This window comes from Motilibacter rhizosphaerae (assembly GCF_004216915.1).
Taxonomy (GTDB): domain Bacteria; phylum Actinomycetota; class Actinomycetes; order Motilibacterales; family Motilibacteraceae; genus Motilibacter; species Motilibacter rhizosphaerae.
In genome coordinates, this window is sequence record NZ_SGXD01000004.1 from 1 (window position 1) to 229679 (window position 229679).

A 229679-nucleotide genomic window follows, 5' to 3' on the forward strand; every position below is an offset into this window, starting at 1 on the left:
CCGGCGTCCCCCTCGCCCTCGGCCGCGAGACCCGCCTCGCCACCCGCGCCCAACTGAAAGCCCTCTGGGTACGCGACGGCGGCTGCATCGCCCCCAGCTGCCGCAACCGCCGCGTCCAAGCCCACCACGTCATCCACTGGTCCGACGGAGGCCCCACCCACCTGAGCAACATGTGCCTGCTCTGCAGCAGACACCACCACCTCCTCCACCAAGGCGGCTGGCAGCTCGAACCCGACCCAGAAAGACCCGGACTCCTCCGCTGGCGACCACCCGACGGCAGAGAACCCGTCCCCGCCACCCACGCCACCGACCGCAACCCCGGCACCACCACGGGCTTGTGGTGATGGCGACACGCCGCACCGCCACGCCTGCGGCGAGTCGGCCTGCCTCAGCGTGCCTACTGGCCGCGGCTCGCCGGGTCGACACCCGCGAAGGTGAGGAACTGCGCCATCGTGTAGTCCCCGCCGGTCGCGCCGAGCGTCGGCTGCCAGTCGGGCTGCACGTTGAGGTAGCTCGTGGGATCGGCCTCCAGCAGCCCGATGAGCACCTCGGCGACGATGCGACCGCCGACGGGGCCGAGGAACCTCCCACCGTTGACGACTTGCGCCTCGCGCAGGATGTAGAGCCACAGCGGCGTCGAGGTGTCGAGCCCGTGCCCGTACCCACCCACGTCCGCCAGGTCCCCGCGCGAGAGGACGGGCACCTCGAAGCGCCGGGCGAGGCGCTGGCCCGACGGCAGGGACCAGGTGAGGTGGCGCAGCAGCGTGCGCTGCGGCAGGGCGAGCGGACCCACGTCCCCCGGCAGGTGGGCGACCGCGGACGGCGGCAGCGTGAACAGCGGCGTCGAGAGGACGGTGTCGATGAGCTTGTTGGGGCGCACGGCGGCCGTGTACGCACCGCCGAAGTCGAAGAACGTCTGCCACCCCACGAAGCGGCGCGGCGCACGGTACCCGCCGCGCAGGTCGTCCGGCTCGCTCGTCAGCTGCTCGCCGTCCGCGACCTGGAGGCGCGGGTCGAAGATGAGCCCGAAGAACGGCTGACCGCCGTCGCCGGCGAGGTTCGCGCGGTACGACGGCCGCACCATGCTGTGGCCGAAGCGGAACGCCGCGCCCGACCACTCGACGGGCACGAAGGCCTGCACGTCGGGCCGGAAGCTGCGGCCGCAGCTGGCGCGCACCCCGTCGACCGTGGCCTGTCCGACGACCAGCGGGAGGAACTGGTGCAGCACCAGCCACTGGTAGTGCCACGTCGTCAGGCGCCGCGCCTCGACGAAGGCGTCGATCGGCGGCGTACCCGGACCGGCGACGGTGTCGACGGCGTTGTTGTGGAACTTCGCGAACGCCGCGTGCAGACCGCTGATCATGAGGTTGGTGTCGTTGCGGAAGTCCGCGATGACCGGCGAGGAGTCGGCGCGGCGGGGCAGGTCCTCGAACAGGCCGCCGCTCTCGAGGAGGAGCTTGGCCGGGTGGGCCTTGTCGTACAGCTCCGCCTGCATCATCGGGCCGCCGCCGTAGACCGAGTCGAGGTCGAGCCGCGGCGTCCGGCCGTTGGGCGACACCGTCGGGTCCGCGGCGACGCCCAGCTTCGAGGTCGCGTCGAAGGTGAGGTCGTGGTCGATGAACTGCCCGAGGAACGTCACACCCGCGGTGTGCGTGGGGTTGTTCCTGTTCACGGCGCTGAGCGCGGGATCGGTGATGAGCTTGACCGGGCCGCCGTCCGGACCGAAGAGGTCGTCCTTCGCGTCGAGCATGCCGCCCGGCGCACCGATCTCCAGCAGCGCCTGGCGCAGGCTGGGGCTGTCGTCGGCGAACGCCGGCAGCCCGGGGAAGATCCGGCCGAACGTCGCCGACAGGGGCGGCTGCTTCGCGTGGTACGGGCACCCCGCCGCGGCGGCCGTGCCCACCATGCCGGGGACGCCGACCGTGCTCCCCGAGACGGCCCCTGCGGCTCCGAGCAGACCTGCCCTGGTGAGGAACTCTCGACGTGTGGTGGCCATGACGCCTCTCCTCGGCTGCGGTGGAAGTCGCAGGGAGGAGCGTCGCCGCGGGTCGTGTGATACGCCGTGTGCCCGTCCGGTGCGCGGGTCAGGCGGCCGCCTCCCGCAGGGCCGCGAGCGCCGCCGCGACAGCAGGTACGCGCCGCGCCTCCGGCCGCACGAGCACCTCGACGACCCGCCCGTCGACGTCGGGGAGGTCCACGGCGCGGACGCCGGGCTGCGTACCCGCGTGCAGGGCCCAGGCCGGCAGCAGCGCCGCGCCGAGGCCGTGCCCCACGAGGCGCTGCACGACGACGTGGTCGTCGGTGGCGTGGCGGATGTCGGGGGTGAAGCCCGCCCGGCGTGCGCAGCGCAGCAGGTGCGCCCGGCAGCGGACGCACCCCGCGATCCACGGGTCGTTGGCGAGGTCGGCGAGCCCGCGCGGCGGCTCCCTGCCCTCCGGCACCACGGCCAGGACCCCGTGCCGCGACAGCGGTTCGCGCACGAGGTCGCCCGGCACGACGTCGTCGTCCTGCTCGTGGCGGAAGACGACCGCGAGGTCCGCGTCGCCGGCGCGGACGGCCGCCTCCGCCTCCGGCGGCTCGAGCTCGGTGAAGCGCACCTGCAGCGCCGGCGCGCGCTCGCGCAGCCCGACGAGGGCGGGCGGCAGCAGCACGGCGGCCGCGGTCGGGAAGGCGGCCACCCGCACCAGCCCGGTCGCGAGCCCGGTCAGCGCCCCGACCTCCTGCTCGGCCGCGGCGAGCCGGTCCGCCACCCCCTCGGCGTGGCGGAGCAGCACCAGCCCCGCCTCGGTGAGGGCGACACCTCGCCCCTGCCGCACGACGAGCGGGGTCCCCGCCTCCTCCTCCAGCCGCTTCACCTGCTGGCTCACGGCGGGCTGCGTCCAGCCGAGGGCGCGGGCGGCCCCGGCCAGGGAGCCGGCGCGGCCGACCTCGCGGAAGACGAGCAGCCGGCGCGGGTCCATGTGGACACCCAAGCAGGTCTTGGGCCTCCCCGTCACCCTGCTGGTCTTGTCGCACCCTCGCGCAGCGGCCACCCTCGAGGCATGAGGACGATCGGGCTGCTGGGCGGGATGAGCTGGGAGTCGACCGCGCTGTACTACCGCGTGGCCAACGAGCTGGTGCGCGAGCGCGAGGGCGGGCTGGCCAGCGCGTCCCTGCTCGTGCGCAGCCTGGACTTCCGCGAGGTGCGCGTGCTGCAGCTGGAGGACCGCTGGGACGACGCCAGTGCCCTGCTGCTGCAGGAGGGGCGGGCGCTCGCGGCGGCAGGGGCTGAGCTCGTGCTGCTCTGCACGAACTACATGCACAAGGCCGCGGCGCCGCTCGAGACCGGGCTGCCCGTGCCGTTCCTCCACATCGCCGACGCCGTCGCCGCGAGCGCGCCCTGCTCGACCATCGGGCTGCTGGGCACGGCCGCGACCATGGGCGAGGGGTTCTACCGCGAGCGCCTGGCGCAGCAGGGGCTCACGGTGCTGGTGCCGCCGGACGAGGACTGCGCACTGGTGGACCGGGCGATCTTCGACGAGCTCTGCCGGGGCGTGCTGTCGGAGGGGACGCGCGACCAGCTGCGCCGGGTCGTGGGCGACCTGGCGAGCCGCGGGGCAGGCGCCGTCGCGCTGTGCTGCACCGAGCTCGAGCTGCTCCTGCGGCCCGAGGACAGCCCGGTCCCCCTGCTGCCGTCCGCGCGGCTGCACGCGACCGCCGCCGTGGACGCGGCGCTCGGCTGAGCGGCCCGTACGCGTCAGCCCGTCAGCCGCAGGACCTCCTCCCGACACGCCGCCCACGCCGCGTGCGCGGGGTCGATCAGCTCGAAGTGCCCCACCCCGGGCAGGAGCACGACCCTGGCCTCGTCGCCCGCGGCGGCGACGTAGCGCTCGCTGAGCTCGGCGGGGACCACGTCGTCGTCGCGGCCGTGGACGGCGGCGACCGGGACGCCGAGGGGCGCGAGGGCGACCGGGGAGGCCGCCGCGTACCGCTCCGGCACATCGGCCGGACTCCCGCCGAGCAGGCGGTCGACCGCCCCTCCCCCGAGCCCCAGCTCGTACGCCCGGGCCAGGTCGAGGACGCCCCCTTGCGACACCGCACCCGCCAGCGGGACCAGCGGCTGGGAGCCCGGCGCACCGGCGGGGAGCCGCCCGCGCGCCGCGGTCCAGGCCGCGAGCTGGCCGCCGGCGGAGTGCCCGACCGCGACGACCTTCGACAGGTCGAGCCGACCCTCCGCGGCGGCCTGGCCCTCGGTCGCGAGGAGGTCCACGGCGGCCGCCACGTCGAGCAGCGTCTCCGGCCAGCCACCGCCCGCTCCGACCCGGCGGTACTCGACGTTCCACGCGGCCACGCCGTGCCGCACGAGGTCCTCGGCGAGCGGGGCGCCGAGCTCGCTGCCGTACGCCGCCTTCCAGAACCCGCCGTGCAGGACGACGACGACGGGCAGGCGCGTCGAGGGGCCGGTCGGGAGGCTGAGCTCGGCGTACTGGACCGGGTCGTCGCCGTAGCGCAGCACTCGGGGCATCCCCGGACACTACGGCCCCGTCACCGCCCCGTCCGGCTCAGCGTCCGGTGAGCCGGAAGGAGGGGCTGACCGCCGACCGCAACCCGGTCAGGGTCGCCAGCGCCGCGACCCGGTACGTCGAGGTGCCGCGCCGTGGCGTGGCGACGGTGCGGTAGCTGCACCCGGAGGTCGACGCCGTCGAGCTCAGCCGTGTCGTGGAGGTGTTCACGGTCCGCCACGACCGCCCCACGAGCCGCTGCAGCACGGGAGCTGCTTCGTAGCAGAGGGCGGACAGGCGACCGGTGACGACGACGTCGGTCCCGGCCCGGACCCGCGCGTGCGCGGGGACGGCCGTCATCGACGCGGTGTAGGGGAAGGTCTCGCTGCACAGCGACTCGCCCGGCGGGATCGTGCCGCGCACTCCCGAGCCGGCCAGCGGACGCCACACGATGATCGCGCTGCCCGGGCTGCGGCCGGACATGGTCCACGTCGCGGTGCCGTCCGCTCCCGTCCGCACGTAGCTGGGGGGCTCGTAGTCCGTGCACTCCGCCTGGGCGGAGAACACGCCGAGCCGAACCCCCGCGACGGGCTCACCCGAGGTGCGCAGCCGGGCCGCGACGCGGTAGCGGACGCTGGCCCCGGCGCGGACGGGCAGGTGCGTGACGGGCGTGACCGACAGGACCACCGGGTCGGTCCCGGTCACGCTCGCACTCGGCTGCCGTGCGCGGGCGAAGGGGAAGTCGACCGCCTGTCCCGCCCCGTCGAGGGTCACGCGGGTCAGCCGCCAGGTCCCAGCCGAGGACGCGGTCACGGGGGCCCGCGCCGTCCACACGCCGTCCTGCGCCGTGCCGGAGGTGAGGACCAGCGGCACCTGCAGCCACCCCCAGCTCTGCGGGTACGTCGCGGGCGCCGAGCGGACCACCTGCACGCACGGGCAGGTCGACTGCGGGTAGCCGTCGACCATCGGCACCGGGTTCATCGGCGTCGTGCCGACCTGGATCCCGGTGGGCGAGCTGAGGTGCACGGTGGCGGTGAGGTAGCCGATCTCCGCGCCCACCAGGGCGTGGCCGGGGCCGGACAGGGTGGTCTCCCCGACGGCCGGGCCCGACGCGGCACGAGCAGGCGCGGCGAGGGTGAGCCCCATCAGGGCCAGTAGGACGGTCACGACGGGCAGGACGGTCGCGACGGGCGGGGCAGGGAGGGTGCGCAGTCTCACGACACCAGGAGCCCCTGCGCCACCTGTCCGGTTCATCCGGTCGCGACCCTCTCGGTCGCGAGGGCCGCCGGCAGCTCCACCACCCGCTCCACCGCCCCGCGCCGGACCAGCAGCACGGCGGCCAGCCCGAGGTTCGCCACCGCGAAGTACGACGGGTAGACGATCGCCACCTCACCCGCCCCCACCGCTCCCGCGGCGCAGGCGCCGGCGAGCCCCGCCACCGCGTACGACGACGGGGTCTCGGACCACGGGTCCGACCAGCTCTTCGGCAGCATGAGCACGCAGCCGGCGAGGTCGGCGGTCACGACGCCCAGCACGGCCCACACCGGGTCGGCGGCGAGCAACCAGGCGGCCACCCCGGCCCCGGCGACGCCCAGCAGCGCGAGCTCGCGGCGCGAGGCACCCCCGACCCCGCAGCGCAGCGAGAGGACGAAGGTCGCCGTGATCGTCGCCGCCTGGACCACCAGCGTCGCGATGCTCCAGTCGAAGCGCTCGCCGGCCTGCGCCGCCACCGCGGTGACTCCGAGCACGGACCAGACCCCCCACGTCCCGCGGTGCGGGCGGGTGCGCCCGGCGAGGACGTCGCGGAGGTACGGGACGGGGTCGACGAGGCTGAGCAGCCCGCCGAGGGCGCCGAGCGCGGTGGTGGTCTCCACGTGCGTCTCCCCTGCCGTAGGAGCGGCTGCCCGTGCGGTGCACGTCGAGCAGGGGATGCGCGGCGACGCGCGGCTGATACCTCGGCTGGGACGGGAGCACGGCGTACCCTCCGCGGATGGCTCCGCCCACGCCCCGTCGCCCTCGCCGCCGGTGGCGTCGGCGCGTCGGGGGCGCCGTGCTCGCCGTCGGCGTGCTGTGGGGCGCCGGCGGCTGGTACTACGCGGGGCAGATCGAGTCCGGCGCGTTCGCGGTGCCGCGGCAGCAGGCGAGCCGCCTCGTCCCGCCGGCACCCGCGCCCGGGGCGCGAACGGCGCAGGAGGTGGCGTACGCCTCGGAGCTCGGTCCCGAGCCCGCGTGGTCCTACCCCGGCACCAGCAGCACCTGGGCGATCGAGGTGCACGGCAAGGGCGCGGAGCGCGACGACGTGCGACGCACGGTCCGCCCGCTCACGGCGGCGGGCCTCCCCGTGCTCGCCATCGCGTACCGCAACGACCCGGGGTCGCCGCGCAGCGGCGGGTACGCGTACGGCCGGACCGAGCAGCGCGACCTGCGAGCGGCCGTGGCGTACGCGCAGCAGCACGGTGCGCGCGCCGTCGTGCTCGTCGGCGCGAGCATGGGTGGGGCGATCGTCGTGGCCGCCGCGCTGGGCGGGCTGCCGCTGCCCGTGGCCGGCATGGTGCTCGACGCGCCGGCCCTCGACCTCGAGGCGTGCGTCGAGCTCGGTGCGCAGCAGCGGAAGCTGCCGCTCGGGCTCTCCCTGCCCGGCGCGCTGACGGACACGGCGGAGGAGATCGCATCGCTGCGCTACGGGGTCGACTGGGCGGACTACGACTACCTGCGACGGGACCGCGAGCTGCGCGCGCCGGTCCTGCTCTTCCACGGCACCGCGGACGAGACCGTGCCCGTGTCGACGAGCGACCGGCTGGCGCGCGACCGCCCCGACCTCGTGACGTACGTCCGGGTGCCCGGCGCGGGCCACGTGAGGTCCTGGGACGTAGAACCCCAGCGGTACGAGGCGGATGTCGCCGCGTTCGTGCGGAAGGTCGCGCCCTCCGACTAGCAGTGCGAAGGACAGCCGGGGACGCGGACGGGCCGCCGGGGATCCCCCGGCGGCCCGTCGCTGCTCCCTCAGGGAGCGTCAGTCACCGTCGGCGGACGGGATGGTGCCGCCGGGGACCTGGGAGGGCGCGTACACCTTGCTGTCGCCGGGGTACGCGACCGTCCAGCCGTGCGTGGCGTACCACGTGTAGCGGTTCATCAGCTCGGGAGCGGCGGAGTCGGCTCGCGCCCCGTTGCCGGTGAGCGTCTGCGCGGACTTCCACTTCTCCCACTGCGCCGCGAGGCTCGCCGCCGAGGCGGGGACGGCCGTGCGCGACGCGGACGCCTTGCTCACCTGCGTCGCCGCGGCGCCGGTCGTGCCGAGGGTGTCGTTGCCGCACGCCGGGGCGTCCTTCACGTCCTCCGTGAGCGGGATCTGGTTCGGCACCGCGTCGAACGGCGTGAGGTCGGGCTTCTTCTTCTTGAAGGCGTTGAACATCGGCGTCGCCGCGGCCAGCCGCTGGTTCAGCGGGGTGGCACCGAGGATCTGCTCGATGGTGCGCACCATCGTGATCTGGGAGTAGAAGGTGCTGTCGACGTAGCCCTTCTTGGCCCAGGGGCTGATGATCTGGATCGGCGCCCGGTGGCCGTCGACGTGGTCGGCGCCCGCCTGGCTGTCGTCCTCGACGACGAAGATCGCCGAGTCCTTCCAGTACTTCGAGTGCGAGATCTCGTCGACGACCTTGCCGACGGCGAGGTCGCCGTCCGCCACCATCGCGCGCGGGCTCGCCGGGCCACCGGTGTGGTCGCTCGAGAGCCACATCATGTTGAACGCGGCCGGACCGTTCTTCTCGAAGTCCTGCTTCCAGACCTCGTAGCGGTAGAGGTCCGGGATTGAGAGGTCGAACGGCGGCGAGGTGTGGTTGGTGATCGCGTCGAGCGACGGGATGACCGAGTGGTAGTCGCCCGCGAGGTCGGGCGTGAACAGCTGGGAGGGGTCGCCGCCCTGGTCCACGCTCTTCGCGGCGCAGTAGTAGTTCTGCCACGTCGCGCCGGCGTCGGTCGGCCGGCCCTCGGTGTAGAGGAACTCGCCGTAGTTCTTGGCCGTGTTGCCGGCATCCTGGACGTTGGTCCAGAGGAAGCCGGAGCGCTGGTGGCCGAGGACGTCCTCCTCGGTGTCGTAGCTGCGGATGTACTCGCCCGCGCTCGTCTCGGTGTACTCCGGGTTGTCACCCTGCATCAGCCAGTTGTGGCCCTCGGCCGAGTTGGTGCCGATGTCGTAGGTGTTGTCGTACAGCCCGAACGCGTTGGCCAGCGCGTGCTGGTTCGGCGTCACCTGCTGGCCGAACTGCGCGAGGCTCGCGTCACCGTTGCCCTTGGCGATGTCGCCGTAGACCTGGTCGTAGGTGCGGTTCTCCTTGACCAGCAGGAAGACGTGCTTGATGGTCGAGGGGTCCCCGAGGCGGCGCGGGACCGGCTCGGCCTTGACGTCGCCGCCCTTCGAGCGCTCGACGTCGCGGTTCGCGCGCGCCCAGCCGTTCTGCGTGTAGACCGTGGCGGTCTCGCTGGCGATCGTGGCGTCGTCGGGCAGCGTGAAGCGCGTCAGCGAGGCCGTCGTGCTGTGCGTGCCGTGGCCGGTGACCGCAGGGGTGCGGGTGCCCTGCTTGAACGTCAGCTCGGGGCCGCGCGCGTCGATGCCGCGGGTGTTGGTGACGACGACCTTGCCGCCGACCTCCGTCACGTTGGACGGGTAGTAGTCGGTGGGCAGCAGACCGACGAAGTCCACCGGCGCCTGGGGAGTGCCGTTGTACTTGTAGACCGCGACCGCGTTCGCCCGGCCGAGGGTGACCAGGATGTGGCCGTCCTTGGTGAGCGAGATGCCGTTCGGCTGGTAGCCGACGGGCGAACCCGCCCAGGGCTGCGCGTTGATGGTCTGCACGACGGTGTCCGTGGCCGTGTTGACCACGGAGACGGTGTCGTCGTTGGTGTTCGTCACGAACAGCGCGCCGCCCGAGACCGTGATCGCGGTCGGGTGGAGGCCGACCGCGATCGATCCCACGGCCGCAGAGGGCGCGCTGGTGTCGATGACGCTGAGCGCGCCGGTCGTCGAGGTGCCCTTGTATCCGTCCGCGGGGACCGGAGTGCCGTACGAGTCCATCGTCGTGTCGCCGGCGGTCGCCTGGCGGCCACCTTCGTCGCTGACGTAGAGCTTGCTGCCCACCAGGGCGATCTGCCGAGGCGCGATGCCGACGGGCCAGGACTGGCCCACCGTGCCGGCGGCGGCGTCGATCGCCACCACGCGGTTCTGCCCGTTGGCGGCGACGTAGAGGGTCTTGCCGTCGGCGGAGTAGACCGAGCCGGCGACGAGGGCGTTCTTGCCGTCCACGTCGGGGATCGCCACGGTCGTCGGGGTGCCGAGCGAGCCGTCCGCGTTCACCGGGAAGCGCGTCAGGCCGGTCGCGTTCGGCATCCAGAGGACGGAGCCGTCGGGCGAGAAGGTGGGAGCCTCCTGGCCGACCGTGTTGTCCTTCAGCTTCTGGTTCACGCCCGCGGCGGAGCCCGCGCGCCAGACCAGCTGGTAGGTCGAGAGGTCGAAGATCTGCAGCGACACCGAGCGGTCGGTGCTCGTGGCCGCGAGGAAGCGGCCGTCCGGGCTGACCGTCGAGGCCATGAACTTGCCGTAGGGCGTCACGAGGCGGTCGCCGTAGGGCTTGAGAACCTGGTCGGCCGAGACCTGCTCGCCGTTGGCGTACACGGTGCCGACCTGGTTGTGGTCGAAGATCGTGGTGGCGCCGTACGCCACACCGCTGCCCGCGACGGCGAGCGCCGCGGTGCTGGCGACCAGCAGGCGGACCCTGCGGGACTTGACGAAGCTGGGACGGACGACCGGGACGTGTCGTCGCGTTACCTGCATGGGGGGCTTCTCTCTCTTCGAACTGCTACGAACGGCTGAGCAGGTCGACGATCCCGTCGAACTGCCACAGGGGGTTCGGTGCGTCGCCTCTCGCGCTCCGCACCTGGAAGAACCCGTTCACCTCCTTGGGGCCGTCCCCGTCGGCGACGTACCGCCCGTCTGCGGTCGCGTCGAGCTGGTACGTGGCGCTGCCCACCGCCGTGGCCCCCGGCAGGTGCCAGGAGACGACGCAGCGCCAGTCGTTGCCGGGTCCGTGATCGTCGGGTCCGTGAGCCGCGACCCGGCTGCCCCCCTTGTCGCAGGACGCCGTGCTGGCGAGCTGCTCCTCGGTCACGGCGGGCCGGCCGAGCTCACGCGTCTGCAGCCGGTAGAGGTGGGCGAAGGACGTCGCGAGCGAGTGCTCGAGCTTGCCCTTCGTCACTCCGGTCGCGGACGTCGTGGCGGCGGTCACCGCGGTGGTGAGGGCGAGCAGCGCGGCGAGCGGCACGGCGACGGTGAGGACAGCCCGGCGGCCGGCGCCGTCGTAGGCGAGGTCGGTGAAGTCGCGGCGCAGGAAGAGGAGGTAGGCGAGCCCCGTGCACACGGCGGCCCAGCCGAGGCTGACGGCGACGCCGACGACGAGGGGCCCGGTCTCGCCGGGGTCGGTGAACAGCCCGCGCCAGGCGAGGAAGGTCCCGCTCGGCAGGGCGAGCCGGACGGCGACCGGCACGGGCAGCACGAGGACGAGGTCCATCGCGAGCGCCACGACTGCGGGCAGCAGCAGGCCCATCGGCGAGCGGCCGAGCACGACCGAGCCGAGCAGGCCGACGGCCGCGAACGCCAGCGTCGGCGCGACCACGCAGAGCCAGGCGAGCAGCACCGTACGGGCGGCGTCGCCCGGCGCGAGGAGGTGCCCGTCCAACCCGGGCAGGGGATGGTCCCCGACGGCCACGAGACCGCCGACCATGCCGGAGGCGGCGAGGCCCACCAGTACCACGAGGACCACGGTGAGGCTGGCGAGCGCCTTCGCCACGAAGATGCGGCGCGGCGAGCGCACGGCGACGAGCAGGTGGCGCCAGGTCCCGAGCCGGTCCTCGGTGGCGAAGACGTCGCCGGCGACGAGCGAGGTGACCAGCGGCAGCACCCAGCTGCAGGCGAAGCCGAGCACCACGAGGGACCCCGCCCAGCCGGTGGTCCCCATCCAGCGGCCGAACACCGTGTCCGCCGGGAGGGAGCTCTGCCGGCTCACCACCGCGACGAACGCCGCCGGCGCCATCCAGCAGGCGAGCAGGAGGATCCGGACACGCCACTGCGAGACCAGCTTGGCGAGCTCGAAGCGGTAGCCCGGCAGGAGCGGCGCGGGAGCGGCGACCTCGACCGGCCGGGGCGTCAGCGTGGCGCTCATGCGGACTCCTCCTCTGCGCCGTCGGGATCTCTCTCGTCGCCCGCCGTGAGGGCGAGGAAGGCGGCCTCCAGCGGCGGCACGACGGGCCCGAACTCGCGGACGACCACGCCGGCGGCGACGAGCCGCACGACGAGCTGGCCCAGCGCTTCCACCTCGCCGCGGACCACCAGGGCGTCCGACCCCGGGCGCCCCGACGCGGCCGGCAGCACGCGGACGGCGGGGACGCCGGCCGCGACCGCGCGGGCCGCGACCGGGTCGGAGGTGAGCACCCGGTGGTCGAGCTGACCGCTCTCGGCGGCGAGCTTGTCGACGGGGCCGGTGAAGACGACCCGGCCGGTCGAGAGGATCGTCACCTCCGAGCAGAGCACCGCGAGGTCGTCCATGCGGTGGCTCGAGAGCACGACCGCCACGCCCGCCTCCGCGAGCCCGGTGAGGACGCCGTGGACGTGGTGCTTCGCCGAGGGGTCGAGCCCGTTGGCCGGCTCGTCGAGGACGAGCAGCCGGGGCTGTGTCAGCAGCGCTGCGGCCAGGCCCAGCCGCTGCCGCATGCCGAGCGAGAAGCCGCGTACGCGGTCGTCGGCGACGCCCGTGAGCCCCACCTGCTCGAGCGCGTCCGCCGCCTGCCGGGACGCGTCGCCCCGGCGGGAGCCGCGCAGCGCGGCGAGCGCCAGGAGGTTCTGCCGAGCGGTCAGCGTCGGGTAGAGCCCGGGGGCGTCGACGAAGCCGGCGACGCCCGGCGGGACGGCGAGGGTGCGGCCGACGGGCGTACCGAGGATCTCGAGGGAGCCGGCGTCCGGGACGGCGAGGCCGAGCAGCAGCCCCAGCAGCGTCGTCTTCCCGGCGCCGTTGGGACCCACGAGGCCGTGGACGGCGCCGGCCGGGACGTCGAGGTCGACCCCGTCGAGGGCGCGCACGTCCCCGAACGACGTCGTGATCCCTCGTGCCCGTACTGCGGCACTCGTGTGCATCGGCAACCCTTTGTCGTAGGTGACTCAGGCAACGTAGGCACCGGCTGTGACCGGTCCGGGACCCGGAGGCGAACGCTGGGCGAACGGCGGTGGACCACCGGGTGCGCGGGCGGGCGGACGGCGGGCAACGCGGCGGGAACGCCCTCGACCCCGCTCCGACACCTCGAGGCGTCATCGTCGGCGGGTGCCGACCGATCCTCTGCCGACCGATCCTCTGCCGACGGACGCCTTGCTGAGCAGCGCCGTGCTCGACCACGTCGGCACCGAGGAGGCCGACATCGACGCCCGGGTGCGCTTCCTCACCCAGGTGCTCGGCCACCGCCTCCTGCGCTGGGGCACGCACGTCGTCACCGGCAGGAGGATCGCGATGCTCGCCGATCCCGCCGGGATGAAGCTCGAGCTGATGGAGGTCGACGCCGTACGCGGCGAGCTGGACCACGTCGCCTACCGCGTCCCCGACGTCGACGCCGCGCACGCCGCCCTGCTGGCCAGCGGCTGCACCGAGATCCGGGCGCCCTTCGACCTCCTCGCGGCCCGCGCGCGCAGCTCGCTGCTCGCCGAGCCGACGGGGTCGCGTCTGCAGCTCGTGGCGTACGCGCCCGACTCCCCCGACCTGACCTGACCGACCTGACACCCGACCAGCGAGGAGCCCCTCCGTGACGAGCACCGTCGAGCCGAGCACCGCCGAGACGAGCACCGTCGAGCCGAGCACCGCCGAGACGAGCACCGTCGAGCCGAGCACCGCAGAGTCCTTCTCCGCCCTGCTCGGCGCCGAGCGCGTCCTCCCCGGTGGGCCGGAGGCGAGCGCGTACCTGCGCGACTTCTCGTGGTACTCGCCGATCCTGGAGAACGCGCTCGCCGACACGACCGTCGACGCCGTCGTCCGCCCGCAGTCGGTCGAGGAGCTGACGGCCTGCGTCGCGGAGGCCGCGCGCCTGCGCGTCCCGCTCACGCTGCGCGGCGCCGGGACGGGGAACTACGGCCAGTCGCTGCCGCTGCGCAGCGGGGTCGTGGTCGACGTCCGCGGTGTCGCCGGCGTCCTCGACGTCACAGCGGGGCGCATCAGCGTGCTGCCCGGGACGGTGATGAAGGACGCCGAGGACGCCGCCCGCGCGACGGGCCAGGAGCTGGCGGTCATGCCCAGCACGTACCGGATCTCGACCGCGTCGGGCTTCATCAGCGGCGGGTCGGGCGGGATCGGGGCGGCCGCCAACGGCGACCTGTGGGGCGACAACGTGCTGGCCGTCGAGATGCTCAGCGTCGAGGAGGAGCCGCGGCTGGTGCGGCTCGAGGGCGACGACGTCCGGCCGGTGCTCCACACCTACGGCACGATCGGCGTGCTCACCCGCATCGAGCTGCGGCTCGTCCCCGCGCACGACTACACGCCCGTCGTCGTGGCGTTCCGGGACTTCGCGACGCTCACCGGCTTCGCGCACGACCTCGTCTCCGGCGACATCCACGTCCGCCTCTGCTCGGTGCACGAGGCCGTCGGCGCCGCCATGCTGGCGCCGATCTCGTCGCTGTACGAGCCCGGCGAGGACGTCGCCCTCGTGCTGGTCGACAGCGGTCAGCTCGACGCGCTGCGCGCGGCCGTCGAGGCCGCCGGAGGGCGGACCGTCGAGTGGACCGTCAAGCCGCACATCAGCCAGTTCCCCTTCAGCCACACCATCCTCTGGGCACGCAAGGCGGTGCCGGACTCCTCCTGGCTGCAGTGCGAGTACGCCAGCGACCGCACGGAGTTCCTCGCCCAGGTCGCGGAAGTCCGCGAGCGGTACGCCGGGATCTTCCTGCAGCACGTGGAGTTCGCGCGCACCGGGGAGCGGACGCGCCCGCTCGGCATCACCCCGCTCGTCGGGCTCGCCGACCACGAGGACGCGCTGGAGGAGCTGCTCGGCTTCTGCCGCGCGCTCGGGATGACCGTGCTCAACCCGCACAGCTACGTGGTCGAGGAGGGCGGCTACGTCGGGGACACCTCGCAGGTCGTCGCGCTCAAGGAGACGTGCGACCCGTACGGCCTGCTGAACCCGGGCAAGCTCGGGGACAGCTTCTTCACCTCCCGCGGGCTGACCCCGCCGAGCGCCCGGGCCGCGACCGCCCGCCGCTGACGCGACCTGCTCAGGGCGGCGTCGGGTCGAAGCGCGCGACCTCCGCGAACGCCTCGCCGAGGTACGCGACCATCGCCGCCGCGCGCTGGGCCCCGCGCTCGGCGGTGGCCTCGCGGGCATCTCCGACGACCCCGCTGGGGCCGAAGTCGGCGGAGGACCAGCCGAACGACACCGACCCGCCGAAGCGCACGTGGCGGTAGGAGTCCAGGTGCTCGGGCACCCACCGGTCGGCCTTCGTCATGTCGACGAGCTCGGGGCGCAGGTGCAGCATCAGCGAGGTCTCCTCCAGCCCGCCGTGCACGCCCATGCCGAGCTCGCCGGTGGGGCTCGCGCCGCCCTGGTCGGCGGGCACCGCCGGGTGCAGGGTGAACGTGCGGAGCCCGGTGGCCAGGCGGATGTCGCGGGCGGCGACCTGGAGGAGCGCGGAGTTCCCCCCGTGCCCGTTGAGGAACGCGAGCCGCCGCGACGGGGTCATCGCCGCGCAGCGGCCGATGTCGGTGAGGACCGCGGTCAACGTCGCCGCGGAGAGCCAGAACGTCCCGCCGGACCAGGCGTGCTCGTTGGACTTCGTGTAGGCCAGCGGGGGCAGCAGCCACAGGTCGAGCTCCTCGCCGTGCTCGGCGACGACCCGCTCGGCCAGCGCCTGCGCCGTGAGCAGGTCGGTGGCGACCGGCAGGTGCGGGCCGTGCTGCTCGATCGCGCCGGTGGGGAGGACGAGGACGCTGTCGGGGCCGAGCCGGTCGGCGATGTCGGGTGCGGTGAGCTCGGTCAGCAGGCGGAGGGGCACGTTGCGCGACGCTAGGAGCCCGCCGTTGCGCGGTGATGTCAGCGGTGTTCCGGACGACATCGCGCCGGAACAACCGGCTGCCAGAGTGCGGGCGTGCTGACCGTACGAGGCGCGTTGCGCGTCCTGACCTGCACCGGTGACTCTTCGCATGACGGTCCTGCAGGGGAGGACGCGCCGGCGGACCTCGTCTGCGGCGACGACGGCAGGTTCGTCGACGCAGCAGCCGCTCCTGGCGGCGAGGTGCTGGACGCGACCGGCTGCGTGGTGACGCCGGGGCTCGTCAACGCCCACCACCACCTGCTGCAGACGGCGTTCCGCACGCTGCCCGGGACCCGCGGGGTCCCCATGTCGCAGTGGCTGCCGACGATGGCCGCGGGGTACGCGGCGGTCGGTGTTGACCCCGAGCTCGTCCACGCGGCCGCCTCCGCAGGGCTCGCCGAGGCGCTGCTCTGCGGCGTGACCACCGTCGCCGACCACCACCTCACGTGGCCCGCGCACCTCCCCGACGACGGGCTGGGGATCGCGCGCGCGACGGTGGAGGCGGCGGCGCGTACGGGCGCGCGGCTCGTGTTCGTCCGCGGCACCGCGCGCGACGACCCGGAGGACGCGGCCTCCTCTGCTGCGGCGGTGGCGGGGCTCGTCCCGCACGGCGGCACGAGCGACGACGGCATGCTCCAGGTCGCGGTCGGGCCGGCGGGCGTGCACAGCGACAGCGAGCAGACCTTCCGGCTGCTCGGCGAGGTCGCGCGGGCGCACGGGCTGCGCCGGCGCACGCAGGCCAACGAGCAGGTCGACGTAGCGGTCGCTGCGGCGAGGTACGGGCGCCGCCCGCTCGAGCTGCTCGAGGAGTGGGGCTGGCTCGCCCCCGACGTCACCCTCGCCCACCTCTGCGGCGTGACGCCGGACGAGATCGACCGCGTCGCCTCGGCCGGCGCGAGCGCGACGCACGCGCCGGGCTGCGACCTGCCGATGGGCTGGGGCGTCGCGCCGATGGCCGCGCTCGCGGACGCGGGCGTCCCGGTCGGACTCGGCACCAGCGGCGGGGGCTCGAACGACGCCGGCCACCTGCTCGCCGACGCCCGGCTCGCGATGCAGGTGGCCCCGCTCGTGGGCCGCCCGGTCGCGGCGCGCGAGGTGCTGGCGTGGGCGACGCGCGGCTCCGCGGACGGGCTCGGCCGCCCGGACCTCGGGCGTCTCGAGCCAGGGGGGCGGGCCGACCTCGTCTGCTGGGACGTCACGGGTGTCGCCGACGTGGGTGTCGCGGACCCCGTCGCCGGGCTGCTCTGGGCTTCCCCCGGCCGCCGCCCCCGCCACGTCGTCGTCGGCGGCCGGGTCGTCGTGCGCGACGGGGTGCTGCAGACCCGCGACGAGCAGGAGGTGGTGCGTACCCTCACGGACCTGCTCGCGGAACGCCGCTGAAACCCGTGCGACACCGCGGCGGGGGACGCTGCCGCGGTGCCGAGGCCGCGCGGCGAGCGCGAGCGGCCGGCGCGAGCAGGAGGAGATCCACGATGACCCTGACCGATCCCGAGCCGGACGTGGCACCAGCCGTCGCCAGGGAAACGACGCACCACGGCCCGGACCACCTCGTGCTCTCCGAGCACCCCGTCTTCCGCCGCTTCTGGTACGCCGTCTGCTTCACCGACGACGTCGCTGACGGGCCGGTGGAGCGCACGGTCCTCGGGCAGGAGCTGGTGCTCTGGCGTCCCGAGCCCGGCTCCGCGGTCAGCGCGGCGTGGAACCGCTGTGCGCACCGCGACGCGCCGCTCTCCATGGGCTGGGTGAAGGACTGCCACCTCGTCTGCCCGTACCACGGCTGGGAGTGGGATGCCGAGGGCCGCACGCAGCGGATCCCGCAGTTCCCGACCGCGCCGCACCCGACGAAGAGCGGGCTCACCATGGTCCGGGCGCAGGAGCGCTACGGCATGGTGTGGGTCTGCCTCGCGGACGACGCGGAGGGCGGGCCCGTCGCCGACATCCCCCCGGTGCCGCAGTACGCCGCGCCCGGCTGGCGCGTGGTGCCCGAGCGGCAGTGGGACTTCGCCTGCACGGCCATGCACCTGGTCGAGAACAACGTCGACCCCGGGCACGTCGCGTTCGTCCACCGGGCGACCTTCGGCAACCCGGACAACGCCGAGCTGACCGAGGCCGACGTCGAGCGCACGGCGTACGGCTTCCTCACCCGCAACGAGGTCCCGGTCGAGTCGCGGCCGGGCGAGGTCGGCGCCACGGTCCGCTCCACGGTGGCCCAGGTGCACCTGCCGTTCTTCATGCACCTGCACATCACCTACCCCGACGGCCTGCAGCACGTCATGCTCAAGGCCATCACCCCGGTCGACGACGAGCACTGCGTCATCCTGCAGACCGTGCTGCGGACGGACTCCGAGGCGGAGCGACCGGCCGCCGACATCCTGGCCTTCGACGACGTCGTCGAGCAGGAGGACGCCACGCTGCTGGACCGGCTGCCCGCCGGGTTCCCGCTGGCGCCACGGCTCAACGCGCACGCGAAGGCCGACCGGGCGAGCCTGCTGCTGCGCCGCCTCTACGCCGAGCTCGTCACCGGGCGCTGGACGCCGGGGGTCGGCGCGTGACGCGGCTGCTGGTCCACGGTGCCGTCCTGCTGACGGTCGACCCATCTCGCCCTGACCCCTTCGTCGGCTGGTTCACCGTCGGGGACGACGGCCGGATCAGTGCCCTCGAGCCCGGAGAGCCCCCGGAGGGCCTCGTCGCCGAGCAGGTGCTCGACGCGAGCGGCACGATCATCGGCCCGGGCTTCGTCTCGTCGCACAGCCACCTGTTCACCTCGGGCTGCCGCGGGCTGGGCATGGACCAGTCGTTGTACGGCTGGATCGAGGCGATGACGGCACCCCTCGCGGGCGCGGTCGACGAGGACATCTACTGGATGACCCGCCACGGTGCGCAGGACTTCCTGCGCAACGGCATCACCACGGCCTTCGACTTCACCAGCGCGGGGCTGAGCTTCGAGAAGGAGTCCGACGGCGTCGCGCGGTACGCCGCGAGCCTCCCGGACGCCGTCTTCCAGCACGCGCAGCTGCGCGGCAAGGTCGACGCGGGGCTGCGCAGCGTCCACAGCGTCATGCTGGGACAGGGCGCGGTCGACCACGCCGCAGCCCTGGCCCACCTCGATGACGTCGTCAGCCTCGCCACCGACGTGGACCGCTCGCTCCTCCTCGGAGTGGCCCTCAGCGGCACCGTGCAGTGGGCGGAGTCCCCCGACGCCGCGACGCTGGAGGTCGCGGCGATGCGGCGGCACGGACTGCTGAACCAGCCGCACTTCCTCGAGACGCCGCACGAGATCTCGCTGCAGCAGGCGAAGTTCGCGTGGTACCGCGAGGCGGGTGCGCTCGGCCCGGACCTGGTCTTCGGCCACTTCATCCAGACCACCGACGAGATCCTCGTCGAGGCCGCGGCGGCGGGGTGCGGCATGAGCTGGCAGCCGATGAGCAACGGGCGGCTCGCGTCGGGGGTCGCCAGCATCCCGCGCATCCGCGAGCTGGGGATGCGCGTCGGCATCGGGCTCGACGACCAGTCCTGCACCGACGTCAGCGACCCGTTCGCCAACATGCGCACCGCGCTGTCCCTCGTCCGCGCGACCTACCACGACCCCGCTGCGCTGCCGGTGCGCGACGTGCTCGAGCTGCACACGCGCGGGTCCGCCGAGGTCCTCGGCATCGACCGCGAGGTGGGCAGCCTGCGCGTGGGCCGCTTCGCCGACTTCCTCGTCGTGGACCCGCGCCGCCCGGACACCGGGCCCGTGTGGGACGCGTACGGCACGTACGTCCTGGCGTGCTCGCTGCGCAACCTGCGCCAGGTGTGGTCGGGCGGACGGCTCGTCGCCGAGGGCGTGGCCCTCTGCGACCCGCAGGCCGACGAGGTCGAGAGCCAGCTGCACGAGCGCCTCGGCCGGCTGCAGGGGGTCCGTGCCTGAGCCGGCTCACCACGACAGCGGACAGCGCCGGCCCCCCGGAGGGGGCCGGCGCTGCTCGTCGTGCGGCGGTCAGCCCGCGGAGATCGAGGAGTCGATGAACTCGTTGGTCTCGACGTCCGACGGCTTCAGCCCTGCCTTCGGCGCCGTCTTCTGCGCGGTGAAGACCGGCGTCACGAGGTCGATGAGCTTCTGCACGCGGGCGTCGTCGAAGTTCCCGTGGGTCGAGTCCGGGCCGTTGCCCACGAGCCCGAGCTGCTTCTGCGTCTGGACCGAGTAGTCAGCGACGCCCTTGGAGTAGACCCAGCCGTTGTTGTACTTGCCCACGAGCTTGAGGACGAGGGCGTTGGTGCGCGACGGGTCCTTCAGGTAGTCGACGTCCGCCTGCTGCATGATCGGGACGAGCACCTTGAGGCAACCCGACATCGACGAGACCTCGCTGCTGCGCACCGCGATCGCCGACGCGTAGGGCTGGTAGCCCACGTCGTAGGTCAGCTGGTACTTGACCGGCTTGCCCCACGCGGAGACCTCGTGCTGGTAGATGTACGGCTCGGCGGAGGCGAAGCCCTGCTGCGCCTTCTTGCCACCGGCGGCGACGAACGCCGCGGGGGTGCCGTCGTACGACCCGTCCACGAGGTTGGACTTCAGCACGCCCTTGCCCTCGAGCGCGGACACCCAGGCCGAGCCGGAGAACACCCGCGTCGTCACGCCCTTCGCGGTCAGGTCCGGGATCCCCTTGACGTCGGGGTAGGTCTTCGGGTCCCACATCACCATCTGCGGGGAGATCTCCAGCGGCGCGAGGACCGCGACGGTCGGGTGCTTGGCGGAGTTCTGGATCGCCTCGTCGGTGCCGACGTAGCCGAGGGTGATCGACTTGTCGGAGTACATCTGGGCGGTCACCTGCTGGAAGCCGATCGCCGGGCCGCCGGCGCGGATCTCCACCTTCACGCCGGTGTCGGCGCCGCTCGCGTCGACCAGCGGACCGGACACCGACTTCTTCCCCGAGTTGATCGAGTAGTCGCTGCCCAGCAGCTGGTAGGCGCCACCGTGCTCGGACTCGGGGTTCCAGTCGGTCTGGATGACGACGGTGGACGGGCAACCCGCCGCCTTGAGGTCCTTCGCCGCGGTGCTCGGACCGCTGGCGGCGGCACTGCCGGCCGCGGAGCCGTCGGCCGCCGGGGCTGCACTGCCGGCCGCACCGCTCGCGCCGCCGCTGGACGCGGCAGCCGGGGTGCTCACCGAGCTGGCGGTCGAGCTCGTGCTGCTCCCGCCGCAGCCGGCGAGGGTGAGCCCGACCGCTGCAAGAGCGGCGACCGGGCCGATGGTGCTGCGAGTCTTGCGCACGCTTTCTCCTTCGGGAGTCCAACGACGCCCCACGGACCGGGGCGACGCTCCCGGGCTCGCGACGGTGCAAGGCCCAGAAGGTGGTACGGGGCAACGAGTGCCGTGCGGCACTCGAGCCCGCGTGTCCACCTTCGGCCGGTCCTGTTTCCCCCGGGTCTCCCCGCGGTGAACGCCGTCGACCATCGGTCACGACTCGGACACAGGGGCCGAAAACCCCTCGCCCTCAAGACCTCGGACGTCCCGTGGTCGCGCCGGAGCGGTCAGACCACGTCGCGGGACTGGTCGTACCAGCGCCCCACGGCCAGCTTCGCGATCCACCCGAAGAGTGCGAAGACCGCGATGCCCAGCCCGGAAGCGACGAGGATCGTCGCGAACAGCTGCGGGCCCTGCAGGCGGGAGCGGAAGTTGTCGAGCAGGATCCCCAGGCCCGGGTCCCCCTGCCGGAAGAAGAGGTCGCCGACGATGGCACCGACGACGGAGAGGCCGGCGGAGATGCGGAAGCCCGCGAAGATCGCCGGGAGGGCAGCGGGGAACTCCAGCTTGAGCAGGCGGGTCAGCCGGCTGGCGCCGTGCAGCGTGAACAGCTCGTGCATGCCGCGGTCGACCGACTGAAGGCCGAACAGCGTGTTGGAGACGATCGGGAACAGCGCGATCATCACGCAGACGATGACGCGCGGCCAGAACCCGAAGCCGAACCAGAAGCCCAGCAGGGGGACGAGGGCGAGGATCGGGATGCACTGGAGCGCCACCGCGTACGGGAACAGCGTGCGCTCGACCCACCGCGCCTGGCTCATCGCGACCGCCCAGACCATGCCGACGACGATCGCGAGGGCGAGCCCGACGAAGGTCACCACGATGGTGCGCCAGAGCGACTGGCCGATCATGCTCATGGAACCGCTGTCCAGCAGCGCGTCCGTGACGATGACGTGCGGTGCCGGGAGCAGGAAGCGCTGGTCCTCGGCGAGGACGAGGTAGGTGACGGCGTACCACGCCCCGAGCAGCACCCCCAGGAACGCCAGCGGCAGCACGAGGTTCTGCGGCGAGCGGCGCCTCCGTGTGCCTGCGGGAGCGGCGACCACCACCGCAGGGTCGGCCAGCGGCGCGGTGGGCGCGGGGATCGTGGCGGTCATGGTGCCCTCCTGTGCGACGTGCTCGACGGTGCTCACGAGTGCCCCTCACGCAGGGCGTGGGAGACCTTGCCGGCGAGCGCGCCGAACTCGGGGGTGAAGCGGATGTCCGGGGTGCGGTCGCGCCCGAACGGCACGTCGAAGGAGTCGACGATCCGCCCGGGGCGCCCGGACATGACGAGCACGCGGGTGGAGAGGTAGACCGCCTCGCTGACCGAGTGGGTGATGAACAGCGCCCCGAAGCCCTTGGCCTCGAACAGCCGCAGCAGCTCGTCGTTCAGCCGCTCGCGGGTGATCTCGTCCAGGGCACCGAACGGCTCGTCGAAGAGGAAGAGGTCCGGGTCCAGCGTGAGCGAGCGGGCGAGCGAGGCGCGCATCCGCATGCCGCCGGACAGCGCCCGCGGCAGCTTGCGCTCGTGGCCCGCGAGGCCGACGAGCTCGATGGCGTCGCGGGTCGCGGTCTCGATCTCCGCCTTCGGCATGCCGTGCAGCTCGGCGAGCAGCTGGACGTTCTTCGTGACGCTGCGCCAGGGCAGCAGCGTGGCGTCCTGGAAGACGTAGCCGATGCGCTCCGCCGCCACCTCGCTGACGCCCGAGCTGGCAGGCGAGAGGCCGGAGGCGATGCGCAGCAGGGTGCTCTTGCCGCACCCCGACGGGCCGACGACCGTGACGAAGTCGCCGCGGCGCACCTCCAGGTCGACGCCCTCCAGGGCGACGGTCCCGTCGGGGAAGGTCTTGGCGACGTCCTGGAAGCGCAGCACCTGCTTGCCCACCGCGGTCCCGGGGGCAGGGGAGGCGAGGACGGTCATCGGCAGCTCCGGTCTGGTCGCGACCGCGGGTGCCGCGGCCGTAGGGGCACTTGCCACCATCGGTCCCTCCTGTTTCAGGGGCGTGAGCGAGCGGTGAACGCGGGCGCTCCCCACCTGACGACGCGTCGGGTGCTGGCGGCGACGCGCTCCCCCACGACCGCGACGCGCGCGCTCCCGGCTCCCGCCACCGCCGCGTCGAGGCTCTCGGCCTCGACCGCGAGGAACCGCGCCACCGACCCCTCGCGCACCGCCGGCACCGGCAGCCCCATGACCGCACGGGCGCCAGCGCTCACGGCCAGCCAGGCCTCGCGGGTCGAGCAGTGCCCCGCAGTCACGAGCAGGGACGCGGCCTCGCAGGCGTCTGCGCGTCCCATGGGGTTGAACGGGTCGCGCAGGTTGTCGCCCCCCGCGCCCACGACCACCCCCGCGTCCAGGAGAGCGCGGACGGCGGTCAGCCCGCGCGGCGCCCCGACCGGCACCTCACGGCCCTGGAGGTAGAGGTTGGTCTGCGGCAGCGTCACGACGCCCACCCCCGCCCGTGCGACTGCGGCGGCCGTCGCCCGCGCCACGTCGAGGCCGTGGATGCCGAGGCTCACGCAGTGGCTCGCGGTGGCGCCGTGGGCGAACCCCGTGGCGAGCACGCGCTCCGCCAGCTCGCGCAGCCCCTGGGCCGTCGGGTCCAGCGTCTCGTCGGTGTGCAGGTCGAGCGGGAAACCGGCGCGCGCGGCCGCGGCGAAGGAGAGCTCGAGCCCGGCGCTGCGGTCGCCCCAGATGTGCGGCACTCCCCCGACGACGTCCACGCCGAGCTCGACCGCCTCGGCCAGCGCTCGGGTCGTGGCCGCCGCCTCCTCGGGCGTCCAGGGCGCGGACACGAGGGCCACCACCTGGAGGTCGACCACGCCGGCGAGGGTGTCGCGGACCTCCAGCAGGGCGCGGACGTGCCGCAGCCCCGTGTGCGCGCCGAGGTCGGCGTGCGTGCGGATCGCCGTCGTGCCGTTGGCGAGGTACTCGTACGCCGCCCTCGTCGCGCGCTCGACGAGGTCGTCGTGCGTGAAGCCCGGGGCGATGGCCCTGATGGCCTCGATCGCCCCCGCGAGGTCGCCGGTGCGGTTCGGTGCGCGGTGGCTCGTGAGCGCCTTGTCCAGGTGGGCGTGGGGCTCGGCGGGTGCCGGGAGAAGCAGGTGCCCGCCCAGGTCGAGCACCTCGTCGCCCGGCGCCTCGGGCAGCAGCGGCGCGACGGCCTCGACCACGTCCCCGGTGATGCGGACGTCGACGGTCGCGCCGTCGATGTCGGTCGCGGACCTCAGCAGCAGGCTCATCGCAGCGCCCTCCCGATCTCGGCCAGCGCACCGGCCGTCTCCAGCTCACGACCCGGCGCCGGGACCGCGGTCAGGTCGACGCCGCGGACCCCCGGCACGTCGAGGTACGCCTCGGCGAGCCGCACCGCCTCCGCCACGCCGTACGCCGGCCGCACGGACCCGGGGAACCGCTGCAGCGCAGCGGCTGAGCCCGCGTCGAACGCGACGGCGAGGCAGGCGACGAACGGCACGTGCGCGCCGGCGTCGGTGGCGGCGGCCACGAACTCGCCGACGGCGGCCGGCCCGTCGCAGAGGTTGACGAAGCAGACTGCGGCACCGGCGCGTACCTTCTCCGCGAGGCGCTCCGCCCGCTGCTCGCGGGGAGGTGCGGCGGCCGACTCGGCCACCGAGACCAGCAGCCCCGTCTGCGCGGCGACGGCGGCGAGCCGGGTCGAGTCGAGGTCGAAGACCGGAGCAGCGTCCGGGCGGTCGCCGGTACGCGTGTGGTCGCCCGTCACGCAGTGCACGGCGGCGGCGCCCACGTCCGCGAGAGCGGCGAGCTCGCCCTCGAGCGCCACGCGGTTGCGGTCGCGGCAGGTGAGCCCCGCCCAGGCGGCGACGCCGCGCGACTGCACCACCGCCGCCCGGTGCGCGGGCGGCAGCTGGACGCGGGCGGTGGGCGCGTCCCCGAGCAGAACGGCGTCGACGGCGCCGGCGAGCGCGTCGGCGCTGCGCTCCAGCCCGCTGCGCGAGAGCGGCGGCGCGGGGAGGTCGGCGATGACGACGGGGCGCTGGCGCAGCAGGGCGAGCAGCGGGGGCTCGGAGGTGTGCGGCGTGGGAGGCCCGGACCAGGGGACGACCGCGCGACCGACGAAGGGGCAGGGGAAGGGGCCGATCTCGCACGTACCGTCACCGGCGACGCCGCCGCACGGACCGTGGACCATGCGCTTGGGGCACTCGGAGACCGTGGTGGCACTCACAGGTCCAGCACCAGCCGCGGCCCGGCGGAGCGGGAGACGCAGACCATCATCACGGCGCTGTCGGCCTGCTCGGCAAGGGTGAGCACGGAGTCGCGGTGCTCGACGTCGCCCTCCAGCACGGGGGTCTCGCACGTACCGCAGGTCCCGACGCGGCAGGAGGACAGCACGACGGCGCCGGCGGCGAGCGCGGCCTCGAGCACGGACTCACCGGGCTCGACCGTGACCGTCGCACCGGTCAGCGCCAGCTCCACCTCGAACGGTCCCGGCCAGACCGGCTCGCCGAACTCCTTGGCAGTGAAGCGCTCCACGTGCAGCGCCGTCGCGGGCCAGCCGGCCATCCGCTGCTCGACGGCGTCCACGAGCCGGGCAGGGCCGCACGCGTACACCTCGGTGCCGGGCTGCGGCTCGCCGAGCAGCGCGTCGAGGTCGAGCCGTCGGCCCTCGTCGGCGGGGTGCAGCCGCACCCGCTCCGGGTACGCGGTGGCGAGCTCCCCGGCGAACGCCATCGTGGCCCGCGAGCGCCCGGCGTAGTCGAGGGTCCACTCGGCGCCCGCCGCGTGGGCGCGGAGGACCATCGCGCGCAGCGGGGTGATGCCGATGCCGCCGGCGACGAAGCGGTACGCCGTCCCTGCCGCCGCGGTGAAGCCGAAGTGGTTGCGCGGCCCGCGGACGCGCAGCCGCTGGCCGACGCGGACATCGTCGTGCAGGGCGAGGGAGCCGCCACGTCCCGCGTCCTCGCGCAGGACGGCGATGCGCCACCGCGAGCGGTCGTCCTCGTTGCCGCACAGTGAGTACTGCCGCTCGGTGCCCGGCGCGAGGACGACGTCGACGTGCGAGCCGGGCGTCCAGGCCGGCAGGTCGCGCCCGTTGTGGGCCACCAGGTCCAGCGCCACGACGCCCTGCGCGAGCTCGGTGCGCGCGTCGACCACGAGATCGCGCTCGACGTCGGAGAAGAAGCTCATCACCGCCATGCTGCCTCCGCGAGGGCCGCGACACTGCCGTGGACACAGCGGTTTAACGAGCCGTCACACGACCGGAACGTGCGGCGGATAGCAAGGCAGGGTGACCCTCGACCTCACCTCCGCGCCCCCCACCGCGATCGCCGCGCTCGAGGCGGAGCTCGTGGAGCTGCTCGGCCCGCGGGGCGTGACCAGCGAGCTGCGCGCCCGGGAGCGGGCCTCCGTCGACGGGTCGCTGATGAGCCCGATCATCGTGGAGCAGCTGCCCCTCGGCCTCGCGGACCTCGTGGCCTTCCCGGCGACGGCGGAGCAGATCGGCGACGTCGTGGCCGCGGCCGTCCGGCACGGCGTGCCGGTCACCCCGCGCGGCAAGGGCACGGGCAACTACGGCCAGGGGATCCCGCTGGCCGGCGGCCTCGTGCTCGACACCTCCCGCGCGCGTGCGGTCGTCGAGGTCGGCGACGGCTGGATCACGGCCGAGGCCGGGGCTCCGATGGTCGCGCTGGAGCGAGCCGCGGCCGAGCAGGGCCAGCAGCTCTGGATGTACCCCTCGACGGCGCAGTCGTGCCTGGGCGGCTTCCTCTCCGGGGGGTCGGGCGGGACGGGCACGATCGCGCACGGCAGCAACGACATGGGCTTCGTCGTCGCGCTCGACGTCGTGCACGGGGACGGCTCGCCCGAGCTGCACCACGTCGAGGGCGCGGAGGCGCAGCGCTACGTCCACAACTACGGCACCGCCGGCATCATCGCCCGCGCGACGGTGCGGCTCGAGCCGCTGCAGGACTGGCGGGGCGTGTTCGCGAGCTTCCCCGACCTGCCGAGCGCGCTGCGGGCGCTGCGGATCCTGGGCCGCCTCGATCCGCTGCCGCGCCTGGTCTCCGCCGACGGGCCGGAGGTGATCGCGGCCCTGCCGCCCGATCCGGCGTTCCCCGCCGGGCGCGCCAGCCTGCGGATGATCGCGGACGTGGCGACGGTGGGCGCGGCGCGCGTGGTCATCGAGGGCGCCGGCGGCCAGGTCGAGGACGTCCGCGAGGGGCCGCAGGTCGTGCTCGCGATCAGCATGCTCAGCTACAACCATCCCGTCGAGTGGCTGCAGAAGTCCGCACCCGGCACGTACTTCCACGTCGAGGTCGCCGGCGAGGCGCTGGTCGACCGGCCCGCGGACGTGGCCGCCGTCTACGAGGGCGGGCTGCTCCACGTCGAGGCCGGGCACTCCGTGCCGATCGGCATGCTGGCCGGGGTCTACCAGAGCCCGGAGCAGGTACGCGCCGGCATCGCCGCGCTGAACGCCCTCGGCGTCGGCGTGCACGACCCGCACCAGTGGAACGTGGACTTCGAACTGCAGCGGACGGTCGAGACCGCGCGGAGGACCGACCCCGGTGGGCTGCTGAACCCCGGCAAGCTCAACCCGGAGTACGCCGGTCCCACCAAGGGGTCCATCCGGTGAGCAGCGGGCTCTCCGGCTACGACCTGCACGACGACGGCGCGCCACCGGTGGACCCGCTCGAGCTGGCCCGCGAGTGGCTGCCACCGGACGACAGCCCGGAGCGCCCGCGCGTGACGCTCGCGACGGTCGGGGACGACGGCTGCCCGGACGCGCGTACGGTCCTGCTGAGCGCGTTCGACGAGTCCGGCTTCGCGTTCCACACCTCCGCCTCGAGCCGCAAGGTGGCGCAGCTGGCCGCGGTCCCCCACGCCGCGATGGTCGTGCTGTGGCCGGACTTCCGCCGCCAGCTGGTCGTCCGCGGGCCGGTCGTGCCGGATGGGGTGGCGTCCGCCGCGCGGGCCTGGGCCGCGCGTCCGGACTACCTGCGCCGGCTCGCGTGGCTCAACGACGACGCCCTGGCGGTGCAGCCTTCTCAGGAGCGGCGCCGGCGGTGGGCGGAGTTCGTGCCGGAGCACAGCGACCCGGCCGAGTCGTGGACCGGCTTCCGGCTCACCCCGGTCGAGCTGACGTACTGGTCGGCAGCGGAGGACACGGCCAGCAGGCGGTTGCGCTACCGCTGCGGGACGTCGGGCTGGACGTGGAGCCACCTGCCGGGGTGAGGGGCACTCCCCGGCAGCCGTGACGGCTGCCCGGCCCGAGGTCTATACGCTCCGTGCCCATGGTCACTCGGCTCGCCTGGACGACGGCAGGTGCCGCTCGCGGCCTCGATCCGGACGAGCCGCTCGCCCTCGAGGAGCTGCGCCGGCGCGGGATCGTGGTCGACGTCGTCGACTGGGACGACGCGACGGTCGCGTGGGAGGCGTACGACCGGGCCGTGCTGCGCTCGACCTGGGACTACCAGGACCGGCTGGCGGAGTTCCTGGGCTGGGCCGAGCGCACGGCCGCGCGCACTGACCTGCGCAACCCGCTCCCCCTCGTGCGGTGGAGCACCGACAAGCACTACCTCGTCGAGCTCGCGGCGGCGGGGGTTCCTGTGCCGCGCAGCACGTTCGTCGAGCCTGGCGAGGACGTCGAGCTGCCTGACGGCCCCCTCGTCGTCAAGCCGGCCGTCGGCGCGGGCAGCCGGGGGCTCGCGGCGTACGACGCCGGGCAGGCCGACCTCGCCCGCGCCCACGTCGAGCGCCTCCACGCGATCGGCAGGTCCGTGCTGGTGCAGCCGCGCCTCGCCTCGGTCGCGCGCGAGGGCGAGCGGGCGCTGGTGTTCTTCGACGGGACCTTCAGCCACGCGGCGACCAAGCGCGTCACCCTGCCGGTCGCCGGCTCGGTCGACGAGCTGTTCGCCGCGGAGGAGACGGGCCCGCACGAGGCCGCGCCTGACGAGCTCGCAGTGGCGCGTGCAGCGCTGGAGGTCGCGCAGCGGGGGTGCGGGATCTCCACGTACGCGCGGGTGGACCTCGTGCGCGACGACGACGGGACGCCCTGCGTCCTCGAGCTCGAGCTGGTCGAGCCCTCCCTGTTCCTGGCCGAGGGCGGGCCGGGGTCGACCGAGCGGCTGGTGGACGCGCTGCTGCGGTAGCGGGCGGTCCTGTGCGAGGGGGGCCCTCTGCGCGCGCCGCACCCCTTCCGTGCGCCGCACCCCCCCTTTGCCCGTGATCATGCACGTCTTGGGCGAGTCAGGGCGAGAGGCGGGGCCGAGGGCGCGGCAGCGCGCGAGCGCGGTCCCGCGCCCCCTCCCCCGTGATCATGCACATCGTGGGCGGGGCGGCTCCGAGGTCGCCCCAGCGCGCGAGCGCGGCCCCGCGCCCCGTCTCCGTGATCATGCACATCGTGGGCGGGGCAGCTCCGAGGTCGCCCTAGCGCGCGAGCGCGGTCCCGCACCCCCTCCCCGTGATCATGCACATCGTGGGCGGGGCGGCGCCGAGGTCTCCTCACCATGCCCCGCGATCATGCACTTCCTGTTGGTGGAGCGGAGGAACTTGCCCGCTGCGCACAAGGGGCGCCGAGCAGAATCGCCGCCTCGGGGCCCTTGCCAGGGGCACCGAGGTGGCATACAATTCGAACATGCGTTCGAACAGTGGTCCTGAGCGGGGCGACGGGCTGCCCGTCCGCCCAGTGCCCGGGGTCGTCGCGCTGCCGGGGCCGGGGCTGCCGTTCGCGAGGGCGTTGGAGCAAGTGGCTGTGGGGCCGATGCTGCTGTCGCTGGTGCAGCAGCTGAGCGCGGACGAGGGCCTGCTGCGGTCTTGGGCGCTCGCGAGTGAACCGACCAATGGAGCTGCCGGGCAGAAGGAGGGCCGCCCGGAGTCCTTGGTCCTCGCCGACGCGCAGCTCGCTGTCGCGCAGGCCTGTGCGCGACTGGAGAGCGCGGTCGCTGCGCTCAAGGCGACCGCGGTGGCGGCGGCCTACGCGCAGATCAGCGCTGCGACCGCGGAGACGGTGCCGGGCGCGGCTCGGGGCGGTGGTGCGGAGGCGTCCGCGCAGGCGGAGATGGCGCTCGCGCTGCGGATGACCGAGCGCGGGACGGCGGCGATGGTCGACGGTGCGCTGCTGCTGACGACCCGTCACCCGGGTACGCGGTGGCTGCTCGCTGAGGGCCACCTGTCACCTGCCCACGCCCGCGTCGTGGTCGACGAAGCCTCAGTGCTGGGCGACGCGTACGTCCCCGCGCTCGAGGCGGCGGTGCTGCGCCGCGCGCCGGAGCGGACGGTCAGCGAGCTGCGCCGCGACCTGCGCCGCGCCGTCGCGAAGCTCGACCCGCGCGGGGCGGCGGAGCGCCACGCCGACGCCGTCCGACAGCGCAGCGTGCGGGTCACGCCCCTGCCGGACGGGATGGCGGAGATCCGCGCGCTGCTCACCGCCGACGAAGCCCAGGTCGTGAGCGGCGCGCTCGACCGGATCGCCCGAGACCTGCCCACCGCTGACCGCGGGTTCGCAGGGAGGGCCGGGTCACGCGCCGACGCGCTCGTCGCGGTCTGCTCCGTGCTGCTCGACCCCGCCGCGGACGGCGACTTCCTCCCCGCGCTGACGAGGACGAGCAGCCCCGTGGCGGTGCAGGTGCAGATCTCCGCCGCCACCCTCCTCGGCCTCAACGAGGACCCCGCCCACCTGGCCGGCCACGGCCCGATCCCCGCCGACCTCGGCCGCCTCCTCGCCTCCGACGGGACCTGGCAGCTCGCCATCACCGACCCCGACGGCAAGCTCCTCGACCTCCACAAGCTGCGCTACCAGCCCACCGCCGCGCAGCGCGCGCACGTGACAGCGCTGTGGCTGCACTGCGGACACCCCACCTGCTCCGTACCCGCCACCCGCTGCGACCTCGACCACACCGTGCCCTTCAACCACGAAGCACCAGGCACTGGCGATCCCGACTACCCGGGAGGCGGGCACACCACCTGCCGCAACCTCTGCCCCAGATGCAGGCTCCACCACAACCTCAAGACCTGGTGGGGCTGGACCACCACACCACTCCCCGACGGCACCATCGCCCACCGCACCCCACTCGGCCGGGTCTACGAAGCACGACCAGAAGCCCAACCCTGCGCCGCCTGACCCACGAGCGGACGCCCAGCCCCGCCGGCACCAGCCGGACGGGGCTACGGGCGCGCCGCTTCCCGGGCCGGCCCGCGCGGGCGCCGAGCCGCGGTCCGCACGAGCACTCGCCCCGCACGACCACTCGCCCGCCCGACTCCCCGCCCACCCGACTCCCCACCCTGCGAGAGGCTGACGTCCGTGCCCGAGGAGCTGGTGGTCGCGCTGCCGGGCCGACCCGTACCCGTCCTCGGTCGCGGTGAGCGGCTCGTCACCTGGTCGGCGGAGGACCTGGCGAGCACGCACGACGTGCGGCGCGTCTGGGACCTCGCCGCCGTCGGCCGGCTGCTCGACGGCCTCCGGAGGACCGACCCGGCCGCCGTGTGGGCCGCCGCGCACGGGCTGCCGGCTCCGCCGCGCGTCCAGGACCAGCCCGACCTCCTCGCCGCAGCGGAGGACCCCTCCCACCCCACGAGCGACGACGGCCAGCTCAACCCGGCGTGGCTGCGCGAACGCTCAGCCGACGAGCCCGACCGGTCGGCCAGCCTCGCGCTGGAGGTGCAGCGCCTCCAGGAGGAGCGGCTGCGAGGGCTCCCCGACCTGCGGACGGACCCGGTCGTCGCGCCGCTCCCCGTCCTCACGGCCTGGTCGGAGTCGGCGGCTGCGCTGCTCGCGGTCGAGCTGGGGGCGACGGGCCTGCCGCTCGACCGGGCCGTGGCCGCGGCGTACCTCGAGGAGCACGTCGGTCCCCGGCCCCGCGACGAGGCGGAGGCGCGGCGGCAGCGCGAGGAGCGCGACGCCCCGGTGCACGCCCGCTTCCCTGGACCGGCCGTCGACCTGCGCAGCCCGGCGCAGGTCAAGGAGCTGCTCGGACGCGTCGGGCTGGACCTGCCGGACACGCGGTCGTGGCGCCTCGAGGCGCACGCCGGAGCCGTGCCCGCGGTCGCCGCGCTGCTCGCATGGCGCAAGGCCGAGCGGCTGTCCACGACCAACGGGTGGGCCTGGCTCGACGGGCAGGTGACGCCCGCAGGCCGCCTGCACGGGTCCTGGGGAGCAGCCGATGCAGCCGCGGGCCGGATGACCGTCTCGGCGGGGCTGCACAGCCTGCCCGCCGAGCTGCGGCACGCCGTCCGCGCCGAGCCTGGGCACCTGCTCGTCCGGGCCGACCTCGGCCAGGTCGAGCCGCGCGTGCTCGCGGCGGTCTCGCACGACCCCGGGCTCGTCGCCGCGACGCGCCAGCCCGACCTGTACGCGCCGGTCGCCGCCGCCCTCGGCTGTGACCGGCCGACCGCGAAGGTCGCGGTCCTCGCCGCCATGTACGGCCAGACCTCGGGCACCGCGGGCGCCGCGCTGCGCAGGATGGAGCGGGCCTACCCGCGCGCCATGGCGTACCTCCGCACCGCGGAGGAGGCGGGCCGGACCGGCCAGCCGCTGCGCACCTGCGGCGGCCGGCTCGTCCACGCGGTGCCGCCGGTCGGGCAGGAGGCGGCGTACGGCCGCTTCACCCGCAACGCCGCGGTGCAGGGCGCGGCGGCGGAGCTCTTCAAGGCGTGGGCCGTCACCGTGCGGGACCGCCTGCTCGGCACGGGCGCGGAGATCGTGCTCTGCCTCCACGACGAGCTCCTGCTACACGTGCCGGAGGACAGTGCGCCCGACGCGGTCCAGCTGCTCCACGACGCGCTCGCCTCTGTCGGATCGTGGTGGGCAGCGGGCAGCGGGGTCGGGTTCCGCACCGAGGTGGGCGTGGGCGCGTCCTGGGCCGACGCGAGGACGGGCTGACCCGGCACTACCGCCGCCAGCGCCGGCGACGACCAGCAGCACGCAGTCCGAGCGCTGCCGCGAACGCGTCGGCGTCCGCCAGCGCCCCCTCCGGCGGACGCGGACGGGTCGCCGCGTACTCCGCGAACGCCCGGGCGAACCCGTCCCCGCACGCCCGCACCAGGTCCGGCCGCAGCGCCGCGACGACCATCCGCCGCTTCCCCACCAGGGCGTCCGCCTGCGCCCGCACCTGCCGAGCGTCGAAGCCGTCGGGCGGCGGTCCGCCGGCGACGAGCGCCGCCATGAGCTCGGCCTGCGCCTCCGCGAGCGCGGCCCGAGCGGCCGGGGAGCTCACGCGGCCGCCTCGAAGCCCGCCGCCGCCCGGATCGCCGCGAGCTCACCTCGCAGCTCGGCGTCGCTCGGGTAGTCGCCATCGCGCTCGAGCATCACCGCCGGGAGCGGCCCCCGCTCGCGCGCCGCCACCAGCAGCTCCAGCACTGCCGCGGGCACCGGGTGCCGGTGCGTGTCGTGCCACATCCCGTCGCGCAGGATCCCGCCGGCGACGTGCACGTACGCCACGGCCTCCATCGGGACGCAGTCGAGCTCGCGCAGCGGGTCGAGGCCCAGGTTGACCGCGTTCGTCCAGAGGTTGGCGACGTCGAGGACCAGCCGTACGCCCGTACGCGCCACCAGCTCGGCGAGGAACTCGCCCTCGGAGAGCTCCGCGCCCGGCCACTCGAGCAGGGCGGCGACGTTCTCCACCGCCAGCGGCACGGGGAGGGCGGCCTGCGCCTGGCGGACGTTGTCGACGAGGACCTCCAGGCACTCGCGGGTACGCGGCACGGGCAGCAGGTGCCCGGCCTCCAGACCACCGGCCCGGACGAAGGCCACGTGGTCGCTGACGAGCGGCGAGCCGAACGCCTCCGCGCAGGCCCCCAGGTGCGCCACCCGCGCCTCGTCGAGCGGCTCGGCCCCGCCGAGGGAGAGGGTGACGGCGTGCGGGAGGACGGGGATCCCGCGCGCGAGCAGGGCCTCGAGCGAGGCCGGGAGGTGGGCCAGGTGGATGCCCTCCGCGACCACCTCGACGAAGTCCAGCCCGGGCATCCGCTCGACGGTGAGATCGATCTCGGGCCGCCAGCCGATCCCGAGGCCGCGGACGGGTGCCGGTTCAGCTGCCACCGCAGCCACCTCCCCCGCAGCCGCTGCTGCCGCAACCGCTGCTGCCGCAGCTGCTCGCGCCCCCGCAGCCGGAGTGGCCACCGCACGAGGACCCGCCGTCCGACCCGCCGCCCCAGCTGACGAACCCGGCCGCCCACCCGTCGCTCGAGCTGCTCCTCGCCCGCTGCCGGCGCCCGCACCACGCCTCGCCCCCGAACAGCGCCTCGCGCAGCTCGACGTCGTCGAGCCCCGCTGGCCCCACCAGGGCGACAGTCCGCACCGCGTCACCACCCGCGCCCACGCGGCGCTCCCGGTCGAGCACCCGGCGCCCCTCCGCCGACCGGGAGGACGGCACCTGCGCCGACGTCGAGAACCACCACAGCAGCGAGCGGCGCAGCCAGCCGCGGCGTACCAGGTCCGCGTGCAGCGCCGACAGCCTCGCGTCCGCGACCGCCCGTGCCCGCGGGCTCGGCGACTCCTCGGCCAGCGCGTCCAGCACCGCCGCCTCCACCGGGTCGACCGCACGGTGCTCCACCACCGTCATCGGACCGCTGCGCGTGGCGCGCACGCGGCCGTCGAGCACCAGGGCCACGAGCGCCGCGTCGACGCAGCGTCCGGCACCGCCGGCGAGCATCGCCAGCGCGTACGGCGAGACCTGCTCCACGTCCTCCACCTGCCACCTCCTCTGGTCCTCGAGCGGTCGGACGACCGCTCAGCCGGACTGTTGCCCACTGGTGAGGTGGAGGGAAGTATGCTTGCAATATTGCATGCAACTCCGAAGGAGGTACTCGTGCACGACTCCCCCTCCGCCCGCGAGCGCCAGCTCGCCCGCGAGCTCCGCGACCTCCGTGTCGACGCGCAGCTGCAGGGCAAGGAGGTCGCGCGCCTGCTCGGCTGGTCCGCCTCCAAGGTGTCGCGCATCGAGACCGGCGCCATCGGAATCCGGCCGGAGGACCTCGAGCTGCTGCTCGACGTCTACGCCGTCCCCGCACCCCGCGCGGAGCGGCTGCGGCTGCTCGCGCCGAACGCCCGCCCCAAGGGGTGGTGGGACGCCTACGCCGACCGGACCAGCGCCGGCTACGCCAACCTCATCCGCCTCGAGGCCAGCTCGCGCGCCGTCCAGTGCTACAGCGCGGTGATCCCGCACCCGCTGCTGCAGACCGAGGCCTGGACCCGCCGCGTCATCCTCGCGACCGCGCTCGACCCCTCCCCCGCGGAGGTCGACCTGCGCATGGCCATCTGCCGGCGCCGCCAGCAGCTCCTCCAGCCGGCACCCGACCGCGAGCCCCTCCGGCTCGCTGCGGTGGTCGACCAGGCCGTGCTGCACCGCAGCGTCGACCCGGACCCCGAGGTCGACCGCGCCCTGCGCCTCGAGCTGCTGCGCCACCTGCTGCGGCTCGGGCGCCGCCCCAACATCACCGTCCAGGTGCTGCCCTTCAGTGCCGGCATCCCGCCCGTGACAGCCGGGTCGTTCTCGCTGCTGGAGCCGCGCGGGCTCGACGCTCCGGATGTCGTCTACATGGACAACAAGACGCGCATCTTCTTCCTCGACTCCCCGACCGAAGTGCACGCCTACGACCGCGAGATGGCGCTGCTGCGCACGATGGCGCTGACCCCCGCCAGGTCGGCGACCTGGCTCAGGGACGCCGTCCGCTCGACCGCCTAGGGCCGCTCGAGGAAGGCCCGCCAGCGCGTACGCCGCTCGTCCTCGGTCTGCTCCCACCACGGCGTCCCCCGCTCGCCGAGCGCGACCTTCGCCGCCTGCACCCGGTCGCGCGCCGCGCGCTCGGCCGCCGGGTCCTCGGCCCGTAGTGCCTGTCCGACAGCGCGTCTCGCGCTCATCAGCTCCGAGCGGAGGAGCTGCGCCACGTCCTCGGGCAGCAGCGGGTCGGTCGCCCGCCACCGGCGCCCGTCGATGAGGACCCAGTGTCCGTCGTCGGTCCGCTCGACCTGCCGGCGCGTCGTCATGGCACCGTCGTACCCGCTGGCGCGAGGATGTCCACGAGGAAGGGCGGCACGATGCTGATCTACTCGGCAGGCGTCTCCGCGGACGGCTTCGTCGCCGACCGCGACGGGCGGTTCGACTGGTCCGCGCCCTCCGAGGAGCTGTTCGCCGTCCACCTGGAGCGCGTGAGCGGGCTGGGCGCGTACCTGCTGGGGCGGCGGCTCTACGAGACCATGCTCGTCTGGGAGACGGACCCCTCGCTGCGCGCCACGGAGGCGGGAGCGGCCTTCGCCCGGGCGTGGACCGCCCTGCCCAAGGTCGTCTTCAGCCGTCGCGGCACCGCGCTGCAGGGCAACGCCCGTGCAGCGACCGGCTCCCTGGCCGACGAGGTCGCAGCCGCTGTCGGGCCGGGCGACCGCGACGTCGAGATCGGCGGCGCCACGCTCGCCGCCACCGCCGTCGAGCTCGGCCTGGTCGACGAGTTCCGCGTCTTCCGCTACCCCGTCATCGTCGGAGGCGGTACGCCGCACCTCCCCGCCGTCGACGCCGACGTCCGCCTGGACCTGCTGGAGCTGGGCAGGTTCGACGACGTCGTCTACGAGCGCTACCGGAGGGTCAGCCCGGGACGCTGAGCACGAGCCGCCGCGCCGCGTCCTGCCCGGCCTGCACGAGCGACTTCCCCTGCTGGCCGAGCACGACGCCCAGCACGAGCACCCGTCGGCCGGACACCGACCGCCAGGCCGCGAAGGCGAAGCAGCCGCCGGCCGCGCGGTCCGAGCCCGTCTTCACGCCCACGAACCCGTCGCGGCCCAGCAGGACGTCGGTGTTGCGCACGGTGCCGGCGCCGGGGATGACCGCCGTCGGCTGCCGCACGAGCTCGGCGAAGGCGGGCACGGCCATCGCGGCGCGGACGAGGCGCAGCTGGTCGGCGGCCGTGCTCACGGTGCTCGGGTCGTAGCCGCTCGGGTCGGTGTAGGTCGTGTGCCGCATCCCCAGTCGCCGCGCCTCGGCGTTCATCCGCGCCACGAAGGCGTCCGTGCTGCCGGCCGTCGACCGGGCCAGCGCGACGGCGACGTTGTTGGCCGAGGGCAGCAGGACCGCGAGGAGCGCCTGGCGCTCCGTGAGCCGCTGGCCCTCGCGCAGCTGGAGCACCGACTCGCCACGGGCGCGGCGGCGCACGGTGTCGGCCACGTCCGCGCGCGTGATGACCACCGCCGGCGCCCGGCTGCCGAGGGGGTGCTCGCGCAGCACGACGTACGCGGTCATCACCTTCGCGACGCTCGCGACCGGCACGGCGCGCTGGTCCCCGCTCGTCCCGGCGGACCTGCCGCCCACGACCATCGCCGCCTGGCCGTCCTGCGGCCAGGCGAAGCCGGAGACGGGACCACCGGTCCCGGCGTGCCCCAGCCGGACCAGCCCCAGCCCCACGAGCAGGGCCGCGACGAGGCTGATGACGAGCAGCCGACCGCCCGCGCGGCGGCGGCGGGGCTGGGCGACGGTGCGGCCGGGCGAGTACGGGCGGGGCGGGGTGTGGACCGACGTGGCGGGCGGAGTCATGGCCCGAGCGTCGGCGGCGGGGCGTAGGAGCAGCGTCAGCGCGCCGCTTATCCCGCGCTTATGCCGGGCGCGCGACAATGGCGCGGACAGGGAGCGAGGCGGGCGTGCGGATCCTGGTGGCGGACGACGAGCGGCTGCTCGCGGACACGGTGGCCGAGGGCCTCCGTCGGCTCGCGATGGCCGTCGACGTCGCGTACGACGGCGACGGCGCGCTCGAGCGCGCGCTCGTCCACCGCTACGACGTGGCGGTCCTCGACCGCGACATGCCGGGGCGTACGGGCGACGACGTCTGCCGCTCGCTGCTCGAGTCCGGATCGGGGACGCGGGTGCTGCTGCTGACCGCCGCCGCGGGGATCCGCGACCGGGTCGAGGGCCTGGGGCTCGGCGCGGACGACTACCTCACCAAGCCCTTCGCCTTCGCCGAGCTCGCCGCGCGCGTGCAGGCGCTGGCCCGCCGGTCGGCCCCGGCGCTGCAGCCCGTGCTCGAGCAGGCCGGCGTCGTGCTCGACGTCGCCCGGCACTCCGCCTGGCGCGACGGGCGGCTGCTCGACCTGACACCCAAGGAGTTCGCCGTGCTGCACGTGCTCCTGCGCGCCGAGGGCCGCGTGGTCAGCGCCGAGGAGCTGCTGGAGCAGGGCTGGGACGAGCACGCCGACCCGTTCACCAACGCCGTCCGCGTCGCGGTGATGACCCTGCGGCGCAAGCTCGGCGACCCGCCGGTCATCGAGACCGTGGCCCGCGCGGGATACCGGCTCGGCTCGTGAGGTCGCGGCAGCTGACCCCGCGCGAGCGGGTCCTCCTGGTCGCGACCTCGGCGCTGCTCGTCGGGCTCGTGGTCCCGGCGCTCGCCCTGTCGCTCACGGACCGCGCCCGCAGCATCGTCAGCGTCTGCGGCTCAGGAGTGCCTGGTGCCAGCACCGTCTGCACGCTCGCCGGCCACTCGACGCTGCGCGCGACGATCGCCCTGGTCGTCGTGCTGCTCGTGGGCGTGCTCGTGCTGCGCGGGTGCGCGCGGTGGGCCCTGCGCCCGGTCGCGGAGCTCGCGGACCAGCTCGACCGCGTCGGGCCGCAGAACCTCGGCTACCGGCTGCGGGCCGACGGCGAGGACGAGCTCGCGCTGCTCTCCCATGCGGTCGACGACATGATGGACCGCGTCGCGGTGAGCTTCGAGGGCCAGAAGCGCTTCGCCGCCAACGCTTCCCACGAGCTGCGTACGCCGTTGGCCGTGCAGCGCACGCTCATCGAGGTCGGCCTGGCACAGCCGCTCACCCCGGACCAGCTCGCCCTGCTCACGCGGCAGCTGCTGGAGACCAACGAGCGCAACGAGCGCCTCATCGAGGGCCTGCTCGTCCTCAGCGAGAGCGACCAGGGGCTGCGGTCGCGCAGCCCGCAGCGGCTGGACGAGATCGCGCGGGCCGTCGCGGCGGCGTACGAGGAGCGGGCGGCCGAGGCCGGCGTCGCGGTCCGCCTCGACCTGCAGCCGCGCGTCGTCCTTGGCGAGCAGGTCCTGCTCGAGCGGCTCGTCACCAACCTCGTGCAGAACGCCGTCAAGTACAACCGCCCCGGCGGCTGCCTCGAGGTGGCCGTCGCGGACGACCCGGCGCTCACCGTCGCGAGCACCGGGCCGGCCGTGCCGAACGAGGCGGTGGCGAGCCTGTTCGAGCCGTTCCGCCGGCTCGCCTCGGACCGTACGGACCACAGCGGCGGTGCCGGGCTGGGGCTCACCATCGCCCGCTCCATCACGCAGGCGCACGACGGCACGATCTCCGCGGAGCCCCGCGGCACCGACGGGCTGCGGGTCGACGTACGGCTGCCGCGCGCCGAGGGGGCACGATGACGGGGTGCGCGTGCTGGTGGTGGAGGACGAGCGCCGGCTCGCGGACCTGCTGGAGCAGGTGCTGAGCGAGGCCGGTCACACGGCGACCGTCGTGCACGACGGCGCTGAGGGGCTGGCGGTCGCGCGCCGCGGCGGCTTCGACGTGCTGCTGGTCGACTGGATGCTGCCGGGCCTCCACGGCCCCGACCTCGTGCGCGCGCTGCGCGACGACGGGTACGCGACCCCCGCCCTCCTGCTCACGGCGCGCGGGGCGCTGGGCGACCGGGTGGACGGCCTCGACGCGGGCGCCGACGACTACCTCGCCAAGCCCTTCGAGCTCGATGAGCTGCTCGCCCGGCTGCGCGCGCTGCACCGGCGCGGCTCGGGCGGCGGGAGCGACGTCCTGCGCGCCGGAGACCTCGTGCTGGACCGCGGGACGCGCCGGGTGAGCCGCGGCGCGGTACCGCTCCCGCTGTCGGCGCGGGAGTTCGACATCCTCGCGCTGCTGCTCGAGCGAGCCGGGAGGGTCGTCTCGCGCTACACGATCCTCGACGAGGTGTGGGACGGCGACACGGACCTGCGCAGCAACAGCATCGACGTCCACGTCGCCGCCGTGCGCGCGAAGATCGACAAGCCGTTCGGCCGGCGGACGATCGAGACCGTCCGCGGCGTCGGCTACCGCCTCGACCCGGCCGGCGGATGAGCGAGCGGCTGCCGCTGCGGGCCCGGCTCGTCGCCGGCTTCGTCGTGGCCATCACGGTGGTGCTGACGGCGGCGGGCGCCTTCGTCTACTGGCGCGTCGCGTACGCGCTCGACGCCCGCCTCGACAGCGACCTGCGGGCCGAGACCGCGGCGCTGGCCCCGCTCGTCGGGCCCAGCGGGACGCTCGCCGTCGACCCGGTGCTCCCGCGCGTGCCGGGCGCCCACGCGTACCAGGTCCTCGACGCGGGCGGCCGCGTGCTCAGCGCGGGCAGCGACGTTCCGTCCACGCCGCTGCTCTCGCTCCGGCAGGTGCGCGCCGCCCAGCAGCACGAGGTCCTGGCCGACGTCGGCGCCCTGCTGCCGGCCAGCCGCCGTCCGCTGCGCCTGCTCGCCGTCCCGCTGCCGGGCAGCGGGACCGCGCGGGTGCTCGTCGTCGCCGAGCGCCGCGACCAGCGCGACGAGGCGCTGCGCGAGCTGCTCGGCCAGCTCGCCCTCGCCGGGCTGTTCGCCCTGCTCGTGACGGCGGTCGTCGGCGAGCGGCTCGCGAAGGCGGCGCTCGCCCCTGTCGAGCGCTACCGCTCGCGCGCCGAGCAGATCGCCGGCGGCGCGCGCGGCATCCGGCTCGACGTGCCGCCGCTGCGCCACGACGAGGTGACCCGGCTCGGCCAGACCCTCAACACGATGCTGGACGCGCTGGAGTCGGCCCTGGACCGGGAGCGGCGGTTCACGCAGGACGCCTCGCACGAGCTGCGTACGCCGCTGACCCTGCTCTCGACCCGCGTGCAGCTGGCCCTGCGCCGGCCCCGGACGGCAGCCGAGCACGAGGCCGTGCTCCGCGAGCTCGGGGAGGACGTCGCCGCGCTGTCCGCGCTCGCGGACGCGCTGCTCGAGGTCAGCACGACCGATGCCACCGGTGCCGCTGAGGGGACGGCTGACCTGCAGGCGACCGTGGAAGCCGTCGTCCGCGAGCACCCGGGCGTCTCCACGACTGGGGGCGCGCCGGCGGCACGCGTGCGCATGCCCGAGCACCAGCTCCGCCAGGTCGTGGCGAACCTCCTCGCGAACTCCCTCGCCCACGGCGCCCCGCCCGTGCGCGTGTCGGCAGCGGTCCACGGCGGCATCGCCGTGCTCGCGGTCGGCGATGCGGGTGACGGCGTGGACCCGGAGTTCCTGCCGCAGGCGGTGGAGCGCTTCGCGCGCGCGGACGTCGCGCGGGCGCGCGTCGGCGCGGGGCTCGGGCTCGCGCTCGTCGACGGTCTCGTGCAGCGCGCCGGCGGCGACCTGCGGCTCTGCTCCCGCGGTACGCACCACCGCTACTCCGACCGCTTCGACCTCCCCTGCGACCACCCGGAGGACGGCACGACGGCGACGGTGCTGCTGCCCCTCGCCTGACCGGAGTCGTTCCACGGGTGCGCCTCTTCACGGACGCTTCATGGAGGCTCCCTAGCGTCGTCGACATGGAGACCGCCGCCGTCAACGCCTCCCGCCTCACGAAGCGGTACGGCGAGCTCACCGCCGTCGACGCGATCTCGCTCATGGTCCGGCAGGGCGAGGTCTACGGCATCCTCGGCCCCAACGGGGCCGGCAAGACCACGTTCCTGCGCATGCTGTTCGGGCTCATCCGCCCGGACGCCGGGCGCCTCGAGGTCTTCGGCCGGAGCTGGGAGCGCGACGGCACGGCGACCCTCGACGGCGTCGCGGGGTTCATCGAGAGCCCGAAGTTCTACCCGTACCTCTCCGGCCGGGCGAACCTCGAGCTGCTCGCCAGGCTCGACGGCGGCGTCCCCGTCGGACGCATCGAGCAGGTGCTGCAGACCGTCGACCTCGTCGGCCGCGACGGCGACAAGGTGTCGGGCTACTCGTTCGGCATGCGGCAGCGCCTCGGGGTCGCCGCCGCGCTGCTGCGCGACCCGCAGCTGCTCGTGCTCGACGAGCCGGCGAACGGCCTCGACCCCGCGGGCATCCGCGACATGCGCGCCCTCGTGAAGCGCCTTGCCGCCAGCGGACTCACCGTCCTGCTCTCCAGCCACGACATGGCCGAGGTCGAGGAGATCTGCGATGGGGTGACCATCATGCGCAGGGGCACGGTCGTCTACCACGGCACCATCGCCGCGCTCCGGGAGCAGGCGCCCCAGCCCGCGCACCGGCTGACCACGAGCGACGACGGCGCCGCCCTGCGCGAGGGCGCGCGCCGTCAGCCGCTCGCCGTCACCCGCCACGACGACGGGGGCATCGCCGTCCGCGGTCCCGAGGAGCACCTCGACGCGTACGTCGCCGCCCTCGTCGCCCGCGGCATCGCGATCCGCAGCCTCACCCTGGAGGAGACCCCGTTGGAGACGCTGTTCTTCATGCTCACCGAGACGTCCCCCGACGCGTTCCCCCACGCGCTGGCAGCGTCGGCATGAGCACGACGACGCTCGCCCCGGCGACATCCCGGGTCCAGCAGTCGCGGCGCACCGGCACGGGTGCCGTGCTCGCGGTCGAGGTGCGCAAGCTCACCGCGCAGCTGCGGACGCGGGTCACCCTCCTGCTCGCGCTCATCGCGCCGGCCGTCGTCGTCGTGGTGCTCGACGGCCAGCAGAACCCGCCCAAGGACACGCTGTACGGCCGCTACATCCACCAGAGCGGCTACGCGATGCCCCTGCTGGTGCTGGGATTCGCGGCGCAGTGGCTCTTCCCCCTGCTCACGAGCATCGTCGCGGGCGACATCTTCGCGAGCGAGGACCAGCACGGGACCTGGAAGACCGTGCTGACTCGCTCGGTGAGTCGGTCGGCCGTGTTCTGCGGGAAGACGCTGGCAGCAGCAGGCTTTGCGACTCTGACCCTCGCGGTGCTCGCCGCCAGCACCATCGTGTCGAGCCTGGTCGTCGTCGGGACCCAGCCCCTCGAAGGGTTGACCGGGCAGCTGATCCCGCCGCACACGGCACTCTGGCTCGTGGTGGCCAGCTGGGCGCTGATGCTGGCACCGCTGCTCGGCTTCACGGCCCTCGCGATCCTGCTGTCCGTGAAGACACGGAACCCCGCGATCGGAGTCGCCGCGCCCCTGGTCCTCGGGTTCTGCTCCCAGCTCGTCGGGTCGCTCGGCAACGTGGACCTGCTGCGCCGGGTGCTGCTGACGACGTCCTTCGAGTCGTGGCACGGTCTGCTCGTGCAGCACCGCTTCTACGACCTCGCCGTCGAGGGCGTGCTCGTCTCGGCGGCGTGGACCGTCGTCTGCCTGACCGCGGCGTACGTGTCGCTGCGCCACCGCGACATCACCGGAGGCTGACCCGTGAACCCCCTCATCCCCCGAGTCGGCACTGCGGCCGCCGCGGTCATCGGCGCCGCGGCGCTCGTCGCCGCCGGACCGCACGACGTCACCCGCCCGCGGCTGGAGAAGAGCCTCGACGCGACGTTCGTCAACCTCTACCTCGAGCAGCAGCACCGCATCCTCGGCCACGCGGCGGTGACGGCGGCGAGCACCGGCGCCAGCACCACCTGCCACCGCACGGCCAGCAGCACGGACGTGGGGGCCGGCCCCGACTGGGTCTGCCACGTGCTGTGGCGGGACGACAAGGGCGCCAAGCAGGACGGCAAGTTCGAGGTCGCCGCGAAGGCGAACTACTGCTACGTCGCCAGCGGTCCGTCGAAGATCGTGGGTCTGCAGACCATCGCCGACACCACAGGGCGGCAGGTCCCGAACCCGCTGTTCGAGTTCGACGCCTGCTACGACCCCGCGTCCTGAAATGCCGGTGCGCCGATGGTGCACGGAGGCGCACGATGGAGTGGTGCGCACCTGCGTCGAGCTGATGATGAGCCCCTCCCCGGGGCCCCTCGGCGTGCGATAGACCCTCACACCAGGCCCTGCACGCCAGGGCTGCTCCGCGTCGCCCTGCCGGCAGGGCGGATTGGAGCACCATGGGCACGACGTACATCACGACCGCGATCCCCTACGTGAACGCAGCGCCCCACCTGGGGCACGCGCTCGAGCTCGTGCAGGAACCGTCGACGCCGGTGGCCTCGCCGCCGCGGCCGCACTCCTGCCCACGCAGGTCGACGACGCCCTGCACTCCTTCGACCTGCGCGCGACCGCCGACACGGTCGCGGCGTCGTGGACTCCGCCAACCGTCTCGTCTCGGCCGAGCGACCCTGGGAGCTCGTGCGCGAGGGCGGCGACGCACGCCGCTTCGACGACGTGCTCAGCAGCATCGTCGTCGCCCGCCGCGCCGTCGCTCGGGAGGTGGAGCTGTTCCTCCCCCACGGAGGTACGCGGTTGCTGGCCCAGCTGGGCGACGGCTCGACGCTCCCTCCGCCGAGCCCGGTGTTCCCGAGGCTGGACAGGCGCTTCCCCTCGGCCGCTCAGGGGTAGGGACGGCTCGTCCGGCCGTGTCGGGGAAGGGGGGCGTCGGTGCTGCACGCCGCGGTGCGAGGGGTCAGCGGTCGCCAGGGGATCTACCTGACGGGGAAGCCCCAGCAGATGCTCGTGTTCGACGACGGGCTCGTGCTCGTCCAAGCCTCGGGCGCGCTCGCCGTCGCTCCCGGCGGCGGCGCCACCGCCGGCGCCCGGCTGCAGGCCAGCACACGGCGCGGCGGGGACAAGGGCACGGACGACGGCCAGGAGTACGCCGCGGTGACGAAGCGCTCGACCTTCCTGCCGTACGACAGCATCGCCTCGGCCGTCCTCGAGCGCGGCAGGATCGGCGCCCAGCGACTGCGCATCCTGACGGACGACGGGCGCGAGCTCTCGCACGCGTACCAGCCCCTTCACGGTCCGGACGAGGAGCTGCTGCCGCTGCTCACTGGCAAGCTCGGCGAGCGGTTCACGGACGAGCGCGCCACGACCTGAGGCACGAGGACGTCACCAGATGGGGGTGGTGCTGCCGGGGTCGCGGTCGATGGTGTGCCGGGCTCTGATGGGTGGCCGGTCGTCGGGTGGTCTGAGCTGGAAGAGGCCGGGTCTGTCGGGGTCGGGTTCGACGGTCCAGCCGTCCTCGTGGGCGATGTGGTGATGTCTCTTGCAGAACAGCACGTAGCTGCTGATGTCGGAGAGCCCGCCCTTCGACCACGGGATGACGTGGTGGGCTTCGAGGCGGACCCGGTCGCAGCCGGGGACGATGCACCCGCCGTCCCGCGCTTTGAGCGCTTTCAGTTGAGCGCTGGTCACGAACCGCTTGGCGCGGCCTTCGGCGAGGGGGACGCCCAGCCCGGTGGTGAGCAGCGGGGTGATCACCGCGTCGCAGGTGAGCAGCTCCAGCGCGGCCGGGCCGAGCGAGCGGGTCAGGACCGAGGCGAGCGGGGAGCGGGCGGCCCACGCGGGGTCGTCTACCCGGATCGTCGCGACGTCGGCGACGAGGGTGAGCCGGGGGCGGGAGCCGTTCACCTCGGGCACGGTGTCGAGGTCGACGACCAGGCCGATCGCGTCAGCGAGCGCGTCGTGCCGGCGCTGCGCCGCCGTCCGGTCATCGGGGGCGCCGTCGATGCCCGGCACCGGGGTGGCGAGGCCGGTGAGGACCTGCTCGAGCAGGTCGCCGAGCTCCGGGGCGAGCAGGCCGGTGACGTGCCGCCACCCGTCCAGGCTCTTCGTGGTCGTGAAGGAGCGCTGCGCGAGGCGGCGCTGCTCCCGCTCCGCCGCGGACTCCCCCACACCTGCCGCCTCCGCCGCGGCCTGCACCAACCGCGTCAGGTCGTCCGGGGTGTTGTCGCGGGCGAAGTCCACCAGCGTCTTCTCCAGGCGGGGCAGCTCGTCCGGAGTGTCCTGCAGGTAGCCGACCACCGGGGCGATCCGGCGGACGTGCTGCCACGACACCTCGCCCTCGGCCAGGGCGTCCGCGGCGAGCGGCAGGGAGCGGAGGGCCCGCGCGACGCGTACCCGCGCTCGGGCATCGGCCTCCGAGACCCGGGTGTGGTGCCGCAGCCACGACGCGGCCGTCACCGCGAAGTCCGCCCGGTACGCCTGCCGCGAGTCGAACGCCTCCACCACCTTCGCGTCCACCGCGTCGAGCACCGCGCGGGTCGCGTGCAGGTCCTTCAGCAGTGGCCCCAGCTCCGCCAGATCGACCCCGGACAGGTCGAGCACGGCGAGCTCGGCGAGACAGGCACGAGCCCGCTCCACCAGCTCGCGATTGCTCGAACGCATGTTCGAAGTCTACCCAACCCGACGTGTCCCGGGAAGGGGAAAGCCCTATTGCGCAGCAGGAATCTCGACCGGCACTGTCACGAGCGAGCGCCCGCGAACACCTCCTCCAGCAGTCCCAGCACCCTCCCCCACGCGTCGTCGCGCGCAGCTCGGTCGTACGCCGGCGCGTCCGGCCAGAAGAACGCGTGACCCACCCCGGCGTACGTCACGACCTCGTGGCTGACCGCGGCCTGTCGCAGCGCTCCAGCGACCACCTCGCGGTCCTCCCGGGGCACGACGGGATCCGCGTCGCCGACGAGCAGGAGCACGCGCCCGCGGATGCCGGGCGTCAGCGCGACCGTCGGCTCGGGGCGGCTCATGGGGATGCCCGTGGACGTGAGCCAGCCCGGGTAGAGCGCGACGACCGCGGGCACGTCGAGCGCTGTCGCTGCGAGGTACGCGGCGTGGCCGCCCGCCGAGAACCCCAGCAGCACCGGGTCTCCTGCCTCCGCGCGCAGGTGGCTGAGAGCGGCAGCCACACTCGCGACGGCCTGCTCACGACCGAGCTGGTGCAGGTGCGCGAAGCCCGTCGTGCGCCCCGCGTCGTCCTTCGCGAGGACCGTGCCGGGCGCCGCGCTCCGGTGGTAGAGCTCGGGGGCGGCGGCGACGTAGCCTTCAGCAGCCAGGTCGTCCAGCACGCCCTGCACGCCCGCATTGACGCCGAACAGCTCGTGCAGCACCACGACGCCACCGCGCGGCGCCCTGGACGGGTACGCGACATGGAGCCGCATGGTCGAACCCTCGACGGGCACGTCGACGACGGGCATCAGCTTCTCCTGGACAGCAGGGGGAGGACGGGTCAAGGCTGGACCGGGCCGAACGCAGGACCAAGACGCTGTCGTTCGTGGTAATCGCGCTACTACCCTCGTCCAGGTGGACGGCAGGAGCGGACCGCTCGGCGAGCTGCTGCGCTCGCGGCGGCAGGCTGCCGACCCCCGCGCGGCGGGGCTTCCCGCGTCCGGCCGACGGCGTACGCCCGGGCTGCGCCGTGAGGAGGTCGCAGCCCTCGCCGACGTCTCCGTGTCGTACTACACCTACCTCGAGCAGGGCCGTCAGCAGCGCCCCTCGGCGCAGGTGGTCGACGCCCTGGCGCGCGTGCTGCACCTGACGCCGGCCGAGCGCGCCTACGCGCACGAGCTCGCCCGGGGGACGCCGGAAACCCCGGTGCACGAGGAGGTCCTGGCTCCTGGACTGCAGGAGCTGGTCGACCGCCTGTACCCGGACCCGGCGTACGTGAAGGGCCGGTGGTGGGACGTGCTCGCCGCGAATGCCGCCGCCCGCGTGCTCTTCACGGACTGGTGCGCCCGGCCGCCCAGCGAGCGCAACCTGCTGCGCTGGATGTTCCTCGACCCGGAGGCGAAGCAGGTCTACGTCGACTGGGAGCGCGAGGCGACCGCGATGCTCGGCCGGTTCCGCGCGTCGGCCGGGGCGGCGGACGACCCGCGGACGCGCCAGCTCGTCGCAGACCTGCTGCAGGGCAGCGCGACCGCAGCCCGCGCTTGGGACGAGGTACGCGTCGCGCCGATCGGCGGAGGGCAGAAGCTGCTGCGTCACAGCCACATCGGCGAGGTCCCCGTCACCCACGTCGTCCTGCACGCCGCCGAGGACCTCCACCAGAAGCTCGTGGTCTTCACCTGCTCACCGGAACAGCGCCGACGACTCGCCGAGCTCGCTGAGGGACTCGGCTGACGCCGCCGTCCCGCTAGGCGCCGACTCCCATCCGCTCCGCCACCAGCTCCGCCGCCTGCTCCGCACCGACGACCGCGGTGTCGATGCGCAGCACCTCCCGGTCCCACGGCTGGTAGTCGATCTGCTCGATGTGCGACCAGGTCATCCGCGGGAGGCCGGCGATGTCGATGGTCCGCTCCTCCGCACGGCGCTGGTGCGCGACCGGGTCGGAGCAGCGCACCTCGACCTCGAGCACCGGGACACCGGCGCTCTCGGCGACGCTCCGCCAGTGGTCACGGATGCCGGGGTGCGCGTTGACCGCGTCGGCGATGACGGAGAAGCCCTGGCGCAGCAGGTCGTCCGCAAGGGCGTACAGCACGTAGTAGCCCACCGGCCCGACCGGGTGCTGCTCGGAGCCGCTGGCGACGACCGCCTGCTCCACGAGGTCGAGGCGCAGTGGGACCGCGCGGGTACGCGCGACCACCGCCCGCGCAACGGTGCTCTTGCCGCTGGCCGGCAAGCCGCTGAGGACGATGAGCATGGGGGTTCCTCCCGCTACCAGAAGTGGCACTTCAGCCGTACAGGTGCAGCAGGACCGCGAGCCCGTGCTTGCAGGGCCCGCGGCTGCCGTGGTGCCGGTCCTCCCACGGGCAGGAGCACTGCAGCCGACTCGGAGCCACGAGCACCTCGTAGTCGCTTCCGCCGCTGCTCACCCGCCAGCGACCCTTCCCCGTGGCCTGGACGGCGCCGCCGTCGAGCAGCGCCTGCGCGGAGACGAGCCGGGGGTTGCGGCGCAGCACGGCTCCGGCGTCGACGGGGAGCCCGCGGTGGAACCACGCCTGCTCGACGAGGTCGTAGCCGAGGCGGCCGGAGGCGGCCAACCACGCCAGCCCGGCCGCCGTACGCGCCGGTCCCATTCCCGTCGCCGCGGCGAGCGCTGCCGGGTCGACCGCCGGCTCCCAGCCGAGCTCCCCGAGCAGGCGCTCACCGTCGGCGGCCGCCTCCGGCCGCGCCAGCAGCTGGAGCAGCTGTCCCTCACCGGAGAACCCGCGCCACGCGTCCGCCGTCAGCGCGAGCGTGAGCCGGCCTCCCGGCACCTCGAGCACCCAGGCGGTGCTGCCGCCCGGCTCGGCATGGACGAGCAGGCGGGTCGCGTGGCGGGCGAGCCGGTCGAAGCCCCTCAGCCGCGAGGCTCCGGGGAGGGGGAACGTCCCTGGCACCGGGCTGCCGAGCGCGCGCCAGCCTGCCGGGCGCGGCACCACGTGCAGGTCGGGACCGGGCGGCGCGACCCGCGGGAGCGCGGCGAGGAAGGCCGGGACGGCGGGCCCGCGCAGCTCTCCCGCCAGCTGCATGCGCGCCAGCAGGGACGGGACCTCCGCGAGGCCGCGCACCCACCGGTCGGGGAGGTCGACCGGCCGCTCGACGTGCGTCGCGTCGGGTGTCGCGGCGCGCAGCCCCCCGCTCCCGACGCTGAGGTGCAGCGGCACGGCCCGGTCCACGCGGGCCAGCGCCGTGCGGAGCGGGTGGTTCACGTCGACGTTGGTCGTCCCGAAGCCGACCCGGCTGCTGCCGAGCCCCTCGGGGAGCAGGTCGAAGCGCGCGTGGACGCCGCTGCACGCGGACATCGACTCGAAGCGCAGGCGGTCACCGCTCGCCGTGACGACGGGGTCGAGGTTGATGAGGCGCGCCGCCTGCCCGTGGTCGACGTACCGGCTGCCCGCGACGTCGGCCACTGCGAGGATCCCCGCCGCGACGACATCCGGGCGCGTGACGAACCCGCTGCAGAACTCGGGCCCCTCGACGCGCCCGAGCGGCGTCACCCCGAGCGCCGTCGCGAGGTCGAGCCTCGCTCCCTCCGCCCCGTGCTCGAGCACCGACGCCGTCCGGTAACCGGTCATGCCCGCTCCTCCTGCAGCGCCGGTGGTGCGAGCCGCTCGAGCAGCACCCGGGCCTCGCTCTGCGCCTTCGTCTGACCCCGCCTCGCCGCCAGCGCCGCCACGTGGGGCGGCGCGGGGCGCGGCTCCGGGACCTCGACGGCGTACGTCGCCAGCATCCGCAGCAGGACCTCGAGCCCGGCCGGACGCTTCGAGGTCGCGCAGGCGAGGTCGGCGAGCTCGAGAGCGACCGGCCACAGCTGCCGGAGCGCGCCGCCGAGGAAGACGTCCTCGAGGACGCCGGCGAGGGCCGGCAGCGAGCACTCGCCCTGCTCGACCAGCGCGACCGCCGTCGCGCGCAGCCCGTTGCCGTCGCCGCCCGCGGCGAACGACACCAGGCCCTGGTGCACCAGCAGCGGCCGCCAGAACCGGCGGTACTCCGCCGGCCCGCTCAGCGCGTGCTCCCAGGACCGCCAGAGACGGGCGAGCGCCTCGTCGGGGCGCTCGGCGAGGTGCCGGGGGACGGGCGGCCCGTCACCGGGGGCGGGCGCGAGGGTCCAGAGCCCGACCGCCACCGGCCGCTCCTCGTCGCCCCCGACAGCCCCTCCGAGGGTGGTCCTGAGGGCCACGACCCGCCGTCCGAAGGCCGCATCGTCGGTGGCACCGAGCACGTCCAGCGACGCGAGGACGGCGGGCGTGCCCGCCGCCCGCTGGAGGTCCTGCTGGCCCAGCGCCTTCAGCAGCGTGTCCCGCGCACCCTGCTCCGGGCGGGCGGCCACGGTGACGGCCAGCTCCTCGAGGGCGGCTCCGTCGCGCACGAGGTCGAGCGCCATGTCGAGCAGCGCTGGGACCAGCTGGCGGTCCACGGTCGCGAGCAGGCCCAGGAGGTACGTCAGCCCGCCCGGCACCTCATCGGCCCGCAGCTCGAGCGCGGTCGCGACCGCCAGGAGCTCGCGCTGCGCCTTCGGGCGCTGCCCGGCGGTCAGCGACTCGAGGACCTGCTCGAGGACCGACCCCCGGTCCAGCTGGCCCCGTCCGCAGACCTCCGCCACCGCCGCGGGGAGGCCCTCCAGCCCGCCGGCGTGCCCCGACCCGAGGTAGCGCAGCAGCACGTCGGGCATCAGCGGATCGCCCACGAGCAGGTCGGCGAGCGTCGCGTACGGGCCGGCACCGGCCCACCACGTGGCGAGGAAGGTGGCGCCGCTCGGGCACGGCAGGTCGTGGTGGACGGCGACCGCGCGGAGCACGCGGGAGAGGGTCCTGCCGCTGCGGGGCACGCGACCGCCGAGGCTGACACCGCTCGCGGCCTCGACGAACGACGCCGCCCACTCCCGGTCCTGCTCCCGGAGCAGCTGCACGAGCGCCGCTTCCCCTGCAGCGTCGGGCACCCAGTCCCAGTAGTCCGCCCAGGGCACGCGAGCCGCCGCCGTGACCGGGCCGCACAGCCGGACGGCGCACATGCCGACGGTCCACGCCGCCCGCCAGCGGACCCGGGTGCCTCCGCCGACGTCGGCGGAGGGGGGATGGAGGTGCTCGGACAGGCTCGACACCCACCGCTTGCTGCCGGCGAACCACTCCTTCGCCGCGCGCAGCTCGTCGCCCTCGAGGCCGTCCAGCAGCTGCCGGGCTGCCGCCAGGTCCCCGGCCTGGAGCACCGGCACGAGCCGCGCGGCGAAGGTCTCGGCGTCGGTCGCGGGGGACGGCACGGCGCCAGTCAACCGCATGGGACTGACGCCCCCTAGCGTGAGCACCTCCCGCCACCCCTCAGGAGCCCCGCGATGCCCGACCTCGAGGACCTCCTCGCCGCCGCGTCCGTCGACGACGAGGTGCTCGCGCTGCGTCCGGACTACCGGGCGCTGCTCGTCGCCGTCGACGGCGTCGTACCCGGCCCGGCGGGTCCCGCCGAGGACGCGCTGGTGGCGCGGGCCGAGCAGTCCGCGGCGCAGGCGCTGCGGGACGGCCCCGTCGAGGAGCTCCCGCACATCGCGGCGTGGCGGGAGGCGTACCGCGCGTTCGGCGCCAAGCCGCAGCGCACCCGCAACAGCGCCGAGGCCCTGCTGCGGCGGGCACCGACCGGGCTGCCGCGGCTGGGCCGGCTCACCGACGTCTACAACGCCGTCTCGGTGCTCCACCGCATCCCGCTCGGGGGCGAGGACCTCGACCGGTACGCCGGCGCACCGCGCCTCGTCCGTGCCCGCGGCGACGAGCCGTTCGACACCGTCGAGGGCGGCGAGCCGGTCGTCGAGCACCCCGAGCCCGGCGAGGTCGTCTGGCGCGACGACGCGGGTGTGACCTGCCGGCGGTGGAACTGGCGCCAGGGACGGCGTACGGCGCTCCACGAGGGCACGACCAGCGCGCTGTTCATCCTCGACGCCCTCGCCCCGCTGACCGACGAGGCGCTGGCCGCGGCCGCGGACGAGCTCGTCGTGCACGTCCAGCGGCTGGGCCCCTCCGTCCGGGTGGCCCGGCGCGTGCTGGGCTCCGGGGGGACGCCCGCCCGGTAGCCTCGGCGCCCGTGACGGGGACGGGCGGCGTACCACTGGACCGCCGCCGCGTCCTCGGTCTCGGCGCGGCGCTCGGCGCCGGCCTCGTCACCGGCGCCTGCACGTCGGACCCTGCTCCCCCGCCGCGGCCCGTGCCGACGCCCACCCCGGCCCTCGTCCGGCGGGCCAGGCGCCGGCCGTTCGAACCGGCCGAGGTTCCCACGCGCTTCTGGGACGCGCAGGCCCGCGCCCCGCGCGAGCGCGAGGTGGAGGGGTTCGCCGACCGCGTCAGCGTGCTCCCGGGCGAGCCGGTCCGGCTCTTCCTCTCCAGCACGGCACCCGAGGTGCGGGTGACCGCGTACCGCGTCGGCTGGTACGCCGGGGCCGGCGCCGCCCGCGTGTGGGCGTCGGGCACGGTCCCCGCGCGGCTGCAGCCGCCGGGCGTCACCACAGGTCCGCTCCGCACGGTGGTCGCGCCGTGGGAGCCCACCCTGACGGTGCCGACCGCGGGCTGGCGGCCGGGGGCCTACCTGCTGCGGCTCGACGCCTCCAGCGGCGGCAGCTCGATGGTCCCGCTCGTCGTCCGGAGCACCTCGACCGCGGGCGCGCTCGTCCTGAGCTCCGCGGTCGCGACGTGGCAGGCGTACAACGCCTGGGGCGGGCGCAGCCTCTACCACGGCACCGGCGGGCTCGGCGACGACGCGGGCCGCTCGCTCGCCGTCAGCTTCGACCGGCCCTACGACAAGGGCGGTGACGACATCTTCCGCAACTACGAGCTGCCGGTCGTGCAGCTCGCCGAGCGGCTCGGCCTTCCCGTCGCGTACACCACCAGCGTGCAGCTCGACAGCGACCCGTCCCTGCTCAGCGGGGCCAAGGCGCTGGTGTCGCTGGGGCACGACGAGTACTGGTCCGTGGCGATGCGCCAGCACGCGACGGCCGCCCGCGACGCCGGCACCAACATCGCCTTCCTCGGCGCGAACGCGTGCTACCGCCGCATCCGCTTCGGCGAAACCGAGCTCGGCTCAGGCCGGCTCGTCACCTGCTACAAGGGCGCGTGGCACGAGGACCCGTACGTCCACACCGACCCCGCGCAGGTGACGACGGACTGGCGGGCAGACCCGCACCCAGAGCCGGAGGCCACGCTCGTCGGGCCGCAGTACGAGGGCTTCCCCGTGCGCGGCGACTACACCGTCACCAACGCCGGCAGCTGGGTCTTCGCCGGCACGGGGCTGCGCGACGGCGACACGCTCCCCCGCCTCGCCGGCCCCGAGTACGACCGGGTCATGCCGCAGCCAGGACTGCCTGCAGGACTGGAGCTCCTCGCTCACAGCAAGGTCGTCTGCCGCGGCGTGCGCACCTTCCAGGACTCGGCGTACTACACCACCGCGAGCGGTGCGGGCGTCCTCAGCACGGGCACCATGCGGTGGGTGGGCAGCGTCGGCGGCAACTGCGGCACGCGCGTGAAGGACGTGACGACGAGGGCGACGGCCAACGTGCTGGAGGCGTTCGCCGCAGGACCCGCGGGGCTGCAGCACCCCGCCGAGGGTGGTGCGACGGAGGTCGACACGTACCCGGGTGACGCGGTCGCGGCACGCCGCGACCTGTGGTGAGCGGCTAGCTGCCCGGCCTTGCCCGGACGTGCAGCTGCTCGCCCTGCGGGCCGAAGAGGTTGAGCAGCTCAGCGGTCTCCGGACCCGGGTTGCCCACGTAGTGCGGCACCCGGGTGTCGAACTCCGCCACCTCGCCGGCCTCGAGGAGCAGGTCCTGCTCCCCGAGCAGCAGCCGCACGCGACCGCTCAGGACGTAGAGCCACTCGTAGCCCTCGTGCCGCTTGAGCACGGGCGACTTCGGCCAGCGCGGCGGCAGGATCTGCTTGTAGGCCTGGAGTCCTCCCGGCCGACGCGTCAGCGGGAGGTACGTCGCGCCGTGCCGCCGCACGGGCCGCAGGTGCACGCGCGGGTCACCGGTCGGCGGCGCGTCGACGAGCTCGTCGAGCGTCACGCCGTACGCCCTGGCGAGCGGGAGCAGCAGCTCCAGCGTCGCGCGCCGCCCTCCGGACTCCAGCCGCGACAGGGTGCTCACCGAGATGCCCGTCTGCGCGGACACCTCCGCGAGGGTGGCTCCGGCCTGCGTCCGCAGCTCCCGCAGGCGTGCCCCGAGTCCGTCCACGTCCCCATCTTGCCGGACCGGCAACTCTGCTTGCCAGCGCGGGCGGGCGGAGCGCAGAGTCACCTCATGACGACGAACGACCAGGACGAGCTCGCCCGCCTGCTCAGCGAGGAGGCGTGGGACGAGCGCTACAGCGAGCACTCCGGGGCCATGTGGAGCGGTGAGCCGAACCCTGCGCTCGTCGCGGAGGTCCGCGGCCTCCCTCCGGGCAAGGCTCTCGACGCCGGCTGCGGCGAGGGCGGCGACGCGATCTGGCTGGCGCAGCGCGGGTGGGAGGTCACCGGCGTCGACCTCTCGTCGGTGGCCCTCGACAAGGCCGCAGCAGCAGCGGCTCCTCGCGGAGTGCAGGTCACCTGGCAGCACCTCGACCCGGTCGCCTCACCGCTGCCGGCCGCGACGTACGACCTGGTGACGAGCTCCTACGTGCACCTCCCCGAGGAGCAGCGCAGGGCACTGCACGCCAACCTCGCCCAGGCCGTCGTCCCCGGTGGCACACTGCTCCTCGTCCAGCACCATCCCTCGTTCGCGCACGGCAACGACCACCCGCTCGCGCAGTACGGGCTGCTGCTCACCCCGGAGCAGCTGGCGGACGACCTCGACCCGGAGCAGTGGGAGGTCGTCGTCTGCGCCGTGCGCGAGCGCGCGCACGTCCACGCGGGTGACCACCCGGTCCTCGACAGCGTCCTGCGGGCCCGCAAGCGCGTCGGCTAGGGACGGTCGGGTGCGAGCGGCGCGAGCCGCAGGGAGAGCGCCCCTCCGTGCACGCGGCACAGCGCGCCCTCGCGGTCGAGCAGCTCGAGGTCGCGCCGGATCGTGAGGTCGGAGACGCCGAGGTGGACCGCGAGGGCGCGCGTGGTGACCGCGTCCTCGCGCTCCAGCCACCGCACGATCTGGCGGCGGCGGAGCTCGGGCAGGAGCGGATCGTCAGCAGGCACGACCCTCGCCCCCTCGGACCCCGACCGGGCATGACCAGGCACGACCAGGCATGACCAGGCATGCAACGTTGGAAAGCGCAGCCAGCCAAGCATGCGCACGATGCCGAGGTCAAGCAGCCCCTCAGCTGCTCTCGCGCACCTGGACCGAGTGGTCGACGAAGACCGCGCGGGGCGGGATGTCCCCGCCGCCGGCGATCCGCTCGGCGAGCAGGCTGAGCGCCGTACGCGCCAGCGACGCCTTGTCCGGCGACACGGTGGACAGCGAGGGCGAGCTGTAGCGCGTCTCCTCGATGTCGTCGAAGCCCACGACGGCCACGTCCTCGGGGACGCGCAACCCCGCCTCCTGCAGCCCGCGGAGCGCACCGAGGGCCAGCAGGTCGTTGAGGCAGAAGATCGCGTCGACCTTCTTGCGGCGGCTGAGCAGCCGGCGCACGGCCGCGGCGCCGTCGGCGCGGTGCCACTCCTCCGCCGGCACCACGAGCTTGGGGTCCGGGGAGAGTCCGCGAGCGGCCAGGGCCTCCTCGAAGCCCTGCAGGCGCAGCTCCGCCGTCCGGCCGCGCTCGCCGCGCTGCGACCCGATGACGGCGATCCGCTTGCGGCCGCGGTCGAGCAGGTGCTCCACCGCTTCCCGTGCCGCCGCCGTGTTGTCGATCGCCACGTGGTCCGCCAGGCCGGGGCTCACCCGCTCCCCGAGCAGCACGAGCGGCGTCCGCGCCGCGTGCACGCTGATCTCCTCGTCGGAGAGCGCCAGCGGGCTCAGCAGCAGACCGTCGATGAGGTTCGCGGAGATGCCGAGCGCAGCCTCGCGCTCCCGCTCGGCGAAGCCGCCCGTCTCGTCGACGAGCACCGTCCAGCCCCGCTCCGCTGCGGCCTGCACCACGTGGTGCGCCAGCTCGGCGAAGTAGGGGATGCTCAGCTCGGGCACGGCGAGCGCGATGAGGTCCGACTTCCCGCGCCGCAGCTGGCGGGCGGCCGCGTTGGGCTGGTAGCCGAGCTCGGCGATCGCCTCCTGCACGCGCTGCCGCGTCCTGTCGGAGACGTAGGGGTAGTCGTTGACGACGTTGGAGACCGTCTTGATCGACACGCCCGCGCGCGCAGCGACGTCCTTCAACCGTGCGTCCGGCTGCTTGGGCACGCTGGGACGGTAGCAGTCCTGCGGCCCGGCTGAGGGGTGGAAGCCCGACATGTCTCAATTGCGTAACACCCCCTTCACAACGTTGTCTCCAACGTTGTAAGACTGACGGGACACCTTCCCCAGCGCTGCCCAGAAGGAGCTCGTCGATGATCGACACGCCCACGTCCCCGCTGTCCCGCCGCCGGTTCCTCAGCCTGACCGGAGGAGTGGGAGCCGCGGCCGCGCTGGCCGCCTGCGGCGGGACCAGCAGCCCGGGCGGGTCCGCGGCGAGCGCCCCCCAGGCGAGCGACACCGGCAGCGGGGGGCAGGAGTACAGCGGGCCGGCCGTGACCCTGGCGTTCTGGAACGGCCTCACCGGCGGCGACGGTGACGTCATCAAGAAGATGGTCAACGAGTTCAACGCCCAGGCGAAGAACGTCAAGGTGACCATGAACATCTACCAGTGGGCGGACCTGTTCCAGAAGCTGCCCGCAGCGGTGAAGACGGGTCGTGGCCCCGACGTCGGCATCCTCCACATCGACGACATCCCCACCAACGCCGCCCGCGGGATCATCGTCCCCATCGACAAGGTCGTCACGGCCCTCGGACTGCAGGAGAGCGACTTCTCCCCCGCCGTGTGGCAGGGCGGCGTCTACAAGGGGCTGCGCTACGGCATCCCGCTCGACATCCACCCGCTGTGCATGTACTGGAACAAGGGCGTCCTGCAGAAGGCCGGGCTCGACCCCGAGAAGCCGCCGACGACCAAGGACGAGTTCATGTCCGCCCTCGACCAGCTCAAGGGCAAGGGCATCCAGGGCCACTGGGTCACCCCGTTCCAGTTCACCGGTGGCTTCGAGTTCCAGTCACTGCTCTGGCAGTACGGCGGCGACACCTTCGACTCCGGCCTGACCAAGGCGACCTTCGACTCCGACGCCGGCGTCCAGGCGCTGACCTGGATGGTCGACCTCGTCAAGAACGGCTACAGCCCGAAGAACGTCGGCCAGGACGCCGACTACGTCGCCTTCAAGAACAACAAGAACGCGTTCAACTTCAACGGCATCTGGCAGATCAACGACCTCAAGACCACGAGCCTGCAGTGGGGCTGCGGTCCCGTCCCGCAGATCGGCTCCAAGAAGGCCGTCTGGGGCAACTCGCACCAGTTCGTGCAGCTGCACCAGAACAGCCCCGACCAGCACAAGGTCGACGCCACGCGCTACTTCATCAACTGGATGAGCCAGCGCTCGGCGGAGTGGGCGACGAGCGGCAAGATCCCGGCGCGCAAGAGCGTCGCGGAGAGCGCGGACTTCAAGAACCTCTCCCCCGAGAACGCCCTCGCGGAGGAGGCGACCTACGTGCACTTCCCCCAGGCCGCGCCCGGCATCGGCGACGCGCTCGCCGAGATGTACACCGCGGTCAACAAGGCGGTGCTCATGAAGTCCTCGCCGCAGCAGGCGCTCTCCGACGGTGCGAAGAAGGCGACGCAGGTCCTGCAGGACAACAAGAAGAAGTACGGCGCCTGATGGCGACGACCCTCTCCCCCCGCCGCGCCACGCGCAGCACCCCGGCCGCGCGCAGGCGCGGCGGGGGCTGGGTCGCGTACCTCTTCATGCTGCCGTACCTCGTCATCTTCGGCGGCTTCATCGTCCTGCCGGCGGTCTACGGCATCTGGATCAGCCTGCACGACTACGACTTCGCCCTGCCGGTCAAGCCGTGGGTCGGGCTGCAGAACTACCAGGACCTGTTCTCCCCAGGCTCGCGGGTCTACTCCGAGTTCTGGGAGAGCATGCGCGCGACGGGGATCTTCACCGTCCTCAGCGTGCCGTGCCTCGTGGTCATCCCCCTGGGACTGGCCCTCCTGCTCAACCGCAAGTTCCCAGGCCGCACGTTCTTCCGCGCGATCTTCTTCCTGCCGTACGTCCTCGGCGTCGCCGTCATCGGCCTGCTCGCGCGCTACATCCTCGACCCCAACATCGGCGTCGTGAACTACTACCTCGGCAAGGTGGGCCTCAGCCACACCATCCCGTGGACGACCGACCTGCCGTGGGTCTGGGTCACCCTCGTCGGCGTCACGGTCTGGTGGACGCTGGGCTTCAACGCCGTCATCTACCTCGCCGGCCTGCAGGACATCCCGCCGGAGCTCTACGAGGCGGCGCGCATGGACGGCGCCGGGAAGGTGCAGCAGTTCCGCCACGTCACCCTGCCCGGACTCCGCCCCGTCCTCGTCTTCGTCGTGACGACCACGCTGCTCGCGTCGGCGAACATGTTCGGCCAGTCCTTCCTCATCACCAAGGGGGCTCCCGGCAACGCGACGCGAACGGCGATCGCGTACATCGCCGACGAGGGTCTCGTGAGCTTCCGCATGGGCTCGGCGGCCGCGATGAGCTACGTCCTCGCGCTGTTCCTGCTGGTCGTGAGCCTCGTCGTCTTCCGGCTGTTCCGTGAGAAGGAGGCGGCATGACCACCGTGCAGGAGACCCGCACCAGCAGGAGCACCTCTCCCACCGGCCAGTCCGGCTCACCCGCCCGCGGCCCCTGGCTGTCGCGTACGGCGTTCGCCCTCACGCTCGGGGTGCTCACCCTCGTCTTCCTCGGGCCGCTGGCGTGGATGTTCCTCACGTCGTTCAAGACGCAGAACGGCGCGACACAGCTGCCTCCGACGCTGCTGCCGCACCCGGCGACGACGTCCGGGTACCACCCGCTGCTCAACACCACGAGCCAGACGCCGGTGATCCACTGGTTCCTCAACAGCCTGCTCGCCGGGGCGGCGAACGCCGTGCTCGTGACGGTGACCGCCTCCCTCGCGGCGTACGCCGTGGCACGGATGGAGTTCCCCGGGCGCAGGCTGCTCTGGGGGATGGTCGTCGGGACGCTGTTCATCCCGCCGTTCCTCTTCCTCATCCCCAACTACATCATCGTGAGCAAGCTCGCCTGGCTCGACAGCCTCTGGGCGGTCATCGTGCCGAGCGCGGGCGGCGCGTTCGGCGTGTTCTTCCTGCGCCAGTTCTTCTCCTCGCTCCCCCACGAGCTGGAGGAGGCGGCGATGATCGACGGCGCCAACCGCTGGCAGATCTTCACCCGCGTCGTGCTGCCGCTCTCGCGGCCCGCGCTCTCGACCCTGCTCGTCCTGCAGTTCCTCACGAACTACAACGACTTCCTCTGGCCGATCTTCGTGCTCTTCAGCCCGGCGCACCTGACGCTGCCGGCGGGCCTGTCGATCCTGCAGGGGGCCTTCACCATCAACTACCCGGTGATCATGGCCGGGGCCGCGATCGCCAGCATCCCCGCGATCGTCCTCTTCGTCATCGCGCAGCGCTCCCTCGTCGAGAGCGTCTCGCGCAGCGGGCTCAAGGGCTGAGCCCTGCAGCCCCTCCTCCCCCACCCGGAGATCCGCATGCCCGACAGCCATCCCGACAGCCAGCCCGTCCCCCGTCCCGAGCACCCCCGCCCCCAGTTCGTCCGCCAGGAGTGGCGCAGCCTCAACGGCGAGTGGCAGTTCGAGGTCGACCAGGGCGACTCCGGCCTGGAGCGCGGCCTGCTCGAGGTGCCGCTCACCGGGACCATCACCGTGCCGTTCGTCCCCGAGTCCGCGCTCTCCGGGGTCGGGGAGACCGACTTCCTGGAGGCCGTGTGGTACCGCCGGGAGATCGACATCCCCGAGCAGTGGCGGGGGCAGCGCGTGCTGCTGCACTTCGGCGCCGTCGACCACGACACGACGGTCTGGGTCGACGGGCAGGAGGTCTGCCGCCACCGCGGGGGTTTCACCTCCTTCACCGCCGACGTCACCGACGCCGTCACCGCGGGGAGCACGAGCACGGTCGTCGTCCGCGCCCGCGACACGCGCCACGGCGTACAGGCCCGCGGGAAGCAGGCGACGTGGTTCGCCAACACCCACTGCAACTACACGCGCTCCACGGGCATCTGGCAGACGGTCTGGCTCGAGCCGGTGCCGCAGGTCCACCTGCGGCGGCCCCGCATCACGCCCGACGTCGCAGGGTCGGCCTTCCACCTCGAGCTGCCGGTGTCGGCGAACCGCCGCGGGTGGCGCATCCGGGCCACGCTCGCTGACCAGCAGGGCACGGTCGTCAGCGGGGAGGTCCGGGCCGACCTCGACCTCGCCCCGCGGCTCACGCTCGAGGTGCCGGAGGACCGGGTGCGGCTCTGGGCGCCCGGGCAGCCGCACCTCTACGACCTGCTGCTCGAGCTGCTCGACGAGGGCGGCGCGGTCGTCGACTCCGCCACGTCGTACGCCGGGCTGCGCTCCGTCGCGATCGACGGGCAGGCGCTGCTCCTCAACGGCGAGCGCGTCTTCCAGCGCCTCGTGCTCGACCAGGGCTACTGGCCGGAGTCGCTGATGACCGCGCCCAGCGACGAGGCACTGGTCCGGGACATCCAGCTCGGCCTCGACGCCGGCTTCAACGGCGCGCGGCTGCACCAGAAGGTGTTCGAGGAGCGCTACCTCTTCCACGCCGACCGCATGGGCTACCTCGTGTGGGGCGAGTTCGGCGACTGGGGCAGCTCGGGCGCCGGCCCCGAGGGGCACAACCAGCAGCCGACGGCGTCCTACGTCGCGCAGTGGGTCGAGGCGGTCGCCCGTGACTACAACCACCCCTCGATCGTCGGGTGGTGCCCGCTGAACGAGACCCACCAGCTGCTCCACGACCGGATGACCGTGCTCGACGACGTGACCGCGGCGATGTTCGCGGCGACGAAGCTCGCCGACCCGACCCGCCCCGTCATCGACGCCTCCGGCTACGCGCACCGGGTGCGCGAGACCGACGTCTACGACTCGCACTCCTACGAGCAGGACCCCGAGCGCTTCGCCGAGCTCATGGACGGTCTGGCCGAGGGCCGGCCCTTCGTCAACGCGCTGCCGGACGGCCGCGCCTACTCCTACCCGTACGCCGGGCAGCCCTACTTCTGCAGCGAGTTCGGCGGCATCTGGTGGAACCCGGAGGCCGCGGCGGCCGCGTCCGGCAACGACCAGGCCAGCTCGTGGGGCTACGGCCAGCGGCCCGCCAGCGAGGCCGAGGTCCTCGCCCGCTTCGAGGGGCTCGTGGGCGTGCTGCTCGACGACTCGCGGATGTTCGGCTACTGCTACACGCAGCTGACCGACACCTTCCAGGAGGAGAACGGCATCTACCGCTTCGACCGCAGCCCCAAGCTCGACCTGGAGCGCGTGCGCAAGGCGCAGACCCGGCGGGCGGCGTACGAGGGCTGACCCCTCATGCCGACGCTCCCGCTGCCGATCGGGTCGGCGGGGGGCGATCGGAGGCCGCGTGCGGCCGTGAGGGTGGAGGCAGCACAGCATGGAGTCGGAGCTTCAGCAGATCCTGGCGAGCGGGCTCGTGCGCAGCGTGCTCCAGCCCATCGTCGACCTGGAGCAGGGCGCCGTCGTCGCGTACGAGGCGCTGGCCCGCGGCCCGGAGGGCTCGGCGCTCGAGCGTCCCGACCTGCTGTTCGCCGCCGCCCGCGAGGGCGGCCTGCTGCGCGAGCTCGACGAGCTGTGCCGCAGGACCGCGCTGCGCGCCGGGATCGCCGCGGGGCTCCGCCCGCCGACCGCGCTGTTCGTCAACGTCGAGCCCGAGGTCCTCGACACCGCGGCCCTCGACGAGCTGCTGGCCATCGCGGCCGAGGCACCCGACGGCCTGCAGGTCGTGCTCGAGATCACCGAGCGCGCGATCGCGGCGCGGCCGGCCGAGCTGCTCGCCACCGTCACCGAGCTGCGCGCGGCCGGCTGGCACATCGCGCTGGACGACGTGGGCGCCGACGACCTCTCGCTGGCCTTCATGCCGCTGCTGCGCCCGGACATCGTCAAGCTCGACCTGCGCCTCGTCCAGGAGAGGCCGGGCCCGGCCGTCGCGGGCATCATGAACGCCGTCAACGCGTACGCCGAGCGGACCGGTGCCGTCCTGCTCGCCGAGGGCATCGAGCACGAGGGGCACGTCGCGGTCGCGCGCGCCCTGGGCGCCCGGCTGGGCCAGGGGTGGCTGTTCGGACGGCCCTCCCCCGCGCTCTCGCCCGTGCTGCCGGTCGGTGACCTGGCGCTGCCCCGGGTACCCGCCGCGCGCGCCGACGGCGCCTCGCCGTTCCGCTGCCTCCCGGCCGGCACCGTGCTGCGGCGCTCCTCCAAGCCGCTGCTGGTCGAGGTGAGCAAGCACCTCGAGCGCGAGGCGCTGCGCCTCGGCGGGACGGCGGTCGTCGTCTCGACGTTCCAGGAGGCCAAGCACGTCACCCCGCACACGGCGCACCGCTACCGCGAGCTGGCCGAGCGGGTCGGCTTCGTCGCCGCCATCGGGCAGGGGCTGCCGCGCGAGCCCGTCGCCGGCGTACGCGGCGCCGACCTGCTCGCCGAGGACCCGGTCCGCGACGAGTGGGACATCGCCGTGCTGGCGCCGCACTTCGCCGGCGCGCTGCTCGCCCGCGACCTCGGTGACACCGGGCCCGACCGGGAGCGGCAGTTCGAGTTCGCGCTCACCTACGACCGCGACGTCGTCGCCGACGCCGCCGGTGCGCTGCTCTCCCGCGTGCTGCCCGAGGAGGCCGTGCGCAGCGCCGTCGCCGCCACGCTGGCCGCGGAGCAGGGCGTGCAGCAGGAGGAGCAGCCGCAGGTCCGCAGCACCGCGGAGCCGCAGGACATGGAGCGCACGCTGCGCCGCGCGCTCGCGGCCACCGGCAACGGCGTCACCATCGCCGACATGACCCGCGCGGACCAGCCGCTGGTCTACGTCAACACCGCCTTCGAGCGGCTCACCGGGACGCGCGCCGAGGACGTCGTCGGCCGCAACTGCCGCTTCCTCCAGGGGGAGGGCACCGACCGCGAGGCGGTCGGCCGCCTGCGCGCGGCCGTGGCCGAGGGGCGCGAGGCGCGGGAGACCCTGCTCAACTACCGCGGCGACGACCGGTCGCCCTGGTGGAACGAGATCTACCTCGCCCCGGTGTTCGCCGACGACGGCCGCCTGGTGCAGTACATCGGCATCCAGAGCGACGTCACCGCGCGGGTGGAGGCGGAGGCGCGGCTGCGCGCCGAGCGGGAGCGGGCCGAGGCGTACGCCGCGGAGATCGAGTCGCTCGCCTACCGCGACCCGCTGACCGGCGCCCTCAACCGGCGCAAGCTGCCGGAGGTGCTGGAGAGCACGCTGCTGCACGCGCAGGTCTCGGGCACCGGCGTGGCCGTGCTGTACCTCGACCTCGACGGCTTCAAGCAGGTCAACGACGCCCATGGGCACCTCACCGGCGACGACCTGCTCAAGGCCACGGCCCACCGGCTGCAGACCCGCCTGCGCCGCGGTGACGTCGTCGCCCGGCTCGGCGGCGACGAGTTCCTCGTCGTGCTCGCCGGGCTGGACCGCGACGGCGCGTGGGACGAGGGCGAGCGCGTCGCCGGCGAGCTGGCGACCCTGCTGGCGCTGCCGGTGCAGACCCGGCGCGGTCAGATCGCGGTGCGGGCGAGCATCGGGGTCGGCGCGTACCCCCACGACGGCGCGGACTTCGACGCGCTGCTGCACGCCGCCGACCAGCGCATGTACGCCGTCAAGCACACCGCGCGCTAGCGCTGCCCGACGCCTACTCGACGACGACGTAGACCGGCTGGGGGCGCAGGGCCAGGACCTCGGCGGGGCGCATCACGCGGCCGCCGCGGTCACGGTCCTCGTCGCGGAACAGCTTGAACCCCGCGCGCACGAACGCCGGCCGCGTCGCGATGACCTGGTGGTAGGTGCCGGTCTTCGCGCCCGGGGTGCCGATGCCGTCGACGGTCTTGACGATGTCCACGCCCGGGTGGCGGTGCAGCCCCGCCTCGCCCGTGACGATCTGCGGCGCGAGCTGGTGGTAGACCATGACCTTCTCGGGCAGGTGCGCGTCCCGCACCACGCCCGAGAGGTACGCCGCCACCCCGTCGAGCTCGTGCCCGGTCGTGCGGCCGAAGACCCGCCCGGGCAGGTCGTGCGGGCCGACCGCCCACTCCGGGTCGAGGGCGACGCCGACGTCGGGCTCGCGCAGCCACCGCTCGTAGGCCTGCACCTCCGGCAGGAAGTCGGCCCGGCCGGGCTGGATCCCGAGCAGCAGCAGCCCGTGCGCCCGCCGCACCTCCGCGAGGTAGCGCCCGACGAGCTCGTCGTCGGCGCGGGCGCGGTACATCCCGTCGTCTCCCGCTCCCCCGCGCACGACCGTCGCGATCAGCTCGAAGACGGGGACGGGGCGACGACCCGGCCCGGCGTACGCGCGGGCGGCGGCGCGCACCTGGCGGGCCTTGTCCGACAGCGGGCCGATGCCGAGCACGCCGAGGCCCGGGGACAGCTCGTGGCCCGCCCAGCCGACGAGGACGTGGCCGGGGAACAGCGGGCCGCGCCCCCAGGGTGCCGCGGCGGTCGTCGGGGACGGGCGCGGTGCCGGCGTCGGAGCCGCGGTGGTGCCCGTGACGGTGGGCGCGGCAGTCGGCGACGCGGCTGCGTCCCGGTCGGCGGCGTCGGAGCCTCCCGTGCAGGCGGCCAGCGGCGCCAGGGCGAGCAGGGCCAGCGCGGCGAGGGGACGGAGTCGCACGCGGAGGAGCGTACCGGGGCATCTCGCCAGGATGTATCGGTACAATCCTGCCCTGTGCCGTCCTCCCCGCTGGTCCGCGCCCGCAGCTCCGTCGCCGCGCTGTTCGTCCTCATGGGCACGGTCAGCGGCAGCTGGGCCGGCCGCATCCCCGGGGTGCGGGCCCAGGTCGGCGTCTCCGAGGGCCGCTGGGGACTGCTCAGCACCGCCGGCACCGTCGGCTCGCTCGTCGGGATCGCCCTCGTCGCCTCGCTCGTGCGGCGGACGGGCCCGCGGCGCCTCGCGCTCGCCGGCGCCGCGCTGCTGCTCCTCGACGCGCCCGTGGCCGCGCTGTCCGGCGGGCCCCTCGCCCTCGTCGCCGCCCTGCTCGTGCAGGGCTTCGCCTTCAACCTGCTCTCGACGCCCATGAACGCGCAGGCCGTCGAGGTCGAGCGGGAGTACGCCCGCCCGATCCTCGCGACCTTCCACGCCTGCTTCAGCGTCGGTCAGCTCACTGGCGGCCTGCTCGGCATCCTCGCCGCGCAGGCCGGGCTCTCCCCCGCGCGGCAGCTCGGCGTCACCGCGGTCGTCCTCGCCGGGCTGCTGCTCGCCGCGTCGCACGGGCTCCCGGCCGACGTCCCTCCCCCCGCCCGGGAGCACCGGCGCGGCCTGCGCTCCCGGGTCACCCCGCAGCTCGCGCTGCTCGGCGCGATCGCCTTCTGCTCCTCGATCGGCGAGGGCGGGGCCGGGCAGTGGAGCGCGCTCTACACCAGCGACACCCTCGGCGCCGGGGCGGCGCTCGGCGCCGCGACGTTCTCCTGCTTCTCGCTCGCGATGTTCCTCGCCCGCAGCAAGGGCGACGTCATCGTCGCGCGGCTCGGCCGCGTCGCGTTCCTGCGCGCCGCCGCCCTGGTGGCCGCCTGCGGGATCGGCCTCGCCCTCGTGGGAGGAGTGCCCGCCACGGCGCTGATCGGCTTCGCCGTGCTCGGTCTCGGGCTGGGCTGCATCGTGCCCACGGCGTACGGGCTGGCGGGCAACCAGCCCGGCCTCACTCCTGGCGAGGGCATCTCGGTGGCGGTGCTCGGCCAGTGGCCGGCGTTCCTCCTCGGCCCGCCGCTCATCGGTGCGCTCGCGCAGGCCAGCAGCCTGCGCGTCGCCCTGCTCCTCGTCGTCGCTGCGGCGCTCGCGGTCACGATGCTGTCGACGCGGCTCCACGGCGCGGAGCGGGCACCCGTCACCGCCTGAGGCGTCAGGAGCCGATGCGGTCCAGCGCCTCCAGCACGACGTCGGACAGCTCGAGGCCGGCGGCCGCGACGTTCTCCCGCAGGTGCTCCACGGAGGACGTCCCGGGGATCAGCAGGATGTTCGGCGAGCGCTGCAGCAGCCAGGCGAGCGCGACGGCCATCGGCGTGGCGCCGAGCTGCTGGGCGACGGCGTCGAGCTCGGAGGACTGCAGGGGCGAGAAGCCGCCGAGCGGGAAGTACGGCACGTACGCGATGCCCTGCTCGGCCAGCGCGTCGACGAGCTCGTCGTCCTGGCGGTTGGCGATGTTGTACATGTTCTGCACGCAGACGACCGGCGTGATGGCCTGCGCCTCGGCGACCTGCTCCGCCGACACGGTGCTCAGCCCGACGTGCTTGACGAGGCCCTGCTGCTGCAGCTCGGCGAGCGCCTCGACCTTCCGCCCGATCGAGCCGCGGGTCGGGCGCTCCTGCCCGCCCACCCGCAGGTTCACGACGTCGAGGGCGTCGAGCCCGAGCCGCTCGAGGTTGTCGCGCACCTGCTGCTGGAGCTGGTGCGGCTCGCGCTGCTGCAGCCAGTTGCCCTTGTCGTCGCGGACGGCGCCGACCTTGGTGACGATGTGGAGGTCGTCGGGGTACGGCGACAGCGCCTCGCGGATGATCTCGTTGGTGATGTGCGGGCCGTAGAAGTCGGCCGTGTCGATGTGGGTGATGCCGAGCGACACCGCCTCGCGCAGCACCGCGACGGCAGCCGCGCGGTCCTTCGGCGGGCCGAAGACGTGAGGACCGGCGAGCTGCATGGCGCCGTAGCCGACGCGCGTGAGGACGACGTCGTCGGCGAGCGCGTACGTCCCGCCCGGCAGGGTGGTGGGAGTGCTGGTCATGTACGGGGTTCTCCTTCCCGGTGCGATGCTCCCAGCGTGCGCCTCGCCGCGCACCCGGGGCAGTGCTCCCGTCCTCCACGGACCAGCGGTCCGGGGAGCGGCAGGACCCCCTCTGGCCCGGCGCTAGTCCGGAGGCACGAGCATCGCCTGCGGCGCCGCCTGCTCCGCGCGCGTCCCCACCCAGGCGAGGACCTTCGAGGCGCCCTGCTCCGCCTCCCCCACGGCGGCGAGCAGCTGCTCGTCACGCTCGCCCTGCGCGACCTGGCCGAGCAGCGTCCAGCCCTGGTCCACCCAGGCGGCGAGGGCGTAGAGCTCCAGCAGGTCGAGCACGAGGCCGGTGCCGTCAGGCCCGTTGCCGGCGAGCGCGGCGCGGGCGATGCCGGGCGCGTGCGGCACGAGCGCAGCCGGCCCCAGCGCGCGCAGCTGCGCAGCGCGCGCGTCGCCGTGCTCGGCGAGCACGTGGGCCGTGTGGACCACGTCCGCCTCGGCCGCGTGCCGCTGGCCCACCTCGCGCAGCGCGGCCGCGAGCTGCTCCTCCCCCGCCAGCAGCTCGGCGACGAGGACGGGGAGCTGCCGTCCGCTCACCCCTCCTCCAGCGGGCGGACCCGGCAGGCGCCGATCTTGAACAGCGGCTGCTTCGAGACCGGGTCCCAGGCGGTGATGGTGAGCTCGTTCGCGGCGGTGTGCGGCTCGCCCTTGCGCTGGCCGTAGTGCCACGGGATGAACACCACACCCGTACGCGTCCGCCCGATCCGCACCTCGGCCTCCAGCGCCCCCCGCGGGGACTCGACACGGACCCGCTGTCCCGCAGCCACTCCTGCCGACTCGGCGTCCTCGGCGCTCAGCTCCACCCACACCCGAGGAGCCGCCTCACGCAGCTGGCGCGCGCGACCGGTCTTCGTCCGCGTGTGGAAGTGGTAGACCGTCCGCCCCGTCGTGAGGACCAGCGGGAACTCCGCGGACGGGACCTCGGGCGGCGGGGAGTGGTCCACGACGCGGAGGAACGCCCGACCTGCAGGCGCCATCGCCTTGTGCTGCTCCTCCGTCGTGCTGGCGCCGGTCTCCAGGTCCTGGCCCCAGCTCTCGGCGTAGTCCGTGTCCGTCCCGAAGTGCGCGTCGGGGTAGAGCCTGGCCGTCCCCGACGGGCGCTCCGCCGTCACCGGCCACTGCACCGGGCCCTCGGCGAGCCGCTCGTAGGTGAGGCCGGAGTAGTCGCAGGGGCGCCCCTTCGAGCACTCCTTCCACGCCTCGAAGACGTCCTCCGGTGTCTGCCAGGGAATGAGCGGCTGGCCGTCCTTGTCGCGGAAGTCCATGCGGCGGGCGTAGTCGAGCCAGATGTCGAGGTCGCTGCGGGACTCACCGTAGGGCTCGACGGCCTGCTGCGCGAGGTGCACGTAGCGGCTGGCGTTGGTGAAGGTGCCGGTCTTCTCGCCCCACATCGCGGAGGGCAGCACCACGTCGGCGAGCTCGGCGGTCTCGGTCAGGAAGCCGTCGTTGACGACGGTGAACAGCCTGTCCTGCTGCAGGATCTCGCGGATGCGCGGTAGCTCCGGCAGGGAGACCGCAGGGTTGGTCGCGCTGATCCAGAGGAAGCCGATCGACCCCTGCTCCGCGTAGCGCCAGATCTGCATGGCATGCGTCGGTGGCGCCCAGTGCGGGATCGTCGAGGGCTCGACGTTCCACAGCTCCGCGAGCTGCCGCACGTGCTCCTCGTTGCTCCAGTTGCGGAAGGCCGGCAGGTCGCCGTCGGCCCCGCACTCCCGGTTGTTCTGCGCGGTGGGCTGGCCGTTCATCTGCAGGACGCCGGCGCCCGGCCGCCCGATCATCGCGCGCAGCAGGTGGAGGTTGTTGACGGCGACGGAGGCCGCCGTCGCCTGGTGCGACTGGTAGAAGCCCTGGAGCACCGTGGACAGCACCCGGTCGCGGGTGCCGAAGATGCGCGCGGCATGGGCGATCTCGGCTGCCGGCACCCCGCACACCTCGGCGGTGCGGTCGAGCGTCCAGGGCTCCACGGTGCTGCGCATCTCCTCGAGCCCGATGGTGTGCGCCTGCACCCACGCCTCGTCCCACCAGCCGTGGTGCAGCAGCTCGCGCGTGAGCCCCAGCATGAGGGCCTGGTTGGTGCCGGGCAGCACACGCAGGTGCACGTCGGCCTTGGCCGCCACAGGCGTCTCGCGCGGGTCGACGAGCACGAGGGCGGGGCGGTCGGGTGCTTCGAGCCGGTCGAGCATCCGGCGCCAGAGGACGGTCTGCGTCTCGGCGACGTTGTGTCCCCACAGGAACAGCGCATCGCAGTGCTCGATGTCGTCATAGGTCCCCGGCTGGCCGTCCGTGCCGAAGCTCTCCTTCAGCGAGGCGGCCGCGGTCGCGGTGCAGAGGCGCGTGTTCCCGTCCATGTGTGGCGTTCCGATGCCGGCCTTGCCGATCACGCCGAGCGCGTAGTACTCCTCGAGCATGAGCTGGCCGGAGGTGTAGAACCCCATGCCCAGCGGGCCCTTCTCGGCCAGCACCCGGCGCGATGCCTGCACGACGGCATCCATCGCCTCGTCCCAGCCGACCTCGACGAGCTCGCCGTCCTTGCGCAGCAGGGGGCGGGACAGCCGCTCGCGCGAGTGCGACCACGGGGTGCTGGCGAACAGCCCCTTCGGCCCCAGCCGCCCGAGGTTGACCGGGTCGGAGGCGCGGCCGCGTACGCCGACCATCCGCCCGCCCGCGACGGCGATCTCGCAGCCGCAGCCGTTGCTGCAGAGCACGCAGGCCGAGGGGACCCACCGCTCCACGGCGTCCTCGCCCGTCCCGGGCTCCAGCCACAGGTCCTGGCGCACCGACCACGGCGTGCCCTGCGGATGGGGGGCGGCGAGCCCCCACGGGTCCTCGATGCGGTCGACGCTGACCTCGCGCTCCACGGTCACGAGGCGGGCCTACCCAGCGACAGGTGCTGTGATGCAACTGTCCGGGCGCGGGGGCGGCGGGTAGCGTGCGCGCGTGGCTAGGACGCGCGCCGAGCGGGTACGCCGGTGATCATGAGCTTCGAGCCGCGCCGTGCGGTGGTGACGGGGAGCGAGTCGGGCATCGGGCGCGCCACCGCCGTGGCCCTGGCCCGCGCCGGGTGCGACGTGGGCGTCACGTGGTACCGCGAGGAGGAGGCGGCTGAGCGGACCGCGGACGAGGTACGCGCCCTGGGCCGCCGCGCGGAGGTGCGCCACCTCGACCTCACCCGGTTGCCGGAGGCCGCCGGTGCGGTGGACGAGCTGGCCGACGCCCTGGGCGGGATCGACGTCCTCGTCAACGACGCCGGGGTGGGCGTCAGCGCGCCGTTCCTCGAGATGGCGTACGACGACTGGCGCCGGGTGCTGTCGGTCGACCTCGACGGCGCGTTCCTCTGCGCGCAGCGCGCCGCGCGGCGCATGGTCGCGCAGGGCGCGGGCGGGCGGATCGTCAACGTCACGAGCATCCACGAGCACCTGCCGCTGCTCGGGAACGCGGCGTACTCCGCGGCGAAGGGCGGGCTGGGCCTGCTGACCAAGGCGATGGCGCTCGAGCTGGCCCAGCACGGCATCACGGTCAACGCGGTCGCCCCCGGCGAGATCGCCACGCCGATGACGGGGCAGGAGGACGAGGACCCCCGCTCCGACGGCATGGCCGGGCAGGACCGGCCGGGCGTGCCCGTCGGGCGGCCGGGCGACGCGCGGGAGGTCGCCGCGACCATCGCCTTCCTCGCCTCGCCCGACGCGGCGTACGTCACGGGCGCGAGCTGGCTCGTCGACGGCGGCATGCAGCTCATGGGCCCGGTCGCCGGGCCCCACCTCCGCGACCGCTCCTGGCTGCAGCAGTGACCACCCCCACCTCCCCCAGCGAAAGGCCCCCCGTGACCCACGCCCAGCACCTGCTCGACGGCACCTGGAGCACCGACGGCGTCAGCTCCTTCGACATCCTCGACCCGTCCGACGGCTCGCTCGTCGGGACGGTCCCCGTCGCCGGCCCCGAGCAAGTCGCCGCTGCCCTCGCCGCCGCCGGCAAGGCCCGCGAGGCCTGGGCGCGGACGGCGCCGGGCGAGCGCGGGGCCTGGCTGGCGGGCGCTGCGCTGCGGGTCCGTGAGGCGGCCGACGAGCTCGCCGAGCTCACCCGCCGCGAGATGGGCAAGCCGCTCGACGACGCGCGCGGCGGTGTGCTCGCGGGGGCCGGCACCCTCGCGCAGTACGCCGAGCTCGGCCCGCTGCACCGCGGGCGCGCCCTGCAGGGCGGCTGGGGCGCGACCGACCTCATGGTCGCGCAGCCGCGAGGCGTCGTGGCCGCGGTCGTCCCCTGGAACGACCCGGTCGCCGTGGCCTGCGGGCTGCTCGGCGCCGCGCTCGTCACCGGCAACGTCGTCGTGCTCAAGCCCAGCGAGCGCGCCACCCACGTCGCGGTGCGCCTGGCCGAGATCCTCGCCGAGGACCTCCCGGCCGGGGTGCTCACCGTGCTCTGCGGCGACGGTTCGACCGGCGCGCTGCTCGCCGCGGCCGAGGGCGTCGACGTCGTCGCGCACGTCGGCTCCACCGCGACCGGCCGCTCCATCGCCGAGGCCACCGCGCGGACGGGCGCCAAGACGCTGCTGGAGAACGGCGGCAACGACCCCCTCGTCGTCGACGCGGGCGTCGACCCCGCGTGGGCGGCGGCGCAGGCGGCTCTCGGCTCCTTCGCGAACGCCGGCCAGATCTGCACCTCCGTCGAGCGCATCTACGTCCACGCCGACGTGGCCGAGCCCTTCCTGGCCGCGCTGGTCGAGCGCGCCCGGACGTTCGCCATCGGCCCGCTCGTCGACCGTCGCATGCGCGACGCGGTCCACGCCCACGTGGCGGCCGCGGTCGAGGCAGGCGCGACCGTGCTCACCGGCGGCGAGGTCCCGGACGGGCCGGGGGCGGCGTACCCCTGCACCGTCCTCTCCGGCTGCACCGAGGACATGGACGTCATGCGCGAGGAGACCTTCGGCCCGGTTGCGCCGGTGCGCGTCGTCGCGTCGTTCGACGAGGCGCTCGCGCTCGCCTGCGCCGGCCCGTACGGCCTGGCGGCGACGGTGCTCACCGCCGACCAGGAGCACGCCCAGCGCGCCTGGCGCGAGCTGCCGGTCGGCACCGTGAAGGTCAACGCGGTCTTCGGCGGGGCGCCCGGCGGGGCTGCCCAGCCGCGCGGCCGTTCGGGCTCCGGGTTCGGCTACGGCCCCGAGCTGCTCGACGAGATGACGACGACGAAGGTCGTCCACCTGGAGCCCGCTCCGCGCTCGTGACGGGGGCCCCGGGGACGAGTTGACCGGGTTTTGGCCAACTTCGCCCCGGGCACGATCTCCGACGTCAGAGACGAAGGACCCCCAGCGGAAGGACGATGCAGATGAGCACGGTCGAGCAGAGCATCGACGTCGATGTCCCGGTGAGCGCCGCCTACAACCAGTGGACGCAGTTCGCCGAGTTCCCGAACTTCATGGAGGGCGTCGAGCGCATCGACCAGACCAGCGACACGATGACCCACTGGGTCACCGAGATCGCCGGCCAGAAGCGCGAGTTCGACGCCGAGATCACCGAGCAGCACCCCGACGAGCGCGTCGCGTGGAAGTCCGTGGACGGCACGTCCCACGCGGGCGTCGTCACCTTCCACCGCCTCGACGCCGCCAAGACCCGCGTCATGGTGCAGATGGACTACCAGCCCGAGGGCTTCGTCGAGCAGGCCGGCGACAAGCTCGGCTTCGTCGAGCGCCGCGTCAAGGGCGACCTCGAGCGCTTCAAGACCTTCATCGAGTCGCGCGGGGGCCAGGAGACCGGCGCGTGGCGCGGCGACGTGCAGGCGCCCCCGACCGCCTGACCGGCAGCACCAGCGAGCCCCGGCAGCCACGCGCTGCCGGGGCTCCTGCGTACGCTCCCCCGCGTGACGCCGCTCGACCTGCTCGCCTGCCCCGTCTGCCGCGGCGCGCTCTCCTCCACGCCCAGCGGCGCGGAGTGCGGGCGCGGCCACGCGTACGACCGGGCCCGGCAGGGCTACCTCAGCCTGCTCCAGCCGGGCGCGCACACCGGCACCGGGGACGAGCCGGGCCAGGTGGCCGCGCGCCAGCGCTTCCTCGCCGCCGGCTGGTACGCCCCGCTGCGCGACCGCCTCGCGGAGCTGGCCGCGGGCCTCGAGCTGCCGGCGGGCGGCGTGGTCGACCTCGGCGCCGGGACCGGCTGGTACGCCGCCGCCGTCCTCGACGCGCTGCCCGGTCGTCCCGGGCTCGCCCTCGACACCTCCAAGCCCGCCCTGCGCCTGGCGGCACGGGCGCACGAGCGGCTGCTCGCCGTCGCGGCGGACGTCTGGGCGCCGCTGCCCGTGGGCGACGGCGCCGCCGCGCTCGCCCTCGTGGTCTTCGCGCCCCGCGCGCCCGCCGAGACGGCCCGCGTCCTGGCACCCGCCGGCGTCCTGCTGACGGTCACGCCGGGGCCCGGGCACCTGCGCGAGCTGCGGGAGGAGGCCGCGCTCATCGGCATCGAGGCCGGCAAGGAGGAGCGGCTGGAGGAGCAGCTCGGCGCGCACCTCGAGCCGCTGGACCGCGAGGAGCTGGCGCTGCCGCTGGAGCTCGACCCGGCGGCCGCCGGTGACCTCCACGCGATGACGCCCTCGGCACGGCACACGACGTGGGAGCCCCGGGCGGTGCGGGCCACCGCGGAGTTCGTCCTGCGCGGCTGGCGCAGGCGCTAGCTCAGACCGCCTGGCGGAGCGAGATCTCCGTGGCGAAGGCCTCCCGCAGCGAGTGGAGCATCCCGACGCCCGGCCACGTCGTGACGTCGTGGCCGCCGGTGAGCTTCGGGTGCGAGTGGGTCGAGCCGGGCTCCTGGGTCGGCGTCACGCGGGCGCCGAGCTCGACGAGGTCGCCCGCCGGCAGCGCCTGCGCCAGGCGCGGGAGCAGCCCGTGGCGCTGGTCGGACGCGAGCTCCGCGGCGTAGTCGGCGACGGCGTCCAGGGCCGGGCCGCCGGTCGCCATGTCGAGCGCCTCGAGGCCGCCGACGAGCTCCTCGAGCCGGTCGAGCCGGGCGACCTCGCGGTCCACCACGGCGGGGCCGTCGTCGAGCACCTCGGCGGCGACCGGGAGGAGGAACGCCCGCTCGTACGCGCTGAGCCGGACCGCCTCCAGCGCGAGCTTGCCGACGAGGGAGTTGGCGGCGCGGTTCTCGCGCTCGCGCTGCACCCGGGCGAGCTCGGCGATCTGCACGAGGTCGCGCAGGTAGCCGGCGAACAGGGCGTCGAGCGGCGTACGGGAGGTCATGATCGAGGAGTACCCCGCCGGCGCGGGTTGACTCACCCGTGGCGCGTGTCGGCGACGGGCGTGGGCAGCCGCTCCCAGCGGTCCTCGACGCGGTCGGCCTGCGCCACCGCGGCGAGCAGCATCGTGGCGGCCAGGGCGGCGGCGACCGCGACGAGCCCGACCCGGCGGGGGGCCGCCGGGTCCAGCAGGGCGCGGACGCGCTCCGCGGAGTCACCCCCGCCGGCGGCGAGGCCGGCCGCCGGGGCGCGTGTCGCGAGCGCGGCCCGCGCGAGGCTGCGCGCCGCGACCGTACGGTCCCCCACCTCGCGGGCGGCGACCTCGTCGGCCCACCGCTCGACCTGCTGGGCGCTGACCCGGACGACCGGGCGGAGCAGCGGGTTGGCGACGGCGCAGGCGCGGACGAGCAGCCGGTGCAGGTGGTGCCGGTGGCGCAGGTGGGCCCGCTCGTGGGCGAGGAGCACGGCGCGCTCCTGCGGCTCGAGCAGGGCGAGCATGCCGGTCGAGACGACGACGAGGCCCCCCGCGGCGGGCACGGCGTAGGCCTCGGGAGCGCTCTCCTCGACGACGAGCAGGCCGTCCGGCGGTCGCACCGCCGGGCAGGCCCGACGCGCCCGCCACCAGTCGCGCGCCGCGGGGCCGGCGACCGGCAGCACCGCGAGCAGGCCGACCCCGGTGCAGGCGACGGCGAGCCCGGCGATGACCGGTCCCCCGGGGCGCGGGCTGCGCGGCCACAGCTCGACCAGCTCGCCCAGCGAGAGCCCCGAGACGAGCGCGACCAGCGTCACCACGGTGGAGGCGGCGCAGCCCAGGGCCAGCAGCCCGAGCAGCCACGTCGCGGTCGCCGGGTGCAGCCGACGGGCCACGGCGGGGGCGCAGCGCGCGAGGACGAGGGCCTCGACCACGGGCGCGACGAGCGCGGCGGGGCCGACGAGCACGGGGGCTAGCCGCCCGCTGCGGCCGAGCCGGGTGCCCGCTCGGCCTGCGCCAGCAGGTCGGCCAGCACGGCCTCGTCGTCGGCGGGCAGCTCGGCGACGAAGCGGGCCAGCACCCCACGCCGGTCGGCCCCGGAGTCGAGCAGCTTGCGCATCCGCCGTGCGGCCACGCGGACCTCGACGCTGTCCGGGCCGGAGACGGCGGCGTAGAGGTAGGCGCGGCCCGCGCGCTCGCGCGTCACCAGCCCCTTGTCGTGCAGGCGCACGAGCACCGTCGTCACCGTGGTGTAGGCCAGCTCGGCGCCCTGGTCCAGCGCCCGCTGCACCGCTGCCGGCGTGAGCGGCTCGGGCGCTGCGGCGAGCACGGCGAGGACCTCGGCCTCGAGCGAGCCGCGCGGGCGGCGGACGGAGCTGATCACGGAGCGCACCCCCTCATGGTGCACCCCGGCCGGCCCGGGCACGCAGCGGGGCGCGCGGGGCGTCCAGCACGCGCTCCACCGCGGCCAGCACCTCGCCGGGCAGGACGCGCGCCAGCAGCGGGTCGAGGGCGGCGCCGTAGACGTCGCCCTGGGCCCACGGGTCCGCCGGGTCCCCGTGCCAGAGCACGGCGTGCTGCGGGCGGGGCGGCGGCGACCAGCGGGCGGGCGGGGCGGGGCCGAAGAGCACGACCGAGGCCACGGCGTACGCGCTGGCGAGGTGCGCGACGCCGGTGTCCCCCGAGACGACGAGCTCGGCGGCCGCGACCAGGGCGGCGAGCTCGTCGAGCGAGGTCCGGCCGGCGAGCACGGCGTCGTCGGGGAGGCCGGCGGCCGCCGCGACCGCGAGCGCGTCGGGACGCTCGGCGGCGCTGCCGGTGAGCACGACCCGGTGGTCGGCGGCCAGGGCGGAGGCGACGGCCGCCCAGCGCTCGACTGGCCAGCGGCGGCTGCCGTAGCCCGCGCCGACGTGGAGGACCGCAGCCCCTGCGACGGGAGGCGCGACGGAGGGCACGGCCAGCGCGACGTCGTCGGGGTCCGGCCCGGGGTGGGCCGGACCGAGCCCGGCGCGGACGAGCCGGCACCAGCGCTCCCGCTCGTGCTCGTGCTCCACCCACGCGGGTCCGTCGGGGTGGTCGGGCGGGCAGGCGAAGGCGACCAGCCGCCCCGGCCCGGCGGCGGCGAGCAGGGCGTGCGACTGGGGGCCGCGGCCGTGCAGGTTGACGGCGACCGGCGCACCCGCGAGCTCCACGGGCAGGGGGTCGTCCAGGCCGCGCACGTCGACCACGTGGTCGACGGCGCCGGTCAGCGCCGCCACCGGAGCGAGCGCGCGCGGCGCCGCGAGGACCAGGGGTTCGGGCAGCGCCGCGCGCAGGGCCTTGAGGGCCGGGACGGCGACCAGCAGGTCGCCGAGGGCGAGCGCCCGGAGGACGAGGACCCCCGGGCGCTGCGCGGGTCCCGCTAGGGCCACGAGGGCTCGACGCTGGCGGCCACCATGAGCTCGCGCACCTCGCACCCCTCGGGCTGCTGGAGGGCGAAGAGCACCGCCTGCGCGACGTCGTCGGGGCGGTTGAGCTTCGCGTCGGGGCCCGGCTTGTACTGCGGGTCGCGGTCGTCGAAGAAGTGCGTCTGCATCCCGCCGGGGACGAGCAGCGTGACGCCGAGCCGCCCCTGCGTCTCGACGTTGAGCGCGCGGGTGAAGCCCACGACGCCGAACTTCGAGGCGCAGTACGCCGTGGCGTCGGACAGCGCCCGCCAGCCCAGCGTCGACGCGACGGTGACGACCTTGCCGCGCACGGCGAGCAGCTCGGGCAGCGCCGCCCGGACGACCGAGACGGTGCCGAGCAGGTTGACCATGACGACGCGGTCCCACTCCTCGGCAGGGACGTCCTCGAGCTTGCCGCAGCGGTCCATGCCCGCGGCGGTCACGACGGCGTCGAGGCCGCCGGCCTGCTCGACGAGGCGGCGCGTCGCCTGCTCGGCCGCGCGGGGGTCGGCGAGGTCGACGAGCTCGTGGGCCACGCCGTCCGCGGGCGCGACCCGGTCGAGGACGTACGGCGTGCCGCCGGCCTTCTCGACCGCCTGGACCACGGCGGCGCCGAGGCCCGAGGAACCACCGGTGACGAGGACCTTGCCGACGTCGGTCATGCGCTCTCCTGCTTCGTCGAGTGGTGCGTGGTGGGTCGGGTGGCGCCCGCGAGGGCGTCGAGGTCGATGGTGCCGGTGCGCCGCGCGGTCGCGACGAGCGAGGTCGTCGAGCGGCCGTCGAGGTAGGGCAGCACGACCGCCGCCCCGCCCCAGCCCTGCACGAGGCGGGCCTCCGGCAGGTCGGCGCCGGCGTAGTCGCCGCCCTTGGCCCAGACGTCGGGCCGCAGCTCGGCGAGCACGGCCTCGGGGGTGTCCTCGCCGAAGACGACGACCGCGTCGACGCAGCCCAGGGCGCCGAGCACGCGGGCCCGGTCGTCCTCGGTCTGCAGCGGGCGCTCCGGGCCCTTGAGCCGGCGCACCGAGTCGTCGCTGTTGAGGCAGACGACGAGGCAGTCGCCCAGCGCGCGGGCCGCCTCGAGGGTGGCGACGTGGCCGGCGTGGAGCAGGTCGAAGCAGCCGCCCGTGGCGACGACCGTGCCGCCGGCCGCGCGGACCCGCGCGATGACGTCCGCGGCGGAGCCGCTGGTGGGCTCCGCGACGGAGCCGCCGGCAGGCGGCGCGGCGGCGGGGGCCGGGGCGTCGACGCGGACGGAGGCCGCCCCGCCGGCGGCGACGAAGGCGGACGCGGCGGCGACCGCGCCCTGCACCGCCTCGGTCGGGAGCGCGCCGTCGGCGAGCAGCCCCGCCGCGGCGGAGGCGAAGCGGTCGCCCGCTCCGCACGGGTCGACGCACGCCACCGGCGGCGCGGGCACGACGAGGGGGGCGCCGTCGCCGTACGACACCAGCGCGCCGCGCGCGCCGAGCGTGACGGACACCGCGGTCGCGCCCCAGCGGCGCACCAGCTCCTGGGCCTGCGCGGCGGCGGGGCCGACGCCCTTCCCCGGCACCCCGGACGCCCCGGCGGCCTCCGCCGCGTTGGGGGTCACGAGGCGCACGCCGGCGACGGGGGCGCTGCCGCGCGGGTGCGGGTCCCAGACCACGGGGACACGGACAGCCGTCGCAGCGAGCAGCGCGCGGAGGGGCTCGGAGGCGGTCGCGCCGCGGCCGTAGTCCGCCACGAGCACGGCGCCGGCGCCCTGCAGGACCTGCTCGGCCTCGGGCGTCACGGCGGTGACGCTGCCGGGCGCGCCGCCGGTGTCGATGCGGACGAGCGACTGGCCGGCGGAGCGGACCCGGGTCTTCACGGCGGTGGTGCCGGTCCAGGGCAGCCCGACGACGCGGACGGTGCCGGCGAGCAGGGCGCGCAGGCGCTGCGCGCCCTCGTCGTCGCCGAGCGGCGTGACGAGCACGACCTCGCGGCCGTCGCGCGCCGCCAGCAGGGCGGCCAGCGCGGCGCCGCCGGGCCGCGGCACCTCCTCGACCACGTCGAGCACGGGCACGGGCGCGTCGGGCGCGACGCGCTCGACCGCGCCGAGCAGGTCGACGTCGAGCAGGGCGTCGCCGACGACGACGAGCGGACCGGTGCCGCTCATCGCACCGCCTCGCGCGTCGTCAGGTCGATGGTCGGCCCGTCGTCGAGCTCGTCGAGGTCGTCCGCCGCGACCTCGGCGGGGGGCACCGCGGCGCTGGGCGCGACGAGCGAGGCGTAGACCGACTCGGTGTCGAGGGCGACGCGGTCCCAGGCGTAGCGGGCGCGCGCCCGGTCGACCCCGGCGAAGCCGAAGGCCTCCCGGCGCACCGGGTCGGCGAGCAGGCGGCGCAGCGTCTCGGCGAGCGCCTCGGGGTTGCGCGGCGGCACCAGCAGCCCGGTGGTGCCGTCGACCACGGTGTCCACGAGGCCCCCCACCGCCGACGCGACGACGGGCAGCCCGCAGGCCATGGCCTCGAGCGGCACGATGCCGAAGGGCTCGTACCACGGCACGGTCACGAGCGCGTCGACGGAGCGCATGAGCGCCGGCATCCGGTCGCGGGTGACCTGGCCGAGGAAGACGACCCGGTCCAGCACCCCGGCGCGCGCGGCGACCTCGCGCAGCCGCACCGCCTCGGGGTCGATGTCCATCTCGGCGGCCGGCGGGCCGCCGGCGACGACGAGCTCGGTGTCGCGCAGCCGCGCCATCGCGCGGATGACGTCGTCGACCCCCTTGCGGGCGACGAGCCGGCCGACGACGAGCAGGCGGTGCCGCCGACCGGTCGTCGGCAGCTCGAGCCGCGGGCCCGTCGGGGTGAAGTGCTCGACGTCGACGCCGCACGGCACGACCGAGATGCTCGTGCGCCGCGCGCCCATGCGGACGAGCTCGGCGACCTCGTCGCTGCAGGTGGCGACGATCCGGTCGGCGTCGTGGGCGACCGCCCGCTCGATGCGCAGCCGCTGCGGCGGGCTGGTGTCCGAGGTGCCCTGGTGACGGCGCTTGACCGTGCCGAGGGCGTGGAACGTCTGCACGACGGGCACGCCCGTGCCGCGCGTCGCGAGCAGGGCGGCGAGCCCGCTCATCCAGAAGTGCGCGTGCACGACGTCCGGGCGCTCGTCCACGATCCGGTCGGCGACGCCGCGCCCGAGGTCGGGGATGTGCGGCAGCAGCTCGTCCTTCGGCACCTCGGCCGGCGGCCCGGCCAGCACGTGCTCGACGGCGTAGCCGTCCGCGGTCTCCACGCGGTCGGGAAGCGCGGTGGTGTCGCGCCGGGTGTAGACGGTGACGTCGTGACCCCGGCGCGCCAGCCCCGCCGCGAGCGCGGCGACGTGGACGTTCTGCCCTCCGGCGTCGACGCCCCCGACGACCGCCAGCGGGCTCGCGTGCTCGGAGATCATCGCGATCCTCATCGGCCCGGTCATGTGCGCACCACCTCTCTCAGCAGGGCGTCCCAGTCGCGCAGGAAGCGGGCGAGCCCGTAGCGCTCGAGCGCGTACGCCCGGGCGGACTTCCCGGCCAGCCGGGCCGCGTCGTGGTCGTGGAGGTACTGGCGCAGGGCCTCGGACAGGACGTCCACCCGCGTGCTGAGGCACCCCGCGTCGCGAGGCACCGCCTCCACGGACTCCGTCGTCGCCAGGACGACGACGGGCATCGCCATGTGCATGGCCTCGATCAGCGACAGGCCGAGCGAGGTCCAGCGCAGCGGGTGCAGGTAGACCCGCCGCCTGGCCATCTCCCGGTGCATCTCGTGCTGCGGCGGGTCCTCGTGGAGGGCCACCCGCTCCGGGTCCAGGCCGTACGCCTCGTGCAGCCCGGCGAGCCGCATGCCGAAGACGTCCAGCGGCGCGGCGTCCTGGAAGCGGCGCAGCAGGTCGCTGCCCGTCACCCGGCCCCGGCGCACCGGCTCGTTGACGGCGACGCCCGCGCGCGGGAGCTCGCCGGTGTAGAGCTCGCCCGGGTCGACCACGCCGTGCTCGACGACCACGGTCGGCGCGGAGCCGTTGTCGTAGAAGAGCTCGTTGAAGTGCGTGACGTGGGCGATCGGGATGGCGGTCTGGTCGGCGAGCGGGTGGCGCGTCATCGGCACGTCGCCCCTGGGCGTGTTGTGCTCGACGAAGACCGCGGGCAGGTCGCGCCCCGGCTCGCGCCCGAGCCACTCCCGGCACAGCTCGATGTCGCGGGTCCGCTGGAGGACGACGACGTCGACCTCCTCGTCGCGCAGCCGGTCGAACGGCACCTCGCGGGCGCTCGCCGGCCAGTCCCAGGTCCGCGCCCGGCCGCCGCCGTCGCCGCTGCGGTCCGGGACCAGCGGCAACAGGTAGTCGTGCCCGCCCTGGACGAACGACGTCGTCCACGACCCGTGCACGTGCCAGACGAGGACCCTCACGACACCCCCTCCCGCTGGCGCAGCCCGACCGGGCTGCCCCCGAGCTTCTCCACGGCCGCGACGACGTCGGCGCCGGACACGCCCGCGAGGCACGGGTGCCCGGGCACCGGGCACACCCGTGCGCGGGACCCGCGGCACGGGGCGTCCTGGTCGCCGAGCAGGACCGTCTCCACGGCGTACGGCGCCCAGCGCTGCGCCGGCACCGTCGGTGCGAACAGGCTCACGACCGGGGTCCCGACGGCCGCCGCGAGGTGCGCCGGGCCGGTGTTGCCGACGACCACGGCCGCGGCGCCCGCGAGCAGCCGTGCCGTCTGGCCGAGCGAGGTGGCCCCGCCGAGGTCGGTGCCGCGGGTGCCCGCGACCGTGCGGGTGAGCTCCCGCTCCCCTGCCGTGCCGGTGACGAGCACGCGCCAGCCGGCGTCCGCGAGCAGCTCGACCGCCTCCGCGCACCGCTGCGGGGTCCAGGCGCGCGCGGGCACCGAGGCGCCCGGGTGGAGGACGACGTACGGGTCGGCCGTGAGCGCCGCGACCTCCGCCGGCAGCTCCGGCAGGGGGTGGCGCAGCGCGAGGCGGCCGTCGTCGCCCGCGGGCAGCGCGAAGCCCGCGGCCGCGGCGAGCGCGAGGTGGCGCTCGGGCTCCGGGACGTCGACGGCCTCGTCGACCTGGTGGCGCACGTCGAGCAGCGAGCCCGGGTAGTCGGTGCTGGTCGCGCTGACGTTCGCGACGCCCGCGAGGCGGAGCAGCAGAGCGGTCGGCAGCGCGCTCTGGTGGAACGAGGTGAAGACGACGGCCTCGTCGACCTCGAGCGCGGCGACGCGCGCGACGAGGTCGGCGACGTCGGCCGGGTCCACCGCGGGCGCGTCGCCCACGATCCACGGGCAGGTCCAGACGAGCACCTCGTCGACCCCGGGCAGCAGCCGGGCGGCCGCGGCGCCCTGCGGACCGGCGAGCAGCACCACGCTGCTCGCGCCGGCGGCGACCGCCCTGACCGCAGGCCCGGTGACGAGGACGTCGCCCGCGGAGTCGAGGCGGACGCAGAGGACGCGCGGAGCGCCCGCCGTCACGCGCAGCCGCCGAGCAGCAGGTCGACGGCGGCGAGCAGGTCCGGCGCGGTCTCGCGCGCGGCGCGGACCTCCTCGTCCCGGGTCACGGGCGTGGGGACGAGCACACCGCGGGCGCCGGCCGCGGCCGCCGCGCCCACGTCGCTGCCGATGTCCCCCACGACCGCCACCTCGCTCGCGTCGACCCCGAGCTCGGCCGCGGCTGCCAGCACCATGCCGGGGCGCGGCTTGCGGCAGGAGCAGCCGTCGGCCTCGCCGTGCGGGCAGACCTGGACGGTGTCGAACCCGCCGAGCAGCTCGGCGACCCGTGCGTTGACCGCGTCGGCCTGCGCGCGGGTCAGCAGCCCGCGCGCGATCCCGCTCTGGTTGGTCACGAGCCCGACCGGGACGCCGGCGGCGCGCAGCCGCCCGACGGCGCGCTCGGCGCCGGGGGCGAGGACGACGAGGTTGGGGTCGCCGTTGTAGGGAACGTCCACCACCAGGGTGCCGTCCCGGTCGAAGAGGACCGCCCGCGGGACCCGCTGAGACACCCCGGCGACCGGCGCGTCAGGAGCGGCCTGCACCACGAGCGACCCCTCTCCTGCGCCTGCATGCCCGGGCCGGATCCACGGAGCACATGATCGTGGACTACCTGCCGTGCTCCTCGGACAAACCCGTCCGCGGAGACTACTACTCACCGTGACCGGTCGCCCCACGAGCCGCTGGCGGTCGGGTGTAGGCGGCGCGCCAGCCGGTGAGAACCCCCCCATGACCGGTGTCGAGCCCACTGCCCTGTCCGAGGACGACCTGCTGCGCGAGCTGCACTCGCTGCACGCGACGCGCACCGAGACCCTGCGCCACGGCTCCGACGACGCGCTGCAGGCGCACACATCCCGCAGCGCCGCGCTCGAGCAGGAGTACCTCCGCCGCCACCCCGGGCGCGAGGTGGACCCCGAGCGCCTCCGCGAGGGCGCCCGGGCGCGGGGCTGACGCGTGCGGGTCGTCGTCACCGGGGCCAGCGGCAACGTCGGGACCGCGCTGCTGCGCGCGCTGGCGCGGGAGCGGCCCGAGTGGCGGGTGACCGGCATCGCCCGCCGCCCGCCCCACCCCGAGGCGGGGCCGCCGTACGACCGGGTGCGCTGGGTCTCGCTCGACCTCGCCTCGCCCGACGCCGTCTCCGGGCTGCGCTACGCGCTGGAGGGCGCCGACGCGGTGGTGCACCTGGCGTGGGCCATCCAGCCGAGCCACCAGCCCGCGGTGATGGCGGCCGTCAACCTCGACGGCACGCGGCACGTCGTCGAGGCCGTCCTCGCCGCCGGGGTGCCGCACCTCGTGCACGCCTCCTCGCTCGGCACGTACGCGCCGGTGCCCCGCGGCCGCACGCCGAAGCCGCGCGTCGACGAGTCGTGGCCGGCGACAGGCGTCCCCGCCTCGCTCTACAGCCGGCACAAGGCGGTGGCGGAGCGGCTCCTCGACGGCGTCGAGGGGCCCGTGGTCGCGCGCATCCGGCCGGGCCTCGTGCTGCAGCCGGTCGCCGGCTCCGAGATCGGGCGGTACTTCCTCGGCCCGCTCGCCGCGGGGATCCGGCTGGCGCGCGCGGGCCTGCCCGTCGTGCCGCTCCCCCGGGAGATGGTCGCCGACGCGGTGCACGCCGACGACGTCGCCGACGCGCTGGTGCGCATCCTCGACCAGCGCGCGGGCGGCGCCTTCAACCTCGCCGCCGAGGACCCGCTCTCGCCGCCGGTCATCGCCGAGGCGCTGCGCGCGCGGTGGGTGCCGGTGCCGTACACCGTGCTGCGCGGGGTCCTCAGCGCCTCCTGGTACGCCCGGGTGCAGCCGACCGACACGGGCTGGCTCGACCTCGCGCGGGCCGTGCCGCTGCTCGACACCGGTCGCGCGAGGAGCGAGCTCGGCTGGGCACCGCGGCACACCGCGCGGGAGGCCCTGCTCGCGCTGACCGCGGCCATGTCGGCGGGGCGCGGCGGCCGCTCCCCCGTCCTCGAGCCCCGCGCGGACCAGGGGACCAGCTAGTCCGGGTCCTCGTGCAGCAGGACGATCTCGCTGCGGCGGCGGACGGCGAGCGGCCACGCGTACCACAGCACGAGCAGCGCGAGCACCGCGCCGCCGAGCACGCACCACATGAACGCGCCGGCCCCGACGACGACGTCGAGGACGAGCACGAGCGCGCTCAGCACCGCGAGCGCCATCGCCCCGAGCCCGGCGACCATGAGCCGCTGGGCCGCGTCGACGAGCTGCTCCTTGGCGCGGCGACGGAAGACGACCCGGTGGAAGCTCGCCGGCGCGATGAGCAGGACCGCGGCGAGCGTGGTGAGCACGAGCGTCGAGGCGTACGCGTGCCGCTGGAACGCCGTCAGCTCCCCGAACCGCGCCTGGAACGGGATCGCGAGCAGCGCGGCGAAGAGGAACTGCACGCCCATCTGCGCGACCCGGAGCTCCTGCACGAGCTCGACGAGGTTGCGGTCGAGCTGCTCGGCGCGCGTCTCGTGCCGCGCCTCGGCGTCCCACTCGGCCTGTCGCCGGTCCTCGTCCCCGCCCATGGCGGGCCACTGTAGCCAGCGCACGCCGTTTGCCGGTGCGCTGCTCGGGGAGCCTCGGAGCATGACCGTGCCCCCCGACGAGCCACCCCAGGAGCGCGTGACCGGCCTCGAGCCCGGCGGCGGCGTGCCCCCGGGCGAGACCCCTCCAGCGGAGGGCAGCGAGAGCTGGGCCGGTGGCGCGGACTACAAGCAGCCCGAGCTCGGCCACGAGACGTTCTGGAACCGCTTCGGGGTCGTCACCGTGCTCAGCGGCGCGGTGCTGGTGGGCGTGCTCTTCCTCGTCTACGCCATCCTCCACGCCGTCAACGGGTAGTCGCCGCTCACTGCCGGACGGCGTACCTCAGCGCGTAGAACGCCACCGCTGCGGCGGCGGCGACGTTGAGCGAGTCGATCCCGCCCTCCATGGGGATCTGCACGCGGAGGTCGGCGGCGGCCAGCGCCCGGGCGGAGAGCCCGTCGCCCTCGGTGCCGAGCAGCAGCGCGTCGCGCTCGGCGGGGACCAGGTCGGGGAGGGCCACGGCGTCCGGCGCGGGGGTCAGGGCCAGCAGCCGGAAGCCCGCCCCCGTGACCTCGTCGAAGCACTCCGGCCAGGACGCGGCCCGCGCGTACGGCACGGAGAACACCGCGCCCATCGACACCTTCACCGAGCGGCGGTACAGCGGGTCGGCGCAGCGCGGCGTCAGCAGCACGCCGTCGACGCCGAGCGCCGCGGCGCTCCTGAAGACGGCCCCGAGGTTCGTGTGGTCCACCACGTCCTCGAGCACCGCCAGCCGCCGGGAGGACGCCAGCAGCTCGGCCGGCTCCGGCAGCGGGCGGCGCTCCATCGCGACCAGCGCGCCGCGGTGCACGACGTAGCCGGTGACCTGCTCGAGCACCTCCGGCGCCGCGACGTACGCCGGGGCGCCCGCCGCCGCGAGCGCGTCGGCGAGCCCGGGCAGCCAGCGCTCCTCGAGGAACGCGGCCCGCGGCCGGAACCCCGCGGCGACCGCGCGGAGGACGACCTTCTCCCCCTCCGCGAGGAACATCCCCTCCTCCGGCTCTCGACGGCGGCGCAGCGCCACGTCGGTGAGGCCCACGAAGTCGGCGAGGCGGGGGTCGGCGGGGTCGTCGACCCGGATCACGTCGATCGGCACGCGGAGGAGTGTCCCGCAGCACACTGGGAGCACGGGCACCCGGCTTCAGCCGGGCGCTGGTCCAGCCGAGGTGATGTCGTGCGCGGTCGTGCGGCGAGCAGTCGCCCCCTCCCGCCCCGTCGGTCGGGGGGAGCGGGGCCGCTCTCCCTCGCCGTCGTGCTGGTGCTCGCGCTCGCGCCCGTGCTGTACGCGCGCTCCGGCGGCCCCGCGGCCCGGCTGGTCGACGACCTCGCCCAGCTGCTGGCCGCGCTGACGGCGACGGTGTCCAGCGCGCGGCGCGGCCTGCACGGCGAGCCGCGGGCCAGGCGCGCCTGGCTGCTGCTCGCGCTGGGCACCGGGCTGTGGGCGGCGGGCGAGGCGTACTGGACGTGGGCGGAGGTCGCGCGGCCCGGGCTGCCGTTCCCGAGCTGGGCGGACGCCGGGTTCCTGCTCTTCCCGCCCGCGGCAGCGGCGGGCCTGCTGTCCTGGCCGACCGCGTCCCTGCGCGGCCCGGCCCGCTGGCGCAGCCTGCTCGACGGGCTCATGGTCGCCGGGTCGCTGTTCGTGCTCAGCTGGGCGACGACGCTCGGCGCGATCGTCGCCGGGGGCGGCCGGCCGTTCCCGCTCGCGGTCTCCCTCGCGTACCCCGTCTGGGACGTCGCGCTGCTCTCGGTGACCCTGGTCGTCGTCATGCGCACGCGCGAGCGCGCGCGCTCGGCGCTGGCGCTCGTCAGCGCCGGGCTGGCCGCGCTGGCCTTCGCCGACTCCGCGTTCTCCTACCTCGTCGCGCTGGACCGCTACGCCACGGGCTCCGTCGTCGACGCCGGGTGGGTGGGCGGCTTCCTCCTCCTGGCACTGGCTGCTGCCCGCGGCACCATCGGGCCCGAGGTGCCCGTGGCCGGAGCGCCCCGGGTCGTGCCGGGCTCGCGGGCGCTGTTCGCGTACGTGCCGGCGGTGCTCGCCGTCGTCGTCTGCGCCACCGGCGACGTCCGCGACCGCGTCGACCGCGTCGTCGACAGCGCGACGCTGCTCGTCATGGGGGTGCTGCTCGTCCGCCAGCTGCTCGTCGTGCTCGACAACCGCCGGCTGCTCGCCCGGCTGGTCACCGCGGAGCACGAGCTGCGCCACCGCGCCTTCCACGACGGGCTGACCGGGCTGGCGAACCGCGCCCTGCTCGGCGACCTGCTCCACGCCGCCTGCGACACCCACCGCGCCGAGGGCGTGCCGGTCGCCCTCGTCTACTGCGACCTGGACGGCTTCAAGGTCGTCAACGACGAGCTCGGCCACGACGCCGGCGACCAGGCCATCTGCGCCTCGGCCGAGCGGCTCCGCGCGGTGACGCGGGCGAGCGACACGGTCGCGCGGGTGGGCGGCGACGAGTTCGCCATCCTCCTGCAGGACGCGGCGTCCGCCGACCTCGTCGCCGAGCGCATCGTGGCGGCGTTCGCGCAGCCGGCGTCGGTCGCGGGCGCGGAGGTCCGCCTCGGGGCCAGCGTCGGCGTCGCCGTCGTCGGTCCGGACGACGCCCCCGTCACGCCGTCGGAGCTGCTGCACCGCGCGGACACCGCGATGTACGCCGCCAAGCGCGCGGGCAAGGGGCGGGCCGTGCGCTGGCCCGTCGCGCACGCGCTCCCGTAGCTGCCGCGCTGCGCCGGCCCGGGCGCAGCGGTTGGATGGCCGGGTGGAGCAGTGGGACCTCGTCGTCGCGGGCGCCGGGCCGGCGGGAGCCGCCGCCGCCCTCGCGGCGCTGCGCGCGCGTCCCGGCGCGGCCGTGCTCCTGCTCGACCGCGCGGACTTCCCCCGGGACAAGGTCTGCGGCGACGGCCTGGCCCCGCACGCGGTCGACGTGCTCGCCGGGCTCGGCGTCGACCCGACCGAGGGCTACCCGGAGGTCCGGGACCTCCGCGTCGACGTGGTCGGAGGCGCGGAGGCCCGGGGCCGGCTCCCCGCCCGGTCGTACGTCGTGCCCCGGCGCGTCCTCGACGCCCGGCTCGTCGAGGCCGCGCAGTCCGCGGGTGCCCGGCTCGTGCGGCACCGGGTGCGCTCCGTCCGCACGACCGGCGAGGGCGTCGTCGTCGACGACCGCTGGCGCGCACCGGTCGTCGTCGGCGCGGACGGCGCGTCGTCCGCCGTGGCCCGCGCCTGCGGCGTGGCGCCGTCGAGCCGGCTGGCGCTCGCCGTCCGGGGCTACGTGCCGGCGACCGGCGCCGCCCAGCGGCTCCGGCTGGTCCCCCGCCGCGCCGTCCCCGCGTACGCGTGGGAGTTCCCCGTCGGCGACGGCAGCGCCAACACGGGGTACGGCGAGGCCCTCCCGCCCGGCGGCCTGCGGCGGGCGCAGCTCGCGGACCGGCTCGCCGAGCTGCTCCCCGACGCCGTGCCGGGCGAGCTCACCGGCCACCTGCTCCCGCTCTCGTCGGGCCGCGCCCGGCTCGGTCCCGGCCCGGTCCTGCTGGCCGGCGACGCGGCGGGGCTCGTCAACCCGCTGAGCGGCGAGGGGATCTACTACGCGGTGGAGAGCGGGCGGCTCGCCGGCGAGGTCGCGGTCAGCGGGGTCGCGGACCCCGGCACCGCGTACGCCGCCCGGCTGCGCGCGCGGCTCGGGCCGCACCTGCGGGCCACGGCGCTCGCCGCCTCGCTGGCCGCCCGGCCCGGCGTGCTGCGGGCGGGGGTGCGCGCCGCCGCACGCGACGAGCGGGCCTTCGCCGACCTCGTGGAGCTGGCGCTCGGCCGCGGGCGGCTCACCCCGCGGCTCGTCGGCGGGCTGCTGCTGCCCTAGCCGTCCGCGTCCTCGCCGAGCGACTCGCGGGCGTGCTGCACCGCGTCGTACGACTCGTCCACGCCGATCTCGGGGTCGGGCGTGCGGAACGGCGTGTCGCGCTGCTCGCCCTCCACGCCGAAGCCGGGGGCGGTCTCGGGCGCACCGGCGCCGGGGTCGGCGGCGGCGACCTCCTCGTCGCGGTCGGGGTGGGGCACGAACGGCTCGATCGTCGACATGCCCGTCGCGTACCCCGTCAGCGCAGCAGCGAGACCAGCGCGCAGAGCCCGATGACGACGACGAGCCCGCGCAGCCAGGGCGCGGGCAGCTGCCGGCCGTACCTCCCGGCGACGACGCCGCCCAGTGTCGAGCCGACCGCGAGCAGGAGCGCGGCGACCCAGTCGACGTGCGCGACACAGGCGAAGACCACCGCCGCGGTGCCGTTGACGAGCGCGGCGAGGACGTTCTTCGCCGCGTTGATGCGCTGCAGCGACTCGTCGAGCAGGGCGCCCATCATCCCGATGAGCAGCACCCCCTGGGCGGCGCCGAAGTAGCCGCCGTAGACCCCCGAGCCGAGCACCCCGACCCACAGCAGCGGGCCGCCGGTCCGCGGCTCGTCGCGCTGACGGGCGGCCGCGCGCGCGGCGATGCGCGGCTGGAGCACGACCAGCACGCACGCGAGCGCGACGAGGACCGGCACGACCGCCTTGAACGCCGCCGGCGGCAGCACGAGGAGCAGCACCGCGCCGACCAGGCCGCCGAGCGCGGACAGCGACCCGAGCAGGAGCAGCCGCGAGCGCTGGCCGGAGAGCTCCCGGCGGTAGCCCACGGCGCCGCTCACCGACCCCGGCACCAGCCCGAGGGTGTTCGAGACGTTGGCCGTCACGGGCGGGAGGCCGACCGCGAGCAGCACCGGGAAGGTCACGAGCGTGCCCGACCCGACGAGGGTGTTGATGCCGCCGGCGGCGACCCCGGCGGCCGCCACGGCGAGGGCCTGCAGCGGGCTCACGCGTCGGAGGCCCGGGCGAGGGTGGCGCTGGCGCGGCGCCCGCTGCGCAGCGGCGGCGGCGGCAGCACGTCGGGCAGGAACGCGTAGCGCGCCCGCCACTCCCGGGCGACGGTCGAGCCCGCGTCCGCCTCCTGCGAGACCCGTGCCCACCAGTCGGCGAGGTCCCCCCAGCCGGGTGCGGCGAGCGAGCCGCCCACCTCCTGCACCGAGAGGGCCGCGCAGAGGTTGGCGAAGGCGAGCCGCTGCGCCAGCGGCCACCCCTCGAGCGTCCCGAGCACGAGGGCGGCGCCGAAGACGTCACCCGCGCCCGTCGGGTCGTACGCGTCGACGGGCAGCGACGGCGCCCACTCCTCCTCGCCGGTCGTCGCGTCGACCGCGATCGAGCCCTGCCCGCCGCAGGTGACGACGGCGAGCGGGACGCGGTCGGCGAGCCGGGCGAGCGCGGCCCGGGGGTCCTCGGTGCGGGTGTACGCCATCGCCTCCACGCTGTTGGGCAGGAAGGCGTGGCAGCCCGCGAGGCGGTCGAGGGTGCTCGTCGGCCACTCCTGGGCCGGGTCCCACCCGAGGTCGGCGAAGAGCAGGCCGCCGCGGGCGCGGGCCGCCGCGAGCAGGTCGTCCTCGTCGGAGGCCAGGTGGACGAAGCCCGCCCGCGCCGGCGGGGTGTGCTCGAGCAGCTCGCGGGCGGCGACCGGGCTGCGGTGCTCGTGGGTCACCATGCTGCGGTCGCGGGAGACGGCGAGCGAGACGGTGACCGGCGAGTGCCAGCCGGGGACCCGGCGGCTCCCCCGCAGGTCGACGCCCTCCTGGTCGGTCAGCGTCGACCAGCAGAAGTCGCCGTAGACGTCGTCGCCGAAGGTCGAGGCGAGCGTCGTGCGCAGCCCGAGCCGCGCCGCCGCCACGGCGAGGTTGGCGACGCCGCCCGGGCAGGAGCCCATCCCCTGCGCCCAGACCTCGGCGCCCGGGGCCGGCATCGCGGGCAGCCCGGTGAGGACGATGTCGAGGTACACCGTCCCGTGCAGCCAGAGGTCGTGCTCCACGGCGTCCCCGGACTCCACGTCCCACCTGCTCCCCTGCTCGGCGCTGCGGCTAGCGTTCCCCTCGTGCGGCTCGCCGTGGTCGGTGGCGGGGGCTTCCGGGTCCCCCTTGTCTACCGTGCGCTCCTCGCGGGCCGCGCGGGGGCTCCGCGCGTCTCCGAACTGCGGCTCACCGACACCGACCCCGCCCGGCTCGACGTCGTCGCGCGGGTGCTCGCCGGGATGGGCGCCGGACGCGCCGACGCGCCGCGCGTCGTCGCCGCGCCCTCGCTGGCCGCGGCCCTGCAGGGGGCGGACGCGGTCTTCGCCGCCGTGCGCGCGGGAGGCGCCGCCGGGCGGGTGCGCGACGAGCGGACCGCGCTCGGGCTCGGGCTGCTGGGGCAGGAGACCGTCGGTGCCGGCGGGCTGTCGTACGCCCTGCGCAGCGTCCCGGCCGCGCTCGAGCTGGCGCACGCCGTGGCCGAGCACGCTCCGCGCGCCTGGGTCGTCGACTTCACCAACCCCGCGGGCATCGTCACCGAGGCGATGCAGCAGGTCCTCGGCGAGCGGGTCATCGGGATCTGCGACTCCCCCGTCGCGCTCGCGCGGCGCGCCGCCAGGGCGCTCGGCCTGGACCCCTCCGCGGTGCAGCCGGACTACGTCGGGCTCAACCACGCGGGCTGGTTGCGGGCGCTCGTCGCCGACGGCGTCGACCACCTGCCGCGGCTGCTCGCCGACGACGCCGCGCTCGCGACCTTCGAGGAGGGTCGGCTGTTCGGCGGGGAGCTGCTGCGCGCGCTCGGCGCCCTGCCGAACGAGTACCTCTGGTACCACTACCGCCGGGCGGCCGCCCTGGGCTCCGTCGACGCGCAGGAGCGCACCCGCGGCGAGGTGGTCCGCGCCCAGCAGGAGGAGTTCTACGCCGCGGCCGCCGGCGCCGCTCCCGAGCAGGCGCTGGGGGCGTGGCTGCGGGCACTGGGGGCGCGGGAGGAGACGTACTTCGCCGAGGGCCGCTCCGGGGCCGCCCGCGACGCGGCGGACGTGGCCGACGAGGGCTACGAGGGCGTCGCGCTGGACCTGCTCGGTGCGCTGTCCGGCGCCGGGGCGCGGCGGCTGGTGCTCGACGTGCGCAACGGGACGACGCTGCCGGCGCTGCCCGCCGACGGGGTCGTCGAGGTGGTCTGCGAGGTGGACGAGCACGGCGCGCGCCCGCTGCCCGCCGCGCCGCTCACGCTGCACCAGACGGGGCTGCTCGCGGCGCTCAAGGCGAGCGAGCGCGCCGTCCTCGCCGCCGCCACGACGCCTCCGGGCAGCGCCCAGGACGCGGAGCTGCTGCGGGCGTTCACGTACGCGCCGCTCATCGCCGACGTCGACCGGGCGCGGGACCTGCTGCGCGGGTACGGGCTGGGCGGGGACGGGCCGGTCTAGCGGGCGGGACGCACCCGCACCGGCTGGGCGAGGCGCTGCGCGACGGTCTGCCGCGCGGTGGCGCGGGCGCGCTCGCGCGCCTCGCGGAAGTACGTGTCGGCGTCGATCTCGCCGCTGACCCAGCGCTGGCCCTGCACGTCGGTGACCGCCTCGCGCCGCACCATGCGCGCCTCCTGCCGCCGGGGGCGGCCGCTGCTGCGGCCCGCCCGTCCTGGTCCCACGCTACATCCCTTCCCCTCGCACGAGGGCCTCAGCCAGGCCGGCCGCCAGCAGGCCCGCGAGCACGCGCACCACCTCGACGTCGGTCGCCGTGAGGTCCCCCACCGCGGGCGCGTCGACGGTGAGCAGCCCGAGCGGCGTCGCCCCGGCCTGCACCGAGGCGGCGATGACCGTGCGGTAGCCGCTGCGCGGGCTCGGGGTCACCAGCGGGTTCGCGTCCACGTCGTCGACCAGCACGATGTCGCCGGTGTGGACGAGGTCGAGGACGTAGTCGCCGTCGGCCGTGCCGCTCTGGAACGACGCGCGCGGCGGCGCGGGCCGCCCCGCCCAGGTCTCGCGCTGCAGCACCTCGAGCTGGTCGTCGAGCCGGTAGAACGCGCTGCGCGCCGCGGCGGTCGTCACGCGGACCGCGGCGTCCACCGCCGCCTGCGCGAGCCGGCCGGTGACGAGGCTGCGGTCCTCGGCCGTGGGCGCGACCGCGAGCTCGCCGAGGTACGCCGTGAGCGGGGCCAGCGCGCCGTTGAGCGTGAGCGCGAACGCGACCTGCGCGTCCTCGGCGACCCGCTGGGCGGTCTCGACGCGCGCCGCGTCCCTGCGCTTCTGCAGCGCGGTCGCGAGGACCCCGGTCACCGCGCAGAGCACGCCGGCGGCGAGCAGCCAGGCCCGCTCGGCGCCGGACGCCCGCCCGGCGAACGCGCCGCAGAGGACGCCGCCGCCCGCGGCCGCCGCGGTGACGGCGATGAGCGCGACGGTGAGCGCCCGCTCCCGCTCCGGGCTCGCCGCCGCCGCCACCTCGTCCACGTCCCGGACAGTAGCGGCCGGCACCGACAGCCCCGGACCGCACGCGCCCGTCCGCTCAAGGAGGGCGGCCCGGTGGCCGACATCCGGGGTGTGCGGGGGCGTTCGAGGCGGTGGCTGGTCCCCGTGGTGGCCGTGGCGGTGCTGCTCGGCGCACCCGCGGCCGCCCTCGCGGCCTTCACGGCCACCGGCACCTCGTCGTCCACCCTGACGGCCGCGAGCCACTTCAACACCTACCGCGAAGCGGTCGCGGCGAACTCCGCGTCCTCGTCCTACCGGCTGGACGAGAGCCGGTCCTCGAGCGCCCAGTCGGCGATGACCGACAGCGGGACGGCCGCGGCGAACGGCGTCGTCGAGCCGCCCACCAACGGCGCCCTCGGCATCTGGTCGTTCGACAGCCTGAACGCCGGGCAGAGCACGGCCAGCACGGCGTACGACGACTCGGGGGCCGCGAACTCCCTCGTGCTCGGCGGCGGGGCCCGCATCGACAGCACCGGGCACGCCGGCTCGGCCCTGGCCACCACCGCCGACGGGGCCGTCACCTCGTCGAGCGTCCCCTTCCACACCAACGCGAGCTTCACGGCGTCGACGTGGGTGTGGCTGACGGACGCGGAGTCGTCCTGGCGCACGGCCCTGGCGGCCCGGGGGGCCGCGGGCAGCGCGTTCTTCCTGCAGTACAACTCCCAGGTCGGCAAGTGGTCCTTCGTCGCGACGCGCAGCGACGCCAACGCTCCCGTCGCGGACTCGGCGATCGGCACCTCGACGCCGCAGACGAGGACGTGGACGCTGCTCACCGGTGTCTTCGACGCCACCGCCGGGACGATCTCGCTCTACGTCAACGGGACCCTCGAGAGCACGGTCGCCCACACCACGACGTGGGACGCGCAGACCGCGGTCTACGCCGGGCAGAACTGGTACGGCTCCCAGGCGGTCGACCAGTGGCGCGGCCGCATCGACGACGCCACGGTCTGGCAGCGCGCCCTGTCGGGCAGCGAGGTGTCGACGCTCGCCGGCGGCGGGTCGGTCAGCTCGACCGGCCTGGCGCTGAGCTGGTCGATGGCCGAGGGCACCGGCACCACGACGGCGGACGGCTCGGGGAGCGGCGTGACCGGCACGCTCACCGGCGGGGCGACCTGGCTGAGCGGGCGGGTGGGAGGCACGTACGCCGTCGCGATGGGCGGCGGGCACGCGGACGCCACGCGCAGCGACCTCGACATCACCAAGCCGTTCACCGTCGCGGCCTGGGTGTTCCTCAAGGGGACGAGCACGCACTTCCAGACCGCGGTCAGCGTGCCTGACGGGCCGGCGTGGGACGGGGCCTGGCTGCAGGCGGACAGCAGCGGCAAGTGGCGGTTCGCGATGAGCAACCTCGCGGCGTACAACGCCAGCGGGACCAGCGACAACGCCATCAGCAGCGCCAGCGCCGCGACCAACACCTGGGTCTACCTCACCGGGGTCTACACCGGCACCCAGCTCCTGCTCTACGTCAACGGCACCCAGGACGGCTCCATCGCCCACACGCAGACCCAGGCGTCGACGGGACCACTGCGCCTGGGCCAGGCCATCAGCGACGCCTCGACCTCGGACCAGTGGACCGGCTCCGTCGACGACGTCCGCGTCTGGCAGCGCGCCTTCACCGCCAGCGACGTCACCGCGGTGACCACCGCCGTCGGCCAGCCGCCCGCGACCGAGTACCCCCTCGACGGCGGCAGCGGCACCACGGTCGCGGACGCCTCCGCGCACGGGAACCTGGGGACCGTCACCGGGGCGGTCACCTGGTCGTCGGGCTCGGCCACGACCTCGATGGGCGCGCACCTGGAGTTCCCCGGCTCGACGTCGGCGTACGTCTCGGGCGCGAAGCAAGCGGTGCGGACCGACCAGACCTTCACGGTCGGGGCGTGGGTGCGCCCGACGGCCACCGGCGCGTACCGGACGGCGGTCGCGGAGTACGGGTCGACCGCCCCGGCCTTCAACCTGCAGGCGACGAGCTCCGGCAACTGGAGCTTCACGATGCTCAGCCAGGACACCGCGGCGCCCAGCGCGTACGCGTCCTTCGGGGGCGCCCCCGTGGTGGGCCAGTGGACCTACCTCACCGGCGTCTACGACGCGACGGCCGGCACCGCGACGCTCTGGATCAACGGCGTCGCGCAGTCCCCCGCGACCGTGAGCGCGCGCTTCAACGGCGCGAACCTCCGGGTCGGCGGCAGCCTCTACGCCGGCGCCTCCGTCGACGGGTGGTCGGGCGGGATCGACGACGTGCGCCTGTGGCAGCGGGCGCTCTCGAGCGCCGAGATCACCGCCCTCGCCGAGGGGCGGGGGCAGACGATGGCCACGGAGTACCGCCTGGACGAGGGCTCGGGGACCGCGCTGACCGACACGTCCACGGCCGCGACCAGCAACGCCGGCACGGTCACGGGGTCCGCGACGTGGGCGACCGGCTCGGCGACCACGCCGTACGGCGCGCACCTGGAGTTCAGCAACGACGTCACCTCCTACGCCGGCAGCGCCTCGCCGGGGATCGACACGAGCCAGAGCTACACGGCCAGCGCGTGGGTGCGCCTCAACGCCGTCGACGGCACGTACCGCACGGCCGTCTCCGAGGTGAGCACGACCGTCGCGGCGTTCTTCCTCCAGTACGACGCGGTCAACGGGGACTGGAACTTCACCGTCACCGGCTCCAACGCGTCGAGCCCTGCTCGCTACATGGCCCACGGCGGCGTCCCTGCCGCCGGGGTGTGGACGCTGCTGACGGGCGTCTTCGACTCCTCCGCCGGGACCGCGACGCTGTACGTCAACGGCGGGCAGGTCTCCAGCGTCAGCGGGGTCTCGAGCTGGGCGGCGCCGAGCCTGCGCATCGGGCGGGCGAGGTACGGCGGCGCGGCGACCGACCCGTGGAACGGCGGCGTCGACGACGTCCGCCTCTGGCAGCAGGCGCTGAGCGCCAGCCAGGTCTCGGCGCTCGCGGGCGTCCCCCGCCCGGACGTGCGCGCGGTAGCTGGACTCCCCGGCGCCCTGCAGGGCGCCCAGCAGGGGCTCCAGTCGACGACGGCGCTGGGCTTCCCCGGCAGCGGCTCCACCGCGCACACGGCCGGCGCGGTCACGGCGCCGACGACGTTCAGCCTCGACGGCTGGTTCCGCTCGACGGGCACCGCGGGAGGGACGATCGTGGCGTTCGGCAGCAGCCCCAACGGTCCAGCGACGACGACCGACCGCGCGCTGTACCTCACCGCGAGCGGGGGCGTGCGGTTCCAGGCCAGCGCCAGCAGCGGGGTCGCGTCGACCCGGACAGGGCTCGCGGACGGCGCGTGGCACCACGTGCTCGTCTCGGTCTCGGCGTCCGCCGGCACGTCGCTCTACGTCGACGGCAAGCTCGACGGCACCGACGCCACGGTCAAGCCCTCGACGAGCTACGCCGGCTACTGGCGGCTGGGCAGCGGGAACCTCGCTGGCCTCCCCTCCCGCCCGCCGAGCGACGGGCTCACCGGCACGCTCGACGAGATCGCGGTCTACCCGACGGCGCTCTCGGCGCAGGACGCCGCACTGCACTACCACTCGAACCACTGACCCCGGGTCCCCCAGGTCCGTCAGCTGCTGGTCTGCTGTCCACGCCGGATCGTCAGCCGGATCGTCAGCATGGAGGTCGCTCGTGCCCAAGGGCTACTGGGTCAGCATCTACCGCGTCGTCTCGGACCCGGACAGGCTGGCGGCGTACAACGCGCTCGCGGGTCCCGCCGTACGGGCCGCGGGCGGGCGCACCGTCGTCCGGGGCGGCCGGATCGTGGCGCACGAGGCCGGGACCGCCGTGCGCACCGTGCTCGTGGAGTTCGAGAGCTTCGACGAGGCGGTGGCGGCGTACGGGAGTGCGGCGTACCAGGAGGCGCTGGCCGCGCTGGGCGACGGCGCCGAGCGCGAGTTCCGCATCGTCGAGGGCGTCGACTGACCGGTTACCCCGCTCCGCTGGGACGACGAGGGCCACGGCAGCAGTGCCGCCGTGGCCCCGTCCAGCGTGACCGTCAGGTCCAGGTGTGCCCGCGCATGACGTCCCCCCCTCACCCTCCAGGGAAGCCGCCGTCAGCTCCGCGAGGCGACAGCAAAGCACGCGTCGTCGTCCTGCGGAGCGGGTTCGGGAACGCGCGCCAGCGCGATTCCCCCGATCAGGGCAGCCGTCGCCCCCGGCAGCGCGAGGACCGCGATGGCCCGCCCGGCCGGCATCACCCCCGCGAGCAGCGCCCCCGCCTCCACGGCGAGGAGCTGGACGACGGACAGCGCGCCCTGCAGCAGGGAGAAGGCCGTGCCCCGGCAGTCGCTCCCGACCGTCTGCGTGATCACCTGTGCGGCGGGGATCGTGCTGACCGCGCTGGCGCCGAGCGCTGCGAGGCCCGCTGCCGCGGCCCAGGGAGCGGGGTCCGCGAGGAAGACGACCGCGCACACCCCGCTGCCGACGAGCTCGAGCACGATGACGGTGGCGGCCAGGCGTCGTGCGGAGGTCTGCGCGGGGAGTGCCGCGGCGAAGACCACTCCGCCGGCGGGGGTGAGCGCCAGCAGGCAGCCGTACGCGAGCCCGTGGCCGAGGTGGTGCTGCGTCGCGTAGATCACCAGCAGCGACTCCGACCCGATGCTGGCGGCGCTGCCCACCGTCGCGACCACCGCCACCCACCTGGTCGTGGTCGCGCTCCACAGCCCCGTGGCGGCGGCGCGCAACAGGCCGGCAGAGGACCGGGCCGATGCAGCGGACCGGGTGAGCGGCAGCAGCAGCAGGAGGCCGGCGCTGCCGAGGAAGGACAGCGCGTCGACCGCGAGCGCCGCCCGCGCCCCTATCGTGCCGACGAGGAGCCCGCCCGCGACGTACCCGCTGAGCACGGTCGCCTGCGCGGTCGCGTAGAGCGCCTTCAGCGCGCGCGCGTAGCGCTCTCCGCTGACCAGGGGCAGGGCTGCCGCACCGGCTGCCGAGTGGACGGGCGAGACGAGCGCGCTGACGAGCGCGAGCGGCAGCAGCAGGACCGGGTCCTGGACGGCCGTGACCATGACGACGTACACGCCGGCACGGAGCAGGTCGGCCGCGACCATCACCGTGCGGTGGGGGAGCCTGTCGGCGAGCGTCGCGAGGTACGGACCGGGGCCGAGCCACGGGACGAGGCCCACGGCGAAGGCGAGTGCGGTGAGCGAGGGGCTGCGGCTCCTGTCGTAGACGAGCACCGCGAGGGCGACGCGCCCCGCCCAGTCGCCGATGCCGGAGACCGCTCGGGCGCAGAGCAGGACGCGGACGCCACGCGCCGTGCCCGTCACCCCCGCCGTCGCCACCGGAGGAGTGTGGGGCACCCTCGGCCGCACCGCAGCGGTTCTGCCGGGAAGCACCTGGACGGTGAGCGACCTCGGCCTCGGGTGCAGGTGCTCACGGGGCTCACCCCGAGCAGATGGGGGTCGTCCCGAGGAGATGCCCTCGCGCTGACCCCCAGTTGATCGGGGTCCCCGATCAACTGGGGCGAAGGGCGCCCCCCTGCTACTGCGCCCGCGCGCTGAAGCGCTTGCCGTGCCGGGCGATGACGAGCGGCAGGCCGAAGGCCTCGGAGAGGTGCTGCTCGTCCAGGACCTCCTCCACCGGGCCCGCGGCCACGACCCGCCCCTCGCGCAGGAGCAGCGCGTGGGTGAAGCCCGGCGGGACCTCCTCGACGTGGTGGGTGACGAGGACGAGCGCGGGCGACGCGGGGTCGGCGGCGAGGGCGGCGAGGCGCCGGACGAGGTCCTCGCGGCCGCCGAGGTCGAGCCCGGCGGCGGGCTCGTCGAGCAGCATGAGCTCGGGGTCGGCCATGAGCGCGCGGGCGATCTGCACCCGCTTGCGCTCGCCCTCCGAGAGCGTGCCGAAGGTCCGGTCCGCCAGCCCCGCCACGCCGAAGGCCTCGAGCAGGGTGCGCGCCCGGTCGAGGTCGACCTCGTCGTAGGACTCGCGCCACCGCCCGAGCACGGCGTACGTCGCGGTGACGACCACGTCGAGGACGCGCTCCGAGGCGGGCAGCCGGGCGGCGAGCGCCGCGCTGGAGATGCCGATCCGCGGCCGCAGCTCGAACACGTCGACGAGGCCCAGCTGCTCGCCGAGGACCTCGACGGAGCCGCGGGTGGGGTGGAGGGCGGTCGCGGCGAGCTGGAGCAGCGTGGTCTTGCCGGCGCCGTTGGGACCGAGCACGACCCACCGCTCGCCCTCCTCGACGGTCCAGGTGACGTCCTCGAGGATCGGGGTCCCGCCGCGGACGACGGTCGCGCCGTCGAGCCGGATCACCTCAGCCATGCGCGCTCACACCGCGACCCTACAAGCGGACCGCCGCCCGGCCCCGTGCACCCGTTGGCCGGCGCCCGCGACCTAGGCTGGACGACCGTGCGCGCCCTCCCCCGCTCCGCCGTGCTCGCCGCCTGGGGCGGCGCGCTGCTCCGTGGCGCGGCCCCGGCCGACGCGCTGGGCGGCGTGCTCCCCCGCGAGGAGCACCACTCCGTCACCGGTCTCGGCCCGGACGACCCGCCCTGCTCGCCGCTCGTCGCCCTGGGCCTGCTGCGCCGGGCCGGTGCCACGGGCCTCGCGCTCGCGCTGCCCGTGCCGGGCGACCCCGGTGGCCTCGCCGGTCCCCCGCCGACCAACGCCGCGGCGCTCGTCGCCGGTGAGGCGGTGCTGGCGGTCGGCGGCCCCACGACCTACGCGCTGGTGCCCGAGGTCGCGCTGCGCGGGTCGAGCCTCGTCGAGGTCTCCTGGCGCGCGCTGCCCGCGCAGCCCCCCGTCCTCGCCACCACGACGCTCGCCGAGGCCGACCGGCAGCTCAAGGAGACCCTGCAGGAGGCGACGGCCGAGCTCGTCCGGCTCGACGTCGCGCGCTGGCGCCCGGAGGTGGCGGAGGCGCTGGCCGAGCTGCGCCGAGGGGCCGGCGCCCAGGAGCTGCCGGCGGACTACTCGCCCCGCGCCCGGGACGTGCTGACCCGCGCGCAGCTGCTGCTCGGGGTGGCCGACCTCGCGCTCGCCGACCCGGGCGGCGCGCTGAGCGCCGGGGAGATCGGCCTGCGCGGGTCCGCGCTGCGCGGGCTCGCGGCAGCGGCGCGCCGCGGCGTCGTCTGCGCGGTGAACTCCCCCCTGGAGCGGGTGGCGGCCGCGGCGCCGGCGACCCCGACTCCTCAGGCGGCACCCCGCGCGGTCGAAGGGGAGGCGACGTAGCCGCAGCGGCAGGACGGGGGGACGCGTGACCGGGAGAGCCAGCGTGCGCGCGGTCCTGCCCGCCTGCGCCGCGGCCGCCCTCCTCTCGCTCGGCCTCGGTGCCGCTGGCCCCGGCGCCGTCCCGTGGGTGCTCGACCACCGGGTGCTGCCCGTGCTGATGGGGCTGTTCGCGCTGCCGGCGACCGGCGCGCTGCGCAGCGCCCCCCGCCGGACCTGGCGCCGACCGCTCGCCGGCGCGCTGCTGTCCTGGTCGGTGGGCTACGCGCTCTGGGCCCTCCCCGGGCGGTTCGCGATGGGACCGGTCACACCGTCGGACGCCTGCTTCGTGCTCTTCTACCCGCTGGCGGGGGCCGGGCTGTGGCGGCTGCTTCGCGGCCAGGGCCGGCGCGTCAGCGCGGCGACGGTCCTCGACGCGGTGGTCGCCGGGCTCGGGGCGTTCAGCGTCATCACCGCGCTCGCGCTGCCCGTCGTCGGCTCCCCGCTGCGCCACCTCGAGCCCGCGACCCTGCTCAACGCCTGCTACCCGGTCGGCGACGCGGTCCTCCTCTCGGTCGCGGCCAGCCTGCTCGCGCTGCGCGGCGCCGGCGACCGTCGCGCGCTGCTGCTCACCCTCACCTTCGCGCTGCTGACCGGCGCCGACACGACGTACGCGACGGCCACGGCCGGTGGCGCCGCCGAGGCGTCGACGTGGCTCGTCAGCGCCCTGTGGGCGCTCGCGTGCGTCGGCGTCGGCAGCGCGCTGCTCGTCCGGGACTGCCGCCAGGAGGACGCTCCCCGCGAGACGCGCGTCGGGGCGGTCCCCGTCGTCGCGGCGCTCGGCGCGCTCGGCGTGCTGCTCACGGCCTCGCGCGTGCACGTCAGCGTCCCGGCGCTGGGGCTGGCGGTCGGCGCGCTCGTCGCGGCGTCCCTGCGCGGGCGCCTCGACCTGCGCAGCCTGCAGGAGCTGGTCCGCACCCGCCGCGACGCTCACCTCGACGACCTCACCGGCCTGGGCAACCGCCGCCACCTCGACGCCCGGCTGCAGGAGCTGCTCGAGGCGGCCGGCGAGGAGACGCCGCTGGCCCTGCTGCTCGTCGACCTCGACCGCTTCAAGGAGGTCAACGACGCGTACGGCCCCGGCGCCGGCGACGACCTCCTCCAGCAGGTGGCCGCCCGGCTGGTCGAGGCCGTGCCGCAGGCCGCCGCGCTCAGCAGGCTCGGCGACGACGAGTTCGCCCTGGCGCTGCCGACCGCCGCGGCGTCCGGCCTCGGCGGCCCGACCGAGCACCTGCACGCCGCGCAGCGCATCGTCGCCGCGCTCGCCGCGCCGTTCGAGGTCGCGGGCGCTGCCATGCACGTGACGGCGAGCATCGGGATGAGCGTCGCGGCTTCCGGCTGGACGAGCACCGAGCTCGTGCGCACCGCCGACGTCGCCATGCACGAGGCCAAGCGGGCCAGCGGCGACGGCAGCCACTACCGCCTGTACGACGTGACCACCGACGACAGCGGCCTGCGCCTCGCGCTCGGCCGCGACCTGCGCCGCGCGGTGGAGCAGCGCGAGATCACCCTGCACTACCAGCCGCAGCTCGACATCGCCGGCGACCGGGTCGTCGGCATGGAGGCGCTCGCGCGCTGGTCCCGACCCGGGTACGGGCCGGTGCCGCCCGACGTCTTCGTCCCGCTCGCCGAGGAGCTCGGCCTCATGCCCGCGCTCACCGAGCTCGTGGTCGGCGAGGCGCTGCGCCAGTGCGCGGAGTGGCGCGCGCTCGGCCACGACCTGCGGATCTCGGTCAACATCACGGCCAGCGGCCTGCTCGACCCGGGCCTGGTCGAGGGGCTCTCGGGGCGCCTCGCCGGGCTGGGCCTGCCGGCCGAGGCGGTCGTCCTCGAGATCACCGAGAGCACGCTGATGTCGGACCCGGCCCGGGCCCGCGAGGTCATCGAGCAGCTGCGCCTGCTGGGCGTCGACGTCTCGGTCGACGACTTCGGCACCGGCTACTCCTCGCTCGCGTACCTCCGCCGGCTGCCGGTCACCGAGGTCAAGCTCGACCGGGCCTTCGTCATGGGCATGCTCGAGGACCCGATCGGGCCGGACGCGGCGATCGTGCGCGCGGCGAGCGAGATGGCCCGCGCGCTCGGCCTGCGGGTCGTCGCCGAGGGCGTCGAGGACGTCGTGCTGCTCGGCACGCTGCTGCGCACCGGCTGCGCCCTCGCCCAGGGCTACGGCATCGCCCGCCCCTCACCCGCCGGCCACGCGCTGGCGGCGGCGCTGGCGCACGAGCAGCGGCGCAGCGCGGCCTACGCCCCGGCGGAGCGGTAGACCTCGAGGGTCTGCTCGGCCACCGCCGACCAGGAGAAGGCGTCGACCGCGCGCTGCCGGCCCGCCAGGCCCATCGCCCGCGCCCGCCCGGGGTCCGCGAGGACCTCGCCCAGCCGCTCGGCGAGGTCGTGGGCGAACTGCTCGGGGTCGACCGGCGTCCCCGTACCGCCGGCGACCTGCTCGACCGGGACGAGCAGCCCGCTCGTCCCGTCCTGCACGACCTCGGGGATGCCGCCCGTCGCGGTGGCGACGACCGCGGTCTCGCAGGCCATCGCCTCGAGGTTGACGATGCCCATCGGCTCGTAGATCGAGGGGCAGACGAACACCGTGGCGTGCGTGAGGACCTGGATCACCTGCTCCTTCGGGAGCATCTCCTGCACCCAGAGGACCCCCGAGCGCGACTCCTGCAGACGGGACACGAGGCCCTCGACCTCCGCGGCGATCTCGGGGGTGTCGGGCGCGCCCGCGAGGAGCAGCAGCTGGACGTCGGGGTCGAGGTGCTCGGCGGCGCGCAGCAGGTAGGGCAGCCCCTTCTGCCGCGTGATGCGCCCGACGAAGGTGACGTACGGGCGGGACAGGTCGACGCCCAGCCGCTCGACGACGTCGGTCGCGGGGTCCGGCGCGTACAGCCCGGTGTCGATGCCGTTGTAGACGACCCGGACCTTGTCCGGGTCGAGCGAGGGGTACGCGTCGAGCACGTCGCGCCGCATGCCCGCGCTCACGCTGATGACCGCGGCCGCCGCCTCCAGGGCCGTCTTCTCCACCCAGCTCGACAGCGCGTAGCCGCCACCCAGCTGCTCGGCCTTCCACGGCCGGTGCGGCTCGAGGCTGTGCGTCGTCACCACGTGCGGGACGCCGTGGAGCAGCGAGGCGACGTGGCCGGCCGCGTTGGCGTACCACGTGTGGCTGTGCACCACGTCGGTCCCCGCGCAGTCGCTCGCCATCGCCAGGTCGACGGCCATCGTGCGCAGCGCGGCGTTGGCGCCGGGCAGCACGCTGCTGTCGTCGTAAGCCGTGGTCCCGGCCTCGTCGCGAGGGGCGCCGAAGCAGCGGACCTGCACGTCGGTGCCGGTCGCCCGCAGCGCGCGGGTGAGGTACTCGACGTGGACGCCGGCGCCGCCGTAGACGGCCGGCGGGTACTCGCGGGTGAGGAGGTCGACGCGCATGGAGGGACCCTTCCACAACGGGCGGCGCGCCACTACCCGCGGGGCTTGAACACCGTGGCCGTACGGGTACGGTGCGCACATGGCTGACGTCCTCGCGATCGTCCTGGCCGGCGGAGAGGGCAAGCGGCTCATGCCGCTGACCGCTGACCGGGCCAAGCCCGCCGTGCCGTTCGGCGGGAACTACCGGCTCATCGACTTCGTCCTCTCGAACCTCGTCAACGGCGGCTTCCTCAAGATCGTCGTGCTGACGCAGTACAAGTCGCACAGCCTGGACCGCCACATCACCAAGACGTGGCGCATGTCCAACCTGCTGGGCAACTACGTGACGCCGGTGCCGGCGCAGCAGCGCCTGGGGCCGCGGTGGTTCGCGGGCTCCGCCGACGCGATCTACCAGAACCTCAACCTCATCGACGACGAGCGCCCGAAGTACATCATCGTGTTCGGCGCCGACCACATCTACCGCATGGACCCGCGGCAGATGCTCCAGCAGCACATCGAGTCCGGCGCCGGCCTCACGGTCGCCGCGGTGCGCCAGCCGCTGCGCGAGGCCGACCAGTTCGGCGTCATCGACACCGCGACCGAGGGCCCCGACGCGGGGCGGCTCATCAGCCGGTTCCGCGAGAAGCCCAAGGACGCCGTCGGCCTCGCGGACGCGCCCGACCAGATCTACGCCTCGATGGGCAACTACATCTTCACGACGCGGGCGCTCGTCGACGCGGTGACCCGCGACGCGATGAACCCCGAGAGCAAGCACGACGTGGGCGGCAACCTCGTGCCGATGTTCGTGGAGAAGGGCGACGCGCAGGTCTACGACTTCACCCAGAACGTCGTCCCGGGCTCCACCGAGCGCGACCACGCCTACTGGCGCGACGTCGGGACCCTCGACTCGTTCTACGAGGCCAACATGGACCTCATCTCGGTCCACCCGGTCTTCAACATGTACAACTACGACTGGCCCATCTACACCGCCTACGACCCCATGCCGGCCGCGAAGTTCGTCCGCGGGGCCGACGGCACCGAGGGCCAGGCGCGCGGCTCGATGGTCTCCCCCGGCGCCATCATCTCCGGCTCGTTCGTCGAGGACTCCGTCGTGTTCCCGCGCACCTCCGTGCTCCAGGGCTCGTTCGTCTCGGCCTCGGTGCTCATGGACCGCGTCGTCGTCGAGCCGGGCGCCCGCGTGCAGCGCGCGGTGCTCGACAAGGGCGTCGTCGTGGAGTCCGGCGCGCAGATCGGGATCGACCTCGCCCACGACCGGGCGCGCGGCTACACCGTGTCGGAGGGCGGGATCGTCGTCGTGGGCAAGGGCCAGCGGGTGACCGCGGGCTAGCCCGGCGTCCGGGTGATCCGGCGCACCCCCGCTCATCCGGCCGTCCGCCCGGCCGACGAGGAGGCCGTACCCGGCCGTTCCTGGGCCGGATCCACGGGGGTGGGTCGCAGATGGCAGGCGGATCAGCAGGGCGCAGCGTCCTGGACAGGGCGTTCGGGGACCGGGGGCTGCTGACGAAGGTCCTCGCGGCCGTCGCCACGATGGCGGCGGTGGCGCTGGCCGTCGGCGTCCTCGCGGTGGTCCGCATGGACGCCATGGAGAAGGGCACCGCGGCGCTCTACTCCGACGGGCTCCAGCACGTCGAGGCGATCGACAAGGTCGTCGTCGACATGCAGACGACCCGCCGCGACGTGCTGAACCACGCCGTCTCGGACAGCGCGGACGACCGCGCGAAGTACCGGACGGCGGTCGCTGCCGACGAAGCGGCCTTCGCCAAGGACCTCGACGCGTACGTCGCCTCCGGTGGCGACAAGGCCCCCGCCGACGAGCTGCGCTCCGTGTGGGCGCAGTACCAGCAGGTCGTGAGCAGCACCATGCTGCCGGCGTCCGACCGCCGCGACCTCGCCACGGTCGCGCAGACGCGCGACACGCAGACCAAGCCGCTGACCACCAGGGCCGAGCAGATCACGTCGGCCATGACCGCGGCCGAGAACGACCAGGCGAAGGGCCTGCGCGACGCGACCGCCGCGGACTACCGCTCGAGCCGGACCGTGGTCCTGCTCGGGCTGCTGCTCGGCACGCTGCTCGCCGGCGCCGTCGCCGTCGCGATCGCGACGTCGGTCAAGCGCTCGCTGGCCCGGGTGTCCGCCGTCGCAGCCGCTCTCGCCGAGCTCGACCTGACCCGCACGGTCGGCGCGAGCACCGGGGACGAGCTCGGCCGCATGGGCCAGGCGCTCGACCGCGCGGTCGACGGCCTGCGCCGCACCGTCGCGACGATGGCCGGTACGGCCACCTCGCTGGCCGGGGCCGCCAGCGAGCTCTCCGGCGTCTCCGGCGAGCTGAACGACGGCGCCCTGGAGGCGTCGCGCAAGGCCGAGGAGGCCGCCGGCGGAGCCGGCGCGGTCAACTCCTCCGTGCAGTCGGTCATGGTCGGCGCCGAGCAGATGTCCGGCTCCATCCGGGAGATCGCCTCGACGGCCGGCCGCGCCGCGCAGGCCGCCGCCGACGCCCGCACCGTCGCAGCCGACGCCAGCGCGCAGATCCTCGAGCTCGCCGACGCCAGCGCGCGCATCGGCACCGTCGTCAAGCTGATCACGTCGATCGCGGAGCAGACCAACCTGCTCGCCCTCAACGCCACCATCGAGGCGGCACGCGCCGGCGAGGCCGGCAAGGGGTTCGCCGTCGTCGCGAACGAGGTCAAAGAGCTCGCCAGCGAGACCGGGCGCGCCACCGAGGACATCACCCGCCGCATCAGCGCCCTGCAGGCCAGCGCCACCGGAGCGGCCGAGGCCGTGACGCGCATCGAGACCGCCATCGCCGAGATCTCGGAGTCCGGCACGACCATCGCCGCCGCCGTCGAGGAGCAGGCCGCGACCACCGCGGAGATGACCCGCTCCATCACCGACGCCGCCGCGAGCAGCGGGCGCGCCGCAGCGACCTTCGGCGCCGTCTCCGAGGTCACGACGGCCACCGCGAGCACCGCGGGCGCCACGCGCAGCGCGGCCGTCGAGCTCTCCGGGCTCGCGAGCACGGTGAACGAGCTCGTCCAGTCCTTCACCTACTGACCCGTACCACGCGCACGACGGGCGTCCCGGCAAGCAGGGCCCGGGACGTCCGGCCCCACCGCTCGGGGGAGCGGAGCGGCGCCGACCGGCGCCGACACTCCTCCAGCGCCACCCGTCACCGCCGCCCGGGAGACTCCATGCCCAGCACCGCTACGCCAGTCCTGACCGCCACCGGCCCGTACGGCCTGGTCCTGCCCGACCTCGACGACGTGCGCGAGTCCGTGTGCCGCGTCGACCCGGACGGCGAGGCCGCCTGGACCGGGGTCCTCGCCCGCGCGGGCCTCAGCGGCGCCGAGACCGACCGCGACAGCCTCGAGCGCGCCCTCCGCGCGCTCGAGGAGCGCAGCCCCGTCGGCGCCCTCTGCGCGCGCGCCCTGCGCATCCGCCTCAACAGCTACGACCACCTGGCACACGCCCAGGCCCTCGTGAGGAGCACCGCATGATCGACCACGACGCCCTGACCTCGCCGGAGCGGCTCGTCGCCCTCGCGGGGTACGACCTCGACTCCCCCGAGCTGCGCTCGGACCTCGACGCCCTGTGCGCCCGCGTCGCCGCCGACCTCGAGGTGCCGATCAGCCTCGTGACGCTCGTGCTCGACAGCGCCCAGATGAACCTCGGCCAGCGCGGCATCGACGGCACGTGGGTGAGCGCCGTCGGCGGCACGCCGGTCGAGTGGTCGTTCTGCGCGCACTCCGTCGGCAACGGCCGGCCGTACGTCGTCGACGACATGTCCGCCGACCCCGAGCAGCGGGACAACCCGCTCGTGCGGGTCGACGGCGTGGCGGCGTACGCGGGGGTGCCGCTCGTGACCGGGGCCGGCCACGTGCTCGGCAACGCCTGCGTCGTCGACGTGCAGCCGCACGCCTTCTCGGTGGCGGAGCTCGCCCGGCTCGAGGCGGCCGCGGCCGAGGCGCTGGCGCTGCTCGAGGCGCACCGCGTGGCCTGACGCCGCCGGCTCGACGGCTACGCTGCGGCGCGTGCCAGCGCCGCGTACCCTCCTGCTCACCCTGACCGGGCACGACCGCCCGGGCGTCACGTCGCGCCTGTTCGCCGCCCTCGGCGCGGTCGACGCGGTCGTGCTCGACGTCGAGCAGGTGGTCGTGCGCGGCCGGCTCGTGCTCGGGGTGCTGCTGGAGGCGAAGGGGCGGGCGGCCGACGCGCTCGCCGAGGCCGCGGCAGGGGTGGCGGCCGAGCTGGAGCTGGAGCTCGAGGTCAGCGCCGGGCGCGGCGAGCCGGAGCAGCGCCCGCTGCGCAGCCACGTCACCGTGCTGGGGTTCCCGCTGCGCCCGGCGGCCCTCGGCGCCATCACCGGCCGGATCGCCGACGCCGGGGCCAACATCGACCGGATCGTCCGGATCGCCCGCTACCCCGTGACAGCGGTGGAGCTCGAGGTCTCGGGCGCCGAGAGCCACGGCCTGCGGGCCGCGCTCGCGCGCGAGGCGGCCCAGCAGCAGGTGGACGTCGCGGTCCAGCGGGCGGGGCTGCACCGCCGGGGCAAGCGCCTCGTCGTCATGGACGTCGACTCGACGCTCATCCAGGGCGAGGTCATCGAGATGCTCGCCGCGCACGCTGGCGTCGAGGACGAGGTCGCCGCCGTGACCGCGGCCGCGATGCGCGGCGAGCTCGACTTCGCCGCGTCGCTGCACCAGCGGGTGTCGCTGCTCGCCGGCCTGCCCGCGACGGTGTTCGAGCAGGTGCGCGCCGACGTCGAGCTGACGCCCGGCGCGCGCACGCTCGTCCGCACCCTCAAACGGCTCGACACGCGCGTCGCGGTCGTCAGCGGCGGGTTCACCCAGGTCGTCGGTCCGCTCGCCGCGGACCTCGGCATCGACTACGCCGCCGCGAACACCCTCGAGGTCGTCGGGGGCCGGCTCACCGGCCGGATCACCGGGCGGGTCGTCGACCGGGCGGGCAAGGCGGAGGCGCTGGAGCGCTTCGCCGCCGACGCGGGAGTGCCGCTCGCGCAGACGGTCGCCATCGGCGACGGAGCCAACGACCTCGACATGCTGGCGCGTGCCGGGCTCGGCGTCGCGTTCAACGCCAAGCCGGTCGTGCGCGCAGCGGCGGACGCCGCGGTCACCGTGCCGTACCTCGATGCGGTGCTCTACCTGCTGGGGATCCCGCGTGACGAGGTCGAGGAGGCTGACGCGGCGGACCCGTTCCTGGCATGATCGGTCGCCACGAGGGGCAATGATCTCGTGACGCACAGCAAGGCTGCCCACGCACGACGGCACCACGGGGGACGCGATGACGGGTTCCGGTCCAGCGAGCTCTGCGGCGGAGGGGCGGCTGTCCGCTGCGCCGCCTCCCGGCAGCGCCGTCACGCTGGTGCCCGCGCTCGACGCGCGGCTGCTGACCGGCGTCCTGCTCTGGTGGGAGGCCCCGGAGGGCTCCGAGGTCGACGACCGGGTCGGGCTGGGCGTCGACATCGCCCCCTCCCGCGCGCGCTCGCCCGAGGTGCCGGTCTGGGCCACCGTCAACGCGCCCGGCGGGGACATCCTCGTGCTCTCGGCCGTCGCGCACGGCGACGGGGAGACGACGGTGACGCTCGACGGCCGCGTCGCCGTCCGCGAGCCGCGCCGGCGCAACGTCCGCGCCGCGGCCCACGTCGACGTCGACCTCACGCTCGGCGGCGCCAGCAACCGGGTCACGGGGCGCACGCTCGACCTGTCCGCCGGCGGCTGCCGCATCGCGCTGGAGTCCGGGGACGAGCCGCTGCCCCACGTCGTCGCGGGCGAGCCGACGGACATCGTCATCCACCTCGACCAACAGAACCGCCCGCACATGATGGGCCACGTCCACGCGGTGCGGCCGGGCGGTCAGCTCGTCATCCGCTTCGACGAGGTGCCCTCGACCGTGGTCGAGCAGATCGAGCGCTACGTCTACGCGACGCTGCCCTAGCGGCTAGTCCTGCTCCCCGCGCGGGACGGCGCTCGCCACCAGCCGGCAGGCGGAGGACGGGGTGTCCGCCCACGCGCTCGGCACCTCGATGACCGCGACGCCGCACGTCGGCAGCTCGACCCGGCTGCCGGTCAGCTCCGCGACGAGCAGGCTGAGGCCGGGGTCGTGCCCCACCAGCGCGATCGTGCCCTCGTCGTCGTCGAGTCCGCGCACGACGCGCAGCAGGTCACCGAGCGACGCCTCGTAGATGCGCTCCTCCACGACGACGGAGACCTCGGCGCCCCAGCCGCGCTGCAGCCCCTCGACGGTCTCGCGGGTCCGCAGCGCCGGGCTGGTCACGACCAGCCCGGGGGCGCCGGTCGATCCCGCGACCCACTCCCCCGCCGCCTGCGCGTCGGCCCGTCCCCGGCGCAGCAGCGGACGGTCGAGGTCGTCGACACCCCCCGGCCGGTCGGCCTTGGCGTGCCGCACGACGACGAGGGTCGGCACGGCTAGGCGCCGATCGCGTGCACGCCGCCGTCGACGTGGACGATCTCGCCGGTCGTGCGCGGGAACCAGTCGGAGAGCAGGGCGACCACGGCGCGCGCCGCGGGCTCCATGTCGGTGACGTCCCAGCCGAGCGGCGCCCTCTTGTCCCACACGTCCGTGAGCTGGTCGAAGCCCGGGATGTGCTTCGCCGCCGTGGTCCCGAGCGGACCGGCACTCACGAGGTTCACCCGGACGCCGCGGGGCCCGAGGTCGCGGGCGAGGTAGCGCGCAGTCGACTCGAAGGCGGCCTTCGCGACGCCCATCCAGTCGTACTGCGGCCAGGCGACGGTGGCGTCGAAGTCGAGGCCCACGACGCTCGCGCGCTCGCCGAACAGCGGCGCCGCCGCCATCGTCAGCGACTTCAGCGAGTACGCGCTGGTGTGCAGCGCGGTCGCCACGTCGTCCCACGCGGTGTTGAGGAAGTTGCCGCCGAGGGCGGCCTGCGGCGCGTACCCGATGGCGTGGACGACGCCGTCGAGCCCGTCGACGTGCTGGCGCAGCGTCTCCGCGAGCCCGTCGAGGTGCTCGGCGTTCGTCACGTCGAGCTCGATGACGGGAGCCTCGGACGGGAGCCGCTTGGCGATGGCCGCGGTCAGCCGCAGGGCCTTGCCGAACGACGAGAGCACGACCTCGGCGCCCTCCTGCTGCGCGATCTTCGCCACCGAGAACGCGATCGAGCTCTCGACGAGGACGCCGGTGACGAGCAGGCGCTTGCCTTCGAGGATGCCCATGGGGAGAACTCCTTGGTAGTGCTGCTGGTGTGCTGTCTGCCGCGGTAGCGGCTAGTGACCCATCCCGAGGCCGCCGTCGACGGGGAGCACGCTGCCCGTGACGTACGCCGCGGCGGGCGACGCGAGGAACTCGACGACGCCGGCGACCTCCTCGGGGGAGGCGAGGCGCTTGAGCGGCACCGAGCCGAGGATCTCCTTGCGGCGGTCCTCGGAGAGCACCGCGGTCATGTCGGTCTCGACGAAGCCGGGGGCCACGACGTTGACCGTGATGCCGCGCGAGCCGACCTCGCGGGCGAGCGAGCGGGCGAGCCCGACGAGCCCGGCCTTCGACGCCGCGTAGTTGACCTGCCCCGCACTGCCGCTCAGCGCGACGACCGACCCGACGAGCACGATGCGCCCGCGGCGGAGGCGGAGCATGCCGTTGGCCGCGCGGCGCGCGACGCGGAAGGCGCCGGCGAGGTTCGTGTCGAGGACGGAGGTGAAGTCCTCGTCCGGCATGCGCATGACGAGCTGGTCCTTGGTGACGCCCGCGTTGGCGACGGCGACCTCCACCGGACCGTGGGCCTGCTCGGCGGCAGCGAACGCCGCGTCGACGCTGGCGGTGTCCGTGACGTCGGCGCGGACCCAGTGGACGCCCTCGACGCCCTCCGGCGGCTCGCCGCTGCGGTACGTCGCGGTGACCCGGTCCCCCGCCGCGACGAACGCGCGGACCACGGCGAGCCCGATGCCGCGGTTGCCGCCCGTGACGAGCACCGAGCGCCCAGCCGACGCTGCCTCCACTCGCGACCACTGCCTTCCTGCCGTCGTGCCGGGACGCCCTCCGCTCCCGCGCTCGGCCGCGTACGCAGCCCGCCGGACCCTATCGCCTCGGCCGCTGCGGGCGGTCCTGCGCCGGGTCGTCCCGGCGTGCCGGTCGACCCGCCCCGGCGTACCGTTGGAGCGTGCCAGCCGCCCAGTTCCGCCCCGACAGCCGCCAGGCCTACGAGATCACCGGGCTGGCGCGCAGCCGCGCGGAGGACATCGCGGCCCGCCGCCGCCGCTACACCTTCGGCATGGCGCTGCGCACGATCTGCTTCGTGAGCGCGATCGTCACGACGGGCTGGGTCCGCTGGACGTTCGTCGTCGGCGCGATCGTGCTGCCCTACATCGCGGTGGTCATCGCGAACGCCGGCCGTGAGCCGAACCGCACGCTGCCTCCGGTCGCGATGCCGGAGCGGCGGGCGCTGCCCGCCCCGCCGTCGGCGCAGCTGCCGCCGCAGGCGGACCACGCCGCCCAGCGCTAGGCGCGCGGCGCTCCTCGAGGTCCCCGGGGCAGGTCAGCCGCCGATCGCGGACATCGGCCGCGACGGCTGGAGGAACCCCGGCTCGTCGATCCCGTGGCCCGGGAGCTTCGCCGCGACGGAGCCGCGCAGCACCTCGGCGATGTCGTCGTCGCTCCCCCCGCCGCGCAGCAGGCCGCGCAGGTCGGTCTCGCCGCGGGCGAACAGGCAGTTGCGCACCTGGCCGTCGGCCGTGATGCGCATCCGGTCGCAGGCACCGCAGAAGGGGCGCGTGACCGAGGCGATGACGCCGACGCGGCCGAGCTTCACGCCGTCGCGCAGCACCCACCAGCGCTCCGCGGGCGAGCTGCCGCGGTGGGCGTCCTCGAGCAGGACGAAGGCGCGGCTGAGCCGGTCGAGGACCTCCTCCGCGGTGACCATGCGCTCGCGCTCCCAGGCGCCCTGCGCGTCGAGCGGCATCTGCTCGATGATGCGCAGCTCGTAGCCCTCGTGCAGCGCCCACTCGACGAGCGGCACGGCCTCGTCGTCGTTGACCCCGCGCACCAGCACGCTGTTGACCTTCACCGGCCCGAGGCCCGCGTCGCGCGCGGCGGCCAGCCCGGCGAGCACGTCGTCGAGCCGGTCGCGCCGGGTCACCGTGGCGAAGACGTCGCGGCGCAGCGTGTCCAGCGAGACGTTGACCCGGTCGAGCCCGGCGGCCGCGAGCGGGCCGGCCAGCCGGGCGAGCCCGACGCCGTTGGTCGTCAGCGCGAGGGAGGGCCGGTCGGGCAGCGCCGCGAGCCGCTCGACGAGCCCGACGAGACCGCGGCGCAGCAGCGGCTCCCCGCCGGTCAGCCGGACGTCGCGCATCCCCAGTCCGACCGCGACCCGCACCAGGCGGACGACCTCGTCGTCGGTGAGGACCTCCTCGCGCTGCAGCCAGGCGAGCCCCTCCTCCGGCATGCAGTACGAGCACCGCAGGTTGCACCGGTCGGTCAGCGACAGCCGCAGGGAGGCGGCGACGCGGCCGTACCGGTCGGTGAGCACTCCCCCAGCCTAGGTAACGTTCCAGGGTGCTGCGTACCCTGCGCCAGCCCCGCTGGATCGGCCTGAGCCTGACGGTGGTGCTGGTGAGCCTGCTCTTCGCGCGGCTGGGGCTCTGGCAGTGGCACCGCGCCCAGGCGAAGTGGGCGTTCAACGACGCGGTCGCGGCCCGCTCCCACGCGGCCCCGGTCGACGTCGGGACCCTCCTGCAGCCGGGCGTCCGCCCACCGAAGCGGGTCGAGTGGCGCCAGGTCGAGCGCACCGGGACGTACGACACGGCGCGGACCGTGCTGCGGCGCAACGACACCTACGACGGCAACCGCGGCTACACGGTCATCGTGCCGCTGGTCACCCCGGGGCAGCCCGCGCTGCTCGTCGACCGCGGCTTCGTCCCCGCGCCGCAGACCGGCGGCGCGCTGGCGCTCCCGAGCGTGCCCGCCGCGCCCTCGGGGACCGTCACCGTGCGCGGGCTGCTGCGCCGGCCCTCGAGCGCCTCGCTCGGCCTGGACCGCATCGGCGGCGCGACGACCGTCGGGCACCTCGTCCCCGACGGGATCGCGGCCGCGACGGGGCTCGGGCCGGTGCTCGACGGCTACGTCCAGCTGGTCGCCGAGCAGCCCTCGGCGGGCACGCCGCTCTACACCGACGACCTGCCGCACCAGGACGTCGGGCTCAACCTGGCCTACGCCGTGCAGTGGTACGCCTTCATCCTCATCGCCGTCGCCGGCTGGGTCGTGCTGCTGCGCCGCGAGCAGGCCGAGGAGGAGGCGGGCGCCGCGGGGGCACCGCCGGCGACCGAGCCGGCCCGCGAGCCGCAGAGCAGCTAGCCGCGCGGGATCCCCTCGTCGAACACCGGCCCCACCTGCGAGCCGACGAGGCCGACGGCCGCGCTCACGGCGGCGATGGCCAGGGTCCGGGCGACGCGCCGGCGGGCGGGCGTACGCAGCAGAGCGCTCATGCCAGGAGCATCGGCAGCGCCGGCGGCGACCGGAGGGCCGTGCGGCAGCGGGCGCGTGACGATCGGGCAACGCGCAGGGGATCGCGGCGGGGGGAGGGCGCGGCGTGCGAGGATGATCGTGTGGATCTCGGTCTGGCGGGGCGCGTCTACGTCGTCACCGGCGGCAGCCGGGGCCTCGGCTACGCCACGGCGCGCGCCCTCGTCGCCGAGGGGGCGCAGGTCGCGCTGTGCAGCCGCGACGAGACCACGCTGCGCGCGGCGGCCGACACCCTCGGCGGGCCCGACCACGCCCTCGCCGTCGCCGGCGACATCGCCGAGCCCGGCACGCCGACCCGGCTGGTGGCGGCGGCAGCCGCGCGCTACGGCCACGTCGACGGCGCCCTCATCAGCGTGGGCGGCCCGGAGCCCGGCGCGGCCCTGGCGCTGAGCGACGAGCAGTGGCGTGCGGGCTTCGAGAGCGTGTTCCTCGGCCCGCTGCACGTGGTGCGCGCCCTGGCGACGGAGATCACGCCGGGCGGCTCGATCGCGCTCGTGCTGTCCACGTCAGTCCGCTCGCCGATCGAGGGGCTCGCGATCTCCAACGCGCTGCGCCCGGCCCTCGCGATGACGACGAAGAGCCTGGCCGACGAGCTCGGCCCGCGCAGCATCCGGGTCAACGGCCTGCTGCCGGGGCGCATCGACACCGACCGGCTCCGCGAGCTCGAGGTCGCCGGCGGGCGCCCGGTGACCAGCCGGCGCGAGTGGGAGCGCCAGGTCCCGCTGGGCCGCTACGGCGACCCGCTGGAGTTCGGCAAGGTCGCCGCCTTCGTCCTCTCCCCCGCCTCGTCGTACGTGACCGGCGCGATGATCCCCGTCGACGGCGGGCTCAGCCGCTCGTTCTGAGCGGCCTCCTCGCCCGGGCTGCCGGGGAAGTTGATCAGGTTGCCCCTCGAGTTCGGGCTCCGGCAGCACGGAGTTGCGCTCAGCAGCACCAGGTGGTCGCCGTGCGGGCGGGATCTCGTGCTGCCGGGCACCACTTCGTACGGCCGAGCCGCGCCGTGCCGTCGCCCGTGCCCGGGCACTGCCGGAGCTGCCCGCCGGCACGGTCCGGCTGCCCGCGCACGGCCGACCGCACCAGGTGGTCGCCTTGAGGACGAGATCCCGTGCTGCTGGGCACCACTCCGTACGGTCGGGCGAGAAGCTGATCAGGCGACCTGATCAACTTCCCAGGCGGCCCGGGCGCCGCCGTCAGGCCGGCGCGAACTGCGTGGCGTGCAGCTCGGCGTAGAGCCCGCCGAGGGCGAGGAGCTCGTCGTGCGTACCGCGCTCGACGATGCGGCCGCCCTCGACCACGAGGATCTGGTCGGCGCCGCGGACGGTCGAGAGGCGGTGGGCGACGACGATGCTCGTCCGCCCGGCGAGCGCGGTGTCGAAGGCGCGCTGCACGGCCGCCTCGGACTCGGAGTCGAGGTGCGCGGTCGCTTCGTCGAGCACGACGACGCGCGGGGCCTTGAGCAGCAGCCGGGCGATGGCCAAGCGCTGCTTCTCGCCGCCGGAGAGCCGGTAGCCGCGGTCGCCGACCACGGTGTCGAGCCCGTCGGGCAGGCTGTCGACGAGGTCGGCGATCTGCGCGGCGCGCAGCGCCTCGTGCAGCTGCTCGTCCGTGGCCCCGGGCGCGGCGTAGCGCAGGTTGGCGCGGATCGTGTCGTGGAACATGTGCGCGTCCTGGGTGACGACGCCGAGCGCCGCGCGCAGCGAGGCCTGGGTGAGGTCGCGGACGTCGTGGCCGCCGACGCGCACCGCGCCTGACGTCGCGTCGTAGAGCCGGCCGACGAGCGCCGTGATGGTGGTCTTGCCCGCGCCGGAGGGACCCACGAGGGCCACCAGCTGGCCGGGCTCGACGGTGAAGGACACGTCGCTGAGCACCTGGGCCGACGGGCTCGCGTCGAGGGTCGCCACGGACTCGAGGGAGGCCAGCGAGACCTCGTCCGCCCTCGGGTAGCGGAAGGAGACCCCGTCCAGCTCGACGCTCGCCGGCGCGTCGGCCGGCAGGTCGAGCGCGCCCGGGCGGTCGGCGACCATCGGCGCGAGGTCGAGGACCTCGAAGACGCGGTCGAAGCTCACCAGCGCGGTCATGACGTCGACGTGGACGTTCGACAGCGCGGTGAGCGGGCCGTACAGCCGCAGCAGCAGCGCGGAGAGCGCCACCAGCGTGCCGATGCCGAGCCGGCCGTCGATGACGAGGATGCCGCCGATGCCGTAGACCACCGCGGTCGCGAGCGAGGCGATGACGGTCAGTGCCGTGAAGAAGACGCGGGAGTACATCGCCGACACCACGCCGATGTCGCGGACCCGCGCGGCCTTCGCGTCGAACTCCGCCGTCTCCTGGTCCGCGCGGCCGAAGATCTTGACGAGCAGCGCGCCCGAGACGTTGAAGCGCTCCGTCATCGTCTGGCTCATCGCGGCGTTGAGGGTCATCGACTCGCGCGTGATCGTCTGCAGCTTGCCGCCGACCCACTTCGCGGGCAGCACGAACAGCGGCAGCACGAGCAGGGAGACGAGGGTGATCTGCCACGACAGCCAGAGCATCGTCGCGAGCACGAGCAGCAGCGTCACCGCGTTGCTTACCACCGACGACAGCGTCGAGGTGAACGCCTGCTGCGCCCCGATGACGTCGCTGTTGAGCCGGCTGACGAGCGAGCCGGTCTGGGTGCGGGTGAAGAAGGCGACCGGCATGCGCTGCACGTGGTCGAAGACCCGGCTGCGCAGGTCGTAGATCAGCCCCTCGCCGATGCGTGCGGAGTACCACCGCTGCGCGAGCCCCACGACGGCGTCGACGAGCGCCAGGGCCGCGACGGCGCTCGCGCCCCACACGACCACCGAGCGGTCGTGGTGCCCGACGCCGTCGTCCAGGACGGTCTTGAGCAGCAGCGGCGTGCCCACCGTGATCGCTGCGTCGGCGACCACGAGCACGAGGAACAGCACGAGCTCACGGCGGTACGGCCGCCCGAACTCGGCTATCCGCCGGAGGCTCTCCCGCGAGACGCGGCGCCCGCTGACGGTGTCCGCCCGCGTGTAGGACCGCAGCGCCATCCACTGCTGGTGCGACATCCCGCCTCCCGCCGGTCAGGGGGAAGGCTAGCCCCCGCCCCTGACGGCGAACGCCGTACGCGGGCCGGGGCTTCCGCTCCGGCCCGCGGGTTCGCCGTGGGCTGACGCCACCCGGCCGGAGCAGGGTGACGACGGTGGGGGCTACGACACGGGGACGACGACAGGGCGCTAGGACGCGCGCTTGGTGCGGGTCGCCCCGCCGCGCCCGCGCAGCTCCGCGCCGGACTCCGTGAGGATCCGGTGGACGAAGCCGTAGGAGCGACCGGTCTCGCTCGCGAGGTCGCGGATGCTGGTGCCCTCCGCGTACTTCTCCTTCAGCTGGCTGGCGAGGGAGCTCCGGTCGTCTCCGGTGACCCTCGCGCCCTTCTTGAGCTCGTTCACTTCCGTCCGCCTCCGCGCCGCGTGCTCCGGGTCCTGGGGACGGCGGTGGGAGTCGTGCGAAGCCCTGCGCCGTCGAGGGTCCTGTACCCCGTGAAGGGGACGGAACACGCGCAACCGGGACGAACACGTACGCGGCAGTAGCCGCGCCGCGCAGCGACTACGCGAGCGAGACCAGGTCCGCGTAGGAGGCGTTCCACAGGTCCTCGACGCCGTCGGGGAGCAGCAGCACGCGCTCGGGGTCGAGCGCCTCTACCGCACCCTCGTCGTGGGTGACGAGAACGACCGCGCCCTTGTAGCCGGCGAGCGCGGAGAGCACCTCGTCGCGGGAGGCCGGGTCGAGGTTGTTGGTCGGCTCGTCGAGCAGGAGCACGTTGGCACCGGACACGACGAGCGTCGCCAGGGCCAGCCGCGTCTTCTCGCCGCCGGAGAGCACGCCCGCGGGCTTGTCGACGTCCTCGCCGGAGAAGAGGAACGACCCGAGCACCCGTCGCGCCTCGAGCTCGGGGAGGTCGGGCGAGGAGCTGCGGAGGTTCTCGAGCACGGTGCGCTCGGGGTCGAGCGTCTCGTGCTCCTGCGCGTAGTAGCCCAGCCGCAGGCCGTGCCCGGGCTGGACCTCGCCGGTGTCGGGAGTCTCCACGCCGGAGAGCAGGCGCAGCAGGGTGGTCTTGCCCGCGCCGTTGAGCCCGAGCACGACGACGCGGCTGCCCTTGTCGATCGCCAGGTCGACGTCGGTGAAGATCTCCAGGCTGCCGTAGGACTTCGACAGCCCCTCGGCCATGAGCGGCGTGCGCCCGCAGGGCGCGGGCTCGGGGAAGCGCAGCTTCGCGACCTTGTCGGACGCGCGCACCTCCTCGAGCCCGCCGAGCAGCCGCTCGGCCCGTCGCGCCATGCCCTGCGCGGCCTTGGCCTTGGTCGCCTTCGCGCCCATCTTCGCCGCCTGCGCCAGCAGCACGCCGGCCTGCTTCTCGGCGTTGGCGCGCTCGCGCTTGCGCCGCCGCTCGTCCGCCTCGCGCGCGGCGAGGTACGCCTTCCACCCGACGTTGTACGTGTCGACCGTCGCGCGGTTGGCGTCGAGGTGCAGCACGCGGTTGACGCACGCCTCGAGCAGGCCGACGTCGTGGCTGATGACGACGAGGCCGCCCTTGTGCGAGCTGAGGAAGCCGCGCAGCCAGACGATCGAGTCGGCGTCGAGGTGGTTGGTCGGCTCGTCGAGCAGCAGCGTGGTGTCGGCCATCTCCGACCCGGTCCCGGCGAAGAGGATCCGGGCGAGCTCGACGCGGCGGCGCTGGCCGCCGGACAGGGTGTGCAGCTGCTGGCCGAGCACCCGGTCGGCGAGCCCGAGGCTCGAGGCGATGGTCGCGGCCTCGGCCTCGGCGGCGTAGCCGCCCTTCGCGGTGAACTCCGCGTCGAGCCGGGCGTAGCGCCGCATGCCCTTCTCGTGGGTCTCGGTGTCGCTGCTCGCCATCATGGTCTCGGCCTCGCGCAGCCCGCGGACGACCTCGTCGAGGCCGCGCGCGGAGAGGATCCGGTCGCGGGCGAGCACGTCGAGGTCGCCGGTGCGCGGGTCCTGCGGCAGGTAGCCGAGCCCGCCGCTGCGGGTCACGGTGCCCGCGGCGGGCAGCGCCTCACCGGCGAGGACCTTGGTGAGCGTCGTCTTGCCGGCGCCGTTGCGGCCGACGAGCCCGACGCGGTCGCCGGCGGCGACGCGGAAGGACACGCCCTCCATGAGGATGCGGGAGCCCGCGCGCAGCTCGATGTCGGTGGCGGTGATCACGTGGCGGACCCTCGGTTGCGCGGACGGCGGGCGGGCGGCGAGCGGTGCGGTGGCTACGCCGCGCCTGAGCGGCCCTGCTGGAGGGCCGCGCCTGCGCGGCCGGTCGACAGCGCTGCCGCCCGACCCGGCGCGGCGCCCGTGGGGGCAGCCGCGGTGACCGCGCGGGACTTCCCGCTCGCCTTCGCAGCGTACATCGCGGCGTCGGCGTCCCGGACGGCTGCGTCGGCACCGTCCTCCGCGGAGCGCTCCCCGTACGCCGTGAGCGAGCCCACGATCCCGATGCTGGCCGTCACGCTGACCTGCGTCCCGTCCACGTCGACGGGGGCGGCGATGGCGGCGATGAGCCGGGCCGCCACGTGCTGCGCGGCGCGCGGGGTGCCGTCACCGCCGGTGAGCAGGACCGCGAACTCGTCGCCGCCGAGGCGCGCCGCCACGTCGACCGAGCGCAGCTGCGCCGAGATCCGGCCGGCGACCTCGACGAGGAGGCGGTCGCCCGCCGCGTGCCCGAGCCGGTCGTTGACCGGCTTGAACCCGTCGAGGTCGAGGAAGAGCAGCGCGCTCGTCGGCTGCTCGCGCACCGCGGCCGTGAGCCGGTCGAGGAAGAGGATGCGGTTGCCGAGCCCGGTGAGGGAGTCGTAGAGCGCGTCGCGCCGCAGCCGGTCCTCGAGCAGCTTGCGCTCCTCGATGTCGGTGAGCGAGCCGACGAGGCGGACCCGCCCGCTGCGGCCGTCGTCGACGCGCAGGGCGCGCGCGAGCATGCGCCGCCAGTGGTCCCCGCCGGTGCGCAGCCGGTGCTCGACCTCGAGCACGCCGCAGTCGACGTCGAGCGCCGCGCTCACGGCCGCGTCCACGCGCGGGCGGTCGTCGGGGTGCACCCGCCGCAGCCAGTGCCCGGGGGTCACGACCTCCCCGGCCGCCTCGTCGCCGAGCAGCGCGCCCCAGCGGGAGGAGACGTACATCGTCCCGGCCTCGACGTCCCAGTCCCACAGGCCGTCGTTCGCGGCCTCGGCGGCCACGGCGTACCGCTCCTCGGACGCGCGGAGCCGCTGCAGCGTCTGCTCGTGCTGCAGGGCGACCGAGAGCAGCGCCCCCCACTGGTTGACGGACTCCTGCCCCGTCGTCACCTGGGTCTCGATGCGCCCGGTGATCGCGAGGTACGCCGTGCGGCCCTCAGGGACCGGCACCGGCACGACGAAGACGAGGACGCCCTCGTGCGTGTCCGCCCGGTCGAGCAGGTCGCGCGGCGGGAAGGTGGCGCGGGGCGCCGGGGTGCCCGGCGCCTGCCCCGGTGTCCCGCGGTCGGCGAGGTAGACGCCCTCCACGAGGAGGTCGGGCGCCGCCGCGGCCGCGCCCACGACCGAGAGCCCCTCCCGGGCGCGGTCGGTGGTCACCGCGAAGCACCCGGCCTGCGCGGGCGTGCGACCGAGCCACGACAGGCTCCGCGGCTCGACGACGCCGCTCTGCAGCAGGTCCCCGCTGACGGCGTACTGGCTGGTGAGCAGCTCGCGGACCTGGTGGAAGTCGCGGTGGGCCTGCTGCCGCCCGGCGCGCGCGAGGGCGCGCCACAGGGCGGTGGCGAGGACGTCGAGCTGCGCTCCCCCCGCGGGACCGGGCAGGCCGAGCCTGGTCGCGTGCGCGCGCGCCGCCAGGACGAGCTCACCGGTGCACTCCTGGTCGCGGCTGCGCAGCAGCAGCTCGCCGAACGCGTCGAGCAGCTCCGGGGTGCGCCCGTCGCGCCCCTGGCCCGCGGTGCTGATGGCGGTGTGCGCCAGCAGCGCGGCGCGCCGGGCGAGCGGGCGCTGGCCCGGCAGGCCGCCGACGAGCCGCAGCAGGACCTCCTCGAGCACGTCCTGCGGCGCCTGGGGGGCAGCGAGGGGAACGGCGAGCGGGTCCGGGCGCGACTCGCTCAGCTGCCCCGGCGAGGCGCAGCCGCAGGACTCGCGCGGCACCAGCCGCGTGGGGACCGCGCGGGTGCCGGCGGCGCCGCGCCCCTCGGCCTGGGCCAGCAGCAGCTCGGCTGCGGCCTGGCCGAGCGCGTCGAACTCGAGGCTCACCGACGCGAGCGACGGCGTGCGCTTGCCCGCGTCGGCGACGTCGTCGAAGCCGACGACCGCGAGGTCGCGCGGCACCTCGACGCCGTGCAGCGCGAGCTCGTCGAGCAGCCCGAAGGCGTTGAGGTCGGTGCCGCAGAGCAGTGCCGTGAGGTCGTCGTGCCCGCCGAGCCGGCCCTCCGCGACGAGCCGCTGGGCGACGGCGCGGCCACCGGGCGCCAGGTTGTCCGGCGCGTGGAGGAGCCAGTCCTCCTCGGGCTCGATGCCGTTCTCGCGCAGCATGTCGACGTAGGCCTGGTGCCGGGCCCGCAGGTCCGGCTGGACGAGGTTGCCCAGCCAGCCGATGCGCCGGTGCCCGTGCTCGAGCAGGTGGAGCACGGCCTCGCGCACCCCGCTCGCGTTGTCCGGCACCACCCGGCAGGCCGTGGGGTCGGCGTCGCCGGAGATCTGGACGACGGGGCGCCCGGCGCGGCGCAGCACCTGCTCCTGGGCGAGCGGGATGCCCTGGGCCACGCAGACGTAGCCGAGGATGTGGTCGGCGGCGAGCCCGAGGTCGAACTCCGGGGGCGCGGCGTACTCCGCGTGCGTGCGGCCGGCCGGGAGGGTCTGGATGGCGAGCACGTCGAGGTCCGCGGCGGCCGCAGCCGTCGCGATCCCCCGGAGCAGCCCGCCGTAGTAGAACCCCCCGAGCAGGGGCGCCAGTACGCCGATGGTCCCTCTCGCCACGGGTCGTCCATCGGCCGCTCGGACGGCGATCTGACCCCTGGGCTGTGGCCCAGGGCACCAGAGTCCCCCGAAGGGAGGACTGAACCGCGCGCAGGGGTCCGCCTCTCCTCCATGTGTGAGATGCCGTACGCCCCACCTGTCCCGGTCCGTCCTCCACACCGCCGTCACCGGCGCCCTGCTCGCCGTCCTCGCCGCGCTGGCCCCCGCGCCACCGGCCGCCGCCGCGCCCGCGACGATCAGCCGGGCGCTGTTCGGCCTGCACCAGACCGGCATCGCGAGCGCGAGCTGGCCCGACGCGGAGCCCGGCACGGTCCGCCTCTGGGACACCGGCACGCGGTGGGCGGACGTCGAGCCCTCGCGCGGCCGGTTCGACTGGACCGCGCTGGACCACGCGGTCGCCACCGCCCGCGCCCACCACGCCTCGGTGCTGCTCGTGCTCGGGCAGACGCCGCGGTGGGCCTCGTCGCGCCCCTCGCAGATCAGCACCAACGGCCTCGGCGCCGCGGCGATGCCGAGGAGCATCACCTACTGGCGCGAGTACGTCGCGGCGGTCGCGCACCGCTACCGCGGGCGCATCGCGGCGTACCAGGTCTGGAACGAGCCGAACGTGCAGACCTTCTTCACCGGCACCCCGAAGCAGATGGTGCAGCTGACGCAGGAGGCGCAGCGGCTCGTCAAGCACTACGACAAGCGGGCCATCGTCTCCAGCCCGTCGTTCGCGACCCGGCTGCGCACGAACATCCCGTGGATGCAGCAGTGGCTCGCCGCGGGCGGCGCGCGCTACGTCGACGTGGTCTCGCTGCACCTCTACCCGCTCCCGACGAGCGGGCCGGAGGGCTCGATGACCCTGCTCGCGAAGGCCCGCGCCGCACTGGCGAAGGCCAAGGTCAGCAAGCCGGTCTGGGACACTGAGATCAACTACGGGGCGGGGGTCGGCGGTGCGCCGGCGCGGCACTTCTCCAGCGCGAGCGGGGCGGCGTACGTCGCCCGGACCTACCTGCTGAGCGCCGCCAACGGGGTCAGCCGCGTCTACTGGTACGGGTGGGACACCTCCGGCCCGCTGAGCATCTCGCTCAGCAAGGGCGGCGAGGCGACGGTGGCCGGCGAGGCGTACCGCACGGTCGAGGACTGGATGGTCGGGGCGAAGGGCTACGGGTGCACGCGCGACCGCGCGGGGACGTACACCTGCCTTCTGCGCTACCCCGGCTCCTGGGGGAAGGTCGTGTGGAACCCCGGCCGCGCCTTCGGGATGCGTGCCCCGGCCGGCACGGTGTCGGTCAACGCGCTCGACGGGACGTGGCGGAGCGCGCGGCGCGGGAGTCGCGTGCAGGTCAGCGGCGTCCCCGTCATGATCCGGACCACCGTGCGCTGACACCAGCGCATGCCGAGGAGCCCCTGCTCCGCAGCATGTCCTCCGCTCTCCCTCGGGCGGAACTGCTGCGTGGCAGGGGCTCCTCTGCGTCTGCGCGGCAGGACGTGCTGCAGCGCAAGCGATCCGTGCGGTGGGAGTCGTCCCTCCACGGCACGTGTACGCTGCGTAGGGTTGAGGCGACTGACAGTGGTTCTCCCCGATTGCGCAGAAAGTCCCTCCACGACCGCTCCGCCTTCCCTACAGTCTCGCTCGAACGGGTGACGACGGGGTCTGGCCCCGGACCGGCGACGAGGGGACGACGATGTCCATCTACGACGAGCTGCAGCAGGACAAGGGCATCGCTGCCGCAGTGGACGAGTTCTACCGGCGCGTCACGCTGGACCCGCAGCTGGCGGGGTACTTCCAGGGCGTCGACATGGGGCGCCTGCGCGCCCACCAGGCCAAGCTCATCTCCCAGGTGACCGGGGGCCCGGTGACCTACGACGGGCGCAGCCTCGCCGAGGCCCACGCGGGCCTGCACATCAGCGACGCCGACTTCGACCGGGTCGTCGAGCACCTCGCGGGCACCCTCACCGACATGGGGGTCGCGGACTCCACGATCGCCCAGATCGCGGCCGTGCTGGGAGCGCACCGGGGCGACGTGGTCGGCGACCCGGCCGGGCTCCCGGGCTGACGGCCCGGTCCCGGCCAGGAGGGGGAGCCGTGGACATCGTCCGGATGAGGAAGAGCTTCGAGGCGGTCGCCGCGCACGGGGACGAGGTGCCGCTCTGGTTCTACTCGCACCTGTTCCTGTCGCACCCCGAGACCCGGGCGATGTTCCCGGTCTCGATGGCCCAGCAGCGCGACCGGCTGTTCGGCGCGCTCGGGCACATCGTCACCAAGGTCGACGACTCCGAGGCGCTGGTGCCCTACCTGCAGCAGCTCGGCCGCGACCACCGCAAGTTCGGCACGCAGACCGCGCACTACCCCGCGGTCGGCGCGAGCCTGCTCGCCACGCTCGCGCACTTCGCCGGCCCGGACTGGACGCCGGAGGTCGAGGCCGACTGGACCGCGGCGTACGGACTGGTGGCGGGGGTGATGTCCGGTGCGGCGGACGCCGCCGCTGACGCACCCGCCAGCTGGGACGCCGACGTCGTCGCCCACGAGCTCCGCACGCCCGAGATCGCCGTGGTGCGGCTGCGCCCCCGGGAGCCGTACCCCTTCTCCCCCGGGCAGGCGCTCACGCTCGAGACCGAGCGCCGACCACGGCTCTGGCGGACCTACTCCATCGCCAACGCGCCGCGCGAGGACGGCACGCTCGACCTCCACGTCCAGGCGATGGACGGCGGCCCGGTCAGCCTCGCCCTCGTCCGGCACCTCGAGGCCGGCGACGTCGTCCGGCTGGGCCCGCCGCTCGGCACCATGACCCTCGACCCGGACTCCGAGCGCGACCTGCTGCTGGTGGGCAGCGGCACCGGCTTCGCGCCGCTCAAGGCGATGATCGAGCAGATCGCCGGCTCCGCCGTCCCTCGCCGCGTGGACCTCTTCCTCGGCGTGGGCAGCGGACGGGAGTTCTACGACCTGGACGACCTGCAGCGGCTCCAGCAGGAGCACGGCTGGCTCTCGGTCGTGCTCGCCGCCACCCGGCCCGACCCGCTCGAGGACCGCACGGGGGTCGAGGAGGGCCACGTGACCGACGTGGTCGTGCGGCGGGGTCCCTGGCCCGGCCGGGACGGGTACGTCTGCGGCTCCAGCGAGATGGTGGGCTCCACCGTCGCCCGGCTCGTGGACGCGCACGTGCCGCGCCATCGGATCCGCAGCGAGGTGTTCCTGCCGAGCCGACCCGCTCCGACGACGACTCCGACCACCACAGGGGACCCGGCATGACGACCACGGACCCGGAGGCCGGCGGGTTCCGCACCGGCCGCATCACGCCCTCGGACGTCCGCAACGTGCTCTTCTCGCGCGCGGGCATCGGGCGGCACGGCTACGACGAGATCGAGGTCGACATCTTCCTCGAGCGCGTCGAGCACGAGCTCTTCCGCCTGGTGGGCGAGAAGGGCGAGCTGCGCGACGAGGCCGACCGGCTGCGGCGCCGCCTCGCCGGCAGCGACGGGGACGGGGGCGGGGCGGAGGCCTCCGCGCAGGCGGTGCGGGTCCTCTCAGCTGCGCAGCAGACCGCCGACCAGTACGTCGCCGAGGCCGAGCTCTACGCCAAGCGGCTCAGCGTGGAGACGCGGGTGGCCTGCGAGCGGATGATCGACGAGGCCCGGGCCCGCGCCCAGCAGATCCTCGACGACGCCGAGCGGATCGCCGGTGACGCGGGGGGCACGGCCGAGGGGGCCGGGGCACGGGTCCTGGGCGGGCAGCAGGCTCCGGCCGCTCTGCCGCCGGGCTCCGGCGCCACGTCCGCCGCCGCGCGCCAGGAGCTCGAGCAGCAGGTCGCGTACCTCCAGGCGTTCGGGCGCGCCTGCCGCACGCAGCTGCGCGCGTACCTCGAGGCGCTGCTCCACGACGTCGAGGACGAGTGGGGCCGGGCGCACCCGGAGGTCCTCGGGAGCATGGCGGCGCGCACTCCCGGCGGCGGCCCCGTCGGGAGCGCCCTGCTACCGGTGGGGGACCCGCTGGCGGGCGCTCCCGCCGGTGACGGAGGCCGGACGATCGAGCTCGACGGCGAGCCGCACGCCCGGACCGGGCGCTAGGCCCGGCACCGGGGCAGCGGCATGGCCACCGAGGAGGGGCGCCAGCAGGCGCAGCACGCGGGCGACGGCGGGCTGCTCCCCCGTCCGCGGGTGCTCGACCAGCGCTACCCGGAGCACCTGTTCCCGTCCGGGCCGCGCCGGCGCCCGGGGCTGCGCGCCCTCGCCATCGCGGTGCCCGTGGTCGTCCTGGTCGTCCTGGCCGCGGTCGCGGCGGTCGCGGTCCCGCTGCTGCGGCGCGAGCACGGCCGGCCGGCGGCGCGCCCTGCCGTGGTCTCCGCCGCCCCGCCGGCCGCCTCCGCCGCTCCTGCCACGCCCGCCGCGCCCGGCCCGGCCCCCGGTCCGGCGCCCGCCGATGCCGCCGCGCTGCGCAGCGCGCTCCAGCTCGACCTCACCCAGCGGCTGGTGCTCACCGACCGGCTCGTGGAGGCCCGGCTCGGACGCGACCCCGATGCGGCGGCGGCGGCGACGCAGGCCCTCGCCGGGGTCACGGCGGCGGTCCAGCGCGACGTCGCCGGCGTGCTCCCCGCCGGCGACGCCGCGTCCCTCGTCCAGCTGTGGGCCGCCGCGGCGCCGGCCGCCGTGCGCGAGGCGCTGGCCCTCGCGGGGGGCGACACCGCCACGGCGGAGGCCGCGGCAGCGGCGACCGGGGACGCGGCGCGGGAGGCGGGGCGGCTGCTCGGCCTGGCGACGGACGGCCGGCTCCAGCCCGCGGCCGCCCAGGCGCTCACCGCGTACGACGGGGCCGTCCGCGGCTGGGGTACGGCGTGGGCGGACGGCCACTACGGCTCGGCGTACGAGCAGGAGCAGCGGGGACTGGAGTCCGCGGCCGCGCTCGCGCGGCAGGTGGCCGCGGCCGCCCGCGCCGCGTCCCGGGTGCCGGGGTCGCCCGCGTCCCCCGCGCTCGAGCTGCGGCTGCGGCTCCAGCAGCGGCTCGTCGTGCACGCGGCGCTGCTCAGCGACGCCATGCAGGCCTCCGCCGCGAGCGGTCCGGACGCGGCGGCGGCGCGGACCGCCCTCTCCGCCAGCGCCGCGGACCTCGGGGCGGCGGTGGGCTCGCGCCTCGGCGCGACCGCAGGACGGGGCTTCGCGAGCGCGTGGAGCGACCAGGCCGACGCCGCGGTCGCGTACGTCACCGCCGGCCCCACGGGCGGCGCGCAGGACGTGGCGGCCTCGGCGCTCGCGGCCTCGGCCGCCGAGGTCGGGCGCGTCCTCGCGACGGCGACAGGGGGGCGCCTCGCGCCGGCGACCGTCGTGCCGTCGGTGGAGGCGCACGACCGGCTGCTCCTGCAGGAGGCCGCCCAGTGGGCCACCGGCGACACGGCAGCGGCGCGCGCGAGCGGCGGCGCCGACGCCCTGGAGCTGCTCTCCCTGGGGCGCCAGCTGGCGAGCAGCATCACCGCGGCGGCCGGCTCGGCCGCCCGCTAGCGAGCCGGTCGGCTCAGACGTTGAACCCGAGGGCGCGCAGCTGCTCGCGACCGTCGTCGGTGATCTTGTCCGGACCCCACGGCGGCATCCAGACCCAGTTGATCTTGACGTCGTCGACGAGGTCGTCGAGCGCCGAGCGGGTCTGGTCCTCGATGACGTCGGTCAGCGGGCAGGCCGCGGAGGTCAGCGTCATGTCGAGCACCGCGACCCGGCTGCGGTCGTCGACGGTGATGCCGTAGACCAGCCCGAGGTCGACGACGTTGATCCCGAGCTCGGGGTCGACGACGTCCTTCATCGCCTCCTCGATCTCGTCCACGCTGCCCAGCGGCTTCTCGGCCGTCTCGCTCATCTGCCGTCCTCCACGCTCGTCGTGCCCGTGCCCGTGCCCGCGACCGCGCGCGCGGTCGCGTCCTTCCACGCCATCCACCCCAGCAGCGCGCACTTCACCCGCGCCGGGAACCGCGCGACGCCGACGAAGGCGATGCCGTCGCCCAGCAGCTCCTCGTCCGGCTCCGCCTCCCGCGCCAGCATCGCCTGGAACGCGTCCAGCGCGCGCAGGCCCTCCTCCACCGGCTGGCCGACGACCAGCTCGCTGAGCACGGAGGTCGACGCCTGGCTGATCGAGCAGCCCTCGCCGGAGTACGACACGTCCTCGACCGTGGCACCGTCCGCCGAGAGGCGCACCCGCAGCGTCACCTCGTCACCGCACGTCGGGTTGACGTGGTGAGCCTCGGTCGTGAACGGCTCGCGCAGCCCCGCGTGCCGCGGGTTGCGGTAGTGGTCGAGGATCACGTCCTGGTAGAGCGCCTCGACGCTCATGCGCACCTCCGGTGCTGGGTGCTCATGCGAACCACCGCCGCACGACCGCCAGCCCGTCGACGAGCGCGTCGACGTCGCCCTCGGTCGTGTAGACGTAGAAGCTCGCGCGGGCGGTCGACGGGACGCCGAAGCGGTCGCAGACCGGACGCGCGCAGTGGTTGCCGACGCGGACCGCCACGCCTTCGGCGTCGAGCACCTGGCCGATGTCGTGGCTGTGCACCGGACCGTGGGCGCCCTCGAGCACGAAGGAGACCGCTCCCCCGCGCTCCACCGGCGACGCCGGCCCGATGATGCTCAGCCCGGCGACCTGCGACAGCCGGTCCAGCGCGTACGCCGTGATCCGCTGCTCGTGCGCCGCGACCGAGGCCATGCCGAGCCCGGTGAGGTAGTCGACCGCGGCACCGAGCCCGACCGCCTGCGCGATCGGCGGGGTGCCGGCCTCGAACTTGTGCGGCAGCTGCGCGTAGGTCGAGCCGGCCATCTTCACCGTCTCGATCATCTCGCCGCCGCCGAGGAAGGGCGGCAGCGCCTCGAGGACGGCCTCCCGGCCCCACAGCACGCCGATGCCGGTGGGCGCGAGCATCTTGTGACCGGTGAACGCGACGAGGTCGACGCCGGCGGCGGCGAGCTGCTGGACGTCGTACGGCAGCTGCGGCACCGCCTGCGAGGCGTCGACGACGACGAGGGCGCCCGAGCGCTCCTTCGCCCGCCGGGCCACCTCGGCGACCGGGTTGACCGTGCCGAGGATGTTCGACACGTGCACCAGCGAGACGACCTTCGTGCGCTCGGTGAGCAGCTCGTCGAGGTCGGAGAGGTCGAGCCGGCCCTCGTCCGTGATGCCGAGCCAGCGCAGGGTCGCGCCCGTCCGCTCGCAGAGCAGCTGCCACGGCACGAGGTTCGAATGGTGCTCCATCTCGGTGACGAGGACCTCGTCACCGGGCCCGACGCGCCACGGGCCGCCCCAGGCGACCGCGTTGGCGACGAGGTTGAGCACCTCCGTGGAGTTCTTCGCGAAGACCACCTCGCGGCGCGAGGCCGCGCCGATGAACGCCGCGACGCTGTCGCGGGCGCCCTCGTAGAGCGCCGTCGCCTCCTCCGCGAGCGCGTGCACGCCGCGGTGGACGTTGGCGTTCGACCGGCGGTAGTACGCGTCGACGGCGTCGAGCACCTGCACGGGCTTCTGCGAGGTCGCGGCGGAGTCGAGGTAGACCAGCGGCTTGCCGTCGTGCACGGTGCGCGACAGCACGGGGAAGTCCGCGCGCACCGCCTCCGAGTCGAGCGCCACCACGGGCTCGTGCCGGGCGCTGCCGACCTCCGCCGCGGCTGTCACGACGCCTTCTTCACGTAGCGCTCGTAGCCCTCCGCCTCGAGCCGGTCCGCGAGCTCCTTGCCGCCCTCCTCGGCGACCCGGCCGTCGACGAAGACGTGCACGAAGTCGGGCTCGATGTAGCGCAGGATCCGCGTGTAGTGCGTGATGAGCAGCACGCCCACCTCGCCGCCGGCGCGCACCCGGTTGACGCCCTCGGAGACGATGCGCAGCGCGTCGACGTCGAGGCCGGAGTCGGTCTCGTCGAGCACCGCGATCTTCGGCTTGAGCAGCTCGAGCTGGAGGATCTCGTGGCGCTTCTTCTCGCCGCCGGAGAAGCCCTCGTTGACGTTGCGCTCGGCGAACGACTGGTCGATCTCGAGCTGGTCCATCGCCCCGCGGACCTCCTTGACCCAGGTCCGCAGCGCGGGCGCCTGGCCGCGCACCGCGGTGGCCGCGGTGCGCAGGAAGTTGCTGACCGAGACGCCCGGGACCTCGACGGGGTACTGCATCGCGAGGAAGAGCCCGGCCCGGGCGCGCTCGTCGACGCTCATCGCGAGGACGTCCTCGCCGTCGAGCGTCACCGTGCCGCCGGTGACGGTGTACTTCGGGTGCCCGGCGATGGAGTACGCCAGGGTGGACTTCCCGGAGCCGTTGGGGCCCATGATCGCGTGGGTCTCGCCGGAGCTCACCGTGAGGTCGACGCCGCGCAGGATCTGCTTGGGGCCGGCCTCGGTGTCGACCGTGACCTGCAGGTCGCGGATCTCGAGGGTGGACATGCGCTGCTCCTCCTGGTGGCTGCTGGACGGAGCAGCCCTGCTGGTCGTGGGGACGTCGGGGGTACGGGTCAGCTGGCGGGCGTGGCGAGGTCGACGAGGACGTCGTCGCCCTCGACGCGGACGGCGTAGGTCGCGACCGCCTGCACGGCGGGCGGCCCGGACGGCTTGCCGGTGCGCAGGTCGAAGCGCGAGCCGTGCAGCCAGCACTCGAGCGTGCAGCCGTCGAGCTCGCCCTCGGAGAGCTTGACGGCGCCGTGCGAGCAGCGGTCCTGCAGGGCGAGGACGCCCTCCTCGACGTGCGCGAGCACGACGGGCGAGCCGCCGACGACGAACGCCCGGACCGAGCCGAGCGGCAGCTCCGCGAGCGAGGTCACGCGCACCGCGGTCACGCGCCGGCCGCCACTGCCGCCCCGGTGGACGCCACTGCCCGGCCGCCCTCGAGCTCGGCGACGATGGCGTCGAGCAGCCGCTCGCGCAGCGCCGGCACCGAGATGCGCTGCAGCACGTCGACGAAGAAGCCGAGCACGACGAGGCGGCGCGCCTCGTCCTCCGGGATCCCGCGCGCCTGCAGGTAGAACAGCTGCTCGTCGTCGAAGCGGCCGGTCGCGCTGGCGTGGCCGGCGCCGGCGATCTCGCCGGTCTCGATCTCGAGGTTGGGGACGCTGTCAGCGCGGGCGCCGTCGGTGAGCACGAGGTTGCGGTTGAGCTCGTACGTGTCGGTGCCCTCCGCGGCCGCGCGGATCAGCACGTCGCCGACCCAGACCGTGTGCGCGGACTCGCCCTGCAGCGCGCTCTTGTAGGTCACGCGGGAACGGCAGTGCGGGTGGGCGTGGTCGACGAAGAGCCGGTGCTCCAGGTGCTGGCCGGCGTCGGCGAACGAGATGCCGCGGAGCTCGGCGTCGCCACCGGGGCCGGAGTACTCGACGGTCTCGACGACGCGGACGAGGTCACCGCCGAGGGTGACCTGCGTCGAGGAGAGCTTGGCATCGCGCCCGAGCCGCACGCCCTGGTGAACGGCGTGCACCGAGCCGGCGTCCCAGCCCTGCACCGAGACGAGCTCGACCTCGGCGCCGTCACCGACGAGCACGGAGACCAACCCCGCGTAGCGCGCGCGGCCGCTGTGCTCGAGCACGACGGTGGCCTTCGCGAACGCCCCGACCTGGACGACGAGGTGGCCCCACGCCAGCTGGTCGGCGCCGCGCAGCCGCAGCACGACGGGCTCGGCCGGCCGGGCCTCCTGCGGCACGGCCACGAGCGTGGCGCCGCCCGCGCGGCGACCGGCGAGCGCGGCGACGCGGTCCACCGGCACGGGCACGTCGCCGAGCAGCGGGTCGCCGTCCGCGAGGGCGCGGACGGTGACGCCCTCCGGGAGGTCCGCGTCGAGCGCGAGCGGGGTGCCGGCCTCCTCGCCCGCGAGCAGCGCGGTGAGGGGCTCGAGCGGGGTGAACCGCCAGTCCTCCTCACGGCCGGTGGGCACGCCGAAGTCGTCCGGGTCGAAGGAGCGCTTCTCGGTCGCCCGCGACCGGGTGTCGACCTTCGGCGCACCGGGCCCGTGGGCGTGCTCCTTGACCGCCAGGGGACCGCCGGCGGAGGCGCCCGAGGGCACCCCCGCACCGGCGGCGAGGAGATCCGTGACCGACTCGGTCATCCGACCGCGCCCTCCATCTGCAGCTCGATCAGGCGGTTCAGCTCGAGGGCGTACTCCATGGGGAGCTCGCGCGCGATGGGCTCGATGAACCCGCGCACGATCATCGCCATGGCCTCCTCCTCGGTCATGCCGCGCGACATCAGGTAGAACAGCTGGTCCTCGCTGACCTTCGAGACCGTGGCCTCGTGGCCCATCGAGACGTCGTCCTCGCGCACGTCGACGTACGGGTACGTGTCGGAGCGGCTGATCGTGTCGACCAGCAGCGCGTCGCAGCGCACCGTGCTCCTCGAGGAGTGCGCCCCCTCGAGGACCTGCACGAGGCCGCGGTACGACGTGCGGCCTCCGCCGCGCGCCACCGACTTGCTCACGATCGAGGACGACGTGTGCGGGGCGGCGTGCACCATCTTCGAGCCCGCGTCCTGGTGCTGGCCCTCGCCGGCGAAGGCGATCGAGAGCGTCTCGCCCTTGGCGTGCTCGCCGACCAGCCAGACGGCGGGGTACTTCATGGTGACCTTGGAGCCGAGGTTGCCGTCGATCCACTCCATCGTCGCGCCCTCGTGGGCCACGGCCCGCTTGGTGACGAGGTTGTAGACGTTCGCCGACCAGTTCTGGATCGTGGTGTAGCGGACGCGGGCGCCCTTCTTCACGACGATCTCGACCACCGCGGAGTGCAGGCTGTCGCTGCTGTAGATCGGGGCGGTGCAGCCCTCGACGTAGTGGACGTAGGAGTCCTCGTCGGCGATGATCAGCGTCCGCTCGAACTGGCCCATGTTCTCGGTGTTGATGCGGAAGTAGGCCTGCAGCGGGATCTCCACGTGCACGCCCTTCGGCACGTAGATGAACGACCCGCCCGACCACACCGCGGTGTTGAGCGCGGAGAACTTGTTGTCGCCGGTCGGGATGACCGTGCCGAAGTACTCCTTGAACAGCTCGGGGTGCTCGCGCAGGCCGCTGTCGGTGTCGAGGAAGATGACGCCCTGCTCCTCGAGGTCCTCGCGGATCTTGTGGTAGACGACCTCGGACTCGTACTGCGCGGCGACGCCGGCGACCAGGCGCTGCTTCTCGGCCTCGGGGATGCCCAGCCGGTCGTAGGTGCTCTTGATGTCGTCGGGGAGGTCCTCCCACGACGCGGCCTGCTTCTCCGTCGACTTGACGAAGTACTTGATGTTGTCGAAGTCGATGCCGGAGAGGTCGGAGCCCCAGGTCGGCATGGGCTTCTTGTGGAAGAGGCGCAGGCCCTTGAGCCGCATGTCGAGCATCCACTCGGGCTCGCCCTTGCGCGCGGAGATGTCGCGGACGACCTCCTCGGAGAGCCCGCGCTTGGCGACCGCGCCGGCCGCGTCGGAGTCGGCCCACCCGTACTCGTAGCGGCCCAGCCCATCGAGCTCGGGATGTGCGGTCTGCGTCATCGGGACGTCCCTCCGTCGGTGGTGCGGGTCGTGCTGGTGGTCACGTGGGTCGTGCAGACGTGCTCGCCGTGGGCGAGGGTCGAGAGCCGGCGGGCGGGCGCGCCCACCAGCCGGGAGAAGGAGTCGGCCTCGGCGTCGCAGAGCTCGGGGAACTCCGCCGCCACGCTCTGCACGGGGCAGTGGCCCTGGCAGAGCTGCAGCCCGCCCGCGGGCCCCGTGCGGACGCTGGCGGCGTAGCCGTCGGCGGCGAGCGCGGTCGCGAGGGCGTCGAGCCGGGCGCCGGGCTCCTCGCCCGCCGCCTGGACGCGAGGGGCGTAGCGGGCCTCGAGCTCCTCGACGCGGGCGCGGGCGAACGCGGACACCGCCTGGCGGCCGCCCTCGGCGGCGAGGAAGCGCAGGGCGGAGACCGCGAGGTCGTCGTACGCGCTGGCGAGCGCCGCGTGCCCGGCACCGGTGAGGGCGAAGGCGCGAGCCGGGCGCCCCCTGCGGCGCGGGCCGCCGACCCCCCGGTCCTCGCGCGCCTCGACGTGGCCGAGGGCGACGAGGGCGTCGAGGTGGCGGCGGACCGCGGCGGGCGTGAGGGAGAGCTGCTCGGCGAGCGCGGCCGCGGTGGAGGGGCCGGACTCGGAGATCGCCCGGGCGACGCGGTCGCGCGTGCGCGCGTCGACGGACGGGCCGTCCGGGGGCGCGCCGGCAGCACCGCGCGTCGGCGCGGCTGAGGTGCTCGGCGAGGTCCCCACGGATTGCACAACACCAGTGTGCGCTAATTCGCTTCCCGCGCCCAGCGCGGCTCCCGTGGGCCGCGTCACGGAAGGCGACCCTAACCCGGCGGCGTCCTCGGGCGGCGTGCCACATGTCTCAGCATCCGGACGGGGCGTCTCGCGGCGCTTGACCACGCTGAGTGACGAGTGGTCGAGTGCTCCACGACCGCACGAGCCCTGCTGGAAGGCCCTGGACATGACCGCCGCTGCGCACGGGACGCTCCGTCCTGCCGTGCTGCGTGCCGCCGTGCTCCAGCGCCACCGCCTCGCCTCCTCGCCGGTCCCCCCGGGCACGCACTGTCGCGCCCGCTCGCGCTGTGCCTGTCACCAGCAGTAGCCCCGGCGCTGCCGCGCCCGCAGCGCCCCCAGCGCCCGCAGCGCCCCCAGCGCAGTCCGCCCGCCTGCCGCCCCCGCGCGGCCCGCTGCCCGCCCCGCGCGGGGAGCCCTCCTGCCCGCGCGCCACCACGCCCCTGGAGCTCCCGTGACCGTCGTCATCCCCGCCTCCTCCCTCGTCGCCCGCGACCTCACCGTCGACACCGGCACCGAGGTGAGCGGCGTCCAGCTCGGCCCGCACCTCGACGAGGGCACCGTCGCGCACCTGCGCCGCCTGCTCGTCGCCCGCAAGGTGCTGTTCTTCCGCGGGCAGGGCGCCCTCGACACCGAGGGCCAGCTCGGCTTCGCCCGGCTGCTCGGGCCGCTCACGACCGCCCACCCGACCGTGCCCGCGGGCGACGGGAGCGGCCACGTCCTCCCGATCGACAGCGACGCCGGGCGCGCGGACGCCTGGCACACCGACGTGACGTTCGTGCCGCGGCCGCCGGCCTTCTCCGTGCTGCGCGCGGTGACGCTGCCGCTCACCGGCGGGGACACGGTGTGGGCCAACACCACCCGCGCGTACGAGCGCCTCCCCCGCCCCCTGCAGGTGCTCGCCGACGAGCTGCGCGCCGTGCACACCAACGCCCACGACTACGGCCGCCCGGTGCCCGCGCAGGGCACGGCCGCGCACCGGCACTTCGAGCAGTTCGTCGCGCAGGTCTTCGAGACCGAGCACCCCGTCGTGCGCGTCCATCCGGAGACCGGTGAGCGGACGCTGCTGCTCGGCGGCTTCGCCCGCACGCTCGTCGGCCTCGGTGCGCGGGACTCCGCCCGGCTCATCGAGCTGCTGCAGGGCCACGTCACGCGCCCGGAGAACCTCGTCCGCTGGTCGTGGCGCCCGGGCGACGTGGCCGTCTGGGACAACCGCGCCACCCAGCACTACGCCGTCAACGACTACGGCGACGTCGAGCGCCGCCTGCAGCGCGTCACGGTGGCCGGCGACCTGCCGGTCGGCGTCGACGGCCGCCCGAGCACGGGCCTGCGCGGCGACGCGTCGCACTACTCCGCCTGACCCCTCCCCCGCACGCACGACACCCGCAGAAGGACGCCATGCGCACGAAGACCCTCCTCCCGCTCGTCGCCTCGCTGGCCCTGGTGCTCGGCGCCACGACCGCCTGCGGCTCGGGCGAGCAGAAGGCCTCCGCCAGCTCGAGCGGCAGCGACAGCACCGTCGAGCTCCGCTACCAGGGCTGGGCCAACCAGGTCACCCTCCCCGAGCTCGCCGAGGCCCTCGGCTACCTCAAGGGCGTCAAGCTGAAGTACGTCGGGAACACGATCTCCGGTCCGCAGGACATCGGGGCCGCCGCCGCTGGACAGGTGGACTTCGGCGGGGCCTTCGACGGCGCGGTGGCGAAGCTCATCCGCTCGGGCAGCCCGGTGAAGGCCGTCATCGCCTACTACGGCTCCGACAAGGGCGCCTACAACGGGTTCTACGTGCTGGACAGCAGCAAGATCCGCACGGCGAAGGACCTCGTCGGCAAGAAGGTGGGCGTCAACACCCTCGGCGGCCACAACGAGGCGGTGCTCGACACCTACCTGCTGAAGAACGGCCTGACCTGGGACCAGGTGAAGTCCGTCCAGCTCGTCCCGCTGCCCCCGCCGAACACCGACCAGGCGCTGCGCGCGCACCAGATCGACGTCGCCGCGCTCACCGGCCAGTTCCGCGAGCAGACGCTGGCCAAGGGCGGAGTCCGCGCGGTCTTCAGCGACTCGCAGTACTTCGGTGACTTCAGCGCCGGCACGTACATCTTCCGCAAGGACTTCATCGCGAAGCACCCGGCCGCGGTGAAGGCGTTCACCGCCGGTGTCGCGAAGGCCATCGAGTGGACGAAGAGCACGCCGCACGACCAGGTGATCGCCGAGTACACGAAGATCATCGAGGGCCGCAAGCGCAACGAGACGACGAGCAGCCTCAAGTACTGGACGAGCGCCGGTGTCGCGACCAAGGGCGGCGTCATCCAGGACAGCGACTTCACCCGCTGGGGCGACTGGCTCGAGCAGACCGGGTCGGTCAAGAAAGCCGACCTCGACGTGAAGTCGCTCTACACCAACGAGTTCAACCCGTACGCGTCCGGGAGCGCCTCATGACCGCTGCGATCCGCCTGGACTCCGTGACCAAGGAGTTCCGGCCCCCCGGCGGGGGCACCTTCACCGCCCTGCAGGACGTCTCCTTCGACGTCGCGCCCGGGGAGTTCCTCGCCCTCGTGGGCCCGAGCGGCTGCGGGAAGTCCACACTGCTCGACCTCCTGGGCGGACTGAGCGGACCGACCAGCGGCCAGGTCCTCGTGGACGGCCGGCCCGTCACGGGGCCGGGGCTGGACCGCGGCCTCGTGTTCCAGCAGTACGCCCTGCTGCCCTGGCGCACTGCGCAGTCCAACGTCGAGTTCGGGCTCGAGGCGAAGTCCGTGCCGCGGCGCAAGCGCGCAGCGCTCGCCCGCGAGTTCCTCGACCTGGTGGGACTGCGGGGCTTCGAGGACCGCTACCCGCACCAGCTGTCGGGCGGGATGCGCCAGCGCGTGGCGATCGCCCGCAGCCTCGCGTTCGACCCCGACGTGCTGCTGATGGACGAGCCGTTCGCGGCGCTCGACGCGCAGACCCGCGAGAACCTCCAGCTCGAGCTGCTGCGGATCTGGGAGCAGACCGGCAAGACGGTCGTGTTCATCACGCACGGCATCGACGAGGCCGTGCTGCTCGGCCAGCGCGTGGCCGTCATGACCTCGCGCCCCGGGCGCATCAAGCAGGTCGTCGACATCCCGCTGCCGCTCGCCCGCCGGCGCGGCGAGGACGTGCGCTCCGACCCGGAGTTCGTCCGGCTGCGCCACGAGGTGTGGCGCCTGCTGCAGGACGAGGTGCGCCAGGCGCAGGCCGCCGAGGGCACCGCGGTCCCCTCACCCCCCAAGGAGGTCGTCCCCGTTGGCTAGCACCCTCGCCCCTGCCCAGCAGGCTGTCGCCGCCCCCGCGGCCGCCGTCCCCACCGCCGTCGAGCGACGTCGCCCGCGAGCCGGTGGAGCGGTCCGGGCGGCCCGTACCCTGCTGCTCAGGAGTTCGGCGATCGTCATCTTCCTCGCGGTGTGGGAGATCGTCCCGCGCGTCGGGCTGGCCGACCGGGCCCTCTTCCCGCCGTTCTCCGACGACGTCGACGCCTGGTGGCACCTCGCGCGCAACGGCATGCTGTGGAGCAACACCTCGGCCAGCTTGAAGCGCTCGCTCGCCGGCTTCGTCATCGCCGTGGGGATCGGTGTCCCGCTCGGCCTGCTCATCGCGTGGTACCGGCCCGTACGCCACTTCCTGCTGCCGCTGCTCGAGCTCTGGCGCAACACTGCGGCGCTCGCGCTGCTGCCGGTGTTCACGCTGTTCCTCGGTATCGGCGAGACGTCCAAGATCGCGATCGTCTTCTACGCGTGCCTGTTCCCCGTGCTGCTCAACACGATCAGCGGTGTCGGCGAGGTCGACCCCCTGCTCGTGAAGTCCGCGCGCTCGCTGGGCTTCTCGTCGCTGCAGCTGTTCCGCAAGGTCGTGCTGCCGGCCGCGGTGCCCTCGATCTTCACAGGCGTCCGGATGGCCGGAGCCTCCTCGATCCTGGTCCTGCTCGCGGCCGAGATGGGCGGGGCCAAGGCCGGGCTCGGCTACGACATCATCCGCACCCAGCAGAACTTCGAGATCCCGAACATGTACGCCGGGATCATCACCATCGCGCTGCTCGGCGTCCTCATCAACGCCGCCCTGGTCCGCCTCGAGCGCCGCGCCTCGCGCTGGCGCGACGACTTCCGCCGCTAGCCCGAACCGGAGTGACCGACGTGTCCCGTCACCTGCACCTCAACGCCTTCCTCATGAACACCGGCCACCACGAGGCGGCCTGGCGCCACGAGGTCTCGCGCCCGGAGCGAGCCCACTCGGCCCGCCACTTCATCGAGCTCGCGCAGATCGCCGAGCGCGGCAAGCTCGACTCGATCTTCTTCGCCGACGGTGTCGCCGTGCGCGGCAACGTCCGGCACAACACGCAGGGCGGGCTCGACCCGCTGGCGATCCTCAACGCCGTCGCCACGCACACCGAGCACATCGGCCTCATCGCGACGGTCTCCACGTCGTTCCACGCACCCTTCACCGTGGCGCGCGCCTTCGCGACGCTCGACCACCTCTCGGGCGGCCGCGCCGGCTGGAACATCGTCACCTCGGGGACCGAGGCGGAGGCGCAGAACTACAACCTGGACAAGCACTACGACCACGGCGAGCGCTACCGCCGCGCCGCGGAGTTCGTCGAGCTGACGCAGAAGCTCTGGGACTCGTGGGAGGACGACGCCCTCGTCATCGACAAGTCGACCGGGCTCTACGCCGAGACCGCGAAGATCCACGAGGTCGCGCACCGCGGCGAGTTCTACTCCGTACGCGGTCCGCTGACCACGCCGCGCTCACCGCAGGGGCGCCCGGTCCTCGTGCAGGCGGGGTCCTCGGAGGACGGCAAGGAGTTCGCCGCGCAGTACGCCGAGGCCATCTTCACCGCCTGGCAGACGCTCGGGGAGGCGCAGGACTTCTACAGCGACATCAAGGCCCGCGCCGTCCGCCACGGCCGCGACCCCCGGCTGCTCAAGGTGCTCCCCGGGATCGTGCCGGTCCTCGGCAGCACCGAGGCCGAGGCCAAGCGCCTCGAGGCCGAGCTCGAGGAGCTCCTCGTCTGGGACTACGGCCTGGCGCAGCTCTCCGGGATGCTCACCGTGCCGCTCACGCACGACCACCTCGACGTCGCGGTCTCCGACCTCGACCTGCCCGACGAGTCCGAGATCAACGGCAACAAGAGCCGCTTCACGCTCGTCCGCGACCTCGGCCGCCGCGAAGGGCTCACGGTCCGCCAGGTCATCGCCCGGCTCGGCGGCGGGCGCGGCCACCGGACCTTCACGGGGACGCCGGAGCAGGTGGCCGACACGCTGCAGCACTGGTTCGAGGACGGTGCCGCCGACGGCTTCAACGTCATGCCGCCGCTGCAGCCCTCGCTGCTCGAGGCGTTCGTCGACACGGTCGTGCCGATCCTGCAGGAGCGCGGGCTCTTCCGGCGCGAGTACGAGGGGGCGACGCTCCGCGACCGCTTCGGCCTCCCCCGCCCCGAGAGCCAGTACGCCGTGGCCCCGTCCACGACGCTGGACTCCGCGCCCTCCGAGGGCGGCTTCGCGGGCCGGCGCGTCCCTGCGCCGGTGAGCGCGTGAGCGCCCCGGGACGGCCCGGCGTCGTCACGGTCTCGGGCAACCCGCGGCCGGGCAGCCGCACCACTCGGCTGGCCGTCGCGCTCGGTGACGCCCTGCAGGAGGCGCTGCGGCTGCCGGGAGCCGCGCAGCACCTCGAGCTCGCGACCCTGCCCGCGCCCTTCGGGGCCGACGCGGGCGCGGCGCTGGCCGAGCCGCTCGCCGCCCTGCGCAGCGCACGGGTCGCGGTCATCGCGACGCCGACGTACAAGGCGAGCTACACCGGCCTGCTCAAGGCGTTCGTCGACCTGCTGCCCCCGGCTGCCCTCGCGGGCATGCTCGCGGTCCCGGTCCTCACGCTCGGCGCCCCCGGCCACACGCTCGCGGCCGAGGTGCACCTGCGCCCGCTGCTGCACGAGCTCGGCGCGACCACGCCGACGGCGGCGGTCACGGTCCTCGACGCCGAGCTCGCCGACCCGGAGGCCGCAGGACGCGCGTGGGCCGAGCGGCTGGTGCCGAGCCTGCGGCCGCTGGTGACCGAGGGCGTGCCCGCGTGAGCGCCCTGCTCCCCCCTCGCGTGCTCAGCGCACCGTCGGCGGCGCTGCGCGGCTTCTTCCGCCGCTACGCCGCCGGCGTCAGCATCGTCACGCTCCCCGGCGCCGCCGGCCCCGTCGGCTTCACCGCGAGCTCGCTCGCGTCCGTCTCGCTCGACCCGCCGCTCGTGAGCTTCAACGTCTCGCGCACGGCGTCGAGCTGGCCCGCCCTGCAGGACGCCCGGCACGTCGGGGTGCACCTGCTCGGCGAGCGCGACCGCAGCACCGCCACGGTGTTCGCGACGTCGGGCGCCGACCGCTTCGCCGGGGTGGAGTGGCGCGAGGGCGACCACGGCGTACCCCTCCTGAGGACGTCGGGCGGGTGGCTGCTCGGCCGGGTCGTCGAGCGGGTGGCGGCGGGCGACAGCACGCTCGTCATCGCCGAGGTCCTCGACGCGGCGCTCGCCGACGGCCTGGACGACGGGCACGAGCCGCTCGTGTGGCACGGGGGTGCGTTCCGCCGGGCGGTATGAGCAGCCCCGCCGGTGTGACGCGCACGACGCGCGCGGGCCGCCCGCTCCGGCGGGCGGCCCCCTCGCGCGCACCTACCATGGAGGCCATGCCGTACGCCGCCGTCGAGGTCGTCGACCTCGTCAAGCGCTACGGCCGTCGCACCGCGGTCGACGGGCTCACCCTGCGCGTGGAGCGCGGGTCGGTGACGGCCGTGCTCGGCCCCAACGGCGCGGGGAAGACGACGACGATCGAGACGTGCGAGGGCTACCGCTCCCCCGACGCCGGTACGGTCCGGGTCCTGGGCCTCGACCCCGTCCGCGACGCCACCGCGCTGCGTCCCAAGGTCGGCGTCATGCTGCAGGGCGGCGGCATCCCCAACGCCGTCCGCCCGATGGAGGCGCTGCGCCACGCGGCCGCGCTGCACGCCGACCCGCTGCCCCCCGGGCTGCTCGTCGAGCGGCTCGGGCTCGGCAGCTCGCTGCGCACGCCGTACAAGCGGCTGTCGGGCGGACAGCAGCAGCGCCTCTCGCTCGCCCTCGCCCTCATCGGGCGCCCCGAGCTCGTCTTCCTCGACGAGCCGAGCGCCGGGCTCGACCCGCAGGCCCGGGCGGTCATCGGCGACCTCGTGCTGGAGCTGCGCCGCTCCGGGGTCACCGTCGTGCTCACGACGCACCTCATCGACGAGGCCGAGCGGCTCGCCGACGAGGTCGTCGTCATCGACGCCGGGCGCGTCGTCGCCTCGGGCAGCCCGGCCGGCCTCACCGCCGGCGGCGCGCAGACGCGGCTGTCGTTCACCGCGCCCGCCGGCCTCCCGCTCGACGACCTGCGCCGCGTGCTCGGCAGCGGGCTCGCCTGCGAGGAGCGGCCGGCCGGCACGTACCGCGTCGAGGGGCCGCTGACCCCGTCGGTGCTCGTCTCGGTCGCGCGCTGGTGCGAGGCGCGCGGGGTCATGCCGGAGGGGCTCACGGTCTCGCGGCGCACCCTCGAGGACGTCTTCCTCGAGCTCACCGGGCGGGAGCTGCGCGGATGACGGCGCTCGACGTCCCCGCCCCGACCGCGGCGGCCGAGGTGCTCGACCTCAGCCCGGCACCGGGTCGCGCCCCCGCCGGCCGCATGCTGCTCGCGCAGGGCCGGCTGGAGCTCGCGCTGCTGCTGCGCAACGGCGAGCAGGTGCTCCTCGCCCTCGTCATCCCCGCGCTGCTGCTCGCCGTCGGCTCCGAGGTGCACGTCGTGGACCTCGCCGCAGGCGTCCGGCGGGTCGACGCCGTCACGCCCGGCGTGCTCGCGCTGGCGGCGATGTCCATCGCGTTCACCGGGCAGGCGATCGCCACCGGCTTCGAGCGGCGCTACGGCGTGCTCAAGCGGCTCGGCTCGACCCCGCTGCCGCGCTGGGGCCTGCTCGGCGGCAAGACCCTGGCCGTGCTCGCGGTCGAGGCGCTGCAGCTCGTCGTCCTGGGCGGCCTCGGGCTGGCCCTGGGCTGGCACCCCCACGGCGACCCCCTCTCGGTGCTGGCCCTGCTGGTCGTCGGTACGGCGGCCTTCACGGCCCTCGCGCTGCTGCTGGCCGGGACGCTGCGCGCCGAGGCGACGCTCGCCGCGGCCAACCTCGTCTGGGTGCTGCTCCTCCTCGCCGGCGGCGTCGTGGTCCCGCTGTCGGACTACCCCTCGGGCGCCGCTGACGCGGTGCGGCTGCTCCCCCTCGCGGCGCTGGCGGAGGGGCTGCGCGACGTGCTCGAGCACGGGCGGGTCGTGCCCTGGCGCGACCTGCTGACGCTGGGGGCGTGGGCCGCGGGGGCCGGCGCGCTCGCCGGGCGGTGGTTCCGGTGGGAGTAGCCCTCCGCCGTCCGTCCTGGGCCCTCGTGCACCGGCTCGCCCTGGCCTCGCTCGCGACCAACGTGCTGCTCGTCCTCACCGGCGGGGCGGTCCGGCTCACCGGCAGCGGGCTCGGCTGCCCGACCTGGCCGCGCTGCGACTCGACCTCGTACGTCACGCGCAGCGCGCTCGGCGCCCACGGCGTGATCGAGTTCGGCAACCGCATGCTGACCTTCGTGCTCGCGGTCGTCGCGGTGGCGACGCTCGTCACGGCGGTGGCCGTCCGGCCGCGCCGGCGCGACGCCCGGCTGCTCGCGCTCGCGCTGTTCCTCGGCATCCCGGCGCAGGCCGTGCTCGGTGGCATCACGGTGCTGACGAGGCTCAACCCGTGGGTGGTCCTGCTCCACCTCATGTGCTCGCTGCTGCTCGTCGCCGGCTCGGTCCTCCTCGTCGACCGCACGGGGCCGCAGCCCGGGCGGCGGCCCCGGGCCCTGCTGCCCGGTCCCCTGCAGCAGCTGGTCCGCGGCGTGCTCGCGCTGGTGCTGGCGACCTGCTACCTCGGCGCCGTCGTCACCGGGAGCGGGCCGCACGCCGGTGACGCGGAGGCGCACCGGACCGGTCTGGACCCCGACCGCATGGCGCAGCTCCACGCCGACGTGGTGTTCCTCCTCGTGGGGGTCACGCTCGCGCTCGTCGTCGTCTGCGCCGCCCTGGCGGTGCCGCCCGCCGTGCGGCGGGCCGCCGGCCTGCTCCTCGGCCTCGAGCTCGTGCAGGGCGCCATCGGCTTCGTCCAGTACTTCACCGGCCTGCCCGCCCTCGCGGTCGCCCTGCACATGCTCGGCGCCGCGCTCCTCGTCGCGGCCGCCACCCACCTGCTGCTCACGACCCGCGAGCGCAAGCCGCAGCTGGTGCCGGCGGCCCCGCGCCCGGTGGCCGACGCGCTGGCCGCCCGCTAGCTCCCCGACCGCCGGCGCTCTCCTCGGCGCCGCCCGGCGTTCACCAGGCCGCGCTGGGATGCCCGCGTGACCGACGCGATCCCCCGCCGCACCGTCCTCGTCGCCGCGACCGCCGGGCTCGCCGGCGCCCTCGTCGCCCGCGACGTCCGCACCGCCCACGCGGACGTGCCCGCCCACGACCCGTTCGGCCTGGGCGTGGCGAGCGGTGACCCGCTCCCCCAGTCCGTCATCCTCTGGACCCGGCTGGTGGCACCCGACCCCACCGCGGCCACGCCGTACGCCCCCCGCAGCGTCGAGGTCGAGTGGGAGGTGGCCCGAGACGAGGCCTTCGGCCAGGTGGTGCAGCGCGGCACCGCGTGGGCGCACCGCGACCTCGCGCACAGCGTGCACGTCGACGTCGGCGGCCTGCAGCCCGGCACCGACTACCACTACCGGTTCCGCGTCGGCGGGCACGTCAGCCCGGCTGGCCGCACCCGCACCGCGCCCGCGCTCGGCAGTCTCCCCGCCGCCACGCGCTGGGCGGTCGTGAACTGCCAGGACTGGCAGAACGGCTACTGGCCGACCTTCACCGGCCTCGCGCAGGAGGACCTCGACGTCGTCCTCCACGTCGGCGACTACATCTACGAGTACGACCCGGCGAGCGCGTTCCCGGACCGCCGGCACACCACTCCGGACGTCCTCGGCCTCGACCAGCTGCGCACGCTCGGGGACTACCGGGCGCGCCACGCGCAGTACAAGACCGACCCCGCCCTGCAGGCCGCGCACCTCGCGTTCCCGTGGATCGTCGCGTGGGACGACCACGAGACCGAGAACAACTACGCCGGGCTCGTCGACGAGGTCGACGACACGGGCGCTCGGCACCAGGACCCGGCGGAGTTCGCGCGGCAGCGGGCCGCGGCGTACCAGGCCTACTACGAGCACATGCCGATCCGCCCCAAGCTCCGGAAGGACGCCGGCTCCTACAAGATCTACCGCGGCTTCGAGTTCGGCCGCCTCGCCCGGCTCGACATCCTCGACACCCGGCAGTACCGCACCGACCAGCCCGGCGGCCACCCCAGCGACTTCGGCCCCGACGCCGACGGCCGGGGCAACGCCGCGGGCACGATGACCGGCCCCGAGCAGGAGGCCTGGCTGCTGCGGCGCCTCCGCCACTCCGGCGCCGTCTGGGACGTCGTGGCCCAGCAGACGCTGATGTCGCCGATCCGCTTCCCCGACTTCCTCGGGAGCGGCCAGCCCTTCATCCGCAACCTGGACCAGTGGGACGGCTACCAGCCGCAGCGCGCCCGCCTGCTGCAGGCGCTCGTCGACGAGCAGGTGCGCAACCCCGTCGTGCTGAGCGGCGACATCCACTCGACCTGGCTGAGCGACCTCCACCTGCGCCAGGACGATCCCACCTCGCCCGTCGTGGCCACGGAGTTCTGCTCGACGAGCATCTCCTCGTCGTTCCCGGCGGCGTTCGACCCGGTCCTCAAGGCCTGGAACCCCGGCGCCAACCCGCACGTGAAGTACTTCGACGGGTCGCGCCACGGCTACCTGCGCCTCGACATCACCGCCGAGCGCTGCCGCGTCGACGTCCGGACCGTGCCGACCATCGCCACCCGGGTCGCGCCGGTCACCACCAGCGCCTCGTACGCGACGGAGGCCGGCTCGCCCGGCGTCGTCCCGGCCTGAGCGGCGCCGGCCGGCCGGATCCACCCGGTCGGCCGGTCCCGGGACCGTCAACTCGCCCTCGTCGCTGCCGACGGAGTTTGTGGGACCCCTGCTCCAGGTCCCGCGCCCCACGTCGACCGACCGCGAGGAGAGGACCCGTGCGCTCCCTGCGACCGCCCCGGTGGCTCTGCCCGCTCCTGGCCGCGGCCGTCGCCGTCGCCGTGCCGGCCGTGACGCTGCCCCGGCTGCACGCCGTGTCCCCCTGGCCGGCCCTGCTCGGGCTCGCCGTGTGGACCGCCGGCAAGTACGTGCTCTGCCCGCTGCGCTGGCACGGGTTCTCGGAGAGCGGGCGGGGCCGGCGCTGGCACACCGCGGCCTACGCCGAGTCCGAGCTGCTCGGCCTGCTCACCCCCGGCCACATCGGCGCCGACCTCTGGCGCGTCAAGCGGCTCTCCGCGGTCGGGCTGCAGCGCAGCTCCGCCGTCGCCGAGGTCGGACTCGACCGCGTGGTCGGTGCCCTGGGCGCGGCGGTCTTCGTCGGCCTCGCCGGGACCGCGCTGCCCGTGCGCCTGCTGCTCGGGGTGCTCGGCGCCGTCGCGCTCGGCGGCGTGGCGCTGCTCGGCGTCGCGCTGCTCCGCCCGGAGTGGCTGCCCCGGCGCCCGCTCCCGTCGCTGCGCTCGCTGGCGAAGGGGCTGCTGCTCTCGATCGGCTACCAGGCCTCCGTGCTCGCGCTGCTGCTCGGGACGCTGCACTCGGCCGGTGCCTCCGCGGACCCCGTCGCCGTGCTCGGCGCCCTCGGGGCGAGCAACCTCGCCGGCGTGCTGCCCGGCCCGCAGGGCGCGGGCCCGCGCGACGCGGCGCTCGTCATCGCCCTGGTCGGGCTCGGCATCCCCACGCTGACGGCGGTCGCCGCGGTCGCGCTCAAGGCCACGCTCGCCTGGGGGCCCGCCCTGCTGCTCGGCGGCGGCTGCCTGCTCGTCGCGAAGGTGCGCCGCCGCCGCTCCGGCCCGGCGCTCGCCGCCGCCTAGCGCCCCCCCGCTCAGGCCGCGCGGCGCGCCAGCCGGCGCTGCTGCGCCACGACGTACGCCGCTGCCCGGCGCTGGCCGCCCCGTCGCCCGATGGCGGCGGCGAGGGCGCTGAGCGACCGCTCGACGGTCCCCGTGTCGGGGGACCAGCCGCGCCGCTCGCACTCCTCGAGCCACTCCACGACCGGGCGGTGGCCGCGCTCGCGGTTGCAGCGGCGGCAGGCCGGCACCTCGTTCTCCAGCCACGACGGGCCGCCGCGCGCCCGCGGGACGAGGTGCTCGCGGGTCGCCTCGACCAGACCGGTGAGCGCCCTCCCGCACCACACGCAGACCGCACCGTCGCGCGCGATGGCGAGCTGCAGCCGCGCGGCGCGGCCGGGCTGGCGCGGGCCGGAGGTCGGAGCGGGGCGGGGCACCCCTCGACGCTACGTCCGCCGGGGGCCCGTCGCCCGGTGGCCGGAGGTGCTCAGCGCCCCGGCAGCAGCGGTGCCGCGGCCACGGCCACGAACAGCAGCGAGAGGTAGCTGATCGAGCCGTGGAACAGCCGCATCGGCTTCAGCGCGGCGCCGGCGAGCCCGCGGCGGGCGCGGCCGAGCAGCGCGTGCGCCTCGACGAGGAAGGCGGCGCCGAGCGCCAGGCTGGCGACGCCGTAGACCCAGCCGGTGCCGGCGACCGGCCAGAGCGCCACCGACGCCGCGACCATGGCCCAGCTGTACGCGACGATCTGCCGCGCGACCGCGACGTCGCCGGCGACGACCGGCAGCATGGGCACGCCCGCCCGGCCGTAGTCCTCGCGGAAGCGCATGGCGAGCGGCCAGTAGTGCGGCGGCGTCCAGAGGAACACGACGAGGAACAGCACGACGGGCGCCCAGGACAGCGAGTCCGTGACCGCGGCCCAGCCGATGAGCACCGGCATGCAGCCAGCGGCACCGCCCCACACGATGTTCTGCGGGGTCCGGCGCTTGAGCACCAGGGTGTAGACGAGGACGTAGAACGCGATCGCAGCGAGCGCCAGCCCCGCCGAGAGCAGGTTGACGACGGCCGTGAACAGCCCGACGCTCAGCGCCCCCAGCACGAGCCCGAAGACGAGGGCCTCGCGCGGCGACACCGCGCCCGTCGCGAGCGGCCGGCGCTCGGTGCGGTGCATGACCTTGTCGATGTCGCGGTCGAGGTAGCAGTTCAGCGCGTTGGCGCTGCCGGCCGCGAGGAAGCCGCCGACGAGCGTGGCCACGGTGACGCCGAGGCCCGGCAGGCCGTGCGCGGCCAGCAGCATCGTGGGGATCGTCGTGACGAGCAGCAGCTCGATGATCCGCGGCTTGGTGAGCGCGACGTACGCCCGGACGGTGTCGACGGGCCCGCGCGAGCGGGCGGCGACGGGCTCCGCGGCGAGGGTGGGGGCGCTGCTCCCATGGGCCGGCACCGGCAGGGCCGGCCGCGGGTCGACAGCCGTCACAGAGCACCTCGGGGCGTCGCGGACACGGACGTCCTCAGCCTAGCCGCTGTGGCCCGGACGACAGTGCGGACGGCGCGTGACGAGCGCGACACCGGGCAGGGATAGGGTCGGACCGAGACAGTCCGGAGGGAGACCCGCGAGTGGCCAACACCGACAGCGCGAGCCAGAGCACCGCCTCGAAGCTCGAGTGGACAGACCAGGACCGCAAGGCCGTCGACACCGCCCGTGCGCTGGCGATGGACGCCGTGGAGCGCGCCGGGTCCGGGCACCCGGGGACGGCGATGAGCCTCGCCCCCGCGGCGTACCTCATCTTCCAGAAGCTGCTGCGCCACGACCCGAGCGACTCGCAGTGGGCCGGGCGCGACCGCTTCGTGCTCTCCGCCGGGCACTCGAGCATCACGCTCTACACCCAGCTGTTCTACTCGGGCTACGGCCTGACGGTCGACGACCTGGCGCACCTGCGCCAGTGGGGCAGCCTCACCCCGGGCCACCCTGAGCACGGTCACACCAACGGCGTGGAGACGACGACCGGCCCGCTCGGCCAGGGCATCTCCACCGCCGTCGGCTTCGCGATCGCGCAGCAGTACGAGCGCGGGCTGTTCGACCCCGAGGCGGCGGCGGGCGAGAGCCCCTTCGACACCACGACCTGGGTCATCGCCTCCGACGGCGACATGGAGGAGGGCGTGCAGGCGGAGGCCGCGAGCCTCGCCGGCCACCTGCGCCTCGGCGGCCTCGTCGTCCTCTACGACGACAACCACATCTCCATCGACGGCGACACCGACGTGGCGTTCAGCGAGGACGTCCTCGCCCGCTACGAGGCGTACGGCTGGCACGTCCAGCGCGTCGACGACGCCGAGGACGTCCAGGCGCTGCACGCGGCGCTGAGCGCGGCGCGCGACGAGAAGGGCCGCCCCTCCATCGTGGCGGTGCGCTCGATCATCGCGTGGCCGGCCCCCAACGCGCAGAACACCGCGAAGGCGCACGGCTCGGCGCTCGGCGCCGCCGAGGTGGCGGCGACGAAGGAGGTCCTCGGGCTCGACCCGACGAAGTCCTTCGACGTGCCGGAGGACCTGCTCGAGCACGTGCGCGGCGTCGTCGCCCGCGGTCGGGCGCTCCACGCCGAGTGGGAGCAGGGCTTCGCGGCCTGGCGCGAGCGCGAGGCCGAGCGCGCCGCCGAGTTCGACCGCATCGCCGCCCGCCGGCTGCCGGCCGGGTGGACCGAGGCGATCCCGGTGTTCCCCGCGGGCAAGGAGGTCGCCACCCGCAAGGCGAGCGGCGAGACCATCAACGCCATCGCCCGGGCGCTCCCCGAGTTCTGGGGCGGCTCGGCCGACCTCCACGAGTCCAACCTCACCTTCATCGAGGGCGGCGGCTCGTTCGGCTCCCCCGAGTCGGGCGCCAAGGGCGTCAGCCCCTACGGCCGCAACCTCCACTTCGGCATCCGCGAGCACGCGATGGGCGCCGCGCTCAACGGCATCGCGCTGCACGGCGGGACGCGCGTCTTCGGCGGCACCTTCCTCGTGTTCAGCGACTACATGCGCGGCGCGGTGCGCCTCGCGGCGCTGATGAAGGCGCCGGTCACCTACGTCTGGACGCACGACTCGATCGGCCTCGGCGAGGACGGCCCGACCCACCAGCCGATCGAGCACCTCTGGTCGCTGCGGGCGGTCCCCGGCCTCAACGTCGTCCGCCCGGGCGACGCCAACGAGACCGCCGTCGCCTGGCGCACGATCCTCGAGCGCGACGACGCCCCGCACGCGCTGGCGCTGACCCGCCAGGGCGTCCCGACCTACGACCGCTCCCCCGAGGGCGGCTTCGCCAGCGTCGAGGGCGTCGCCAAGGGCGCGTACGTCCTGCAGGAGGCCTCGAACGGCCAGCCCGACGTCCTCATCATCGCGACCGGCTCCGAGGTGCAGATCGCGGTCGCCGCGCGCGAGCAGCTCGAGGCCGCGGGCGTCCCCACGCGCGTCGTCTCCGCCCCGTGCCTCGAGTGGTTCGAGGAGCAGGACGAGGCCTACAAGTCGACGGTGCTCCCGCCCTCGGTCCGCGCGCGCGTCTCGGTCGAGGCCGGCATCGCGCAGGGCTGGTGGAAGTACCTCGGTGACGCGGGCGAGCCCGTGAGCATCGAGCACTTCGGCGCCAGCGCGTCCTACAAGGTCCTCTACGAGCAGTTCGGCTTCACCGCCGAGCGGGTCGCGGCAGCGGCGCAGGCGAGCATCGCCAAGGCGTCGACGATCAAGGGCAGCACCACCGGGAACTGAGGCCCCGCGGGAGGGGCCCGGCGAGCACGACCACCACCAGGAGGAACCGTGAGCACGACCACCGATCCGCTGCGCCAGCTGAGCGACGAGGGCGTCGCCATCTGGCTCGACGACCTCTCCCGGGCCCGCCTGCAGAGCGGGAACCTCGCCGCCCTCGTGCGCGACCGCGCCGTCGTGGGCGTCACGACCAACCCGACGATCTTCCAGAAGGCGATCAGCGGCTCCGCCGTCTACGACGAGCAGCTGCGCCAGCTCGCGCTGCGCGGCGTCGACGTCGGCGAGGCGCTGCGCTCGGTCACGACGTACGACGTGCGCTGGGCGTGCGACGTGCTCAAGCCGGTCTGGGAGGCGAGCGGCGGCAGCGACGGCCGCGTCTCCATCGAGGTCGACCCCCGCCTCTCGCACGACACCGAGCGCACGCTGGCCGAGGCCCGCGCGCTGTGGTGGCTCGTCGACCGGCCGAACCTGTTCATCAAGGTCCCGGCCACGAAGGAGGGGCTGCCGGCGATCAGCCAGCTGCTCGCCGAGGGCATCAGCGTCAACGTCACGCTCATCTTCTCCCTCGAGCGCTACGACGCCGTCATGGACGCCTTCGTCGAGGGCATCGAGCGCGCCCGGGCCGCCGGCCTGCCGCTCGAGCCGATCGAGAGCGTCGCCTCCTTCTTCGTCAGCCGCGTCGACACCGAGATCGACAAGCGGCTCGACAAGCTCGGCTCCGACGAGGCGAAGGCGCTGCGCGGCAAGGCCGCCGTCGCGAACGCGCGCCTCGCGTACCAGCACTACGAGCAGGTCTTCGGCGGTGAGCGCTGGAAGGCGCTCGAGGCCGTCGGCGGCCGCCCGCAGCGCCCGCTCTGGGCCTCGACCGGCGTGAAGGACCCGTCCTACGACGACACCATGTACGTCGTGGACCTCGCCGCGCCCGGGACGGTCAACACCATGCCCGAGGCGACGCTCGAGGCCGTCGCCGACCACGGCGTCGTCAAGGGCGACCAGGTCCGCGGCTCCTACGCCGAGGCCCAGCAGGTGCTCGACGCGCTCGCCGCGGTCGGCGTCGACTACGACGACGTCGTGCAGGCGCTCGAGGACGAGGGCCTGGACAAGTTCGAGGTCAGCTGGAACGAGCTCATCGACTCCGTGTCGGGCGAGCTGGAGAAGCTCGGGGCCGAGGTCGCCCCCGACGGCTCCACGTCGCCGGCCGGCGACGGCCCGTCGGCCGCATCGAAGTAGCCCGCTCGCGACTCCACGCACCGCTCCCGAGGGAAGGCTCCGCCCATGACTGCGAGCGACCCGCTCGCCCCCGGCACGCTGCCCGGGTCCAACCCGCTCCGCGACCTCCGCGACCGCCGGCTCCCCCGCGTGGCGGGGCCCTGCGGGCTCGTCATCTTCGGCGTCACGGGCGACCTGTCGCGCAAGAAGCTCATGCCCGCGATCTACGACCTCGCCAACCGCGGACTGCTGCCACCGGGCTTCGCCCTCACGGGCTTCGCCCGGCGCGACTGGGCCGACCAGGACTTCGCCCAGGTCGTCCACGACGCGGTGAAGGAGTACGCCCGCACCCCGTTCCGCGAGGAGGTCTGGCAGCAGCTCGCGGAGGGCATCCGCTTCGTCCCCGGTGAGTTCGGCGACAAGGCGGCCTTCGAGCAGCTGCGCCAGACCATCCAGGAGCTCGACGAGAAGCGCGGCACCGGCGGCAACCACGCGTTCTACCTCTCGGTGCCGCCGAAGTTCTTCCCCGACGTCGTCCGCCAGCTCAAGGAGACCGGGCTCGCCGACGGCCCGGAGCACGCCTGGCGCCGCGTCGTCATCGAGAAGCCGTTCGGCCACGACCTGGCCAGCGCGCAGGAGCTCAACGCGATCGTCGCGGACGTCTTCCAGCCGGCGTCGGTCTTCCGCATCGACCACTACCTCGGCAAGGAGACGGTCCAGAACATCCTGGCGCTGCGGTTCGCCAACCAGATGTTCGAGCCGATCTGGAACCGCAGCTACGTCGACCACGTCCAGATCACGATGGGCGAGGACATCGGCATCGGGGGCCGCGCCGGCTACTACGACGGCATCGGCGCCGCCCGCGACGTCATCCAGAACCACCTCCTCCAGCTGCTCGCCCTGACGGCGATGGAGGAGCCGGTCTCCTTCGACGCCCGCGACCTGCGCCTGGAGAAGCTCAAGGTGCTGGGCGCGACGCACGCGCCGCTCAACCTCTCGACGGCGACCGCCCGCGGCCAGTACGCCGCCGGCTGGCAGGGCGGCGTCAAGGTCCCCGGCTTCCTCGACGAGGAGGGCATCCCCGGGGACTCCACCACGGAGACCTACGCCGCGGTGAAGCTCGAGATCGAGACCCGCCGCTGGGCGGGTGTCCCGTTCTACCTGCGCACCGGCAAGCGGCTGGCGCGCCGCGTCACCGAGGTCGCGGTCGTCTTCCAGCGCGCCCCGCACCTGCCCTTCACCCGCAACGCGGTGGAGGAGCTGGGGCAGAACGCGCTCGTCATGCGCATCCAGCCCGACGAGGGCATGACGGTGCGCTTCGGCTCCAAGGTCCCCGGCACCTCGATGGAGGTGCGCGACGTGACCATGGACTTCGCGTACGGCCACTCGTTCACCGAGTCCAGCCCGGAGGCCTACGAGCGGCTCATCCTCGACGTGCTGCTCGGCGACCCGCCGCTGTTCCCGCGCCACGAGGAGGTCGAGAGCTCCTGGCGGATCCTCGACCCGATCGAGGAGTACTGGCGCGGCCTGCCCCAGCCCGACCAGTACGCCTCGGGCACGTGGGGCCCCCGCTCGGCGGACGAGATGATGGCGCGCGACGGCCGCGCCTGGCGCCGGCCGTGAGCCCGGCCGTGAGCCCGGCCGTGCGCCCTGCTCTGCGCCCGGCCTGCGCCGGGTCGCCCCGGTCCTCCCGACGACGCCGCGAGAGGCGGGCAGCGTGAACATCGACCTCACCGACACGACAGCGAGCAAGATCTCGGCCGCCATCCTCGAGGCACGCCGGCGCAGCGGGTCGCCCGCGACCGGCGCGGTGCTCACGCTCGTCATCGTCACCGACGAGCAGGGCCACTACGACGCGCTCAAGGCGGCGACGTCGGCCTCCCGCGAGCACCCGTCGCGCATCCTCGTCGTCGTGGCCCGCCCGGGCCGCGGCGACGCCCGGCTCGACGCCGAGGTGCGCACCAGCGGCGAGACGGGTCCGGGGGAGGTCGTGCTGCTCCGCCTGCACGGCGAGCTCGCGCACCACCCGGACAGCGTGGTGCTGCCCCTGCTGCTCCCGGACGCGCCGGTCGTGGCCTGGTGGCCCGGCACCGCACCGCAGGACCCCTCGGCCCACCCGATCGGCGCTCTCGCGCAGCGGCGCATCACCGACGCCGCGTCCTGCGACGACCCGCTGGCCGAGCTCGCCGAGCGGGCGCGCGGCTACTCCCCCGGCGACACGGACCTGTCCTGGACCCGGCTGACGCAGTGGCGCACGTTCCTCGCGGGCGCGTTCGACCAGGTCACCCCGGTCGTCCACGGCGCCACCGTCGAGAGCGAGCCCGACAGCCCCAGCGCCGAGCTCCTCGCCCGCTGGGTCGAGGCGCGGCTCGGCGTGCAGGTCGCCCGCGTCACCACCGACGGGCCCGGCATCACCGGGGTGCGGCTCGACACCGACGGGGGGCAGCTCACGCTGCTGCGCGGCGACGGTCGCGTCGCGGCGATGGCCCTGCCCGGCGCTCCCGAGCGCTCCGTGGCCCTGCCGCGCCGCCCGCTCACCGAGCTGCTCGTGGAGGAGCTGCGCCGCCTCGACGCCGACGAGGTCTACGGCGAGGTGCTGACCGGCGCGGCTCCCGGGTCGACGCCCCCGCCGGGGCCGCGCGACGAGTCGACGCCCGACATCGTGCTCGAGACGCAGGAGCAGCAGCCGGCGACCGGCGACGGCGAGCAGGGGCCGGGCGGCACCGACCCCGCCGAGGGCTCCAGCGAGCAGGACGTCGACGGCCACGGCGCCGCGCAGGACGCTCCGCACGACGTCGACGCCGCCGCGCGCTCGTGAGCGCGGCGGAGCGCGTCGTCGCGCCTGACGCGACGGCGCTGGCCGGCGTGGTCGCCGACGCCCTCGTGTCCGCCATGGCCGCCGCCCAGGCGGCGCGCGGCGCCGCGGCGCTCGTGCTCACCGGCGGCGGGATCGGCACCGCCACGCTGCGCGCCCTCGCCGAGCGGGCGGAGTCGGTCGACTGGTCCACGGTGCAGCTGTGGTGGGGCGACGAGCGCTACCTGCCGACCGGCGACCCCGAGCGCAACGAGACCGGGGCCCGGGAGGCGCTCATCGACGCGCTGCCGATCGACCCCGCGCAGGTGCACCCCGTCCCCGGCCCCGACGCGAGCACCAGCGTGGAGGAGGCCGCGGCGTACTACGCCCGCGAGCTCGCCGACGCCGGCAGCGGCGGGCTGCCCGTGATCGACGTCGTGCTGCTCGGCGTCGGGCCGGACGCGCACATCGCGTCGCTGTTCCCCGGGCACCCCGCGCTCGCGGACGACGCGCTCGCCGTGCCCGTGCACGACTCGCCCAAGCCGCCGCCGACGCGGGTGAGCCTCAGCCGGCGCAGCATCACGGCCGCGCGGGAGGTCTGGCTGCTGGCCGCCGGGGCCGAGAAGGCCGACGCCGTCCTCCTCGCCGCCGGCACGGAGGACCCCCGGGTAGCCCCCGCGGGGTCGGTGACCGGCCGCGAGCGCACCGTCTGGTTCCTCGACAGCGCGGCGGCGCAGCGCCTGCCCGCGTAGCCCCGCCTCGACGACGACGGGCCGGACCCTGGTGGGGTCCGGCCCTTCGTCGTCTCCTGGCGGTGGTGCTGGTCCTGCGGCCGCTAGCTCGTCTCGCCGCGCCGCCGGCGCAGCGCCTCGAGCGCCTCGGTGAGGATGGCCTCGCCGTCCTCGTCGCTGCGCCGCTCCTTCACGTAGGCGAGGTGCGTCTTGTACGGCTCCGTGCGCGGCGCCGCGGGCGGGTCGTCCTTGTCCTGGCCGGCGGGCAGCCCGCAGCGGGGGCAGTCCCAGATCTCCGGCGGCTCGACGCCCGCCTCCTCGGCGAAGCTCGGCCGCGACTCGTGGCCGCGGGCGCACCAGTAGGAGACGCGGATCCGGGGCGCGGTGTCGCCGCGCTCCGCCTCGCCCATGGGACCGGCGCCGACTCGACTGCCGCGGATGGCGTTGCCACTGGCCACGGGGACTCCTCCGGGTGGTGCTGCTGGGCGGGGGTGCTGCGGGTGCTGGGCGTTCGTCCTGGGCGGACGGGGTGCTGGTCGCCCGCGCGGTGTGCGCGGGCGCCCGGCCTGCTAGGACTTCGCGAGCAGGCCGAGCACGACGACGCTGACGAACCAGATCGTCCCCACGCCGATGGTGAGGCGGTCGAGGTTGCGCTCGACCACGCTCGAGCCGCCGAGCGAGGACGACAGGCCGCCGCCGAACATGTCGGACAGGCCGCCGCCCTTGCCCTTGTGCAGCAGCACGAGCAGCACCATGAGCAGGCTCGTGATGATGAGCAGGACCGCGAACGCGATCTCAGCGATGTGCACGGGCAGCCTTCCGGACGGACGGGGTCGTGGGAGGGCCCGTTGGTCGAGGCCTCCCTGCAGGGGAACAGCCTACGACGCGGGCGAGGCCTCGGGGGCGGCGTCGAAGCGGACGATCCGGGTGAAGTCCTCCGCGTCGAGGCTGGCCCCGCCGACGAGCGCGCCGTCGACGTCGGCCTGCGCCATGATCGCGCCGGCGTTCGAGCCCTTGACCGAGCCGCCGTAGAGCACGCGGACCGCGGCCGCGACCTCGGGCGACCAGGTGGACGCGAGAGCCGCGCGGACCGCCGCGCAGACCTCCTGCGCGTCCTCGGGGGTCGCGACCTCGCCGGTGCCGATGGCCCAGACCGGCTCGTACGCGACGACGACCTTCGCGACCTCCTCGGCCGAGAGGCCGTCGAGCGCGCCGAGCAGCTGCGCCACGGTGTGGGCGACGTGCTCGCCGGCCTTGCGGACCTCGAGCCCCTCGCCCACGCACAGGATGGGCGTGAGCTCGTGGCGCAGCGCGGCCTTGACCTTGGCGCCGACCAGCGCGTCGTCCTCGTGGTGGTACTGCCGGCGCTCCGAGTGGCCGACCACGACGTAGGTCACGCCGAGCTTCGCGAGCATGGAGCCGCTGGTCTCGCCGGTGTAGGCGCCCTTGTCGTGCGCGCTGATGTCCTGCGCGCCGTACGCGATGCGCAGGTCGTCGCCGTCGACGAGCGTCTGGACGCTGCGGATGTCGACGAAGGGCGGCAGGACGACGACGTCGGCCTTCTCGAAGTCCTTCTCGTCCAGCCGGAACGCGAGGTCCTGGACGAGGCGGATGGCCTCGAGGTGGTTGAGCGTCATCTTCCAGTTGCCCGCGAGCAGCGGCTTCCGGGTGGTGCTGGCCATGCGTCAGGCTCCCAGTGCAGTCAGGCCGGGGAGCTGCTTGCCCTCGAGGTACTCGAGGCTCGCGCCACCGCCGGTGGAGATGTGTCCGAACGAGGACTCGTCGAAGCCGAGGGCGCGCACGGCCGCGGCCGAGTCGCCGCCGCCGACGACGGTGAGGGCGCCGGACGCCGTCGCGTCGGCGAGGCCCTGGGCGACCGCGCGGGTCCCGCCGGCGTAGGGCTCCATCTCGAACACGCCCATCGGGCCGTTCCAGAAGACCGTGCGCGCACCGCGGATCGCGTCGGCGAAGGCCTGCGCGGACTCCGGGCCGATGTCGAGCCCGAGCCGGTCGGCCGGGATGGCGTCGGCCGCGACGACCTGCGGGTCGGCGTCGGCCGCGAACGCGGTGGCGACGACGACGTCGGTCGGCAGCAGCAGGCGGACGCCCTTCTCCTGCGCGCGGGCCGCGTAGCCGCGGACGGTGTCGAGCTGGTCCTCCTCGAGCAGGCTCTTGCCGACCTCGAGCCCCTGGGACTTGAGGAAGGTGAAGAGCATGCCGCCGCCGACGAGCAGGGCGTCGCCCGACTCGAGGACGCCGAGCAGGTTGTCGATGACCCCGAGCTTGTCGGAGACCTTGGACCCGCCGAGCACCACGGCGTACGGGCGCTCGGGGGAGGTCAGCCGGCGCAGCACCTCGACCTCGGCGAGCACGAGGCCGCCGACCGCGGCAGGCACGCGCTGCGGGACGTCGTAGACGCTGGCGTGCTTGCGGTGCACGGCGCCGAAGCCGTCACCGACGTACGCGCCGCCCTCCCCGAGCAGCGCGACGAGCGCGTCGGCGAAGGCCCCGCGCTCGGCGTCGTCCTTGCTGGTCTCCCCCGCGTTGAAGCGGAGGTTCTCGAGCAGCGCGACCTGGCCGTCGCCCAGGCCGTCGACGGCGGCGCGGGCCTCGTCGCCCACGGTGTCCGCGGCGAAGGCGACCGGGGCGCCGAGCAGCTCCGCGAGGCGCGCCGCGACCGGGGCGAGGGTGTACTTCGGGTCCGGTGCGCCCTTCGGGCGGCCGAGGTGGGCGACGACGACGACGCGCGCGCCCTTGCCCACGAGCGCCTGGATCGTCGGCAGCGAGGCGCGGATCCGGCCGTCGTCGGTGATCCGCGGCGCGTCGGGCGCGCCCTCGATCGGGACGTTGAGGTCGGAGCGGACCAGGACGCGGCGGCCGCGCAGGTCGCCGAGCTCGTCAAGGGTCTTCACAGCGGAGCCCCCTCGGGGTCTGGGGTGGGCGGGGTCGGAGCGGGCCGGGCGGGAGGCACGGGCGCCCGGCGCACGACAGTCCCGGGCCCGGCGAGGAGCCGGGCCCGGGACTGCGCGGGGACGTGCGTCAGAGCGAGGAGCCGACCAGCGCGGTCAGGTCGACCAGGCGGTTGCTGTAGCCCCACTCGTTGTCGTACCAGCCGACGACCTTGACCTGGTTGCCGTTGGCGGCGTTGGTCAGCGAGGCGTCGAGCGTGCAGCTCGCCGGCGAGGTGACGATGTCGCTGGAGACGATCGGGTCCTCGGTGTACTCGAGGTAGCCCTTCAGCGCGCCCTCGGACGCGGCCTTGAGCGCGGCGTTGACCTCGTCCTTGGTGACCTCGCGCTCGAGCTCCACCGTGAGGTCGGTGACCGAGCCGGTCGGCACCGGGACGCGCAGGGCGTAGCCGTCGAGCTTGCCCTTGAGCTCCGGGATGACGAGCGAGATGGCCTTCGCGGCACCCGTCGTCGTCGGGATGATGTTGGTCGCAGCGGCCCGCGCGCGGCGCAGGTCCTTGTGCGGGAAGTCCAGGATGACCTGGTCGTTGGTGTAGGCGTGGATCGTCGTCATGAGGCCCTTGACGATCCCGAACTCCTCGAGCAGCACCTTCGCCATGGGGGCGAGGCAGTTCGTCGTGCACGAGGCGTTGGAGATGATGTGGTGCGACGCGGGGTCGTACTTCTCGTGGTTGACGCCCATGACGATGGTGATGTCCTCGTCCTTGGCGGGCGCCGAGATGATGACCTTCTTCGCGCCGCCCTGCAGGTGCTTGCCCGCGTCGGAGGCGTTGGTGAAGCGGCCGGTCGACTCGATGACCACGTCCGCGCCCAGGTCGCCCCACGGGAGGGCGGCGGGGTCGCGCTCGGCCAGCGTGCGGATCTTCTGGCCGCCGACGACGATGTACTCGTCGTCGAAGGTGACCTCGCGGCCGAGGCGGCCGAGGATGCTGTCGTACTTGAGCAGGTGGGCGAGGGTCTCGTTGTCGGTCAGGTCGTTGACCCCGACCACCTCGACATCGGCGCCCGAGGCGAGGATCGCCCGGAAGTAGTTGCGCCCGATGCGCCCGAAACCGTTGATGCCAACGCGTACCGTCACTGTGCACTCCATGCCTGGGACGAACCGTCTGTCGATCCGGGGGGAGCCTACCGCGCCCGGGGCGAGGGCCGTCCCGAGGGTCCACGGGACGGGACGCCCCCTAGCGGGCACGAGGCGGGACGGGCTGCGGCTAGTCGTCCTGCAGGTCGGCGCCGACGGCGTCGGCGGGGACGGACGACTCGGTCCCGGGGACGCCGAGCTCCTGCGCCCGCTTGTCGGCGAGCGCGAGCAGGCGCCGGATGCGCCCGGCGATCGCGTCCTTCGTCATCGGCGGGTCGGCAAGGGCGCCGAGCTCCTCGAGGCTCGCCTGCTTGTGCTCGAGGCGCAGCTCGCCGGCACCGCGCAGGTGGTCGGGCGTCTCCTCGCCGAGGATCTCGAGCGCGCGCGCCACCCGCGCGCCCGACGCCACCGCGGCGCGGGCCGAGCGGCGCAGGTTGGCGTCGTCGAAGTTCGCCAGGCGGTTGGCGGTGGCGCGGACCTCGCGGCGCATCCGCCGCTCCTCCCAGGCCAGCAGGCTCTGGTGGGCGCCGAGCCGGGTGAGCAGCGCGCCGATCATGTCGCCGTCGCGGACCACGACGCGGTCGACCCCGCGGACGTCGCGGGCCTTGATGTTGGGCACGCCGAGGCGGCGCGCGGCACCCACGAGGGCGAGCGCGGCCTCCGGACCGGGGCAGGTCACCTCGAGCGAGGACGAGCGGCCCGGCTCGGTGAGCGAGCCGTGCGCGAGGAACGCCCCTCGCCACGCGGCCTCGGCGTCGCAGACGCCGCCGGAGACGACCTGCGCGGGGAGCCCGCGCACCGGGCGGCCGCGGCCGTCGAGCAGCCCGGTCTGCCGGGCGAGCGCCTCGCCGTCGCGGGTGACGCGCAGGACGTAGCGGTTGCCGCGCCGCAGGCCCCCGGGCGCCACGATGGAGAGCTCCGCCTGCGCCCCGAAGACGTCGGCGAGGTCGCGGCGCAGCCGGCGCGCGGTCTGGCCCGCGTCGAGCTCGGCCTCCACGACGATGGAGCCGTCGACGATGTGCAGGCCGCCAGCGAAGCGCAGCAGCGCGGCGACCTCCGACTTGCGGCAGCACGACTTCGTCACGGGCAGCCGGCTCAGCTCGTCCTTGACCGCGGCGGTCATCGCCATTGCGCCCTCCCCTGCTCGGGCCCCTGGCCCGTCTCCTGCGAGGAGCCGGCGTCCCGGCGCCGCTCCTCGGCGAACACCGAAGCGTACGCACGTGCGAGCCGCTCCGGGTCGTGCCGGTCGGGCGCCCCGTCCGCCGCGACGGGCGCGAGCACCAGCCGGCCCCCGGCGGACGACACGACGGAGCGCAGCGCGTCCGCGTCGCCGACGGAGCCCGGGTCGGCGAGCACGACGTCGAGGCGCAGGCCCGGGGCGTGCGCGAGCAGCACCTCGACGTGCGCCTCCGCGGTGTAGCCGCTGGTCTCGCCCTCCTGGGCGGCGAGGTTGAGGCAGAGCAGCCGTCGCGCGCCGGTGTCCTGCAGCGCGCGGGCGAGACCCGGCACCTGGAGGTGCGGCAGCACGCTGGTGAACCACGAGCCCGGGCCGAGGACGACCCAGTCGGCGGCCGAGATCGCCTCGACGGCCTGCGGGCAGGCGGGCGGCCGCTCGGGCGTGAGCCGGATGCCGAGGACCTGCCCGGCGGTCGTGGCGGAGGCGACCTGGCCGCGCACGACGGTGACGTCGTCGGGGCGGGCGGGGTCGGCTCCGCGCACCGTCGCCGCGATGTCGAGCGGCACCTCGGCCATCGGCAGGACGCGCCCCTGCACCCCGAGCAGCCGCCCCATCCAGTCGAGCGCGGCGACGATGTCGCCGCCGAGCCGCTCCCAGAGCGCGACGATGAGCAGGTTGCCGAGCGCGTGGCCGTGCAGCTCCCCGGAGCTGACGAAGCGGTGCTGGACGACCTCGGCCCAGGTGCGCCCCCACTCGTCGTCGCCGCAGAGCGCGGCGAGCGCCTGGCGCAGGTCGCCCGGGGGCAGCACCCCGAGCTCACCGCGCAGGCGGCCGCTGGACCCGCCGTCGTCGGCCACGGTGACGACAGCCGTGAGGCTGCCGGTCACGCGGCGCAGCGCGGAGAGCGAGGCGGCGAGGCCGTGGCCGCCGCCGAGCGCGACGACGGCGGGACCCTCCGCCCCCGGGCGCTCCTCCGCCGGTGTCACTCGCGCCCCAGGTCGCGGTGCGCGACGGAGACGTCCAGCCCCCGCTCGCGGAGCAGTCCGGTGAGGCGCTCGCTCATCGCCACGGAGCGGTGCTTGCCGCCGGTGCAGCCGATGGCGACGGTGGCGTAGTGCTTGCCCTCCCGCTCGTAGCCCGGGGCGATGACCTGGAGCAGCTGGGCGTAGCCGGTGACGAACTCCTCCGCGCCGGGCTGGGCGAAGACGTAGTCGCGGACCGGGGCGTCGCGCCCGGTCTGCGGCCGGAGCTCGGGGACCCAGTGCGGGTTCGGCAGGAACCGGCAGTCGGCCACGAGGTCCGCGTCGACGGGCAGGCCGTACTTGTAGCCGAACGACATGACCGTGACGTGCAGCCCGCGGCCGTCCTCGGCGCCGAAGTGGCGGGCGACCGCGTCGGCGAGCTGGTGGACGTTGAGCGTGCTCGTGTCGAGGACGACGTCGGCTGCGGCCCGCAGCTCCTCGAGGATGCGCCGCTCCGCGCTGATGCCGTCGAGGATGCGCCCGATGCCCTGGAGCGGGTGGGGGCGCCGGTTGGACTCGAAGCGCCGGACGAGCACGTCGTCGGTGGCGTCGAGGAAGAGCGTGCGGGTGCGCGAGCCGTGGGCGTGCAGGTCCTCGACGGCCGCGCGCAGGTCGGCGGTGAACGCCAGGCTGCGCACGTCGACCACGGCGGCGATGCGCTCGACCTCGCCCGAGGTGCGGCCGCCGAGGTCGGCGAGGCGGGGGAGCAGCGAGGGCGGCAGGTTGTCCACGACGTACCAGCCGAGGTCCTCGAGCGCGTGCGCCGCCGTGCTGCGCCCGGCGCCCGACATGCCGGTGACCAGCGCCATCTCCACCGGGCGCGGGCCGCCCGCCGCCGCCGGCTCCGCTGCGGTCGCCTCGTCCGTCACGTGCGTCCCCTCGTCGTGCGGCACCGACCGGCGCGCTGTCGTGCCTGTCGTGCCCGTCCTGCATGTCGGCCCTCGCGGGGTGCCCGACCAGGAGCGCTCACCCCGGCAGACCCGACCGGACGGGCTGCGGGTGGAGCATCCCACTCCCGTCCGCGCCCTCCTCGGCCGCGTCCCCCTCGGCCAGCGGCGCGGGGGTCGCACCCGGCTCGTGCAGCGCGGAGACGACGGCCGCCGCGAGGACGGGGCCGAAGCCCGGCAGCGTCGCGACCTCCTCCGCCGTGGCCTCCCGCAGCCGCTTGACCGAGCCGAAGTGGCGCAGCAGCGCCTTGCGCCGGGCCTCCCCCAGCCCCGGCACCCCGTCGAGCGCGCTGACGCGCACGGCCTTGGAGCGCCGCTGCCGGTGGTACGTGATGGCGAAGCGGTGCGCCTCGTCGCGCACGCGCTGGAGGAGGTAGAGCCCCTCGCTCGTGCGCGGGAGGATCACCGGCGCGTCGTCGTCGGGGAGCCACACCTCCTCGAGCCGCTTGGCCAGGCCGCAGACGGCGACGTCGTCGATGCCGAGCTCGTCGAGCGCGCGTTGCGCCGCCGCGACCTGCGGCGGGCCGCCGTCGACGACGACGAGCTGCGGGGCGTAGGCGAACTTGCGCGGACGCCCGGTCTCGGGGTCGATGCCGGCCGGCACCTCCGCGGCGGGCGCGCCGTGCTGCTCGGCGAGCTCCTCGCCGGCCCCCGCCTCGACGAGCACGCCGGCCTCGCCCGTGGACTCCCGCGCCTCGAGGTAGCGCCGGAAGCGGCGGGTGATGACCTCGTGCATGGAGGCGACGTCGTCGGACTGCCCGGCCACGCCGCGGATGGCGAAGCGGCGGTACTCGGACTTGCGCGCCAGGCCGTCCTCGAAGACCACCATCGAGGCCACGATCTCCTCGCCCTGGTGGTGCGAGACGTCGTAGCACTCGATCCGCAGCGGGGCCTCGTCGAGCCCGAGCGCCTCCTGGACCTCCTGCAGGGCCCGCCCGCGGGTGGTGAGGTCGCTGGCCCGCTTGGTCTTGTGCAGCGCGAGGGCCTGCGCCGCGTTGCGCGCGACGGTCTCGAGCAGGGCGCGCTTGTCGCCGCGCTGCGGCACGCGCAGCTCGGCGCGCGCGCCGCGGGCGAGCCGGAGGATCTCCTGCACCAGCTCGGCGTCCTCGGGGAGCGCCGGCACGAGCACCTCGCGCGGGACCTCGTTGCCGCCGTCGAGGTAGAACTGCTCGACGAACCGCTCGACGAGCCCGCCGGTGTCGACCTCCTCCACCTTGTCGACGACGAAGCCGCGCTGCCCGCGGACGCGGCCGCCGCGGACGTGGAAGACCTGGACGGCCGCCTCGAGCTCGTCCTCGGCGAAGGCGATGACGTCGGCGTCGGTGGCGTCGGGCAGGACGACCGCGCTCTTCTCCATGGCGCGGGTCAGCGCGCCGATGTCGTCGCGCAGGCGCGCCGCCCGCTCGTACGCCATCTCGGCGGCGGCCTCCTGCATCTGCCGCTCGAGGCGCCTGGTGAACTTGGCCGTGGAGCCGGCCATGAAGTCGCAGAAGTCCTCGACGATCGCGCGGTGCTCCTCCGCGCTCACCTTGCCGACGCAGGGCGCGGAGCACTTCTCGATGTAGCCGAGCAGGCACGGCCGGCCGACCTGCTCGGCGCGCTTGAACACCCCCGCGCTGCAGGTACGGGCCGGGAAGACCCGCAGCAGCAGGTCGAGCGTCTCGCGGATGGCCCAGGCGTGGGCGTACGGGCCGAAGTAGCGCACGCCCTTGCGCTTCGGCCCGCGCATGACGAGCAGCCGCGGGAACTCCTCGTGGAGCGTGACGGCGAGGCTGGGGTAGGACTTGTCGTCGCGGTACTTGACGTTGAAGCGCGGGTCGAACTCCTTGATCCAGCTGTACTCCAGCTGGAGCGCCTCGACCTCGGTGGCGACGACGGTCCACTCGACGCTGGCCGCCGTCGTCACCATCGTCGCGGTGCGCGGGTGGAGCTGGAGCAGGTCCTGGAAGTAGTTGTTCAGCCTGTTGCGCAGGCTCTTCGCCTTGCCGACGTAGATGACCCGGCCCTGCTCGTCACGGAACTTGTAGACCCCAGGGGAGTCCGGGACCTCCCCCGTGCGGGGGCGGTAGGTCGAGGGGTCCGCCACGGCTCGATGCTACGTCCGGCTGGTCGTGTGGCAGCGCGGGTCAGCCGGCCAGCGCGGGAGCGCGCTTGCGGCCGGCCTTGCGCGCGCGCCCACGGGGGTCGAGGGCCTCGCGGAGGAAGCGCCCGGTGTGGCTGGCGGCCACCTGCGCGACCTGCTCCGGGGTGCCCTGGGCGACCACCGTGCCGCCGCCGCTGCCGCCCTCGGGACCCATGTCGATGACCCAGTCGGCCGTCTTGATGACGTCGAGGTTGTGCTCGATGACGATGACGCTGTTGCCCTGCTCGACCAGCCGGGTCAGCACGCCGAGCAGCTTGCGGATGTCCTCGAAGTGCAGCCCCGTCGTCGGCTCGTCGAGGACGTAGACCGTCCTGCCGTTGCTGCGCTTCTGCAGCTCGGAGGCGAGCTTGACGCGCTGCGCCTCGCCGCCGGACAGCGTCGGCGCCGGCTGGCCGAGCCGGACGTAGCCCAGCCCGACGTCGACCAGGGTGCGCAGGTGGCGGGCGATCGCGGGGACCGCCGCGAAGAAGTCCGCGGCCTCATCGATCGGCATGTCGAGCACCTCGGCGATCGTCTTGCCCTTGAAGTGCACCTCGAGCGTCTCGCGGTTGTAGCGCGCGCCGTGGCAGACCTCGCACGGGACGTAGACGTCCGGCAGGAAGTTCATCTCGATCTTGATCGTGCCGTCGCCCGAGCAGGCCTCGCAGCGCCCGCCCTTGACGTTGAAGGAGAAGCGGCCCGGCAGGTAGCCGCGGACCTTCGCCTCCGTCGTCTCGGCGAACAGCCGGCGCATGTGGTCGAAGACGCCGGTGTAGGTCGCGGGGTTGCTCCGCGGGGTGCGCCCGATCGGGCTCTGGTCGACGTGGACGACCTTGTCGAGGTGCTCGAGCCCGGTCACCGTGCGGTGCCGGCCCGGCACCTGGCGCGCGCCGTTGAGCTTGTTGGCGAGCACGGTGTAGAGGATGTCGTTGACCAGCGTGGACTTCCCCGAGCCGCTGACGCCCGTCACCGCGACGAGGCAGCCGAGCGGGAACGCCACGTCGACGGCCTTGAGGTTGTGCTCGCGGGCGCCCTTGACGACGAGCTCGCGGCCCGGCGTCGGCGCCCGGCGCTCGGTCGGCGTCTCGATCCGCGTCCGCCCCGAGAGGTACGCGCCGGTGAGCGACTCCTCGTTGGTGAGCAGGCTGGCCACGTCGCCGGAGTGGACGACCCGCCCGCCGTGCTCCCCCGCGCCCGGCCCGATGTCGACCACCCAGTCCGCGGTGCGCACGGTGTCCTCGTCGTGCTCGACGACGATGAGGGTGTTGCCGAGGTCGCGCAGCCGGGTGAGGGTGTCGATGAGGCGGCGGTTGTCGCGCTGGTGCAGGCCGATGCTCGGCTCGTCGAGGACGTAGAGCACGCCGACGAGCCCGGAGCCGATCTGCGTGGCGAGCCTGATGCGCTGCGCCTCGCCGCCGGACAGCGTGCCGGCCGCGCGGTCGAGGCTGAGGTAGTCGAGGCCCACGTCGAGCAGGAAGCCGAGCCGGGCGTTGATCTCCTTCAGCACGCGCTCGGCGATCTGCCGCTCCCGCGCGCTGAGCTCGAGGTCGGCGAGCGCCTTGGCCGCCTCGCCGACGGGCAGCGCGCAGAAGTCGGCGATCGACATGCCGTTGACCGTGACGGCGAGGATCTCGGGCTTGAGCCGCGAGCCCTTGCAGGAGGGGCACGGCACCTCGCGCATGTAGCCCTCGTAGCGGTCCCGGCTCCACTCGGAGTCGGTCTCGGAGTGGCGCCGCTTGACGAACGGGATCGCACCCTCGAAGCCGCTGAAGTAGGAGCGCTCGCGCCCGAAGCGGTTGCGGTACTTCACGTGGACCTGGTAGTCGAGGCCGTGGAGGACCGCGTCCTTGGCCCGCTTGGGCAGGCTGCGCCACGGGGTGTCGAGGCTGAACTCCAGCGACTCGGCGAGGGCGTCGAGCAGCCGGAGGAAGTAGTCGGCGGACTGGCCGCTGGCCCACGGCGCGACCGCGCCCTCGCGCAGGCTGAGCTCGTCGTCGGGCACGAGCAGCTCGGGGTCGACCTCGAGCCGCGTGCCGATGCCGGTGCACTCGGGGCAGGCCCCGAACGGCGAGTTGAACGAGAACGACCGCGGCTCCAGCTCCTCGAACGACAGGTCGTCGAACAGGCAGGCCAGGTGCTCGCTGAAGATCCGCTCGCGGCCCGGGTCGCCCTCGGGCAGGTCGACGAAGTCGAGGACCACGAGGCCGCCGGCGAGGCCCAGCGCCGTCTCGACCGAGTCGGTGAGCCGGCGCTTGGCCGAGGGCTTGACCTGGAGGCGGTCGACCACGACCTCGACGGTGTGCTTGTAGCGCTTGTCGAGCTTGGGCGGCTCGCTGAGCTGCACCGTCGCGCCGTCGACCCGCGCCCGGCTGTAGCCCTTGGTCTGCAGGTCGGCGAAGAGGTCGGCGAACTCGCCCTTGCGCCCGCGCACGACGGGGGCGAGGACCTGGAAGCGGGCGCCGTCCTCCATCTCGAGGACCCGGTCGACGATCTGCTGCGGCGTCTGCCGCGCGATGTCGCGCCCGCACTTCGGGCAGTGCGGGTGGCCGGTGCGCGACCAGAGCAGGCGCAGGTAGTCGTAGACCTCGGTGATCGTCCCGACGGTCGAGCGCGGGTTGCGGCTCGTCGACTTCTGGTCGATCGAGACCGCGGGCGACAGCCCCTCGATGAAGTCGACGTCGGGCTTGTCCATCTGCCCGAGGAACTGCCGGGCGTAGGACGACAGGGACTCGACGTAGCGCCGCTGCCCCTCGGCGAAGATCGTGTCGAAGGCGAGGCTGGACTTGCCCGACCCGGACAGGCCCGTGAACACGACGAGGGCGTTCCGGGGCAGGTCGAGCGAGACGTCCCTGAGGTTGTGCTCCCGGGCACCTCGGACGATCAGGCGGTCGGCCACGGCTCCCCTTCGCTGGCGTGTCACTGGCGTGGTGCGGCTCTCCCCGAGGGGCGCGGACGCGCACCCCGGGGCACCCCGCCATGCTAGGTGGCCCCACCGACACAGTGCCGAGCGAAGAACCGGAGCCCCCGTGAGCGAGCCCGCCGAGACCCCCGTGACCGGCACCGACCTCGTCCTCGGGACGCTCGCGGTGACCGGGCTGTCCGTCGGCGCGACGGACAACGACGCGTACCTCCTGCGCTGCCGCGCGTCGGGCGCGACGCTGCTCGTCGACGCCGCCGCCGAGGCGGAGCGGCTCCTCCGGCTCGTCGGCGACCTGGCAGGGGGACGGCTCGACGGCGTGCTGACGACCCACCGGCACCACGACCACTGGGGCGCCCTGGCGCAGCTCGTGCAGGCGACCGGCACCACGACGTACGCCGGGGCGGCCGACGCCGACGCGATCGGGGTCCGCACCGACGTCCGGCTCGGCCACGGCGACCTCGTGCGCGTCGGGGAGGCCGAGGTGCGCGTCGTCGCCCTGCCCGGGCACACCCCGGGCTCGGTCGCGGTGCTCCTCGAGCCGGAGTCCGACGCTCCCGTCGTGCTCACCGGCGACGCGCTCTTCCCCGGGGGCGTGGGCCGCACCGGCTCGCCCGAGGAGTTCACCAGCGCGTACGACGCGGTGGTCCGCGAGCTGTTCGATCAGCTCCCGGACGCCACGCGCGTCCTGCCGGGGCACGGGCTGCCGACGACCCTGGGCGCCGAGCGCCCGAGCCTGCCGGAGTGGCGCGCCCGCGGCTGGTAGGCCTACTCCCCCGCGCCGGACTCGAGCGACTCCAGCGTGGCCCGCGCGCCCTTCGCGTGGAGCGACTCCAGCACCGCGAGGTACGCCGCCCGGAAGCGCTCGTCGTCGACCAGGTCGCCGAACAGCGCCCGGTTCTCGACGAACGCCAGCGGTTCGTCGTGCTGGCGGCGGGCGGTCTCGACCAGCACGTCGCGCAGCCGGTCCACGACCTCGATCGGCTGGCCCTGCTCGTCGACGGCCTCGGCGTACCTCGCCCAGCTGGCGACGACGGCGATGGCGCGGACCGGCACCGCGCCCGCGGCGAGCCGCTCGCGCACGACGGGGAGCAGCCACTTCGGGATCCGGTCGGAGCTCTCGGCGCACAGCCGGGGCACCGTGTCGCGCACCTCGGCGTTGGAGAACCGCTCGACCAGCTGGGTCTTGTAGTCGTCGAGGTCGATGCCCGGCACCGGCCGCAGCGTCGGCGTGCCCTCCTCGTCCATGTAGGCCCGCAGGAAGCGCGCGAAGAGCGGGTCGCGGGCGACGTCGTGCACGAGCCGGTAGCCCGCGAGGTAGCCGAAGTAGCACAGCGCCTGGTGGCTCGCGTTGAGCAGGCGGAGCTTCATGAGCTCGTACGGCTCGACGTCCTCGACGAGCTGCACGCCCGCGTCCTGCAGCGGCGGCCGGCCCAGGGGGAAGGCGTCCTCGAGCACCCACTGCGTGAACGGCTCGCAGACGACCGGCCAACCGTCCGCGATGCCGAAGCGCTCGGCCACCTCCGCGCGGTCGTCGTCCGTCGTCGCGGGGGTGATGCGGTCGACCATGCAGGACGGGAAGCGCACCTCCTGCTCGATCCAGTCCGCCAGCTCCGGGTCGCGCAGCCGTGCGAACGCCGTGAACATCCGGTGCGCCACCTCGCCGTTGCCCTGGATGTTGTCGCAGGACATCACCGTGAACGGCGGGATGCCGCGGTCGCGGCGCCTCCGCAGGCCCTCCGTCACGAGCCCGAAGACCGTACGCGGCACCGCCCCGGGCTCGAGGTCGGCCATCACCCCGGGGTTGCCGGCGTCGAACTCGCCGGTCACGTGGTGGAAGTTGTAGCCGCCCTCGGTGATCGTGAGGGAGACGATGCGCACCTCGGGCGAGGCGAGCCTCTCCACGACGGCCCCGGGGTCGTCGGGGGCGAACAGGTAGTCGACGAGCGAGCCGATGACCCGCGGCTCGTACGTGCCGTCCGGGTGCTTGACGACGAGGGTGTAGAGGAAGTCCTGCGCTGCCAGGACATCGCGCATCCGCTCGTCGTGCGGGAGGACCCCGACGCCGCAGATCCCCCAGTCCCGCGCCTCCCCCTGCTCCATGAGCCGGTCGAGGTACATCGCCTGGTGCGCGCGGTGGAAGCCCCCGACACCGAAGTGGACGATCCCCGCGCGCACGCGGGAGCGGTCGTAGGTCGGGACCGCCACCCCCTCGGGCGGGTCGGCGAGGACGCTGCGGTCGAGGCGGCGCGGGGTCACTTGACGGCTCCGAGGGACAGGCCCTGGACCAGCTTGTCCTGGGCGGCGAACCCGGCGACCAGCACGGGGAAGGAGATGGCGCAGGCGGCCGCGCAGACCTTGGCGAGGAAGAGCCCCTGGCTCGTGACGAAGCTGGTGAGGAACACCGGCGCCGTCTGCGACACGACTCCGGTCAGCACGCGGGCGAAGAGCATCTCGTTCCAGCTGAAGATGAAGCAGATCAGCGAGGTCGCGGCGATGCCCGGCGCCGAGAGCGGCAGGATGATCCGGCGGAAGATCGCCGGCAGCGACGCACCGTCGATGGAGGCCGCCTCGAGGATCGCGACCGGCACCTCGGCGAGGAAGGAGCGCATCATCCACACGGCGATCGGCAGGTTCATCGTCGTGTAGAGCAGCACCAGCAGCCAGATGTTGTCGAGCAGGTGCACCTTCTGCGCGAAGAGGTAGATCGGCAGGAGGCCGGCCACCGCCGGCAGCATCTTCGTCGTGAGGAAGAAGAAGAGCACGTCGGACCACTTGCGCACGGGGCGGATCGACAGCGCGTACGCCGCCGGGATCGCCAGCGCGAGCACGAGGACCGTGGAGCCGATGCTCGCGGTCGCCGAGTTGATGAGCGAGGGCCACGGGCTCGTACCGGTGGAGGCACCGAAGAACTCGCGGTAGCCCTGCAGGGTCAGCTTCGCGCCCAGTGACGGCGGGTTGGTGGCGGCGTCGGACTCGGTGTGGAAGGACGTGAGGACCATCCACGCGACGGGCGCGAAGAACAGCAGCCCCAGGACCCAGGCGAGCAGGCCGAGCAGCGGGCTCCCGCCCCGGCGGGGGCGCCGGCGGCGGGCGACCGGCACCGTGACGACGGCGGTCATGACTCCTCCCGGAGCAGGCTGGAGATCTGGCGCAGCGCGAACGTGGCGATGACGATCGACCCGAAGACGACGATGACGCCGTTGGCAGAGGCCTGCCCGTAGTCGTGCGCCTGGTAGAAGGTCTCGTAGATCGTGTAGGGCAGGTTCGCGGTGCCGAGCCCGCCGGAGGTGAGCGTGAAGACGGCGTCGAAGTTCTGCACGACGTAGATGCAGCCGAGCAGAGCGGCCAGCTCGAGGTAGCGCCGCAGGTGCGGCAGGGTGATGAAGCGGAACACCTGCCACGCACCGGCACCGTCGACGCGAGCCGCCTCATAGACGTCGAGGGGCCGGGACTGGAGGCCGGCCAGCAGGATCAGCATCATGAACGGCGTCCACTGCCACACCAGGGCGGCCTCGACGGCGAGCTTGGGCGTCCCCCCGATCCAGTCGGGCTGGGGTGGCGAGTCCGAGCCGAACAGGCTCCACAGCCAGTGCAGGCCGCCGTTGAGCAGGCCGTACTCCGGGTTGTAGAGCGCGTGCTTCCACAGCAGCGCGGCGGCGACCGGCACCACGAGGAACGGCGCGATGAGGATCGTGCGGACGAAGCCGCGGCCGAAGAACGCGCGGTCCAGGAGCAGGGCGAGGCCGAGCCCGATGAGCAGGCTGACCAGCACCACGCTCACGGTCAGCACGATCGTCGTGATGATCGACGAGCGCAGCGTCGCGTCCTGGAAGGCGTTGACGTAGTTGTGCAGGCCGCTGAAGCCCTTGTCGTCCGGGTAGAGCGCGTTCCAGCGCATCAGCGAGATGACGAGCGTGGCGACGAACGGCAGCTGGGTGACGACGACGAGGTAGACCAGCGCCGGCAGGAGGGGGGCACGGCGTGCCCAGTCCCTGCGGGACCGCCAGCCCTGCTGCGAGGTCCGGCCCGGGGCCGGGGCGGGCCGCGAGGCCCGCCCCGACGCCGGGAGCTGCACGGTGCTCATGTGCAGTCCTTCCGCTGTGGTGTCGGCAGTACGGTCACTTGCCGGCGTACTTGTCGGCGACCTTCTGCGCTTCGGACTGCCCGCTCTTCAGTGCCGCCGAGACGCTGGTCTTGCCGGCGATCGCAGAGCTGATGGACTGGGAGACCGTCGTGCCGAGGGCGCTGAACTCCGGGATGTCGACGAACTGGATGCCTACGGTGGGGCGAGGCTGCACACCCGGGTCGGTCGGGTCGGCGCTCGCGATGGAGTCCTTGGTCTGCTGGTAGAACGCGCCCGCGGACTTCTGGTAGTCCGCGTTGTCGTACGTCGAGGCGCGCTTGCCGGCGGGCACTCGCGGCCAGCCGAGGCTCTTGCCGACGAGGTTCTCGTAGTCCTTGCCGGAGGCCCACTCGATGAACTTCGCGGCCGCGTCCTGGTGCTTCGAGGCCTTCTGCACGGCCCAGGCCCAGGTGTAGAGCCATCCGGAGCTCTTGGTCTTCACGACGGGAGCGGGCGCGTAGCCGAGCTTCCCGGCGACGGGCGACTGCGACGACTCGAGCGTGCCGGCGGCGGAGGTCGCGTCGTACCACATGGCGACCTTGCTCTGCTCCATGTTGTTGAGGCACTCGGTGAAGCCGGACTGCGAGGCTCCGGACTCGCCGTGGGCCTTGATGAGGTTGACGTAGAAGTTCGTCGCCTGCGCCCACTCCGGGCTGTCCAGACCGGCCTTCCAGTCCTTGGTGAACCACGTGCCGCCGAAGGTGTTGACCACGGTCGTCAGCGGGGCCATCACCTCGCCCCAGCCCGGGAGGCCGCGCAGGCAGATGCCCTTCATGCCGGGCTGCGCGCCGTCGACCTTGGCCGCGATGTCCGCCACCTGCTGCCAGGTCGGTTGCGCCGGCATCGAGACGCCCTTGGACTGCAGGACGTCCTTGCGGTACATGAGGAACGAGGACTCGCCGTAGAACGGCTCGCCGTAGACCTTGCCGTCGACCGTGAGCGACTCGGTCATCGGCTTGAGGATGTCGTCCTGGGCGAACGTCGCGTCCTTGCTCACCGCGTCGAGCGGGGCGAGCCAGCCGTTCTTCGCGTAGAACGGGATCTCGTAGTTGCTCAGCGACGCGACGTCGTACTGGCCGGCCTGGCTGGAGAACTCCTGCGAGATCTTGTCGCGGACGTCGTTCTCCGGCAGCACGGTGTAGTTCACCTTGATGCCGGTCGACTTCGTGAAGTTGTCCGCCGTGAGCTTCTGCAGGTCGACCATCTGCGGGTTGTTCACCATGAGGACGTTGACGACCTTGCCACCGCCACTGCCCGAGCTGCCGCCCGAACCGCCGGCACCGCCGCAGGCGGCGAGGGCGGGGACGACCGCGACCGAGAGCACCGAGAGCGCGGCCACCGAGCCGCGCGGACCTCGTGCGAAGAGCACCTTTGCCTCCTGGGATGAGAACAGCTCGCTCGCGCTCATCTGAGCAGCGAGGGCGACACCTGAGAGTGTTGTGCGGTTCTCCGGTGGAGGTCAACACCGTGCGGCAAGATGAGCCCTAGACCGCTCAGATGAGCAGGAAGGCGGAACTGCATGCCGCGTCGCAGCCAGCCGGGGCCCGGCGAGCTCGTCCTCATGGCCTCGGTCGCCCGCCGGCACTACCTCGCCGGCCGGTCGAACGTCGAGATCGCCGAGGAGCTGGGGCTCAGCAGGTTCAAGGTCGCCCGTCTGCTCGACGCGGCCGTGTCCACCGGGCTCGTGCGGATCGAGATCACCTCGCCGGCGGGGGTGGACGTCGAGCTGTCCAGCCGGCTGCAGGAGGCGTACGGGCTGCGCCACGCCGTCGTCGTCGACGTCGACGACCCGCCCGTGGAGACCCTGCTGCCCGCGCTCGGCCGGGCCGCCGCCGACCTGGTGTCGGAGATCGTCACCGACGACGACGTGCTCGGCCTGGTGTGGGCACGCTCGGTCAGCGCGATGAGCGCCGCGCTGCGCGAGCTGGCGCCCTGCCCCGTCGTGCAGCTCAGCGGGGCCCTGCTGGCCCCGGGCGGCGGCGGGGACACCGGTACCGAGCTGGTGCGCAGCGTCGCCCGCGTCGGCGGAGGGCCGGCGTACTGCTTCTACGCGCCGATGATCGTCCCCGACGCGGCCACCGCCACCGCGCTGCGCCGCCAGCCCGACGTCACGCGCGCCCTCGAGCAGCTCCCCCGCGTCACGAAGGCCGTCGTGGGCGTCGGCGCCTGGGCACCCGGCTACTCCACCGTGCACGACGCGCTGCCGGAGCCCGAGCGGGCCCGGCTCTACCAGCGCGGCGTCCGCGCCGAGGTCGGCGGCAACCTGCTCGACGCCGAGGGCGGCGAGGTCGAGTCACCGCTCACCGCGCGGCTGCTCAGCGTCGGGGCGGACCAGCTGCGCCAGGTCGAGGAGGTCGTCGCCGTCGCGTACGGCGTCCCCAAGGCGGCAGCGGTGCGCGCTGCCCTGCGCAGCGGCCTCGTCCGCGGGCTCGTGACCCACCGGGCGCTCGCCGTGGCGCTGCTCGCCCTGGAAGCCGGGGCGTGACGCCCGCAGCGGCGACGCGTGCCCGGAGGCGGGTCGCGGATACCGTGACCCGGTGACCGGGGCACCAGCGGACGAGGTGGGCGAGCTGCTGCCCGGCGGCCACGCCAACCGCGGGCGCATCCGGCGCGCCGGCGACACCGTCCGCCGCCCGCTGCGCCCGACGAGCCCCAGCGTGCACGCCCTGCTGCGCCACCTCGAGGCCGTCGGCTTCCCGGGAGCTCCCCGCGTGCGCGGGGTCGACGGGACGCGCGAGGTGCTCGACTACGTCCCCGGCGAGGTGCCCGGCTCGCGGGTGCCGGACGCGCTGGCCACCGATGACGCGCTGGCCAGCGTCGCGCTCCTCCTCCGCGACTACCACCACGCGGCTCGGGGCTTCGACGCCGCCGCCTGGGCGTGGCCCCGCCGCGCGCCGGCCGCCTGGGCGGGCTCGGTGGTCGTGCACAACGACCCGAACATCGACAACGTGGTGTTCCGGGGAGGCCGCGCCGTCGCCCTCATCGACTTCGACCTGGCCGCACCCGCGGACCCGCTGTGGGACGTCGCCCTCGCCGTACGCCTGTGGGCGCCGCTGCGCGACCCGGTCGACGTGCACGACGCCCGCCAGGGCCAGGAGCTGCGGCGGGCGCGGCTCTTCGCCGACGCGTACGGGCTGGCGCGCGAGGAGCGCGAGCGGCTCGCCGCCGCCGTGCGGGACAGCGGCGAGTGGGCGTACGCCGCCGTCGAGCAGGCCGTCGACCAGGGGCACCGCGAGTTCGCGGAGTACTGGCGCGCCAAGGGCGGTGCCCGGGCCGGCCGGACGCGGGCGTGGCTGGAGGCGCACGCCGCCGAGGTCGGCGACGCGCTGCGCTAGGCGCGCTGCGACCCGGACGCCTCCGACGCCGCGTCAGACCCCGGCGGCGCGCATCCCCCGGAGCTCCTTCTTCAGCTCGTGGACCTCGTCGCGCAGCCGGGCGGCGAGCTCGAACTGCAGCTCGGCCGCCGCCGTGTGCATCTGGTCGGTGAGCGTCTGGATGAGCTGGGCGAGGTCGCTCGCCGCCATCGACCCCGCGACGGCGCCGGCGTGCGCCCCCGCCTCGCCGCGGGACGAGAGGCCCGGCACCGGCGACTTGCCGCGCGACTGCTGCCGCCCGGAGCCGCCCAGCAGCTCGGCGGTGTCGGCGTCCTCGCGGTTGAGCATCTCGGTGATGTCGGAGATCCGCTTGCGCAGCGGCTGCGGGTCGATGCCGCGCGCCTCGTTGTAGGCGACCTGCTTCTCGCGCCGGCGCGTCGTCTCCTCGATCGCCTGGGCCATGGAGGGGGTGATCTTGTCGGCGTACATGTGCACCTCGCCCGAGACGTTGCGGGCCGCGCGCCCGATCGTCTGGATGAGCGAGGTCGCCGAGCGCAGGAAGCCCTCCTTGTCCGCGTCGAGGATGGCGACGAGCGACACCTCGGGCAGGTCGAGCCCCTCGCGCAGCAGGTTGATGCCGACGAGCACGTCGTAGTCGCCGCGGCGCAGCTCGCGCAGCAGCTCCACGCGACGCAGCGTGTCGACCTCGCTGTGGAGGTAGCGGACCCGGACGCCCAGCTCGAGGAGGTAGTCGGTGAGGTCCTCGGCCATCTTCTTCGTCAGCGTGGTGACGAGGACGCGCTCGTCCTTCTCCGCGCGCACCCGGATCTCGTGGACGAGGTCGTCGATCTGGCCCTTCGTGGGCTTGACCACGACCTGCGGGTCGACCAGGCCGGTCGGGCGGATGACCTGCTCGACGAACTCGCCGCCCGTCCGCGTCATCTCGTACGGGCCGGGGGTCGCCGAGAGGTAGACCGTCTGCCCGATCCGCTCGAGGAACTCCTCCCACTTCAGCGGCCGGTTGTCCATCGCGCTCGGCAGCCGGAAGCCGTGCTCGACCAGGGTGCGCTTGCGCGACATGTCGCCCTCGTACATCCCGCCGATCTGCGGGATGGAGACGTGCGACTCGTCGACGACGAGGAGGAAGTCCTCGGGGAAGAAGTCGAGCAGCGTGTTGGCGGCCGAGCCGGGCTCGCGGCCGTCGATGTGGCGGGAGTAGTTCTCGATGCCGTTGCAGAACCCGACCTGGCGCATCATCTCGATGTCGTAGGTGGTGCGCATGCGCAGCCGCTGCGCCTCGAGCAGCTTGCCCTGCCGCTCCATCCGCGACAGCGTGTCGGCCAGCTCGAGCTCGATGCCTTTGATCGCGCGCTCCATGCGCTCGGGACCGGCGACGTAGTGGGTGGCCGGGAAGATGCGGACGGTCTGCTCCTCCTTGAGCACCTCGCCGGTGAGCGGGTGGAGGACGAGCAGGCGCTCGACCTCGTCGCCGAACATCTCGATGCGGACCGCGAGCTCCTCGTACATCGGGATGATCTCGATGGTGTCGCCGCGCACGCGGAACGTGCCGCGGGTGAAGGAGAGGTCGTTGCGGGTGTACTGCATCTCGACGAAGCGCCGCAGCAGCGCGTCGCGGTCGGTCTCCATGCCGACCTCGAGCTCGACCGAGCGGTCGACGTACTCCTGCGGGGTGCCGAGGCCGTAGATGCACGAGACGGTCGCGACCACGATGACGTCGCGCCGCGTCAGCAGCTTGCTCGTCGCCGAGTGCCGCAGCCGCTCGACCTCCTCGTTGAGCGAGGAGTCCTTCTCGATGTAGGTGTCCGTTTGCGGGACGTAGGCCTCGGGCTGGTAGTAGTCGTAGTAGGAGACGAAGTACTCCACCGCGTTGTGCGGCAGCATCTCGCGCAGCTCGTTGGCCATCTGCGCGGCCAGCGTCTTGTTCGGCTCGAGCACGAGCGTCGGGCGCTGCAGCCGCTCGACGAGCCAGGCGGTCGTCGCGCTCTTGCCGGTGCCGGTCGCGCCGAGCAGGACGACGTCCTGCTCCCCCGCGCGCACGCGGCGCTCGAGGTCGGCGATGGCGGCCGGCTGGTCGCCGGCGGGCTCGTACTCGCTCACCACCTCGAAGGGGGTGGCGGAGCTGCGCTGGAGGTCGGTCACGGGTCGCACGGTTCGAAGGTACGCGCTGGCACCGACAGAGCCCTCCCGAGCGGCGGGCTACCCCCGCAGCGGGGCTGCCACCTGCAGCCCCGCCGTGCCGGACGCGCTCGGCGCGAACGCGCTGGTGCCCGAGTACTGGGCGCGGAACCGCCACCGGCCGGTGGTCGGCGGGTGCCACGAGACCGTCCCGCTGCCGCCGACGACGCGGACGGGCAGCAGGGCGTAGGGCTGCCAGCCCGAGAAGGGGTCGAGCCGCTCGACGGTCACGACCGCGCGCCCGCTCGCCGCGGGCGCGACGGCGACCCGCACCGCGACGTTGCGCCCCGGCGCGACGACGGCGCTGGCGCGCCCCTCGACCGTGGTCCTCGTCGAGGTGATCGCGCGCATCGAGCGCACCAGCGCGTACGCCGCCCGGCCCGGCCCGGCCGCGCGCACGGCCACCACGTAGTGCCCGGCGGGGAGGCGCACGGCGACCCGCAGCGCCCCGCTCCCGGTCGCGCCGGCGACCGGCCGGCCCGCGTCCGTCCGGACGTCGAGCCCGAGCTCCCTGCTCGCCGGGGCGGCGAGGTCGAGGTCGAGCACCGAGCGTCGGGCGACGTCGAAGTGGTAGACGTCCACGGCGTCGAGGGAGGCGCCGCCGACGCTGCCGCGCAGTCGCCGGTGCTCGGGCAGCGGCAGGCCGGGCGCGACGTCGTCGCGGCCGGCCGGCCCGGCGAGCAGGGCCACCGGCTGCGCGCTGCGCACCCCGGCGTCCGCGGTGAGGAGCGCGACCCAGCGGCCGCTGGCGCCGAGCGGGGGCGTGAAGAGCTGCGCGCCGCCGCACGACGTGGAGAGCCTCGGGGCCTGGTCGAAGGACGTGGTGCCCGGCGCGAAGAGCTGCAGGGAGGCGCAGCCCGCGGGCGCGACCAGGTCCAGCACGTACGTCCGGCCTCCGACGAGGGGCAGCCAGTACGCCGCGGTCGGTCGCAGCACGCGGTCGAGCACCACGCGCGCCCCGCGGTGCGGCAGCGGGTGCCCCGGTGGCGTGGCGGGCGCCGGCCCGCGCAGCAGCCCGAGCGTGAACGCCCCGGGTGCCGAGCCCGGGAGCGCGGCGACGCGGACGAGGTACGCCGCCCCGGCCGCCGGGCGGAAGGCCGTGGCCGCCCTGCCCTGGTCGTCGGTGGTGTCGCAGGCGACCTCGCTGAGCCGGGAGCGGACCGCGCCGAAGACGGTGACCTGGGCGTCGAGCTGCCCGTCGGCCTGCAGGCGGAGGACCACCGCGCGATCGGCGGGCGGGGTGACGGCGTACCAGACGGAGGGGCCGGTCGCGCCGCACGAGCTCAGCGGCTCGACCGCGTCGACGGTCGCGCCCACCGTCGTCCCGCGCACCGTGCCGGGCACGCGCAGGGCGACGGGCGCCTCGCGGGCGTCCCCCGGCGGCGGGCCGACCTCGGCGGCGACGGCCGGAGCGGCGAGCGCGGGACCGGCGAGCACGAGCAGCGCAGCGCCCAGGACGACGGAGCACAGGGAGCGGGGGGACGGCACGGGGACTCCTGGGTCTCGCAGGGGGTGTCGCCGGTGGGTGGTGCAGCGGGCTGGTGCTGGGTCTGCCCGAGAGGACCCCCTGGCCGCCCCGCCTGGTTCAGTCGTCCTGCGACGCGTCCGGCGGTGATGTCGCCATCGTCGGGGAGCAGGCGGATCGGTCGCGGGCGCCTCGGTGGTCGCCGGGAGCGCAGTCGTCCAGGACGCGGCGGACGACGTCGACGGCGCTGCTTGCGTCGGTGCAGATGCTGACGACCTCGACGTCCGCAGCATCGGGTCCGAGGGGTGGCGACGAGCCCTAGGGTCGGTCGCATGCGAGGGGATGCGCTGCTGGGCGGCCCACGGGGACGGCGCCTGTGCCTCGAGGTGACGTGGCAGTTCCAGCAGGATCCGGATGCCCGGCACCGGTGGTGGCGGTCGTTGTCGGGGTGGGACGGTGCCGCGACGGATGAGCGGGCTCGGGTGGCTGCGCTCGCTGCTGCCGTCGCCTCGGTCGACGTCGACGGCATCGCGAGGTGCTCCGCGGTGCGCGACTTGCTGCCGGCCCTGGACATGGCGGTCTCCTTCGCCCGGTACTGGCAGGAGCCGGATGAGGACGATCTGGCCCTCCACAGCGCGCTCCTCGCACGCGTGCTGCGCCCCGTCGCCGACGCGGTAGCAGCGGCTCCAGCCGCTGACTGGTGGAGCGATCCGCTGGATCGTGCTGACCAGTGGCATGTGCGGTGGCGCCCTGATGACGAAACCGCACTGCGTCCTGCGGACGGGGACGCACCCCGGCTCCTGGCCCAGTGGCGGCAGCGAGCGGACGAGGCGGAGGCGCGCGCCACGCGGGACACTCCCGCTGACCCGACCGCGCCCTACAGCGGGTCGTGGTGGTCGACACCGGCGCTGTCCGGCCTCACGGCGACGACCCGGTCAGTGCCCGACGGCTCACGCGCGCCGCTGGGGCTGCTCGTGCTCGAGGACTTTCTCGGCGAGTCGACCGCCGAGGTGGGGCAGGTGGTCGTGTCACCCGCCGCCCGCGTGTACGAGGTCGACGGCCCCGGCGACTGGCTCGAGCTGGCCCGCCGCTACCCGAGTGACGTGACGGCGTCTCGCCGCCACGACTGGTACCGGACCACGGGGTGGACGGGACGGTGGGTGCTGCCGGACTGGGCTGCCGTGGCTGCTGACTGGGACGGCGTCCACGTCAGCGTCGCCACGTACCTGGCGACCGCGGGCAGGCTCCTTCCCCTCGCACCCGAGGGCGGCGCTGCCGCCACCCTGCTCGCGGGCTGGGGCCCCGACGAGACGTGGTGGCTCACCGACGCCGCCACGAGCGCTGGGTCCGCGACACGGTGGACGTCGTTGCGGGACGAGCCGCTGTCCTGGACTCCCGTGCCGTCGGCGGCGTCGCCCGACTAGCGGTGGACGTCATCCTCGGCGCGAGCGGATCGCGAGCAGCATCACGACGATGACGACGGAGAACCCGCCTGCTAGGACGTACTCCCACGGGCGAGGCAGCCTGTGGCGACCGTTGCCGACAGGCCCGTGGTACGTCGTGGCGAGGTAGAAGGCAGGCGCGGCGTGCGACTCCGGCACCGCGGCTTCCCCGATCGTGGTCCTCCGTGCGGCTCGCACGAGGCCTTCCCCCTGCGGCGGTGGGCATGCGATCTTCGCGGCCGGGCAGGAGCGACCGCCTCAGCAGTCGGCGCGCCGGACCTGCTACCCCCCCCCACGGGCGCGCCGGCGAACAGGGGCAAGCCGGCGAGGACATCGCCCATCCGCTCAGACACCCGCCACCCTCCTCCGCGTCAGCCCGACTGCAGCGTCATGCCGGGAGCGCCCGCCGATGGCGACCGCGCGCTCCGGAACCGTCCAGGGTGCACGCTGCGCCGAGCACCTCGTCGCGAGCAGACGACTAGGGGACTTGGCAGTCGACGTCGACCTCCCTGGTCTCCTTCGCGACGAGCGCGACGATCGGGTCGGCCGGGGTGCACGGGTTCCTGGCGTCGTTCATGCCAGGGCTCACTCCCGTGACCTCGTACTCGCCCGCCGGAAGCTCCGTCGTGAAGCGCCCAGCACTGGTCGACACGACTGTTGCCCGCTGGTGCGGCTCGTCGCGCAGCCGGAATGTGATCGTCCCGTCGATGAGGTGCACCGGCGTCCCCCCTCCAGCCGTCGCCGGGCCGCCCACCATCCGGAACACCCCCGTCACGTGAGCACGAGGAGCCGCGTGGTGCGACGAGCCGCCGCACGCCGACACCGCGAGCGCCAGCACGCCACAGCACACGCCCCACCCACGGGTCACGCGCACCCCGCCAACCCCTGTCATCTGCCCACGATGCCGCACAGCGTGTCCATGGGGTGTCCCCTACAGGTGCGCGGGTGCCGTCGCCACGCCGTCCCGGTGCAACTCGGCCAGCACCCGCCGCGTCAACGTCCGCGCCAGCGTGCCGACGCCCTGGATCCCCGGACACCCGTCCAGCCGCACGATGAGCACCTGCCAGCCGGCCGCCACGTTGAATGACACCAGATCGACGGCGCCGGATTCGGCCGGGCACGAGTAGGTCCCGTGGTTGAACGCCGAGTCCGGCGCCGCGTTGACGGCCGCGGCCAACCGCCGCGCCTGCACCTCCGTCAGCCGGACCGACCGCACCCCACCACACGCCCCCGGCAGCGGCGGAGCCTCGACTGCCACGGCCCACAACGGCGACGCGTCCACCATCGGCAACACCGGCTCCACGCCCCCGTCCCGGCTCCCCGAGCAGGACCCGCCCGGTCCGGGCAGCACCGCCGCCGCAACGGATGCCGTCGGCAGCGGCCGCGGCCCGTCAGCAGTGGCCGCGGGACCCTCGTGCCTCGTCGCGAGCGCCACACCCAGCACCGCTACCACAGCGACCGGGGCAGCAGCCGACGCGCCCGCCACCCGCCAGTCGACCCTGCCCACCATGCCCGTCAGACGCCCTCGACCACGCCCCGGTTCCTCGTGGCCGCGACCCTGTCCCCCAGCCCCTGGCGCGGTCACGCCCGAACAGCGAGGGCGCTAGAACGGCGCCCCGCAGGACGAGACGTCCTAGTCACGGCACGGGCCCAGCCGCCGAGCGCCCCGGAGTTCTTGGTGACGTTTTTGTAAAGAGGCTTGACAGAGGCTTTCTGTCGTTCCATCGTGCAGAAGTGCGCGACAGCGGGAAGCCGTCGCCCCCACGACTGCAGCGGGACTCCTCCCCCTGCGCCCAGACCAGGAGGACGCGTTGAAGCACAAGAGGTTCCTCACCGCCGGACTCGTCGCCGGCGTGCTCTCGACGGCCGCCGCGTGCGGCAGCAGCTCCGGCACGTCGAGCGCGAGCAGCGACCAGCCCACGACCGGCGGCTCCGCGGCAGCGGGTTCGGCGGCGGGCTCCGCGGCCCCTGCGGCCGGCGGCGGCAGCAAGACGCTCAAGGTGTGGCTGATGAGCGGGTCGGCGCCCGACGCCCTCGTCGCCTCGCTCGACAGCGCGTTCGAGGCCGCTCACCCGGGCATCAAGGTGGACTACCAGGTCCAGCAGTGGAACGGCATCCAGGAGAAGCTGACGACCGCGATGTCGGACGCGTCCACGACGCCCGACGTCATCGAGCTCGGCAACACGCAGAACCCGTCCTTCTCCGCGGACGGCACCCTCGCCGACCTCACGGACAAGGTCTCCCAGCTGGGCAGCACGAACTGGCTCGCCGGTCTGAAGGACCCCGGTGCCTACGAGGGCAAGCAGTACGGCATCCCGTTCTACGCCAGCGGCCGCGTCGTCATCTACCGCAAGGACATGTTCGCCAAGGCCGGCATCTCCGCGCCCCCCACCAGCGACGCCGAGTGGCTCAGCGACATCCAGAAGCTCAACAAGGCCTACGCCGGCCAGAAGGACTTCCAGTCGCTCTACCTCCCGGGCCAGTCCTGGTACACCTACCTCTCGTTCCTCTGGGACCAGGGCGGTGACATCGCCAAGCAGGACGGCGACTCCTGGACGGGCACCCTCGACACCCCGCAGGCCGCGGCCGCGGCGGACTTCTACAAGCAGCTCGTCGACACCTCGAAGACCACGGCCCCCAAGGACAACGACGAGGCCAACCCGCAGCAGTACACCGTGTACTCCAAGGGCAAGACGGCCATGATGATCGGCCTGCCCTGGGAGCTCGGCAGCGCGGTGGCCGACAAGGGCGCGCCGAAGGACCTCAAGGCCAACTCCGGCGTCTTCGCCATCCCCTCGAAGACCGCAGGCAAGACCGCGCCGATCTTCCTCGGCGGCTCGAACCTCGCCATCCCGGTGAACAGCAAGAACCAGGACCTCGCCTGGGACTGGATCAAGCAGCTGGCCGGCAAGGACTACCAGGAGCAGCTGGCCAAGGCCAACGGCGTCGTCCCCAACGACCCGGCCTTCAACTCCGTCATCGCGGACGACCCGATCGTCAGCGTCGTCGCGAAGGCGGCCGCCGGCGGCAGCAAGGCCACCCCGGCGACGCCCAAGTGGGCGGCCGTCGAGGCGCAGAACCCGATCAAGGACTTCCTCACCGCGGTCGTGACGGGCAAGCAGAAGGCCGCGGACGCCGCGAAGACCGCCTCGCAGGCCATCACCGACAAGATGTCCGGCTGACGCCCCTCCTGCCCGACAGCTGAGCACATGCTGGACCGATGAGGAGCGAGCGCGTGACGACGACCCCGGTGGCCTCGGGCGTGGAGCGGGAGATCCCGGCGCAGCCGTCGGCCTCACCCCCTCCGGTGAGACGCAGGCGCAGCGCGCGGGTGCGGGAGCAGGCCGTCGCGTACGCACTGCTGGCCCCGGCGGTCGTCGTCCTCGCGGGACTGCTGGCCTACCCCGCGGTGCGCGTGCTGCTCATCTCGTTCCAGGAGCTCAACCGGCGCGAGATCGTCCTGCACCAGACCAAGTGGGTGGGGCTGCAGAACTACCGCTCGGTCTTCACCGGCGCGAAGATCTGGACCGTCACGGGACGGACGGTGGTGTTCACCGGCATCCTCGTCGCGACGACGGTGTTCGTGGGGCTGGGAGTGGCGCTGCTGCTGCAGCGCCTCTCCCGGCCCACCCGGATCGCCCTCCAGGCCGCGCTCGTCGCGGCCTGGGCGATGCCGATCATCAGTGCCACCACGGTGTTCCAGTGGCTCTTCGACGAGAACTACGGGATCGTCGACAAGACGCTCGCCGGCATCGGGTTCTCGTCCTGGCGGCACCACCCCTGGTTCTTCACCGGCCACAGCGGGCTGTTCGTCATCGGGCTGCTCATCGTCTGGCAGGCCGTGCCGTTCGTCGCCTTCAGCGTGTACGCCGGCATCCTCGGCATCGACCGCGACCTGTACGAGGCCGCCGGGCTCGACGGTGCGGGGGCGGTGCGGTCCTTCAGGTCGATCACCTGGCCGATGCTGAAGCCCCTTGTGCTGCTGCTGACCTTCCTCTCGCTGATCTGGGACTTCCGCGCCTTCACCCAGATCTACGCGTTCCGCCGCGGCGGACCCGCAGGGAGCACGACGACCCTGTCGGTCCTGCAGTACGTCACCGGCATCTCCCAGGCGCACTACGGCAAGGCCGCCGTCGTCAGCGTCTTCATGATCGCCGTCCTCGTGCTCCTCAGCGCGCAGTACCTGCGCCTGCTCCTGAAGTCGGAGAAGACCGCATGACCAGGCGATCCCTGCCGGGCCGCATCGCGACCGAGTCCCTGGGCGGCCTGCTGGCCGTCGTGTTCGCCTTCCCCGTGTACTGGATGGCGCTGTCGGCCTTCCGGCCGGAGAACCGCATCCAGACCAGCTCCTACGACCTGCTCCCCACCAGCGCGACCTTCGACAACTTCTCCCGGGCGCTGCACAAGCCGGGCTTCCTCGACTTCGCCCGCAACAGCCTGGTCGTCACGCTGTCCTCGGTCGTCCTCGCCGTCGGTGTGGCCGTCCTCGCGGCGGTCGCCCTCGCCCGGCTGAGGTTCCCCGGCCGGCGCGGCTTCGTGCTGCTCGTGCTCGTCGCGCAGCTGGCGCCGTTCGAGGCACTGCTCATCCCGATGTACTTCCTCATGCGCGACCTCGACCTCGTCAACCACCTCACCGCACTCGTGCTCATCTACCTCGCCAGCACGCTGCCCTTCACCGTGTGGACGCTGCGCGGCTTCGTCGAGGGGATCCCCTTCGAGCTCGAGGAGGCCGCGATGGTCGACGGCTGCTCCCGGGTGAAGGCGTTCTGGCGGGTGACCTTCCCGCTGCTGGGGCCCGGGCTGGTCGCCTCGTCGCTCTACGCCTTCATCACCGCGTGGAACGAGTTCCTCTACGCCCTCGTGCTCATGACCGACAAGGCGAACCAGACCCTCCCCCTGTGGCTGACCGCCTTCAAGACCAACTTCGGCGACGACTGGTCGGGCGCCATGGCCGCCTCGGTCGTCTACAGCATCCCCGTCCTCGTCTTCTTCGCCGTGCTGCAGCGCCGGATGGTGGGTGGCCTCGCCAGCGGGGCCGTGAAGGGCTGATCCGCCCCCTCCCCCGAGACACTGCTACTGGAAGGAACTCCCCCGTGTCCGAGACCGGCACCGTCATGGCCGCCGAGATCGCCGAGCAACCCGTCGCGTGGTCGCGCCTGCTGGAGGGCGGACGCTCCGACGCCGTCCGCGTCGCCCAGGCCGTGCGCTCCGCCTCCCCCCGCTTCGTGCTCTTCGCAGCGCGCGGGACGAGCGACTCCGCCGCGCTCTACGCCCGCTACCTCTGCGAGACGGTCCTCGGCCTGCCCTGCGGCAGCGTCTCCCCCTCCACGGTCACGGTGTACGGCGCCCGGCCCGACCTGCGCGACGTGCTGCTCGTCGCGGTCAGCCAGTCCGGCGGGTCGCCCGACCTCGTGGAGACCACCTCGGTGGCGCGCGAGTGCGGCGCGCTGACCCTCGCCGTCACGAACACCGGCGACTCGGACCTCGCGCGCGCCGCGGACCTGCACCTCGACGTCATGGCCGGCCCCGAGAAGGCCGTGGCGGCGACCAAGACCTACACCGCGGAGCTGCTCGCGCTGTGGCTCCTCGTCGACGCGTGGCGCGGGGGCGACGGGAGCCGGGCGGACGTCCTGCCGGAGCTCGGCAGCGCCCTGCTGGAGAGCTGCGCCCCCGAGGTCGGGGTGCTCGCCGCCCGCCTGCGCTTCGCCGACACGCTGCTGACGACGGGACGCGGCTACTCGTACCCGAGCGCGGTCGAGGCGGCGCTCAAGCTCACCGAGACGACGTACGTGCCGGCGCGCGCCTGGAGCGGTGCCGACCTGCTCCACGGTCCGCTCGCCGCTGTCGACGCCGACACCCCCGTGCTCGCCGCGGCCGGGTCGCGGCGCGGCGCCGAGGCCCTGGTCGACGTGCTCGAGCGCGTGCGCGGGCGCGGCGGCGACGTCTCCGTCGTCGGCCCGGCGACGGGCGCCGCGGGCGCCCCTGCCCTCACGCTGCCCGATGTGGACGAGGAGCTGGCGCCGCTGCTCGAGATCCTGCCGCTGCAGCTGCTCTGCCTGGAGATGGCCCGCGCACGCGGGCTCGACCCCGACGCGCCGCGGGGCCTCGCGAAGGTGACCCGGACCAGGTGAGCGCAGCCGCGGAGAGCCGTCGCGTGACCGTGGGGGTCGACGTCGGGGGCACGAAGACCGCCGTCGCCCTCGTCGGCCTCGACGGCGTCGTCCACGACGAGCGCCGCAACCCGACGGCCGGCTCGGCCGAGGACGGGCTCGCGCTCGTCGCCAAGCTCATCGCCGAGTGGCAGGGCGAGTTCGACGTCCTCGGCGTGGGCCTCGCGACGCCCGGACTGGTCCGGGGCGGGGTCCTCGAGTCGGCGGCCAACCTCTCGGGGTGGGCGGGCGTCGCCGTGGGCCCGCTGCTGGCCGACCTCACCGGCCGCCCCGTGCTCGTCGACAACGACGGGCGTGCCGCGGCCTGGGGCGAGTTCCTGCACGGTGCCGCGGTCCCCGGCTCGAGCGACCTGCTCTGCCTCACGCTGGGCACGGGGCTCGGCGGCGGGCTCGTGCTGCAGGGCCGCCCGTACCGCGGTGGCGGGCTGGCGGGCGAGGTCGGGCACATGGTGCTCGTGCCCGACGGCCGGCTCTGCGGGTGCGGGGCGTGCGGCTGCTGGGAGCGCTACGTCAGCGGCTCGGCGCTGGTCGAGGAGGCCCACGGGCTCGGGATGCGGGCCGCGCCGGGGCGCGCGCTGGACGGCCGGTCGGTCGTCGCCGCAGCCCGGCAGGGCGACCCGGCGGCGAGCACCGCCGTGCACAACGTCGCCCGCTCCCTCGGCGAGGGGCTGGCCGTCGTCGTCACGCTGCTCGACCCGCAGACGGTCGTCCTGGCCGGCGGGCTGTCCGCCGCCGGCGACCTGCTGCTGCCGGAGGCGCGCCGCGCGCTCGCGGAGACCGTCATCGGCGGGCGTACGCGCCACCTCCCCCCGCTGCGCACCGCCGCGCTCGGCTCCCGGGCCGGCGTCGTCGGAGCGGCCGCGCTGGCGAGGGAGGCGGCCTAGCAGCGGGCTGGCGGAATCCCCTTGTCGACCGCACCGCGCTGCTGGCACGCTCGCGCAGGTGCCGCTCCTCGAAGCCGAGAGCCTCACCAAGGTCTTCCGCCGCCCCGACAAGGGCCCCGGGCTGAAGGGGGCCGTCCGGCACCTGGTGCAGCGCCGCTACTCCGAGCACGTCGCGGTGGACGGCGTCGACCTGGCCGTCGAGGCGGGCGAGGCGGTCGCGTACGTCGGGCCGAACGGCGCCGGCAAGTCGACCACGGTGAAGATGCTCAGCGGCATCCTCGTCCCGACCTCCGGCTCGGTCCGCGTCGCCGGCCTGGTGCCGCACCAGCACCGGGTCGAGAACGCCCGCCGCATCGGCGTCGTCTTCGGCCAGCGCACGCAGCTCTGGTGGGACCTGCCGGTGCAGGACTCCCTCGCGCTGCTGCGCGACATGCACGGCATCGGACCTCGGCGCTACGCCGAGACCCTCGAGCGGCTGGACGCCGTGCTCGAGCTGGCCGACCTGCTGCCCGTGACGGCGCGCAAGCTCTCGCTGGGACAGCGCATGCGGGCGGACCTCGCGGCCGCCCTGGTGCACGAGCCCTCGATCGTCTACCTCGACGAGCCGACGATCGGGCTCGACATCGCGGTGAAGGACCGGGTCCGCGCCTTCGTCCGCCAGATCGTCGCCGACGGCACCACGGTCATGCTGACGACGCACGACCTCGGCGACATCGAGGACATCTGCCGCCGGCTCGTCATCCTCGACGGCGGACGGGTCGTCTACGACGGCGACCTGCAGGCCGTCAAGGACGCGTACGCTCGCGACCGCGTCGTCCACCTCACGCTCGCCGAGCCCCTCGCGTCCACCTCCGGCATCGCGGCACGCATCCCCGCTGCGCGCGTCGCGGACGGCGCGAGCGACCGCGAGGTCACGGTGACCTTCGACCGGCTGGCCGTGAGCGCGGTCGAGGTGCTCGCGGCCGCGTCCGCCGAGGCGGAGGTGGTGGACGTGCGCATCGACGAACCGGCGATCGAGGACGTCGTCCGCAAGGTCTACTCCGGCGAGCTGCGCCCCAGCCCGCAGGCCGGCCCGTGAGCTCCGCTGCTCCGCCCGCACCAGCACGCCACCAGTCCTGGGTGGCCTACCGGGGGCTCGCGCGCGCGGCGCTCCGGTCCCTGGTCGCGTACCAGGGCGCCTTCCTCTTCGGGCTGCTCGCCTCGGTGTTCTCGGCGCTCGCGATGCTCTACCTGTGGCGGGCGGTGCTCGCGTCGAGCCCCGCGGCGCACGGGTTCGACTGGCCGCACATGCGGGCGTACCTCCTGGCGGCGTTCGTCGCCGGCTCGCTGGCCTCGAGCTGGGTCGACTACCGGCTGGCGTTCCGCATCCAGCGCGGCGACGTAGGCCTGGACCTGGTCCGTCCGGTCGACTACCAGCGGGCGAGGTTCGCCGAGGCCGTCGGCTTCGGCGCGTACGAGCTCGGGACGGGCCTGGTCGTCGCGGGCGTCGCCGCCCTCGCCTTCGGCGGCGTGCCCGCCCCGCCCCTCGGCTCGCTGCCCCTGCTGCTGCTGAGCGCCCTCCTGGTCCTGCCGCTGCGCTTCGGCCTGGTCTACGCGAGCGCGATGGCGGTCTTCTGGACGCAGAACTACGTCGGCGTCCAGGCCGGGCGCCTCGCGCTGGTCTCGCTGTTCTCCGGGGCGCTCGTGCCGCTGGCGTTCCTGCCCGACTGGCTGCGGCTCCTCGCCGCGGTGCTGCCCTTCGCCGGCATGGCGTCCACCCCCGCCCTGCTCTTCTCCGGACAGCTCCAGGGAGCGGAGGCGGGAGCGGCGGTCGCCGTGCAGGCCGCCTGGACGGTCGGGCTCTGGTACGGGACGCGCGGGCTGTGGCGGGCGGCGAGCCGCCAGCTCACGGTGCACGGGGGCTGAGCCGTGGACGTCCTGCCGCTGCCCCCGCTGGCCCCCTCGCCGCTGGCCCGGCTGCGCCGCTCGGTCTGGCTCTACCGGCGCTGCCTCGGCGCGCACCTGCGCTCGACCCTGGAGTACGAGAAGGACTTCTGGGTGCTCAGCGTCGCGGCGCTGCTCACCCAGGGCGTGGGCGTACTGCTGCTGTCGGCGGTCTTCCGCGCCATCCCGCAGTTCGACGGCTGGCGCTTCTGGGACGTCGCGCTGGGGTACGCGCTCGTCGCGCTCGGCGAGGGCGTCGCCGTGCTGCTCGCCCAGGGCGCCTGGGGACTCGCCTGGACGGTGAACACCGGCGACCTCGACATCGCGCTCACCCGCCCGTACTCCCCCGCCCTCCAGGTGCTCAGCTCGCAGATCGGCATGAACGGCCTCGGGAACCTCGTCATCGGGGGTGCTCTGCTCGCCGGCGCGCTGGCGCACGTCGACGTGCCCTGGGACGCCGGCCGGGTCGCGCTGGCCGCCGTGCTCCTCGTCAGCGCGCTCCTCGTCAAGGTAGGGCTGAACCTCGCCACGAACTGCGCGGGGTTCTGGCTCGCGTCGCCGTTCCCGATGTTCGCCTTCTCGATGCACACGCTCGGCGAGCTCGCGCGCTTCCCGATCACCATCTACGGCATGGGCGTGCGGGTCGCGCTCACCGTCGCCCTGCCCTACGCCTTCATGAGCTTCTTCCCCGCGAGCGCCCTGCTCCAGGAGCGCCACCTCTGGCAGCTCGGCCTGCTCACCCCGCTCGTCGCGGCCTGGTGCCTCGCACTCGGCGCCTGGCTCTTCCGCCGGGGGCTGCTGCGCTACGAGAGCGCGGGCCAGTAGGTCAGCGGCGGCTCGCCGCGACCGCCTCGGCGAGGCGCTCCCACAGCGCGTCGACCTGGCGGCGCAGGTCCGCGACGCTCCCGGTCCCGTCCAGCACGACGTCGGCCGCGGCGAGCCGCTCGTCGCGGCTCGCCTGCGCGGCCACGCGGGCGAGCGCATCCTCGCGCGCCAGCCCGCGGCCCTCGACCAGCCGCTGCACGCGCAGCTCGTCGGGCGCGTCGACCACGACGACGAGGTCCAGCCCTCCGGTGAGCCCGCGCTCGACGAGCAGCGGGACGTCGTGCACGACGACGGCGTCCGGGTCGGCCGCGCGCGCCGCGGCGGCGAGCTCGGCCCGCCGGGCCGCCACCCGGGGGTGGACGATGCCCTCGAGGGTCGCGCGCAGCTCCGCGTCGCCGAAGACGACCCGGCCGAGGGCGGGGCGGTCGAGCGAGCCGTCGGCCGCGAGGACCCCGGGCCCGAAGGCGGCGACGACGGCGGCGAGCCCCGGCGTACCCGGGGCGACGGCCTCGCGCGCGAGGACGTCGGCGTCGACGACCACGGCCCCCAGCTCGCCGAAGCGCGCTGCGGCGGTGGACTTGCCCGCACCGGTGCCCCCGGTGAGGCCCACGTCGTACGACGTCACAGCCCCATCGTGCCGTACCTGCGTCAACCCGGGTGCGGTGGTGAGGACCGCCGTTCGGCGGGTACTCGCGCAGCATGGGGGATGCACGAGGAGGAGCCGCGGTGCTGCCGCGGCCGCCCGGACCCGAGGACGACGCCGGCCAGCTGCTGCGGCACGCCCTCATCCACTGCGACGTCGCGGGCGCCGAGGCGGCCGCCCTGCTGCTGCTCAGCCAGGGGTGCCCGACGAGCGCGCTCTACGACCTGCACGTCACCCCCGTGCTGGGCGAGATCGGCAGCGCGTGGGAGCGCGGCGACCTGGCCGTGTGGCAGGAGCACGCGGTCAGCGACTGCGCCCGCTCGCTGGTCGCGCGGCTGCGCTCGCGGGTCCGGCTGAGCGGCAGCCGCCCGGGCCGGATCGTCCTGCTGCCGGGCCCCGGCGAGGGCCACGTGCTGGGGCTGCAGATGGCGGCGCACGTCGTCGAGGAGGCCGGCTGGGACGCTGTCGTGCTCGACCGGATGCCCATCACCCAGCTCGCCGAGCTCATCGCCGCGCGCGGCGACGTCGCCGCCGTCCTCGTCTCGGGGTCCGGCGCCATGGGCCGCGACCGGCTCCAGCGCTCGGTGCAGGACTGGCGCCGGCTCGGGACCGGCGTGCCGCTCGTGCTCGGCGGAGCCTGCACCGGGCTGCCGGACGTCGCCGACTGGGGCGCCGACGCCGTGCTCCACGGCCTCGACGACCTCGTCGAGCGGCTGCGCTCGGTCACGACGCCGCTGACGCCGCGCGAGACCGACGTGCTGCGCGAGGCCGCGCGCGGCCTGACGAACGAGGAGATCGGGGGGCGGCTCGGCCTGCGCGCGAGCACGGTCAAGTCGCACCTGGAGCACGTCTACGCGAAGACGGGCGTACGCGACCGCGCCGCCAGCGTCGCCGAGGCGCTGCGCCGCGGCTGGATCAGCTGACCCGGCGCTGCGGCCACAGCGGCAGCGCGAGCACCGCCGCGCCGGCGCCCAGCAGCGTGACACCGGTCCACCCGCTGGACGCGTGCAGCAGCCCCGTGAGGGCGGAGGACAGCGCGCCGCAGACGAAGACCGTGCCCATGAAGACCGAGTTGAGCCGGGCGCGGGCGTCACCGCGGATCGCGTAGACCTCGCGCAGGCTCAGCACCTGGTGGCTCTGCACCGAGAGGTCGAGCACGACCCCCGCGACCGCGAGCAGCACGACCGAGCCGGCGCCGAGCCAGGCGAGGAGCATGGCGAGCGCGGCGAGCACGATCGTGACCAGCCGGCCCGTACGCCCGTGGCCGCGGTCGCCGAGCGCCCCGGCGACCGGGGCGGCCGCCGCTCCCGCCGCGCCCACGAGCGCGAACACGGCGACGCCCACCTGCGAGGAGTGGTGGCGGCCGAGCAGCTCGAACGGCACCCCGGTCCAGTACGCCGTGAACGCCGCGAACAGCAGCGCCTGCGACAGCGCGCGGCGGACGAGGACCGGCTCGGTCCGGGCCAGCCGGACGGTGCTCGCCAGCAGGGCACCGTAGCGCGCGCTGTGCTCCGGGCGCCGCTCGGGCAGCAGGCGGCGCAGCAGCAGCGAGGTCAGCACCATGACGACGGCGGAGACCGCGTCGATGCTGCGCCAGCCCCACGCGGCCGCGACGAAGCTGGCCACGGAGCGGGCGAGCATGATGCCGAGGAGCAGGCCGCCGGTGACCTGTCCGACGACCTTGCCGCGCACGTCCGGCGGCGCCAGGTGGGCGGCCAGCGGGACGAGCACCTGCGCGACCACCGAGGTGCAGCCGACCAGCGCCATCGCCGCGAGCAGCACGCCGAACGACGGCGCGGCGCTCGCGGCGACGAGCGCGACCGCGGTGACGAGCAGGGTGCGCGAGGCGAGCCGGCGGTTCTCCAGCAGGTCCCCGAGGGGCAGCAGGAGCAGCAGCCCCAGCGCGTAGCCGACCTGGGTCAGCGTCACGACCAGCGCGACCGTGCCGCTGCCCGTGCCGAACGTGCCCGCGATGCTGCTGAGCAGCGGCTGCGCGTAGTAGAGGTTGGCGACGCTCGCTCCGCAGGCGAAGGCCAGCACCGCGGTGACGAGCCGGAGCGAGCGCCCGCCGAGCGCCGGCACGACGGGGTCGGCCGACGGGCGCGGCGGCAGATCGGTCTCGGCCTCGGTCGCGGGCATGGGGGCCTTCCTGGTCGTGCGGGTCGCTCGGGCTGCTCCTCCCGGCAACCGCCCGCGGCCGCTGCTGCTTCCCGCTAGCCGAGCAGGCCGATGACCGTACGCGCCGGCGCGCACCACGGGTCCGCCGCCGCGGCGGCCACGGCGGCCGCCGCAGCCGCGCGCTCGCGACCGTCCGCGAGCAGGGCGCGGGCCTGCTCGGCCCCGGCCACCGCGGCCGCGCGGTCCGCGTCGCTGACCGGCACGAGCGGGACGAAGGGCGACTCAGCCGCGCGCATGAGCTCGACGCCGAAGTCGGCGAACGACTGCCACGCCCCGAGCACGTCCTCGACGGCGCAGCGCTCCGGCAGCCGGCGGAGGAACCAGCGCTGCAGGGCCATCGAGGCCCGCAGCTGCCCGGCGCGCTCCGGCCCCTGCGTGCCGAGGGACATGTTCTCGCCGTGGAAGCGGTAGCCGGTCCGCGGCTCGGCGAGGTAGCCGAGCCCGCCCTCGAGGGCGGCACGCAGCGCGAACCACCAGTCGGCGAAGGAGACCTCGACCGGCACCGGTCCCCACCGCCGCGCCGCGTCGGCGCGCAGCAGCAGCGACGAGGAGGTCGCGACGTTGCCGCGCAGCAGGCCGCAGACGTCATCGCCGACCGGCGGCGCCTGGTCCTCGAGCCACGACTCCTGCAGGACGCGCCCGTCGCGGTCGATGACGGTCATGTCGCCGTACAGGAGGCTGCGCTCCCCGAGGGCCTCGACCTGGCGGCGCACCTTGTCCGTCGGCCAGACGTCGTCGGCGTCGAGCACGGCCAGCAGCGTCCCGGTCGCCTCCGCGACGGCCCGGTTGGTGGCCGCGACGTAACCGGCGTTGGCCTGGCGCACCACGCGCACGCGCCCGCTGCCGACGCGGCGCGCGACCTCGCCCGCGCTGCCGTCGGTCGAGCCGTCGTCGACGACCACGACGTCGAGCAGGTGCTCGGGGTAGTCCTGGGCGAGGGCGCTGTCGAGGGCCTCCCCCACGTAGCGCTCCACCTGGTGGACGGTCACCAGCGCGGTGACGCTCGGCAGGCTCACGACAGCCGCTCCCAGGCGCGCGCGAGCTCCGCCTGCGCCTCCGGGTCGTACGGGTCGGCCGCCAGCGCGCGCACGCAGCCGGCGAGCGCCTCGGCGTCGTCGCACGCTGTCCGCACCGCCGCCAGCTCGCGGCGGCAGGCGTCGCGGTCCTCGTCGAGCACCGGCACCACGAGGGCGAAGGGGTCGTGCAGCCGCGCGTGGACCGCGAGCACGGTGGCCTCGAAGGCGTTCCACGCCTCGGCCGTCTCCAGCGGGGTGCAGACGTGGGCGCGCATGGTCCGCAGCAGCGCGCGCTGACCGGCGGCACCCGCCAGCAGCTCGTCGACCGCCGGGCGCGCCGGAGCAGCCGCGTCCGCGCTCGTCATGGTCGTGGTCTCGGCCGTCCGGGTGGGCGACCTGAGGGGGCCGGGACGCACGACGGCCCCCGCACCCGGGAGGGTGCGGGGGCCGTCGTCAGCGCGTCGGCCGGGCCCGAGGGCTCAGGCGCCGCCGGTGAGCTTCTCGCGCAGCGCGGCGAGCGCCTCGTCCGTGGCGAGCGTGCCGCCGCGGTCGTCGTCCGCCGGCTCCGAGGAGTACGACGACGCGGAGGAGACCCCGTTGTCGCCGGTGGCCGCGGCGTCGGCCTCGGCCGCCGCCTCGACCTGGCGGCGGTGCGCCTCGAAGCGCGCCTGCGCCTCGGCGTACTGGCGCTCCCACTCCTCCCGCTGCTTCTCGTAGCCGGGGAGCCAGTCGTTGGTCTCCGGGTCGAAGCCCTCGGGGTAGATGTAGTTGCCCTGCGTGTCGTACGTCGCGGCCATGCCGTAGAGCGTCGGGTCGAACGCGTCGCCCTGGACCTCGACGTTCTCGTTCGCCTGCTTCAGCGAGAGGCTGATGCGCCGGCGCTCGAGGTCGATGTCGATGACCTTGACGAAGATCTCCTTGCCCACGGCCACGACCTGCTCGGGCAGCTCGATGTGCCGCTCGGCCAGCTCGGAGATGTGGACCAGGCCCTCGATGCCCTCGTCGACGCGGACGAACGCGCCGAACGGGACGAGCTTGGTGACCTTGCCGGGGACGACCTGCCCGATCTGGTGGGTCCGGGCGAACTGCTGCCACGGGTCCTCCTGCGTCGCCTTCAGCGACAGGGAGACCCGCTCGCGGTCCATGTCGACGTCGAGGACCTCGACGGTGACCTCCTGGCCGACCTCGACGACCTCGCTCGGGTGGTCGATGTGCTTCCAGGACAGCTCGGAGACGTGCACCAGGCCGTCGACGCCGCCGAGGTCCACGAACGCGCCGAAGTTGACGATCGAGGAGACGACGCCGGAGCGGACCTGGCCCTTCTGCAGGGTCTGCAGGAAGGTCGAGCGCACCTCGGACTGCGTCTGCTCGAGCCAGGCGCGGCGCGAGAGGACGACGTTGTTGCGGTTCTTGTCGAGCTCGATGATCTTCGCCTCGAGCGTCTTGCCGACGTACGGCTGGAGGTCGCGCACGCGGCGCATCTCGACCAGCGAGGCGGGGAGGAAGCCGCGGAGGCCGATGTCGAGGATGAGGCCGCCCTTGACGACCTCGATGACGGAGCCCTCGACGACGCCGTCCTCCTCCTTGATCTTCTCGATCGTGCCCCAGGCGCGCTCGTACTGCGCGCGCTTCTTGGACAGGATGAGCCGACCCTCCTTGTCCTCCTTCTGGAGGACCAGGGCCTCGACCTCGTCGCCGACCTTGACGACCTCGGAGGGGTCGACGTCGTGCTTGATCGAGAGCTCGCGCGAGGGGATGACGCCCTCGGTCTTGTAACCGATGTCGAGGAGGACCTCGTCCCGGTCGACCTTGACGATGACACCTTCGACGATGTCGCCGTCGTTGAAGTACTTGATGGTGGAGTCGATCGCGGCGAGGAAGTCCTCGGCGGACCCGATGTCGTTGATCGCGACCTGGCGCGGGCCGGAGGCGGACGTCGGGGTGTCGACTGGGGTGGCCGTCATGAAGGAAGTGGCTCCGATGCGGGCGTTGCTCGTAGGCGTCGCGGGCACAGACCCCCCGGTGGACGACCTCGCCGGGGAGGACCCCGGCCGGTCGTGCAGACTTCGTGGGAGTAGCGAACTACCGGCGAACGACTGCATCACCTGGTGCGACCTGCTCCGTCCGAGGACGCACACGCAGGTCTGGGCACGCGTACTCCATGCTACGGCCCCGGCAGGATAGCGGTCAACGAGGGTCCCCCGGGCCCAGACGGGAGGAGCGGACAGGTGACCGAGGACGTGCCCGGGGTCGCGCGGCGGCCGGCCGGCGAGGTCGAGACGGTCCTCGCCAACCGCAGCTGGTGGGACGCCGCGGCGGCCGGCTACCAGGAGGAGCACGGCGCCTTCCTCGGCGACGCGGACTTCGTCTGGGGCCCGGAGGGGCTGCGCGAGGCGGACGCCCGGCTGCTCGGCGATGTGGCCGGCCGCCGCGCGCTCGAGATCGGGGCCGGCGCCGCCCAGTGCGCCCGCTGGCTCACGGGCCAGGGGGCGCACGCCGTCGCCAGCGACCTGTCCGGCGCGCAGCTCGGCGCCGCGCGCGAGCTCGACGAGCTCCACGGGACCGCGCTCCCCCTCGTGCAGGCGGACGCCGGCCGGATGCCCTTCGCCGACGCGTCCTTCGACCTCGTCGTCTCGGCCTACGGCGCCCTGCCCTTCGTCGCCGACTCGGCCGGCGTCGTGCGCGAGGCCGCCCGCGTGCTGCGCCCCGGCGGCCGCTTCGCCTTCTCCGTCACCCACCCCGTGCGCTGGGCGTTCCCGGACGACCCCGGTCCGGCCGGGCTCACCGCCACGGGGTCGTACTTCGACCGCCGGCCCTACGTCGAGCAGGACGAGCAGGGCCGGGCGACCTACGTCGAGCACCACCGCACGCTGGGCGACCGGGTGCGCGACGTGGCGGCGGCCGGACTGGTCCTCGTCGACCTCGTGGAGCCCGAGTGGCCCGCGGGCCACGACCGCACGTGGGGCGGGTGGAGCCCGTTGCGCGGCCGGCTCCTGCCCGGCACCGCCGTCTTCGTCTGCGACAAGCCCCGCTAGAGCAGCACGACCACCTTGCCGCGCAGGCCGCCGGCGCTCGCCTTCTCCACCGCGGCCGCGACCTCCTCCAGCGGGTACGCCGCGGCGACGCGGACGCGCAGCCGGCCCTCCGCGTACGCCGTCGCGAGCTCCTGCAGCTCGCCCGGGCGCGGGCGCACGTCGACCTTGACGCCGAGGATGCCGCGCTCCGGCGCGGGGACGCCGGAGTCGAGCACGGTCACGAAGCGCCCGCCGTCGCACACGGCGCCGACTGCCGCGGGGCCGAGCGGCACCGCGTCGAGGACCAGGTCGGCGCCGCCGGGGACGAGCCCGCGCACCCGCTCCCCCAGCTCCTCGGCGCTCGTCCGCCCGAGCACGGTCGCGGCGCCGAGCGAGCGGACGTGCTCCTCGTCGCCCGTGGAGGCGACGGCGACGACGGTCGCGCCGGCAGCCGCAGCGAGCTGGACGGCGGCACCCCCCACGGCGCCGCTGGCACCCGTGACGACGACCGTCTGCCCGGCGGCGAGGCCACCGAGCTCGAGCGCCTGGCGTGCGGTCACCGCGTTGAGCGCGAGCCCGCCCGCGGCGACGAGGTCGGCGTCGCCGAGCCTGCCGAGCAGCTCGCCGGGGACCGCCACGAGCTCGGCGAGGCTGCCGTCGAGCCCGTCGAACTGGCGGACCATGCCGACGACGCGCTCGCCCTCCGCGTACCCCTCGCCGCGCACGACCGTGCCGGCGAAGTCCCAGCCCGGGACGTAGGGCGGGACCACCGCGGGGGCGAGCTCCTGCAGGTAGCCCGCCGCGGTGAACCACTCGACGGGGTTCAGCGCCGCCGCCGCGACGCGGACGAGCACCTCGCCCTCCCGCGGCTCCGGCTCCGGCCGCTCGACCACCTCGAAGACCTCGGGGCCGCCCCAGCTGCTGATCTGCACCGCGCGCATCCCGATCCTCCGTCTCCCCGTCCGCTTCCCTGCGAGGCGGACGCGTGCCACTCTGGGGGAGCAAGGAACCAGTGGGAAGCAGGCACCTGGAAGTGCCTAGGTCACGAAGGAGTGCCCATGGCGACGAGGACCGCGGCGGAGCAGCGCGCGGAGGCCAAGCTGGCGTACGACGCCTTCCTCGCGGGCTGCCCCACCCGCACCGTGATGGAGACGATTGGCGACAAGTGGTCCGGCCTGGTCGTCACGGCGCTGGCCGACGGGCCGAAGCGCCACGGCGAGCTGCGGCGGGTGATCGCCGGCGTCAGCCAGAAGATGCTGACGCAGACCCTGCGCACCCTGGAGCGCGACGGGCTGGTCGACCGGGAGGTCACCGCGCAGGTGCCCGTCCGGGTGGACTACGCGCTGACGCCGCTGGGCGAGACGCTGGTGCCGGTGCTGGGCGCGCTCAAGGACTGGTCCGAGCTCCACATGGACCGCATCCTCGCGGCGCGCGAGGCGTTCGACGAGCAGGGCGCGCTCGCGCCGGTCTAGTCCTCGTGCCGGCGGCGCTGGCGCAGCTGCTCGCGCTGCACGGCGAAGACGTACGCGCAGATGGCGTCCTCGGCGTTCGGTGCGAGGTCCACGAACTGGAAGCCGAAGCCGCCCTTGGGGCTCAGCCCGACCGCCATCGCGGAGACGTGGAGCGGGCCGGCGGGGAGCTGGAGCGTGAGCCGCACCCGCGCCCCCGGCAGGAAGACCGAGTCGTTGGGGAAGGTGATGCGCACGCCGCTGGCCGAGAGGTCGCGCGCCTTGCCCTCCGTCGCGGCGCCCGTCGAGATGGTGGCGACCAGGGGCACCTCGACGAACACGCGCACGTGGCGGCGGCGCTGGACCGGCTGGACGTCCTCGATGGTGAGCTCGAGCTCCTCCTCGGCCAGCACGACGGACCCGGTGAGCCGGATCGCGCCGCCCTGGACGCCGAACGACACGGCGACGGTCCCGGGGTCGCGGACTCCGGTGGGCGGCAGCCCGACGCGCAGCCTGGGGCCGTCGGGGTGGGAGGAGTCGACCAGCGTGACGGCGACGGGCAGGGTTCCCCCGTCGACCTCGAGGACGACGGTGCTCCCGATCGCCACGTCCCGGAGCGCGGACTCCCTCGTCTCGCTCGCCACCGACATCGACCCGTCGTCCCTTCCGCTCTCGTCCCGGCGGGTCCCCCCAACCCTGTGTACCGAGCGGGATCGGCAGGCAGCGCACCGGACTTGAGCGCGTCACCCGTCCGGACCACGTCCGGGTGAACCTCCGCACCGGTGCAGGCGCTCCTAGCAGCGTGCGCACCTCCTCCCGCGCGGGGCTCGCCCTCGCCCTCCCGCTCGCCCTCGCCGGCACCGCTGCTGCCGCCCTGCCCGCCGCGGCGCTGGTCGCCGGCCCGGGCCCGGCGACGACCGTGCAGGGCATCGGCCTCTCCACGACGAGCGTGACCCTCCGCGGCACCCAGGTCCGTCTGGTGACCGTCACCGTGCACCTGGCCGACCCGGCGGGAGTCCGGCCGCGGGAGGCGGCGGTGGGCGAGGAGCGGTCGGCCACCTGCCCGTGCGCGAGGGTGGAGCCGCTGCGCCGCAGCCTCTCCCTCGGCTCGCGCACGGTCGTGCTCCGCCGCAGCGCGGGTACCCCGACCGACGGCACCTGGTCGGGGACGTTCCCAGTCTCCGCGCAGGACACCGGCGCCTGGACGGTCACGGAAGTCATCGGCGGCACGATCGACACCCGCGCGCAGGGCTTCCCCAGCGGCACGGGATGGGTCTCCACGCACGACGTGACGACGACGCCGCCACCCACGCTGAAGGTGACGGGCCGCACCCCGCTCGTCCTCACCGCCCGCGGCCGGAGCCCCCGCAAGGACACGCTCCAGGTGACGGGGACGGCGCGGGTCGGCGGTCGCCCCGCCGCCGGGCTGCTCCTCAGCGTCCGCGCGCTGCAGTGCGGCGACATCGAGGGACCGGGCGGCGTGCTGCGCCGGGTGCGGACGGACCGGGCCGGGACCTTCTCGACGGTGGTCTCCTCCCCCGCGTTCGCCGTCGACCTCGGCGTCTGCGTGACGTACGGGCCGACGGGCACCTCGTCGTCGACCGCCGTCTCCGCCTCGGCAGGTGCCTGATGCGACGCCTCCCCGCCGGCGCGCTCGCCGCGGCCCTGCTCGCCGTCCCCCTGCTCGGTCCGTTCGCCGCCCCCGCGCGGGCGGACGCTCGGCACGCGCCGGACGACCTCGTGGTGGCCTCGCTCGCCGGCGACGTATGGCAGGTCGCGGCCGACGGGTCGCGCCGCGCGCTGCTCGCGACCGCGGTCGACTCGACCGGCGCGACGCGGACGCACCTCGCCCTCTCACCCGACCGGACGTCGCTCGCCTACCTCACCGGCGGCGACGCGCTGCCGGAGGTCCACGTCCAGGGCGTCCGCGGCGGCGGCGTCCGCATCGTCGCCCGGCCCGACGCCCAGGGGCAAGGGGCGCCGACCGACCTGGAGTGGGCCGGGCCCTCCGCGCTCGTCGTGGCGGTCGCCGACGCGGGGAGGACTCCGCCGCAGGGCGCGCAGCTCGCCCGGGTCGGGGTGCAGCCCCCGGCCGTCGACGTGCTCGTCGGCAGCTCGCGCCTGGACGCCCCCACCGTGGACCAGGCGGACCCGAGCAGGGTCGTCGCCGTCGCGACCAGCGCCACGTCCTCGTCCCTCGTCTCCCTCGTCGGGGCCGGACCGGCCGTGCCGCTCCCCGGTCCCCTCGCGGCCGGCCTCGTCGCGAGCCCGGAGCTCTCCCCCGACGGGTCGCGCCTCGCGTGGCTGCACCAGGACGAGCCGACCGCGTACGGGGGCACGGCCGGCGGGGCCCAGCTGGTCGTCGGCGCGGGGGACGGCACGGGCGCCTCCGTCCTGCCCACCCCCGCCGGGATCGACCTCGGCCAGCCCGTGTGGGCGCCGGACGGGAGCGCGGTCTACGTCGAGGGCCGGACCCCGCAGCAGCAGGAGGGCACCATCACGGTCTGGCGGGTCCCGGTCGACGGCTCGCCCGCCCAGCCGCTCGCCCTGCCCGCGGAGCTCACCTCCTCGCTCGTCGCAGCCGTGCCCGCCGCCCCGGCCTCGCCGGTGACGGGGGCGACGGTCGTCACGGGCAGCTCGCAGGTACGGCTCGACTGGACCGTGCCCGCGGGCACTCCCGTCACGGTGACGCGGACCGACGGGCCCTTCGGCACGGGGCCTGGGATCCCGCTCGCGAGCGTCGGGAGCGCGGTCACCGACAGCACCGTCCAGCCGGGCAGCACCTACACCTACGTCATCACCCCGGCCGGCGGGGCTCCGCTCCTGCTCCCCGTCGCTGCCCAGAGCCCCCCGGTGCCGGTCTCGCTGCACGACCTCGGCGTGCAGGCGACGAACGGGACGTTCTACCCGCAGTACGTCGGCTGCGGCACCGTCTGCGCCGACGACGTGGGCACGCTGCAGTACGCCGTCCTGGACCGCCGGTCCCGGCTGCCCGGCTCGTTCACCAGCGTGCGGCGGGACCCCACCGGCCTGGCCTTCGGCTTCCTGCCGGTCCGCGTGGCGCCGGGCCGGGCGTACCTCCTCGAGGCGCGCGGGCGCGACGAGTTCGGCAACCTCACGACGGTCGTCCGCTCCGGTCCGTACCTCGCCCCGCTGGACGACCGCTCGCTCCGCGTGTCGCGCGGCTGGGCGCGTCCGCGCAGCAAGGCCTCCTGGCAGGGCACGCTCACCACCACCTCGAGCGCCGGGCGCACCGCCACCCTCGCGTTCACCGGCACGCGGGTCGCCGTGCTGGGCGACCGCGGGGCGCGGTACGGCGCCGCCGTCGTCACCCTCGACGGGAAGCAGGTCGGCCGGGCGCTCGAGCAGCGCAGCACGCCCGAGCAGAGCGTCGACGTGTGGACGAGCCGGACGCTGCCCCGTGGCCGGCACGTGCTGGTGCTCCGCACGACGGCGGTCGGGCGCGGACGGACGTTCACCGTGGACGGCATCACGGTCACGCCCTGACCTGCACCGGTCGGCGCAGCCTCAGCCCGCGAGGTGGCCCCAGTCCGGCAGCAGCTCGCGCCACGGGCCGGCAGCGACGACGCGCCCGTCCTCCAGCACGACGACGAGGTCGGCGCGGGCGAGCGCCGAGCGCTTCGAGCTGGTGCCGATGACGGTCGTGCCGCGGTGGCGCAGACCCTCCCACAGCTCGAGCTCGGTGCGCGCGTCGAGCGCGGACGAGACGTCGTCCGCGACGAGCAGCTCGGCCTCCGTGGCCAGCGCGCGGGCGAGGGCCAGCCGCTGCACCTGGCCCCCGGACAGCCGCACCCCCCGCTGCCCCACGAGCACGCCGTCGCCACCGGCCGCGGCGAGGTCGGAGTGCAGCCGCGCGGTCTCGAACGCCGGGTCGGGGGCGCGGTCGTGGTCGAGCGTGACGTTGTCGCGGAAGGACACCGAGAGCACCCGCGGCACCTGGCTGACGTAGGCGACCTGCCCGGGGCGGAGGAACTCCTGCGGCGAGCGCACCTCCTCGTCGTTCCAGAGGATGCGGCCCTCGTGGTCGACGAGCCCGGCCAGGCTGCGCAGCAGGCTGGACTTCCCCGAGCCCACGCGCCCGGCGAGCAGGACGACCGAGCCCCGGTCGACGGTGAGGTCGACCCCCTCCACCCCGACCGTGCCGTCCTCGTGGACCGCGGTGAGCCCCTCGAGGCGCAGGGTGCGCAGCGGGACGCGCGGGGCGGCGTCGGGCAGCGGCGAGCGCCCGGCGACGAGGTCGACCTGCGGCGGCAGGCTCACGAGGTCCGCGGTGCCGGCGAGCTGGGCCGCGGCCTGCAGCCAGCGGCGTGCCACGGGCGCCTCGGTCACCGCCGCCCCCATGACGATGCCGAACCACCCCATCCCGCTCACCGTCGTCGCGACGAGCACGGCGTCCGCGAGGCCCCAGCCGCCCGCGGCGTAGACCCCCCAGGCCGTGACCACCCCGGCCTGGACGAGGACGCCCGGCACGCTCATGAGCAGGGTGCGGACGCGGTACTCCCGCACGTGGGCGCGGACGCGCTGGGCGTCGACCCGCTCGAGCTGCGCCTGGACGGTGGCCGTGGCGCCCGAGAGCTTGACCGTACGGACCGCCTCGAGCGCGCTCGCCAGCTCCTGGCCGAGCCGGGCGCGCGCGTCGCCCGCCTCGCGCGCCGCCCGCCCGGCGAGCGGAGCGCCCAGCGCGCTCACCAGCGCGGGCAGGAGCAGTACGCCCAGCAGGACGAGCAGGGCGAGCGGCGACCCGCTGAGCGCGGCGGCCGCCGCGACCGCGATGGCCGCGAGGCAGACGTCGAGCCAGCGGTCGGCGTACCAGATGAGGCGGTCGGAGTCGAGGGCACGGGCGGTCACCTCGCCGGCGCTCGTCTGCTCCAGGCGGTGCTGCATCGTCTGACCGCGGAGGACCGCGAAGCGCACGCGCAGCGCGGCCGCCACCCACCAGCGGGGGTAGATGCGGAACGCCCCGGACACGAACACCGGACCGGCGACGAGGCAGGCGACGAGCACGAGGGCCAACGGCCAGGGCGTGCCCGAGCCGCTGCGCAGGTCGGCGACCAGGCGGCCCCAGACGAAGCCGCTGACGGCGCCGTAGACACCGAGCACCGTGGCGAGCCCGAAGCCGATGCCGCCGAGGAAGCCCCACTGCGGGTAGATCCGGAGCAGCGCCCAGACCGTGCGCGCGAGGCTGGGCCGCACGGTGGGGAGCGTGCGCGGCTCGCGCCGCCGCTCGGTCCGCGTCAGCGGCGCGGACACGCGCTCGCCCTCCGGGCTGCGGGTCCCGGCCGCCGCAAGCAGCTCGGCGAAGGGCCCGGGCGCGGTCACGAGCTCGTCGCGCCGGCCGTGCTGGACCACGCGACCGGCGTCGAGCACGGTCACCAGGTCGCACCGCTCGGTCGTGGCGAGCCGGTGCGCGACGACCAGGCCCGTACGGCCGGCGAGCAGCCGCTCGGAGGCGTGGACGACCCGGCGCTCGGTCTCCGGGTCCATCCGCGCGGTCGCCTCGTCGAGCACGACGACGCGCACGTCGCGCACCAGCAGCCGGGCGAAGGCGACGAGCTGCTGCTCCCCCGCTGACAGGAGCACGCCGCTCGGGCCGAGCACGGTGTCGAGGCCGTCGGGCAGCCCGGACACCCACTCCTCGAGGTCCAGCGCGGCGAACGCCGCCTCGACGTCCGCGCGGGCGACGTCGGCGAAGAGCGTGACGTTGTCGAGCAGCGACGCGGCCAGCAGCTCGGTCCGCTGGGTCACGACGCCGACCGCGCGGCGCAGCGCCTCGAGGTCGGTGGCGCGGACGTCCTGGCCGGCGACGAGGACCGTCCCCTCGGGCGGCTCCAGCGCACGCGGGAGGAACGAGGTCAGCGTGGACTTCCCCGAGCCCGTCCGGCCCACCAGCGCGCAGGTCAGGCCCGCCGGGACGCGGAAGGTCACGTCGTCGAGCGCGAACCCGGGCCCGTCGTCGTCGCCGAACGCGAAGGACAGGTGCCGGAACTCCACGTCCGCCGGGACGTCCGGCACCGGACGGCCGCCGTCCGGCTCCTGCGGCGAGTCGAGCAGGGCGCGTACGCGGGTCAGCGCCCCGATGCCGGCCTGGATCTCCGGCAGGTGCTGCGCGACCTGTCCGAGCTGCCCCACGAAGCTGCTGGCCAGCAGCCAGATCGTCACGAGGGCCGCGAGCGTCATGCGGTCGGCGGTGACCAGCGCGACCCCCGCGAGCGCGAGGACCGCCATGAGGCACTGCGCCGCCAGGCCCGTCCGCAGCTGCGTCGTGCTCGAGGCCGACGAGGTCGCGGAGACGCGCGCGAGCAGCGTGCTGGCCCGGCGGGCGTACTGGCGCAGGACGTGGGGCTGCCCGAGCGCGGTGCGCACGTCGTCGCGGCCGGCGACGGCCTCCTCGAACTGCGCCGCGTGCTCCGACCAGGCCACTTCCTCGGCGAGCTTGCGCCCGGCGACGGTACGTGCGCTGGGCCGCGCGACGAGCAGCGCGACGGCCGCCACGGCCGGGAAGAGCAGCCACGCCCACGGCCAGGTGAGCCCGGCGACGACCCAGGCGAGCACGGCGCGCAGCGCCGCCCGGGCGAGGTTGGTGCCCGTCGTGCGCAGCAGGTGCCCCGCCTGGTTGACGTCGTCGTCGACGCGGTCGAGCAGCTCCCCCACGGCCTGCTCCTGCAGCACGGGGAGCGGCTGGTGCAGCGCGCGGGCCAGCAGGTCGGCGCGGAGCCGCTGCTCGGCGCGGCCGATGACGCCCGAGACGACCGTCGAGCCGGCACCGTCGAGCAGGGCCGATCCCAGCAGCAGCACGGCGAGCAGGGCGACGTCGGAGCCCGCCGCGCCGGCGCCCCCGGCCAGCCGGCCGCCGACGACCGCGCCCAGCACCTCCGCGGCGGCGGCGAGCACGAGCAGCGCGAGCGCGGCCGTGGACCGGCGCCCGGCGAGGCGGCGCCAGCCCAGGCGGGCCGGGTCTCGGCGCACGGCTCCCCCTGGAGCTCGGAAGGGACGAGGACGGTGGAGCGGCGTGGCCGCACGGAGCGGGCACCGGCCGGCACGGCCGGCACGCGCCGGCACGCGTCGGCACCAGGTCGGCGTCGTGCCGGCGGCGGGCGCCCACCGAGCGCCGAGGCCGGCGCGACCGTGCCGCTCGGGCCGCGTCGTGCTCGAGCGGCCCCGAGCACGATACGCAGCGGGGCTGGTCCGGCGCCTGCCGTTTTCGGGCGGCCGGGGAGGCGTCGCGCTCCGGGGGGCGCCGGGCCCCGGCCCGGCTGGAGCCCCGCCTGGACCGCCTAGTGGCCGGCCTCCTGCCAGGTCCGCCCCGCGCCGACGCTGACGTCGAGCGGCACCGAGAGCTGCGCGGCCGCCCCCATCTCGCGGCGCACCAGCGCCTCGAGCTCCTCGCGCTCCCCGGCCGCCACCTCGAGCACGAGCTCGTCATGGACCTGCAGGAGCATCCGCGAGCGCAGCCCGGCCTCGACCAGGGCGGCGTCGACGCGGAGCATCGCGACCTTGACGATGTCCGCGGCCGAGCCCTGGATCGGCGCGTTGAGCGCCATCCGCTCGGCCATCTCGCGGCGCTGCCGGTTGTCGCTGACGAGGTCGGGCAGGTAGCGCCGGCGCCCCAGCACCGTCTCGGTGTAGCCGGAGCGACGGGCCTCGTCGACGACGTCGCGCAGGTAGTCGCGGACGCCGCCGAAGCGGACGAAGTACTCGTCCATGAGGCCCTGGGCCTCGCCGTAGTCGATCGAGAGCTGCTTGCCGAGCCCGTAGGCCGACAGCCCGTAGGCGAGGCCGTACGACATCGCCTTGATCTTCGCCCGCTGCCCGGGCGAGACGTCGGCCGGCGCCACGCCGAAGACGCGGGACGCGGTGAAGGCGTGGAGGTCCTCCCCCGACTGGAACGCCTCGATGAGCCCGGCGTCCTCCGAGAGGTGCGCCATGATCCGCATCTCGATCTGGCTGTAGTCGGCGGTGAGCAGCGTCTCGTAGGCCTCGCCGACGACGAAGCCCTCGCGGATCCGCCGGCCCTCCTCGGTGCGGATGGGGATGTTCTGCAGGTTGGGGTCGGTGCTGGAGAGCCGTCCGGTCGCCGCGATCGTCTGGTTGAAGGTCGTGTGGATGCGCCCGTCGTCGCGCACCTCGGCGAGCAGGCCGGTGACGGTCTGCTTGAGCCGGCTCGCGTCGCGGTGGCGCAGCAGGTGGGCGAGGAACGGGTGCTCGGTCTGCACGAACAGCGCCTGCAGCGCGTCGGCGTCCGTCGTGTAACCGGTCTTCGTCCGCTTGGTCTTCGGCATGCCGAGCTCGTCGAAGAGCACGACCTGCAGCTGCTTGGGCGAGCCGAGGTTGATCTCCTTGCCGATGACGTCGTACGCCGCGGCCGCCGCGAGCCCGACCTGGTCGCCGAAGTGCGACTCCAGCCCCTCGAGGTGCTCGAGGTCGACCGCGATGCCGGCGTGCTCCATGCGCCCGAGCAGCGGCACGAGCGGCAGCTCGACCTCCTGGAGCAGCCTGTCCTGGCCCTTGTCGGCGAGCTCCTGGTCCAGCGCGTCGGCCAGGTCGATGACGGCGCGGGCGCGGAGCATCGCCGCCTGCACCCGGGACTCCTCGTCGCCGCCGTCGAGGCTCAGCTGGCCGTCGTCGCCCTCCTGCTCGACCCGCAGCTCGCGCTTGAGGTAGCGCAGCACGAGGTCGGAGAGGTCGAAGGTGCGGGTGTCGGGCCGCGCGAGGTAGGCGGAGAGCTGGGTGTCGCTCGTGACCCCCGCCAGCCCCCAGCCGCGCTCGCGCAGCGCGTGCAGCGGGCCCTTCGCGTCGTGCAGCGCCTTCGGCCGCTCCGGGTCCGCGAGCCACGCGGCGAGCGCGGCGTCGTCCTCCTCCGACAGCCCGGTCGGGTCGACGTGGGCCGCGGTGCCGTCGGCGGCGGCCAGCGCGAGGCCGTGGACGTCGCCCGTGCCCGAGCCCCACGTCCCGACCACGTGGACGCCGGTGCGCCCGGCGCCGCTCGCGTGCGCGGCGAGCCACGACGCCACCGCGCCCGGCGCCAGGACCGCGCCGGCGAGCTCGAACCCCTCGTCCGACGTGGGCTCCGGCGGGGCGAACGCGGAGTAGAGCCGCTCGCGCAGCACGCGGAACTGCAGCGTGTCGAACAGCTGGTGGACGGCGTCGCGGTCCATCGACTGCCAGACGAGGTCGTCCGGCTGCTCGTCGATGGGGACCTCGGAGTCGAGCTGCGTGAGCTGGCGGTTGCGGATGACCTGCGCCAGGTGGGCACGCAGCGCGTCGCCCACCTTGCCCTTGACCTCGTCGACGTGGTCCACGAGGGACGAGAGCGAGCCGTGCTCGACGATCCACTTCGCCGCGGTCTTCTCACCGACGCTCGGGATGCTGGGGAGGTTGTCGCTCGGGTCTCCGCGCAGCGCCGCGAAGTCGGGGTACTGCTGCGGGCTGAGGCCGTAGCGCTCCTGCACGGCGTCCGGCGTCATGCGCGAGAGCTCGCTGACGCCCTTCTTCGGGTAGAGCACGGTCGTCCGCTCGCTGACGAGCTGGAAGGCGTCGCGGTCGCCGGTGCAGATGAGCACGTCGAAGCCCTGCGCCTCCGCCCGCTCGACGAGGGTGGCGATGACGTCGTCGGCCTCGTAGCCCGCGGCGGTGATGACGGGGATGCGCAGCGCCTCGAGCACCTCGCGGATGAGCGGCACCTGGGTGCCGAACTCGTCCGGCGACTTGGTGCGGTTCGCCTTGTACTCCGGGAAGGCCGCGGTGCGGAACGTCGCCCGGCCGACGTCGAACGCGACCGCGACGTGCGTCGGCTGCTCGTCGCGCAGGACGTTGATGAGCATCGAGGTGAAGCCGTAGACCGCGTTGGTCGGCTGCCCGGTCGAGGTCGAGAAGTTCTCCACCGGCAGCGCGTAGAACGCCCGGTAGGCCAGCGAGTGCCCGTCGAGCAGGAGCAGCCGCGCTCCCGTGCGCGCGGGGCGCTCCGGGGAGCCGGCGGAGGGCGCGAGGGTGCTGCTCTCGGTCACGCCCCCGATCGTAGGCGGACCCACCGACAGCACCGCGCCGTACGCTGCGCCCATGGCCGACCTCCCCGACCCCCTGCCCCTCGGCGCGCTGGCCGACCGCATGGGCATCGCGCTCACCACGGCGACGCCCGCGCTGGTGACGGGGACGATGCCGGTCGAGGGCAACACCCAGCCGTTCGGCGTGCTGCACGGCGGGGCCAGCGTCGTGCTCGCGGAGACGCTCGGGTCCGTCGGGGCCGCGCTGCACGCCCGGGCTGCGGGGCGCACGGCGGCGGGCGTGGAGATCAACGCCACGCACCACCGCGCGGTCCGCCGCGGCCTCGTCACCGGCACGGCCACCGCCGTGCACCTGGGTCGGACGATCGCGACGTACGAGGTCGTCATCACCGACGACGAGGGCCGGCGCACCTGCACCGCCCGGCTCACCTGCGCGGTCGTCGCCTCCGCCGGCTGACCCCTGCGTTCCCGGGGCGGCCCCGTTTGATCGGGGTCCCCGATCGAGGAGGGGTCACCACGAGGGGATCTCCTCGTGGTGAGCCCCATCTGATCGGGGACCCCGATCAACTGGGGGTGGAGCGGAGCGGGGCGCTACTCCGCGGCGCGGGCGAGCCGCAGCCGGCTGCGGCTGCGCATGGAGCGGCGGCGCGCCAGCAGGTCCTCGACGGCCGAGACCGCACCGGCGTCGGCCGCGAGCCGGCGGCGCACGGTGGCGACCGTCGCCGAGCGGCGGATGACGACGGGAGCGAAGCCGAGCCGCGCGAAGAAGCGGTTCTCGTCGCGGGTCTGCGGCAGCGTGCTCGTCATGATCTGGTCCGCGCCGACCTCCTCGGCGAACGCGGTCGCCGCGGCGACGAGGGCGTGGCCCACCCCGCGGCGGCGGTGCGACTGGCGCACGTGCATGAAGTGCAGGTGCACCGAGCGCGCGTCGAAGAGCACCGCGTAGGGCTGGTGGGTGAGGACGGCCATCCCCGCGATCTCGCCGTCGAGCTCGGCCACGAGGATGCGCAGGTCGGGGTCGGCCTCGGCCGCGTCGAGCCGCTCGTGCACGCCGCGCTCGGTGGGCACCGGGGCGACGCGGTCCATCGTGCGGGTGAGGTCCCGCAGCTCGGACCACAGCAGCAGCAGCCCGGGCGCGTCCTCGCGACGCGCCTTGCGCACCTGGACGTTGCCTCGGGGCACCGCTCCTCCTCCACAGCAGCCGGACACCGGACCTCGACGGCCGGCGCAGAACCGCACCCGCAGCTGCGCGCCGCAGTCCCGTCCCAGGCGGTCCTCTGCCTAGGGTGGTGCGGCGCCGCTCCAGCCCCCGTGCTCCGCCGGCCGCGGAGGCCCGGCGATCAAGCTCGGGGCGGAGCCTACGACGGACCCCGAACCTGCCGCTAGTCCTTCCTGCGAGATCAGGAGGGAGGAGGAGTGACCGATGCTGCCCGGAGCCGGGACGCTGCTCAACGTCACCACCATCGCGGGCGGGACGGGCCTCGGCTGCCTGCTCGGCGACCGGCTGCCCGCGCGGACCCGGGACGTCGTGACCGACGGTCTCGGCCTGGTGACGCTGCTGCTCGGCGGTCTCGACGCGGTGGCGGTGACCGACCCCTCCCTCGCCCGGGCGACGGCCCCCACGCCCCGCTGCTCGTCGTGCTCGCCGCGGTCCTCGTCGGCGGCGTCGCCGGGTCGCTGCTCCGGCTCGAGGACCGGCTGGAGGACCTCGGCGGGGCCCTGCGCGGTGCGCTGCTCCGGTCCGCGCGGGGCGGAGCCGGTCACGAGGGCCGCGAGCGCTTCGTCGCGGGCTTCGTCACCGCCAGCCTGGTCTTCTGCGTCGGCCCGCTGGCGGTCCTCGGCGCCCTCGACGACGGGCTCGGGCACGGCATCGAGTCCCTCGCGGTCAAGTCCGCCCTCGACGGCTTCGCCTCCGTCGCGTTCGCCGCCTCGCTCGGCTGGGGCGTGGGTGCCGCCGCCCTGCCGGTCGCCGCCTTGCAGGGCGCCTTCACCGTCGTCGGGCTGGTGCTCGGCGACGTCGTGCCCGAGGCCGACGTGACGGCGATGACGGCCACCGGGGGCCTGCTGCTCCTGGGCGTGGGCATGCGGCTGCTCCGCCTGCGCCAGGTCCCGGTCGCGGACCTGCTGCCGGCGCTGGCGGCCGCCCCGCTCATCACCGAGCTGGTGGCCGCCCTGCGCTGAGCCCCGCGCTAGTGCGCGCCCACGTCCCCACCGAGGTACGCCGCGCGCACGCTCGGGTCGTCGAGCAGCTCACGGCCGGTGGCCGACCGCACGACGCGCCCGGTCTCCAGGACGTACGCCCGGTGCGCGAGCGCCAGCGCCTGCGCGGCGTTCTGCTCGACGAGCAGCACGGTCACGCCCTGCTCGTTGATCTCCTTGATGATCTGGAAGATCAGCTGGATGACCTTGGGCGCGAGGCCCATCGACGGCTCGTCGAGCAGGAGCACCTTCGGCTGCGCCATCAGCGCGCGGCCGATGGCGAGCATCTGCTGCTCGCCGCCGGAGAGCGTGCCGCCGGCCTGCTTGCGCCGCTCGGCCAGCCGCGGGAACAGCTGGTAGACGCGGTCGTACTCGTCGGACAGGTCCCCCTTGCGGATGTACGCGCCCATCGAGAGGTTCTCCTCGACGGTGAGGCCGGGGAAGATGCCCCGGCCCTCCGGCGCCTGGCACAGCCCCAGGGCCACGCGCTTGTGCCCGGGCACGCGGGTGATGTCCTCGCCGCGCAGCCGCACGGCGCCCCTGCTGACGTTGCGCAGCCCGGAGACGGTCTTCAGCGTGGTCGTCTTGCCCGCGCCGTTGGCCCCGATGAGGGCGACGATCTCGCCCTCGTCGACGGCGAACGAGATGCCCTTCAGGGCCGCGATCTTCCCGTAGTAGACGGAGATTTCGTCGATCTCAAGAAGCATCTGCCGGCGCTCCCAGGTAGGCCTCGATGACGCGGGGGTCCTTCTGGACGTCCCCCGGCAGGCCCTCGGCGATCTTCTCGCCGAAGTCCAGCACCGCGACGCGGTCGCTGATGGTCATGACCAGGCTCATGTCGTGCTCGATGAGCAGGACGCTGACGCCCGTGTCGCGGATGCGGCGGATGAGCCCCTGCAGCGCGACCTTCTCGGCGGGGTTCATGCCCGCTGCGGGCTCGTCGAGCAGCAGCAGGCGGGGGTTCGTCCCGAGCGCACGCGCGATCTCGAGGCGGCGCTGGTCGCCGTACGAGAGGTTCTTCGCGGCCTCGTCGGCGACCCCGGCGACGCCGACGAGCTCCAGCAGCTCCTTCGCCCGCGCGCGGCCCTCGCGCTCCTCGCGCCGGTGGCGCCCGAGGCCGAGGATGGCGCTGACCGGGCCGGTGCGGTGCCAGGTGTCGGCGCCCACCATGACGTTCTCGCGCGCGGTCATGTTGTCGAACAGCCGGATGTTCTGGAACGTACGGGCGATGCCGCGGCGGGTGACGAGGTGGGGACCGCCCTTGGCAGGGAGCGGGTCGCCCTCGAAGAGCAGCTCTCCCGCCGTGGGCTGGTAGACGCCCGTGGTCACGTTGAAGACCGTGGTCTTGCCCGCGCCGTTGGGGCCGATCAGCGCGAAGATCTGGCCCTGCTCGATGGTGAGGTCGAGGCCGTTGACGGCGGTGAGACCGCCGAAGCGCATGGTGAGCCCGCGCAGCTCCAGCAGGGCACTCACTCGTCCACCTCCACGTTCTGGGTCGCGGCCGCGCCGACCCCGCCACCGAGGCTGCCCATGCCGCCCGTCCCCTCCTCGAGCTCGGCCCGGCGCCGGCTGTTGGGCAGCAGGCCCTCCGGGCGGAACAGCATGATGAGCACCAGCGCCGCGCCGAAGAACAGGTAGCGGTACTCCTGGAAGCCGCGGAACCGCTCGGGCAGCCAGGCCACGAGGAAGGCGCCGAGGATGACGCCCGGGACGTTGCCCGAGCCGCCGAGGACGACCGCCGCGAGGATCAGCGCCGAGAGCTGGAAGAGGAAGTTGTCCGGCACGATGGCGATCTGCCGGCTCGCGAACACCGCGCCGCCCGCGCCCGCGATGGCCGCGCCGATGGCGAAGGCCGCGAGCTTGAAGCGCAGCGTCGGCACCCCCATGAGCTCCGCGGCGTCCTCGTCCTCGCGGATCGCGGCCCAGGCGCGCCCGACGCGGCTGCCCTCCAACCGCTTCGCGATGATGATGACGAGCGCGATGAGCACGACGATGAGGTACCAGTAGGCGCGCAGGTGCAGCGCCCCGAACTGGAGCTGCCCCGACAGCGGCAGGCTCGAGTCCACCGACGGGCGCGGGATCGAGGAGATGCCGCGCGGACCGCCGAGGTAGTCGGTGTTGTTCGCGGTGACGCGGATGATCTCGCCGAAGCCGAGCGTCACGATGGCGAGGTAGTCGCCGCGCAGCCGCAGGGTCGGCGTGCCGAGCACGATGCCGGCGAGCATGCTGAGCGCGATGCCGACCGGCAGCGACTCCCAGAAGCTCCAGCCGTACTTCGTGCTCATCACCGCGTCGGTGTAGGCCCCGATCGCGAAGAACGCGACGTAGCCGAGGTCGAGCAGGCCGGCGTAGCCGACGACGACGTTGAGGCCGAGGGCCATGAGGATGTAGAGCCCGACCGGGTAGATCAGGACACCGGTCCAGTTGTTGCCCGGGCTCATCACGGTGGAGATCCCCGGGATCGCGGGCAGCAGGATCGCCAGGACGAACAGCAGGGCGTAGGCCGCCCAGCGCCCCCACGCGGGGACCGTGCTCCAGCGCGGGAGCGGGCGGCGCGACCGTCGGCCGGCGCCCGTGGTGACGGTGGCGGTGCTCATGCCTTCGACCTCCCCAGGGCCTCGCCGAGCAGGCCCGTCGGACGGAACAGCAGGACCAGCACGAGGATCGAGAACGTGATGACGTCCTTCCACTCCGCGCCGGTGATGCTGGCGCCGTAGTTCTCCACCAGCCCGATCGCGAGACCGCCCAGCAGGGCGCCGCGCAGGTTGCCGATGCCGCCCAGCACCGCGGCCGTGAACGCCTTGATGCCGAGCACGAACCCGATGATGTTCTTCGTCTGCTCGAAGTAGACGACGTAGAGCGTGCCGGCGAGGCCCGCCATGGCGCCGCCGATGAGGAACGTCAGCATGACGACGCGGTCGATGTCGATGCCCATGAGCACCGCGCTCTCGCTGTCCTGCGCCGTCGCCCGGATACCGCGCCCGAGGCGGGTGCGGTTCACGAACACGTCGAGCACGACCATCATGACGATCGCGGACGCGAAGACCAGCAGCTGGTCGGAGCGGACGACGCCGTCCCCGATGTGCAGCAGGGACTTCTTCTCCATCACGCGGTCGGTGTTGACGTAGTCGCGGCCCGTCAGGTGCACCGCGTGCCCCTGGATGCGGGCGGCGAACAGCTCTTGCAGGAAGAGGCTCGCGCCGATGGCCGAGATCAGCGCCGCGAGCCGGCTGGTGCCGCGCTTGCGCAGCGGCCGGTACGCGATCCGCTCGAGGACGACGGCACTGCCCCCGGCGGCCACCATGCCCGCGAGGGCGGCGACGAGCAGGACGAAGACCAGCATGAACCCGGTCAGCGGGGAGCTGAGGTCGAACCACGACAGGGCCAGCACGGCACCGAACGTGCCGATCATGAAGATCTCGGAGTGCGCGAAGTTGATGAGCCGCAGCACGCCGTAGACCAGGGTGTAGCCCAGAGCCACCAGCGCGTAGATCGACCCGATCGCCAACCCTCCGATGGTGGACGACCAGAACTGGTTCACGAAGTCGCTCAACGCGTGCCTTCCTCCTCAGGAGCAGTAGTCGCTCGACGGCCCGGCCCCCGTCCGGGAGCCGGGCCGTGCGAGCTGCAGTCCGACGTGCGCGAGGTGCGCGTCCCTGGTGCCGGAGCACCAGGGCCCGGACCCTACTGCGGCTTGGCGGTGGTGTAGTCGCCGAGCGCGATGATCTTGCCGTCCTTGACCTCGTGCATGTAGACCGAGCCGGAGGTCAGCTCACCGTCGGCGGCGAACTTGATGGGCTTCGAGACGCCCTTGAAGTCCACCGTGCCGAGGAAGGTGTTGATGTCCCCGGGGCTCGTCTTGCCGGCCTGGACCGCCTTGATGAGCGCGGTCGCCGCGTCGAAGCCCTCGGCGCTGTAGGTCGCCGGGCTGGTGCCGTACGCCTTGGTGTAGTCGTCGATGAACTTCTGCACCGCCGGGTCGTCGGACGCGGTCGCCAGCACGCAGGTGCAGGAGAGGAACGCGCCCTCGGCCGCCGACTTGGCACCGTCGATCAGCTTCTGGTCGAGCGCGCCGTCACCGGAGACGAACTTGGCGGTGACGCCGCCGTCGCGCAGCTGCTTGAGGAACTTCGCCGCCTCGGCGTAGTAGCCGCCGTAGAAGATCGCGTCGACGCTGCCGCCCTTGATCTTGTTCACCGTCGAGGAGTAGTCGTCGGCCTTCGGGTCGATGGAGTCCTTGACCGTGGCGGCCGAGCCGATGGTCTTGGTCACGACGTCGGCGAGGCCCTTGCCGTACTCGCTCTGGTCGTCGATGACGGCGACCTTCTTGGCGCCGAGCGCGCCGACGATGAACTTCGCGACGCCGGGGCCCTGCACGTCGTCGTTGGCGAGGACGCGGTGCCAGAACTTCCAGCCGTTCTTCGACAGCAGGGCGTTCGTGGCCGAGGCGGAGATGTTCGGGATCTTCGCCTCCTCCAGCGTCGGGTCGGCGGTCTTCGACTCGCCGGAGAACGCCGGGCCGATGACGGCGGCGACCTTGTCGTCGACGACCTTCGGCGCCAGGGCCGAGGCCTGGGCGGGGTCACCGGTGGTGTCGTAGTCCTTGAGGACGATCTTCACCGACGGGTTGCTCGCGTCGTACTGGTCGATGGCGAGCTTCGCGCCGTTCTTGATGTTGATGCCCAGCTGGGCGTTGGGGCCGGTCAGCGCACCCATGAAGCCGAAGGTGACCGACGAGGAGCTGCTGCCCCCGCCGCCGCCGGTGCTCGCCGCCGCACTGCCGGCCGCGCTCGACCCGGAGCTGGAACCCGCCCCGGAGTCGCTCTTGCTGCTGCTCCCGCAGGCGCTGACGCCGAAGCTCAGAGCGGCGAGCGTCGCCAGGACCGCAGTCCCCCGCGTGACGTTCCGCAACGATCTCTCCCTTGCCCATGTCGCACCGCGCGGCGAGTCCGCGCGGCGCATGCCCCACAGTGATACCAGCCGGGGAGGGCATGGTCGAACTCCGACGCCGGTTCGCAACCACGTTGTAACAAGGCGCGGCACGGCTGGCAGCACAGCGGAAACGCGCGACGCCGCCCGCGAGCGCGGTGGATACCGCGGAGCGGGCGGCGCCGGGCGCTGCCAGTGGACGGGGGAGCCGCTGCGCCGGGGCCCGGCGGAACCGGTTCAGCCCGAGGTGGTCTGGGCGCTGGGCGCCCCGCCGGCCTCGATGACGGTGCGGGCGATCTCCTTCATCGGGGCCCGCCGGTCCATCGCGGTCTTCTGCAGCCAGCGGAACGCCTCGGGCTCGGACAGGCCGAGCGAGACCTGGAGCAGGCCCTTCGCCCGGTCGACGAGCTTGCGGGTCTCGAAGCGCTCCTGCAGGTCGGCGACCTCGGACTCGAGCGCCTTGGTCTCCGCGTAGCGCGCGACGGCGAGCTCGATGGCCGGCACGAGGTCGGCGCGGCCGAACGGCTTCACGACGTACGCCATGGCGCCGGCGTCGCGCGCCCGCTCCACGAGCTCGCGCTGGCTGAAGGCGGTGAGCATGACGACCGGGGCGATCCGCGCCTCGCCGATGCGGGTGGCCGCGCTGATGCCGTCGAGCTTGGGCATCTTGACGTCGCAGATGACGAGGTCGGGCTTGAGCTCCTCGGCGAGGCGGACCGCCTCCTCGCCGTCGCCGGCCTCGCCCACGACGGTCCAGCCCTCCTCCTCGAGCATCTCGCGCAGGTCGAGGCGGATCAGGGCCTCGTCCTCGGCGATGACGACGCGGCGCTCGGTGGTGGGGGTCGGCATGGGTCTCCTCCGCGGCAACAGGGGGTCACAGCCTATCGGGCGCCCAGCCCCCCGCCAGCCCCCCCGGTCGGGCGGTGGGCCTGGTCTACGCTGGGCCCCGCCCGCCGGGGTGGTGGAACGGCAGACACGGAGGTCTCAAACACCTCTGCCCGCAAGGGCGTGCGGGTTCGAGTCCCGCCCTCGGCACGGTCGTCGCGCACGCGGACGACGAAGGGCCCGTCCAGCCGGACGGGCCCTTCGTCGTGCGTGCCGCTGGGTCAGACCCCGGAGCCGGCGAGGTCGCCGTACGCCGGCGCGACCTTGTTCACCGCGTCGCCGATGCGGTGCACGCGCATCGAGTTGATCGAGCCCGGGATGCCCGGGGGCGCCCCGGCGACGATGACGACGAGGTCGCCCTCCTGGCACATGCCGTTGCCGAGCAGCGTCTTGTCGACCTGCAGCGCCATCTGGTCGGTGTGCTGCACGGTGTCCACCAGGAACGTCTCGATGCCCCACGACAGCGCCAGCTGGCGGCCGGTGTCGGCGTCCGGGGTGAACGAGAGCAGCGGCGTCGCGTGGCGCAGGCGCGACACGCGGCGGGCGGAGTCGCCGCTCTGGGTGAAGGTGACGAGGTACTTCGCGTCGAGCGCCTCGGCGACCTCGGCCGCAGCGGCCGTGATGGCGCCGCTCTTCGTCGTCGGCCGGCTGGTCAGCGGGCGGATCTCCGCGAGGCCGTTGGTCTCGACGGTCTCGACGATGCGCGCCATGGTCGCGACCGTCTCGAACGGGAACTTGCCCACGCTGGTCTCGCCGGAGAGCATCACCGCGTCGGCCCCGTCGAGCACCGCGTTGGCGACGTCGCTCGTCTCGGCGCGGGTCGGGCGCGAGGCGGAGATCATCGACTCGAGCATCTGGGTCGCGACGATGACGGGCTTGGCGTAGCGGCGGGCGAGGTCCACGGCCCGCTTCTGGACGAGCGGGACCTGCTCGAGCGGCAGCTCGACGCCGAGGTCGCCGCGGGCGACCATTATGCCGTCGAACGCGGCCACGATCTCCTCGAGCGCGTCGACGGCCTGCGGCTTCTCCACCTTGGCGATGACGGGGAGGCGCACGCCCTCCTCGTCCATGATGCGGTGGACGTCGACGATGTCCTTGGCGTCGCGGACGAACGACAGCGCGATCACGTCGGCGCGCAGGTGCAGCGCCCAGCGCAGGTCCGCGATGTCCTTCTCCGACAGGGCGGGGACGCTGACCCCCACGCCGGGCAGGTTGATGCCCTTGCTGTTGGAGACGACGCCCCCCTCGACGACCTCGGTGACGACCCGCGGGCCGTCGACCGAGGTCACCTTGAGCGCCACGCGGCCGTCGTCGATGAGGATCGGGTCCCCCGGCGCGACGTCGCCGGCGAGGCCCTTGTAGGTGGTCGAGACGGTCGAGGCGTCGCCCTGGACGTCCTCGGTCGTGATCGTGAAGGTGTCCCCCGCCGTGAGCACGACCGGCCCGTCGGCGAAGTAGCCGGTGCGGATCTTGGGGCCCTGCAGGTCCACCAGGACCGCCACGGGCTTGCCGAGCTCCTCCGACGCCTGGCGGACCCACTGGTAGCGGGCCTCGTGCTCGGCGTGGTCGGCGTGGCTGAGGTTGAAGCGGGCGACGTTCATGCCCGCCTGGATGAGGGCCTTGATGCGCTCGTAGCCGTCCACCGACGGCCCGAGCGTACAGACGATCTTCGCACGGCGCATGGGGCCAAGCGTAGTGCCGGACGGGTGTCCCGGTGACCGCAGGGCCCTCCCCCGCGCCGGTCCGAGCGGAGGACCCGTTGCTGCGTCGCGACTTCTCGCCGCGTACGACGACGGAGGGCCCCCGCCGCAGCGGGAGCCCTCCGTCGAGCGGTGGTGCGGCCTCAGACGAGCAGCGGCCGCGCGGTCGGCTGGATCGGGACGGGCAGCTCGCTCGCCCCGCCACGGAGGTACGCGTCGGCCCCCGCCGCCGCCGACCGGCCCTCGGCGATCGCCCACACGATGAGCGACTGCCCGCGGCCGCAGTCGCCGGCGACGAAGACGCCGGGGACGTTGGAGGCGTACTGCGCGTCGCGCACGAGCGCGCCCCGCGGGTCGAGCTGGAGCCCGAGCTGCTCGACGAGCGAGCCCTTCTCCGGCCCGACGAAGCCCATCGCGAGCAGCACGAGCTGGGCCGGGATCTCGCGCTCGGTGCCGGGCACCGGCTCGAAGCGCCCGTCGACCATGCGCACCTCGACCAGGCGCAGCGCGCGGACGGCGCCGTCCTCGTCGCCCAGGAACTCCTGCGTGTTGACGGCGTAGACCCGCTCGCCGCCCTCCTCGTGCGCGGAGGACACCCGGTAGACCATCGGGTACGTCGGCCACGGCTGCGTGCCCGGTCGCGAGTCCGTCGGCCGCGGCATGATCTCGAGCTGGGTGACCGAGCGGGCACCCTGGCGCAACGAGGTGCCGAGGCAGTCGGCGCCGGTGTCGCCGCCGCCGATGATGACGACGTCCTTCCCCTCCGCGGTGACCGGCACCGCGTAGGTGGCGTCGCGGGCGTAGCGGTTGGCGTGCGGCAGGAACTCCATCGCCTGGAGGATCCCGGTGAGCTCGCGGCCGGGGACCGGGAGGTCGCGCCACGCGGTCGCGCCGACGGCCAGCACGACGGCGTCGTAGCGGGCGTACAGGTCCTCGCCGCTGATGTCGGAGCCGACGGCCACGCCGGTGCGGAACCGCGTCCCCTCCGCGCGCATCTGCGCGATGCGGCGGTCGAGGTGGCGCTTCTCCATCTTGAACTCGGGGATGCCGTAGCGCAGCAGCCCGCCCGGCTCCTCCGCCCGCTCGAAGACCGCGACCGTGTGGCCGGCGCGGGTGAGCTGCTGGGCGGCGGCGAGCCCGGCGGGGCCGGAGCCCACGACCGCGACGGTCTTGCCCGTGAGCCGCGACGGGGGCTTGGGCTGGACCCAGCCCTCGTCCCAGGCGCGGTCGATGATCGAGACCTCGACCTGCTTGATCGTCACCGGGTCGTCGCCGATGCCGAGCACGCACGCCGACTCGCACGGCGCCGGGCACAGCCGACCGGTGAACTCCGGGAAGTTGTTGGTCGCGTGCAGCCGCTCGATCGCGTCGCGCCAGTCCCCGCGCCAGGTCAGGTCGTTCCACTCCGGGATGAGGTTCCCGAGCGGGCAGCCGTTGTGGCAGAAGGGGATCCCGCAGTCCATGCAGCGTCCGGCCTGGGCGCGCAGGCCCTCCGAGGACATCTCCTCGTAGACCTCGCGCCAGTCGCGGATGCGGACCTCCACCGGACGGCGCTTCGGGAGCTCCCGTCCGGTGTTGAGGAATCCACGGGGGTCAGCCACGTGCGGCCTCCATGACGACGGCATCGGCGTCGAGACCCTCGGCGAGGGCCCGGGCGCGCGCCTCGAGGACGCGCTTGTAGTCGCGCGGCATCACCTTGGTGAAGCGCGCCAGGGCGGCGTCCCAGTCGGTGAGCAGGCGCAGCGCGACGGCCGAGCCGGTCTCCTCCCGGTGCCGGGTGACGAGCAGCCGCAGCAGGTCGCCGTCCTCGGCGTCCAGCGGCTCGAGGTCGACCATCTCGCGGTTGACCCGCTCCTCGCGCAGGTCGAGGACGTACGCGACGCCGCCCGACATGCCGGCCGCGAGGTTGCGCCCGGTCGGGCCGAGCACGACCGCGGTGCCGCCGGTCATGTACTCGCAGGCGTGGTCGCCCACGCCCTCGACGACCGCGGTCGCGCCGGAGTTGCGGACGCAGAACCGCTCTCCCACGAGCCCGGAGAGGAAGACCTCGCCGGCCGTCGCGCCGTACAGCGTGACGTTGCCCGCGATGGTGTTGCGCTCGGCGACGAACGGCGCGGCCGCGTCCGGCCGGACGACGATGCGCCCGCCGGACAGGCCCTTGCCGACGTAGTCGTTGGCGTCGCCGTGCAGGCGCAGGGTGAGCCCGCGCGGCGCGAACGCGCCGAACGACTGCCCCGCCGAGCCGGTGAGGGCCACCACCACGGTGTCCTCGGGCAGGCCGGCACCGCCGTAGCGCTTGGTGATCTCGTGGCCGAGCATCGTGCCGACCGTGCGGTTGACGTTGCGCACGGTGTGCTCGATGCGGACCGGCGTCGCGCTCTCGAGCGCCTCGGACGCCGCGGCGATGAGCACGTGGTCGAGCGCGCGGTCGAGCCCGTGGTCCTGCTTGGTCGTGTTGCGCAGGGCCGTCCCCTCGGGCAGGTCGGGCACGTGGAGCAGCGGCGTGAGGTCGAGCCCCGCGGCCTTCCAGTGCTCCACCGCGGCCGTGGTGTCCAGCACCTCGGCGTGGCCGACGGCCTCCTCGATGCTGCGGAAGCCGAGCTCGGCGAGCAGCGCCCGGACCTCCTCCGCGATGAACTCGAAGAAGTTCACGACGAACTCCGGCGAGCCCGTGAACCGCTTGCGCAGCTCGGGGTTCTGCGTCGCGATGCCGACGGGGCAGGTGTCCAGGTGGCAGACGCGCATCATGATGCAGCCGCTGACGACCAGCGGCGCGGTCGCGAAGCCGAACTCCTCCGCGCCGAGCAGCGCGGCGATGACGACGTCGCGGCCGGTCTTCAGCTGGCCGTCCGTCTGCACGACGATCCGGTCGCGCAGGCCGTTGAGCAGCAGCGTCTGCTGGGTCTCGGCGAGGCCGAGCTCCCAGGGGCCGCCCGCGTGCTTGAGGCTCGTCAGCGGCGAGGCGCCCGTGCCGCCGTCGTGGCCCGAGATGAGCACCACGTCGGCGTGCGCCTTGCTCACGCCCGCCGCGACCGTCCCGACGCCGACCTCGGCCACCAGCTTCACGTGGATGCGGGCGTCGCGGTTGGCGTTCTTCAGGTCGTGGATGAGCTGGGCGAGGTCCTCGATCGAGTAGATGTCGTGGTGCGGCGGCGGCGAGATGAGGCCGACGCCCGGCGTGGAGTGCCGGGTGCGCGCGACCCACGGGTAGACCTTGTGGCCGGGCAGCTGGCCGCCCTCGCCGGGCTTGGCGCCCTGCGCCATCTTGATCTGGATGTCGTCGGCGTTCACGAGGTACTCGCTGGTCACGCCGAAGCGGCCGCTCGCGACCTGCTTGACGGCGCTGCGGCGCTCGGCGTCGTAGAGGCGCTCGGGGTCCTCGCCGCCCTCACCGGTGTTGGACTTGCCGCCCAGCCGGTTCATGGCGATCGCGAGGGTCTCGTGCGCCTCCTTGCTGATCGAGCCGTAGCTCATCGCGCCCGTGCCGAACCGCTTGACGATCGACGAGACCGGCTCGACCTCCTCGAGCGGCACCGGCGGGCGGACGCCCTCCTTGAACTCGAACAGCCCGCGCAGCGTCATCAGCCGCTTGGACTGGTCGTTGACCCGCGAGGTGTACTGCTGGAAGACGTCGAAGCGGCGCGCCCGGGTCGAGTGCTGGAGGCGGAAGACCGTCTCCGGGTCGAACAGGTGCGGCTCGCCCTCGCGGCGCCACTGGTACTCCCCGCCGACCTCGAGGCGGCGGTGCAGGGGCAGCGCGCCGGAGGCGGGGTACGCCGAGCGGTGCCGCCGGTGCACCTCCTCCGCGACCACGTCGAGGCCGATGCCGCCGAGCTTGGTCGGCGTACCGGTGAAGTAGCGGTCGACGAGCTCCTGCGAGAGGCCGAGCGCCTCGAACACCTGGGCGCCGCGGTAGGACGCGACGGTCGAGATGCCCATCTTGCTCATGACCTTGAGGACGCCCTTGCCGAGCGCCTTCACGAGGTTGCGGACCGCCTGCTCGGGCTGGACGCCGGTGACGATGCCCTGGCGGACCAGGTCCTCGACCGTCTCCATCGCGAGGTACGGGTTGACCGCGGCCGCGCCGTAGCCGATGAGCAGCGCGACGTGGTGCACCTCGCGCACGTCCCCGGCCTCGACGACGAGGCCGACCTGCAGCCGGGTCTTCTGCCGGATGAGGTGGTGGTGCACGGCGGAGGTGAGCAGCAGCGACGGGATCGGCGCGCGGTCGGCGTCGGAGTCGCGGTCGGAGAGCACGACGAAGCGCGCGCCGGCCTCCATGGCCCGGTCGACCTCGTCGCAGATCTCGTCGAGCCGGCGGGCCAGCGCGTCCGCGCCGCCGTCGACGTCGTAGAGGCCCTTGACGACGTGGGTGCTGTAGCCCGCCTGCACGCCCGGCAGCTTGATGTGGACGATCTTCGCGAGCTCGTCGTTGTCGATGACCGGGAAGCGCAGCACGACCTGGCGGCAGTGCTCCGCCGTCGCGTCGAGCAGGTTGAGCTCCGGGCCGATCGTCGAGATAAGCGAGGTGACGAGCTCCTCGCGGATCGCGTCCAGCGGCGGGTTCGTCACCTGCGCGAACAGCTGGGTGAAGTAGTCGAAGAGCAGCCGCGGGCGCTCGGAGAGCACCGCGATCGGAGTGTCGGTGCCCATCGAGCCGATCGGCTCGGCGCCAGCGCGGCCCATGGGGGCGAGCAGGACGCGGAGCTCCTCCTCGGTGTAGCCGAAGGCGCGCTGGCGCCGGATGACCGACTCGTGGGTGTGCACCACGTGCTCGCGCTCGGGCAGGTCGCGCAGGTCGACGAGGCCGTCGCGCAGCCAGTCGGCGTAGGGCGCGGCGGCCGCGAGCTCGCTCTTGACCTCGTCGTCCTCGACGATGCGACCGCGCTCGGTGTCGACGAGGAACATGCGGCCGGGCTGCAGGCGGCCCTTGCGCACGACCGTCGCCGGGTCGAGCTCGAGCACGCCGGCCTCGGAGCCGAGGACGACGAGGCCGTCCTCGGTCACCCAGTAGCGGCCGGGGCGCAGGCCGTTGCGGTCGAGGACCGCGCCGACGAGCGAGCCGTCGGTGAAGCAGACCGCGGCCGGGCCGTCCCACGGCTCCATGAACGAGGAGTGGTACTCGTAGAACGCCCGCCGCGCGGGGTCCATGGCGGCGTCGCCCTCCCACGCCTCCGGGATCATCATGAGGACGGCGTGGGGCAGCGAGCGGCCGCCGAGGTGGAGCAGCTCGAGGACCTCGTCGAAGCTCGCCGAGTCGCTGGCGCCCGGCGTGCAGATCGGGCTCAGCCGGGCGAGGTCGCCGGGGATGAGCTCGGAGGAGATGAGGCTCTCGCGGGCGGCCATCCAGTTGCGGTTGCCGCGCACGGTGTTGATCTCGCCGTTGTGCGCGATGAGGCGGTACGGGTGCGCCAGCGGCCACGACGGGAACGTGTTGGTCGAGAAGCGCGAGTGCACCAGGGCGAGCTCGGTGGCGTAGCGCTCGTCGACGAGGTCGGGGAAGAACTCGGCGAGCTGCTCGGTCGTGAGCATGCCCTTGTAGACCAGCGTGCGCGCCGACAGCGACGGGAAGTACGCGCCCAGCTCGCGCTCCGCGCGCTTGCGCAGGCAGAAGGCGAGCCGGTCGAGCGCGGTGCCGGTGCGGCCCTCGTCCGAGGCGTCCGCGACGAGGAGCTGGCGGAACGACGGCATGACCGAGCGCGCGGTGCGCCCGAGGATGTCCGGCGTCGTGGGGACGTCGCGCCAGGCGAGGACGCGCAGGCCCTCCTCGGCGGCGATCCGCTCGATCCCCGCCACGGCGGCAGCGGCCTCGTCGGCGTCGGCCGGGAGGAACGCGGTGCCCACGGCGTAGCCCCCCTTGGCGGGGAGCTCCACGGGCACGACCGCGCGCAGGAACGCGTCGGGGACCTGGGTGAGGATGCCCGCCCCGTCGCCCGAGTCGGGCTCGGCGCCGGAGGCGCCGCGGTGGTCGAGGTTGCGCAGCGCGGTGAGCGCCGCCTGGACGATGTCGTGGCCGGCCGTCCCCCGCAGGGTGGCGACCATCGCGACGCCGCAGGCGTCTCGCTCGTTGGCCGGGTCGTAGAGACCCTGGGCGACGGGCTGGGCAGAAGGGGTCCGCCAGGCGGACGCTGTGCCGGCGGCCTGCAGGGCAGGCAGAGCCGAGGGGACGCTGGCCATGCGTCGTCTCCTCCGAGGGACGGGTGTGGGACGACATTGGCCCGAAGTGGTCGCGAGGTTACAGCAATGTTGCCGGCCGGTGGGGCCTTGTCGGCCTGCAGTTCGACTCGTGCGGTGGCGGGGCACGGACCGGGTCGCGGTCCTCGTCCTCGTGCGGCGGTGCGCCCGACTAGCGTACGGCCTCGTCGGCGGTCCGCGCGCCCTCAGCCGGCGACGCCGCCGACGGCGTTCCCGACCACCCAGGTGACCGCCAGCGCGAGCCCGCCGAGCACGAGCTGGCGCCCCCCGCTGAACCACCACGGCCGGGCCGTCACCCGTGAGACGACCGCACCGCCGAGGAACAGCGCGAGCAGCGTGACGAGCACGCTGAGCAGCAGGCCGGCGCCCAGGACGTAGGGCAGCACGGGCACCGCGGCGCCCACGGCGAAGAACCCGAACGACGAGCCGGCGGCCACGACGGGCGAGGGCAGCTCGTCGGGGTCGATGCCGAGCTCCTCGCGCACGTGCACCTCGAGCGCGCTCTCCGGGTCGCGCGACAGCTGCGCAGCGACCTGGCGGGCGAGGTCGGGGTCGACGCCGCGCGCCATGTAGATCCGGGCCAGCTCCTCCTGCTCCGGGCCCGGGTGGGCGAGCAGCTCCTGGCGCTCGGCCTCGATCTCGGCGGTGGCGAGCTCGGCCTGGCTGGCGACCGAGGTGTACTCCCCCGCGGCCATCGAGATCGCCCCGGCGACGAGGCCCGCGAGGCCCGCCACGAGGACCGTGTGCCGCCCGCCGCTGCCGCCGGCGACGCCCGCGACCAGCGCCGAGTTGGACACGAGGCCGTCCATGGCCCCGAACACGGCCGGGCGCAGCCACCCGCCCGTCACGTCGCGGTGGTGGTGGTCGACCTCCGCCATGGGCTGCGCCGACGACACGACCACCTGCTGCACGACCTGCTCGCTCTGCGCTCCGCTCACCCGTCCAGGGTAGGGCGGTGCGCCACGGGCGGCTCCCCGCCGCTCGCGACGGCCGCCCCCTCGGCCTCCGGCGCCTGCTGCGTCGCGACGCCGTCAGCGGGAGCAGGCTCGACGCCGGTCTCCCGACCGGGCTCGACGTCGGTCTCCCGACCAGGCTCGACGTCGGTCTCCCGACCGGGCTCGACGTCGGTCTCCCGACCGGGCCGCAGCCGCGCCGACACCACGATGTAGGCCACGGCCGCCAGGAACACCACGGCCGCCGTGAACTGGTTGAGCCGCAGTCCCAGGAAGTGCTCCGCGTCGTCCACGCGCAGCGCCTCGGTCCACGACCGGCCCACGCAGTACGCCGCGACGTACAGCGCGAACGCCCGCCCGTGCCCGAGCTTGAACCGGCGGTCCGCCCACACGACGAGCCCGGCGACGCCGAGGTCCCAGAGCGACTCGTAGAGGAACGTCGGGTGGTACGTCGCTGCCTGCGGGCTGCTCGCCGGACGGTGCGCCGGGTCGATCTCGAGCCCCCACGGCAGCGTCGTCGGCCGCCCGAACAGCTCCTGGTTCCACCAGTTGCCCCAGCGCCCGACGGCCTGCGCGAGCACGATCCCCGGCGCGAGCGCGTCGGCGAACGGCGGCAGCACGATCCCGCGCCGGTGGCAGCCGATCCACGCGCCGACCGCGCCCAGCGCGATGGCGCCCCAGATGCCGAGGCCGCCCTCCCACACCGCGAACGCGCGCAGGGGGTGGCCCCCCGAGCCGAAGTACGCCGACGGGCTCGTGATGACGTGGTAGATCCGACCGCCGGCGACGCCGAACGGCACCGCCCAGACGGCCACGTCGGCCACCGTGCCGGGCCGGCCGCCGCGCGCCTGCCAGCGGCGGTCGCCCCACCACACCGAGAGCACGACGCCGAGGATGATCGACAGCGCGTAGGCCCGGACGGGGAAGGGCCCGAGGTGCCAGACCCCCTGGCTCGGGCTGGGGATGGAGGCGAGGACGGCCGCGGGCGCGCTCACGAGCCCGCCGCCGCCGTGACGGCCCTGGTGATCGAGTCGGCGCTCAGCGTCTGCAGGTCCTGCGACTTGCCCGCGACCTGGATCGTCGGAGTGCCGGTGATCCCGTGCTGCTCCATCGTGTGCTGCACCTGCCCCGCCCAGCCGTCGTACGTCCCGGCCTTCACGCACTGCTGGAACGTGTCGTACGCCGGGCCCGTGATCCCCGCTTCCGTGCCGAACGAGAGCAGCTGCGCGTCGGTGTAGCCCGCGCCCTCCTTCTCGGGCTGGTGGGCGTAGACCGCGTCGTGGTACTCGAGGCCCTTGCCGGCGTCGATCGCGCAGCCGAAGGCCGCGGCGGCGCGCTTCGAGCTGTCGTTGCCGAGGTTGTCGTCGAGGAAGCTCAGCGGGTGGATGACGAGCTGCGCCTTGCCGTCAGCGGCGAGCTGGCGCATCGCCTTGGCGCTGTCCGAGCCCTCGAACTGCTTGCAGATCGGGCACTGGAAGTCCTCCCACAGGTCGATCACCGGCTTCCCGGCGGTCCCCGTGGTGAAGCCGGCCCCGACCGCGGCGACCCCGGTCGGACGGGGGGCGCTCGCGCTGCTGCTGCCGCTGCCCCGGGTCGCGACGATCCCGACCGCGACGGCGATGACGACGACGACGAGCGGGATCGCCACGAGCAGCAGCCGGCGCTGGCGCTGCTGCGCGGCGGCCTGCCGGGCCCGCTCCGCCGCCAGCTTGTCGCGGGCGGTGGCGCGGCGGTCGGCGTTGCGCGTGCTCATGGGGTCCTTCCGGGGGTGGTGCGGGTCGTTCCGGACTGGTTCGGCGGAGCGCTGCTCACCCCGCCGGGCGGTGGTCCTGGGGGTCGTGCATGTCCGGCAGGAGCAACGACTCGAGGGCGCCGAGCGTTCGCGGGCGCACGACGAGCCAGGCCGCGCAGGCGAGCAGACCGGCGTCGCGGAGCAGCTCCTGGACGTAGCGGGTATGGCCCTTCGCGACCGCTCCCCCGCCGCCGAAGCACCCGCAGTCGATGGAGAGCCCGCGGGCCCAGGCCGAGGAGATGCCGACGAGGAAGGCGACCATGAGCAGCCCCGCGACCACCGCGGCCCCGCGCGTCGCGAGGCCGAGGACGAGCAGGACGCCGATGGCGAGCTCGACGAAGGGCAGCACGTGACCGACCTGGACGCCGGCGGCGTGCGGGAGGATCTGGTACGCCTGCACCGCCCGCACGCTCTCCCCCGGGTGCGGCAGCTTGAGCAGCGCCGCCACCACGAGCACGACCCCGAGCACGACGCGCAGCAGCGTGCCCACCGTGTCGAGCACGCGGCCCCGCTGCGGGGTGCCGGGAGGCGCCGCGAGGGTCGCCCGCGCCGTGCTCACGACCGCCCCGCGCGCACTCCCGCCGCGAGGCGCCCGGCCAGCTCCCCGGCAGCGGCGGCACCGGCGGCCTCGTCGGGCGCCTCGAGCACCGCGCGCACGAAGGCGGTGCCGACGATGACGCCGTCGGCGTACGCCGCGACCTCCTCCGCCTGCTCGGGCGTGCTGACCCCGAGCCCGACGCAGACCGGCAGGTCGGTGTGCTGACGGGTGCGGGCCACGAGGTCCCGCGCCCCCGAGCTGACGGCGAGGACGCCCGTCACGCCCATGAGCGAGGCGGCGTAGACGAAGCCCGAGCTCGCGGCGCAGACGGCCGCGACGCGCTCCTCGCTCGAGGAGGGGGCGACGAGGAAGACGCTGTCGAGCCCGTGGTCCTCGGCGGCGCTGAGCCACGCGCCGGCCTCCTCGGGAGGGAGGTCGGGGAGGATGACGCCGGACCCGCCGGCGGCGGCGAGGTCGGCGGCGAAGCGCTCCGGGCCCTGGCGCTCGACCGGGTTCCAGTACGTCATCACCAGCGTCGCCGCGCCCGCGGACGAGGCCGCCTCGACGGTGCGCAGGACGTCCTTCGGGCCGACCCCGGCACGGAGCGCCTGGTCGACGGCCTGCTGGATCGCGGGGCCGTCGAGCACCGGGTCGGAGTAGGGAAGCCCGACCTCGATGACGTCGCAGCCGCCCTCGACCATCGCGCGGGCGACGGCGAGCGCCCCGTCCGGGGAGGGGAACCCGGCGGGGAGGTATCCGACGAGTGCCGCGCGCCCCTCGGCCCGCCGCTCGGCGAGCCGGCTGTCGAGCGCGCTCACCAGCCCTCCCCCGAGCTCTCCTGCGGCGGCTCGGCGACCTGCGCCTCGGCCGCCTCGACGATCTGCTCGTCGGAGAGCAGCCCGAACCACCGGGCCGCCGTGTCGACGTCCTTGTCGCCGCGGCCGGAGAGGTTGACGAGCAGGACCGCGTCCTCGCCGAGCGCCCTGCCCACCCGCAGCGCGCCGGCGAGCGCGTGGGCGCTCTCGATCGCCGGGATGATGCCCTCGGTGCGGCTGAGCAGGGACAGCGCGTCCATGGCCTCGCGGTCGGTCACCGGCTCGTACGCGACGCGGCCGATGTCGGCGAGGTAGGCGTGCTCCGGACCCACGCCCGGGTAGTCCAGCCCGGCGCTGATCGAGTGGCTCTCGATGGTCTGGCCCCAGTCGTCCTGGAGGACGAACGAGCGCGACCCGTGCAGCACGCCGGGCGCCCCGGCCGTGATCGTCGCCGCGTGCCGGCCGGTCTCGACGCCGTCGCCGCCGGCCTCGAAGCCGTAGAGCCGCACGGCCTCGTCCTCGAGGAACGCGGTGAAGATGCCGATCGCGTTGCTGCCGCCGCCGACGCAGGCGCAGACCGCGTCGGGCAGCCGGCCGACGCGCTCGAGCACCTGGCCGCGCGCCTCGTCGCCGACCACGCGCTGGAAGTCGCGCACGAGCTGCGGGAACGGGTGCGGCCCGGCGACCGTGCCGAACAGGTAGTGCGTCGACTCGACGTTGGTGACCCAGTCGCGGAACGCCTCGTTGATCGCGTCCTTGAGCGTGCGCGAGCCGGTGCGGACGGGGACGACCTCCGCGCCGAGCAGCCGCATGCGGGCGACGTTGAGCGCCTGCCGGCGGGTGTCCTCCTCGCCCATGTAGACGACGCACTCGAGGCCGAACAGCGCCGCGGCGGTGGCCGTGGCGACGCCGTGCTGGCCCGCCCCCGTCTCCGCGATGACGCGCTTCTTGCCCATGCGTCGGGTGAGCAGCGCCTGCCCGAGCACGTTGTTGATCTTGTGCGAGCCGGTGTGGTTGAGGTCCTCGCGCTTGAGCAGGACCCGCGCGCCGCCCGCGTGCGCCGCGAAGCGGGGCACGTCGGTCAGCGCGCTCGGCCGGCCGGTGTAGTCCTTCAGCAGCCCGTCGAGCTCGGCGAGGAAGGCCGGGTCCTGGCGGGCCCGGGCGTACTCCTCGGCGACCTGGTCGAGGGCGGCGACGAGCGCCTCGGGCACGAAGCGGCCGCCGAAGCGGCCGAAGTGGCCGCTCGAGTCGGGCAGCGGGGCGGGGACGGCGGGCGCGGTCACGGCCGGGGCTGCTTCAGCGCGGGGTGGGCACCAGCGGCCACGAGGTCGGCCACGGCCGAGCGCGGGTCCTTGCCCTTGACGAGCGTCTCGCCGACGAGGACCGCGTCGGCCCCCTCGCGGGCCAGCTCGATGACGTCGTGCGCGCCGCTGATGCCGGACTCGGCGACCTTGACGCACTCGTCGGGGATCAGCGGGGCCAGGCGGGCGAACAGCGAGGTGTCGACCTCGAGCGTCTTGAGGCTGCGGGCGTTGACGCCGATGACGCGCGCGCCGGCGTCGACCGCCCGGCGGACCTCCTCGGCGTCGTGGGCCTCGACGAGCGGCGTGAGCCCGATGGACTCCGCCCGCTCGATGAGCGAGACGAGGGCGTTCTGCTCCAGCGCCGCCACGATGAGCAGCGCGAGGTCCGCGCCGTGGGCGCGCGCCTCCCACAGCTGGTAGCTGCTCACGATGAAGTCCTTGCGCAGCAGAGGGGCGTCGACGGCCTGGCGCACGGCGTCGAGGTCGGCGAGCGTGCCGCCGAAGCGGCGCTGCTCGGTGAGCACGCTGATGGCGAAGGCGCCGCCTGCTTCGTACTCCCCCGCTAGCAGCGCGGGGTCCGGGATGTCGGCGAGCTCGCCCTTGCTCGGGCTCTTGCGCTTGACCTCGGCGATGATGCGCACGCCGCCGCTGCGGAACCCCTGCACGACGGGCTTGGCGTCGGGCACCCGGGCGCAGCGGGCCTTGAGGTCGTCGAGCGCGACGCGGGCCTGCCGCTCGGCGAGGTCCTCG

212 protein-coding genes, 1 tRNA gene and 4 pseudogenes (1 of these 217 running past the window's edge) are annotated in these 229679 nt (G+C 74.6%); 101 read left to right on the forward strand and 116 right to left on the reverse strand.

Annotated features, from left to right (window positions below):
* Positions 1–344: HNH endonuclease signature motif containing protein (locus tag EV189_RS20770; RefSeq protein ID WP_231116435.1), on the forward strand; the 344-nt coding region annotated here is incomplete at its 5' end.
* A gap of 53 nt (positions 345–397) precedes the next feature.
* Here the strand turns inward: EV189_RS20770 and EV189_RS15070 are convergent.
* Positions 398–1996 carry a peroxidase family protein gene (locus EV189_RS15070; RefSeq protein ID WP_130493829.1) on the reverse strand — a complete coding sequence of 533 codons (1599 nt, stop codon included), beginning with the start codon at positions 1994–1996 and terminating at the stop codon, positions 398–400.
* A gap of 88 nt (positions 1997–2084) precedes the next feature.
* Complete coding sequence (locus tag EV189_RS15075; RefSeq protein WP_130493830.1) at positions 2085–2960, reverse strand: LysR family transcriptional regulator; 876 nt, start codon at positions 2958–2960, stop codon at positions 2085–2087.
* An 81-nt stretch (positions 2961–3041) separates the two neighbouring features.
* Between EV189_RS15075 and EV189_RS15080 the strand changes: the two genes are divergently transcribed.
* Entirely contained in the window at positions 3042–3722 is a 681-nt protein-coding gene (locus tag EV189_RS15080) for an aspartate/glutamate racemase family protein (RefSeq protein ID WP_130493831.1), read from the forward strand.
* Positions 3723–3736: 14 nt separating this feature from the next.
* Here the strand turns inward: EV189_RS15080 and EV189_RS15085 are convergent, their stop codons facing one another.
* The 3 genes from EV189_RS15085 to EV189_RS15095 are packed head-to-tail and all read right to left on the reverse strand — an operon-like array spanning position 3737 to position 6355.
* Positions 3737–4504 carry an alpha/beta hydrolase family protein gene (locus EV189_RS15085; RefSeq protein ID WP_130493832.1) on the reverse strand — a complete coding sequence of 256 codons (768 nt, stop codon included), beginning with the start codon at positions 4502–4504 and terminating at the stop codon, positions 3737–3739.
* A 37-nt stretch (positions 4505–4541) separates the two neighbouring features.
* The gene (locus EV189_RS15090; RefSeq protein WP_130493833.1) at positions 4542–5699 is read right to left on the reverse strand and encodes a hypothetical protein; all 1158 of its coding nucleotides are present in this window, start codon (positions 5697–5699) and stop codon (positions 4542–4544) included.
* A 32-nt stretch (positions 5700–5731) separates the two neighbouring features.
* Entirely contained in the window at positions 5732–6355 is a 624-nt protein-coding gene (locus EV189_RS15095) for a hypothetical protein (RefSeq protein ID WP_130493834.1), read from the reverse strand.
* 116 nt (positions 6356–6471) lie between these two features.
* Here EV189_RS15095 and EV189_RS15100 point away from each other — a divergent pair, with 116 nt between their 5' ends.
* Positions 6472–7416, forward strand: a complete 945-nt coding sequence (locus EV189_RS15100; RefSeq protein WP_130493835.1) for an alpha/beta hydrolase — start codon at positions 6472–6474, stop codon at positions 7414–7416.
* 78 nt (positions 7417–7494) lie between these two features.
* Here the strand turns inward: EV189_RS15100 and EV189_RS15105 are convergent, their stop codons facing one another.
* From EV189_RS15105 to EV189_RS15115, 3 genes are read right to left on the reverse strand one after another with little or no spacing between them, the layout of a single operon-like run.
* Positions 7495–10308 carry an alkaline phosphatase family protein gene (locus EV189_RS15105; protein WP_130493836.1) on the reverse strand — a complete coding sequence of 938 codons (2814 nt, stop codon included), beginning with the start codon at positions 10306–10308 and terminating at the stop codon, positions 7495–7497.
* Positions 10309–10333: 25 nt separating this feature from the next.
* The gene (locus EV189_RS15110) at positions 10334–11692 is read right to left on the reverse strand and encodes an ABC transporter permease (RefSeq protein ID WP_130493837.1); all 1359 of its coding nucleotides are present in this window, start codon (positions 11690–11692) and stop codon (positions 10334–10336) included.
* The gene (locus EV189_RS15115) at positions 11689–12660 is read right to left on the reverse strand and encodes an ABC transporter ATP-binding protein (RefSeq protein ID WP_130493838.1); all 972 of its coding nucleotides are present in this window, start codon (positions 12658–12660) and stop codon (positions 11689–11691) included. The genes EV189_RS15110 and EV189_RS15115 overlap by 4 nt, the downstream gene beginning before the upstream one ends.
* A 184-nt stretch (positions 12661–12844) precedes the next feature.
* Here EV189_RS15115 and EV189_RS20475 point away from each other — a divergent pair, with 184 nt between their 5' ends.
* On the forward strand, positions 12845–13282 hold the full coding sequence (locus EV189_RS20475; protein ID WP_196788582.1) for a VOC family protein: 438 nt from the start codon (positions 12845–12847) through the stop codon (positions 13280–13282).
* A 79-nt stretch (positions 13283–13361) separates the two neighbouring features.
* On the opposite strand, the pseudogene EV189_RS21170 reads toward EV189_RS20475, so the two are convergent.
* A pseudogene (locus tag EV189_RS21170) lies at positions 13362–13553 on the reverse strand (hypothetical protein); the annotation flags it as partial.
* Here EV189_RS21170 and EV189_RS15125 point away from each other — a divergent pair.
* A complete protein-coding gene (locus EV189_RS15125) occupies positions 13503–14765 on the forward strand; it encodes an FAD-binding oxidoreductase (protein WP_407938150.1) in 1263 nt (420 codons plus the stop codon). The pseudogene EV189_RS21170 and the gene EV189_RS15125 overlap by 51 nt on opposite strands.
* Positions 14766–14775: 10 nt before the next feature.
* On the opposite strand, the gene EV189_RS15130 is transcribed toward EV189_RS15125, so the two are convergent.
* Positions 14776–15552, reverse strand: coding sequence for a creatininase family protein (locus EV189_RS15130; RefSeq protein ID WP_231116436.1), 777 nt, complete (start codon positions 15550–15552; stop codon positions 14776–14778).
* Between the two features lie 93 nt (positions 15553–15645).
* On the opposite strand from EV189_RS15130, the gene EV189_RS15135 reads away from it, so the two are divergent.
* The 3 genes from EV189_RS15135 (at position 15646) to EV189_RS15145 (ending at position 19501) form a co-directional block, all read left to right on the forward strand.
* Entirely contained in the window at positions 15646–16971 is a 1326-nt protein-coding gene (locus EV189_RS15135; RefSeq protein WP_130493841.1) for an amidohydrolase family protein, read from the forward strand.
* A 92-nt stretch (positions 16972–17063) separates the two neighbouring features.
* Entirely contained in the window at positions 17064–18143 is a 1080-nt protein-coding gene (locus EV189_RS15140; protein WP_130493842.1) for an aromatic ring-hydroxylating oxygenase subunit alpha, read from the forward strand.
* Positions 18140–19501 (forward strand): amidohydrolase family protein, encoded by a 1362-nt coding sequence (locus EV189_RS15145; protein ID WP_231116438.1) that lies wholly within the window; start codon positions 18140–18142, stop codon positions 19499–19501. The genes EV189_RS15140 and EV189_RS15145 overlap by 4 nt, the downstream gene beginning before the upstream one ends.
* A 69-nt stretch (positions 19502–19570) precedes the next feature.
* Here EV189_RS15145 and EV189_RS15150 read toward each other — a convergent pair whose 3' ends face one another.
* From EV189_RS15150 to EV189_RS15175, 6 genes are all read right to left on the reverse strand, one after another.
* The gene (locus tag EV189_RS15150; protein WP_231116439.1) at positions 19571–20842 is read right to left on the reverse strand and encodes a hypothetical protein; all 1272 of its coding nucleotides are present in this window, start codon (positions 20840–20842) and stop codon (positions 19571–19573) included.
* Between the two features lie 260 nt (positions 20843–21102).
* The gene (locus EV189_RS15155) at positions 21103–21972 is read right to left on the reverse strand and encodes an ABC transporter permease (RefSeq protein WP_130493843.1); all 870 of its coding nucleotides are present in this window, start codon (positions 21970–21972) and stop codon (positions 21103–21105) included.
* 32 nt (positions 21973–22004) lie between these two features.
* Entirely contained in the window at positions 22005–22778 is a 774-nt protein-coding gene (locus EV189_RS15160) for an ABC transporter ATP-binding protein (protein WP_130493844.1), read from the reverse strand.
* Between the two features lie 74 nt (positions 22779–22852).
* Positions 22853–24097 carry an amidohydrolase family protein gene (locus tag EV189_RS15165; protein ID WP_130493845.1) on the reverse strand — a complete coding sequence of 415 codons (1245 nt, stop codon included), beginning with the start codon at positions 24095–24097 and terminating at the stop codon, positions 22853–22855.
* Entirely contained in the window at positions 24094–25056 is a 963-nt protein-coding gene (locus EV189_RS15170; protein WP_130493846.1) for a methylenetetrahydrofolate reductase C-terminal domain-containing protein, read from the reverse strand. The genes EV189_RS15165 and EV189_RS15170 overlap by 4 nt, the downstream gene beginning before the upstream one ends.
* The gene (locus EV189_RS15175; protein WP_130494107.1) at positions 25053–26018 is read right to left on the reverse strand and encodes a PDR/VanB family oxidoreductase; all 966 of its coding nucleotides are present in this window, start codon (positions 26016–26018) and stop codon (positions 25053–25055) included. The genes EV189_RS15170 and EV189_RS15175 overlap by 4 nt, the downstream gene beginning before the upstream one ends.
* Positions 26019–26118: 100 nt before the next feature.
* Between EV189_RS15175 and EV189_RS15180 the strand changes: the two genes are divergently transcribed.
* From EV189_RS15180 to EV189_RS15200, 5 genes are all read left to right on the forward strand, one after another.
* Complete coding sequence (locus tag EV189_RS15180) at positions 26119–27462, forward strand: FAD-binding oxidoreductase (RefSeq protein WP_130493847.1); 1344 nt, start codon at positions 26119–26121, stop codon at positions 27460–27462.
* Positions 27459–28061 (forward strand): pyridoxamine 5'-phosphate oxidase family protein, encoded by a 603-nt coding sequence (locus tag EV189_RS15185; RefSeq protein ID WP_130493848.1) that lies wholly within the window; start codon positions 27459–27461, stop codon positions 28059–28061. The genes EV189_RS15180 and EV189_RS15185 overlap by 4 nt, the downstream gene beginning before the upstream one ends.
* Before the next feature lie 59 nt (positions 28062–28120).
* Positions 28121–28978 (forward strand): ATP-grasp domain-containing protein, encoded by an 858-nt coding sequence (locus EV189_RS15190; RefSeq protein ID WP_130493849.1) that lies wholly within the window; start codon positions 28121–28123, stop codon positions 28976–28978.
* A 485-nt stretch (positions 28979–29463) separates the two neighbouring features.
* Positions 29464–30948, forward strand: coding sequence for a DUF222 domain-containing protein (locus EV189_RS15195; RefSeq protein WP_165400326.1), 1485 nt, complete (start codon positions 29464–29466; stop codon positions 30946–30948).
* Positions 30949–31128: 180 nt separating this feature from the next.
* Positions 31129–32706 (forward strand): DNA polymerase, encoded by a 1578-nt coding sequence (locus EV189_RS15200; protein WP_231116441.1) that lies wholly within the window; start codon positions 31129–31131, stop codon positions 32704–32706.
* 7 nt (positions 32707–32713) lie between these two features.
* Here EV189_RS15200 and EV189_RS15205 read toward each other — a convergent pair whose 3' ends face one another.
* The 3 genes and pseudogenes from EV189_RS15205 to EV189_RS15215 all read right to left on the reverse strand — a co-directional run.
* Positions 32714–33040, reverse strand: a complete 327-nt coding sequence (locus tag EV189_RS15205) for a hypothetical protein (protein ID WP_130493852.1) — start codon at positions 33038–33040, stop codon at positions 32714–32716.
* Positions 33037–33789: a DUF692 domain-containing protein gene (locus EV189_RS15210; protein WP_407938151.1), complete on the reverse strand. Its 753-nt coding sequence runs from the start codon at positions 33787–33789 to the stop codon at positions 33037–33039. Before EV189_RS15210 ends, EV189_RS15205 begins: the two co-directional genes overlap by 4 nt.
* Before the next feature lie 64 nt (positions 33790–33853).
* Positions 33854–34537: pseudogene (locus tag EV189_RS15215) on the reverse strand (TIGR04222 domain-containing membrane protein); the annotation flags it as partial.
* A 96-nt stretch (positions 34538–34633) separates the two neighbouring features.
* Here EV189_RS15215 and EV189_RS15220 point away from each other — a divergent pair.
* Complete coding sequence (locus EV189_RS15220; protein WP_231116442.1) at positions 34634–35509, forward strand: helix-turn-helix domain-containing protein; 876 nt, start codon at positions 34634–34636, stop codon at positions 35507–35509.
* Here the strand turns inward: EV189_RS15220 and EV189_RS15225 are convergent.
* On the reverse strand, positions 35506–35811 hold the full coding sequence (locus tag EV189_RS15225) for a hypothetical protein (RefSeq protein ID WP_130493855.1): 306 nt from the start codon (positions 35809–35811) through the stop codon (positions 35506–35508). The genes EV189_RS15220 and EV189_RS15225 overlap by 4 nt on opposite strands.
* A 51-nt stretch (positions 35812–35862) precedes the next feature.
* Here EV189_RS15225 and EV189_RS15230 point away from each other — a divergent pair, with 51 nt between their 5' ends.
* Entirely contained in the window at positions 35863–36420 is a 558-nt protein-coding gene (locus tag EV189_RS15230; protein WP_130494109.1) for a dihydrofolate reductase family protein, read from the forward strand.
* On the opposite strand, the gene EV189_RS15235 is transcribed toward EV189_RS15230, so the two are convergent.
* A complete protein-coding gene (locus tag EV189_RS15235) occupies positions 36404–37345 on the reverse strand; it encodes a D-alanyl-D-alanine carboxypeptidase family protein (protein ID WP_130493856.1) in 942 nt (313 codons plus the stop codon). The two genes, EV189_RS15230 and EV189_RS15235, sit on opposite strands and share 17 nt — an antisense overlap.
* Before the next feature lie 104 nt (positions 37346–37449).
* Between EV189_RS15235 and EV189_RS15240 the strand changes: the two genes are divergently transcribed.
* The 10 genes and pseudogenes from EV189_RS15240 to EV189_RS15285 all read left to right on the forward strand — a co-directional run bounded on the left by EV189_RS15240 (position 37450) and on the right by EV189_RS15285 (position 44688).
* Complete coding sequence (locus EV189_RS15240) at positions 37450–38109, forward strand: response regulator transcription factor (protein ID WP_130493857.1); 660 nt, start codon at positions 37450–37452, stop codon at positions 38107–38109.
* Complete coding sequence (locus EV189_RS15245) at positions 38106–39182, forward strand: HAMP domain-containing sensor histidine kinase (protein WP_231116444.1); 1077 nt, start codon at positions 38106–38108, stop codon at positions 39180–39182. Before EV189_RS15240 ends, EV189_RS15245 begins: the two co-directional genes overlap by 4 nt.
* Before the next feature lie 4 nt (positions 39183–39186).
* A complete protein-coding gene (locus EV189_RS15250; protein WP_130493858.1) occupies positions 39187–39864 on the forward strand; it encodes a response regulator transcription factor in 678 nt (225 codons plus the stop codon).
* On the forward strand, positions 39861–41255 hold the full coding sequence (locus EV189_RS15255) for an ATP-binding protein (RefSeq protein WP_130493859.1): 1395 nt from the start codon (positions 39861–39863) through the stop codon (positions 41253–41255). The genes EV189_RS15250 and EV189_RS15255 overlap by 4 nt, the downstream gene beginning before the upstream one ends.
* 65 nt (positions 41256–41320) lie before the next feature.
* Complete coding sequence (locus EV189_RS15260; protein ID WP_130493860.1) at positions 41321–42268, forward strand: ABC transporter ATP-binding protein; 948 nt, start codon at positions 41321–41323, stop codon at positions 42266–42268.
* Positions 42265–43131 (forward strand): ABC transporter permease, encoded by an 867-nt coding sequence (locus EV189_RS15265; RefSeq protein ID WP_130493861.1) that lies wholly within the window; start codon positions 42265–42267, stop codon positions 43129–43131. The genes EV189_RS15260 and EV189_RS15265 overlap by 4 nt, the downstream gene beginning before the upstream one ends.
* A gap of 3 nt (positions 43132–43134) precedes the next feature.
* The gene (locus tag EV189_RS15270; protein WP_130493862.1) at positions 43135–43587 is read left to right on the forward strand and encodes a hypothetical protein; all 453 of its coding nucleotides are present in this window, start codon (positions 43135–43137) and stop codon (positions 43585–43587) included.
* A 173-nt stretch (positions 43588–43760) separates the two neighbouring features.
* Positions 43761–43841: pseudogene (locus tag EV189_RS21190) on the forward strand (class I tRNA ligase family protein); the annotation flags it as partial.
* Between the two features lie 112 nt (positions 43842–43953).
* Complete coding sequence (locus tag EV189_RS15280) at positions 43954–44211, forward strand: hypothetical protein (protein ID WP_130493863.1); 258 nt, start codon at positions 43954–43956, stop codon at positions 44209–44211.
* Positions 44212–44250: 39 nt separating this feature from the next.
* A complete protein-coding gene (locus EV189_RS15285; protein WP_130493864.1) occupies positions 44251–44688 on the forward strand; it encodes a hypothetical protein in 438 nt (145 codons plus the stop codon).
* A 12-nt stretch (positions 44689–44700) separates the two neighbouring features.
* On the opposite strand, the gene EV189_RS15290 is transcribed toward EV189_RS15285, so the two are convergent.
* A complete protein-coding gene (locus EV189_RS15290) occupies positions 44701–45978 on the reverse strand; it encodes an HNH endonuclease signature motif containing protein (RefSeq protein WP_130493865.1) in 1278 nt (425 codons plus the stop codon).
* Positions 45979–46055: 77 nt separating this feature from the next.
* On the reverse strand, positions 46056–46784 hold the full coding sequence (locus tag EV189_RS15295) for a dienelactone hydrolase family protein (RefSeq protein ID WP_130493866.1): 729 nt from the start codon (positions 46782–46784) through the stop codon (positions 46056–46058).
* Between the two features lie 106 nt (positions 46785–46890).
* Between EV189_RS15295 and EV189_RS15300 the strand changes: the two genes are divergently transcribed.
* Positions 46891–47706, forward strand: coding sequence for a helix-turn-helix transcriptional regulator (locus EV189_RS15300; RefSeq protein ID WP_231116445.1), 816 nt, complete (start codon positions 46891–46893; stop codon positions 47704–47706).
* A 13-nt stretch (positions 47707–47719) separates the two neighbouring features.
* On the opposite strand, the gene EV189_RS15305 is transcribed toward EV189_RS15300, so the two are convergent.
* From EV189_RS15305 to EV189_RS15315, 3 genes are read right to left on the reverse strand one after another with little or no spacing between them, the layout of a single operon-like run.
* A complete protein-coding gene (locus EV189_RS15305; RefSeq protein WP_130493868.1) occupies positions 47720–48226 on the reverse strand; it encodes an AAA family ATPase in 507 nt (168 codons plus the stop codon).
* 31 nt (positions 48227–48257) lie between these two features.
* Positions 48258–49583: an SWIM zinc finger family protein gene (locus EV189_RS15310; RefSeq protein ID WP_130493869.1), complete on the reverse strand. Its 1326-nt coding sequence runs from the start codon at positions 49581–49583 to the stop codon at positions 48258–48260.
* Complete coding sequence (locus tag EV189_RS15315) at positions 49580–51265, reverse strand: hypothetical protein (protein WP_130493870.1); 1686 nt, start codon at positions 51263–51265, stop codon at positions 49580–49582. The genes EV189_RS15310 and EV189_RS15315 overlap by 4 nt, the downstream gene beginning before the upstream one ends.
* Positions 51266–51337: 72 nt before the next feature.
* On the opposite strand from EV189_RS15315, the gene EV189_RS15320 reads away from it, so the two are divergent.
* Together EV189_RS15320 and EV189_RS15325 are read left to right on the forward strand one after the other, a co-directional pair.
* Complete coding sequence (locus EV189_RS15320) at positions 51338–52063, forward strand: B3/B4 domain-containing protein (RefSeq protein WP_130493871.1); 726 nt, start codon at positions 51338–51340, stop codon at positions 52061–52063.
* 11 nt (positions 52064–52074) lie between these two features.
* Complete coding sequence (locus EV189_RS15325; protein WP_130493872.1) at positions 52075–53652, forward strand: N,N-dimethylformamidase beta subunit family domain-containing protein; 1578 nt, start codon at positions 52075–52077, stop codon at positions 53650–53652.
* A 4-nt stretch (positions 53653–53656) separates the two neighbouring features.
* Here the strand turns inward: EV189_RS15325 and EV189_RS15330 are convergent, their stop codons facing one another.
* Positions 53657–54235, reverse strand: coding sequence for a helix-turn-helix domain-containing protein (locus tag EV189_RS15330; protein ID WP_130494111.1), 579 nt, complete (start codon positions 54233–54235; stop codon positions 53657–53659).
* A 42-nt stretch (positions 54236–54277) separates the two neighbouring features.
* Here EV189_RS15330 and EV189_RS15335 point away from each other — a divergent pair, with 42 nt between their 5' ends.
* A complete protein-coding gene (locus tag EV189_RS15335) occupies positions 54278–54922 on the forward strand; it encodes a class I SAM-dependent methyltransferase (protein ID WP_130493873.1) in 645 nt (214 codons plus the stop codon).
* Here EV189_RS15335 and EV189_RS15340 read toward each other — a convergent pair.
* On the reverse strand, positions 54919–55146 hold the full coding sequence (locus EV189_RS15340; protein ID WP_165400327.1) for a DeoR family transcriptional regulator: 228 nt from the start codon (positions 55144–55146) through the stop codon (positions 54919–54921). The genes EV189_RS15335 and EV189_RS15340 overlap by 4 nt on opposite strands.
* Before the next feature lie 121 nt (positions 55147–55267).
* Positions 55268–56281 (reverse strand): LacI family DNA-binding transcriptional regulator, encoded by a 1014-nt coding sequence (locus EV189_RS15345; RefSeq protein ID WP_231116447.1) that lies wholly within the window; start codon positions 56279–56281, stop codon positions 55268–55270.
* A 146-nt stretch (positions 56282–56427) separates the two neighbouring features.
* Here EV189_RS15345 and EV189_RS15350 point away from each other — a divergent pair, with 146 nt between their 5' ends.
* From EV189_RS15350 to EV189_RS15370, 5 genes are all read left to right on the forward strand, one after another.
* Complete coding sequence (locus tag EV189_RS15350; protein WP_130493876.1) at positions 56428–57780, forward strand: ABC transporter substrate-binding protein; 1353 nt, start codon at positions 56428–56430, stop codon at positions 57778–57780.
* Positions 57780–58718: a carbohydrate ABC transporter permease gene (locus EV189_RS15355; RefSeq protein WP_130493877.1), complete on the forward strand. Its 939-nt coding sequence runs from the start codon at positions 57780–57782 to the stop codon at positions 58716–58718. Before EV189_RS15350 ends, EV189_RS15355 begins: the two co-directional genes overlap by 1 nt.
* The gene (locus tag EV189_RS15360; protein ID WP_130493878.1) at positions 58715–59614 is read left to right on the forward strand and encodes a carbohydrate ABC transporter permease; all 900 of its coding nucleotides are present in this window, start codon (positions 58715–58717) and stop codon (positions 59612–59614) included. The genes EV189_RS15355 and EV189_RS15360 overlap by 4 nt, the downstream gene beginning before the upstream one ends.
* A gap of 36 nt (positions 59615–59650) precedes the next feature.
* Positions 59651–61477 carry a glycoside hydrolase family 2 protein gene (locus EV189_RS15365; protein WP_130493879.1) on the forward strand — a complete coding sequence of 609 codons (1827 nt, stop codon included), beginning with the start codon at positions 59651–59653 and terminating at the stop codon, positions 61475–61477.
* A gap of 88 nt (positions 61478–61565) precedes the next feature.
* Positions 61566–63809 carry a diguanylate cyclase domain-containing protein gene (locus EV189_RS15370; protein WP_130493880.1) on the forward strand — a complete coding sequence of 748 codons (2244 nt, stop codon included), beginning with the start codon at positions 61566–61568 and terminating at the stop codon, positions 63807–63809.
* Positions 63810–63822: 13 nt separating this feature from the next.
* Here the strand turns inward: EV189_RS15370 and EV189_RS15375 are convergent, their stop codons facing one another.
* Positions 63823–64797, reverse strand: a complete 975-nt coding sequence (locus EV189_RS15375; RefSeq protein WP_231116448.1) for a hypothetical protein — start codon at positions 64795–64797, stop codon at positions 63823–63825.
* 54 nt (positions 64798–64851) lie between these two features.
* Here EV189_RS15375 and EV189_RS15380 point away from each other — a divergent pair, with 54 nt between their 5' ends.
* Positions 64852–66018, forward strand: a complete 1167-nt coding sequence (locus EV189_RS15380; RefSeq protein WP_130493881.1) for an MFS transporter — start codon at positions 64852–64854, stop codon at positions 66016–66018.
* Positions 66019–66022: 4 nt separating this feature from the next.
* Here EV189_RS15380 and EV189_RS15385 read toward each other — a convergent pair whose 3' ends face one another.
* The 3 genes from EV189_RS15385 to EV189_RS15395 all read right to left on the reverse strand — a co-directional run bounded on the left by EV189_RS15385 (position 66023) and on the right by EV189_RS15395 (position 69810).
* Positions 66023–66898 (reverse strand): aldo/keto reductase family oxidoreductase, encoded by an 876-nt coding sequence (locus tag EV189_RS15385; protein ID WP_130493882.1) that lies wholly within the window; start codon positions 66896–66898, stop codon positions 66023–66025.
* 123 nt (positions 66899–67021) lie between these two features.
* Positions 67022–67483, reverse strand: a complete 462-nt coding sequence (locus EV189_RS15390; protein ID WP_130493883.1) for a hypothetical protein — start codon at positions 67481–67483, stop codon at positions 67022–67024.
* Complete coding sequence (locus EV189_RS15395) at positions 67480–69810, reverse strand: molybdopterin oxidoreductase family protein (protein ID WP_231116449.1); 2331 nt, start codon at positions 69808–69810, stop codon at positions 67480–67482. Before EV189_RS15395 ends, EV189_RS15390 begins: the two co-directional genes overlap by 4 nt.
* Positions 69811–69921: 111 nt before the next feature.
* Between EV189_RS15395 and EV189_RS15400 the strand changes: the two genes are divergently transcribed.
* The 4 genes from EV189_RS15400 (at position 69922) to EV189_RS15415 (ending at position 73600) form a co-directional block, all read left to right on the forward strand.
* Positions 69922–70734, forward strand: a complete 813-nt coding sequence (locus EV189_RS15400; RefSeq protein WP_130493884.1) for an SDR family oxidoreductase — start codon at positions 69922–69924, stop codon at positions 70732–70734.
* Between the two features lie 50 nt (positions 70735–70784).
* Positions 70785–72164, forward strand: coding sequence for an aldehyde dehydrogenase family protein (locus EV189_RS15405; RefSeq protein ID WP_130494114.1), 1380 nt, complete (start codon positions 70785–70787; stop codon positions 72162–72164).
* A gap of 101 nt (positions 72165–72265) precedes the next feature.
* On the forward strand, positions 72266–72733 hold the full coding sequence (locus EV189_RS15410; protein ID WP_130493885.1) for an SRPBCC family protein: 468 nt from the start codon (positions 72266–72268) through the stop codon (positions 72731–72733).
* A gap of 63 nt (positions 72734–72796) precedes the next feature.
* Positions 72797–73600, forward strand: a complete 804-nt coding sequence (locus EV189_RS15415; protein WP_130493886.1) for a putative RNA methyltransferase — start codon at positions 72797–72799, stop codon at positions 73598–73600.
* A gap of 1 nt (position 73601) precedes the next feature.
* On the opposite strand, the gene EV189_RS15420 is transcribed toward EV189_RS15415, so the two are convergent.
* Genes EV189_RS15420 through EV189_RS15465 form a run of 10 tightly spaced genes read right to left on the reverse strand, consistent with a single transcriptional unit; the run spans position 73602 to position 82582 of the window.
* The gene (locus EV189_RS15420) at positions 73602–74201 is read right to left on the reverse strand and encodes a hypothetical protein (RefSeq protein WP_130493887.1); all 600 of its coding nucleotides are present in this window, start codon (positions 74199–74201) and stop codon (positions 73602–73604) included.
* Positions 74198–75100, reverse strand: coding sequence for a M48 family metalloprotease (locus EV189_RS15425; protein ID WP_130493888.1), 903 nt, complete (start codon positions 75098–75100; stop codon positions 74198–74200). Before EV189_RS15425 ends, EV189_RS15420 begins: the two co-directional genes overlap by 4 nt.
* 5 nt (positions 75101–75105) lie before the next feature.
* Positions 75106–75525 carry a BlaI/MecI/CopY family transcriptional regulator gene (locus EV189_RS15430; protein ID WP_231116450.1) on the reverse strand — a complete coding sequence of 140 codons (420 nt, stop codon included), beginning with the start codon at positions 75523–75525 and terminating at the stop codon, positions 75106–75108.
* 4 nt (positions 75526–75529) lie between these two features.
* Entirely contained in the window at positions 75530–76543 is a 1014-nt protein-coding gene (locus EV189_RS15435; RefSeq protein WP_130493889.1) for a glycosyltransferase family 9 protein, read from the reverse strand.
* Positions 76534–77220: an SDR family oxidoreductase gene (locus tag EV189_RS15440; protein WP_130493890.1), complete on the reverse strand. Its 687-nt coding sequence runs from the start codon at positions 77218–77220 to the stop codon at positions 76534–76536. Before EV189_RS15440 ends, EV189_RS15435 begins: the two co-directional genes overlap by 10 nt.
* Positions 77217–78692: a D-glycero-beta-D-manno-heptose 1-phosphate adenylyltransferase gene (gene rfaE2 / locus EV189_RS15445; protein ID WP_130493891.1), complete on the reverse strand. Its 1476-nt coding sequence runs from the start codon at positions 78690–78692 to the stop codon at positions 77217–77219. The genes EV189_RS15440 and rfaE2 overlap by 4 nt, the downstream gene beginning before the upstream one ends.
* The gene (locus EV189_RS15450; protein ID WP_130494116.1) at positions 78689–79978 is read right to left on the reverse strand and encodes a glycosyltransferase; all 1290 of its coding nucleotides are present in this window, start codon (positions 79976–79978) and stop codon (positions 78689–78691) included. Before EV189_RS15450 ends, rfaE2 begins: the two co-directional genes overlap by 4 nt.
* Positions 79979–79986: 8 nt before the next feature.
* Positions 79987–80955 carry a glycosyltransferase gene (locus EV189_RS15455; protein WP_130493892.1) on the reverse strand — a complete coding sequence of 323 codons (969 nt, stop codon included), beginning with the start codon at positions 80953–80955 and terminating at the stop codon, positions 79987–79989.
* The gene (locus tag EV189_RS15460) at positions 80952–82019 is read right to left on the reverse strand and encodes a glycosyltransferase family 9 protein (RefSeq protein WP_130493893.1); all 1068 of its coding nucleotides are present in this window, start codon (positions 82017–82019) and stop codon (positions 80952–80954) included. The genes EV189_RS15455 and EV189_RS15460 overlap by 4 nt, the downstream gene beginning before the upstream one ends.
* Entirely contained in the window at positions 82016–82582 is a 567-nt protein-coding gene (locus EV189_RS15465; protein WP_231116452.1) for a D-glycero-alpha-D-manno-heptose-1,7-bisphosphate 7-phosphatase, read from the reverse strand. The genes EV189_RS15460 and EV189_RS15465 overlap by 4 nt, the downstream gene beginning before the upstream one ends.
* Positions 82583–82763: 181 nt before the next feature.
* On the opposite strand from EV189_RS15465, the gene EV189_RS15470 reads away from it, so the two are divergent.
* Both EV189_RS15470 and EV189_RS15475 read left to right on the forward strand, forming a co-directional pair.
* Complete coding sequence (locus EV189_RS15470) at positions 82764–82985, forward strand: DUF6158 family protein (protein WP_130493894.1); 222 nt, start codon at positions 82764–82766, stop codon at positions 82983–82985.
* A 3-nt stretch (positions 82986–82988) separates the two neighbouring features.
* Positions 82989–84026, forward strand: coding sequence for an NAD-dependent epimerase/dehydratase family protein (locus tag EV189_RS15475; RefSeq protein WP_130493895.1), 1038 nt, complete (start codon positions 82989–82991; stop codon positions 84024–84026).
* Here the strand turns inward: EV189_RS15475 and EV189_RS15480 are convergent.
* Positions 84023–84553 (reverse strand): DUF6328 family protein, encoded by a 531-nt coding sequence (locus EV189_RS15480; protein WP_130493896.1) that lies wholly within the window; start codon positions 84551–84553, stop codon positions 84023–84025. The two genes, EV189_RS15475 and EV189_RS15480, sit on opposite strands and share 4 nt — an antisense overlap.
* 61 nt (positions 84554–84614) lie before the next feature.
* Between EV189_RS15480 and EV189_RS15485 the strand changes: the two genes are divergently transcribed.
* Positions 84615–84866 (forward strand): DUF6480 family protein, encoded by a 252-nt coding sequence (locus EV189_RS15485; protein WP_130493897.1) that lies wholly within the window; start codon positions 84615–84617, stop codon positions 84864–84866.
* 7 nt (positions 84867–84873) lie between these two features.
* Here EV189_RS15485 and EV189_RS15490 read toward each other — a convergent pair whose 3' ends face one another.
* Entirely contained in the window at positions 84874–85680 is an 807-nt protein-coding gene (locus EV189_RS15490; RefSeq protein WP_130494117.1) for a TrmH family RNA methyltransferase, read from the reverse strand.
* Positions 85681–85842: 162 nt separating this feature from the next.
* On the opposite strand from EV189_RS15490, the gene EV189_RS15495 reads away from it, so the two are divergent.
* Entirely contained in the window at positions 85843–87303 is a 1461-nt protein-coding gene (locus EV189_RS15495; RefSeq protein ID WP_130493898.1) for a GGDEF domain-containing protein, read from the forward strand.
* A gap of 43 nt (positions 87304–87346) precedes the next feature.
* Complete coding sequence (locus EV189_RS15500) at positions 87347–88441, forward strand: geranylgeranyl reductase family protein (RefSeq protein WP_130493899.1); 1095 nt, start codon at positions 87347–87349, stop codon at positions 88439–88441.
* On the opposite strand, the gene EV189_RS15505 is transcribed toward EV189_RS15500, so the two are convergent.
* Genes EV189_RS15505 through EV189_RS15515 form a run of 3 tightly spaced genes read right to left on the reverse strand, consistent with a single transcriptional unit; the run spans position 88438 to position 90484 of the window.
* Positions 88438–88659 carry a hypothetical protein gene (locus EV189_RS15505; RefSeq protein ID WP_130493900.1) on the reverse strand — a complete coding sequence of 74 codons (222 nt, stop codon included), beginning with the start codon at positions 88657–88659 and terminating at the stop codon, positions 88438–88440. The genes EV189_RS15500 and EV189_RS15505 overlap by 4 nt on opposite strands.
* Before the next feature lie 17 nt (positions 88660–88676).
* Entirely contained in the window at positions 88677–89429 is a 753-nt protein-coding gene (locus tag EV189_RS15510) for a sulfite exporter TauE/SafE family protein (RefSeq protein WP_130493901.1), read from the reverse strand.
* Entirely contained in the window at positions 89426–90484 is a 1059-nt protein-coding gene (locus tag EV189_RS15515) for a carbohydrate kinase family protein (protein ID WP_231116454.1), read from the reverse strand. Before EV189_RS15515 ends, EV189_RS15510 begins: the two co-directional genes overlap by 4 nt.
* A 45-nt stretch (positions 90485–90529) precedes the next feature.
* Here EV189_RS15515 and EV189_RS15520 point away from each other — a divergent pair, with 45 nt between their 5' ends.
* On the forward strand, positions 90530–91870 hold the full coding sequence (locus EV189_RS15520; protein WP_130493902.1) for a family 4 glycosyl hydrolase: 1341 nt from the start codon (positions 90530–90532) through the stop codon (positions 91868–91870).
* Here the strand turns inward: EV189_RS15520 and EV189_RS20285 are convergent.
* Both EV189_RS20285 and EV189_RS15525 read right to left on the reverse strand, forming a co-directional pair.
* A complete protein-coding gene (locus EV189_RS20285; RefSeq protein ID WP_165400330.1) occupies positions 91867–92034 on the reverse strand; it encodes a hypothetical protein in 168 nt (55 codons plus the stop codon). The genes EV189_RS15520 and EV189_RS20285 overlap by 4 nt on opposite strands.
* A 58-nt stretch (positions 92035–92092) precedes the next feature.
* The gene (locus EV189_RS15525; RefSeq protein ID WP_130493903.1) at positions 92093–92890 is read right to left on the reverse strand and encodes a GAF domain-containing protein; all 798 of its coding nucleotides are present in this window, start codon (positions 92888–92890) and stop codon (positions 92093–92095) included.
* Positions 92891–92962: 72 nt separating this feature from the next.
* Here EV189_RS15525 and EV189_RS15530 point away from each other — a divergent pair, with 72 nt between their 5' ends.
* Positions 92963–96451 carry a LamG domain-containing protein gene (locus tag EV189_RS15530; protein WP_130493904.1) on the forward strand — a complete coding sequence of 1163 codons (3489 nt, stop codon included), beginning with the start codon at positions 92963–92965 and terminating at the stop codon, positions 96449–96451.
* 82 nt (positions 96452–96533) lie between these two features.
* On the forward strand, positions 96534–96827 hold the full coding sequence (locus tag EV189_RS15535; RefSeq protein ID WP_130493905.1) for a DUF1330 domain-containing protein: 294 nt from the start codon (positions 96534–96536) through the stop codon (positions 96825–96827).
* Between the two features lie 131 nt (positions 96828–96958).
* Here EV189_RS15535 and EV189_RS15540 read toward each other — a convergent pair whose 3' ends face one another.
* Positions 96959–98188, reverse strand: a complete 1230-nt coding sequence (locus tag EV189_RS15540; RefSeq protein WP_165400331.1) for an MFS transporter — start codon at positions 98186–98188, stop codon at positions 96959–96961.
* A gap of 199 nt (positions 98189–98387) precedes the next feature.
* The gene (locus EV189_RS15545; protein ID WP_130493907.1) at positions 98388–99170 is read right to left on the reverse strand and encodes an ABC transporter ATP-binding protein; all 783 of its coding nucleotides are present in this window, start codon (positions 99168–99170) and stop codon (positions 98388–98390) included.
* A gap of 87 nt (positions 99171–99257) precedes the next feature.
* Between EV189_RS15545 and EV189_RS15550 the strand changes: the two genes are divergently transcribed.
* Both EV189_RS15550 and EV189_RS15555 read left to right on the forward strand, forming a co-directional pair.
* A complete protein-coding gene (locus tag EV189_RS15550) occupies positions 99258–100079 on the forward strand; it encodes a hypothetical protein (protein ID WP_196788583.1) in 822 nt (273 codons plus the stop codon).
* A 25-nt stretch (positions 100080–100104) separates the two neighbouring features.
* The gene (locus tag EV189_RS15555; RefSeq protein ID WP_130493908.1) at positions 100105–102378 is read left to right on the forward strand and encodes a putative bifunctional diguanylate cyclase/phosphodiesterase; all 2274 of its coding nucleotides are present in this window, start codon (positions 100105–100107) and stop codon (positions 102376–102378) included.
* On the opposite strand, the gene glgA is transcribed toward EV189_RS15555, so the two are convergent.
* Positions 102357–103544 (reverse strand): glycogen synthase, encoded by a 1188-nt coding sequence (glgA, locus tag EV189_RS15560; RefSeq protein WP_130493909.1) that lies wholly within the window; start codon positions 103542–103544, stop codon positions 102357–102359. The two genes, EV189_RS15555 and glgA, sit on opposite strands and share 22 nt — an antisense overlap.
* A gap of 79 nt (positions 103545–103623) precedes the next feature.
* On the opposite strand from glgA, the gene glgC reads away from it, so the two are divergent.
* The 6 genes from glgC (at position 103624) to EV189_RS15590 (ending at position 109496) form a co-directional block, all read left to right on the forward strand.
* Positions 103624–104871, forward strand: a complete 1248-nt coding sequence (glgC, locus tag EV189_RS15565) for a glucose-1-phosphate adenylyltransferase (protein WP_130493910.1) — start codon at positions 103624–103626, stop codon at positions 104869–104871.
* Between the two features lie 110 nt (positions 104872–104981).
* On the forward strand, positions 104982–106595 hold the full coding sequence (locus EV189_RS15570; RefSeq protein ID WP_130493911.1) for a methyl-accepting chemotaxis protein: 1614 nt from the start codon (positions 104982–104984) through the stop codon (positions 106593–106595).
* A 137-nt stretch (positions 106596–106732) separates the two neighbouring features.
* On the forward strand, positions 106733–107038 hold the full coding sequence (locus tag EV189_RS15575; RefSeq protein WP_130493912.1) for a hypothetical protein: 306 nt from the start codon (positions 106733–106735) through the stop codon (positions 107036–107038).
* Positions 107035–107541 (forward strand): GAF domain-containing protein, encoded by a 507-nt coding sequence (locus EV189_RS15580; protein ID WP_130493913.1) that lies wholly within the window; start codon positions 107035–107037, stop codon positions 107539–107541. The genes EV189_RS15575 and EV189_RS15580 overlap by 4 nt, the downstream gene beginning before the upstream one ends.
* Positions 107542–107572: 31 nt before the next feature.
* The gene (gene serB / locus EV189_RS15585; protein WP_130493914.1) at positions 107573–108766 is read left to right on the forward strand and encodes a phosphoserine phosphatase SerB; all 1194 of its coding nucleotides are present in this window, start codon (positions 107573–107575) and stop codon (positions 108764–108766) included.
* Positions 108767–108842: 76 nt separating this feature from the next.
* Positions 108843–109496 carry a PilZ domain-containing protein gene (locus tag EV189_RS15590; protein ID WP_130493915.1) on the forward strand — a complete coding sequence of 218 codons (654 nt, stop codon included), beginning with the start codon at positions 108843–108845 and terminating at the stop codon, positions 109494–109496.
* A gap of 3 nt (positions 109497–109499) precedes the next feature.
* Here EV189_RS15590 and EV189_RS15595 read toward each other — a convergent pair whose 3' ends face one another.
* Genes EV189_RS15595 through fabG form a run of 3 tightly spaced genes read right to left on the reverse strand, consistent with a single transcriptional unit; the run spans position 109500 to position 111508 of the window.
* A complete protein-coding gene (locus EV189_RS15595; RefSeq protein ID WP_130493916.1) occupies positions 109500–109985 on the reverse strand; it encodes a SixA phosphatase family protein in 486 nt (161 codons plus the stop codon).
* A gap of 2 nt (positions 109986–109987) precedes the next feature.
* Positions 109988–110755: an enoyl-ACP reductase FabI gene (gene fabI / locus EV189_RS15600; RefSeq protein ID WP_130493917.1), complete on the reverse strand. Its 768-nt coding sequence runs from the start codon at positions 110753–110755 to the stop codon at positions 109988–109990.
* 51 nt (positions 110756–110806) lie between these two features.
* Positions 110807–111508 (reverse strand): 3-oxoacyl-ACP reductase FabG, encoded by a 702-nt coding sequence (fabG, locus tag EV189_RS15605; protein ID WP_269204194.1) that lies wholly within the window; start codon positions 111506–111508, stop codon positions 110807–110809.
* Positions 111509–111696: 188 nt separating this feature from the next.
* On the opposite strand from fabG, the gene EV189_RS15610 reads away from it, so the two are divergent.
* On the forward strand, positions 111697–112038 hold the full coding sequence (locus EV189_RS15610; RefSeq protein ID WP_231116455.1) for a DUF3099 domain-containing protein: 342 nt from the start codon (positions 111697–111699) through the stop codon (positions 112036–112038).
* Between the two features lie 33 nt (positions 112039–112071).
* Here EV189_RS15610 and moaA read toward each other — a convergent pair whose 3' ends face one another.
* Complete coding sequence (gene moaA / locus EV189_RS15615; protein WP_130493919.1) at positions 112072–113061, reverse strand: GTP 3',8-cyclase MoaA; 990 nt, start codon at positions 113059–113061, stop codon at positions 112072–112074.
* A 26-nt stretch (positions 113062–113087) separates the two neighbouring features.
* Here moaA and EV189_RS15620 point away from each other — a divergent pair, with 26 nt between their 5' ends.
* The gene (locus EV189_RS15620; protein WP_130493920.1) at positions 113088–113885 is read left to right on the forward strand and encodes an SURF1 family cytochrome oxidase biogenesis protein; all 798 of its coding nucleotides are present in this window, start codon (positions 113088–113090) and stop codon (positions 113883–113885) included.
* On the opposite strand, the gene EV189_RS21020 is transcribed toward EV189_RS15620, so the two are convergent.
* Positions 113882–114016: a hypothetical protein gene (locus EV189_RS21020; protein WP_269204195.1), complete on the reverse strand. Its 135-nt coding sequence runs from the start codon at positions 114014–114016 to the stop codon at positions 113882–113884. The genes EV189_RS15620 and EV189_RS21020 overlap by 4 nt on opposite strands.
* 120 nt (positions 114017–114136) lie before the next feature.
* Here EV189_RS21020 and EV189_RS15625 point away from each other — a divergent pair, with 120 nt between their 5' ends.
* Complete coding sequence (locus EV189_RS15625; protein WP_130493921.1) at positions 114137–114898, forward strand: SDR family oxidoreductase; 762 nt, start codon at positions 114137–114139, stop codon at positions 114896–114898.
* A 345-nt stretch (positions 114899–115243) separates the two neighbouring features.
* Here the strand turns inward: EV189_RS15625 and EV189_RS15630 are convergent, their stop codons facing one another.
* The 4 genes from EV189_RS15630 to EV189_RS20290 form a co-directional block, all read right to left on the reverse strand.
* Complete coding sequence (locus EV189_RS15630) at positions 115244–117106, reverse strand: ABC transporter ATP-binding protein (RefSeq protein ID WP_130493922.1); 1863 nt, start codon at positions 117104–117106, stop codon at positions 115244–115246.
* Between the two features lie 168 nt (positions 117107–117274).
* A complete protein-coding gene (locus tag EV189_RS15635) occupies positions 117275–117487 on the reverse strand; it encodes a helix-turn-helix domain-containing protein (protein ID WP_130493923.1) in 213 nt (70 codons plus the stop codon).
* Between the two features lie 157 nt (positions 117488–117644).
* Positions 117645–119261, reverse strand: coding sequence for an ABC-F family ATP-binding cassette domain-containing protein (locus EV189_RS15640; protein WP_130493924.1), 1617 nt, complete (start codon positions 119259–119261; stop codon positions 117645–117647).
* A gap of 53 nt (positions 119262–119314) precedes the next feature.
* Positions 119315–122038: a substrate-binding and GGDEF domain-containing protein gene (locus tag EV189_RS20290; protein WP_165400332.1), complete on the reverse strand. Its 2724-nt coding sequence runs from the start codon at positions 122036–122038 to the stop codon at positions 119315–119317.
* 115 nt (positions 122039–122153) lie between these two features.
* On the opposite strand from EV189_RS20290, the gene EV189_RS15660 reads away from it, so the two are divergent.
* The 5 genes from EV189_RS15660 to EV189_RS15680 all read left to right on the forward strand — a co-directional run bounded on the left by EV189_RS15660 (position 122154) and on the right by EV189_RS15680 (position 127516).
* A complete protein-coding gene (locus tag EV189_RS15660) occupies positions 122154–123410 on the forward strand; it encodes a glycosyl hydrolase (RefSeq protein ID WP_165400333.1) in 1257 nt (418 codons plus the stop codon).
* Positions 123411–123711: 301 nt separating this feature from the next.
* Positions 123712–124083 (forward strand): group I truncated hemoglobin, encoded by a 372-nt coding sequence (locus EV189_RS15665; RefSeq protein WP_130493927.1) that lies wholly within the window; start codon positions 123712–123714, stop codon positions 124081–124083.
* Positions 124084–124112: 29 nt separating this feature from the next.
* Positions 124113–125276: a globin domain-containing protein gene (locus tag EV189_RS15670; RefSeq protein WP_130493928.1), complete on the forward strand. Its 1164-nt coding sequence runs from the start codon at positions 124113–124115 to the stop codon at positions 125274–125276.
* Positions 125273–126091, forward strand: a complete 819-nt coding sequence (locus tag EV189_RS15675; protein WP_130493929.1) for a DivIVA domain-containing protein — start codon at positions 125273–125275, stop codon at positions 126089–126091. The genes EV189_RS15670 and EV189_RS15675 overlap by 4 nt, the downstream gene beginning before the upstream one ends.
* Before the next feature lie 21 nt (positions 126092–126112).
* Complete coding sequence (locus EV189_RS15680; protein WP_130493930.1) at positions 126113–127516, forward strand: hypothetical protein; 1404 nt, start codon at positions 126113–126115, stop codon at positions 127514–127516.
* A gap of 13 nt (positions 127517–127529) precedes the next feature.
* Here the strand turns inward: EV189_RS15680 and EV189_RS15685 are convergent, their stop codons facing one another.
* The 8 genes from EV189_RS15685 to EV189_RS15720 all read right to left on the reverse strand — a co-directional run bounded on the left by EV189_RS15685 (position 127530) and on the right by EV189_RS15720 (position 134217).
* Positions 127530–127865 (reverse strand): metal-sulfur cluster assembly factor, encoded by a 336-nt coding sequence (locus tag EV189_RS15685; protein WP_130493931.1) that lies wholly within the window; start codon positions 127863–127865, stop codon positions 127530–127532.
* The gene (sufU, locus tag EV189_RS15690; RefSeq protein ID WP_130493932.1) at positions 127862–128335 is read right to left on the reverse strand and encodes a Fe-S cluster assembly sulfur transfer protein SufU; all 474 of its coding nucleotides are present in this window, start codon (positions 128333–128335) and stop codon (positions 127862–127864) included. Before sufU ends, EV189_RS15685 begins: the two co-directional genes overlap by 4 nt.
* Positions 128336–128357: 22 nt before the next feature.
* On the reverse strand, positions 128358–129665 hold the full coding sequence (locus tag EV189_RS15695) for a cysteine desulfurase (RefSeq protein ID WP_130493933.1): 1308 nt from the start codon (positions 129663–129665) through the stop codon (positions 128358–128360).
* Positions 129662–130420, reverse strand: coding sequence for a Fe-S cluster assembly ATPase SufC (gene sufC / locus EV189_RS15700; RefSeq protein ID WP_130493934.1), 759 nt, complete (start codon positions 130418–130420; stop codon positions 129662–129664). The genes EV189_RS15695 and sufC overlap by 4 nt, the downstream gene beginning before the upstream one ends.
* A 68-nt stretch (positions 130421–130488) precedes the next feature.
* A complete protein-coding gene (locus tag EV189_RS15705) occupies positions 130489–130809 on the reverse strand; it encodes a non-heme iron oxygenase ferredoxin subunit (protein WP_130493935.1) in 321 nt (106 codons plus the stop codon).
* A complete protein-coding gene (gene sufD, locus EV189_RS15710) occupies positions 130806–132068 on the reverse strand; it encodes a Fe-S cluster assembly protein SufD (protein ID WP_130493936.1) in 1263 nt (420 codons plus the stop codon). Before sufD ends, EV189_RS15705 begins: the two co-directional genes overlap by 4 nt.
* On the reverse strand, positions 132065–133477 hold the full coding sequence (gene sufB, locus EV189_RS15715) for a Fe-S cluster assembly protein SufB (RefSeq protein WP_130493937.1): 1413 nt from the start codon (positions 133475–133477) through the stop codon (positions 132065–132067). The genes sufD and sufB overlap by 4 nt, the downstream gene beginning before the upstream one ends.
* Positions 133474–134217 carry a helix-turn-helix transcriptional regulator gene (locus EV189_RS15720; protein ID WP_407938152.1) on the reverse strand — a complete coding sequence of 248 codons (744 nt, stop codon included), beginning with the start codon at positions 134215–134217 and terminating at the stop codon, positions 133474–133476. The genes sufB and EV189_RS15720 overlap by 4 nt, the downstream gene beginning before the upstream one ends.
* Positions 134218–134719: 502 nt before the next feature.
* Here EV189_RS15720 and EV189_RS15725 point away from each other — a divergent pair.
* The 12 genes from EV189_RS15725 (at position 134720) to EV189_RS20295 (ending at position 146279) form a co-directional block, all read left to right on the forward strand.
* Positions 134720–135625: a TauD/TfdA dioxygenase family protein gene (locus EV189_RS15725; protein WP_231116457.1), complete on the forward strand. Its 906-nt coding sequence runs from the start codon at positions 134720–134722 to the stop codon at positions 135623–135625.
* A 38-nt stretch (positions 135626–135663) separates the two neighbouring features.
* A complete protein-coding gene (locus tag EV189_RS15730; protein ID WP_130493939.1) occupies positions 135664–136701 on the forward strand; it encodes an ABC transporter substrate-binding protein in 1038 nt (345 codons plus the stop codon).
* On the forward strand, positions 136698–137534 hold the full coding sequence (locus EV189_RS15735; RefSeq protein WP_130493940.1) for an ABC transporter ATP-binding protein: 837 nt from the start codon (positions 136698–136700) through the stop codon (positions 137532–137534). Before EV189_RS15730 ends, EV189_RS15735 begins: the two co-directional genes overlap by 4 nt.
* Positions 137527–138390 carry an ABC transporter permease gene (locus EV189_RS15740; protein ID WP_130493941.1) on the forward strand — a complete coding sequence of 288 codons (864 nt, stop codon included), beginning with the start codon at positions 137527–137529 and terminating at the stop codon, positions 138388–138390. The genes EV189_RS15735 and EV189_RS15740 overlap by 8 nt, the downstream gene beginning before the upstream one ends.
* 11 nt (positions 138391–138401) lie before the next feature.
* Positions 138402–139811 carry an LLM class flavin-dependent oxidoreductase gene (locus EV189_RS15745; protein ID WP_130493942.1) on the forward strand — a complete coding sequence of 470 codons (1410 nt, stop codon included), beginning with the start codon at positions 138402–138404 and terminating at the stop codon, positions 139809–139811.
* A complete protein-coding gene (locus tag EV189_RS15750) occupies positions 139808–140344 on the forward strand; it encodes an NADPH-dependent FMN reductase (protein ID WP_130493943.1) in 537 nt (178 codons plus the stop codon). The genes EV189_RS15745 and EV189_RS15750 overlap by 4 nt, the downstream gene beginning before the upstream one ends.
* Positions 140341–140853, forward strand: a complete 513-nt coding sequence (locus EV189_RS15755; protein WP_130493944.1) for a flavin reductase family protein — start codon at positions 140341–140343, stop codon at positions 140851–140853. Before EV189_RS15750 ends, EV189_RS15755 begins: the two co-directional genes overlap by 4 nt.
* 77 nt (positions 140854–140930) lie before the next feature.
* The gene (locus tag EV189_RS15760; protein WP_130493945.1) at positions 140931–141863 is read left to right on the forward strand and encodes an ABC transporter ATP-binding protein; all 933 of its coding nucleotides are present in this window, start codon (positions 140931–140933) and stop codon (positions 141861–141863) included.
* Positions 141860–142666 carry an ABC transporter permease gene (locus tag EV189_RS15765; protein ID WP_130493946.1) on the forward strand — a complete coding sequence of 269 codons (807 nt, stop codon included), beginning with the start codon at positions 141860–141862 and terminating at the stop codon, positions 142664–142666. Before EV189_RS15760 ends, EV189_RS15765 begins: the two co-directional genes overlap by 4 nt.
* Positions 142657–143601 (forward strand): COX15/CtaA family protein, encoded by a 945-nt coding sequence (locus tag EV189_RS15770; RefSeq protein ID WP_231116459.1) that lies wholly within the window; start codon positions 142657–142659, stop codon positions 143599–143601. Before EV189_RS15765 ends, EV189_RS15770 begins: the two co-directional genes overlap by 10 nt.
* Before the next feature lie 66 nt (positions 143602–143667).
* Positions 143668–145272 (forward strand): alkaline phosphatase D family protein, encoded by a 1605-nt coding sequence (locus EV189_RS15775; protein WP_231116460.1) that lies wholly within the window; start codon positions 143668–143670, stop codon positions 145270–145272.
* A gap of 137 nt (positions 145273–145409) precedes the next feature.
* Positions 145410–146279 carry a lysylphosphatidylglycerol synthase domain-containing protein gene (locus EV189_RS20295; protein ID WP_165400334.1) on the forward strand — a complete coding sequence of 290 codons (870 nt, stop codon included), beginning with the start codon at positions 145410–145412 and terminating at the stop codon, positions 146277–146279.
* 11 nt (positions 146280–146290) lie between these two features.
* Here the strand turns inward: EV189_RS20295 and EV189_RS15785 are convergent, their stop codons facing one another.
* Entirely contained in the window at positions 146291–146692 is a 402-nt protein-coding gene (locus EV189_RS15785; protein WP_130493948.1) for an HNH endonuclease, read from the reverse strand.
* A 50-nt stretch (positions 146693–146742) separates the two neighbouring features.
* Complete coding sequence (locus EV189_RS15790) at positions 146743–147729, reverse strand: heme o synthase (RefSeq protein WP_231116461.1); 987 nt, start codon at positions 147727–147729, stop codon at positions 146743–146745.
* Positions 147730–147869: 140 nt separating this feature from the next.
* On the opposite strand from EV189_RS15790, the gene tkt reads away from it, so the two are divergent.
* The 5 genes from tkt (at position 147870) to pgl (ending at position 154742) form a co-directional block, all read left to right on the forward strand.
* Complete coding sequence (gene tkt, locus EV189_RS15795) at positions 147870–149990, forward strand: transketolase (RefSeq protein WP_130493949.1); 2121 nt, start codon at positions 147870–147872, stop codon at positions 149988–149990.
* A 48-nt stretch (positions 149991–150038) separates the two neighbouring features.
* Entirely contained in the window at positions 150039–151217 is a 1179-nt protein-coding gene (gene tal / locus EV189_RS15800) for a transaldolase (RefSeq protein ID WP_130493950.1), read from the forward strand.
* Positions 151218–151262: 45 nt separating this feature from the next.
* Positions 151263–152819: a glucose-6-phosphate dehydrogenase gene (gene zwf / locus EV189_RS15805; protein WP_130493951.1), complete on the forward strand. Its 1557-nt coding sequence runs from the start codon at positions 151263–151265 to the stop codon at positions 152817–152819.
* A gap of 94 nt (positions 152820–152913) precedes the next feature.
* Positions 152914–154014: a glucose-6-phosphate dehydrogenase assembly protein OpcA gene (locus EV189_RS15810; protein WP_130493952.1), complete on the forward strand. Its 1101-nt coding sequence runs from the start codon at positions 152914–152916 to the stop codon at positions 154012–154014.
* The gene (gene pgl / locus EV189_RS15815) at positions 154011–154742 is read left to right on the forward strand and encodes a 6-phosphogluconolactonase (RefSeq protein WP_130493953.1); all 732 of its coding nucleotides are present in this window, start codon (positions 154011–154013) and stop codon (positions 154740–154742) included. Before EV189_RS15810 ends, pgl begins: the two co-directional genes overlap by 4 nt.
* Before the next feature lie 83 nt (positions 154743–154825).
* Here pgl and EV189_RS15820 read toward each other — a convergent pair whose 3' ends face one another.
* The 10 genes from EV189_RS15820 to uvrA all read right to left on the reverse strand — a co-directional run bounded on the left by EV189_RS15820 (position 154826) and on the right by uvrA (position 166932).
* Positions 154826–155179: an RNA polymerase-binding protein RbpA gene (locus EV189_RS15820; protein ID WP_130493954.1), complete on the reverse strand. Its 354-nt coding sequence runs from the start codon at positions 155177–155179 to the stop codon at positions 154826–154828.
* Positions 155180–155290: 111 nt separating this feature from the next.
* A complete protein-coding gene (secG, locus tag EV189_RS15825) occupies positions 155291–155530 on the reverse strand; it encodes a preprotein translocase subunit SecG (protein WP_269204196.1) in 240 nt (79 codons plus the stop codon).
* 69 nt (positions 155531–155599) lie between these two features.
* Positions 155600–156403 (reverse strand): triose-phosphate isomerase, encoded by an 804-nt coding sequence (tpiA, locus tag EV189_RS20775; protein WP_130493955.1) that lies wholly within the window; start codon positions 156401–156403, stop codon positions 155600–155602.
* Positions 156404–156406: 3 nt separating this feature from the next.
* Positions 156407–157633, reverse strand: coding sequence for a phosphoglycerate kinase (locus EV189_RS20780; RefSeq protein ID WP_130493956.1), 1227 nt, complete (start codon positions 157631–157633; stop codon positions 156407–156409).
* A gap of 127 nt (positions 157634–157760) precedes the next feature.
* Positions 157761–158768: a type I glyceraldehyde-3-phosphate dehydrogenase gene (gap, locus tag EV189_RS15840; RefSeq protein WP_130493957.1), complete on the reverse strand. Its 1008-nt coding sequence runs from the start codon at positions 158766–158768 to the stop codon at positions 157761–157763.
* 130 nt (positions 158769–158898) lie between these two features.
* Entirely contained in the window at positions 158899–159897 is a 999-nt protein-coding gene (gene whiA, locus EV189_RS15845) for a DNA-binding protein WhiA (RefSeq protein WP_130493958.1), read from the reverse strand.
* A complete protein-coding gene (locus tag EV189_RS20785; RefSeq protein ID WP_269204197.1) occupies positions 159888–160931 on the reverse strand; it encodes a gluconeogenesis factor YvcK family protein in 1044 nt (347 codons plus the stop codon). Before EV189_RS20785 ends, whiA begins: the two co-directional genes overlap by 10 nt.
* A complete protein-coding gene (gene rapZ / locus EV189_RS20790; protein WP_407938153.1) occupies positions 160928–161776 on the reverse strand; it encodes an RNase adapter RapZ in 849 nt (282 codons plus the stop codon). The genes EV189_RS20785 and rapZ overlap by 4 nt, the downstream gene beginning before the upstream one ends.
* Positions 161777–161933: 157 nt before the next feature.
* The gene (gene uvrC, locus EV189_RS15855) at positions 161934–164000 is read right to left on the reverse strand and encodes an excinuclease ABC subunit UvrC (protein ID WP_130493959.1); all 2067 of its coding nucleotides are present in this window, start codon (positions 163998–164000) and stop codon (positions 161934–161936) included.
* 40 nt (positions 164001–164040) lie between these two features.
* Entirely contained in the window at positions 164041–166932 is a 2892-nt protein-coding gene (uvrA, locus tag EV189_RS15860; protein WP_130493960.1) for an excinuclease ABC subunit UvrA, read from the reverse strand.
* Positions 166933–167062: 130 nt separating this feature from the next.
* Here uvrA and EV189_RS15865 point away from each other — a divergent pair, with 130 nt between their 5' ends.
* Positions 167063–167719, forward strand: a complete 657-nt coding sequence (locus tag EV189_RS15865; RefSeq protein ID WP_231116463.1) for an MBL fold metallo-hydrolase — start codon at positions 167063–167065, stop codon at positions 167717–167719.
* A 2-nt stretch (positions 167720–167721) separates the two neighbouring features.
* Here the strand turns inward: EV189_RS15865 and EV189_RS15870 are convergent, their stop codons facing one another.
* From EV189_RS15870 to EV189_RS15885, 4 genes are read right to left on the reverse strand one after another with little or no spacing between them, the layout of a single operon-like run.
* On the reverse strand, positions 167722–169212 hold the full coding sequence (locus EV189_RS15870; protein WP_130493961.1) for a mannitol dehydrogenase family protein: 1491 nt from the start codon (positions 169210–169212) through the stop codon (positions 167722–167724).
* Positions 169209–170075, reverse strand: coding sequence for a carbohydrate ABC transporter permease (locus EV189_RS15875; protein WP_130493962.1), 867 nt, complete (start codon positions 170073–170075; stop codon positions 169209–169211). The genes EV189_RS15870 and EV189_RS15875 overlap by 4 nt, the downstream gene beginning before the upstream one ends.
* Entirely contained in the window at positions 170072–171040 is a 969-nt protein-coding gene (locus EV189_RS15880) for a carbohydrate ABC transporter permease (RefSeq protein ID WP_130493963.1), read from the reverse strand. The genes EV189_RS15875 and EV189_RS15880 overlap by 4 nt, the downstream gene beginning before the upstream one ends.
* A 34-nt stretch (positions 171041–171074) precedes the next feature.
* Positions 171075–172487 (reverse strand): ABC transporter substrate-binding protein, encoded by a 1413-nt coding sequence (locus EV189_RS15885; protein WP_130493964.1) that lies wholly within the window; start codon positions 172485–172487, stop codon positions 171075–171077.
* A gap of 111 nt (positions 172488–172598) precedes the next feature.
* Here EV189_RS15885 and EV189_RS15890 point away from each other — a divergent pair, with 111 nt between their 5' ends.
* Together EV189_RS15890 and EV189_RS15895 are read left to right on the forward strand one after the other, a co-directional pair.
* On the forward strand, positions 172599–173564 hold the full coding sequence (locus tag EV189_RS15890) for a sugar-binding transcriptional regulator (protein WP_130493965.1): 966 nt from the start codon (positions 172599–172601) through the stop codon (positions 173562–173564).
* Positions 173565–173616: 52 nt separating this feature from the next.
* The gene (locus tag EV189_RS15895) at positions 173617–174414 is read left to right on the forward strand and encodes a phosphotransferase (RefSeq protein ID WP_130493966.1); all 798 of its coding nucleotides are present in this window, start codon (positions 173617–173619) and stop codon (positions 174412–174414) included.
* Positions 174415–174447: 33 nt separating this feature from the next.
* Here the strand turns inward: EV189_RS15895 and uvrB are convergent, their stop codons facing one another.
* Both uvrB and EV189_RS15905 read right to left on the reverse strand, forming a co-directional pair.
* Entirely contained in the window at positions 174448–176562 is a 2115-nt protein-coding gene (gene uvrB / locus EV189_RS15900; RefSeq protein WP_130493967.1) for an excinuclease ABC subunit UvrB, read from the reverse strand.
* A gap of 48 nt (positions 176563–176610) precedes the next feature.
* On the reverse strand, positions 176611–178077 hold the full coding sequence (locus EV189_RS15905; RefSeq protein WP_130493968.1) for a hypothetical protein: 1467 nt from the start codon (positions 178075–178077) through the stop codon (positions 176611–176613).
* A 915-nt stretch (positions 178078–178992) separates the two neighbouring features.
* Here EV189_RS15905 and EV189_RS15910 point away from each other — a divergent pair.
* Positions 178993–179478, forward strand: coding sequence for a hypothetical protein (locus EV189_RS15910; RefSeq protein ID WP_130493969.1), 486 nt, complete (start codon positions 178993–178995; stop codon positions 179476–179478).
* Between the two features lie 496 nt (positions 179479–179974).
* Here the strand turns inward: EV189_RS15910 and EV189_RS15915 are convergent, their stop codons facing one another.
* Together EV189_RS15915 and EV189_RS15920 are read right to left on the reverse strand one after the other, a co-directional pair.
* Positions 179975–180271, reverse strand: coding sequence for a hypothetical protein (locus EV189_RS15915; protein ID WP_130493970.1), 297 nt, complete (start codon positions 180269–180271; stop codon positions 179975–179977).
* Between the two features lie 156 nt (positions 180272–180427).
* Positions 180428–180799: a hypothetical protein gene (locus tag EV189_RS15920; protein WP_130493971.1), complete on the reverse strand. Its 372-nt coding sequence runs from the start codon at positions 180797–180799 to the stop codon at positions 180428–180430.
* 508 nt (positions 180800–181307) lie between these two features.
* On the opposite strand from EV189_RS15920, the gene EV189_RS15925 reads away from it, so the two are divergent.
* The 8 genes from EV189_RS15925 (at position 181308) to EV189_RS15960 (ending at position 189298) form a co-directional block, all read left to right on the forward strand.
* Positions 181308–182678: an extracellular solute-binding protein gene (locus EV189_RS15925; protein ID WP_130493972.1), complete on the forward strand. Its 1371-nt coding sequence runs from the start codon at positions 181308–181310 to the stop codon at positions 182676–182678.
* Positions 182679–182731: 53 nt separating this feature from the next.
* Complete coding sequence (locus tag EV189_RS15930) at positions 182732–183715, forward strand: carbohydrate ABC transporter permease (protein WP_231116466.1); 984 nt, start codon at positions 182732–182734, stop codon at positions 183713–183715.
* Positions 183712–184545 carry a carbohydrate ABC transporter permease gene (locus tag EV189_RS15935; protein WP_130493974.1) on the forward strand — a complete coding sequence of 278 codons (834 nt, stop codon included), beginning with the start codon at positions 183712–183714 and terminating at the stop codon, positions 184543–184545. The genes EV189_RS15930 and EV189_RS15935 overlap by 4 nt, the downstream gene beginning before the upstream one ends.
* A gap of 65 nt (positions 184546–184610) precedes the next feature.
* A complete protein-coding gene (locus tag EV189_RS15940; protein WP_130494127.1) occupies positions 184611–185627 on the forward strand; it encodes an SIS domain-containing protein in 1017 nt (338 codons plus the stop codon).
* On the forward strand, positions 185624–186550 hold the full coding sequence (locus EV189_RS20300) for an ROK family protein (RefSeq protein ID WP_165400335.1): 927 nt from the start codon (positions 185624–185626) through the stop codon (positions 186548–186550). Before EV189_RS15940 ends, EV189_RS20300 begins: the two co-directional genes overlap by 4 nt.
* Before the next feature lie 58 nt (positions 186551–186608).
* Positions 186609–187628, forward strand: coding sequence for an ABC transporter ATP-binding protein (locus EV189_RS15950; protein WP_130493976.1), 1020 nt, complete (start codon positions 186609–186611; stop codon positions 187626–187628).
* On the forward strand, positions 187625–188455 hold the full coding sequence (locus tag EV189_RS15955) for an ABC transporter permease (RefSeq protein ID WP_231116468.1): 831 nt from the start codon (positions 187625–187627) through the stop codon (positions 188453–188455). The genes EV189_RS15950 and EV189_RS15955 overlap by 4 nt, the downstream gene beginning before the upstream one ends.
* A gap of 3 nt (positions 188456–188458) precedes the next feature.
* Entirely contained in the window at positions 188459–189298 is an 840-nt protein-coding gene (locus EV189_RS15960; RefSeq protein WP_231116469.1) for an ABC transporter permease, read from the forward strand.
* Between the two features lies 1 nt (position 189299).
* On the opposite strand, the gene coaE is transcribed toward EV189_RS15960, so the two are convergent.
* Entirely contained in the window at positions 189300–189923 is a 624-nt protein-coding gene (gene coaE / locus EV189_RS15965; RefSeq protein ID WP_231116470.1) for a dephospho-CoA kinase, read from the reverse strand.
* A gap of 101 nt (positions 189924–190024) precedes the next feature.
* On the opposite strand from coaE, the gene EV189_RS15970 reads away from it, so the two are divergent.
* A complete protein-coding gene (locus tag EV189_RS15970) occupies positions 190025–190864 on the forward strand; it encodes a LuxR C-terminal-related transcriptional regulator (protein WP_165400336.1) in 840 nt (279 codons plus the stop codon).
* On the opposite strand, the gene EV189_RS15975 is transcribed toward EV189_RS15970, so the two are convergent.
* From EV189_RS15975 to rpsA, 4 genes are all read right to left on the reverse strand, one after another.
* A complete protein-coding gene (locus EV189_RS15975; protein ID WP_231116471.1) occupies positions 190857–192080 on the reverse strand; it encodes an MFS transporter in 1224 nt (407 codons plus the stop codon). The genes EV189_RS15970 and EV189_RS15975 overlap by 8 nt on opposite strands.
* Before the next feature lie 74 nt (positions 192081–192154).
* Complete coding sequence (locus EV189_RS15980; protein ID WP_130493978.1) at positions 192155–193135, reverse strand: glycosyltransferase; 981 nt, start codon at positions 193133–193135, stop codon at positions 192155–192157.
* A complete protein-coding gene (locus tag EV189_RS15985) occupies positions 193132–193500 on the reverse strand; it encodes a hypothetical protein (RefSeq protein WP_130493979.1) in 369 nt (122 codons plus the stop codon). The genes EV189_RS15980 and EV189_RS15985 overlap by 4 nt, the downstream gene beginning before the upstream one ends.
* Before the next feature lie 114 nt (positions 193501–193614).
* Positions 193615–195099 carry a 30S ribosomal protein S1 gene (gene rpsA, locus EV189_RS15990; RefSeq protein WP_130493980.1) on the reverse strand — a complete coding sequence of 495 codons (1485 nt, stop codon included), beginning with the start codon at positions 195097–195099 and terminating at the stop codon, positions 193615–193617.
* Between the two features lie 264 nt (positions 195100–195363).
* On the opposite strand from rpsA, the gene EV189_RS15995 reads away from it, so the two are divergent.
* Entirely contained in the window at positions 195364–196170 is an 807-nt protein-coding gene (locus EV189_RS15995; protein ID WP_231116472.1) for a class I SAM-dependent methyltransferase, read from the forward strand.
* Here the strand turns inward: EV189_RS15995 and EV189_RS16000 are convergent.
* The gene (locus EV189_RS16000; protein WP_130493981.1) at positions 196167–197090 is read right to left on the reverse strand and encodes an NADP-dependent oxidoreductase; all 924 of its coding nucleotides are present in this window, start codon (positions 197088–197090) and stop codon (positions 196167–196169) included. The two genes, EV189_RS15995 and EV189_RS16000, sit on opposite strands and share 4 nt — an antisense overlap.
* Before the next feature lie 117 nt (positions 197091–197207).
* On the opposite strand from EV189_RS16000, the gene EV189_RS16005 reads away from it, so the two are divergent.
* The gene (locus tag EV189_RS16005) at positions 197208–197621 is read left to right on the forward strand and encodes a winged helix-turn-helix transcriptional regulator (RefSeq protein WP_130493982.1); all 414 of its coding nucleotides are present in this window, start codon (positions 197208–197210) and stop codon (positions 197619–197621) included.
* Here EV189_RS16005 and EV189_RS16010 read toward each other — a convergent pair.
* Positions 197618–198205: a PilZ domain-containing protein gene (locus tag EV189_RS16010; RefSeq protein WP_165400337.1), complete on the reverse strand. Its 588-nt coding sequence runs from the start codon at positions 198203–198205 to the stop codon at positions 197618–197620. The genes EV189_RS16005 and EV189_RS16010 overlap by 4 nt on opposite strands.
* 194 nt (positions 198206–198399) lie before the next feature.
* Here EV189_RS16010 and EV189_RS16015 point away from each other — a divergent pair, with 194 nt between their 5' ends.
* Positions 198400–199227, forward strand: coding sequence for a hypothetical protein (locus EV189_RS16015; protein ID WP_130493984.1), 828 nt, complete (start codon positions 198400–198402; stop codon positions 199225–199227).
* Positions 199227–201104, forward strand: a complete 1878-nt coding sequence (locus tag EV189_RS16020) for a hypothetical protein (protein WP_130493985.1) — start codon at positions 199227–199229, stop codon at positions 201102–201104. The genes EV189_RS16015 and EV189_RS16020 overlap by 1 nt, the downstream gene beginning before the upstream one ends.
* A gap of 21 nt (positions 201105–201125) precedes the next feature.
* On the opposite strand, the gene EV189_RS16025 is transcribed toward EV189_RS16020, so the two are convergent.
* Both EV189_RS16025 and polA read right to left on the reverse strand, forming a co-directional pair.
* Positions 201126–204584: an ABC transporter ATP-binding protein gene (locus tag EV189_RS16025; RefSeq protein ID WP_130493986.1), complete on the reverse strand. Its 3459-nt coding sequence runs from the start codon at positions 204582–204584 to the stop codon at positions 201126–201128.
* A gap of 308 nt (positions 204585–204892) precedes the next feature.
* Positions 204893–207631, reverse strand: coding sequence for a DNA polymerase I (gene polA, locus EV189_RS16030; protein WP_407938154.1), 2739 nt, complete (start codon positions 207629–207631; stop codon positions 204893–204895).
* A gap of 43 nt (positions 207632–207674) precedes the next feature.
* On the opposite strand from polA, the gene EV189_RS16035 reads away from it, so the two are divergent.
* On the forward strand, positions 207675–208076 hold the full coding sequence (locus EV189_RS16035) for a hotdog fold thioesterase (protein ID WP_130493988.1): 402 nt from the start codon (positions 207675–207677) through the stop codon (positions 208074–208076).
* A gap of 134 nt (positions 208077–208210) precedes the next feature.
* On the opposite strand, the gene EV189_RS16040 is transcribed toward EV189_RS16035, so the two are convergent.
* Complete coding sequence (locus EV189_RS16040) at positions 208211–208801, reverse strand: GNAT family N-acetyltransferase (protein WP_165400338.1); 591 nt, start codon at positions 208799–208801, stop codon at positions 208211–208213.
* Between the two features lie 241 nt (positions 208802–209042).
* Here EV189_RS16040 and EV189_RS21175 point away from each other — a divergent pair.
* Positions 209043–209144: pseudogene (locus EV189_RS21175) on the forward strand (DUF554 domain-containing protein); the annotation flags it as partial.
* Between the two features lie 113 nt (positions 209145–209257).
* A complete protein-coding gene (locus EV189_RS16045; protein WP_269204198.1) occupies positions 209258–209800 on the forward strand; it encodes a DUF554 family protein in 543 nt (180 codons plus the stop codon).
* Between the two features lie 8 nt (positions 209801–209808).
* Here EV189_RS16045 and EV189_RS16050 read toward each other — a convergent pair whose 3' ends face one another.
* The 6 genes from EV189_RS16050 to EV189_RS16075 all read right to left on the reverse strand — a co-directional run bounded on the left by EV189_RS16050 (position 209809) and on the right by EV189_RS16075 (position 215596).
* Complete coding sequence (locus tag EV189_RS16050) at positions 209809–210525, reverse strand: ABC transporter ATP-binding protein (protein WP_130493990.1); 717 nt, start codon at positions 210523–210525, stop codon at positions 209809–209811.
* Positions 210515–211291, reverse strand: coding sequence for an ABC transporter ATP-binding protein (locus EV189_RS16055; RefSeq protein WP_231116474.1), 777 nt, complete (start codon positions 211289–211291; stop codon positions 210515–210517). The genes EV189_RS16050 and EV189_RS16055 overlap by 11 nt, the downstream gene beginning before the upstream one ends.
* Positions 211288–212415 (reverse strand): ABC transporter permease subunit, encoded by a 1128-nt coding sequence (locus EV189_RS16060; protein WP_130493991.1) that lies wholly within the window; start codon positions 212413–212415, stop codon positions 211288–211290. Before EV189_RS16060 ends, EV189_RS16055 begins: the two co-directional genes overlap by 4 nt.
* Positions 212412–213371 (reverse strand): branched-chain amino acid ABC transporter permease, encoded by a 960-nt coding sequence (locus tag EV189_RS16065; RefSeq protein ID WP_231116475.1) that lies wholly within the window; start codon positions 213369–213371, stop codon positions 212412–212414. Before EV189_RS16065 ends, EV189_RS16060 begins: the two co-directional genes overlap by 4 nt.
* Positions 213372–213502: 131 nt before the next feature.
* The gene (locus EV189_RS16070; protein ID WP_231116476.1) at positions 213503–214729 is read right to left on the reverse strand and encodes a branched-chain amino acid ABC transporter substrate-binding protein; all 1227 of its coding nucleotides are present in this window, start codon (positions 214727–214729) and stop codon (positions 213503–213505) included.
* A gap of 255 nt (positions 214730–214984) precedes the next feature.
* On the reverse strand, positions 214985–215596 hold the full coding sequence (locus tag EV189_RS16075) for an ANTAR domain-containing response regulator (RefSeq protein WP_130493993.1): 612 nt from the start codon (positions 215594–215596) through the stop codon (positions 214985–214987).
* Positions 215597–215699: 103 nt separating this feature from the next.
* On the opposite strand from EV189_RS16075, the gene EV189_RS16080 reads away from it, so the two are divergent.
* A tRNA-Leu gene (locus EV189_RS16080) sits at positions 215700–215782 on the forward strand.
* Between the two features lie 71 nt (positions 215783–215853).
* On the opposite strand, the gene pyk is transcribed toward EV189_RS16080, so the two are convergent.
* From pyk to trpC, 10 genes are all read right to left on the reverse strand, one after another.
* Complete coding sequence (gene pyk, locus EV189_RS16085) at positions 215854–217314, reverse strand: pyruvate kinase (RefSeq protein ID WP_130493994.1); 1461 nt, start codon at positions 217312–217314, stop codon at positions 215854–215856.
* Positions 217315–217475: 161 nt separating this feature from the next.
* A complete protein-coding gene (locus EV189_RS16090) occupies positions 217476–218933 on the reverse strand; it encodes a glutamate synthase subunit beta (RefSeq protein WP_130493995.1) in 1458 nt (485 codons plus the stop codon).
* Positions 218926–223509 (reverse strand): glutamate synthase large subunit, encoded by a 4584-nt coding sequence (gltB, locus tag EV189_RS16095; RefSeq protein ID WP_130493996.1) that lies wholly within the window; start codon positions 223507–223509, stop codon positions 218926–218928. The genes EV189_RS16090 and gltB overlap by 8 nt, the downstream gene beginning before the upstream one ends.
* A gap of 203 nt (positions 223510–223712) precedes the next feature.
* The gene (locus EV189_RS16100; RefSeq protein ID WP_130494135.1) at positions 223713–224405 is read right to left on the reverse strand and encodes a VIT1/CCC1 transporter family protein; all 693 of its coding nucleotides are present in this window, start codon (positions 224403–224405) and stop codon (positions 223713–223715) included.
* 56 nt (positions 224406–224461) lie between these two features.
* Entirely contained in the window at positions 224462–225475 is a 1014-nt protein-coding gene (gene lgt / locus EV189_RS16105; protein ID WP_130493997.1) for a prolipoprotein diacylglyceryl transferase, read from the reverse strand.
* Positions 225472–226233, reverse strand: coding sequence for a DsbA family protein (locus EV189_RS16110; protein WP_130493998.1), 762 nt, complete (start codon positions 226231–226233; stop codon positions 225472–225474). The genes lgt and EV189_RS16110 overlap by 4 nt, the downstream gene beginning before the upstream one ends.
* Before the next feature lie 55 nt (positions 226234–226288).
* Positions 226289–226831, reverse strand: a complete 543-nt coding sequence (locus tag EV189_RS16115) for a MauE/DoxX family redox-associated membrane protein (protein ID WP_231116478.1) — start codon at positions 226829–226831, stop codon at positions 226289–226291.
* On the reverse strand, positions 226828–227631 hold the full coding sequence (gene trpA, locus EV189_RS16120; protein WP_130494137.1) for a tryptophan synthase subunit alpha: 804 nt from the start codon (positions 227629–227631) through the stop codon (positions 226828–226830). Before trpA ends, EV189_RS16115 begins: the two co-directional genes overlap by 4 nt.
* On the reverse strand, positions 227625–228908 hold the full coding sequence (gene trpB, locus EV189_RS16125) for a tryptophan synthase subunit beta (protein ID WP_130493999.1): 1284 nt from the start codon (positions 228906–228908) through the stop codon (positions 227625–227627). The genes trpA and trpB overlap by 7 nt, the downstream gene beginning before the upstream one ends.
* Positions 228905–229679, reverse strand: the 3' portion of a protein-coding gene (gene trpC, locus EV189_RS16130) for an indole-3-glycerol phosphate synthase TrpC (protein ID WP_130494000.1). It continues 35 nt past the right edge of the window; the window shows 775 of its 810 coding nt (coding positions 36–810); its start codon lies beyond the right edge, outside the window; the stop codon is at positions 228905–228907. Before trpC ends, trpB begins: the two co-directional genes overlap by 4 nt.

Coding starts and splice junctions, on each gene's coding strand:
- gltB (WP_130493996.1), bottom strand. CDS start 223,509: ATGGCCAGCGTCCCCTCGGCTCTGCCTGCCCTGCAGGCCGCCGGCACA.
- EV189_RS15975 (WP_231116471.1), bottom strand. CDS start 192,080: ATGCCCGCGACCGAGGCCGAGACCGATCTGCCGCCGCGCCCGTCGGCC.
- EV189_RS15985 (WP_130493979.1), bottom strand. CDS start 193,500: ATGACGAGCGCGGACGCGGCTGCTCCGGCGCGCCCGGCGGTCGACGAG.
- EV189_RS15085 (WP_130493832.1), bottom strand. CDS start 4,504: ATGCCCCGAGTGCTGCGCTACGGCGACGACCCGGTCCAGTACGCCGAG.
- EV189_RS16035 (WP_130493988.1), top strand. CDS start 207,675: ATGGCCGACCTCCCCGACCCCCTGCCCCTCGGCGCGCTGGCCGACCGC.
- EV189_RS15165 (WP_130493845.1), bottom strand. CDS start 24,097: ATGAGCCTGCTGCTGAGGTCCGCGACCGACATCGACGGCGCGACCGTC.
- EV189_RS15235 (WP_130493856.1), bottom strand. CDS start 37,345: ATGACTCCGCCCGCCACGTCGGTCCACACCCCGCCCCGCCCGTACTCG.
- EV189_RS15210 (WP_407938151.1), bottom strand. CDS start 33,789: ATGCCCGGGCTGGACTTCGTCGAGGTGGTCGCGGAGGGCATCCACCTG.
- EV189_RS15890 (WP_130493965.1), top strand. CDS start 172,599: ATGCCGCGTCGCAGCCAGCCGGGGCCCGGCGAGCTCGTCCTCATGGCC.
- glgC (WP_130493910.1), top strand. CDS start 103,624: ATGGCTGACGTCCTCGCGATCGTCCTGGCCGGCGGAGAGGGCAAGCGG.
- EV189_RS15070 (WP_130493829.1), bottom strand. CDS start 1,996: ATGGCCACCACACGTCGAGAGTTCCTCACCAGGGCAGGTCTGCTCGGA.
- EV189_RS15385 (WP_130493882.1), bottom strand. CDS start 66,898: ATGACCAGCACTCCCACCACCCTGCCGGGCGGGACGTACGCGCTCGCC.
- EV189_RS15580 (WP_130493913.1), top strand. CDS start 107,035: ATGATCGACCACGACGCCCTGACCTCGCCGGAGCGGCTCGTCGCCCTC.
- EV189_RS16000 (WP_130493981.1), bottom strand. CDS start 197,090: ATGCGCGCGGTGCAGATCAGCAGCTGGGGCGGCCCCGAGGTCTTCGAG.
- sufC (WP_130493934.1), bottom strand. CDS start 130,420: ATGTCCACCCTCGAGATCCGCGACCTGCAGGTCACGGTCGACACCGAG.
- EV189_RS16005 (WP_130493982.1), top strand. CDS start 197,208: ATGGCGACGAGGACCGCGGCGGAGCAGCGCGCGGAGGCCAAGCTGGCG.
- EV189_RS15355 (WP_130493877.1), top strand. CDS start 57,780: ATGGCGACGACCCTCTCCCCCCGCCGCGCCACGCGCAGCACCCCGGCC.
- EV189_RS15155 (WP_130493843.1), bottom strand. CDS start 21,972: ATGACCGCCACGATCCCCGCGCCCACCGCGCCGCTGGCCGACCCTGCG.
- EV189_RS15730 (WP_130493939.1), top strand. CDS start 135,664: ATGCGCACGAAGACCCTCCTCCCGCTCGTCGCCTCGCTGGCCCTGGTG.
- EV189_RS15685 (WP_130493931.1), bottom strand. CDS start 127,865: ATGAGCGAGACGGCCGAGAAGCCGCTGGGCAGCGTGGACGAGATCGAG.
- EV189_RS15255 (WP_130493859.1), top strand. CDS start 39,861: ATGAGCGAGCGGCTGCCGCTGCGGGCCCGGCTCGTCGCCGGCTTCGTC.
- EV189_RS15400 (WP_130493884.1), top strand. CDS start 69,922: ATGAGCTTCGAGCCGCGCCGTGCGGTGGTGACGGGGAGCGAGTCGGGC.
- EV189_RS16020 (WP_130493985.1), top strand. CDS start 199,227: ATGCGACGCCTCCCCGCCGGCGCGCTCGCCGCGGCCCTGCTCGCCGTC.
- EV189_RS20285 (WP_165400330.1), bottom strand. CDS start 92,034: ATGGTGCGGCGCGAGGCGGTCACCGACGTGCAGGGCCAGCGCTGGGTC.
- whiA (WP_130493958.1), bottom strand. CDS start 159,897: ATGGCGATGACCGCCGCGGTCAAGGACGAGCTGAGCCGGCTGCCCGTG.
- EV189_RS15765 (WP_130493946.1), top strand. CDS start 141,860: ATGACGGCGCTCGACGTCCCCGCCCCGACCGCGGCGGCCGAGGTGCTC.
- EV189_RS15115 (WP_130493838.1), bottom strand. CDS start 12,660: ATGCACACGAGTGCCGCAGTACGGGCACGAGGGATCACGACGTCGTTC.
- EV189_RS15290 (WP_130493865.1), bottom strand. CDS start 45,978: ATGCGTTCGAGCAATCGCGAGCTGGTGGAGCGGGCTCGTGCCTGTCTC.
- sufB (WP_130493937.1), bottom strand. CDS start 133,477: ATGACGCAGACCGCACATCCCGAGCTCGATGGGCTGGGCCGCTACGAG.
- EV189_RS15570 (WP_130493911.1), top strand. CDS start 104,982: ATGGCAGGCGGATCAGCAGGGCGCAGCGTCCTGGACAGGGCGTTCGGG.
- EV189_RS16060 (WP_130493991.1), bottom strand. CDS start 212,415: ATGAGCACCGCCACCGTCACCACGGGCGCCGGCCGACGGTCGCGCCGC.
- EV189_RS16050 (WP_130493990.1), bottom strand. CDS start 210,525: ATGCTTCTTGAGATCGACGAAATCTCCGTCTACTACGGGAAGATCGCG.
- sufD (WP_130493936.1), bottom strand. CDS start 132,068: ATGACCGAGTCGGTCACGGATCTCCTCGCCGCCGGTGCGGGGGTGCCC.
- EV189_RS15305 (WP_130493868.1), bottom strand. CDS start 48,226: ATGCTCATCGTCCTCAGCGGCTTGCCGGCCAGCGGCAAGAGCACCGTT.
- EV189_RS15575 (WP_130493912.1), top strand. CDS start 106,733: ATGCCCAGCACCGCTACGCCAGTCCTGACCGCCACCGGCCCGTACGGC.
- EV189_RS15075 (WP_130493830.1), bottom strand. CDS start 2,960: ATGGACCCGCGCCGGCTGCTCGTCTTCCGCGAGGTCGGCCGCGCCGGC.
- EV189_RS15110 (WP_130493837.1), bottom strand. CDS start 11,692: ATGAGCGCCACGCTGACGCCCCGGCCGGTCGAGGTCGCCGCTCCCGCG.
- EV189_RS15875 (WP_130493962.1), bottom strand. CDS start 170,075: ATGACCGCCGTCGTCACGGTGCCGGTCGCCCGCCGCCGGCGCCCCCGC.
- EV189_RS15195 (WP_165400326.1), top strand. CDS start 29,464: ATGCGTTCGAACAGTGGTCCTGAGCGGGGCGACGGGCTGCCCGTCCGC.
- EV189_RS15190 (WP_130493849.1), top strand. CDS start 28,121: ATGGTCACTCGGCTCGCCTGGACGACGGCAGGTGCCGCTCGCGGCCTC.
- EV189_RS15370 (WP_130493880.1), top strand. CDS start 61,566: ATGGAGTCGGAGCTTCAGCAGATCCTGGCGAGCGGGCTCGTGCGCAGC.
- EV189_RS15735 (WP_130493940.1), top strand. CDS start 136,698: ATGACCGCTGCGATCCGCCTGGACTCCGTGACCAAGGAGTTCCGGCCC.
- EV189_RS15480 (WP_130493896.1), bottom strand. CDS start 84,553: ATGGGCGGGGACGAGGACCGGCGACAGGCCGAGTGGGACGCCGAGGCG.
- EV189_RS15450 (WP_130494116.1), bottom strand. CDS start 79,978: ATGAGGATCGCGATGATCTCCGAGCACGCGAGCCCGCTGGCGGTCGTC.
- EV189_RS21020 (WP_269204195.1), bottom strand. CDS start 114,016: ATGAGCGCTCTGCTGCGTACGCCCGCCCGCCGGCGCGTCGCCCGGACC.
- EV189_RS15140 (WP_130493842.1), top strand. CDS start 17,064: ATGACCCTGACCGATCCCGAGCCGGACGTGGCACCAGCCGTCGCCAGG.
- EV189_RS15320 (WP_130493871.1), top strand. CDS start 51,338: ATGCCCGACCTCGAGGACCTCCTCGCCGCCGCGTCCGTCGACGACGAG.
- glgA (WP_130493909.1), bottom strand. CDS start 103,544: ATGCGCGTCGACCTCCTCACCCGCGAGTACCCGCCGGCCGTCTACGGC.
- tpiA (WP_130493955.1), bottom strand. CDS start 156,403: ATGGCCAGCACCACCCGGAAGCCGCTGCTCGCGGGCAACTGGAAGATG.
- EV189_RS15630 (WP_130493922.1), bottom strand. CDS start 117,106: ATGTCGCACCAGCAGTGGATGGCGCTGCGGTCCTACACGCGGGCGGAC.
- pyk (WP_130493994.1), bottom strand. CDS start 217,314: ATGCGCCGTGCGAAGATCGTCTGTACGCTCGGGCCGTCGGTGGACGGC.
- rfaE2 (WP_130493891.1), bottom strand. CDS start 78,692: ATGAGCGGCACCGGTCCGCTCGTCGTCGTCGGCGACGCCCTGCTCGAC.
- EV189_RS15440 (WP_130493890.1), bottom strand. CDS start 77,220: ATGACCGACGTCGGCAAGGTCCTCGTCACCGGTGGTTCCTCGGGCCTC.
- EV189_RS15545 (WP_130493907.1), bottom strand. CDS start 99,170: ATGGCTGAGGTGATCCGGCTCGACGGCGCGACCGTCGTCCGCGGCGGG.
- EV189_RS16075 (WP_130493993.1), bottom strand. CDS start 215,596: ATGCCGACCCCCACCACCGAGCGCCGCGTCGTCATCGCCGAGGACGAG.
- EV189_RS15935 (WP_130493974.1), top strand. CDS start 183,712: ATGACCAGGCGATCCCTGCCGGGCCGCATCGCGACCGAGTCCCTGGGC.
- EV189_RS15360 (WP_130493878.1), top strand. CDS start 58,715: ATGACCACCGTGCAGGAGACCCGCACCAGCAGGAGCACCTCTCCCACC.
- rpsA (WP_130493980.1), bottom strand. CDS start 195,099: ATGACGGCCACCCCAGTCGACACCCCGACGTCCGCCTCCGGCCCGCGC.
- EV189_RS15350 (WP_130493876.1), top strand. CDS start 56,428: ATGATCGACACGCCCACGTCCCCGCTGTCCCGCCGCCGGTTCCTCAGC.
- EV189_RS15260 (WP_130493860.1), top strand. CDS start 41,321: ATGGAGACCGCCGCCGTCAACGCCTCCCGCCTCACGAAGCGGTACGGC.
- fabI (WP_130493917.1), bottom strand. CDS start 110,755: ATGGGCATCCTCGAAGGCAAGCGCCTGCTCGTCACCGGCGTCCTCGTC.
- EV189_RS15880 (WP_130493963.1), bottom strand. CDS start 171,040: ATGAGCACCGTGCAGCTCCCGGCGTCGGGGCGGGCCTCGCGGCCCGCC.
- EV189_RS15680 (WP_130493930.1), top strand. CDS start 126,113: ATGGCCACCGAGGAGGGGCGCCAGCAGGCGCAGCACGCGGGCGACGGC.
- EV189_RS16100 (WP_130494135.1), bottom strand. CDS start 224,405: ATGGCGGAGGTCGACCACCACCACCGCGACGTGACGGGCGGGTGGCTG.
- EV189_RS15265 (WP_130493861.1), top strand. CDS start 42,265: ATGAGCACGACGACGCTCGCCCCGGCGACATCCCGGGTCCAGCAGTCG.
- EV189_RS15105 (WP_130493836.1), bottom strand. CDS start 10,308: ATGCAGGTAACGCGACGACACGTCCCGGTCGTCCGTCCCAGCTTCGTC.
- EV189_RS15365 (WP_130493879.1), top strand. CDS start 59,651: ATGCCCGACAGCCATCCCGACAGCCAGCCCGTCCCCCGTCCCGAGCAC.
- EV189_RS15675 (WP_130493929.1), top strand. CDS start 125,273: ATGACGACCACGGACCCGGAGGCCGGCGGGTTCCGCACCGGCCGCATC.
- EV189_RS15885 (WP_130493964.1), bottom strand. CDS start 172,487: ATGAGCGCGAGCGAGCTGTTCTCATCCCAGGAGGCAAAGGTGCTCTTC.
- EV189_RS15410 (WP_130493885.1), top strand. CDS start 72,266: ATGAGCACGGTCGAGCAGAGCATCGACGTCGATGTCCCGGTGAGCGCC.
- EV189_RS15760 (WP_130493945.1), top strand. CDS start 140,931: ATGGAGGCCATGCCGTACGCCGCCGTCGAGGTCGTCGACCTCGTCAAG.
- EV189_RS15470 (WP_130493894.1), top strand. CDS start 82,764: ATGACCGGTGTCGAGCCCACTGCCCTGTCCGAGGACGACCTGCTGCGC.
- EV189_RS15175 (WP_130494107.1), bottom strand. CDS start 26,018: ATGAGCTTCTTCTCCGACGTCGAGCGCGATCTCGTGGTCGACGCGCGC.
- EV189_RS15080 (WP_130493831.1), top strand. CDS start 3,042: ATGAGGACGATCGGGCTGCTGGGCGGGATGAGCTGGGAGTCGACCGCG.
- EV189_RS15225 (WP_130493855.1), bottom strand. CDS start 35,811: ATGACGACGCGCCGGCAGGTCGAGCGGACCGACGACGGACACTGGGTC.
- EV189_RS15505 (WP_130493900.1), bottom strand. CDS start 88,659: ATGTCGACGATCGAGCCGTTCGTGCCCCACCCCGACCGCGACGAGGAG.
- EV189_RS15310 (WP_130493869.1), bottom strand. CDS start 49,583: ATGACCGGTTACCGGACGGCGTCGGTGCTCGAGCACGGGGCGGAGGGA.
- EV189_RS15160 (WP_130493844.1), bottom strand. CDS start 22,778: ATGACCGTCCTCGCCTCCCCTGCCCCCGGGACCGCGGTGGGCAAGCAG.
- EV189_RS15940 (WP_130494127.1), top strand. CDS start 184,611: ATGGCCGCCGAGATCGCCGAGCAACCCGTCGCGTGGTCGCGCCTGCTG.
- EV189_RS15230 (WP_130494109.1), top strand. CDS start 35,863: ATGCTGATCTACTCGGCAGGCGTCTCCGCGGACGGCTTCGTCGCCGAC.
- zwf (WP_130493951.1), top strand. CDS start 151,263: ATGACTGCGAGCGACCCGCTCGCCCCCGGCACGCTGCCCGGGTCCAAC.
- EV189_RS15295 (WP_130493866.1), bottom strand. CDS start 46,784: ATGCCCGTCGTCGACGTGCCCGTCGAGGGTTCGACCATGCGGCTCCAT.
- EV189_RS15665 (WP_130493927.1), top strand. CDS start 123,712: ATGTCCATCTACGACGAGCTGCAGCAGGACAAGGGCATCGCTGCCGCA.
- EV189_RS15335 (WP_130493873.1), top strand. CDS start 54,278: ATGACGACGAACGACCAGGACGAGCTCGCCCGCCTGCTCAGCGAGGAG.
- EV189_RS16110 (WP_130493998.1), bottom strand. CDS start 226,233: ATGAGCACGCGCAACGCCGACCGCCGCGCCACCGCCCGCGACAAGCTG.
- EV189_RS15100 (WP_130493835.1), top strand. CDS start 6,472: ATGGCTCCGCCCACGCCCCGTCGCCCTCGCCGCCGGTGGCGTCGGCGC.
- rapZ (WP_407938153.1), bottom strand. CDS start 161,776: ATGGCGCTGGTCACCGGCATGTCGGGCGCCGGGCGCAGCACGGCGGCG.
- EV189_RS15485 (WP_130493897.1), top strand. CDS start 84,615: ATGACCGTGCCCCCCGACGAGCCACCCCAGGAGCGCGTGACCGGCCTC.
- EV189_RS15590 (WP_130493915.1), top strand. CDS start 108,843: ATGACGGGTTCCGGTCCAGCGAGCTCTGCGGCGGAGGGGCGGCTGTCC.
- sufU (WP_130493932.1), bottom strand. CDS start 128,335: ATGAGCGTCGAGGCGCTCTACCAGGACGTGATCCTCGACCACTACCGC.